This is a genomic window from Streptomyces sp. NPDC037054, assembly GCF_055606745.1.
This window is the reverse complement of record NZ_JBVJSJ010000001.1, coordinates 1-226,164: the sequence shown is the minus strand read 5'-3', so window position 1 is coordinate 226,164 and position 226,164 is coordinate 1. Positions and strand designations below refer to the sequence as shown.

Sequence of the window (226,164 nt, the reverse complement as noted above, 5' to 3'; positions counted from 1 at the left end):
CGGCCTCCAGGCGTTTGCGGGCGCGGTAGGCGGCCACGTTGGCGCGGGTCGCGCAGCGGTCCGAGCAGTAGCGCCGGGAGCGGTTGGTCGACGTGTCCAGGTAGGCGTTGCGGCACGGCGCCGCCTCGCACAGGCCGAGGCGGTCGACGCCGTACTCGGTGAGGTGGAAGGCGAGGCCCATCGCCGCGATGGCGGCGTAGCCGGCGGTCGCGTTGGACGGGTGGTCCGCCAGGTGCATGTGCCACAGCGGGCGGCCGTCGTCGTCGCGGAAGTCGTGCCCCGAGATCTGGGGGCTCACCGGGAACTCCAGCAGCAGCGAGTTGAGCAGGTCCACCGCGAGGGTCTCGTCGCCCTTGTCCGCCGCCTCGAAGACCGACCGCAGCCGGCCGCGGACCGAGCGGAACCGGGTCACGTCCGCGTCGGTGGCGCGGCGGGCCGCCGAGGCATTGCCGACGAACAGGTCACGCACGGCCTGGATCGAGGTCAGGGAGTCCTTGCCCCGCGCCGGTTCCTCGGTGTTGACGAGACGTACGGCGTAATCCGAGTAATAGGCCAGTTCCACTTGTAGTCCTTACGGTGGGGCTCTATGGTCGTGCCTGCGGTCGGGTAACAGACGATCGTGCTTACAGGGTATTACTTCGAGGGATTGCGTGACGGACGCGAGGAGGGGCTCGATGACGGACGCGGACACCACCACGACCGGCGCCGACTGGCACGCCTGGCAGCAGAGCTGGGACCGGCAGCAGGAGTGGTACATGCCCGACCGCGAGGAACGGTTCCGGGCCATGCTCGACATGGTGGAGGCCCTGGTGGGCCCCGCACCGCGCGTGCTCGACCTCGCGTGCGGCACGGGAAGTATCACGGCCCGGCTGCTCGCGCGGTTCCCGGACGCCACCAGCACCGGCGTCGACCTCGACCCGGCGCTCCTCGCCATCGCGGAGGGCACGTTCGCCGGCGACGACCGGGTCACCCTCGTCACCGCCGACCTGAAGGACCCCGACTGGCCCACCCGGCTGCCGCACGACGCGTACGACGCCGTCCTGACCGCCACGGCCCTGCACTGGCTGCACAGCGAACCCCTCGCGGCCCTCTACGGTCGGGTCGCGGAACTCGTCCGCGACGGCGGTGTCTTCATGAACGCGGACCACATGATCGACGAGTCGACCCCGCGGATCAACGCGGCCGAGCGCGCCCAGCGGCACGCCCGCATGGAACAGGCCAAGCGGGACGGCGCCCTCGACTGGGCCGAATGGTGGCAGCTCGCGGCCAAGGACCCGGTCCTCGCCGCGCCGACCGCCCGCCGCTACGAGATCTACGGCGAGCACGCCGACGGCGACATGCCCTCCCCGGCGTGGCACGCGCGCGTGCTGCGCGAGAAGGGCTTCACCGAGGTCAGGCCTGTCTGGTCCTCGCCGGCGGACACGCTGTTGCTCGCGCTGAAGTAGGCCGGGCGCGCGAAAGGGGCGGTACGGGATGCCCGTACCGCCCCTTTTCACGACTGCCGCCGGTGGGTCTCCGACCGCCGTCAGAGGACCTTCGACAGGAAGGACTGCGTCCGCTCGTGCTGCGGGTTCGTCAGCACGTCGCGCGGGTTGCCGGACTCGACCACCACGCCGCCGTCCATGAAGACCAGGCTGTCGCCCACCTCGCGGGCGAAGCCCATCTCGTGCGTGACGACCACCATCGTCATGCCGGACTCGGCCAGGTCGCGCATGACGTCCAGGACGTCACCGACCAGCTCCGGGTCGAGCGCCGAGGTCGGCTCGTCGAAGAGCATCAGCTTCGGGTCCATCGCCAGCGCACGGGCGATCGCCACGCGCTGCTGCTGGCCGCCGGACAGCTGCGAGGGGTAGTTCCCGGCCTTGTCGGCCAGGCCCACACGGTCCAGCAGCTCCCGGGCGCGCTCCTTGGCCTGCGCCTTGCTCACGCCCTTGACCTGCACCGGCGCCTCGATGACGTTCTCCAGCGCGGTCATGTGCGGGAACAGGTTGAAGCGCTGGAAGACCATGCCGATGTCGCGGCGCTTGCGGGCGACCTCGGTGTCCTTCAGCTCGTAGAGCTTGTCGCCCTTCTGGCGGTAGCCGACCAGTTCGCCGTCGACGTACAGCCGGCCGGCGTTGATCTTCTCCAGGTGGTTGATGCACCGCAGGAAGGTCGACTTGCCGGAGCCGGAGGGGCCGATGAGGCAGAACACCTCGCCGGTCCTCACCTCCAGGTCGATGCCCTTGAGGACCTCGACGGGGCCGAAGGACTTGTGGACGCCCTCGGCCTTCACCATGGGGGTGGCGGTGTCCTGCTGCGGGGCGGCGTCCGTCTTGCCGAGCTGCTCGCTCATGCCACGCCTCCCTTCGAACGGCTGGAAAGGGTCAGCATGTTCGCCTTGACCTTCTGCCACGGGGTCGCCGGCAGCTGGCGGCTGGAGCCTCGGGCGTAGTAGCGCTCCAGGTAGTACTGGCCGACGCTGAACACCGAGGTCAGCAGCAGGTACCAGGACGCCGCGAGGAACAGCATCTCGGCGGGGGCGCCGGAGGTCTGGCCGATGTCCTGGGCGACCCGGAACAGTTCGGAGTACTGCACGATCGACACCAGCGAGGTCGTCTTCAGCATGTTGATGACCTCGTTGCCCGTCGGCGGCACGATCACGCGCATCGCCTGCGGGATGACGATCCGGCGCAGCGTCTTGGAGTGGCTCATGCCGAGCGCGTGCGACGCCTCGGTCTGGCCCTCGTCGACGGAGAGCAGGCCGGCGCGGCAGATCTCCGCCATGTACGCCGCCTCATTGAGGCCGAGGCCCAGCAGCGCCGTCAGGAACGGGGTCATGAAGTCCGACCACTCGTCCTTGTAGAACGGCCCGAGGTTGATGTACTCGAAGACCAGGCCCAGGTTGAACCAGACCACCAGCTGCACCAGGACCGGGGTGCCGCGGAAGAACCAGATGTAGAACCACGCGATCGACGAGGTCACCGGGTTCTTCGACAGCCGCATGACGGCGAGCAGGATGCCGCCGACGATGCCGATCGTCATGGCGAGGACGGTCATCAGGAGCGTCTTGCCGACGCCGCCGAGGACCCGGTCGTCGAAGAAGTAGTCCGGGATCGTGCCCCAGTTGATCTTGCCCTGGGAGAACGCGTAGATGACTCCGGCCAGCAGGGCCAGAGTGACGACGGCGGAGACGTAGCGCCCGTAGTGCCGGACCGGGATGGCCTTGATGGCCTCCGCTCCGGCCGGGGGCGTGTCCGCCGGTCCCGTCGTCTTGTCGATGTCAGCAGTCACGGGTGTTGCCTTTCAGTGCCGCTCGCGCGGTCACTTGCCGCCGTTGATGGTGGCTTCCTTGACGGCGCCCGCCGTGACGCCCCACTTCTCCATGATCTTCTGGTACTCGCCGTTCTTGATGATGGCGTCCAGAGCGGCCTTGAGGGCGTCCCGCAGCTCGGTGTTGTCCTTGGCGACCGCGATGCCGTACGGAGCGGCCTCGACCTGCTCGCCGACCAGCTGGAAGTCCTTGCCGCCGCCGGAGGTCTTCACGGCGTACGCGGCGACCGGGAAGTCGGACGAACCGGCGTCGGCGCCGCCGCCGCGCAGGCGGGTCTGGGCCTGCTGGTCGTTGTCGAACGACTCGATGGCGATCTTCTTGCCGGCCGGGCACTTCTTCGACTCGGACTTGGCGAGGTCCTCGGAGACCGTGCCGCGCTGGAGCACGATCTTCTTGCCGCACAGGTCGGACCAGGTCTTGATGCCCTGGTCGTCGCCCTTCTTGGTGTAGATCGAGACACCCGCGGTGAAGTAGTCGACGAAGTCGACGCCCTCACCGACCTTCTTGCCGGTGTCGGAGTCGATGCCCTCCTGGCGGTCCTTGGTGTCGGTCATCGCGGACATGGCGATGTCGTACCGCTTGGAGCGCAGGCCGGTGATCAGGGTGTCGAAGGTGCCGTTCTCGAACTCGAACGTGACGCCGAGCTGCTTGCCCATGGCCGCGGCCAGGTCCGGGTCGATGCCGACCGTCTTGCCGGAGCCGTCCTTGAACTCGACCGGGGCGTAGGCGATGTCGGAACCGACCTTGACGACGCCCTTGTCCCGGATCGACTGCGGAAGCTTGTCGGCCAGCGGGGCCGCGGTCGTCTTCGCGGTCTCGTCGCCCGAGCCGTTGCTCTTGGTCTGGTCACCGCATCCGGTGAGCAGCAGGGTGCCTGCGACCGCGATCGCACCTACCGCTGCTAGCCGGGAGTGCGCGGCGGTCGTACGACGGGTGGAGCTTGCGGCCATGGTGGGTTCCTCCGGCGGATGGGTGGAGTTGCCGATGGGGGCGGACGACCGTCGATGGGCTCGGCGGTCGCCGTGGTCGACGCGTGTCGACAGGAGCACGACGAGGGGTCGACGTGCTGCCGACCTGGACACACACCTTCGAGTGTCGCGACCTCGTGTGATTACGGCATCTTGCCATTCGGACTGCGCCATTCAGGGGGCCCGCCATGTCAAAATCGGATAACGGGTGACCCCCGAACCCCACCAGGTCGGTACATCCCGACCGAACCTTTACGGGAATCTGCCCTTCCGGCCGGAAGATCTGCGGCGTATCTCAGGATTTGGACGATGGTTGCCCGGTGGAGTCGGCGGCTCGAGCGCTTGTCAAGCGCCGGTGACTAGCTTGTCCGATGTGCGCCTATGAGGCATGTCACGAACATCCGTGCAGGTGGCGTCCCCCGTTCGGCGGACACGACTCCGGCACGAGTTCGTCATGTGACCTTGGACCGAATGGACTCGTCGGCGGCCGTGTCCGTCCGGTAAGAAGGTTCTTTACACCCCTCATCCGGGGCTCAGGGCGCGTGTGCGGCGCGCCCGTCGCGCTTGGCTCGTACGCACCAACGGTCAGGGCCTCGCGCGGTGCCCGCCCGTCCCTCACCAGGGACGGCATCAAACCCTCAAACCATGAACACTTAAGGGGTAAAACGAAGTGGCAGCGGAGATCGTCAATCCTCGCAGCGACAGCGACGTCAGTACCGAGCAGGACGGCGGGGCCGAGCCCCTCGATTCCTTCGACCCGGCGTTCGCTCTGCACCGCGGCGGCAAGATGGCCGTGCAGGCCACCGTGCCGGTCCGTGACAAGGACGACCTGTCCCTGGCCTACACGCCCGGCGTCGCGAAGGTGTGCAGCGCGATCGCCGACCAGCCCGACCTCGTCCACGACTACACGTGGAAGTCGTCGGTCGTGGCGGTGGTGACGGACGGTACGGCCGTCCTCGGGCTCGGGGACATCGGGCCCGAGGCCTCCCTTCCGGTGATGGAGGGGAAGGCGATTCTTTTCAAGCAGTTCGGCGGTGTCGACGCGGTGCCGATCGCGTTGAACTGCACGGACGTGGACGAGATCGTCGAGACGGTGGTGCGGCTCGCGCCCTCGTTCGGCGGCGTCAACCTCGAGGACATCTCCGCGCCGCGGTGCTTCGAGATCGAGCGCAGGCTCCAGGAGCAGCTGGACATCCCGGTCTTCCACGACGACCAGCACGGCACGGCCGTCGTCACGCTGGCCGCCCTGCGCAACGCGGCGCGGCTGAGCGGGCGGGCGCTCGGTGAGCTGCGCGCGGTGATCTCCGGGGCCGGCGCGGCCGGTGTCGCCATCGCCAAGATGCTGGTCGAGGCCGGGATCGGGGACGTCGCGGTCACCGACCGCAAGGGTGTCGTCTCCCGGGACCGGGACGACCTGACGGCCGTGAAGCGGGAGCTCGCCGAGTTCACGAACAAGGCCGGGCTGACCGGGTCGCTGGAGTCGGCCCTGGCCGGCGCGGACGTCTTCATCGGCGTCTCCGGCGGTACGGTGCCGGAGCCGGCGGTGGCGTCCATGGCCGAGGGCGCGTTCGTGTTCGCCATGGCCAACCCGAACCCCGAGGTGCACCCGGACGTCGCGCACAAGTACGCGGCGGTCGTGGCCACCGGGCGGTCGGACTTCCCGAACCAGATCAACAACGTGCTGGCGTTCCCGGGCATCTTCGCGGGCGCGCTCCAGGTGCGGGCGTCCCGGATCACGGAGGGCATGAAGCTGGCCGCCGCTGAGGCGCTGGCCGCTGTCGTCGGTGACGATCTCGCCGCGGACTACGTGATTCCGTCGCCGTTCGACGACCGGGTCGCCCCGGCCGTCACCGCCGCGGTCGCCGCCGCGGCGCGGGCGGAGGGTGTCGCCCGCCGCTGAGGTGACGCTGCCGGCCGTCGGCCGGGTGAATGGCCCTGTCCGGGTTCGGGCGGGGCCATTTCGCTGCCCCGGGTTTGCGCCGTTCGGGTGGGTCGTGGTGGCGGGCGCCGGATGGGGTGGGGCGGGGTGGGGGTTGGCAAGAGGGCGTGTGTCACACGGGGCCGTGGTTCCTTCGGTGCGGCGCGGAATCTATGGTCGGGGCATGTTCGCTGTCTACGCCGCCCGAATCGACCGCGACCAGCCGCTCTCCGGCCTGGAGTTGGGGGAGCGCCCCGCCCCGGAGGCCAGGGACGGCTGGAGTGTCGTCAATGTCAGGGCCGCCTCCCTCAATCACCACGACCTCTGGTCCCTGCGCGGCGTCGGCCTTCCCGAGGACCGGCTGCCGATGATCCTCGGCTGTGACGCCGCCGGCGTCGACGAGGACGGCAACGAGGTCGTCCTGCACTCCGTGATCGGGCAGACCGGTCACGGCGTCGGCCCCAGGGAGCCTCGCTCGATCCTCACGGAGCGCTACCAGGGCACCTTCGCCGAGCAGGTCGCCGTGCCGACGTGGAACGTGCTGCCCAAGCCGAAGGAACTGTCCTTCGAGGAGGCCGCCTGTCTGCCGACGGCCTGGCTGACCGCGTACCGGATGCTCTTCACCAACGCCGGCGTGCGGCCCGGTGACTCCGTGCTCGTGCAGGGCGCGGGCGGTGGTGTCGCCACGGCCGCGATCGTGCTCGGCAGGGCGGCGGGCCTGCGGGTGTACGCCACCAGCCGGGACGAGGCCAAGCGGAAGCGTGCCGAGGAACTCGGCGCCGTGGCCGCGGTGGAGCCGGGGGCCCGGCTGCCGGAGCGGGTCGACGCGGTCATCGAGACGGTGGGCGCCGCCACCTGGTCCCACTCCGTGAAGTCGCTGCGCCCCGGCGGCACCCTCGTCATCTCCGGCGCGACCAGCGGCGACCGGCCCTCGCACGCGGAGCTGACGCGGATCTTCTTCCTCGAACTCAAGGTCGTCGGCTCCACCATGGGGACCAAGGACGAGCTGGAGGACCTGCTGGCCTTCTGCGCCGCCACCGGTGTCCGGCCCGTGATCGACGAGGTGCTGCCCATGGACCGGGCCCGGGAGGGCTTCGAGCGCATGGAGGCGGGCGGGCAGTTCGGGAAGATCGTGCTCACCAACTCCTGAGGATCGACGCGTCCTGGCGGCCGGCCCGGTTTCGGGCCGGCCGCCTTTTTGTCAACTGTGGTTGACGGCGAACATGGTGTCAACGTAGGTTGACGTCATGAGTGAAGCCACTGATCTTGCCGAGCGGGCCGGTGATCGTGACCCCCGGGTGGGGCTGCGGGCCGTCGCCGCGCTGCGGAGGCTGTTGGAGCAGTTGGAGGCCGTCCAAGTGCGCAACGCGCGCAACCAGGGCTGGTCGTGGCAGGAGATCGCCGCCGAACTCGGCGTCAGCAGGCAGGCCGTGCACAAGAAGTACGGGAGGCATTGATGTTCGAACGGTTCACGAAGGACGCCCGCGCCGTCGTCAAGGGAGCGGGCGAGCATGCCGACGCCGCCGACGCCGGTTGCGTCGGTGCGGAGCACATGCTGCTCGCCCTGCTGGACCGGGAGGGCAGTCGCGCCTCCTTCGCCCTTGCCGCGCTCGGGCTCGCCGAACGCCGGGACTCCGTACGGCGGGCGCTGGCCGAGGCCCGGCGGCGGGCCGGTCTGTCCCAGGCCGAGTCCGAGGCCCTCGCGGGGCTGGGGATCGACGTCGCGGAGATCGTCGCCCGCGTGGAGGAGGTGCACGGGGTCGGTGCCATGACCGGTGACCGGAAGGACAAGGGGTGGTGGTCGGGGCGGCGCACCTTCGGGCGCGACGCCAAGGACATCCTGGAGAAGTCCCTGCGCATCGCCCTCGCGCGCCGTGACCGGCACATCGGGGACGAGCACATCCTGCTGGCGCTGACCGCCCGCCCCGGTGTCCCCGCGGAGGTTCTCGCCGACCACGGGGTGACCCACGAGTCGGTGACGCGGGTGCTCCACGGGACGGGGGAGGCCAAGGCGGGGTAGGGCCGGCGGGCCGGCCGTCACCCCGCCGTCGGAACCGGTCGGCCCGGGGTCAGGACTTCGGCGTGCGCAGCATCGCGCTTATGTGGGCCGCCGCCGTCGACAAGTGGCGCCTGGCGTCACGGAGCTGGTCGTCCGTCACGCCGTGGTCGCGGGCCGCGTCGCGGATGTCGTCCCGGAAGCGGTCGAGCAGGCGGTCGAGGTCGCGTGCCGGGTCGCCGGTGGGCGCCTCGTGGGCCCAGGCCGGCTCGTAGCCCGCCGGGAAGTCCTCCGGGGTGTCGGAGTACTCCGGCTGCCGGCGTGGACGTCCGGCGCCGCCCGTCGGCCGGCCGGTGGTGAAGTCGCGGCCGAGGTCCTTGCCGAGGTCCCTGCCGAACTCGCCGAACTCCTTGACCAGTTCCGACAGGCCCTCGCGCACTCCGGTCGGCCAGTCGCCCCGGGCGAAGTGGTCCTGGACCTGTTCCTGCACGCGGCGGGCGATGCGCTGCATCTCCTCCTGCGTCTCCTTGGCCTGGCGCTGCGCCCGCTGGGCCTCCTCGCGGGCCCGGCGGCTCTCGTCCTTGGCGCGCCTGGCCTGCTCCTTCCACTCCTGCTTGACGCGGCGCATGTCCTCCTTGGCGGCGCGCCAGGCCTCCGGGTCGCCGAGGCCGGGGAAGTCCGCCGCGGAGGTGCCCTTGCCGCCGGGCCCGGCCGAGCCGTTCCGTGCCTGGGTGGCCGCTGCCCGCATCTCGCGGCGCAGGTCGCCGGCGGCACCGCGCACGTCCGCCCGTATTTCGGCGGCGAGTTCGGCCACGGACTCCCGGATCTCCAGTTCCAGGTCGGCCAGTTCGCCGCTGCGGTCGGCCAGTTCGGCCCGGCCGGCGTCCGTGATCGAGTAGACCTTGCGGCCGCCCTCGGTGGTGTGGGTGACCAGGCCCTCGGCCTCCAGCTTGGCCAGGCGCGGGTAGACGGTGCCGGCCGAGGGCGCGTACAACCCCTGGAAGCGCTCCTCCAGGAGGCGGATCACCTCGTAGCCGTGGCGCGGGGCCTCGTCGAGCAGCTTCAGCAGGTAGAGACGGAGGCGTCCGTGGGCGAAGACGGGAGGCATGTCAGAGCACCTTCTTGTCGGTCGTGCCGTCGGCCGGGGCGTCGGTGGCGCCGGTGCCGGAAGCGGAATTGTCCTCCGGGCCGGGCCGCGGCTCGCCCGCGGGGGCGGTTGCCGGGCCCGGATCCGCGTCCCACGGGTCGTCCTCCCCGGGTGGCCTGCGCAGCAGGGCGATGGAACCGGAGACGGTGGTGGCGCGCAGCTTGCCGTTGCCCCCGCCGAGCCGGCCGGTGACCTTGTGCGCGCCCCATTGGGCCTCGGTCCGGAGGCCGTCGAAGGCGTGTGAGATGGTCCCGCTCGCGGAGTTGGCCTCGACCTCGGTGTCCGCCGGGTGCGGGAGTCGGATGGCGATCTCGCCCGAGACGCTGGTCAGGCCGACGTCGGTCGGGCCGTCCGGGTCGAGGTCGACGATCATGGAGCCGCTGATCGAGTCCGCCCGCACGGAGCGGCCCGAACCCTCGACGACGGTGAGGTCGCCGGAGACGGAGTGGAAGGTCAGGTCGCCCGTGACCGCCTGGGCCTCCAGGTTCCCGGAGACCGTGTCCGCGCGCACCGGGCCGGACAGCCCGACGAGTGTCGTGTCGCCGGTGACGCCCTTGACGACCGTCCGGCCCCGGACGCCGGAGACGACGGCGGCGGCGCCGACCACGCCGACCTCCACGCGCGTGTCGGCGGGTACGGCCAGGGAGATCACGGCGCTGCGCCGCCAGCCCTTGCGGTCCAGCCACTTGAGGAAGCCCTTCCAGGGCAGGTCCTCGTACGCCACGGTCAGCGTGCCGCCCCGCTGGGTCACGACCAGGGGCGGGCCCTCGATCTCGGTGACCTCCAGGCGGGCGGAACCTTCGTCCGTCCCCACGACGTTCACCGTTCCGTTGACGACGCGTACCTGGAGCTCCCTCACGGGGTCGTCGAAGGTGAGCTTTTCGGGCTCCGTGACGGACCACTCGGACATGGTGCAGACCTCCTGGGTCGAACCGGACCGCACGGGCGGCCGGAGAGAACTCGACACGCCATATCGCGTCCTGTGTCATTCACGATATATCGCGGTGAGGGAAAGTCAAGGCACCCGTTCTGGTGACGGAGCCCGCCGTGGTCGCCGGGGGCAGGGGTGCTGCGGCGCGTGCGGCGCGTGCGGCGTCGAGGGTATGAAACGGGCGAGAGCGGGACGAAATGACCTAGCGTGTGGTCATGTCGACGGACGCGTTCCAGGCCGGCCGAGCCGGCGGCCCCACGTCAGGTGCCCCGCTGCTGTGCCGGGCCGAACCCCGCACCGTGGCGCCGGTCGCCCTCCTGCTGCGTGAGCGGATGCAGCTCACCGGAGCCGGCGACCAGTGGAGCGTCCTCGTGCCGGAGGGCAGGCCCTGGCTCACGGGTGGCGAACCCGTCGACCGCGTGGTGGCCGGCTGGGTCACCGCTCTCGCCGTCGGCGCGTCCTGGCCCGCCCTCGCCCTGTGGTGGGACGCCGACCGGGCCGGCTACACCCTGGCCGCAGGTTTCCGCCGCCCCGTCGGCTACGTCTGGCTCACCAACGGCACTCCGGCCGGCGAGGAGGAGGCGATGCACACGTTCGCCGCCCGCCTCGGGCTCGACCCCGTCCTGGACGTGCAGTCCCTCGACCGGCTGACGAAACCGGACCCCGCGTCCGACGCGCGCGCCCGCATGCGGGGCCTGCTCGCCGTCCTCACGCGCGCGGGCGTCGAACTGCCCGCCGGCCTCACCCCCGGCGAACCCGCCGACCGCCTTCACGAGGCCGCCCGCGCCACGCCGGACGCCCGGCCCGTCGAACCGGCCGGACCGCGCGACACCGCGCGCGAACTCGGCACCGGCCGGCTGCGCACCTGGCTGCCGCCCGCCGGCGGACCGCCCGCCCGCGCGCTGGCTCTCGCCCAGGTCGCCGCGGGCGTCCCGCTCACCGCCTGGGGCCTGCGGCGGCGCAGCGGCGGCTGGACCGCGGCCGGCGCGCTGCTGCTGGCCCACGGCGCGCTCGGCCTCGCGTACGAGCCGCCCTGGCCGCACGGGTGAGAGGCGGGCGGTCGCCGCGTCGTGCCGCGCGGTGAAGGGCGGACGCGGTCCCCGCATTGACCGGGGACGTCCAACTCGTCCTACTCGTCGTCCTCGTCGTCCAGGCGCGCCAGCCACGTGGCCAGCCGCTCCACCGGAACCTCGAAGTCCGGGTTCAGGTCGACGAAGGTCCGCAGCTGCTCGGCGAGCCACTCGAAGGTGATCTCTTCCTCGCCGCGCCGCTTCTCCAGCTCCTCGATGCCGCGGTCGGTGAAGTACATGGATCGTGCTCCGTGGGGTCGGCGCAGGGGTAGGGAGCGTCCCGGGCGGGAAGGACCCTGTTTCCTGCGGGAAGAAGAGATGGGGTCTTTCGTCGTCTTTCCGACAGGCGTGAAGGAAGACAAGAAAAGGATAGGCGCAGGCAGCGGTGCGCCCGGTGGGGCGCCCGGGGGCCGTGGGGGAACGGGGGAGTTCCATGGGGCAGGACGTGACACGGGTGGCGCGCATCGCGCTGCCGGACGGGACGCCGGTGTGGGCCCGGATCTCGGGGTCGGAGGAGCTGGCGACACCTGGTGAGCTGTCGTACTCCGACACCGGGTTCGCCGAGCGGGTCGAGGCGAGCGTCGAGAGCCTGAACGCGCTGGTGACCGGCGTCGCCCGGTCCCTCGCGGAGCCGCTGCGCGCGGTGCGGCCCGACGAGGTGAGCGTCCAGTTCGGCATCGAGCTGACCGCCAAGGCGGGCAAGGTCGTCGGCCTGCTCGCCGACGGCGAGGCCAAGACCGGCATCACCGTCACCCTCACCTGGAACGGCGGACCGCCCGACCCCGGCGCGCCCGCCGTACCGGCCGCCCGCGCCGACGACGACGCCGAGCCCGGGGGCGCACCACCCGGCGCGGGCCGCACGGGCGCGTCTCCCGGCGCTCCGGGGCACGGCGGCGCCGACGGCACGGCGGCCGGGGGCGGGGCATGACGGACGGGCACGCCCCGGGCGCATCGAGCGCCCTGGATGCCGCCCGCCGTGCGCTGCGTGGACTCGTGATGGCGGCGACCGTGCGCATTCATCGGCCGGGCGTCGGGTATGCCCTCGACGAGCCCGGGACGTTCCTCGGCAGCGGCTTCTTCGTCGCCCCGAACTGGGTTCTGACCTGCGCACACGTGGCTTGCGGCGGGGAGGGGGGCGAGGTGGCGGTGGTCTACGAGTCCGCTCCGGGCCGCGGCACGTCCGCCGTGCCCGGCAGGGTGGTGTCGACGCTGCCCGACGGCGCCGCCGCGGTGCCCGGCAACTGGCCGGCCCCGGACCTCGCGCTCGTCCAGCTGAGCGAGCCGGTCGACCACGAGTGCGTGTACGTCTCCGAGCGCCCGGCCGCGTACTACGGCGAGGGCAAGGTCCTCTACGCGGGCTGGACGGTCATGGACGGCCGGCTCCGGGCGCTGGACGGCACGCTCGCCGTGCAGGGCACGATCGGCGGCTGGTCGGCGGACGTCCAGATGCGGCTGGGCGAGAACGACCTGCCGTACGGCGTCTCCGGCGGCCCGGTGATCGACCCGGTGCGCGGCGAGGTCATCGGCGTCCTCAAGTCCCGCTCCGACCACGCGCGGGGCGGCACCTCCACCGGACTCGAACAGCTGCGGACGCTGCCCGTGCCCACCGAGGCCGTCGGCGCCGAGCACACCGACCCGTACCAGGCGGTCTTCCACGCCCACGACCGATACCACCGGGACCGGCAGCGCAACCCCGACACCCGGCGGCAGACCTGGGTGGACGTGCAGAGCCAGCTCGGCGCGCGGCCCGGGCGCACCCTGAGCCCCGACGAGCGGATCCAACTGCTCGGCCGGCTCGCCGACCTGCCGCCGCCGGTCAGCAACTACGGCCTGCTCGCCATCCTCGAGAACCTGCCGGACTTCCAGGCGCCGGTTCCCGTGCCCGCACCGCGCGGCTGGCGCGACGGTCTCGGCGCGCTGTACGAGAGCGTCCGCGACGACGGCGCGCTCCGGCTCGTACTGGACTACGCGATGGGCGCGCTGTCCGCCGAGCGCCCCTTCGTCACCCCCGGCACGCCGGAGGCCGAACAGGCCCTGTGGGACTGGGTGCGGCAGTCCGCGCAGCGCCTCGACGCCCGCTACCGCCACAAGCTCGCCGGGCAGTGGGACGCGCTGCTCCAGGAGCGCAGACGCCCCCGCGAAGCCCGGGAACGGGAACGGGAGCGGGAGCACGGCCCGGGTGGCGTACGGCCGTCCGTGCTGGTGGAGTTGGTGCAGCGCGGCTGGGAGCCGGACCGCTGCGACTGGTCGGTGTCCGTCACCGCCGCCGACGGCGAGGTCGTCCGCCTGCGCGACGGCGAACGCGCCCCGCTGGACGCCCTGCCCGCCCTCATGGCGGCGCCCCTCGCGGAGGCCTTCCGGCGCTGCGACGAACCGGGCCGGCCCGCCGTCCTCCAGGTCGCCGTGCCGCACCCGCTGCTCGGCCTCGACGTCGACGCCTGGCAACCGCACCCCGACGAACCGCCGTTGGGCGCGCTGCGGCCGGTCGTGCTGCGCTGCTCCGACCGCGACCAGTTGCCCGAGGACGACGAGTTCGACCGCCTCGACAGCGACCCGTACGACGTCGACGACGAACGCCGGGCGCGCTGGCGCTGGCTGCACACGCACCGGGCGAAGGCCGAAGTCCTCGACTGCGACGACGGGTTGCGCAAACCCGTGCCGACCGTGGAGCAACTGCGCAGCCTGTCCCACGGCACCGTGCCGGTGCTGTGCCGCTACGGCGACCACCGCTACGAGGACGACGCCGCCGCACTCGCCCGGATCGTGCGCGGCGGCTACGGAGTCGCCCTCTGGCGCCGCCGGCGCGCGCAACCCCACGCCGTCTGCGGGGAGTTCCACCGCGGCACCCTCGACGAGATCGCGAACCCGCCGAGCGCGCACCGCCTGCCGGAGGCCGTGCACCATCTGCGGATGCGGCTGCGCTCGGGCCGCCCGGAGACCTACTGGGCCGACGGCATAGCGCTGCTCTACGACGATCCGCACCAGCCGCTGCCCGGCGGTGACCTGCTGGAGGCTCCTTGACCCCAACCTGCCACCTTGTACGCCCGCCTCTTATCAGGCACCCCCAAGGATCGATACGGTGAAGCACGTTCGGACGGCCGCCCCAAGCCCAGCGGACGAGTGACGACGAGGACCGGATCATGACCGAATCCAGTGAGTGGCTCATCTACCGCGGCGCCGGCGAACCCCACGACGGCATCGAGCGGCTTCCGGCCCCGCCCCCGTGGCGGGACTTCTCCAGCCGGGACGCGGCGGGCACCGGCGACGGCTCCGAGGACCGCAGGCTCGGCGCGCACCGGCACCTGGCCGAACTGCACCGGCCGGGCGCCGAGGAACTCGAGATGATCAACGCGGCGCTCTACCTGCGCCGCCCCCTGCTCGTCACCGGCAGCCCCGGCGCCGGCAAGAGCACCCTGGCCCACTCCGTGGCGTACGAACTGGGCCTGGGCAACGTGCTGCGCTGGTCCATCGTCAGCCGTTCGACACTCCAGGACGGCCTCTACCACTACGACGCCATCGCCCGCCTCCAGGACGTGCAGATCGCCGCCCAGGGCGCCGCGGGAACGGCGGCCGGCACGCCGGGCGCGGCCGAGAGCATCGGCAGCTACATCCGGCTCGGGCCGCTCGGCACCGCGCTGCTGCCCTCGGACACGCCGCGCGTGCTGCTCATCGACGAGCTGGACAAGAGCGACATCGACCTGCCGAACGACCTCCTCAACGTGCTGGAGGAGGGCGAGTTCGCGATCCCCGAGCTGGAGCGCATCGCCGACCGGCTGCCGGACGGCGAGGCCGAGGTCCTCACCGCCGACGGCGTCAAGGTCAAGGTGCGCGACGGCCGGGTGCGCTGCAACGCCTTCCCGTTCGTCGTCCTCACCAGCAACGGCGAGCGGGACTTCCCCGCGCCCCTGATGCGCAGGTGCATCCACCTGGAGCTGGGCCGGCCCGACCACAACCGGCTTGCCACCTTCGTACGCGCCCACCTCGGCGACGAGGCGGCACGCGCGGGGGACGATCTGATCGGCCGGTTCCTGGAGCGGTCCCGCAGTGAACTCCTCGCGACGGACCAGCTGTTGAACGCGATCTACCTCACGGACGCCGCCGCGCCGCCCAGCCGCGACCGGCTCGCCGATCTGCTCATCCAGCGGCTCGACCGCCCGAGGTGACGTTCTGATGCCCGACGCAGCGGCGCGTCACGGTCCGGGGGAGCCAGGAGGACCCGGCGGTTCCGGCGCGGCCGGTGACGGGTCCGGCGCCGGGCGGTTCGCGCTGCCCGGGGGCGACCCCATCGCCGAACTCGTCGTGCGGCTGCGGGAGATCGACCTCGACCCCGATGCCGAGCAATTGTGCGACGCGCTCTGGCTCGCCCGGTGGGCCCGCCCGACGAACGCCCCGGCGCAGCAGCCCCCGGGCACGGCCGCGCGGGTCGTGCCGCCCGTCGGCCTGCCGCCCGCACGGCCCGTGGACCCACCGCCTGACGACACCCGCGCGCCCGAGACCGAACCCGGGCAGCAGCCCGGCACGATCGACCGGCGCGTCGCCCTGTATCCGGTGCCGCGCGACGGAGCCGCCCGGATGCGGGGCGGCGGACGGACCGCCGCGCTGCCGGTGGGCGTACCCGCCGCGCCCGTGCTGCCCGCCCCGCTCGAACTCCAGCGCGCATTACGCCCGTTGCAGGGCTACCAGAGCGCCGCCCCGCCCCGGCGCACCGTACTCGACGAGATCGCGACGGCGGACAACAGCGCGCAGGCCGGCGGACTGATCCTGCCCGTCCACCGCTTCGTCACCCGCCGCGACGCCCGCCTCCAGCTCGTGATGGACTCGTCCTCCTCGATGCGCGTCTGGGACCGGATGTTCACCGAACTGGAGCAGGTCTTCGGCCAGTTGGGCGCCTTCTCCGACATCCAGGTCAGCCACCTCCACCAGGGGCCCGACGGCGCCGCGGCCGTCAGCCGCAGCCCCGACCCGCAGGCCGCGCCGCTGAACTCGGCCGACCGGCTCAGCGACCCGACCGGACGCCGCATCGTCGTCCTCGTCAGCGACTGCGCGGGACCGCTGTGGCACAGCGGCCACGCCCACCGGCTGCTCCACCACCTGTCCCGGCAGGGCCCCGTCGCCGTGATCCAGCCCCTGCCGCAGCGCATGTGGCACCGCACCCGGCTGCCCGTCACCTTCGGCGAGCTGTCCCGCGGCGAGACCCTGGGCGCCGCCGCCCTGCGCGTCCGCACCCCCGCCGGCACACCGCCCGAGGCCCGCCGCGGCGCCCTCCCCGTGCCCGTCCTGCCGCCCGAACCCGTCGCCCTCGGCTCCTGGGCACGGCTGCTCTCCGGGGCCGGCGCTGGCCCCCTGCCCGGCGCCGTGGGCTGGGTGCGCGCCGACCAGCCGCCCGCCGCCACGGCCCGCCCCGACCGGCCGCGCACGCCGTTCGAGCGGGTCAGCAGATTCAGCTCCGCCGCCTCCCCGTCCGCCGGGCGCCTCGCGGTCTACCTCGCCGCGGCGCCCCTCTGCCTGCCCGTCATGCAGCTCGTCCAGCGCACGATGCTCCCCGACTCCGGCCCGTCCGAACTCGCCGAGGTCCTGGTCAGCGGCCTGGTCACCAAGGCCGGCGCCGACCTCGGCGGGGACGGCGTCCAGTGGTACGAGATCGAACCGGACATCCGCGACGCCCTGTTGTCCCGCCTCGGCCGGGACGAGGCCATGCTGGTGCTCAAGCACTGCTCCGAGTACATCGAGCAGCGCTTCGGCAAGGGCGGCCCCAACTTCCCCGCCCTCGCCCTCGCCCAGCTCGGCCACGGCGGACCCGGCCGCCCCCACACCCCCGGCGCCGGACACACCGGCGAGCACGGCGAGAGCGGCGGCAACGGCGAGGCCACCCAGGTCCCGCAGCCCTTCGCCGAGGTCGCCGCACGCGTCCTCGAACGGTTCATGCCGCTGCCCGCACAAGTACCGGAGTTCGCCCTGCTGACCGACGCCCGGCCCGCCGAGGACCGGCCCACCCACCAGGCGGTCACCCGCGCCCGCACCCTGCTCGCCCGCTTCGAGGCCGACGGCATGGTGCAGGACGTCATCGACGCCGTACAACTGCTGCGCGGCGCCACCGAACACGAGCGGCCCGCCGGGGCCGACCCCGAACTGTGGGCCGAGTACGCGCACTGCACGCTGCGGCTGTGGGAGGTGCAGGGCGGCGCCGCGCTGCTGCGCGAGGCCGAACAGGCCGCCGAACGCGCCGCCGCGCACCCGCACGCCCTGCGGGAACGCGCCGTCCTCGCGCGCGTGCTGCACGCCGCCGCCACCGACCGCCGACGCCGCGGCGACCGGCACGGCGCGCTCGACCTGCTGCGCCGCGCCGACCGCGAGTACGCCGTGGCCTGCGCGGCACCCGGCCTCGACCAGAAGGAGGCGCTGCGCCTCACCCTGGAGCGGGTCGGCGCCCTGGAGGCCCAGTGGCGCCTCGGCGGCGACAGCGCCCTGCTCCAGGGCGCCGTCGGCATGCTGGAGGCCTTCGCCGACGCCTGGCCCGACCGGCGCAGCCGCCCGCCCGAACTCCCCCTCGCCCACGGCCGGGTCCTGCTGCGCCTCGCCGAGGTCACCGCCGACCCGGTCCAGGCGCGGCTGTACGCGGAACAGGGCGCGCGGTCCCTGCACAACGCGCTGGAGACCGGCGAACAGCACGACACCGCCGAGTCCGTACGCGCCCGCGTGCGCGTCCTCACCGATCTGCTCGACGCGCTGCTGCTGTCGGGCGGCCCGCTGGAGGTCGCCCAGGCCAGGGCCGACGAGGCGCTCGGGCTCGTACGGGAGCAGGGGCAGCGCGCAGGGCTGCTGGTGCGCGCCGGGCGCATCTGCGTGGCGCGCTACGCCGAGTCGGGCGAGCCGACGGAACTCCACCGGGCAGCCGCCGGTTTCGCGCAGGCCGCCCAGCGCACGCCCCGGGACGCGCCCGCGCACGCCGACGTGCTCGCCGAGTGGGGCGAGGTGCTGCTGCGGCTCGCCGCTCTCGAGAGCGTGCCGCGCTCCCAGGAGCAGTTGTCACGGGCCATCAGGGTGCTGCGCGACTGCCGGATGGAGACCCCGGCGGGCAGCCGCAAGGCCGCCCACCGGCTGCTGCTGCTCGGCCGCGCGCTCATGCTGCGCTACCGGGCCCGCGGCGACCGCGTCGACCTGCGGGAGGCCGAGCACCTCTTCGGCCTGGCGGCGGCGGACGCGGACGACGCGCTGCTGGCCGCGCGGTGCCGGCTGGAGCTCGGGCAGGCGCAGTTCGAGGCGTACCAGAACCTCGGCCGCGCCACCCGCCTGGACGTGGCGGTGGACGCGTTCCGGGCCGCCGCGGAGTCCGCGCGGGAGGCGGAGGAGGAGGCCGAAACGGAACGCCGGCGCCAGGAGGCCGTGGAACTGGCCGCGCAGGCGCACCACTGGCGGGGTATGTCCTTTGAGGCGGCGGCCCGCCCGCGCGCGGCCCGGGAGGCCTACCGGGCGGCCCACACCGAATGGGCCCGGCTGCCGGACGACAGCCTGGGCACGGGCGAACCGACGGCGCGCCAGACGGCGCAGCGGCTGGCGGAACTGGAGTGAGAGGGGGACGGGACATGGCCACGAAGAACGAGACCACGGGCGGGACCACGAGCGGGACCACGAGCGGGACCACGGGCGAGACCTCGGACGAGTCCTCGCGGGTGCCGGCGATTCGGGGCTCCGAGGAGCCGCTTCCGGATCTGCTCACCCTGGACCTGGCGGAACTGGGCAGCATCGACCATCCGGTGCTGCGGGAGGTGGTGGGGGAGCTGCGGGCACGGGCGGCGGAGCCGAGCGAGATGCTGTGGGGGTTCGACAACTCGTTCTGACGGTCAACTCCTGTCACCCGCCGATCGATTATTGACACATACGGTCGATGGGGCGGGTGAATCGGACAAGTTCCATCGCGCCGGGTTTCGGGCAGGGCCCGTGCCGGGAATGCGGCTCCGTACGGCGTGGCCTGTCCTCGTGCCCGTGGCACGGGCGTCGCGGGCCGTACGGCATGGGGGTGCTGGAGTGTCTGGAGAGGCGACGACCGATCCGGCCCCCGCGCTCCTCGACCGACCCGGTCCCCCGATCGCTCCCGAAGTCGCCCACCCCTTCCGCCAGTTCATCGTCAAGGCCCACGGCCGCTGCAACCTCGCCTGCACGTACTGCTACCTGTACACCGGCCCAGACAGCACCTGGCGCACCCGCCCGCCCGCCGCGCCCGCCGACGTCCTCGACCGCACCGCGACGCGCATCGCCGAGCACGCCCGCGCGCACGCCCTGACGGACGTCGCCGTGGTCCTGCACGGCGGCGAACCCCTCCTCGCGGGCGCCGGCACCCTCGCGCGCTTCACCGGGCGGGTGCGGGAGCGCGTCCCCGCCGACTGCACCGTGCACGCCACCGTCCAGACGAACGCGACCCTGCTCACGGAGGAACGTCTCGCCATCCTCGCCGGGGCGGGCATCCGCGTCGGCATCAGCCTCGACGGCGGCACGGCCGCGCACAACAGGCGGCGCGTCGACCACGCGGGACGCCCGTCCTGGCCCGCCGCGTCGCGCGGCGCCCTGCTGGTTGCCGAGCGCTTCCCGGAGTCGTACGCGGGCGTCCTCACCGTCATCGACCCGACGCTGGACCCGGTCGAGACGTACGACGGCCTGCTCGCCCTGCGCCCGCCCGCGCTGGACCTCCTGCTCCCGCACGCCAACTGGTCGGCTCCGCCGTCTCGTTCGGCCGGAGGCGCCCCCTACGGCGACTGGCTGTGCGCCGTCTTCGACCGCTGGTGGGCGGCCGGGCGGCGGGAGACGCGGGTGCGGCTGTTCGAGGAGTGCGTGGCGCTGCTGCTGGGGCTTCCCGCGTCCACCGAGGCGCTGGGGCTGGCGCCGTTCGACGCGGTCGTCGTGGAGACCGACGGGTCGATCGAGCAGGTGGACTCCCTCAAGTCGGCCTATCCGGGGGCCGCGTGGACCGGTCTCGACGTGTTCCGGCACAGCTTCGACGCGGCGCTGCGACACCCCGGGATCGCCGCGCGGCAGGCGGGCGCCGCGGCCCTCGCCGGGCAGTGCCGGAGCTGCCCGCTGCTGCGGGTGTGCGGCGGCGGTCACTACGCGCACCGCTACCGCGCCGGACACGGCTTCCGGAACCCGTCCGTGTACTGCGCCGACCTCCAGCGGTTCATCCGCCACGTGGCCGCGCGGCTCACCGCTGCCGCGACGCCCGCACCGGTTCCGCCCCGGGCAACGGCTTCGTCCCCCGCATCGGCTTCGTCCCCTGCATCGACCTCGTCCCGAGCACCGACGTCTTCACAAGGGGGCGCTCCGTGATGTTTCCGGCGGTCCCGGACCGGGCCCTGCTCGAACTCGGCCGCACCGAGGGCGGCCCCGACACCCTCGAACTCCTCGTCCGCGACCAGGACACGCGGCGACTGCTCGTACTCCGCGCGGTACTGGACGCGGCAGAGGCGGCCGACCGCAGCGTCTGCACGCAGGGGCAGAAGGCGCGGCTGCGGGAGGACTGGGCGTTGCTGGCGCAGGCGGACAGGGAGACGGGAGCCGACAGAGAGGCGAGGGCGGACAGGGGCGCGAGGGCTGACAGGGGCGCGGCAGAAGGCGCGCCCGCGTCGTTCCGTGGTCCGGCGCGTGCGCTGCTGTTCCATCCCCTGGTCGGACCTTGGGCGCGGTCGTGTCTGCGAGGGCTGGACGCCGACGGTCGCAGCCGGCCGCCGGACGAGTCCCGGGCCCGCCAACTGCGCCGGGACCTCGCCCACTTCAGCGCCCTCGCCGCCGTCGCCGCCGCCCGGGCCGGCATCTCGTACACCACCCGGCTCACCGCGCGCGCCGGTGTCCTCAGCCTCCCCTCCCTCGGCGCACTGCACACGGTGACGTCGGGCGACGTGACGGTCGACGTCACCACGGCGCCCGGTCGCATGACGTTGCGTCAGGTGGATGCCCCCGACGTGACCGTGCACCTCGAATCCGGCACCGGCGCCTGGTCCGGCGCGCTCGCCTGGACGCCCGCGCACGCCCTGCCGGGGTTGCTGCCGTCGGGGCCGGCCATGCCGCTCGACGACCTGGACCCGTACCGGGAAGTGGCGGACGGTCCCCGGCACGGCACCCTGAGCGGCCCGGTCGCGCTGGACGACGCCGAGCGCAAGCGGTGGCTCCAGGCCTGGTCGGGGACGGCCGCGGCGCTGCGCTCGGGCGGTGCGCAGCGGCTGGCCGAGGCGGTGGCGCTGCTGCGGTGCCTGGTGCCGCTGGAGATGCCGCCCGGCGCCGGCGGGCGGGGCAGTTGCAGCGCGACCAGGCGGGAGGCCTTCGGGGCGCTGCTCAGCAGTACGCCGGCCGACCCGGTGACCTTCGCGGCGACGCTGGTCCACGAACTGCACCACACCAAACTGGCGGCACTGAGCGACATGGTGACGCTCCATCAAGCAGGTCCCGAGGCCCGGTACTTCGCGCCCTGGCGGCCCGACCCGAGGCCGTACGGCGGACTGCTCCAGGGGGTCTACTCCCACCTCGCGATCGCGGCGTTCTTCCAGCGGCGGGCGCTCCTGCTGACCAGGCCCCCGCACCGCGAGTACGCGTGGGCCCAGCACGCCCGCTACCGCGCCCAGGTCGGCGCGGCCCTGCCCGCCCTCGTCGGCTCGCCCGATCTCACCGTGCGCGGACGGCGGTTCGTGGACGAGATGGTGGCCACGTACGAACGGATGGGCGACCACCCCGCTCCCCGGGGTCACACCGCCCGGGCCCAGGCCTACGTCGATGCCGCCCGGACCCTGTGGACACAACGCCGTGCCGCGCCTCAGCGGCCGAATGAGTGAGGATCCCTGCGCGCCGCCGTCCCGTGCGGAAAGATCGTCGGGCCTGGGTGTGTTCCCCGTCGGTCGACGGACTTACGCGCGACGCGCCGAGGTCCTAGGATTTCGTGGTACTACGCGCTGGAGGCCGCTGCATGTCTGGAGCTCGTAAGCCGGTCGGTACGACCGAGAGGGGGGCCGCGAGGCAGACAGTCACCATCCACTACGCCGGCTTCAACCGGGCGTGGGCCGCCTGGATCGGGGACCGGCTGGAGCGGCGCGGGCTACGGGTGGTGCCCCTGCGCTGGGAGTCCCCGGCCGACGTTCCGCTGGTGGATCTGCTGCGCGATCTGAAACTGGCCGAGGGGCGCATCCTCATCGTGGTCAGTGAGTGGTACTTCCAACTCGGGCCTCGCACGCACGAGGAGTGGAACGCGGCCCTGCGCGAGGTCGTCGCCCCGGACCCGTCGCGCTTCGCGGCGGTGTCCGTGACCACCGCGACCGTGCCGTCGGCCGCCGCCGTACTCGCGCCGGTGGACCTGACCAACATGGGCGCGGAGGAGGCGGAGCGGCGACTGCTGGACCGGCTCGACCTCCCGTCGGAACCGCTGCCCGAGACCACGGCCGAATCCCGTCGCGGGCCGAGGTTCCCCGCCGCCATGCCCGACGTCTGGGGCGTCGTGCCGCGCCGCAACACCCGTTTCACCGGCCGCGAGGCGCTGTTCAACGACGCCTACCAGATCCTCCAGAGCGCCGAGTCCGGCGCCGGTGTCGTCACGCTCCACGGCATGTCCGGCGTGGGCAAGACGCAGATGGCCGCCGAATACGCCCACCGGTTCGGCTCCGAGTACGACGTGGTGTGGTGGGTGAACGCGGAAACCCGCGTGACCTACCGGCGGCAGCTGGCCGAACTCGCGCCCAAACTCGGCCTCAAGACCGGCCAGGAATACGGCGAGCGGCTGCGGGCGGTACGCGACTCGCTGCGGCGCGGCGAACCGTACTCGCGCTGGCTGTTGATCCTGGACGGCGCCGACGAACCCGATCAGATCTGGGACTTGGTGCCGACCGGGCCGGGGCACGTGATCATCACGTCCCGGAACCCGGAGTGGAACGAGCACAACAGCCAACTGCTCGAAATCCCCGTCTACTCCCGTGACGAGTCCGTCGCCTTCATCCGGCGCCGCGCTCCCCGGCTGACCGAGCGGGACGCGGACCAGCTCGCGGACGCGCTGGAGGACCTGCCGCTGCTGCTGGACCAGACGGCCGGCTGGCTCAACGACTCCGACCTGTCGGTCGAGCAGTACATCGCCCTCCTGGAAGGCGGCATCGACAGCGACGTGGTGAAGGTGTCGGCGGACTTCCCGCTCGCCTTCCAGACCGCCTGGTCGATACTGCTGAACAAGCTCCGCGAGACCGTCCCGGAGTCGGTCGACCTGCTCAGGCTGTGCACCTTCTTCGCGCCCGGCTTCATCCCGGTGCGGCTGCTCAAGGAAATGCCGGGCGACGAACTGCCGGAACAACTCGCCGGTCTGCTCAACGATCCGTTGCTGTGGAACAAGGCGGTCAACCAGCTCCGCACGTACTCCGTCGTCCGCCTGGAGTCCCACGAGGCGTCGCTCGACGAGTCCGTCTCCTCGGGGGAGTCCCTCTACCTCCACCGCATGGTCCACCAGATCGTGCACAAGGACATGCCGGACGACGACCGTGCCGAGTTCATCGACGTGGTGCGACGGGCCCTCGCCGCCGCCGACCCCCGCAGGCCCACCGACCCGGACCTGTGGCCCGGCTACGCGGAGATCGTGCCGCACCTGAAGTACGCCGACGTCCTCCAGACCAAGGACCCGCAGGTTCAGCGTCTGGTCTTCAACTGCCTGCGCTACATGCTCTTCTCCGGCGAGTACCGCGCCGGCATCAAGCTCGGCGAGCGCGCCCTGACGGCCTGGCGAGAGCTGCTCGGCCCGACGCATCCGCGGATCTGGGAGCTCACCTACCACTACACCAATCTGCTGCGCGCCCTCGGCGAGTACTCCCGCACCGAGGTACTCAGCCGCGACGCCGCGAACCACCTCAGGGACGAGCGCGGACCGCAGGACCTGGAACACCTCCGAGCCGCCGCCGGTCTCGCCGCCGACCTGCGCGGGCTCGCCCGCCACGACGAGGCCCTGGAACTGTCCACGTGGGTCCTGGCCGCCTACCGGGAGCTCCTTGGCGACCAGGACTCGCGGACCCTCAACGCGCAGAACAACCTGGCCGTCTCGCTGCGCCTGCTGGGCCGCTACCAGGAAGCCCTGGAGGCCGACCAGCAGACCATGGAGGCGCGGCGGCAATTGCTGCGCGCCCGCCACCCGTGGACGCTCAACTCCGAGATCTCGTACGCCACCGACCTGCGTCTGCTGGGCCGGTACGCCGAAGCCGAGTCGATCCAGGCGAAGAACGTCCGCGACAACCGGCTCGTGATGGGCCAGGACAATCCGCAGACACTCAAGGCCGAGTACAACCTCGCCCTGTGCCGCTACCGGCTGGGCGAGCGCGGCCGGGGCGACAGGCGGGACGAGCCCGGGCCCATGCTCTCCAGCGTGCTGGAGCGCGGCGAGCGCGTGCTGGGCGAGGCGCACCCGCTCACGCTGATCTTCGCCACGAGCCAGAGCTGCTACGCCCGCGAGCACGGCGACATCGACCAGGCCCGCGAACTCAGCGAGGCCATCGTCGCCCGCTACGAGGTGATGCTCCCCGAGGGTCACCCGTTCATCGCCGGGTCCCGCGCCAACCAGGCGCTGATCCTGCGCAACGTCGGGGAACGCGAGCACGGCCACGTCCTCGCGGAGCAGGCCCTGGCCGAGATGACGCAGGCCGTCGGGGAACACCACCCCTGGACGCTGGGCTGCGCCATGAACGCGTCGGCGCTGCGCAACCTCGTCGGCGACATCGAGGGCGCGGCCGGTCTGAGCCGGGACACGGTGACCCGGGCCATCGAGTCGCTCGGGCGCACCCATCCGCTCACGCTGTCGACCCGCGTCGCGTACGCGGCGGACCTGCGTGGCCTGCGCGACCGCCGTCAGGCGGAGAAGGTCGAGCAGGAGGCGCTGTCCGACCTCGACGCGACGCTCGGCAGCCACCACAGCCACACCGTGTCGGCCCGCTCCCGCAACCGCCCCTACTGGGACTTCGAGCCCCAGACGACGTGAGACGTCCCGACGGGGGTGGGACGCTCGCCGTGTCCGCCCCTGTCACGCATAACTCCCACGCTGCCGGGGAATCACCCTCTTCCATTCAACAAGCCCGCACCACAAGCGAGTTGACCCAGGGAGACGCGTGGTGATCTTAGTCGGGCCCGTCCCGGACGGCGCGGACGGGCCCATCCCGGTCGAGATCGACGTCGACATCGAGCCCGGCGCGGCAGCCGGCGCGGCCGACGCCGACGGGCTCGACCTCGTGTACGGCGACGAGGAGACGCGGGACGGCGCCGGGCAGCGCGTCGTCCGGGTCGCCCGGGACGTGTACGGCGAGGGGGTCGACCTCGCCCGCCGCTGCGCCGCCCAGGCCGTACGCCGCTTCGGGGAGCTGGAGGACGGGCTGCGGCCGGACGAGATCGAGCTGCAGCTCGCCATCAAGATCGACGCCGGTGTCGCGACGCTCGTCAGGAGCGGCGCGGAGGCCCAGCTCCAGATCACCCTGCGCTGGCGGACCGCACCGGAGACCCCGGCACCCGCTGCCCCCGCCGCCCTCGCCCCCGCTCCAGCCGCCCCCGCCCCTTCCGCCGACGGGCCGGCCTCGTGAGCCGAGCGGCGGACGGGGTGCGCATCCTGCCGTACTCCCGCGTGGTGGCCCAGGACGAGCTGAAGCTGGCGCTGGAGCTCAACCACGTGGTGCCCCGCATCGGCGGTGTCCTGATGGCCGGGCCCCGCGGTACCGCCAAGTCCACGCTGGTGCGGGCCTTCGCCCTCATGGCGCACGGCGAGCTGCCGGTCACCCTGCCCATCAACGCCACCGACGACCGTGTCCTCGGCGGCTGGGACCTTGACGCGCTCATGCGCGGGGAGACGCGGCCGCAGCCGGGGCTGCTGGAGGACGCGGCCGACAAGGGGCTGCTCTACATCGACGAGGTCAACCTGCTGGACGACCACCTCGTCGACATCATCCTGGACGTCGTCTCGACCGGCGTGCTGTCCGTGCAGCGGGAAGGGCTGGCCACCGGCAAGTACCTGTCCTTCGGTCTCGTCGGCACCATGAACCCCGAAGAGGGCGGGCTGCGGCCGCAGTTGCTCGACCGGTTCGGGCTGATGGTGACCGCCGAGCAGCTGGACGCGGCCGACCGGCACCGGCTGCTGCGCACCGTCCTGGACTTCGAGGCGGAGCTGCACCGGGGGGACTCCGAGTGGCTGGCGGCGGCCGAGCGGGAGGACCTGGCCCACCGCGAGCGGCTCGCCGCCGCCCGGCGCCGCGTTCTCGACGTCGAAGTACCCGACGGCGTACTGGAGTTGTGCGCCGAGGCGGCCGTCCGTACGGACGCCGTGGGGCAGCGCGGGGAGATCGTCGCCACCTTGGCGGCGCGCGCCTACGCGGCGCTGGCGGGCGCCGACCGGGTCGAGCCCGCGCATCTGCGGCGCGTGCTGCCCCTGGCCCTTCGGCACCGGCGGCCGGAGACCGCGCACGGCGGCACCTTCGACTGGGGAGCCGAGGACGAGGGCCGCGTCGAGGACCTCTTCGAGGGCCTCGTCGAGGACTGAGCCGCCATGGCCACCGAACCGTCCGGCCGTACCGCCCCGGACGCACCCCGGCAGGACATCCTCGCGCGGGACGACCTCGGCCACGACGCCCTCGCGCGACGGCTCACGCACGCCCTGGTCTGCGCCGCGGCCGAACCCGCCCTGTCCGGGGTGCTGCTGCTCGACCTGGAGCCCCGGCTCGTCGACCCGGTGGCCCGCCTGTTCACCGGCATCCTGACCGGCACCGCGGAACCCGTCGAAGCGCCCCTCGTGCTGGGCGCCGCCGGCCGGGACGAGGACCTGTGGACCCGCACCCGGCTGCGGCGCGACGCCGACGGCATCACGTTCCGCACCGATCCCGGCCCGCTCATCGAGGCGGACGGCCGGCCCGGGGCGCCGCCCCTGGTCGTGGTGCCCGACCTGGCCCGGCTGAGCGTCGCCGGCATGCGCGCCGCCGTGCAGCTCCTCGGCGCCGACGTGGCCGTGGTCGAACGCACCGGGCTGCGCCGCACCGTCCGGCCCCGGGCCCGCTGGCTCGCCGTCTGCCGGTCGGCCGACGTGGGACGGCTCAGCCGGCACCTGCTGGACCGGTTCGCCGTACGGCTGTCGGTGGCGGGACTGCGGCTGCCGTCGGTCGAGGGCCTGCTCGCGGCTCTCCCGCAAGCCTGGCGCCGTGCCGCGGCCGGCGGAGCCCCGCCCGTGCCCGTCACCGACGCCGCGATCGGCCGCGTACCGGAACTGCTCGGGCCCGAGGCGAGTGTCCGCCGGGAACTCGCGCTCGTACGGCTCGCCCGGACCGTCGCCGCACTCGACGGCGCGGCGTCGGCAGGCGCCGCCCACTGCGACGCGGCGGCCCGGCTCATCGGCCTCACCGTGCCGGAGTCCCCGCACGGCCCCGAGCCCGGTCCTCCGCCGCCGGACCCCGCACCGCCGCCCGAGACCCTGCCCCGCACCGTCCCGACCCGCCGCCGCGCCGGACGGGAGGAGCCGCACCGGGCGCGCGGCGGGGACCGGGTCCTGCTGGAGACCGGCCCCGCGGAAGGCATCGGCACCGCCCCCGGTGGAGGCCCCGCCGTGCCGGGGACGCCGTTCCCGGAGGACGAGGCGACCGGCCCCCGCGACTTCGCGCCGCTGCGCGCCCCCGGACGGCGCGACTCCGGACCGGCCTCCGCACGCGGCACCGTGATCGGCACCCGGCGCGCCACGGACCTGCACGACCTCGCCCACGTACGCACGGTCCGGGAGGCCGCACTGCACCAACGGGTGCGGCGCACCGACCGCTTCACCGTCTCGCCCGTCGACCTGCACAGCAACGTCCGCGCCGGAGCGCCCGAACGCGTCCTCGTGCTGCTTCTCGACCACACCTGCCGGGGCCCGGACCGGGACTGGCAGGACGCCCTCACGCCGTTCCTCCAGTGGGCGTACACCGGCCGCGCCGCCGTCCACGTGATCGAGGTCGGCGCGGCCGACGCGCGGGACGAACTGCGGGCCGAGTCCTTCGCAGCGCGCGGCGTCCTCGACCCCCGGGTGCTGGCCTCGCTGTACCGCGGGCCCGGCCGCGCCACCCCGCTCGCCCACGGCGTCGAACTCGCGGCGCAGGCCCTGCGGCGGGCGTTCCGGCAGCACGGCACCGGACCGGCCGAGGCCTGGCTCGTCGTCGTCACCGACGGCCGCGGCAACATCCCGCTGCGGGCCAGCCACACCGGGCGGCTGCGCGGCGAGGTGGCCGCGGCGGGCGTCGAGGACGCCGTCGACGCCGCCGCCCGGATCGCCGCCATGGACCGGACCCGCCTGCACGTGGCCGTCGTCGACCCGGCCCGGGAACCGTACGGCGACCTGCCGTTCGTCCTCGCGGACAGCCTCGGCGCGACCGTCGTCGAAGGGGGCCCCGGCACGACGGGCGCGCCGCGGACAGGCACACCGGGAGGCGCCGGTGGGCAGTGAGCCGCAGCAGGGGCCGCGCTGGCTGACGGGAGCCGGCACCGTCGTGCGCCGGGCCGCCCTGCCCGGACTGAGAGCGGCCACGCGCCGCCCGACCGCCCCCGTCCCCCACCTGCGCCGCGCGCAGGAGCCGCCCGCCGGGCTCGGCGGCACCGACGGGCACCCCGGCGCCCGTCTGGACGACGGCTTCGCCGTGCTGCACGTCCTGCGCGGCGAGGGCGCCGACGGACGGCAGGGCTACCGGCTGCAGGGCTGGTGCGGCGACCTGTCGGTGACCTGCGCCCCCGGTCCCACCCGGCTCACGGCGCCCGCCGTCCGCCTCGCCAACCTGCGGCAGGACGGCGGCGAGTACCCCTCCGAAGTGCTGCGCGGCATCCGCCTGTGGTCCGGCAACCAGCCCGAACTGAGCGGCTGGCTCAACCGGATCCGCGCCCGGCACGGCGACCGCCTGCGCCTCGTCGTGTGGGACGACACCGGCTACGACCTGCCCTGGGAGCTGTTCTGGCTGCCCGCCGACGACCGGCTCAAGCTGGCGGGGGGCCCGCTGGGCGCCCTGACCGTCGTCTCCCGCTGGACCACCGTGCACGACGCCGGTCAGGGCCTGCCCCGGGAGAACGGCGACTGCCGGGGCCGCGTGCTCGGCTACGTCCACCAGGACATGACGGACGACGGCCGGGTCTTCGCCCCCTACACGCACCGGCTGCACCGGCGCATGACGCCCTTCCTGCGCGACCTCGACACCCACGCGGACCGCACCGGCCTGGTCTACCTCGGCTGCCACGGCACCTACGGCGACACCGTGCCGCGTCTCACCCTCGGCGGCCGCACCTGGGCCGAGCTGAACGGCGAGTCGATGACCGTGCTGCGCCGCGACCGCTCGCTGGTCTGCCTCAACGCCTGCGACTCCGGACGCTTCGTGGACAACCGGGCGCAGGGCGAGGCGGCGCTGCGCGGATTCGCCGAACTGTTCCTGCGCAAGGGCGCGGGCGGCTGCATCGTCACCTCCGGCAAGGTCGGCGACCAGGAGGCGCGGGCGCTGCTGCGGCGCCTGGTGCGCGAGGTCGCCGAGCACCCCCACCGCCCCGTCCCGCAGACGCTGCGCGCCTTCCGGGCGCGGGCACTGGAGGAGTTCGGGTCACTGGCGGCCGTCCCGAGTGTCCGCGACGATGACGGACAGGTCGACAGCGTCGGCCAGAAACGCGTCCTGCGGCTCCTGTACGCCTTCATGTTCCACTACTACGGGCACCCGCAGACGACGCTGCGGCTCGCCGCGGCGGAGGGGCGGAGCGCCGGAGGGGGGAGTGGCCGGTGAGCGGTGCCGAGCGGCCGTCCGAGCACCCGCTGCTCATCGAGCCCGTCGTGGCCTGGCCCCGGCAGGCGGAGGCGGGATGCGACTACCTCGTCACCGTCGACCTGCGCGGCCCGCTCCCCGCCTCCGACGGCACGCCCGCCGCATGGCCCTACGACGCCGAGGAGTTCACCTTCACCGTCGCCCTCGACGGCTCACCCCTCTTCACCTGCGCGGCCCTCGGCGAACCGAGCGTCGTCCTGCACCGCTTCGGCGGCACCTACGGCCCCGCGCGGTTCCGGGTGTCGGCGGGCACCGACACGGGCCCGGCCTCGCTGTGGCTCACGATCAGCAACCAGTGGGGCGTGCCGGTGCGCAAGGCGGAGCTGCACTCGGAGATCCGGGACGGGACGCCCACGCCGGACGACCGGGACCGGCCACGGGCGAGCCCCGTCGAGGACATGCCCCGGCCGCCCGTGCTGCGCCCGGCCTCCGGCGACTCCCCGGCCCGCCCCGCCCCGGCGTCCGGCCGGCCCACGGTGACGATCAGCTACGCCGGCTACAACCGGGCGTGGGCCGCCTGGATCGGGGACCGGCTGGAGCGGCGCGGGCTGCGGGTGGCGCACCTGCGCTGGGAGCCGCCGGCCGACGTGCCGCTCGCGGACCTGCTGCGCGACCTGCTGCTCGCCGACGGCCGTGTCCTCCTCGTGCTCAGCGCGGCGTACCTCCACCTCGGGCCCCGGACACCTCAGGAGTGGTGCGCGGCCCTGCGCGAGGTGGTCACGCCGGACCCGTCGCGGTTCGCCGCCGTGTCCGTGACCACGGCGGCCGTGCCGGGCGCCGCCGCCCTGCTCGCGCCGGCCCGGATCGTCGCCGTCGGCGCGCAGGAGGCGGAACGGCGGCTGCTGGACCGGCTCGGCCTGCCGACGGATCCGCTGCCGGAGGCGGTCGCCGCGCGACGCGGGCCCCGCTATCCGGCCACCCCGCCCGGCGTGTGGGGCTCAGTGCCGCGCCGCAACACCCGCTTCACCGGCCGCGAGACGCTGCTGAGCGAGACCTTCGACCTGCTGCGGGCGGCGGAGCCGGGCGCGGGTGTGGTGACGCTGCACGGCATGTCCGGGGTGGGCAAGACGCAGATGGCCGCCGAGTACGCCTACCGCTTCGGCTCGGAGTACGACGTGGTGTGGTGGGTCAACGCGGAGAAACGGGTCACCTACCGGCGGCAGTTGGCGGAGCTGGCCCCGCGGCTCGGCCTCCAGACGGGCCAGGAGTACGGCGAGCGGCTGCGCGCGGTCCGGGACGCGCTGCGGCGCGGAGAACCCCACTCACGCTGGTTGTTGATCCTGGACGGCGCCGACGAGCCCGACCAGGTCGGGGACTTGGTGCCGACCGGTCCCGGACACGTGATCATCACGTCCCGGAACCCGGAGTGGAGCGAGCACAACAGCACGCTGCTCGAAGTCCCCGTCTACGCGCGCGAGGAGTCGGTCGCCTTCATCCGGCGCCGCGCCCCCCGGCTGACCGAGCCGGACGCCGATCAGCTGGCGGAGGCTCTCGAGGACCTGCCGCTGCTGCTGGACCAGACGGCGGGCTGGCTGAACGACTCGGAGCTCTCGGTCGAGGAGTACATCGCCCTGCTGGAGGGCGGCAGCGACAGCGACGTGGTGAAGGTGTCGGCGGACTTCCCGCTCGCCTTCCGGACCGCCTGGTCCATCCTGCTCAACCAACTGCGCGAGACCGTCCCGGAGTCGGTCGACCTGCTGCGGCTGTGCACCTTCTTCGCGCCCGGCTTCATCCCCGTGCACCTGCTGAGGGACGCGCCCCTCGACGAGCTGCCCCACCCCGTGACGGCGCTGCTGAGCGACGCCCGGCGGTGGAACGCCGCGGTCGACCAACTGCGCCGGTACTCCGTCGTCCGGGTCGAGCCGCACCAGGCGGACGCGGCGCGCGAGTCGTTCTACCTGCACCGCGCGGTCCACCAGATCGTGCACCGCGACATACCGGACGCCCAGCGGCAGGAATTCCTCGACGTGGTGCGCCGCGCGCTGGCCGCCGCCGACCCCGGCCGCCCCGCCGACCCCGACCGGTGGCCCGACTACGCGGAGATCGTGCCGCACCTGAAGTACGCCGACGTCCTCGCCGCCACCGACCCGGCCGTCCAGCCCCTCGTCCTGAACTGCCTGCGGTACATGTACCTCTCGGGCGAGTACGCGGCCGGCATCAAGCTCGGCGACCGCGCGATGCGCGCCTGGCGGCAACTGCTCGGCGAAACCCACCCGCTCATCTGGCAGTTGACCTACCACTACGCCAACCTGCTGCGCGCGGCGGGCGACTACCGGCGCACCCTGCACATCGAGCGGGCCGCCGTACGGCACCTCCAGGACCAGCGCGGTGCGCGCGACCCCGACCTCCTGCGCGCCCTCGGCGGCCTGGCCGCGGACCTGCGCGGACTCGGCCGCTACGCGGAGGCACTGGAGATCTCGGAGCGGGTGCTGGCCACGTACCGCGAACTCCTCGGCGACCAGGACACCCGCACCCTCAACGCGCAGAACAACCTGGCCGTCTCCCTGCGCCTCCTCGGCCGCTACGAGGACGCCCGGGACGTCGACCTGCGCACCCTGGAGGCACGCCGGGACCTGCTGGGGGACCGGCACCCGTGGACCCTCGGCTCGGAGATCGCGTACGCCGTCGACCTCAGGCTGCTCGGCCGCTACGCCGAGGCGGAGGCGCTCCAGGCGCGGAACCTGCTCGCCGGCCACGAGGCGCTGGGCGGCAACAGCACGCAGGCCCTGCGCGCCGAGTTCAACCTCGCGCTGTGCCGCCGCGCCGTCGGCGACCCGGACGGCGCCGACCACCACTTCGCCCGCGCGCTGGAGCGCTGCGAGCGGGTGCTCGGTGAGAGCGACCCGCTGACGCTGATGTGCGCCGCCGGCCGGAGCTGCTTCGCACGGGAGCAGGGCCACCTCGGCCTGGCCCGCGAGCTCGGCGAGAGAGTCGTCGCCCGCTACGAGGCGATGTTCCCCGACGACCACCCGTTCCTCACCGGCGTCCGCGCCAACCAGGCGCTCGTCCTGAGCGACACCGGCGAACGGCAGCAGGCGCACGCCCTCGCGGAGCGGGCGCTGGCCGCGATGACGGACGCCGTGGGGGAGGACCACCCCTGGACCCTGGGCTGCGCGCTCAACACCTCGGCGCTGCGCGCCCACGCGGACGGTCCCGAGGCCGCCGCCCGGCTCGGCCTGAACACGGCCGTACGTGCCGCCCGCGTCCTCGGCGCCACCCATCCGCTGACCCTGTGCGCATACCTGTCCGTCGCGGCCGGACTGCGCGCCGCGGGACGGCGTGCGGAGGCCGACCGCTTCGAGCAAGAGGCCCTGACCGGCCTGGACACCACCCTCGGCCATGGGCACCCGCTCACGGTCTCCGCCCGCGCCCGCCGCCGCCCCACGTGGGACTTCGAGCCGCAGACCACCTGACGCCCGCACCGGAGCCCCCTCCCCGCGCCCGCACGCCGAAGGGCCCGGCCCCCCGGAGAAACTCCGGAAGCCGGGCCCTTCGGGCTGCCATCGGCCGGCGGCGTCGCCGCCGGGCGCGGTCAGAGGCTCACGCCTCGAACACCTCGTGCACCAGCTGCTCCTGCTCCGCCTGGTGCCGCTTCGCCGAGCCGACCGCCGGGGACGACGAGTGCGGGCGGGAGATGCGGCGCAGGCGCTCGCCGGCCGGGATGTCCGCGCCGACCGCCAGGTCCAGGTGGTCGATCAGGTTGAGCGCGATGAACGGCCAGGCACCCTGGTTCGCCGGCTCCTCCTGGGCCCACAGGTACTTCTCGACGTTCGGGTACTTGGCGATCTCCGCCTGGAGCTCGGCACCCGGGATCGGGTACAGGCGCTCGATGCGGATGATCGCCGTGTCCGTCACGCCGCGCTTCTTCCGCTCGGCGTCGAGGTCGTAGTAGACCTTGCCGGCGCAGAAGACGACCTTGCGGACCGCGGCCGGGTCCACCGACTCGTCGCCGATGACGGGGCGGAAGCCGCCCGTCGTGAACTCCTCCGCCTTCGACGCGGCGGCCTTCAGGCGCAGCATCGACTTCGGCGTGAAGACCACCAGCGGCTTGTGGTGCGGGTTGTGCACCTGCCACCGCAGGAGGTGGAAGTAGTTCGACGGGGACGTCGGCATCGCGACCGTCATGTTGTGCTGCGCGCACATCTGGAGGAAGCGCTCCGGGCGGGCGGACGAGTGGTCCGGGCCCTGGCCCTCGTAGCCGTGCGGCAGCAGCAGCACGACGCCGGAGGTCTGCGCCCACTTCTGCTCCGCCGACGAGATGAACTCGTCCACGACCGTCTGCGCGCCGTTGACGAAGTCGCCGAACTGCGCCTCCCACATCACGAGCGCGTCGGGGCGGGCCAGCGAGTAGCCGTACTCGAAGCCCATCGCCGCGTACTCGGACAGCAGGGAGTTGTAGACGTTGAGCCGCGACTGGTCCTCGGAGAGGTACTGCAGCGGCGTGTACTCCTCGCCCGTGTTGCGGTCGATGATGACCGCGTGACGCTGGCCGAAGGTGCCGCGCTGCGAGTCCTGGCCGGCCAGGCGGACCGGGACGTTCTCCAGCAGCAGCGAGCCGATGGCGAGGGTCTCGCCCATGCCCCAGTCGATCGTGCCGTCCTCGACCATCGACGCCCGGCGCTGCAGCTGCGGCAGCAGACGCGGGTGGACGGTGATGTGGTCGGGGATGTTGACCTGGGACTCGGCGATCCGCTTGACGGTCTCCGTGGTCACCGCGGTGTTCACGGCGACCGGGAACTCGGCCTGCGGGTCGGACGGTTCGGCGGCGGCCGGCTGCGAGGTGGCCTCGCGGACCTCCGTGAAGACCTTCTCCAGCTGCCCCTGGTAGTCCTGGAGCGCCTGCTCGGCCTCTTCGAGGGTGATGTCGCCGCGACCGATGAGGGACTCGGTGTAGAGCTTGCGCACCGAGCGCTTCTTGTCGATCAGGTCGTACATCAGCGGCTGCGTGAAGGCCGGGTTGTCCGACTCGTTGTGACCGCGGCGGCGGTAGCAGATGAGGTCGATCACCACGTCCTTGTTGAACGCCTGGCGGAACTCGAAGGCCAGCCGGGCGACCCGGACGACGGCCTCGGGGTCGTCGCCGTTCACGTGGAAGATCGGGGCCTCGATCATGCGGGCCACGTCCGTCGCGTACATGGAGGAGCGCGAGGACTCGGGGGCCGCGGTGAAGCCGACCTGGTTGTTGATGACGATGTGGACCGTGCCGCCGGTGCGGTAGCCGCGCAGCTGCGACATGTTCAGCGTCTCGGCCACCACGCCCTGGCCCGCGAAGGCCGCGTCGCCGTGGATCGCGATCGGCAGGACCGTGAAGTCCGTGCCGCCCTTGCCGATGATGTCCTGCTTGGCGCGGGCGACGCCCTCCAGGACCGGGTCGACGGCCTCCAGGTGCGAGGGGTTCGCGACCAGCGACACCTTGATCTGCTCGCCGTCCAGGCCCGTGAAGGTGCCCTCGGCGCCCAGGTGGTACTTCACGTCGCCGGAGCCGTGCATCGACTTCGGGTCGAGGTTGCCCTCGAACTCCCGGAAGATCTGCGCGTACGACTTGCCGACGATGTTGGCCAGCACGTTCAGCCGGCCGCGGTGGGCCATGCCGATGACGACCTCGTCCAGGCGGGACTCGGCGGCCGAGTCCAGCACCGCGTCGAGCAGCGGGATGACGGACTCGCCGCCCTCCAGCGAGAAGCGCTTCTGGCCGACGTACTTCGTCTGCAGGAAGGTCTCGAACGCCTCGGCGGCGTTCAGGCGGCGCAGGATGCGCAGCTGCTCCTCGCGCTCCGGCTTGGAGTGCGGGCGCTCCACCCGGTCCTGGATCCACTTGCGCTGCTTGGGGTCCTGGATGTGCATGAACTCGATGCCGGTGGTGCGGCAGTACGAGTCGCGCAGCACGCCGAGGATGTCGCGCAGCTTCATCATCGACTTGCCGGCGAAGCCGCCGACGGCGAACTCGCGCTCCAGGTCCCACAGCGTGAGCCCGTGCTCGACGATGTCCAGGTCGGGGTGCTTGCGCTGGGTGTACTCCAGCGGGTCGGTGTCGGCCATGACGTGGCCGCGGACCCGGTAGGAGTGGATCAGGTCGAAGACGCGGGCGGCCTTCGTGACGTCGTCGTCGTGGCTGGCGTCGATGTCCTTGAGCCAGCGGACCGGCTCGTAGGGGATGCGCAGCGACTCGAAGATGTCGTCGTAGAAGTTGCTCTCGCCGAGCAGCAGGTTCGCGACCTGGCGCAGGAACTCGCCGGACGCGGCGCCCTGGATGACCCGGTGGTCGTAGGTCGACGTGAGCGTCATGACCTTCGAGATGCCGAGCTTGTTCAGGGTGTCCTGGCTGGTGCCCTGGAACTCCGCCGGGTAGTCCATGGAGCCGACGCCCATGATGACCGACTGGCCGGGCATCAGGCGCGGCACGGAGTGGACGGTGCCGAGGCCGCCGGGGTTGGTCAGGGAGACCGTGACACCGGTGAAGTCGTCCATCGTCAGCTTGTTGTCGCGGGCGCGACGGACGATGTCCTCGTAGGCCTGCCAGAACTCGAAGAAGTTCAGCGTCTCGGCCTTCTTGATCGCCGCGACGACGAGCTGGCGGTCGCCGTTGGGCTTCACCAGGTCGATGGCCAGACCGAGGTTGACGTGCTCCGGCTTGACCAGGGTGGGCTTGCCGTCCACCTTCGCGAACGACCAGTTCATCGACGGCATCGCCTTGATGGCCTGGACCATCGCGTAGCCGATGATGTGCGTGAAGGAGATCTTCCCGCCGCGGGCCCGCTTGAGGTGGTTGTTGATGACGATGCGGTTGTCGAACAGCAGCTTCACCGGGACGGCGCGCACGGACGTGGCCGTGGGCAGCTCCAGCGAGGCGTCCATGTTCTTCGCGACCGCGGCGGCGGGACCGCGCAGCGTGAGCTGCTCACGGCCGGCCGGGGCCTCGGCGGCGGGAGCGGCCTTCGCGGCGGCGGCCGGCTTGGCGGCGGGGGCCGCGGCCTTCGCCGGAGCCGGGGCGGCCTGGGCCGGGGCGGCGGCCGCCGGCTTCGGCGCCGCGGGGGCGGCCGGGGCCTGGGCGGGCGCGGCGGGCTGCGCGGCCGGAGCCGCGGGAGCCTGCGCCGGGGCCTGAGCCGTGGTGGTCTCCGCTGCCGGGGTCGCGGCTGCGCCCGGCTTGTAGTCGGCGAAGAAGTCCCACCAGGCTCGGTCCACCGAGTTCGGGTCCTGGAGGTACTGCTGATAGATCTCGTCGACGAGCCACTCATTGGCACCGAACGCGGCAGCGGGGTTCTTGCCCGCTTGGTCGGTGTCGGTCGTGGGGGTACCACCCGCCCGAAGGGTGGGGGAGCTCGAGTTACTGGGGGACTGTGGCGACACGGCGGCAACCGCCCTCTTCCGCTTCACAAGGTGATGGACAGCGGAAATAAAGGCTACGCCTCCAAGACCGAGAAGGTCAGGCCGGGCCCGTTCATCGTCGCGCACATCACATCGAACAGCGTGTTTCGGTGCCTGAAATGGCGGGAAACAAGCGAGGTTCCGCCGCGCCGGGGAAGGGGGCGTCATCACCCGACGCCCGTACGGGGCGGGGCTGTGCCTGATCACACGTGTCCGTCAGCGCGTACGCCCGTGGATCTTGGGGCTCCGCTTCGAACTTTACGTCAACTTTGAACGGAAGGGAGTCCCGGAAGAGTGACAAGGATCCGGCAACCCCGCTCGGATTCGGCCACGCGGATCCGGCCGCCGTGCAGATCGACGGCCCAGCGGGCGATCGCCAGGCCGAGCCCGGTGCCGCCGTCGCTGCCGGGGCCGTGCGGCCGGCTGACGTTGCCGCGGTTGAACCGTTCGAAGACCCGGTGCCACTCCGACTTCGGGATGCCGGGCCCCTCGTCCAGGACCTCCAGCTCCAGCGACTCCGGGCGGGGCCCGCGCCGCGCCCGTACCGTCACGCGGCCGTGCGGCGGGCTGTGCTTGACCGCGTTGTCGATGAGGTTGGCGACGACCTGGTGGATGCGCTCGGGGTCGGCGTGCGCGGACAGCTCCGGCGGGTACACGTCGAGGGACAGATGGACGTCGGTACGGGTGTGGCTGCCGGAGCCGGACGCCATGCCCGCGCGGGCCGAGGCGACCATGTTGGCCTCCTTCAGCACGCCCGACAGGTACGGCCACACCTCGAAGCGCCGCTGCTTGAGCGGGACCACGCCGTTGTCGAGGCGGGACAGGTCCAGCAGCGTCTCGACCAGCCGGCCGAGCCGTTCCGTCTGCTTCAGGGCCGTCCGCATGGTCTCCGGGTCGGCCTGGGTGACCCCGTCGACGATGTTCTCCAGCACCGCGCGCAGGCCCGCGATCGGGGTGCGCAGCTCGTGGGAGACGTTCGCGACGAGTTCCTTGCGCTGCCGGTCCTGCGCGGCCAGCTCGTCCGCCATGCGGTTGATCGTCTGGGCCAGGTCGCCCAGCTCGTCCCGGCGGTTCTCGCGCACCCGGCGCGTGTAGTCGCCGTGCGAGATGGACCGGGCCACCGCGTTCATCTCGTCCAGCGGCGAGGTCAGGGAGTGCGCCACGAACTGCGTGATCAGCAGCGTGGCGATCATCGAGAAGACCGTGATGAAGCGCAGCTCGGTCTCGGTGCGCACCGCGATCATCATCAGCCCGGTCGTGATCAGCACCGAGATGACCACGAGGGCACCCAGCTTGGTCTTGACCGAGAACGGGCGTACGCCGCCCCAGGGCTCCCCGGGGCTCCTCCGTGCGGCATCCCGCCCCGAACTCATGGCGTCGGCGTCTCCAGGGCGTAGCCCACGCCGTGCACCGTGCGGATCCGCTCGGCGCCGATCTTCCGGCGCAGCGCCTTGATGTGGCTGTCGACGGTGCGGGTGCCGGAGGCGTCCGCCCAGTCCCAGACCTCGGCCAGCAACTGCTCCCGGGAGAGCACCGCGCGCGGGGTGTTCGCCAGGCACACCAGCAGGTCGAACTCGGTGGGCGTCAGGTGGACGTCCTCGCTGCGCACCCTCACGCGGCGCTGCGCGTGGTCGATCTCCAGCTCGCCCAGGCGCAGGATGCCGCTGCGCGGCGTGGCGGCGGCCAGCGCGGCCCGCTCCACCCGGCGCAGCAGGACGTGCACGCGCGCGGCGAGCTCCCGCATCGAGAACGGCTTGGTCATGTAGTCGTCGGCGCCCACGCCGAGGCCCACCAGCATGTCGGTCTCGTCGTCGCGCGCGGTGAGCATGAGCACCGGCACGGGCCGGGCGGCCTGCACGCGCCGGCAGACCTCCAGACCGTCGAAGCCGGGCAGCATGACGTCGAGGATCAGCAGGTCGGGCTGCCAGGCCTCGGCCGTGTCGACGCCGGACGGGCCGTCGCCCGCCGTTTGCACCAGGAATCCCTCGGCGCGCAGGCGGGTCGCGATGGCGTCCACGATCGTCGCGTCGTCCTCGACCACCAGGACCCGGCGCTGCGCGCCCGGAGTAGCCGCCGCCGTGCCGTTGTGGGAGGTGTGTGTCTGCTCCATCGCCCGCCCCTGAAGTGTGCTTTCCGGAATCAGTGGGGTGACCCCTCGTCTGCGCATGACTGCGATTGACGCTTGAATGATCCGCGCCAGGGATGCAGCGTACGGGGAGTTACCGTGGCTTTGCTATCCAGGGCGGACACCGAGGTGCACGACGTCGGGAACTCCCCGGGCAACGGGGATCTCTTCGGTACGCACCCCCTGGAACCCGGCATTCCGCAAGGTTCCCTCGAATTCCGGAGAGGGCTGCGCCGACCACACGGCCAGTACCCCGCCCGGCCTCAACGCCCTTGCGCAGCTTGCCAGTCCGGCCGGGGAGTACAGCCCGCCGTTGTCCTCCGTGACGGTCCAGCCGGGGCCGTTGTCGATGTCCAGGCACAGTGCGTCGTACGTGGCGCACGTCTCATTGACGTGGGTGATCAGGTCCGCCTCGACGATCTCGGTGCGCGGGTCGGCGAGCGCCCGCGCCGAGATCGGGGCCAGCGGACCCGAGCGGTGCCAGCCGATGACGGCGGGCTCCCGCTCGACGACGGTGACGCGGCCCCACCGGGGGTTCTCCGCGGCGTGTGCGAGCGAGAAGCCGACGCCCAGGCCGCCGATCAGGACGTGCGGCGCGGGGCGGTCGTCGAGCGCGTCGAGGGCGGCGTCCACCAGTCGCCGCTCCGAACGCCCGTCGGAGGTGTCCATCAGGAAACAGCCGTTCGCGATGATCTGCAGCAGCCCGCCGTGCCTGCGCAGCACGACCTCGCCGTGCGGGCCCTCACAACGGTCCAGTACTTCGGGAATGTCGTACGAGGTGGCCATCCCGCCATCCTGCCAGTGCGGTATGGCGCGCCGCCTCCGTGTTGTTCGGACGGGTGCGGGTTGTCCGGACGGGTGCGGGACGTGACGTGATCGCCCACAGCGAACACCTCCCTGTGGCCGGAACAATCGGCAGTCCTCCAACATTGAGTCGGCATAGCTCAACTTGACTGCCGAAGGGGAGATCATGGCTGCTGAGTCCCAGGCGTTCACACCGCTCACCCTGCCCGTGCTGCCGCTCGACGACGAGGTCGTCCTGCCCGGGATGGTGGTCCCGCTGGACCTGAGCGACTCCGAGGTGCGCGCCGCGGTGGAGGCCGCGCAGGCCGCCGCCACGTCCGAACCCGGAAAGCCCAGGGTGCTGCTGGTGCCACGCGTCGACGGGACGTACGCCGGCATCGGCGTCCTCGGCACCGTCGAGCAGGTCGGCCGGCTGGCCGACGGCGACCCGGGCGCGCTGATCCGCGGCCGGGGCCGGGTGCGGATCGGCGCCGGGACCACCGGACCGGGAGCGGCGCTCTGGGTGGAGGGCACCTCGCTCGACGAGTCCGTGCCGGACCCGCTGCCGGGGCACGTCACCGAACTGGTCAAGGAGTACAAGGCCCTCGCCACCGCCTGGCTGCGCAAGCGCGGCGCCTGGCAGGTCGTCGACCGCGTCCAGGCCATCGACGACGTGTCCGCCCTCGCCGACAACTCCGGCTACTCGCCGTTCCTGACGACCGAGCAGAAGGTGGAGCTGCTGGAGACCACCGACCCGGTCGCCCGCCTCAAGCTCGCCACCCAGCAACTGCGCGACCACCTCGCCGAGCAGGACGTCGCCGAGTCCATCGCCAAGGACGTCCAGGAGGGCGTCGACAAGCAGCAGCGCGAATTCCTGCTGCGCCGCCAGCTGGAGGCCGTCCGCAAGGAGCTGCGCGAGCTGAACGGCGAGGAGGAGGGCGCCGAGTCCGACGACTACCGCGCCCGCGTCGAGGCCGCCGACCTGCCCGAGAAGGTCCGCGAGGCCGCTCTGAAGGAGGTCGACAAGCTGGAGCGCGCCTCCGACCAGTCGCCCGAGAGCTCCTGGATCCGCACCTGGCTCGACACGGTCCTGGAGATGCCGTGGAGCGAGCGGACCGAGGACCAGTACGACATCCAGGGCGCCAAGTCCGTCCTCGACGCCGAGCACGCGGGCCTGGAGGACGTCAAGGAGCGCATCACCGAGTACCTCGCCGTCCGCAAGCGCCGCGCCGAGCGCGGTCTCGGCGTCGTCGGCGGGCGGCGCGGAGGCGCCGTGCTCGCCCTCGTCGGACCGCCCGGCGTCGGCAAGACCAGCCTCGGCGAGTCCGTCGCCCACGCCATGGGCCGCAGGTTCGTCCGGGTCGCCCTCGGCGGCGTCCGCGACGAGGCCGAGATCCGCGGCCACCGCCGTACGTACGTCGGCGCGCTGCCCGGCCGGATCGTGCGCGCGATCAAGGAGGCCGGGTCGATGAACCCGGTCGTGCTGCTCGACGAGATCGACAAGGTGGGCTCCGACTTCCGGGGCGACCCGGCCGCCGCCCTGCTGGAGGTCCTGGACCCGGCCCAGAACCACACCTTCCGGGACCATTACCTGGAGGTCGAGCTCGACCTGTCCGACGTGGTCTTCCTGGCCACCGCCAACGTCCTGGAGGCGATTCCGGAAGCGCTCGCCGACCGCATGGAGATCGTCCGCCTGGACGGCTACACCGAGGACGAGAAGATCGTCATCGCCCGCGACCACCTGCTGCCCCGCCAGCTGGAGCGGGCCGGTCTCGGCGCGGACGAGGTCACCATCGACGAGAGCGCGCTGCGCAGGCTGGCCGGCGAGTACACCCGCGAGGCCGGTGTCCGGAACCTGGAGCGGTCGGTCGCGCGGCTGCTGCGCAAGGTCGCCGCCCAGCACGAACTGGGCGAGCGGGAGCTGCCGTTCACCGTCGGCGCGGACGACCTGCGCGCCCTGATCGGCCGGCCGCACCACGTGCCCGAGTCCGCGCAGGACCCGGCCGAGCGGCGCACCTCCGTGCCGGGCGTGGCGACCGGCCTCGCCGTCACCGGCGCGGGCGGCGACGTCCTCTACGTCGAGGCGTCGCTGGCCGACCCGGAGACCGGCGCGTCCGGACTGACCCTGACCGGTCAGCTGGGCGACGTGATGAAGGAGTCGGCGCAGATCGCGCTGAGTTTCCTGCGCTCGCACGGCGCCGAACTGGAACTGCCGGTCGCCGACCTGAAGGACCGGGGCGTGCACATCCACTTCCCGGCGGGCGCGGTGCCCAAGGACGGTCCGAGCGCCGGCATCACCATGACGACCGCGCTGGCCTCGCTGCTCTCCGGCCGCCTGGTCCGTACGGACGTCGCGATGACCGGCGAGGTCTCCCTGACCGGCCGGGTGCTGCCGATCGGCGGGGTCAAGCAGAAGCTGCTCGCGGCGCACCGGGCGGGCATCACGACCGTGATCGTCCCCAAGCGCAACGAGCCCGACCTGGACGACGTCCCGGCCGAGGTCCTGGACAAGCTCGACGTGCACGCCGTGACGGACGTCCGCCAGGTCCTGGAACTGGCCCTGTCCCCGGCCACGAGCGAGACGGCGCCGGAGGTCCCGGTCGCGGTGTGACGACCGCCCGGAAACGGCGGGCGAGGGGTCCCGACGCGCTCGGGGCCCCTCGCTTCCGCCACAGGTCTCCACCTGCGAAATACTTGCCGAGCTGCGGTGACGGCCGCGGAGGGCGGAAACTTTCAGTAGCGGAGACCGAGGCAGGGGCTGACGTGCACGGAGACGGGAACGGCGACGGACGCGGATTCGGGTCCGGGAGGTCCGCACACGGTGTGGACCGGCCGGGATTCCTCGCGCTGGAGCGCGAGTTGACGGTCCTGCTGCGCCGCGCCCGGGCGAACCAGGGCGAGATGGCCCGCGAGGTCCACCCCGACCTGGAGTCGTCCGCGTACGGCCTGCTCGTGCGGCTCGACGAGTGCGGCAAGCAGCGCGCCACCGACCTCGCCGCCTACATCGGCGTCGGCAAGGCCACCATGTCCCGCCAGCTGCGCGCCCTGGAACAGCTCGGCCTCGTCTCCCGCGAGCCCGACCCGGCCGACGGACGCGCCTGGCTGGTCGAGCTCACCCCCGAGGGCCGCACCCGCGTCGGCCGGGTCCGCGAGGCCCGCCGCGCCCGCTACGCCGGCCGCCTCGCCCACTGGGACCCCGACGAGGTCGCGGAGCTGGCCCGGCTGCTGCACCAGCTCAACCAGCAGATGGAGAAGTGACCCCGGTGACCCCCTGAGGGGCGGACAGCTCGGCGTGGACGACCGTCGCGTCGTCGTGCGTCTTGGCCCGGCCGAGGAACGCCCGCCGCTCCCGGTCGGCCCGCTCCAGCTCCCGCACCCGGTCCACAAGCGCCCGCGCCCCGGCCTTGCGCACCAGGGCGAGGCAGTCCGCCCAGTCGCCCTCGTGGAACGTCTCCACCCACCGCGCCGCCCCGTCCGTCAGCGCGGTCAGCGAGCGCACCTCCTCGCGCGGCAGGGTGCCCGTCACCGCGCGCGCGGCCACCGACGGGTCCGCGGCGGCCGTGAAGAAGCCGCCCTCCTTGTTCCGGACCGTCGCGTCCACGAGCGCGTCCGTCGCCAGCGCCGAGCGCGGCAGCCGGGCCAGCCGGTCGTCCAGCAGGACCGTCACCGTGCCGTCCGGGGACTCCACCAGCAGCGCCGAGTCGCACAGCAGCAGGTACTCGACCCGGTCCGGCGACCAGCGGGCCATCACCACCGTCGCCTGCGGCGTACGGGGGTGAGAAAGGTCACAGGTTTCGCTGTGCGCGTCCGCGGTACGTGCGAGGGCGCGGGCCAGTACCTCGACCAGAGGTGCATCGGGGAGCGAAACGGTCAGTTCGGTCAGCGCCCCGCCCAGTCGCGCCGTGTACCAGGGGACGGAATGCAGACATCCCGTTCCGCTGACCGGCGGAGTCACCCCGTCCAGCACGACGACCGAACCGCCCTGTCCGGAGGCCGGTAGTCCGACGCTCGCGAAGTCCTCGTTGGGGCGGTCCGGGGTGCCCGGCTCCGAGACGAGTTCAGTACGCATCCGGCCAGTCTGCACGACCCCTTCACAACGTGCGCAAAAGGCTGGCGACCGTCGTCGAAACGGCACGCCCGCGCAGGTCAGAGGTCTGAATTGCGGGGGAATGCGGTACTCCGGGAATCGGCGGCGGCGAATATTGCCACCGCCCGCCGCAGACGTCCAACCGGCCCGCCGGGAAAGGCCGGTGCAAACGCCAGAGGAACTTGCTCCTCAACTCCGGTCCGAGGTTCACTCCTTCGGGTGGCGGGTCAGGTGATGCGCGTCCACTGCCCACCGGCGCTGGGAGGGTCGGGAAATGTACCGGGGGTACGCGCCAGTTGACGGAGCGTCACCCGGGCCCATGGGTACACGAGTCAGGAATGCGAGCACCGGTGCAGAAGACGCGGCCTCGTCGCACAGGCAAGCAGACGGCCCCCGCGACCAGCGGTGAGGAGACCCCCAACCCGCCCGTGGGCAAGGGTCGCCCGACCCACGTACGCAACCGCCTCATCGTGGCCGTTGCCGTGGTGGCAGCCGCGATCGCCGGGGCCGGGGCGCCCTCGATCGTCGCCGCCTCCGGGCAGCTGAGCGACTCCCAGGAACTGGTGACGCTCGCCGAGCAGACCCGGGACGCCCTCACCCTCGCCCACTCCCTCGCCGACGAGCGCGACGAGGTCACCTCGTACGTCGCCGCCGGCCGGCCCAAGTCCAAGGCGCCCTCGGAGCAGCGCGGCGCCCGCGTGGACCGGCAGGTCGAGGAGTTGCGGGCGGACACCGACACCCCCGCCTCCCTGCGCGCCGACCTCGACGGCATCGCGACCGTCCGCCGGGCGGCGCTCACCGGCAAGAGCACCGCCCTCCAGGCGCACCAGGCGTACTCCGCCGCCATCGACGAACTGCACCGGCTCGCCGAGCAGCTGGCCGAGCGGATGCCGCCGCGCGCCGGCTCCGGCGCCTACGCGCTCGCCGAACTCGACTCCGCCGTCCAGCAGGCCGCCGCGACCCGCGGTCTGCTGCTCGCCGCGCTCAGCGTGCCGCGCAGCACCCAGACCGTCATCGACCCGGTCACCGGACTGCCCACCACCTCCGCGTCCTCCTCGGACGCCGACACCAAGACCCGTGACGCGCTCACCGCCGCCGCCCGCCAGGCCCACGTGCGCTCGGCCGCCGCGCTCGCCGACTTCCACGCCACGGCACGGAAGTCCGCCCGCACCTCGTACGACTCCACGATCACCGGCCCCGAGGTCAACTCCGCGGACAAGTACCTCGCGAGCCTCACCGACGAGCCGACCCTGACGGGCAGTGAACTCGGCACCAGCACCAAACGGCTGGACGCCGCCCTGTCCGCCCGCGTCGACCTGATGCGCGGCGTGGAGTCCGCCCTCTACGAGAAGCGCATCAAGGAACTCGCCCAGCTGCGCGACGACGACGTCACCGCGCTGGAGATCCGCGTCGCGCTGCTCGGCGCGCTCATCCTGCTCGCCGTCGGCATCGCCACCGGCATGGCCCGCACCCTCACCCAGCCGCTGTCCGTGCTGCGCCGCGGCACGGCCCGGCTCGCCGACGCCGAGGACCCGGCCGCCGAGGCACCCGTCGCCTTCACCGGCCGCAACGACGAGTTCGCCCAGGCCGTCCGCTCCGTCAACGCCCTGCACGCGCGCGCCGTCGCCCTCGCCGAGCGCGTCACCACCCTGGAGGCCGACCGCAAGCACCTCGTCGGCCAGCGCCAGAAGATGGCCGACGCCCGCGAGGAACTGCGCGCCGAACTCGCCGAGTCCGCCGCCCAGCTGGAGGTCGTCCGCAAGAGCATCGGCGGCACCTTCGTCAGCCTCGCGCTGCGCACCCTCGGCCTGGTGGAGCGCCAGCTCTCCGTCATCGAGAGCCTGGAGGAGCGCGAGCAGGACCCGGACCGCCTGTCCACGCTGTTCAAGCTCGACCACTTCGCCACGGTCATGCGCCGGCACAGCGAGAACCTCCTCGTCCTCGCCGGCACCGAACACGTCCACCACAGCTCCGGACCCGTGCCGCTCGTCGACGTCGTCCGGGCCGCGGTCAGCGAGATCGAACGGTACGAGCGCGTCCGCATCGCCGCGCTGCCGCCGCACGCTCACGTGGCGGGCTTCGCCGCCGACGACCTCTCCCACCTGCTGGCCGAACTGATGGAGAACGCCACCTCGTTCTCCCCGCCGGACCTGCCCGTCGAGGTCTCCGGCTGGCTGCTGGAGAACGGCGAGGTCATGCTCTCCGTCCAGGACGAGGGCATCGGCATGACCGAGGAGCGCATGGAGCGCCTCAACGGCCGCCTCGCCGACTTCGACCCGGAGGCGCCGTACGACGACGAGGGCGACGACGGCCTCGGACTCGGCCTGTACGTCGTGGCCCGCCTCGCCCACCGGCACGGCGCGCGCGTGCAGTTGCGCGAGCAGAAGCAGGGCGGGGTCGCCGCGGTCGTCGTGCTGCCCAAGGGCCTGCTGGCGGCGCCCGGCGCCCCGAAGCTGTCCACCCCGGCGGGCGGCACCCACCCGGTCACCCTGCCGGGCGCCGACGCCGAGGCCAACTCCAACACCATCCAGGGCCGCACGATCGGCGCCGACGGCGACCCGCTGGTCGCGGCGGCGGAACGGGCGGTGGAACGCTCGGAGGCGGCGGCCGAGGCCGCCGCGGCCGAGCGGCGTGCGGAGCAGGACGCCGACCCCGCGCCCGCCGGAGCCGACGAGCGGCCCACGCCCGAGCCCACCCCCACGCCCGCCGCCGAGGACGGCCCGGACCGGTCCGGGGCCGACGCCGGGGACGCCCTTCCGGAGAGCCCCGCCGAGACCACGATGGAGCTGCTGCTCCCCGAGGTCCAGCCCGAGGCCCCGGCCGCGCCCACCACCACCGGCACCGGTACCAGCGACGCCGTCTCCCCGGGCACGGACGCCGCCGCCCCGCCCCGGGCCGACGAGGCCCCCGAGGCCCCGGTGACCGCGTTCATCCCGGGACAGACCCGCACCGAGCCCCCGGCGGCCCCCGCCGCCCACGACCCGTACGCCATCGGGCCCGACACGCACGAGCGCACCCCCGACGAGCACCGAAAGCCCGAGCGCCGCGAAACCGAACAGCGCGACGCCGAACAGCGCGAACCCGAGCAGCGGGAGCCCGAGGAGCGGGTCACCGAGAAGGGGCTGCCCAAGCGGACCCCGAAGATCAGCACGCCCGTCGCGGCACCGCGACCGCGCACGGGCTCCGTCGACGCCGAGGCGCTGCGCCGCCGCCTGGGCGGGTTCCGCCAGGGGGCGGAGGCCGGGCGTCGTGACGTCGAGGCGGAGATCGCCGAACAGACCGCCCACACGAAGGCGCCGAAGGCGGGAACGACGTCGGAACCAGCGGAATCCGAAGTAGCCACGGGGGGCACCGTCGAGGAGGCAAGCAGTTGACCGCGCCCAGTACCTTCGGACTGAGCAGTGAGGCCCGCAATCTGCACTGGCTGCTGACGAACCTCGTCGAGGAGGTGCCCGGCATCCTCTCCGTCGCGGTCGTCTCCTCCGACGGTCTGCTGCTGCTCTCCTCCGACCCCGGCAGGAACGCCGCGGCCCGTGAGGCCCGGGACGAGCAGCCCCGGGGCCCGCGCGGCTCGGCCGCGGACCTCGCCACCATCGTCTCCGGCATCGGCAGCCTCACCATCGGCGCCGCCAAGCTGATGGACTACGGCTCCGTCAAGCACACCATGGTGGCGATGGAGGAGGGCAGCCTGTTCGTCATGTCGATCAGCGACGGCTCGCTGCTCGGCGTCCACGGCTCCGCGGACTGCGACATGAGTGTCGTGGCGTACCACATGGCCCTGTTCGTGGGCCGCGCCGGACACGTCCTGACGCCCGAACTCCGCAGCGAGCTGAGAAAGTCCCTGGAGTCCGAGTCGACGGGGAGTGACCGATGAGCAGCCCCAAGAACCACCTCCCCAAGCGCGGCGCGGAACGCAAACCCGCGCGCGTGCGCCCCTATTCGCTCACCGGTGGCCGCACGCGCTTCGGGCACGTGCTGCTCGTGGAGACGTTCGTCGCGAGCACGGCCGCCCTCGAAGCCCCCGAGGAGCGGAAGGAACTGACGAACGGTACGCTCACCTCCCGCGTGATGCCGGAGATGCGGGCCATCGTCGAACTGTGCCGCCGCATGCGCACGGTGGCCGAGATCGCCGCGCTGCTGAAGATGCCGCTCGGCGTGGTCCGCGTGCTGCTGAGCGACCTCGCGGACCAAGGAAAGATCCGTGTGTACGGGACCGGGACCGGCCATGGCGCGGGCCGGCCGGACCGCGCTCTGCTGGAAAGGGTGCTGAGTGGACTCCGTCGTCTCTGACGCCGCTGCTGGCGTCTCCCCACTCGTCGAACCCGACGAGCCGTTGCAGCCCTGGCAGACGGACCGGGCCCGGGCACCGATCGCGACGAAGATCGTGGTGGCGGGCGGGTTCGGCGTCGGCAAGACCACGCTGGTCTCCGCGGTCTCGGAGATCACGCCTCTGCAGACCGAGGCGCTGATGACCGAGGCCAGTGAGGAGACCGACGACCTCACGGCCACGCCGGAGAAGCTGACCACCACGGTGGCCATGGACTTCGGCCGCATCACGCTCGACGACGACCTGGTGCTCTACCTGTTCGGCACGCCGGGCCAGCAGCGGTTCTGGTTCATGTGGGACGACCTCGTGCGCGGCGCGATCGGCGCGGTCGTGATGGCCGACACCCGTCGCCTGAAGGACTGCTTCCCCGCGCTCGACTACTTCGAGAGCTGCGGACTGCCGTACGTCGTCGCGGTCAACCACTTCGACGGCAGCGAGCTGTACGAGCCGGAGGACGTGCGGGAGGCGCTGACGATACCGCCGCACATACCTGTCATGATCATGGATGCGCGCCGCCGGATCTCGGTGATCGAGACCCTCCTGGCCCTCGTCGGTCACGCGCTCGACGAAACCCCCGAGTAGGAGAACCACCCGCATGCGGAAGATACTCGTCGTCGGAGCCGGACAGTCCGGCCTCCAGATCGCCCTCGGCCTCCAGTCGCACGGGTACGAGGTCACCCTGATGTCCAACCGGACCGCGGACGAGATCCGCGCCGGGCGGGTCATGTCGACGCAGTGCATGTTCCACACGGCGCTGCAGCACGAGCGCGACCTCCAGCTGAACTTCTGGGAGTCCCAGGCCCCGAAGATCCAAGGACTCGGCGTCTCGGTCGCCGCACCCGGCTCATGGGCCGAGGGCCCCGCGCAGCGCGCCATCGACTGGTTCGGCCGGCTCGAGGACGGCTTCGCGCAGTCCATCGACCAGCGCGTGAAGATGGCCGGCTGGATGGAGACGTTCGCGCAGCGCGGCGGACAGCTCGTCATCCACGGCGCGGCCGTCGGCGACCTCGACTACTTCTCCCGCGCCTACGACCTCGTCCTCGTCTCCGCGGGCAAGGGCGAGCTGGTCCAGATGTTCGAGCGCGACCCCGAGCGCTCCCCGTACAGCGAGCCGCAGCGCGCCCTCGCCGTCGCCTACGTGCACGGCCTCGGCCCGCGCCCGGAGCACCCGGACACCGAGGGCGTCCGCTGCAACCTCGTGCCGGGCGTCGGCGAGTTGTTCGTCATGCCGTGCCTGACCACCTCCGGCCGTGCCGACATCCTGTTCTGGGAGGGCATACCCGGCGGCCCGCTCGACGTCTTCAACGGCGTCAAGGACCCGGCGGAGCACCTCTCCCTGACCCTGGAACTCATGGAGCGGTACACGCCCTGGGAGTACGCGCGGGCCACCAAGGTCGAACTGACCGACGCCGGCGGCACCCTCGCCGGCCGCTACGCCCCCACCGTCCGCAAGCCGGTCGGCCGACTGCCCGGCGGCGGCCTGGTGCTCGGCGTCGCCGACGTCGTCGTGGCGAACGACCCGATCACCGGACAGGGCTCCAACTCGGCGTCCAAGTGCGCCGCCGCCTACCTCGCCTCCATCCTGGAGAACGGCGACAAGCCGTTCGACGAGGCGTGGATGGAGCAGACCTTCGACCGCTACTGGCAGACGGCCCAGCACGTCACCAAGTGGACGAACGCGATGCTGGCCCCGCCGCCGGAGCACGTCCTGAACCTGATCGGCGCCGCCGGCGAACTCCAGCCCGTCGCCGACCGGTTCGCCAACGGCTTCAACAACCCGGCCGACTTCGAGAACTTCTTCTACGAGCCGGAGAAGACCCAGGCCTACCTGATGGAGGTCTCGGGCGCTTCGGGCGCGTAACTCCCGCCCGACCACCCCTCGTCCGACCCGTCCGTCGCACCCTCGGGGAGCTCCGGCGGCGCGTAGTGCGCCAGGGGCTCCCCGGCCGGGTCCGGGCGCACGGCGCCCAGCACCGGGTTCGCCGCGACCGGCGACACCTTGACCCTCGCGCCGGGGCGCGGCGCGTGGACCACCATGCCGTCGCCGAGGTAGAGCGCGACGTGCGTGGCCTCGGGGAAGTAGACGACGAGGTCACCGGGGCGCAGCTCCCGCAGACCCACCCGCCGCAGCCGCGCCCACTGCTCCTGGCTGGTGCGCGGCACGGGCGTCCCGGCGTGCGCCCACGCCTCGGACGTCAGCCCCGAGCAGTCGAACGCGCCGGGCCCCTCCGCGCCCCACTCGTACGGCTTGCCGAGCTGCCGCACCGCGAAGCGCACCGCCCGCTCGCCGGCCGCCGTCGGCTTCCCGACGCCGCTGAGCGCCCCGGACGCGACGAGCCGCCGCTGCGCCTTCGCGACGCCGTCCTTCTCCAGCCGCGCGACCTCGGCGAGCTGGTCGGGGGTGAGGGAAGCGAGCAGTGCCTCGACGTCGTCCAGCCGCCGCCGTACGTCGTCCCGGGCCTTCTTGCGCCGTTCGGCCAGGACGAGTTGGTCGTCGAGGGCCTCGCGGGCCTTGCGGGCGAGGGCGTCCGCCGTCCTCTCGCTGCCGGTGAGCCGGTCCACCGTCTCGGCCCGGCCGCGCGCCATCTGCCCGATGACGTGGCCCTGGTCGAGGGCGCGCTGTGGATCGCGGGCCAGCAGCAGCCGTACGTAGGGGGAGATGTCGGAGCTGTTCTGGTACTGCTGGCGGGCCAGCCGTCCGGCGTCCGTCCGGCTGTCGTGCAGGCGCAGGCGGGCGCGGGCGAGTGCGCGGTCGAGGCGGGCGGTCTCGGCACGCCGCTTCCTCAGCTTCTCCTCGGTCGCGTTGTAGGCCTCGGTGGCCCGCTCGGCCTGCCGGTACAGCCGCTGAAGCTCCGTCAGCAGCTCGGCCACGGAACGCTCGCCGGGAGCGTCGGGGCCCGCGGGGTCCGGGTCGGTCGCGGAGGGGTCGCCGAGGTCCGCGGACTCCGGGTCGGTCACGGACGGATCGCCGGGGTCCGCGGATTCCGGGTCGGCTGCCGACGGGCCTCCGGATCGCGCCGGTTCGGGTCCGATCGCGGACTGTTCGCCGGTCCCGGCCGGCTCCGGTTCGGCCGCCGCCGGGACGGCGACGAGGACGGCCTGGGTCGCCACCGCAGCCGCACAGACCAGACGCAGAAGCCTTCCTGACACGCCATCACCTCCGGTGCGGGCGGCTCCTCCGCTCCGCACCGCGAGCATCAGCCGGTCCCGCGCGGGCCGCGCGCCGAGTGTGCGCGGTTCGGCGCAACCCCGTCACCCGCCGGTGTCCTCCGGCTTGCCGCCCGGCGTGGCGTCGGGACGGGGGCGGGGCCGGGACCACGGCCACTTCGGCCCGTCGCCGGCCGCGCCCTCGGGGTCGTACGCATACTTCCACCTGTGCGTGAGCCCGACGCGCCCGCTCGGGTGGCGGGGCACCCGCCGGTAGACCAGGACGGTGGGCGGGCCGCCGTGCGGGTCCGGGACGGGGATGCGGTACGTCTTCGGCGGGTGGCCGGTCATGCCGGTCAGCACGGGCAGCACCCGGCCGTCCATGGGGCCGCCCTCGAACGGGGTGTCTTCGCTCTTCACGCCACCAGTGTCAGACATCCCCGGCGAGCGTCAGGACCAGCGCCTCGGTCTGCGGGTCGCGGCGGGCGGTCACCGACAGCACGGCCAGGAACTGCTCCACGAGCCAGTCCCGCAGCTCGTCGGAGGGCGGCTGCTTGTCCTCGTCGAGCCAGATCAGGGACGCCGCCTCGACGGCCGTGATCCACATGCGGACCGTCATGCGCAGCCGGGGGCCGGGCTCGGTGACGCCGAGGTGGCTGAGGATGTGCTCGGCGGCGGCACGCCGTACGCCGTCCACGATGGCGCTCGTCCGGGACGTCTCGGCGACGCTGCCGCCGCGCAGCAGGGCGCTGAAGCCGGTGTCGTGGTGGGCGACGAACGCGAGATAGCGGTCCAGGGCGCGCGACAGCCGGCCCAGCAGCGGGCCCTCGCGGGGCTCGTCGAAGCACTTCTCCAGCTCCTCGGCGGCGGACCTGAGGGCGGCCTCGTACAGCTGCTGCTTGCCGCCCGGGAAGTAGCGGTACACCAGCGGGCGCGACACCCCCGCGCGCTCCGCCACGTCGTCCAGGGAGACGTCCTCGGGGTCGCGGTGCGCGAAGAGGGACAGCGCCGCGTCGAGGAGCTGACTGCGGCGCTCCTCGACGCTGAGCCGGCGGTAGGCGGGGCTGGCGGCCTGCGGGGTCATGCCCGCAGCGTAACCGGTGCCGCAGACCCCGCCCCGGCCCACCGGCGCGCTCAGGCCAGCAGGCCCGACGACTGCCAGAGCTTGCGTCCGACGCCGCGCATGACGCCGATGTCGTCCAGGAAGTCGGTCAGCCGCTTGGCGCCCTTCTGCATGACCTCCCGGCGGTGGACGCTGGCCTTGACCTGCGCCATCGCCTCGCGCTTGTCGAGGCCGACGTTCGTGTAGACCTCCGGGTTGATGAACGCCACCGAGAAGACGCGGGCGAACTCGCCGGAGGTGACGCGGGTGAACTCCTGCGACCACTTCGGCGCCGTCACCATCTGGCGGCGCAGCTCCTCGCGGGCGTAGCGCACGTGCCGCGCCTCCTCCACGACGTGGATCTTCGTGACGCCGCGGATCAGGGGCTGCACGCGCTCGTCCGGGAAGGTCAGGCGCTGCATCCAGTCCAGGACCTCCTCACCGAGCAGGGTCGCGGTGAAGGAGCCGGGCGTGGTGGAGATGGTCTTGAACAGCCGGCCGAGGTTCTGGTGGACGCGGCTGACCGGGTACCAGGGGGTGCCGCCGCGCTGGATGAGCCGCGCGAACATCTTGGAGTGCCGGCACTCGTCCTCGATCTCGGTCAGCGCGTACCGCACGTGGGCGCTCGTCGCCGCCTTGTCGTAGATGTGCCGGCACAGCAGCTGCATGAGGATGATCTCGAACCAGATGCCGAGGGAGGCGAGCGCGGCGGCCTCGTGCTGGGACAGCAGGATGCGCTGCTCCTCGCTCATCCGCTTCCACAGCGGGGTGTCGTACAGCGACACCAGCTCCGGCGGCCAGAACCACTTGCCCTCCTCGAAGGGCGCGTCCCAGTCCAGCTCCTTGTCCGGGTCGAAGGAGTGCTTGGCGGAGGAATCGAGCAGCCGTTCGGCCACCTGCTCCCGGTCCTTGAGCAGGCCGAGCGCGTCGCGCAGCCCTTCGAGCGCGTCGGCTTCCGTCAGGGTCGTCATGCTGGTCCACCTCGTCGTGCGGGGGCGTGTCAGGGGTTACCGGCGGTTCACCTCCCTTATGAGACTGCGTGTCAGCAAGCCCGTCAATCCCTCGCGCAGGACTTGTTTACCGAGCGTCTACTTCGCGGCGGCCGCGCCCTCCGGCTCCGCCGCCTCCGGCGGGAACGACGTGCGGAGCGTGAAGGCGTACGGCGTCGGGCCCTGCGCCCGCAGGTGCAGCAGGCGCTCCTCGGCCTCCGCGACCGTGGGCCGGTGTCCGGCCGGCACCCACCACAGGGCGGTCACGGCCTCCTGGAGCCGCTCGAACCACTCGCGGCGCCGGGCCAGCATCTCCCGATGCCGGCCCTGGTACATGTACGCGGTCAGGGCGTCCGTGTCCCGCCACACCGACATGTTGACGATCAGCCACGCGTCACCGAAGACGGGCACGTCCGTCGCGTTGCCCGAGTCTCCCTCCAGCCGCCACACGAAACCGTCCGCCGCGTCGGCGTCGGCGTTGACGGGATCGAGGGCGTCGACGAAGTCCTTCAACTGCGGTGAGTCCAGCGGGGCCTTGAGGCGGGCGATGTTGACCTGGGCGAGTTCGTACGCGGCGGCGTCAGTCATGACCGAACGGTAGGTCGGGTCGCGCGCGGTCCGACAGCCCCGTCTCAGCAACCGGTCCGCCTCGGCAGCCGGTCCGCGTCAGTAACCGGTCCTCGCCGGGCGGGACTTGAGGACCGCCTCCATCACCGACCGGGCGATCGGCGCCGCCACCCCGCCGCCCGTGATGTCCCCGCGGCGCGCCGACCCGTCCTCCACGACCACCGCGACCGCCACCTTCGGCTCCATGTCCCGCTTGCCCTGCGCCCACGAGACGAACCACGCGTACGGCGTCCCCGCGTTGCCGACGCCGTGCTGCGCCGTGCCCGTCTTGCCGCCGACCGTCGCACCGCGCACCGCCGCGTTCCGGCCCGTGCCCCGCTCCACGACATCGCGCATCAACTCCCGCAGCCGCACGGCCGTCGCCGGGTGCATCGCCTGCCGCGCCGCCCGCGAACCGGCGGTCCGCAGCGTCTCGCCGCCCGCCCGCGTCGTCCGCTCCACGAGGTACGGCGTGCGCACCTGACCGCCGTTCGCGACCGCCGCCGCCACCGTCGCCATCTGCAACGGCGTGGCACGCGTGTTGTACTGCCCGATGGACGACAGCGCGAGCTGCGCCCGGTCCACCGACGTGTCGAACGTGCTGCGCGCCACCGGGAACGGGATCCCCGACCCCTCGTCGTTGAAGCCGAACGCCTCCGCCGTCGCCGCCATGTCCCGCACGCCCACGTCCACCCCGAGCTTCGCGAACACCGTGTTGCAGGACCACGTGAACGCGTCCCGCAGCGAGGCGTCCGCGCAGCCCTCGGACTCGTTCGTCAGCCGCGTCGTCGTCCCCGGCAGGGTGTACGGGGCGGGGGAGTCGGTCGGCGCGTCCAGGTCCTCGACCACGCCCGCGTCCAGCGCCGCCGCCGCGGTGACCACCTTGAACGTCGAACCCGGCGGATACGTCTGCCGCACCGCCCGGTTCAGCATCGGCCGGTCCGCGTCGCCGTTCAGCCGCGCCCACGACCGGGCCGCCGCCGGCCCGTTCCCGGACAGCGCCTGCGGGTCGTACGACGGCGCCGACACCAGCGCCAGGATCCGCCCCGTCGCCGGCTCCACCGCCGCCACCGCGCCCTTGCGGGAACCGAGCCCGCGGAACGCCGCGCGCTGCGCCGCCGGGTTGATCGTGGTCTCCACGTCGCCGGCCGAACTCCGGCCGCGCGTCAGGTCGTTCCACAGCGGGAACGGCGCCAGCATCGGGTCGGCCCCGGACAGCACCCCGTCCTCGGCCCGCTCCAGCAGCGACGTCCCGTACAGCTGCGAGGCGAAGCCGGTGACCGGCGCGTACATCGGCCCGTCGGCGTACGTCCGCTCGTGGCGCAACTGCTCGGCGGTGTCCCGGGAGCCGGTCACGGGCCGGCCGCCGACCAGGATGTTGCCGCGCGGCTCGCGGTAACGGGCGATGTCGTGACGCCGGTTGGCCGGATTGGCGTCGTGCGCCGGGGCCTGCACGACCTGCACGCGGGCCGCGTTGACCAGCAGCGCGAGCAGCAGCAGCGCGCAGAACACCGCGGCGTGCCGGATGTACCGGGTCATGGCGGCGTCCCCGGTCACGCCCCGGCCTCCTCGGCGGGCTGCCGGCGCGCCGAGTCGCTCATCCTGGCCAGCAGCGCCACGATCGCCCAGTTCGTCACCACCGACGAGCCGCCCTGCGCCAGGAACGGCATCGCCATGCCGGTCAGCGGGATCAGGCCCGTCACCCCGCCCGCGATCACGAACACCTGGAGCGCCACGAGGGAGGACAGGCCGACGGCGAGCAGCCGGCCGAACGGGTCGCGCAGCGCCAGGCCCGCCCGGTAGCCGCGCTCCACCAGCAGCCCGTACAGCAGGAAGATCGCCGCCAGGCCGGCCAGGCCCAGCTCCTCGCCCGCCGTGGCCAGGATGAAGTCCGACTTCGCCGCGAACCCGATGAGCACCGAGTGCCCGAGTCCCAGGCCGGTGCCCAGCATGCCGCCGGCCGCGAACGCGAAGAGGGACTGCGCCAGTTGGTTCGGGCCCCGGCCGGCCTCGATCGACGCGAACGGGTGCAGCCAGTCCTGCACCCTGCCGTGCACGTGCGGCTCCAGCCAGCCCACGGCCACCGCGCCCAGCGACGCCAGCAGCAGGCCGACCGCGATCCAGCCGGTGCGGCCGGTCGCGACGTACAGCAGGACCACGAAGAGGCCGAAGAACAACAGCGAGGTGCCGAGGTCGCGTTCCAGGACGAGCACGCCGACGCTCAGCAGCCAGATGGTGAGGATCGGGCCGAGCACGCGGCCGGTCGGCAGCTGCACGAACCAGACGCGGCGGCCCGCGTACGCCAGCGCGCCGCGGTTGGCGGCCAGGTACGCGGCGAAGAACACCGCCAGCAGCACCTTCGCGAACTCGCCCGGCTGGAGGGAGAATCCGGCTATCCGGATCCAGATGCGGGCACCGTTCACCGCCGGGAAGAGGATCGGCAGCGTCAGCAGGACCAGCGCCGCCGTGACGCACACGTACGCGTACCGCTGGAGCACCCGGTGGTCCCGCAGCAGCAGGACCACCACGATGAACAGCGCCACGCCGACGGTCGACCAGACGAGTTGGGCGGGGGCGCCGCGGTCGCCCGGCGTCTCCAGGTCGAGCCGGTAGATCAGCACCAGGCCGAGTCCGTTGAGCAGCACGCCGATCGGAAGCAGCAGGGGGTCGGCGTACGGCGCCCTGAGGCGCACCGCGAGATGCGCCAGCAGCGCGAGGACGCCGAGCCCGGCGCCGTAACCGGCGGCGCCGGGCGGGACGGAGCCTTGGCGGGCGAGGCCGACAGCGCAGTAGCCGTACACGGAGAGCAGCACGGCCAGGACGATGAGGGCCAGTTCGACGCCGCGGCGCCGGGGGAGGCGGACGACGGGGGCCTGTGGCTCCGCCGTCGCCAGGGTCATTCCGGCCTTGCTCATGTCCGGAACCTACCCAAACGGGATGTGTGGTGCGCTTCGGTCATCAGCACCAGCGTGGCGCGGGCCCGATGTTGTTGATGTAGCGGGCCGAGCCCCAGGCCCAGGTGCCGTCCGGGAGGAGGTACCAGAGCGGGTTGCCGTCGACCGTCTCGCCGCCGGTCTTGCAGAAGATCTTGACGATGTCGCCCTTGTGGGCGTAGCGGATGATCTGCGAGCCGCGGTTGGGGGCGCTGCGCAGGGCGAGCGTGGAGGCGGTCACGACGCCCTTGTAGTAGCGGGCGTGGTGGCCGTGGTGGCCACCCTGGTGGTGTCCGCCACTCCCGTCGCCGCCGGAGCCGAGGGTCTCGGCGCTGCCGGCGTCGGCGCCGCTGCCGGCGCTCGTGTCGCTGCTCGTGCCGCTGCTCCACTCGTCGGTCGCGACGGCGGGGGCGGCGACGGCCGAAGCGGCGAACACGCCGACGGCGGCGGCTATCGCGAGGCGGGAACGCATGGACATGAGGGGTACCTCCATGTGCGGGCGAAGCGGGTCGTGCCTGACACTTCGCACGCTATGTTCACAGGACGTTCACCGCTCGCCACGCTGAGCCATCAGGAGGCACCCGCACCGGGCGCCGGGCGAACCCCGTTCAGGAACCCCCGGTCACCGCACCGGCTCCCGGCAGGGACAGCGTCGCCACCGCACCCCCGTCCTCCGCGTTCGCGAACCGCAACCGCGCCCCCAGCACCTCCGCCTGTCCCAGCGCGATCGTCAGGCCCAGCCCGTGCCCCGTGGCCCCGCCCTCCGTACGGAACCGCTGCGGCCCGTGCGCCAGCAAGTACTCGGGATACCCGTCCCCGTGATCCCGCACCGTGACCACCGCCCCGTCCACCGTCACCACCACCGGCCCCCGCCCGTGCCGCCGCGCGTTGGCCACGAGATTGCCCAGCACCCGCTCCAGCCGCCGCCGGTCCGTCTCCACCGCCGCGTCCCGCACGACCCTGACCTCGACCTGCGCGCCGCCCCCCGACGCCCGCACCACCCGCTCGGCCAGCGGCCCCAGGTGCTCGGTGTCGGCCTCCAGCCGCTCCCGCCCGGTGTCCAGCCGCGAGATCTCCAGCAGGTCCTCGGTGAGCGTGCGCAGCGCCGCGACCCGGTCCCGCACCAGCTCCGTGGGCCGCCCCGGCGGCAGCAGTTCCGCCGCCGCGTGCAACCCGGTCAGCGGCGTACGCAGCTCGTGCGCCACGTCCGCCGTGAACCGCTGCTCGGCCAGCAGCTTGCCCTGGAGCGACGCCGCCATGGAGTCCAGCGCCGCGGCGACCGCGGCCACCTCGTCCTGCGGGCGCGTCGCGTCCTGCCGCGCCCGCGGATCGTCCACGCGCGCGTCCAGGTCACCCGCGCTGATCCGCCGCGCCACCCGTGCCGTGGCGTGCAGCCGCCGCGTCACCCGCGTCACGGCGAACGCGCCCACCAGCACCGTCACCCCGATCGCGAGCGCCGACGACCACAGGATGGCCCGGTCGAGGCCGTCGATGGTGCGTGCCTGCTGCGAGTAGTCGACCTCCACGGCCAGCGCCCGCCCCCCGTCCACCGGCCCCGCCGCCCACATCGTCGGCCGCCCCCGGTGCCGCGCGACCATCGTGCCGCGCCCGCCGTCCACCGCGAGGGCCCGCAGCGACGCCGGCAGACCCGGCGGATCCACCTGGGCGCCCGGCACGGGCGCGTCGCCGGCCTGGTACGCGGCGGCGGCCTCCGACAGCCGCGCGAGCGCCTGGTGGCGGGCCTGGCCGACGGTCTGGTTCGTCACCGACACGTGCACGAGGACGCCGAGCAGCGCGGCCAGCGCACAGCACATCACCGTGATGAACACGGCCGCCTTCACCGCGAGCGCCCCGGCCCAGCGGGGGAGCGGAGGCCGCCTCACGGGGCGCCCGCCGAAGCGGACGGGGACCGCGCGGCGGACGGGGACGGCGACGCGGACCCGGACCGCGAGGCCGAGGGCCGCCCCGGGCGCTTCTCGCCGCCGGTGCGCAGCATCTCGTCGTGCGTGAGCAGCATGGCCCGCTGGTCGGGGTCCCACGTCCACTGGAGCCGGTACTCGTACCCCGGCACCTCCGACGGCGCCCGGATGATCACCGACCGGCCGGCCAGCTCGACGGCGCTCACGGCGTCGTCGTTGTCCATGACCCGCACGAGCCGGTGCCGCTCGTCGACCGTGTAGACCCGTACCGCGGTCATCCTGGCCGGGCGCAGCGGGAAGCCCAGCGTCATGTCCTCCCGGCCGTCACCGGTGAGGTCGCGGTAGTGCGGCTCCAGCAGCGGACACGCCGCACCGCACCCGGCGAACTCCCGAGCCGTGTCGCGGTACGGCGCCCTCGCCCCCGCGTAGTCCTCGGGGTGCGCGGCGATCTCCGCCCGGACGACGGCCACCGGGTCGACCTTCCGGATGTCGCCGCCCGGGACGCGGATCCCCTTGACGACCTCGGTCTCGCCCTCGTCGTAGTCCCAGGCCGGACTGGACGCCGGCGTCAGGCCCGGCCACAGGCGGGCCGGACCGACCGCGGTCGGCGTCGGCCCCGCCGCCTCCAGGCCACCGGCGTCACCGCAGGCCGCGACCGCCGTCCACAGCAGGAGGGCGGCGACGACACGGCGGGCGACGCGCGGGGGGCGACGGGGCGGCACGGTGCTCCTGGAACCGGGGACGGGAGGCCCGTACACCCTATGCGCGGGACCTCCGCATGCGCGCGGACGCCCCTTTTGCCAGGGCGTCCGTCGCGCACGCGGGGGCGCTACTCGGCCAGTTCCTCCAGCAGCCGTGCCGTGGGCAGACCGGCCCGCAGGTACTCCACGAACAGCTCGTTGTGCAGCGCCCACGACGAGCGGCGGGCCCGGATCAGCCGGATCGCGGCGTCGGCGGTCATCCCCCTGCGCATCAGGGCGTGCGCGACGACGATCCCCGACCGGTTGTACCCGTGGTAGCAGCGGACGAGGACCTTGCGGCCCCCGTCCAGCGCCGCGCACGCCGCCTCCGCCAGCCGGATGACGCCCGCGAGCTGCGTCCCGTCCAGCGGCCCGTCGGGGATCGGCCACACATGGTGCTCCACACCGGGATCGGGCCCGTGCCCCGGCAACCGCAACAGCGACTGCACGAGCTCGAACTGGCCCCGCACCACGGCGAACTCCAGCTGCCCGGAGTGCCCCTTGAACTCGTGCCCGCCCATCCACAGTCCGGGCACGATCTCGTCCCAGGGGTGATCCGGAGCCGGTACGGGTTCTGTCCCGCGCGTACGCAAGAGCGCCTCCCCATCCCCTCCCCGAGGGCGTGTCTCCCCTCCCCGAGGGCTTTGCCGGCGGATCAGGTCAACCGCTGTCAAAGGTAGCCGGGTTCTTGCTCCCGCAGCACCCCGCCTGTTCCCATGGATCGTGGGGTGATGGCGCATGAACGGACCCACCGGACGGCGCGGACTGCGCGTGGTGCCCACCTGGCGGCACGGCCGGGAGCGGCTCTACGTCCGTGCCGCCGACGGCCGGAACATCGCCTGGTACGACCGTGACGCCGCCCGCGTCAACGTCCTCGCCGACGACCACCGCGACGACGTGCTCGACGCCCTGGACCCCTTCCTCACCGGCACCGTCGCCGTCGGCCCGCCCCCGCTGCCCACCCCCGCCGAACTGGCCCGCCTCTCCCTCCACCCCGACGACGACCTGGCCCCCAACCGCCCCGGCGAGGCCCTCGTCGTCGCCCTCGAACGCGACCCCGGCCCGCGGCGCCGGCTGCGCCCCGACCCGCGCCGCCGGGCCCTGGAGGCGGAGCGGACGGTCGGCACCGCCCTGGACCGCATGGACGGCCTCGGCTGGCACGCGCTGCACTCGGTGCCGCTGCCCGGCGGCGACCGCGTCCACCACCTGCTGATCGGCCCTGGCGGAGTCTTCGCCGTCCATGCCCTGTACGCCCGCAAGCAGCGCGTGACCGTGACCGGCACCGGGGTCGCCCTGGGCCGCCGCGACGACCCGCGCCCCGTGCTCCGCCTGCTCCGCGCCTGCGCCGCGCGGGCGTCCTACGCGCTGACGGCCGAGGTCCACCCCGTCCTGGCCCTCGTCGGCCCGGCCCACCTGGCGGTCACGGCGGCGCCGCGCGGCATCCGCGTCCTGACCGACGCCGACGTGCCCGGCCTGGCCCGGCTGGGCGGCGTACTGAAGCCGGGGGACGTCGACGGACTGCACGCGCTGGCGCGCGACCGGCGGACGTGGGCGAGGGTGTGAGCGGTGGCGAGCGCGACGGGGCGGGCCGGGAACGTGGCGGCCCGGGTCAGGAGATGACCCCGGCGCGTTCCGCGTCGAACAGCGGCGCCATCAGGTCCCCGTAGTCCTGGAGCCGGGGCGCGATGTCGCGGGCGAGGAAGGCGAGCTGGGCGGGATCCCCGCAGGACTCGACCTCGTCCCAGGTGACGGGCGCGGAGACGAGGGGCTCGGCGCGGGCCCGCAGGGTGTACGGCGTCGCGGTGGTCTTGCGGGCGGCGTTCTGGCTCCAGTCGACGAACACCTTGCCGGGCCGCAGGCTGCGCGTCATGCGGTGCAGGACGAGCCGCGGCATCGCCTTCTCGGCCTCGACGGCCAGCTCCTTGGCGTACTCCGAGACCCGCTCGGAGGAGGCGCCCCGCACGGCCGCGAGCAGATGCAGCCCCTTGGACCCGGAGGTCTTGACGTGGGCCCCGATGCCGTCGGAGGCCAGCCGGTCGCGCAGCCAGAGGGCGACCTCGCAGCAGTGGACGACGGTCGCGGGCGGGCCGGGATCGAGGTCGAACACGATCCGGTCGGCGAGCGCGGGCTCCTGGGCGACCCACTGGTGGGTGTGGAACTCGGCGACGAGGTTCGCCGCCCACATCAGGCTCGGCAGATCCTGCACGAGCACCATCCGGGCCGGCCCTTCGGAGCGCGGGACCTCGGCGGTGGTGACCCAGTCGGGCGTACCGGGCGGCACGTTCTTCGTGAAGAAGACCTGCCCCTCGGGCCCGTCCGGATACCGCAGGAAGGACACCGGCCGGTCCCGCAGATGGGGCAGCAGGACCTCGGCGACGGTCGCGTAGTAGTGCAGGACCTCGCCCTTGGTGAAGCCGGTCGCGGGATACAGCACCTTCTCCAGATTGCTGAGCGCGACCCGTCGCCCCTCCACCTCTGTGATCGGCGTCATACGATGAGAATCCCATGAAATCGGGAGGAACCCGGCACCGACCCCGTCGAAAGGGTGCTGCACGTGAGATCCATATGGAACGGAGCCATCTCCTTCGGCCTGGTCAGCATCCCCATCAAGCTGGTCAACGCCACCGAGAGCCACTCCATCTCGTTCCGCCAGATCCACACGGAGGACGGCGGCCGCATCCGCTACCGCAAGTTCTGCGAGCTGGAGGACCGCGAGGTCACGGGCTCCGAGATCGGCAAGGGCTACGAGGACGCGGACGGCACGATCATTCCGATCACCGACGAGGACCTGTCCCACCTGCCGCTCCCGACGGCCAAGACGATCGAGATCGTGGCGTTCGTCCCCTCGGACCGCATCGACCCGCTCCAGATGGACGCGGCGTACTACCTGGCGGCGAGCGGAGCGCCGGCCGCCAAGCCGTACACCCTGCTGCGCGAGGCCCTGAAGCGCAGCAACAAGGTGGCCATCGCCAAGTTCGCCCTGCGCGGCCGGGAACGCCTCGGGATGCTGCGCGTCGTCGGCGACGCCATCGCGATGCACGGACTGCTCTGGCCGGACGAGGTCCGCGCCCCGGAGGGCGTGGCCCCCGACACGGACGTCACCGTCCGCGACAAGGAACTCGACCTGGCGGACGCCCTGATGGACACCCTCGGCGAGGTCGACCTGGAGGACCTGCACGACGAGTACCGCGAGGCGGTCGAGGAGGTCGTCGCCGCGAAGGCCGCGGGCGAGGCGCCCCCCGAGTCCCCGGAACCGGCGCCCGGCGGCAAGGTCCTGGACCTCATGGCGGCCCTGGAGAGCAGCGTCCGCGCGGCCAAGGAGTCGCGCGGCGAGGAGGCCGAGGTCCACGACCTCCCCCAGCGCAAGCGCGCCTCGCGTACGACGCCGAAGGAGACGGACACGAAGAAGTCGACGTCCACGGCGAAGAAGGCGGCGGCGAAGAAGACGACGAGCGGCACGAAGAAGTCGACGTCCACGACGAAGAAGACGGCGGCGAAGAAGACGACGGCCAAGAAGACCGCGGCGAAGAAGTCGACCCCGCGCAAACGCTCGGCGTGACGCGGCGCGGGCAGGCGGATCGCATCAGCAAATAGCAGACAACCGAATCCATATCCCCAAACACCGCACCAGGAATCGATAAGTGCGCAGCCGGGGCCGGGGGTGTAACGCGAGGGCGAGGGCCGGACGCAGAAGGAGGGAGACGGAATATCCCCCAAGCGTCAGATCGGATTCCCTGTGAGCGGTACCGACCCGGTTCCCGGATACCAGACGTACGACCAGCAGCCCGCGCGCCACGACCGCGCCCCGCGGGACAACCAGGCGACGGCGCGCCGAGCCGCCCTGGCCATCTGTACGATCGCGGACATCGCGGCCGGCTTCCTCGGTCTGTGGATCGTGCTGTACCTGCTGGACGCGAATCAGGCGAACGCGTTCGTCGATTTCGTGCACGGAATGGCCGACTGGCTCTCCGGATGGGCACAAGACATTTTCACGATGGACACAGAAGGGCTGCGAGTCGCCCTGAATTACGGCCTCCCGGCGGTCGTCTATCTCCTGATCGGCCACGGAGTGGCGGCCCGCCTCAACCGCGCCTGACGGCACGGGGCCTGTGCGAGAGCGAAAGGAACACCTGCATCGTGACACGCATGATGACCACCGAGGGCACCGGCCATCCGCCGATCTACGAACACCTCATCCGCGAACTCGGCGACGCGGTGGCAGAGGCCCAGCGGGCCGCCGCCCACACCCAGCACAAGGCGGCGGAACTGCTGGGCCACCACGAGCCGCCGAACCAGGCGACGCCCTCCGCCCACCGGCCGCACTGACCGGCCCGGCCCGCGGCGCGGGACGCCGGGGGCCGGGGCGGGATCAGCGCGCCGACGGGCTCTCCAGGACGCGGAGCAACGGCTTCCAGAAGCCGGGGGAGTAGTCCGTGATCACCGGGCGGGCGGTGCCCTTCGGCCAGCTGAAGACGATGCCGGGATTGTGCAGGCCGGTGCCGTCGGGCAGGAAGAAGTGCGGACTGCCCTGCACCTCGGGCGCCTTCGACTCCTCCCACTGGTCGAACAGGACCTGCCGGCAGGTGCCGCGGCGCAGCGCCCGGTCCAGGTGACCGGTGTCGACCAGCGGGCAGTCCTCCGCTGCCGCCAGGATCTCCGAGTGGACGCTGATGCAGCGGGACTCGGCGTAGAAGGCATGGCGCAGGGCCGCGTCCAGCTGGTCGGACGCGGCCAGCGCCGCCGCCTCCGGTCCGGGCTGCGTCTTGACCGCCTGGACGGCCTCCATGGCCGGCAGCACGGTCACCGGATAGCCGGACTCCGGGCCCTGCCAGTCCGTCCAGCCGAGCGCGGGCTCGCACTCGGCCACGGCCGCGACCTCGGGATCGAGGATCCACTTGGGCGTGGGCCGGGAGTTGAACAGCTCCAGCGGGAACGCCCGGTGGTCGACGGCGAGTACGACGCCCTCCTCGGCCGCCGCCCGGCGCAGGTTGAACAGCGCCAGCGAGGCCCAGGGGCAGCCGATGTCGGAGTACACGACGAGGGTGCTCATGACGGAACGCGCCCTCAGCCGGTCGCGGCCAGGGCCGGGCTGGCCGCCTCGGGACGGGTGAACGTGCGGTTGTGGTACACGAGCGGCTCCTGGTCGCCGACGTACACGGCCTCGACCCGGCCGACGAGGATGCTGTGGTCGCCGCCGTCGAGCACCGCGTGCGAGGTGCAGGCCAGCCGGGCCGTCGCGCTGGGCAGACCCGGCAGGTCCAGCTCGCAGGGGACCATGTCGCCGGTGGCGAACTTGTCGTGACCGGAGCGCGCGAAATGCTTGGCGACGTCGGCCTGTTCGGCGGAGAGGACGTTGACCATGAAGCGATCGGCGGTCACGAACGCCTCGTGGGACCCGGCCGACTTGGCGGGGCAGACCAGCACCAGGGGCGGGTCGAGGGACAACGAGCTGAACGAGCTCGCGGTGAAACCCCAGCGCCGGCCGGTCTCGTCGGTCGTGGTCACGACGGTCACGGGGCTGGGCACGTGGGCCATGGCGCGGGTGAAGTCCGAGGGAGCGACGGCGGACATCGGCGGTCCTCCAGTGGGCCGGAAGCGGATGAGTGCGGTGCCGGGAATCGGATGTGCGGTGCCGGTGACGGACGGGGCGGCGGAGGAGGGGCCGGGTGAGCCGGCCCCTCCTCCGGGACGTCCGCGGATCAGACGCCGGCCGTGCTGGAGGCGGCGAACCCGCCCGGCACCGACGGCTCGGCGTCCAGCCAGATGCCGGAAGGAGTGCCGAAGCGCGGCTCACCGGGGTTGCGCGCGTCCCAGATGACCTCGCCGCGGCGGACCGTGACGTCGGGCCGGCCGGTGAAGGTCCAGCCCTCGTACGCCGACCAGCCGACCTTGGCGTAGGTGTGACCTGCCGCCATGATCCACTTCACGTCGGGGTCGAACAGGACGAAGTCGGCGTCCAGACCGACCGCGATCCGGCCCTTGCGCCCGCCCAGCCCGAACAGGTCGGCCGGGCCCTCCGAGGTCAGCCGGGCCACGTGCCGCACCGCCTCGTCCGTGGACAGCTCCGGGTAGCGCCGGCGCATGCCCGTGTAGAGGGCGATGACGAGCTCCTGCACACCGGGCAGCCCGGGCGGGGCGTCCGCCACGTCGAGGAGCTTCTCCTCCACGGTGTGCGGGGCGTGGTCGCTGCCGAGGCTGGCGACGCTGCCCTCCATCACCGCGTCCCACAGCCGGCCCTTGTCCTTCTCGCAGCGGATCGCGGGACGCAGCCGGATCCGGGCGCCGAGCCGCTGCGTGTCCGGGGCCGAGAAGGACAGGTGGTGCGCGGTCACCTCGTAGGTCACCGGCAGGCCCGCCTTCGCGGCCGCCTTGAGGAGGTCGGCCTCCTCCGACGAGGACACGTGCAGGACGTGCGCGGCGGTGCCGTGCTTGCGGACCAGCTCGATCACCCGCGAGGAGGCGACGATGCCGCCGGTGCGCGGATGCGCCGACTCGTACGCGTCGTACCCGGCCGGCGGCGGCTGCGTCTCGTCGAGCAGCGAGAACACGCTGTCGTCCTCGGCGTGCAGGACGAGGCGGATGCCGCGCTCGGCGGCCACCTCGAAGATCCGGTCGAGGACGACGGGGTCTCGGATGACGTTGGGCGCCGTGTGATGGCCCGTCATGAAGACCTTCACCGACGTCGCCTGGCGGGGCTGGAGCCGGTGCAGGTTCTCCACGCTGTCGACCGTGACGCCCATGTGGAAGCGGAAGTCGACGAGGGAGTCGCCCGAGACGAGGGAGGCCTTCTCCGCGGCCAGCTCCGGCTCGATCAGCGGCGGCTGGGTGTTGGGCATGTCGATGACGGTCGTGACACCGCCCGCGGCCGCCGCCCGGCTGCCGTGCGCCCAGTCCTCCTTGTGCGTGAGGCCGGGCGTGCGGAAGTGCACGTGCGGATCGATCGCGCCGGGCAGCAGATAGCGGCCCCCCGCGTCGATCGTCTCCTTGGCCGGCGGCGTCTCACCGGCCGCCAGCACTGCCGATATTCGCTCACCGGACACGGCGAGCCCACCGTCCTGAACTCCGTCAGGGGTGACGACGCGCGCGTTGGTGACAACGAGGTCGTACATCTGCGTCACGAATCCTCCGGTCGTGGGTCGATACGGGACAACGGCTCAGGAGACGAGCCAAGGGGTGCTGACCAGATCCCGAGCCAGGTCGTTGGTCGGCCCCATCAGGCCGACCGCGCGGGCGTCCCGGGCCAGCTTGTTGAGCGGGTGGTCGTGCAGATAACCGGCGCTCCCCAGCAGTCGCAGCGCCTCCTGCACGACCTCCTCCGAGATCTGCGAGCCGAGGATCTTGCTGTAGAGGGTCGTGTTGCCCGGCTCCGCCGAGTCCCGGCGGGCCGAGGCGTCGACCAGGGCGCGGACCGCCTCCACCTTGGCCGCGAGGTCCACCAGCCGGTGCCGGACGGCCTGCTGGCCCTTGAGACCGCGGCGCTGCGCGTGGGCGAACGCCGTCCGGTACGCGGCCGCGGCGATGCCCGCCGAGACGGCACCCAGCGTGGCCCCCGACTCGCGCACCCCGGCGATGATCCGGACGGCGGCACCCTCCGGGCCGAGCACCGCGGAGTCGTCCACCGCGCAGGCGGTCAGCTCGACGAAACCGGTCGCCGAGGACCGCATCCCGACCAGGTCCATGCCGGTGTTGGCGAACAGACCCGGGTTGTCCGCCTCGACGAGGAAGAACGTCTGGCCGTCGCTGCCGTAGGTGGCGGCGCCGCCGGTGTCCGGCGCCGACGTCTGGGCGAGCACCAGGTACACGTCGGCGAGGCCCGCCCCGGTCGTGAACGCCTTCGCGCCGTCCAGCAGCCAGCCGCCGTCCGCGGTGCGCCGCGCCTTGGTGGCCAGGTTGCGCTTGTCGGCGCCCGCGCCGGACTCGCTCCAGGCGGAGGCGGCGATCCACTCGCCGCTCGCCAGCCGCGGCAGGCAGCGCTCGCGCTGGGCGGGGCTGCCCCACTCGCTGATCCGGGAGCTGACCGCGTAGTGCTGGAACAGGATGATCGCGACCGACGGGTCGGCGGCGGCGGTCAGTTCGATCAGCCGGTTGGTGAGCAGGGAGCCGCCGCCCTGTCCGCCGTACTCGGCGGAGACGGCCGCGCCGAGGATGCCGGAGGCGCGCAGGGCGGTGAAGACCTCCTCCGGGAGCCGGGCGGCGGCGTCGGCGTCCTGCGCGTGCCGGCGCAGGACCTCCGTCAGCTCCGCGTACCGCTCGGCGAGTTCGGCACGGGTGGGCACCTCGGCGCCGGCCTCGGTGAGCGTCAGACCGCCAGCGGGAGCCATGCCGGTTCCTCCTTGTAGTCGTAGTTCTTCAGCGAGGCGATGCACGCCGGTTCGTCGAGCTGGGCGAGTTTGCGGCTGACGCTGACCCAGTGCAGCGTGTCCGCGCCGTCGCCGCGCCCGGCGACGGAGGCCGCCGCTGCGGTGCTGCCGCCCGAGGTGTCGATCTCGATGACCCCGCGCTGGAGTCCCGCCCGGCGCGCCAGCCGTTCCGGGACCGTGCCGGGGATGCTGGACGCGGCGGCCAGGCAGGTGGTGCCGGTCAGCGCGATGCTGGGGTGCCACTTGGGGACCGAGATGGCGCGCACCGCGAGCCGCCCCTCGGTGTACTGGCCGACGGCCGCGATCTTCGGGAAGACGCCGTCGGCGGGCCACTTGAGCAGCTCGCAGGCGGCGGTACGGATGGCCAGCATCCGCTCGTAGACGTCCTCGCCGGCCCCGAACAGCTCCTCCTCGCTGTTCAGGCCCAGCTCCCCGGCGTCCACGAACACGTACGGGTTGCCCATGGAGACCAGGGACGCCTCCTGCACTCCGGTGCCGGTGATCAGCTGGTCCACCGGGCGTCCGGTGAGCAGCAGTTCGTCGAGGCGGGCTCCGGCGTCCTGGAGGAAGTGCACGGTGAAGCTGCCGCTGCGGCGGCGCGCCTCGTCCACCTCGCACACCACGTGGTCGCCATTGTTCAGGACCCGGACCCGGACCCGGCCGCCCGGGGCCAGCCGCGGCAGCCAGGCCTGCCCCTCGGCGGCGACCACCGACGCGAGGATGGAGTGCCCGCAGCTGCCCTTGAAGTCGAACCGGTCGACGCCGCCGGTCAGTCCCTGCACGAACCGGTAGTCCAGGTCGAACATCGGGTGGGCGGAGGGTTCGACGAGCGCGAACTTCAGGATGTCGCTGCGGCCGTTGGCCTCCAGCCACTCGCGGATGCGGGTGAGCACGGGCGTGAGCCGCTCCTCGTCCCTGGGGAGCTGCCGCTGGTCCAGGACCAGGGTGGGGGTCGGGGCCCCCACGGCGCGCGCGATGTATCCGATCACACCGCCACCTCCGGGACGCCCCGCGCGGCCCGGCCGGCGGGCGCGCAGAACTGGTCCAGCCACAACTCGTGCACCAGCAGCGACCAGATGGCCAGCGAGGCCCGGTCGTCGGGCCGCTCCGCCTGGACGCGGAACAGCTCGTCGACCTTCCGCGGGTCCAGCTGGCCGCGGCGGCGCAGCCGGTCCTCGGCCAGCAGGTCGCGGGCGTAGGCGTACAGGGCCTGGCCGGGCCGGAGCATGGCCGTGATGGGCAGGGTGAACGGCTGCTTCGGGCGGTTGAGGACCGAGTCCGGCAGCAGGCCGTCCGCCGCGGAGTAGAGGACCTTCTTGCGGCGGGTGCCGTCGATCTTGAGGTCGGCCTTGAGGGAGCGGGCGTAGCGGACGACGCTCGGCTGGCAGAACGGCAGCCGCACCTCGACCGAGGCGGACATCGACAGGTGGTCGACGCGGCGCAGGTGGTAGGCGGGGAGCCGCTTGCCGATCTCGAAGTCGGTGAGCGTGGTCATGCGGTCGGCGGTGGAGGCCCGCAGCAGCTCCGTGATCTCCTCGGCGGCCGAGCCGTTGGCGGTGACGAAGCCGAGGTAGTCGGGGGAGTAGAGGCTCTCGCGCAGGCTCCTCGGGACGGCGGCCAGGGCCTCCACGTAGTCCGGCACCCAGTCCGTGCCGAACGGCGCGTCCATGGCCTTCTTCAGCCGGTCGTAGCCGCCGAACAGTTCGTCGGCCGCGTCGCCGGTGATGGCCACCTTGAAGCCCGCGTCCCGCACGGCGGCGAACAGGGCGTAGGTGGACAGGGTGATGGGGTCGGCGTTGGGCTGGCCGAGGTGCCAGACCACGTCGGCCAGCAGCGACGGGAAGGTCGCGGGGTCGATCTCCACCTGGTGGTGGGTCGTGCCGGCCCGTTCGGCGACCTCGCGGGCGAACGCCCGCTCGTCGGACGGCCAGGTGCCGGTGTACGCGATGTTGAAGGAGTGCAGGTCGCGCACCTTCTCGGCGGCCAGCACGGTGACCAGGCTGGAGTCCAGGCCGCCGCTGGTGATCGCGGAGACGGGGACGTCGGCCTCGGTGAGCCGGTGCACCTCGGTGCGCAGCAGCGACCGCACGTGCTCGGCGGCCTCCGCCTCGTTGCAGTGCGGGGCGCGGGAGCCGGTGGTGGGGCGGATGGTGACGTGCATGCCGCCGGAGCGGGTGACGCGGACGGTCGCGGCCGGCGGAAGGACGTTGATGCCCTCGAACATGGTCTGCTCGCCGAACGGCGTCTTCGTCGCCAGGTACGCGTCGAGGCCGGCCTCGGCGGGGGAGGTGCGCACGTTGCGGAAGGACAGCAGGGCGGGCAGTTCGGACGCGAAGTACAGGTGCCGGCGCGCCGCGTCCCAGTGGTAGTACAGCGGCTTCATGCCGACCTCGTCGGTGGCGAGGTGGAGCGTCGGCTCGCCGCGCAGGTCGAGGACCGCCACCGAGTACATGCCGTCGAGGTACTCCGGGAAGGCGGCGCCGTACTCCGCGTACAGGGCGGGGATCACCGATCCGTCGCAGGTGTCGCGGAAGGTGTGGCCGCGGGCCGTGAGCTTCTGCCGCAGCTCGTCGTGGTTGTAGATCTCACCGTTGAAGACGACGACGATGTCGTCGCCGAGGGTGTACGGCTGGTCGCCGCCGTCGAGATCCATGATGGCGAGCCGGTTGTTGCCCAGCGCCCAGCCCGCGCCCGAGGCGTGGGTCTGCGCGTCGGGGCCGCCGTGCCGCTGGGCCGCTGCCACGGACCGCAGTTCGTGCGGGGTGGCCTGGGCGTCGAAGTGACCGAATATCCTGCACATCGCTGAAGATCACCGGACCTTTGTCGGGACACCGGCGCGCTCGTAGAGCACCGGATCGAACGGAGTGGGACCACCACAGGTGGCGAAGCGGGGGGCGGCTGGGTCTTCGTCGGGGTGACGGGTGCCGTGCGGCACTCCGGGAGGGGCGTACAGCACGTCGCCGGGCTCGGCGTCGTACCACTCGCCGTCGAGGTGGAGCTGGCCCCGGCCCTCGAAGGCGATGAACGCCTCCTCGCTCTCGGGGTGGACATGGACGTTGAAGTACTCACCGGGCTGCATGAAGCCGCAGTGCAGGCACAGCTGCGGCGAGCCGGTGCCGGGCCAGAAGAGGAAGTTCATGGTGGCGGTCTTCGCGGAGGCCTCGGCCTGGCCCGTGCCCGTGAAGCCCCTGAGCTGGGTCTCCTCGTTCCACAGCCGGGAGAACCGGCGGGGGTCGGTGCCGGGGGAGCGGTCGGGGCGCAGCGCGGTGTTCCACACGTAGGCCGTGAGGTCCAGGCCGGCGTCGGCGCTCAGCTCGTAGAGGTCGCCGGTCGGCGCGTACACCGTGTCGGCGCGGCTGACGCGGCGGCGGGCGGCGCCCGAGGCGGCGGAGCCGGAGCCGGCGAAGACGACCACGACGTTCTCCTCGCGGGCGGAGGACTGCGGCCGCCACACGGCGCCGGCGGGGACCTCGACCACGTCGAGGCGGACGATCCGCGCACCGAGGTGCGGGCCGACCGCCGTGGCGACCCGGCAGCCGTCGAGCGGGCGGAACTCCAGATCGCCCGACCTGATGACGGCGCCCTGGGCGGTTGCGGTGCTCATGGCGTTCCTTTCGCTGGGGACGGAATGGGGTGGCGGGCGGCGGGCGAGGACGGCACCGACCCAGGCACAGCTAGCCGCAGGTCGTTGGAGTCGTGCTCGTGGTCCGCTGGGAGAGCCCCTCGAACAGCCGGGCGAGGGGCTCGGTTCCGAGCGTCTCCGGTCGTGGTCCCGTGTCCGTCCCGATACGGTTCCTTACCGTTCCCGTTGATATTTCAACAATTGGGCCGTTCTGCGGCATGAGAGCACGTCGGGCCCGTGTCCCGGCGCGCGGCCGGGACACGGGCCCGAAGGGGTGCCAAAAGGTGCTGAAGCGGTACCGGGAGGACCGGCGGGTCAGGCGGAGACCTTCGCGGAGATCGCCTCGTTGACCAGCTCCAGGTACTGACGGGGCGTCTCGGCGTCCGTCACGGCGTCCTCGTCCAGGGTCACGTCGTAGTCGCGCTCGATGCGGCCCGTGGTCTGCAGGACGGCGAGCGAGTCGTATCCGAGGACTTCGAACGGGACGTCCAGCACGTCCCCTTCGACGTTCACCGCGTCGGCCTCGCCGGCGCACTCGCGCAGCAGGTCGGTCAGCTCGGTCATGGTGAGTGCGGGCATGGACAACCTCTCAATCTCTCGGTTCTCGTGGGGATGTGCGGGTGCGGGTGCGGTTGGCAAGGTTCAGCCGGCGGCGCGGACGACCATCGCCGCGTTGAAGCCGCCCCGGCCCCGGGCCAGGACGAGTGCGGTGCGCAGGGCGGCCGGGCGGGCCCCGCCCGTGACCAGGTCCACCGGACAGTCGTCCGCGGGCCGGGAGACGTTGACGGTCGGCGGGATCACCTGGTCGCGCAGTGCCAGCAGCGCCGCCGCCAGGTCGAGCGAGGCGCCGCCCGCGGCGAGCCGCCCCGTCATCGTCTTCGGTGCGGTGACCGGCACGCCCGCAGGGCCGAACAGCCCGGCGAGCGCCTCGGCCTCGGCCCGGTCGGCGTCCCGGCGGCCCGCCGCGTCCGCGAACACGACGTCCACGTCGGCGGGCGTCAGGCCGGCGTCGGCCAGGGCGATTTCGGCCGCCGCCCGCAGCCGCGGGGCGCCCCTGCCGGCCGGCGGGTCGAAGGTCGCCGCGTACCCGGCGACCGTGCCGTACGCGCGGGCGCCACGCGCGCGGGCCGCGGCCGCGTCCTCCAGCACCAGCAGCGCCCCGCCCTCACCGACGACATGCCCCGAGGCGTCGGCGGAGAACGGCAGGTAGGCGCGGTCCGGCTCCTCGACGGTGCTCAGCTCACCGCCGGCCAGGTGGGCCGCCCAGCCCCAGGGGCACAGCGCGGAGTCCACGCCGCCGGTGAGCAGCACGGGCACGCCCTTGCGCAGCTGCCGACGGGCCTGGGCGACCGCGTCGAGGCCGCCCGCCTGCTCGGTCACCAGCACACCGCTCGGCCCGCGCAGCTTGTGCCGGATGGAGATCTGGCCGGTGTTGACGGCGTAGAACCAGGCGAAGGACTGGTACGCACTGACGTGCTGGCCGCCCTTGCTCCACAGCGCCTCGAGTTCTCGCTGGCCGAACTCGAAGCCGCCCGCCGAGGCGGCGGTGACCACCCCGGCGGAGAAGTCCGGCAGTTCGGCGGCGTCGATGCCGGCGTCGTCGAGCGCCTCGGCCGCGGCGGCGAGCGCGAGCCGGGTCATGTGGTCGGTCTGCGGCAGCAGCCGGCTGGAGACGTGCTCGGCGGGGTCGAAGCCGGGCACCTCACCGGCGAGTTTCGCCGGGTACTGGTCGGCGTCGAAGCGTCCGACGGGCCGGATGCCGCTCTCGCCGCGCAGGGTCGCGGCCCACCAGGCGGCGGTGCCCAGGCCGTTGGGCGCGGTCACCCCGAGACCGGTGACGACGGGCGTGCCCGGTGCGGCGTCCCCGGAACCGGCGCCGGGGGCGGAGCGGTCGAGAGTCTGGGTGGTCATGCTGCCTCTCCCGTGCGCGGGCGGGTCAGGATCATCGCGCTCTGGAAGCCGCCGAAGCCGCTGCCCACGCTCAGCACGGTGTCCGTGCGCTGCTCTCGGGCGGTCAACGGGGTGTAGTCCAGGTCGCAGGCGGGGTCCGGGGTGTGCAGGTTGGCGGTGGGCGGCACGGTGTTGTGCTCGATCGCCAGCGCACTGGCGGCGACCTCCAGGGAGCCGATGGCGCCCAGGGAGTGCCCGATCATCGACTTGATGGAGCTGACCGGCACCTCGTAGGCGTGGCTGCCGAGGCTGCGCTTGAACGCCGCGGTCTCGTGCCGGTCGTTCTGCTTGGTGCCGGAACCGTGCGCGTTGACGTAGTCGACGGCCGTGGCGTCGAGCCGGGCCTCGTCCAGGGCGACCCGGATGGCCTCGGCCATCTCCGTGCCGTCCTTCGTCAGGCCCGTCATGTGGTACGCGTTGCAGCGGGTGGCGAAGCCCGCTATCTCGGCGTAGACGTGGGCGCCACGGCGGCGGGCGGCCTCGAACTCCTCCAGGACCAGCACCGCCGAGCCCTCGCCGAGCACGAAGCCGTTGCGGGACGCGTCGAACGGCCGGGAGGCCGTCTCGGGCTCGTCGTTGCGGGGCGAGGTGGCCTTGATGGCGTCGAAGCACGCCACGGTGATCGGCGAGATCGGCGCCTCCGTCGCGCCGGCGATCATGACGTCGGCGCTGCCCTCGCGGATCAGCTCGACGGCGTGGCCGATCGAGTCCAGCCCGGACGTGCAGCCGGTGGACACCATGGAGACCGGGCCCTGCGCGCCGGTCCGCCAGGCCACCTCGGCAGCCATGGAGCTGGGCACGAAGTAGTCGAACAGGTGCGGCACCGCCAGGGCGTGGTCCACGTGCCACGTGGAGCCGCCCCGGCTGACGGTGTTGTACTCGCGGTCCAGGCCCATGGTGCAGCCGACGGCGCTGCCGAGGGTCACCCCGGTCCGCACCGGGTCCAGGTCGGCGGTGCCGAGGCCGCTGTCGCGCAGCGCCTCGTCGGCGCTGACGAGGGCGAACTGGGCGGCCCGGTCGAGGCGTTCGGCCTCCTCGGGCGTGAAGCCGTGCAGCAGCGGGTCGAAGTCGGCCTCGGCGGCGATGCGGGACCGGAACGACGAGGCGTCGAAAAGGGTGATACCGCGGGTGGCGGTCCGGCCGGCGGTGAGCAGCGACCAGAACTCCTTGGTCCCCACTCCGCCGGGCGCGACCACCCCGATGCCGGTGATGACGACGCGTCGGTTCATTGGCTGTCCTTCACGGGAGTGTCCTCCTGCTGTGATGCGATCCAGGCGGTCGGGTGGGTGCGGACGGACGCGGCCGGGGCCCGTGTGCCGTCACCGCGCTGCACGACGCGGCAGGCGCGGGCGAGCAGCCGGGGCAGTGCCGGACCGCGCAGGAAGAAGTGGTCGCCGGGGAGGGTCCGTTCGACGACCGGGCCGCTCGTCCAGCGGCGCCAGCCGGCCATCACCTCGCGCCCGGCGAGCGGGTCGAGGTCGCCGGACAGGGCCAGCAGCGGCACCGACAGCGGCTCGTCGGCGGCCTCCCGCAGGGCGCGCGCGAGCCGCAGGTCGTCGCGGATCACCTTCAGGGCCGCGCGCTGCCAGACACCGCCCCGAGGCGTGTCCGGCGGGACCGCGCCGAACTCCCGCAGCAGCTCCATGAGCTGGTCGTCCGGGAGGTCGGTGGCCTCGACGAGCCGCACCTGGGCGTCGGGCGGCGGACAGGCGCCCACCACGACCAGCGAGGGAGCCGGGCGGCCGGCGCGTTCCAGGGCGCGCGCCACCGAGTAGGCGATCATGCCGCCGAGGCTGTGCCCGTACAGCACGTAGGGCGAGGTGGGTGCGGGTCCGTGGTGGCGCAGCAGGTCGGCGAAGAGGGCGCGGGGCTCGGTGATCCGCGGCTGGCGGCGCCGGGCGTCCCGGCCGGGCAGCAGCACCGGCACGGTCTCCACCTTGGGGCCGAGCAGTTCGGGCCAGCGGGCGAACGCCGAGACGCCGGCGCCCGCGTGCGGGAAGCAGAACAGCCTCATGCCGCCGCGCTCCCGTCGCCGAGCAGCGGCTTCCACCAGTCCGGGTGGTCCCGGTACCAGGCGACGACCTCGGTGAGGCCCTCGTCCAGGGTGCGGCGCGGCGCGTAGCCGAGTTCGGCGCGGATCTTGCGGTCGTCGACGGCGTACCGCAGGTCGTGTCCCTTGCGGTCCTCGACGTGCTCGACGCTGGAGAAGTCGGCGCCGCACAGGTCGAGCAGCCGCTTCGTCATCTCCAGGTTGGTGAGCGCGGTAGCCCCGCCGACGTTGTAGATCTCGCCGGCCCGCCCGCCGGTGAGGACCAGCTGCACGGCCCGGCAGTGGTCGTCGACGTGCAGCCACTCGCGGACGTTGGAGCCGTCCCCGTAGAGCGGCACCGTCATGCCGCGCAGCAGCCGCGTGACGAAGTTCGGGATGAGCTTCTCGACGTGCTGGTGGGTGCCGTAGTTGTTGGTGCAGCGGGTGACCCGGACGTCGAGCCCGTGGGTGCGGTGGTAGGCGCGGGCGAGCAGATCCGCGGACGCCTTCGACGCCGAATACGGCGAGTTCGGCAGCAGCGGCTCCTCCTCGGTCCACGCGCCGCTGTCGATCGAGCCGTACACCTCGTCCGTCGACACGTGCACGACCGGCCCGACGCCCAGGCGCAGGCACGCGTCCAGCAGGCTCTGGGTGCCCAGCACGTTCGTGGTGACGAAGGCGGCGGCCCCGGCCACCGACCGGTCCACGTGCGACTCCGCCGCGAAGTGCACGACCGCGTCGTGCCCCGGCAGCACGTGCTCCAGCAGTTCGGTGTTGCCGATGTCGCCGCGCACGAAGTCCAGTCGCGGGTGCCCCATCGGCAGATTGGCGGTGTTCCCCGCGTACGACAGTTTGTCCAGGACCGTGACGCGGGCGTCCTCGTGGCCGGGGTAGCCGCCGGCCAGGAGGGTGCGTACGTAGTGGGAGCCGATGAAACCGGCCCCGCCGGTGACGAGGATCCTCATGCCGTCACCCCGGCCCGGCGGTCGGTCACGGCCTTGCGCAGCGCCGCGGCCACGGTGAGCACGTCGGCGTCGGACAGACCCGGGTGCAGCGGCAGGCACAGGGTGCGGTCGGCCGCCCAGTCGGAGCCCGGCAGGGCGGGCGCGGCGCCGGGGGCGCGGTGCGCGTACGCCGGCACCTTGTGCAGCGGGGCGTAGCGGAAGGTGGTGTACACGCCCGCCTCCAGCAGGTCGCTCGCCACCGCGTCCCGGATCCCCGGGTCCATCTGCACCCAGTAGAAGTAGTACGTCGACTCGTGGCCCTCCGGCAGCGAGGGCGGCAGCAACAGGCCCTCGACACCGGCCAGTTCACGGTCGTACAGCTCGACGATCTCCCGGCGGCGGGCGACCATCTGCGGCAGCCTGCGCAGCTGCACCGCCCCGATCGCGGCCGTCAGGTCGTTGCCGATGACCCGCCGGCCCGGCTCGGGGACGTCGAGCTCCCACCAGCGGGCCGACACCTTCGCGTAGGCGAAACCGCTGGACTGCACCAGCCCGTGGTAGGCGAGACGCCGCACCCGGGCCGCCCGCGCGGGGTCCTTGACGTAGATCATCCCGCCGTCGCCGGTGACCAGGACCTTCATCGCGTCGAAGCTCCACATGGCGAGGTCGCCGAAGGTGCCCACGGCCCGGCCCTCCACCCGGGACGCCACCGAGCAGGCGGCGTCCTCCACGAGCGCGACGCCCCGCTCCCGGCACAGCCGCGCGATCCGCTCCACCTCGCCCGGAAAGCCGCCGTAGTGGAGGACGACCACCGCGCGGGTGCGTTCGGTCAGCGCCGCTTCCACGTCCTCGGCGGTGGGGTTGAGGGTGCGGGCGTCCACGTCGCAGAAGACCGGCGTGGCTCCCGTGGTCACGACCGCGTTGGCCGCGGCGACGAAGCTGAGCGAGGGCAGCACGACCTCGTCGCCCTCCGCCAGGTCGAGCGACTCCAGCGCCAGGAACAGTCCGGCCGTCCCGGAGTTGAGGAAGACGACGTGCTCGGCGCCCACCCCGAGGTGGGCGGCGAAGGCCGCCTCGAAGGCCTTGGTGCGCGGACCGTGCCCGAGCCACTTGTCCTCGAACACGTCGGCGATCGCGTTCAGTTCCTCAGCGCCCACCTGGGGCTGAAAGAGATTGATCATAGCCGCCTCTCAGGTCCTCGTGTCGCCGCCGAGCCTGGCCGGATCCGCTCGACACGGGATCGAGCCGCGATGGTGGGCGCGCTGGCGGACGGACGGCCGCGGACGTCCCCAGAGGCGTTCGAGCGCCCCTCCAGCGTCCGGGGCGAGCCTCCTTGCGCGACAGAACCGGACTATCCAGGAGAGCTCATGTCGGAACAGGAGCGGCGGGTCGCCCTCGTGACGGGTGCGACCAGCGGAATCGGCCTCGCGGTGACCCGGCTGCTGGCGCAGCAGGGCCACCGGGTGTTCATCTGCGCGCGCGGCGAGGAGTCCGTGCGCGCCACGGTCAAGGAACTCGGCGAGGAGGGCCTGGAAGTCGACGGCACCACCTGCGACGTCCGCTCCGCCGCCGACATCAAGGCGTTCGTGCGGGCCGCGGTGGACCGCTTCGGCACCGTCGACGTGCTGGTCAACAACGCCGGCCGCAGCGGCGGCGGCGTCACCGCCGACATCGCCGACGACCTGTGGTTCGACGTCATCAACACCAACCTCAACAGCGTCTTCCTGATGACCCGCGAGGTCCTCACCACCGGCGGCATGCGCCACAAGGACCGCGGCCGGATCATCAACATCGCCTCCACCGCGGGCAAGCAGGGCGTCGTCCTCGGCGCCCCCTACTCCGCCTCCAAGCACGGCGTCGTCGGCTTCACCAAGGCCCTCGGCAACGAACTCGCCCCGACCGGCATCACCGTCAACGCCGTCTGCCCCGGCTACGTCGAGACGCCGATGGCACAGCGGGTCCGGCAGGGCTACGCCGAGGCGTACGACACCACCGAGGACAAGATCCTCGAGAAGTTCCAGGCGAAGATCCCGCTCGGCCGCTACGCCACCCCGGAGGAGGTCGCCGGCCTCGTCGGCTACCTGGCCTCCGACACCGCCGCCTCCATCACCTCGCAGGCCCTCAACGTCTGCGGTGGCCTCGGCAACTTCTGACCCCATCCGACGAAGGGACAAGGACATGACGACCCGCGAGGTCGAGCACGAGATCACCGTCGACGCCCCGGCCGCCGAGCTGTACCGCCTGATCGCCGACGTGGAGAACTGGCCGCGGATCTTCCCGCCGTCCGTCTACGTCGACCACGTCGACAAGGGCGACCGCGAGGAACGCATCCGGATCTGGGCCACCGCCAACGGCGAGCCGAAGAACTGGACGTCGCGCCGCGTCCTGGACCCCGAGGGGCTGCGCATCGAGTTCCGCCAGGAGGTCCCGGCCGCGCCCGTCGCGGAGATGGGCGGCACCTGGATCATCGAACCGCTCGGCGCCGACCGGTCCCGGGTGCGGCTGCTGCACGACTACCGCGCCGTCGGCGACGACCCGGAGAAGCTCGCCTGGATCGACGCCGCCGTCGACCGCAACAGCCGCTCCGAGCTGGCCGCCCTGAAGGCCAACGCCGAACTCGCCCTCGGCTCGGCCGAGCTGACCCTGTCCTTCGAGGACAGCGTCCGCATCGACGGCTCCGCGAAGGACGTCTACGACTTCATCAACGAGGCCGGCCTGTGGAAGGAGCGCCTGCCGCACGTCGCCGACGTCTCCCTGCGCGAGGACACCCCCGGCCTCCAGGTGCTGCGCATGGACACCCTCACCAAGGACGGCTCCCGGCACACCACCGAATCCGTCCGCGTCTGCTTCCCGCACCACCGGATCGCCTACAAGCAGACCACCCTGCCCGCCCTGATGAACCTGCACACCGGCTACTGGCAGCTCGACGAGGACGACGACGGCGTCACCACGGCCACCTCCCAGCACACCGTGGTCCTCAACGCCGGCAACATCGCCGCGGTCCTCGGCGCGGACGCCGGGGTGCCCGAGGCCCGCGACTTCATCCGCAACGCCCTCGGCACCAACAGCCGCGCCACACTGGGCCACGCCAAGGAGTACGCCGAGCGGCGAAGGGCGGCCGGGCGGTGAGCGCCGGCGAGCCCCGTACCTGGCTGGTCACCGGTGCCTCCCGGGGCCTGGGCCGGGCCGTCACCGAGGTGGCGCTGGAGGCCGGCGACCGGGTCGTCGCCACCGCCCGCAAGCCCGAGAGCCTCGACGACCTCGTCGAGCGGTTCGGCGACCGCGTCCTCCCGCTCGCCCTCGACGTCACCGACCGCGCCGCGGTCTTCGCCGCCGTGGCCGAGGCCGCCGAGCGCGCCGGACGCATCGACGTCCTGCTCAACAACGCGGGCTACGGCCTCGCCGGGGGCGTCGAGGAGGTCGGCGAGCAGCAGGTCCGCGACCAGTTCGACGTCAACTTCTTCGGCGCGCTCCGGGTCGTCCAGGCCGTGCTGCCGGTGATGCGCCGTCAAGGCGGCGGCCACATCCTCCAGATGTCCAGCATCGCCGGTGTCACCACGTACCCGAACCTCGGGATGTACTGCGCGGGCAAGTGGGCCCTGGAGGCCATGAGCGAGGCCCTCGCGCAGGAGGTCGCGGGCTTCGGGATCCGCGTCACCATCGTCGAACCGGGCGAGTTCCGCACCGACTGGAGCGCCGGCAGCCTGGTCCGCGCCACGCCCATGCCCGAGTACGACGAGGTGCTCGCCAAACGCCGGCACGGCCTGTCCGGGGCGTACGCCCACCTTCAGCCCGGTGACCCGCGCAAGGCCGGCGAGGCCCTGCTGAAGCTGCTCGACGCGGACCGGCCGCCGCTGCGGATCCTGCTCGGCAACAGCGCCGCCGACCTCGCGCCCCGCGTTCTGCGCGACCGCCTCGCCCAGTGGGAGGACTGGGACGCGCTCGCCCGCACGACGGACTACGGCGAAGACGGAACGGACGGCCGGCCGTGAGCGACGCCGTGCGGTCGGCGGCGGTCCCGCGGGGCACGCCGAAGGTCCTCGTGCCCGGCGCGGCCCGGCCCGCCGGGCCGGGCCGGTTCGTGCGGCGGGGCGTGCTGCGTGCCCGGCGGGCAGCCTGGCGCGGGGTCACCTCCCTGCGCCCGGTCACGCTGGGCGTGTACGCCTTCGTGCAGGCCGCCGTCGTCGCCCGGCTCGCCCACGGGTGGACCCGGCCGCCCGCCCCGCAGCCCGGCGACCACGCCTGGTGGCACGGCGGCGGCCCCGGCGGCCCCGGCGGCCCCGGTGGCCACGCCGGTGGTCACTCCGGTGGCCACGGCGACGGCGCCGACGGACCCGTGCTGTACCTCGCGCTCGCCGCGGCCGCCGTGTACCTGCTGCTGCCCCTGCTGGCGCTCGCCGCGCACACCGTGCGGCGCCTGGGCGGCGGCACCTGGGCCTTCGCCGTCGCGGCCGGCGTGGCCGGCGCGGTCGTCGCCGTGCCCGTCACCGCGCTCGCCGCAGCCCTGACACCGGGCTCGGCCGCCGCGCCGTGGACCGCGGCGCTCGGCCACGCCCCGGCCGCGCTGCGCGCCTGCGTCCTGACCGGCCTGGTGCTCGCCGTCGCCTGCGGGGTGCCGTCGAGCGCACGGCACCGGGCGAACCGCCCGCAGAAACTCGTGGAGAAGAGACCCTGACCATGCTGAACCGACGCCATCTGCTCAAGGCCGCCGTCGCGGGCGGTGCCGCCGCCCTCCTCCCGTGGGAGGGCCTGACCGGCACCGGGGTCGCCGCCGGCAGCGGCGAGCTCGCGAGCACCGTCCCCTTCGCGCACGCCATGCCGGTGCCGCGGACGCTCGCGCCCGTCGCCCGGACCTCCACCGCCGACGTCTACGAGATGCGGATGCGGGAGGCCGACGCCGAGATCGTCAAGGGGCTGACCTCCCGCGTCCGCACGTACGAGGGCACGTTCCCCGGCCCCACCCTCCGGGCGTGCAGCGGGCGCGAGGTCGTGGTGCGCCAGTACAACGACCTGACCGTGAACACCGCCGTCCACCTGCACGGCGGCAAGGTGCGCTCCGAGCACGACGGCCTCCCGATGGACGTCGTCGCGCCCGGCGCGAACCGGACCTACCGCTACCCGAACGAGCAGCGCGCCTCCTCCCTCTGGTACCACGACCACGCCCACCACCTGGAGGCCGAGAACGTCTACATGGGCCTGCACGGGCTCTATCTCCTCAGCGACGCCGAGGACAAGAGCCTGCCGCTGCCCCGCGGCGCCTACGACGTGCCGCTCGTCATCCGGGACGCCCGGGTGGAGACCGACGGCACGCTGCGCTACACCCGCCCCTCCGACTGCCCGCACATGCTCGTCAACGGCAAGGAACGGCCCTACTTCAAGGTGGCGGCGCGCAAGTACCGGCTGCGGATCTACAACGCCTGCGCCAACCGCTACATCCGGCTGCGGCTCTCCGACGGCACGCCGTTCACCCAGATCGCCTCCGACGGCGGCCTGCTGGAACACCCCGTCCAGCGCGAGGACCTGCTCCTGCTCGGCGGCGAACGCGTCGAGGTCGTCGTCGACTTCTCCCGCTACGCCGTCGGCCGCTCGGTCGTGCTGGAGAACACCGGCGCCCTGCCCACCGAGCGTCCCGAGGTGCTCCGCTTCGACATCGACCGCACGAGCAGCGACTCCAGCGAGGTGCCGGCGCGGCTCAGCACCCTGCCGCCGGTGCCGCGGGGCACGGTGGAGCGCGACTTCGAACTGCGCACCTTCCCCGGCATGACCATCAACGGCGTCAGTTACGACCCGGACCGGGTCGACGTGGAGACCACCGTCGGCAGCAACGAGATCTGGACGATCCGCAACGCGGAGGCGCCGATCGCCGCGCCGCCGGACTTCCACCTGTACCACAGCTTCCACACGCACCTGACGTACTTCCGCGTCCTGGAGCGCAACGGGCAGCCGGCCGGCGCGCGGGACCAGGGCCTGAAGGACACCGTCTGCCTCGGTCCCGGCGAGACGGTGAAGATCGCCATGACCTGGGGCCCGTACACCGGCCAGTACCTGTACCACTGCCACCAGCTCGGCCACTCCTCCGGCGGCCAGATGGGCCGTATCGACGTCAAACCCGCCTGACGGCCGCGCGGTGGCCGGATCTCGCCCTCCTCCAGCACCGTTCGAGGAGGGCGAGATCCGGGGATTCTAGGTTGCCGTCATGCAGACTTCGCCCCCCGAACGCCTGGACCGCAAACTCCTCGTCCTCGCGGGCACACTGCTCATCGGTGCCGTCGCGTCCCTGCTCGACTCGACGATCGTCAGCGTCGCCCTGAACGACATCGGCGGCGAACTGGACGCGTCGGAGTCCGCGCTGTCCTGGGTCAGCACGTCCTATCTGCTGACGCTGGCCCTGGTCACCCCACTCGTCGGCTGGGCCGTGGACCGCTTCGGCGACAAACGGATGTGGATGTTCGCGCTCGTGGTGTTCCTGGCCGGCTCGGTCCTGTGCGGGGTGGCCTGGTCGGTGGAGAGCCTGATCGTCTTCCGCGTGGTCAAGGGCATCGGCGGCGGCATGGTGCTGCCCATGGTGCAGGCGATCCTCGCGCAGGCGGCCGGCCCGAAGCGCTTCGGCCGGGTGATGAGCCTGGTCGGCATCCCCGGCCAACTCGCCCCCATCCTGGGTCCGGTGGTCGGCGGCCTGATCATCGACACGGCCGGCTGGCGCTGGATCTTCTTCGTCAACGTGCCGGTGATCGTCGTCGCCCTCGCCCTCGCCCAGAAGGTGCTGCCGCCCTCGGGCGAGCGCCGCGACACCCGCGTCGACCGCGTCGGCATGCTGCTCCTCCCGCCCGGCATGGTCGCCCTGGTGTACGGCTTCTCCCGCGTTCGCGACGTCTCCGAGCTGACCGACCCGCTGACCCTCGGCGTCCTGCTGGCCGGTCTGGCCCTCGTGGCCGGTTTCTGCCTGCACTCGGTGCGGTCCGCCGACCCCCTGCTGGACGTACGGCTGTTCCGCTCACGGGTGTTCTCCACGTCCTCGGTGCTGATCCTCCTGCACGGCGTGGCCATCTACGGCGCCCTCTTCGTGCTGCCGCTGTACTACACCCGCGTGCTCGGCCACGACAGCTCGACCACGGGCTGGCTGCTCGCCCCGCAGGGCCTCGGCATGCTCATCGGCATCTCGCTGGCGGGCGCGCTCACCGACCGGTACGACCCGCGCACCCTGGTCCTCGGCAGCACCCTGGTCGCGGCCCTGGGGACCGTCGCCTTCACCCGGCTCGCCGAGCAGCCCCACGACGCGCTGCTCGGCCTGTCCCTGTGCGTGCGGGGCCTCGGCCTCGGCGTCATCGGCGTCGCCGTCATCACCACGGCCTACCGCGACATTCCCGCGGAGCGCATCGCCCGCGGCACCGTGCTCATCGCCGTGGGCCAGCGCCTCGGCGCGTCCTTCGGCACCGCCCTCGTGGCGCTGCTGCTGTCCGTCGGCCTCGCGGACTCGCCGGGCGGCGCGCCCGAGGCAGACGCCGGCGCGTACGGGGACACGTTCGTGTGGGTGCTCGTCATGGTCGCTCTGATGCTGCTGCCGGCCTTCCTCATGCCCCCCAAACCCCGCGAGCCGGAGCCGGAGCCGGAGGCGGAGACCGGCCGGGGCGGGGAGGCGCGGCACGAGGAGGCCGGCACGGGGGCCGGCAAGGGTGCCGGTTCCGCCGGTGACGGCGTGGACGGTCCTTCCCGGCCCTCCGACTCCGACCGGTACTGACCGGCGTCGACCGGCGCTGACCGGCCCGGCGCGCCACGTGCCGGGCCGGACGGGCGGACAGGGAACCACGAAGGGACCGCCCGGCCCCGTCCCGTGCGGACGGACCGGGCGGTCCCTTCGGCCGTGCTGCGTCAGGCCACCGTCCGGATGCCGCGCCGGCCCGCGGTGAGGCCCGAGGGCGAACCGTCCCGGCGGGCCGGGCCGCCGGCGTCCGCCACGGACTCGGCGACCGCCATCACGTACTGCCCGTACCCGGAGCTGCCCAGCTCCGCGCCCAGCCGGTGGCACTGCTCGGCGTCGATGAAGCCCATCCGCAGCGCCACCTCCTCCACGCACGCGATGCGCAGCCCCTGGCGCCGCTCCAGCGTCTGCACGTACAGCGAGGCGTCGAGCAGCGAGTCGTGCGTGCCGGTGTCCAGCCACGCGAAACCGCGCCCCAGGTCCACCAGCCGCGCCTGCCCCCGGGCCAGGTACGCGTTGTTGACGTCCGTGATCTCCAGCTCGCCCCGCGCCGACGGCTTCAGTCCGCGGGCGATGCGCACCACGTCGTTGTCGTAGAAGTACAGGCCCGTGATGGCGCGGTTGGACCTCGGGCGCCGCGGCTTCTCCTCGATGGACAGCAGGCGCCCGTCGGCGTCGGCCTCGCCCACCCCGTACCGCTCCGGGTCGGGCACCGGATAGCCGAAGAGCAGGGCCCCCTCGGTGTGCGGCAGATGGCCGCGCAGCACCTCGGACAGTCCGGGGCCGTGGAACACGTTGTCACCGAGGACCAGCGCGACCGGGCCGTCCCCGATGTGGTCGGCGCCGATCAGGAACGCCTCGGCCAGTCCTCGTGGTTCGGGCTGCTCGGCGTACGACAGGCGCAGCCCGAGCCGGCTGCCGTCGCCCAGCACCCGGCGGAACTGCGGCAGGTCCTTGGGCGAGGAGATGACGAGGATGTCCCGGATGCCGGCCAGCATCAGCACCGAGAGCGGGTAGTACACCATGGGCTTGTCGTAGACCGGGAGCAGCTGTTTGGACACCCCGAGGGTGATGGGGTGGAGCCGGGTGCCGTTCCCGCCGGCGAGGATGATTCCCTTCACGTCCTGCTCACCTCGTGTGGTCGGCTTGTCGTCGTCGGCTCGTGCCGGCGTCGTGACGAGCGTGCGCCGACCCGGTAGAAGCCCCGCTCGTGAGCACCTCGAAAAGCGTGCGGGGCGAGCCCGGACCGGGCTCGCCCCGCACGGGACCGCTGCGCTCAGCCGACCGTCAGCACGACCTTGCCGCGCCCGTGCCCGCTCTCCACGTCCCGGTGCGCGTCGGCGGCCCGGGACAGCGGATACGTGGCGCGCAGATGGATCGTCACCTTGCCCTGCCGGTACAGCTCCACCAGCTCGCCGAGCCGCTGCGCCGACCGTGCCCCGGCCACGTCGCGCAGGCCGAGCCGCTCGGCCTCCTCCGTGGCGATCATCGTGACCACCCGGTCGCGGTTCTTCGCCACCGCCACCGAGGCCCGCAGCGCCTCGGGACCGGCGGCGTCGACGGCCGCGTCCACACCGCCGGGCGCGATCGCCCGGACCCGCTCCTCCAGCCCCTCGCCGTAGGTGACCGGCACCGCGCCCAGGGCCCGCAGATGGTCGTGGTTGCGTTCGCTGGCCGTGCCGATGACCGTGCCCGCGCCCCAGGCGAGGGCGAGCTGCACGGCGAACGTGCCGAAGCCGCCGGCGGCCGCGTTGATCAGCACGGTGTCGCCCGGCTCCACGCCGACCGTCGACAGCGCCATGTGCGCGCCCTGCCCGTTGCCCGGGAAACCGGCGGCGATCTCCCACGGCATGTCCCGCGGCTTGGAGACCAATTGGTCGGCCGGCACGGTCACGTACTCGGCGTAGGAGCCGAGCACGCTGTAGCCGAGCACCTCGTCGCCGGGGGAGAACGCCGTGACACCCTCGCCCGCCTGGTCGACGACGCCCGCGAACTCGTTGCCGAGCACCATCGGGAACTCGCGCTTGACGAACGGCGGGGTCCATCCGCCGCGCACCCGCACGTCGAACGGCAGCACCCCGGCCGCCCTCACGCGCACCCGGACCTCACCCGGACCCGCCTGCGGTTCCTTCAGTGTCGTCTCCTCCAGCACCTCGGGAGGCCCGAACGAGGACAACGTCGCCGCTCGCATCATGCGTCCTTTCCCCTGCGATCGCCTGGCTCGTGCTGCCGTTTGTACTCGACGCGCTCCCGTACGGCGTCGAGAATCAGCCGGACCTTGGAACTCAGCTCGTCGCGCACGAAGGCGCGGGCCGTCTCCAGGCCGGCGCCCTCTCCGAGGACGGCCGCGATGCCGGACTCCCGGATCACCACCGTCTGCCGGGACGTCACCGTCGTGCGGCCCTCCGGGCCGTCCCCGATCCGCCACTGCACGTGATGCGAACTGCCCAGCGGCGGCAGCAGCAACTGCTTGTACGCGATCAGGTGGTGCGGCAGTCCGACCCGGGCGGTGCGCGTGGTGAACCGGCCGCCGTGCCGCTCCAGGGTCTCCATCTCCAGGACGTGCGCCCCGGGGCCGCTCTCCCGCACGTCGGCCCGTACCACGTGGGCCATCACCGACGGCCACGCCGCCGCGTCGAAGAGGGCGCCGTACACCTCCTCGGGCGTCCCGTCGATCTCCACGGCGTCCTCGACCGTCGTCAGCAACTCCGGGAAGCCGCAGGTGATCTCGGCGGCCGTCTGCACCGCGGCCAGCTCGCTGCGGGCGATCTCCCGGGTGGTGCGCCGCACCGCCTGGGCGGCCCGCGGGTCGTCCTCGCGCAGCCGGTAGTCGTGCTCCAGCCGCACCACGCACGTGCCGTCCCCGGCCGCCTCCACGGACCAGGTGCGGCACAGCGACTCCAGCGGCGGCTCGACGCGCTCCGGACGGAACTCGATGCGCAGCGCGTCGTCGTCGGTGCGGCGCAGCGCCACCCAGTGCTCGACCCGTTCGGTGGCCGGATCGCCCGCCCCGGTCAGCGCCCACATGCCGACGCGCTCGTGCCCGTCGGCGGCACCGAGCCGCTCCAGGTGGACGAACGGCGGGAAGATCCGCGGCCAGGCGTCGAGGTCGGCGAGCAGCCGGTACACGTCCCCGGCCGCCGCCCGCACCTCGACCTCGTGCCGCTCGCTCACCGCTTGTGGCGATGCCATGTGTTGCCTCCCTCGCGTCCGGGCCGCTCAGCCGCTCCAGCGGGCCGCGCGGACCACTCCCTGATCGGTCGTCAGGTACCCGACGGTCACGCCCTGGTTGTTGATCAGGTACGCCTCGCTCGAACCGGCCACGGCCGCGCCGAGGTCCGTGATCCGGCCGTCCGGGGACCAGCGCACCGCGTGGAACACCCCGCCCGGCGTGTAGGAGAAGCCGACCGCGACACCGCTGTCGTTGATGCCGTACACCGCCGAACCCGTGTCACCGGGCAGCGGGCGCAGCGGCACCGTCTGGCCCGACCGGGACCACTTGACGGCGTGGAACGGGCCGTCGTACCCCTTCCCCGCCGTGTACGAGTTCCCGACGACGGTTCCCCGGTTGTTGATCCAGCTGGCCTGGCTGGAGTCGTCGCCCGGCAGGACGCCGCCGAGGGACACCGCGGTGCCGTCGGCGTTCCAGCGCACCGCGCGCTGCTTGCCGTCCGACGTGCCGGAGAAGCCGACCGCCACCCCGCTGTCGTTGATCTTCGCGGCGGCGCTCGCGACGTCGCCGGGCAGCGGCGGCAGGTGGGTGGCCTTGCCGTCCACGTCCCAGCGCTGCGCCTTGTACACCAGCTCCGGCGTGGCCGAGAAGCCCACGGCGACACCGTGGGTGTTCACGCCGTAGGCCCGGCTGCGCGTGGAGCCGGGCAGACCCGGGAGCTGGGACACCCGGCCGTCGGGGGACCAGCGCACCGCGTGCTCGGCCCGGTCGGCACCGACCGAGCGGCCGACGACCACGCCGTCACCGTTGATGTTGTACGCCGTGCCGGACACGTCCGCCGGCAGCGTCCCCAGGTCGGACACCTGCCCGTCGGTGTTCCAGCGGACCGGGCGCGTGACGCCCGCGGCGTCGGTCGAGGAACCGACCACGGTCCCCGCGTCGTTGACGGCGTACGCCAGGCTGGTGGTGCCGCCTGGCAGCGTGCCCAGGGCCGTGACGGCCGGGCTCGCCCCCGCCGGGAACGCGGCCACGGCCGTCAGGGCGGCCGTGCCCAGGGCGACACCGAGGCCGCGCGCGGCCGTGGGCGACTGATGGGTTCTCACTGTGCTTGCCTGCCTTCCTGTCACATTGCGGCCGATGCTCTCGGCGCCCGCTCCACGGCGGGTCGAGTCCGGGTCGTGGCACGCTCGAGGGCCGCGGCCCGAGCGGGCGGGGGCGCGTCAGGGCCGCCGGCCGGCCAGTTCGACCAGGCGCGGCACCATCAGGTCCGGGCCGGGCTGCTCGGCCAGTTCCCCGGCGAGCGCGGCGGCGTTCTTGCGCACGGTCTCGTCGCCCACCAGGGCGCGCAGCAGGGCGCCGTCGACCTGCTCGGGCTGCCGGTCGAAACCGATGCCCTCGCTCTCGATGATCGAGGCGTTGACCCAGTTGTCGGCGCCGTACGGCATGGCCAGCTGCGGCACCCCGGCCTGCGCGGCGGCCAGCATCGTGCCGCAGCCGCCGTGGTGGACGACGCCGTCGAGGGTCGGCAGCAACGAGCTGAGCGGGGTCCAGCCGACCGGCCGCACATGGCCGGGAAGAGGGCCGAGCGGCTCCAGGTCGACGCTGTCGCCCAGGGCCAGGATCAGTTCGACGTCCATGCCCTCGGCGGCGTCCAGCACGCTGCGCAGGCTGCCCGAACCCGCCACGCCGGGCACCACCGTGCCGAGCGTCACCACGATCCGCGCCCGCTCCTTCGGCGCCGCCAGCCAGTCCGGCAGCACGCCGCCGCCCTGGTACGGCATCTGCCGCATCGGCCAGCCCTCGCCCGTGCCCCGCATCAGCCTCTGCGGCGCGAAGTACAGGGGCTGCACCACCGGCAGTTCCACCGGCACCCCGAGCCGCTCGAAGGTCGGCGCGAGGTGGGGGAGCAGCCGGGCGGGGAGGTTGCCCTCGCGCAGGAAGCTGTAGCCGTTCTCCACGGCCGGGACGCCGAGGTCGCGGGCGGCGAGCAGAGCGGTGCCCTGCAGCCGCGAGTACACGATCAGGTCGGGCCGCCAGGTACGGGCGAACTCCAGCGTCCCGTCGGCCATCATGTCGTTCACCCGGCCGAACTTCTCCAGGATGATCTCGGGCGTCTCCAGCGACCTGGTGATCTCCGCGCCGCGCTCGCGCATCGCCCGGACCCGCTCCTCGGGCGTGCCCTTCTTCGGGAACACCGAGGCGAAGTCGGCGTCCGGCGCGACGTCCCGCACGCTCAGACCGGCCCGGGCCGCCGCCTCGACGGACGCGCCCGCCGTCGCCACGGCCACCTCGTGACCGGCCGTACGGAACGCCCAGGCCAGGCCCAGCGCCGGGTACAGGTGGTCGAGACCGGGGGAGACGTTGAACAGCACGCGCATGGCGATTACCTCGTTTCCGTGGACATCGGTTCCTGCGTGGACACCGGTGCCGCGACCATGCCGGGGGCGGCTCAACCCGTGCTCGAGAGGCGGCCTCGACACTCGCGGCCGAGGTCCCGCCACCCGAAAGGCAGCCACCGATGCCCACGCAGCCGCTCGCGACACCGGACGGCGGATACGCGCCGGCCGCCCTCTACACCGAGGTCCAGCAGTTCTACGCCCGGCAGATGAACCTGATCGAGGGTCCGCACGCCGACCCGGACGCCTGGGCCGGCACCTTCACCGAGGACGCCGTCATCGAGTCGGCCGGGGACGCCCCCGACACCGGCCGTGCGGCGATCCGCGCCTCGGTGGCCGCCGGGGTCGCCCACATCGCCGCCCAGGGCTGGGACTTCCGCCACTGGTTCGGGATGCTCGACGTACGGCCGCGCCCGGACGGCTCCCTGCGCACCCGCTACTACGCCCTCGCCCTGGCCACCCCACGCGGCGGCGCCCTGGCCGTGCGCGGCTCACTCCTGTGCCACGACGTACTCGTCCCCGCCCTGTCCGGCGACGGCTGGCTGGTCCGCCACCGCCACCTCGCCCCCGACGGGCTGCCCGCACGCTGACCGCGCGCCGACCGCACGCCCGGCGCGTCCGGGGGCACGCCCGCCCGCTCCCGGCCGCGGTGTCGAGTACGGCTCCAGACCGCCTCGACCACCCGCCCGCACCGTGGGCGGTGTGCGGCAGTGCCGGACGTGTTCGCGAGGGGATCACCGGGCGAGGGAAGTGGGTTCTATGCCGAGCCAGTCGACAACCAGCCGGACCGGACTGCCCGAGCGGGCCCGGGAGCTCGCCGGGACCGCGGCCCGGCACGCCGCCGACGCGGACACCGACCGCGGGCTGGCGCCGGAGGTGGCGGACGGCATCGTCCGGGCCGGCTTCGCCCGGCACTTCGTGCCCGCCCGCCACGGCGGCGCCGCCGGCGGGGCCCGGGAGCTGCTGGACGCCGTCGCCGCCCTCGCGGAGGGCTGCACCTCGGCCGCGTGGTGCGCGTCGGTGACGGCGGGCGCCGCCCGCATGTGTGCCTATCTGCCCGAGCAGGGCCAGCGGAAGCTGTGGGAGGGCGGCCCCGACACCGTGGTCGTCGGCGCGCTCATGCCGAGGGGCTCGGCCACCGAGGTCGCCGGCGGCTGGCGGGTGACCGGGGAGTGGGAGTTCACCAGTGCCGTCTCCTTCTCCGACTGGGCGCTGGTGTGCGCGATGGTGCCCCAGCAGGACCGGCACGTTCCGTGGTTCTTCGCCCTGCCCCGTGCCGACTACCAGGTGGCCGACACCTGGTCGGCGGTCGGCATGCGCGGCACCGGCAGCCACACCCTGACCGTCGACAACGTCTTCGTGCCCCGGCACGGGGGCTTTCCCCGGGACGCCATGCTGGCCGGGCGGGCCGTCGGCTCCACCGCCCGCTGCCACACCGTTCCGCTGCGGCTGATCAGCGGACTGCTGTTCGCCGCGCCCGCGCTCGGAGCGGCCCGCGGCGCGCTGCGGGTGTGGGCCGACCACATGACGATGGACGCCGACGACCACCCCGGCCCCCGCCTCACCCTGGCCCGCGCCGCCGCCACGGTCGACGCGGCGGGGCTGCTGCTGGAGCGCGCGGCCGCTGTCGCCGACGCCCCCGGCGCGACGCCCCTGGAGCAGGTGCGCAACCCCGCCGACTGCGCGCACGCCGTGGACCAGCTCGTCGACGTCGTCGAGCGGCTGTTCCGCACCATCGGCAGCACCGGCCAGCTCGCCGCCCACCCCCTCCAGCGGATCTGGCGCGACGTGCACTGCCTGGCGAGCCACGTCGCGCTGCGCTTCGACACGGCGGGCGCGGCGTACGGCGCCCGGCTGCTGGAACCCGCGGCCGTCTGAGCCCAGGGCCGCCCCCGACCCCGTAACGACCTGTCACACGACCACGGAAGGCAGTTGGCATGAGCCACCCCACCACCTCGGAGCAGACGCCGGCGGCATCGTTCGTCTCCGCCGACCTCTACGCGGAGATCCAGCAGTTCTACGCCCGCCAGATGGGCCTGCTGGACGACGGCAGGCCCGACGACTGGGCCGGGACCTTCACGACCGACGCGGTCTTCGCCGAGGCCAGCCGGCTGGCCGAGCCGCTGCGCGGCCGGGAGGCGATCCGCGCCTCGTCCCGGGCCCGGCAGGAACGGCTCGACGCCGACAAGATCGACTTCCGGCACTGGCTCGGCATGCTCGACGTTCGCCCGCAGGACGACGGCTCGGTGCGCACCCGCGCCTACGCGCTCGCCATGCGCACCCCGCGCGGCGGACAGCTGGAGATCTTCGCCAGCGTGGTCTGCCACGACCACCTGGTCCGGGTCGACGGCACCTGGCAGGTGCGCCGCCGCGATCTGACCCACGACGGCTCGGACCGGGACTGAGGAGCGCGCGATGAAGTTCGGCATCGTCTTCTTCCCCACGGTGGGCCCGGCCGACAAGCCGGCCGACCAGTACTTCGACGAGGCCCTGCGCCTCGTCGACCTCGCCGAGGAACTGGGCTTCGACCACGTGAAGATGGTCGAGCACTACTTCTTCTCCTACGGCGGCTACAGCCCCGACCCGGTGACGTTCCTGGCCGCCGCCGCGGGCCGCACCCGCCGCGTGCGGCTGGGCACCAGCGCCACCATCCCGGCCTTCCAGCACCCGGTGAAGCTGGCCGGCAAGCTCGCCATGCTCGACAACATCTCCGGCGGACGCGTCGACGCCGCGTTCGGACGGGCCTTCCTGCCCGACGAGTTCAAGGCGTTCGGCATCCCCATCGACGAGTCCAAGGACCGCTTCGTCGAGGGCGTCGAGGCGATCAAGCGGCTGTGGACCGAAGAGGACGTGGTGTTCGAGGGCCGCTTCCACAGCTTCGGCCCGGTCACCCTGCTGCCCCGGCCGGTGCAGGACCCGCACCCGCCGGTGTTCGTCACCACCGCGCGCAGCGCCGAGTCCTGCGCCGAGGCGGGCCGGCTCGGACACCACCTGCAGACCGTGCCCAACGTGATGTCCACCGAGGAACTCCAGAACCGGCTCGCCGTCTACCGCGCGGAGTGGGCCGCCTCGGGCCGCCCGGCGGGAACCGAGCGCATCCACTTCAGCTACCCGTGCGTGGTGTCCCAGGACGGCGACGCCGCCCGCGCCAAGGGCCGCTACGACGACGACCGCAACTCCGCGGCGATCCGCGCGGCCGTCGCCTCCTGGGCGACCACCCGCAGCGCCGCCTACCCCGGCTACGAGAAGCTCGTCGAGGCCACGAGGACGTCGCACTTCGAGGGGAAGATGGCGCAGGGCAAGCTCCTCATCGGCGCCCCGGACCAGGTCCGCGCCCAACTGGAGCGGATCGCCGAGTGGTTCGGCGACGACATCACCATCAGCCTCGGCGTCCACTCCGGCCACCTGTCCTTCGAGGACGCCGCCGCCACGATGCGGCTGATGGCCGAGCAGGTCGTCCCGAAGCTGTCCACCGCCCGATGAACGGCCCGGTGGGCACCGACCCGTCGGCCACGAAGCGAGGTACGCACCCCATGACGCCCCCAGCACAGCAGCGCACCGTCACCGTCATCGGCGCCGGCACCATCGGCCTCGGCTGGATCGCGCTGTTCCTCGGCCACGGACTGAGGGTCCGGGTCAACAGCCGCCGGCCCGAGGCGCCCGAAATCGTGCGGGACGCCCTCGACCTGTTCGCGCCGTTCCTGCCCGAGGGCACCGAGGACCCGGCCGGGTTCGGCGAGCGCCTGGAGTTCGAGCCGGACCTGGAACGGGCCGTCGCGGACGCCGACGTCATCGTCGAGAACGCGCCGGAGAACCTGGAGCTCAAGCAGGAGCTGTTCGCCCGCGTCGGCAAGGCGGCCCGCCCCGACGCCCTGATCCTGTCCTCCACCTCCACCCTGAACCCGGACGACATGGGCGCGCTGATGGCCGACTCCGGCCGGCTCGTCGTCGGACACCCCTTCAATCCGCCGCACGTCGTGCCGCTCGTCGAGGTCGTCGCCGGCGAGCGGACCTCCCCGCAGGCCGTGACCGAGGCCGTCGCGTTCTTCGAGTCCGTGAGCCGGGTCCCGGTGGTGCTGCGCAGGCCGATCCTCGCGTTCGCCGCGAACCGGCTCCAGTCCGCCCTGCTGCGGGAGTCCGTCCACCTCGTGAAGGAGGGCGTGGTCTCCCTGGAGGAACTCGACCTCGTCGTCACGCAGTCCATCGGACTGCGCTGGGCCACCGTGGGCCCCTTCCTCGCCTTCCACCTGGGCGGCGGCACCGGCGGCCTGCGCAAGTGGCTCGGCACGCTCGGCGCCGGCCTGGAGAAGGGCTGGGAGCAGCTGGGCCGCCCCACCATGGACGAGGAGACGATCCAGTCGCTCATCGAGCAGGCCGAGCGGGCCTACGGCGGCTCCTCGTACGAGGAGCTGGTGCGCGAGCGCGACACCCGGCAGACGGCCGTCCTCAAGGCCCTGGCCGAGGCGGGCGGCCGCATCGCCTGAACGACGCCCGGACCACCGGGCAACTCCCCCCCCGCACCGGCGGGTGCCCCTGGCGGCGCCCGCCGGTGCCGCGTTCCGGGGCGGGCCCGCCCGGTGTTCGAGCCCCCCTCTACCGCCGTGCCGAATCCTGACGGCACATCAACCGACCGGGAGGGCCCCACCGTGATGACCACTGTGCTCCGCTTCCGTCAGACGTCGGAGTTCCTCGACTGGTTCGCCGAGAGGAACCGCACACACCGGCACCGGGTGACCCCGGTGCCGCTCGATGCCCTGGACGGCTGGGAGACCGACCCGGACACCGGGAACGTGCGGCACCGCACCGGGAGGTTCTTCACCGTCGAGGGCGTCGAGATCACCACCGGCCGCCGGGAGACCCGGACCTGGACGCAGCCGATCATCGTGCAGCCCGAGGCGGGCATCCTCGGCATCCTCGTCAAGGACTTCGACGGCGTACGGCACTTCCTGCTCCAGGCCAAGATGGAACCGGGGAACATCAACGTCCTCCAGATGTCCCCGACCGTGCAGGCCACCCGGTCCAACTTCACCCGGGTCCACCGGGGCGCCGCCGTGCCGTACCTGGACTACTTCCTGGCGCCGCCCCGGGAGCGGGTGCTGTTCGACGCGCTCCAGTCCGAGCAGGGCTCCTGGTTCCACCGCAAGCGCAACCGCAACATGATCGTGGAGCTGCCCGCCCACGAGGACGTGCCGCTGCGGGACGGGTTCTGCTGGCTCACCCTGGAGCAGATCGGCGACCTGCTGGCCATCGACAACGTCATCAACATGGACACCCGCACCGTCCTGTCGGGCCTGCCGCGGCCCCGGACCGGCGACGACGACGGGCAGGGCGCCGAGGAGCGGGGCCGCCACTCGATGACCGAACTGCTCGCCTGGTTCACCGAGGTCAAGGCCCCGCAGGACCTGCACCGGCGCCGCATCCCCCTCACCGAGGTGAAGGGCTGGGCCCACACCGGGGAACGCGTCGTGCACGAGGAGGGCCGCTACTTCTCGGTGATCGGCGTGGACGTGGAGGCCGACGGCCGCGAGGTGGCGCGCTGGTCGCAGCCGATGCTGGCCCCCGTGGGACGCGGCGTCGTCGCGTTCCTCACCCGGGAGATCGACGGCCGGCGCCACGTGCTCGTGAACGCCCGCACCGAGGCCGGTTCCCTCGACATCGCCGAGATGGCACCGACCGTGCAGTGCAATCCGGCCAACTACGACGGACGCCCGGACGAGCAGCGCCCGCGCTTCCTGGAACGCGTCCTCACGGCGCCCCCGTCGCGGATCCTGCTCGACGTGGTGCACTCCGAGGAGGGCGGCCGCTTCCACCACGCCGAGAACCGCTACCTCGTCGTCGAGGCCGACGACGACGTGCCGCTCGACGCCGGCGAGGACCACGTCTGGATGACGCCCGGTCAGCTCGGCAGCTTCCTGCGGTACTCCAACCACGTCAACGTCGAGGCCCGCAACCTGCTGACCTGCCTGCGCTTCCTGCGCCAGGAGGGGCGGTGACCGCGGACCCGGTACGGCTCGGCCTGCTGGGCGCCGCCGACATCGCCGCCCGCCGGATGCTGCCCGCCGTGGCCCGCGCGGACGGCATCACCCTGACCGCCGTGGCGAGCCGCGACCCCGAGCGCGCCAAGGCCCTCGCCCACCCGTACGGCGCCGACGCGCTGCCCGACTACCGGGCCGTCCTCGACGACCCCCGCGTGGACGCCGTGTACGTCCCGCTGCCGGCGGCCCTGCACGCCCGCTGGGTGCGCGCCGCACTGGCGGCGGGCAAACACGTCCTCGCGGAGAAGCCCCTGACCACCGACCCCGGCGAGACGGCCGAACTCGTCGCGCTGGCCCGGCGGTCGGGGCTGGTGCTGTGCGAGAACTACCTGTTCGTCCACCACCCGCAGCACCGGGTCGTGCGGGACCTCATCGACGCGGGCGCCCTCGGCGAGGTGCGCGCCGTGTCGGCCGCCTTCACCATCCCGCCGCGGCCCCGGTCCGACATCCGCTACCGCGCCGACCTCGGCGGCGGCGCCCTCCTGGACGTGGGCTGCTACCCGCTGCGCGCCGCCCAGCTGCTGCTCGGCCCGGCGCTCACGGTGGCGGGCGCGGCGCTGCGCACCGACCCGGCCGGCGGCGTGGACGTCGCCGGGGCCGCGCTGCTGCGCCGCGACGAGGACGGCGCCGTCGCCCAGCTGACCTTCGGCATGGACCACCACTACACGTCCCGCTACGAGGTGCTCGGCAGCAGGGGCAGGCTCCTCCTCGACCACGCCTTCACCCCGCCCGCCGACCACCGTCCCGTGCTGCTGATCCAGGGCCCGGACGGCACCGAGCGGCGCGAGCTGGAGCCGTACGACCAGTGCCTCGGCAGCGTCGAGGCGTTCGTCCGGGCGGTGTGGGCCGGCAGCGCGGCCGGCACCGGCACGTCCGGCGCGATCAGCACACGCCAGGCGGAACTCACCGCCGGCATCCAACGACACGCCCAGTACGCCGTGGGAGGCGAAGCAGCATGACCGACACCCCGCAGACCGGTTCCCGCGAGGCCCGGCAGGCCCGGGCCGCGGCCAAGGCGCGGATCCTGGAACTGGCCCGCGACTACCACGCCCACGGCGACCAACACGGCGGCGGGGCGGGCGACTTCGTCCCCGGCGAGACCGAGGTCTGGCCCTCCGGCGCGGTGTTCGACGCCGAGGACCGCATGGCCCTCGTCGAGGCCGCCCTGGAGATGCGCATCGCGTCCGGGGTCAGCTCGCGGCGCTTCGAGCGGGAGTTCGCCAGGTACTTCGGGCTGCGCAAGGCCCACCTCGCCAACTCCGGCTCGTCCGCCAACCTGCTGGCGCTGTCCGCGTTCACCTCGCACCTGCTGGAGGACCGGCGGCTGCAGCCGGGCGACGAGGTCATCACGGTGGCCGCGGGCTTCCCCACCACCGTCAACCCGATCATCCAGAACGGTCTCGTGCCCGTCTTCGTCGACGTCGACGTCCCCACCTACAACACGACCCCGGAGCGGATCGCCGAGGCCATCGGCCCGCGCACCCGGGCCATCATGATCGCGCACGCCCTCGGCAACCCGTTCGCCGCCGAGGAGATCGCCGCGCTCGCCGAGGAACACGACCTGTTCCTCATCGAGGACAACTGCGACGCCGTCGGCTCCACCTACCGGGGCCGGCTCACCGGCACCTTCGGCGACATCGCCACCACCAGCTTCTACCCCGCGCACCACATCGCGATGGGCGAGGGCGGCTGCGTGCTGACCGGCAACCTGGCACTGGCCCGGATCGTGGAGTCCCTGCGCGACTGGGGCCGGGACTGCTGGTGCGAACCGGGCGAGAGCAACCGCTGCTTCAAGCGGTTCGACTACCAGATGGGCACGCTGCCGCACGGCTACGACCACAAGTACATCTTCTCGCACGTCGGTTACAACCTGAAGGCCACCGACCTCCAGGCCGCGCTCGGCCTGAGCCAGCTGCGCCGCCTGGACGCCTTCGGCGCCGCCCGGCGCGCCAACTGGCGCCGGCTGCGCGAGGGCCTGGACGGCGTGCCCGGCCTGATCCTGCCCGAGCCGACGCCCGGCAGCGACCCCAGCTGGTTCGGATTCGCCCTCACCGTACGGCCCGACGCCGGGTTCTCCCGCAAGGCCCTCGTCGACTTCCTGGAGGCCCGCAGGATCGGCACCCGCCGCTTCTTCGCCGGCAACCTCACCCGGCACCCGGCCTACCAGGACCGCCCGCACCGCGTCGTCGGCTCCCTGGAGAACAGCGACCTGGTCGCCGAGCAGACCTTCTGGGTGGGCGTCTATCCGGGTCTCGACGAGCAGCGCGTCGACTGGATCGCCGAGTCCGTCCGGGACTTCGTGGCGAAGAACTCCTGACCCGCCTCGCCCCCACCGCACACGCGATCGCCCCCGCCGGACTCCGCCGGCGGGGGCGATCGCGTGTGCGGGACGGGGCCCGTCGCCCGTCAGGTGAAGACCGGCATCCGCGCCGGGCCCCGGTCCGACCCGACGCGCGAGGTCCCCCGTGCCCCGGCGTCCGGCCGCGTCCCCAGGAGCTCCAGCTGGAGCCGTTGAAGGTCGGGAGACGGCTCCAGGCCCAGCTCCTCGGCGAGGATGCGCCGCAGGTTCTGGTAGGCCTGGAGGGCCTCCGCACGCCGCCCGGAGGAACCGAGCGCCATGATGAGGCGGCTGTGGAACCACTCGTTGAGCGGGTAGTCGTTGACCAGCTTGCGCAGCTGCGGGATGCACTCCCGGTGCCGGTTCAGCCGGCCCTCGGCCTCGATCCGGATCTCCAGTGCCCGGATGCGCAGCTCCTCCAGGTGCACGATGTGCCCGGTGAGCAGGTCACCCGCGGGGATGTTGGACAGCGCCGGACCGCGCCACAGCTCCAGCGCCCGGTCGACCCGGCCCACGGCCGACTCGAACCGCTCGGCGCCGAGGTCGGCGTGGGCCTGCGCGACCAGCCGCTCGAAGACCTTGATGTCGACCTCGTCGTCCTCGACCTGGACGGCGTAGCCGGGGGCCCGCGTGACCAGGAGCGGGCGCTCCTCCGGGACCAGCTTCTCCGCCACGAACATCCGCCGCGCGTGGTAGACGTACGTCTGCAGGGTCGTGACGGCGCTCCGGGGCGGGCTCTCGCCCCAGAGCTCGTGTATGAGGGCGTCGGACGTGACGATCTCGTTGGCCCGGGTCAGCAGCAGGGCCAGGGTCTGGCACACCTTCGGCGTGCTCGGCAGGTGGGAAGCGCCGTTCTCCGCGACGATCTCGAACGGGCCAATGAGGTTGAACCGCACCACAGTTGCTCCTTCGGCATGAGGGCTGTCGGGGGCGAGGAAACGTTGGTTCTGCCGCGTTCTTCCTGATGGTGAGCCACACGCTAGGCGCCTGCGCCACGCCCACCCACGCCGACGGGGCGAGAGTGTCACTCTCGCCCCGTCACCGCCCGGTGTCCCTGCGGCCGCCGCCGCGCCGTTACGCCGCCGAACGCCAGCCCGGCAGCGGGCGCGCGCTCCAGGCCCGGGACGGGCGCCCCGGCCCGTCCTCCCAGCGCGCGGCCGACAGCCGGGCCCCGGCCTCCTCCTCGCCGCCCGCGGCCCGCATCCGGACCGCCAGGACGACGGCCAGCGCCGCCAGTTCCTCCGCCGTCGGATTCCCACGCGTGACGCGCCAGGAGACCCCTGCGAGCACGTCCCGCGCCGTGCCCTGCCCCGCGGCCCGCTCCACGGCGCTCACTGGGGCTGGTTCCCGTGCTTGCGGCTGGGCAGGTCGGCGTGTTTGGCGCGCAGCACGGACAGCGTGCGGATCAGCACCGACCGGGTCTCGGCCGGGTCGATGACGTCGTCGACCAGGCCCCGCTCGGCCGCGTAGTACGGATGCATCAGCTCCTCCCGGTACTCCTTCACCAACTGGGCGCGCACCGCCTCCGGATCGTCGGCCTGCGCGATCCGCCGGCGGAAGACGACACCCGCCGCGCCCTCCGCGCCCATCACCGCGATCTCGTTGATGGGCCACGCCAGCGACACGTCCGTGCCGATGGACCGCGAGTCCATGACGATGTACGCGCCGCCGTACGCCTTGCGCAGGATCAGCTGGACGCGGGGCACGGTGGCGTTGCAGTACGCGTACAGCAGTTTCGCGCCGTGCCGGATGACCCCGCCGTGCTCCTGGTCCACACCCGGCAGGAAGCCCGGCACGTCCACCAGCGTCACCAGCGGGATGTTGAAGGCGTCGCACATCTGGACGAACCGCGCGGCCTTCTCGCTGGCCTCGATGTCCAGCACCCCGGCCATCCGCTGCGGCTGGTTGGCGACGACGCCCACCACCTCGCCGCCCATCCGGGTCAGCGCGCAGATCACGTTCGGCGCCCACCGCTCGTGGACCTCGAAGTACTCCCCGTGGTCCGCGATCTCCTCGATCACCTTCGCCATGTCGTAGGCCTGGTTCGGATCGGCCGGCACCAGGTCGACCAGCGCCTCCGTGCGCCGGTCCGACGGGTCGCAGGTGGGCGCGCCCGGCGGCGTCTCACGGTTGTTCTGCGGAAGGTAGGACAGCAGGTGCCGTACGTCCTTCAGGCAGCACTCCTCGTTGTCGTACACGAAGCCGGCCACGCCCGACCGCTCGGCGTGCACGTCCGCGCCGCCCAGCTCCTCGTGGGTGATCCGCTCCCCGGTCACCGCCTGCACCACGTCGGGCCCGGTGATGAACATCTGCGAGGTGCCGCGCACCATGAACACGAAGTCCGTCAGCGCCGGCGAGTAGGCGGCGCCACCCGCGCACGGGCCCATGATGACGCTGATCTGCGGAATCACTCCGGAGTTGCGCACATTGCGGCGGAAGATGCCGCCGTACCCGGCGAGCGCCGTCACGCCCTCCTGGATCCGGGCGCCCGCGCCGTCGCACAGCCCCACCACCGGAGCCCCCGCCGACTCCGCCAGGTCCATCAGCTTGTGGATCTTCTGGGCGTGCGCCTCGCCGAGGGCCCCGCCGAAGATCCGGAAATCGTGCGCGTAGGCGAAGACGGGACGCCCCTCCACCGTGCCCCAGCCCGTGACGACGCCGTCCGTGTGCGGGCGGCGGTCCTCCAGCCCGAACCCGGTGGCGCGGTGCCTGCGCAGCGCCTCGATCTCCACGAACGAGCCCTCGTCGAAGAGGATGTCCAGCCGCTCCCGTACGGTCAGCTTGCCCTTCGCCTTCTGCGCCCGGGTGGCCTTCTCGTCCGGGCCCGCGACCACCGCCGCGCGCAGTGCGGCCAGCTCCTCCACCCGGGCCCGGGTGGACGCCCCGGTGGCCGCCGGTTGTGCCTCGGTCTCCTGGATGACGCTCACTTGTGCCCCTTTCGGTGTCTCACGCGTGGCACTCGGGGAGGCGGCCGTGGAACTCGACCATCTCCGCGAACAGCACGCCGATGTCGAGCGGATGACCTCGCTCCGCGCCGCGGGCCTCCGCGAACGCCCGGTGCAGATTCGGCACCAGCCGCTCGCTGTCGAGCAGGTCGCCGTACCGGCCGAGGTCGGCCTCGCGCGCGGTCTGAAGCGGACTCAGCCCCGCCGCCAGGCCCTGGGCCGCCAACTCCTGGACCCAGCGCAGATAGTCCTCACCGGTGTCCAGCAACTCCGGTCCGCCGACCGGGCCGTGACCCGGCACGACGGTCCGCGGACCGAGCGCCCGCAGCCGGCCGAGGACGTCGATCGTGCCCGCGACCGAGCCGGTGAGGCAGAACGGCGTGGCACCGTTCATCACCAGGTCGCCGGCGAACAGCACCCGCTGCTCCGGCAGCCACACCACGGTGTCGTTCGTCGTGTGCGCCACGCCCAGGTGCATCAACTCGGCCCGGACCCCGCCCAGATGCAGCGTGACCGGCTCGCGGAAGGTCAGGGTCGGCAGTTCCACGGACAGCTCGCCCCAGCACACCTGCGGCCACAGGCCCGTCAGGTGCAGCTGGGCCAGGTCCATCTCGGTACGGGTCCCCTCGTGGGCGATCACCACGGCCTCGTCGGCGAAGAAGCGGTTGCCGAAGGTGTGGTCCCCGTGCGGATGGGTGTTGATCACATAGCGCGGCGGATACGGGGAGAGCTCCGCCACGGCCTTCCGCAGCGCCAGCGCCCGCGCCTCGGTCGCCGCCGTGTCGATCAGCGCCGGACGGCCGCCCGCCGTGATCAGACCGGCGTTGTTCAGGCACCAGCCGCCGTCCGGCTGGACGTACGCGTACACCCCGTCCTCGACCTCGACCATCCGCGCGTCCGCCACCGAGTGCCCGCTCACGCGGTCCTCCCCGCGGTCACGCGACGGTCCTCGTCGTCACCGGACGAGCCCAGGGCGTCCTTGCGGGAGCAGCTCACCACCGCCCCCATCAGGCCGCGGTCCACCGGACCCGCGGTGTCCGCGCGGCCGGCCCCGGGGTGCGGCGCGGGTCCCACGGCCGCGCTCAGGGTGCAGCCGCCGTCCACCGCGTGCGTCTCGAAGTGCCAGCCGCCGTCGTCCGCCGGCAGCCCGTCCGTGCCCAGCAGCCGGGGCGCCGCCGTACTGGTCGCGGGCGTCGTGAAGCCGAACGAGCGGAACGACAGCCGCGTCCCGAGCCCCAGCGCCTTGGTGTACGCCTCCTTCAGCGTCCACAGCCGGATCACCGCCGCGTTGCGCTCCTCCTCACGCAGCCAGCCCAGCGCGGCCCGCTCGTGATCGGTGCACACGTCCACCTCCAGACCGGTGCCGTAGACCGTCCGGCCGCGCGGCTCGACGTCGACCCCGATCGCGCCCAGCCGGCTCAGCCCCACCGCCACGACGTCCCCGGTGTGACTCAGACTCACCTCCAGCCGCTCGCAACCCCGCAGATAGGGGCGGCCGTTGGGGCGGCGGGCCAGCTCCAGGTCGGCCGGGTCGGCGCCCAGCACGGCGGCCGCCGCGTGCTTCAGCAACAGCCGCGACACCACGAACCGGGTGCGGGCCTGCGCGCCGTTCAGGGCCAGGTAGCGGCCGTACTCGGACCCGAGCAGTCCGCCCGGACCGGCGCCGCCCGCCGCGGGCGCCCACTCGCTCGCCAGACCGTACGCCAGCCCGTACCCGCCGTCCCGGAGGGCGTCGCGCAGCGCCTCCCACGGTCCGTCGGGGGAGGCGACGCGCAGCGGAGGCGGTCCTGCCAGACCACGACGTACGGACATACTCATCCCTTCTCGCGGTGCCGGGCCGGTGTGCCCAGCGGGGTGTCGTACAGGTCGAGGCTGCGGGCCTCGCGGCAGCGCCGGAGCACCTCGCGCAGCAGCAGGTCCTCGTGCTCGGGGGACGGCGCCGGCACGGGCAGCCCGAGCCGCACCCCGATCCGGTGCGCGGCGGCGAGCAGCCAGGCCGGCTCGGCGAGGAACCCGCTCGCGCCGTTGCGCCGGGCCGTGCGCCACACCCCGAGGCAGGCGGCGGCGGCCGTCAGCAGGGCGTACCGCTCCGCGAGGGCGAAACCGCGCGGGTTGGCGAGCGCCGCCGGATCCATCTCGGGCAGCCGCCGGCAGCCCTCCCGCAGTGCGGCCAGTTCGGCGCCGAGCGCGGCCGGCCACTCCGGCAACCCGCCGCCGGCGCCGTCCCCGTCCGCGTGCAGGAGGAGTACGGCGAGGCCGTCGTCGGCCGCCGCCAGCTTCAGCCGGTCGCCCGTCAGGGGCGGAACCGGGTGGTCCGGCCGGAACAACGCGTCGGAAGCCGGCCGTTCTCCGGCCGTCCAGGACCGGCGGGCCAGCGTGGGCAGTTGCGGCAGCAGCGTCGCCAGCGCGGCGGCCGACCCGGCGGGACCGGGTGCGATGCCCGCGAGGTCCCGCACCTGCTTGTGGAAGGCGCCCAGGCCGTCCCCGGCACTCAGGGAGTCGGTTCCCAGCACCGTCATCAGATCGCCCACGCCCTCCCGCAGCAGCCGCAGCACCAGACAGCGGGCCGCCGCCGACCAGATGCTCGACCGCTCCGGCAGCAGGTGCAGCGCGCGCAGGGCCACCAGCGACAGGCAGTCGGCGGCCAGCAGATCCGCGAACGCGCCCACCACCACACGGCGCGTGACACGAGAGCGCAGCCCCCGTACCCCGCCCCGCTCCGCCAGCACCGCCGCCAGCACGGTCCTGAGCGCCGTGTCCGCGCAGCCGACCGCCATCGAACCCGCCAGCGGACGGCACACCTGCGCCACCCGCCGGGCCACCCACTGGCCGTCGCCGGCCTCGCCGACCACCGCGGAGGCGGGCACCGGCCAGTCCTCCAGCGTCAGTTCGCCCGCGGGGATGCGGCCCGGAGCCGTGCCGTCGTAGGGCGACAACTGCCCCACGGCGCCCGGCGGAAGGCCGTCCCGGCGCAGCAGGAGCACCGACTCGCCGTCCTGGCCGGCGTGCCGGGGCACCACCACGAAGGCCGCCGCGCGGGGCGCGTTGACCAGGACCGGGGTGCGGCCCGTCAGGCGCAGGCCCGCCCCGTCGCCGGACACCGCGGTCAGACCGCCGTCACCGCTTGCGCCGCCGGTGATCCGTTCCCCGGCGAGCAGCAGCCGGGCGGTCGTCCGGCGGTGCCCGGCGGTGCCGAAGCACCAGGCGTTCAGCGCGGCGGCCAGGGACGCCGAGCCGTAGCCGTAGCCGAGCGCGGCGTCCCTGCGGTACACCGCCCGCAGCAGGACGGCGACCGCGTCCAGGCCCGCCAGCCGTCCGCCGTACGCCTCCGGCACGAAGTCCTCGTGCAGCCCGAACGACGCGAGCAACGGCTCGCCGCCCAGGGGCAGTTCACCTCGTTGTTCGGCCGCGAGCACGGCGGCCGCGCCGAGCGGGTTCCCCTCGTCGCGCGGGTCGCCGAGCACCGCCTCCAGCGCGGCCCGCCGGGCCACCGGGCCGCGCGGCGCCGGGTCCGTCATCGTCGCCTCCTCGCGTCCGGTTCGTACCGAAGCGTCGCCGACGACCCTGGAGCCCGGCTCGGGCCGCCCTCGAACGGGCGGACGGGGCCGGCCCTCGGACACCGACGGGCACGCGCATGCGTCCGGGGCGGACACCGGGGCGCGGGGCCGGGCGCGGGGGCGTCGGGTGCGTGAGGCGTCGGGTGCGTGAGGCGTCGGGCCCGCGTGGCGTCGGGCGCGCGTGGCGTCGGGCCCGCGAGGCATCGGGCCCGCGAGGCATGGGACCGGGCCGGGCCGGCGGGCTCGCGCCGGTCCCGGGGCGGCCCGGGCAGGCGTCAGGCCGCGCGGATGGTACGCGGGGCGTCGGCCCGCAGCAGCAGCGCCGCGGCGTGTGCCGCCGACGCGAGGGTCATGTGACGGTGCCAGCCCTGGAAGGAACGGCCCGCGAAGTCCCGTATCCCGGTCTGCTCCGACACCTGCCGGAAGGCCAGCTCCACACTGTCGGCCAGCGCCGACGGCCCGACGGGCGGCTCCCCGGCGCAGGACGCGCCGGGCGCGACGGCCGCCCCGAAGCGGACGGACGTGGCGGACCCGGGGCCGGAGGGCGAGCACACCGCACCCGGGTTCCCCGGCGCGGCGAGCCAGTAGCGGTCGGGGCCCCGGGTCCCGGCCGTCCACCGGGCCAGGAGCTGAAGCGGCCGGTGCGGAGCGGCCGGCAGCACCACCGGCACGGCGGCCCGCACCAGGCGCCCCTCGCCGGGCCGTCTGAAGCGCCGCATCCCCGCGACCAACTGCTCGGCCGTGCACAGCCGTTCGCTGTAACTGTGCAGCACCGACGGGTCCACCCGCAGCGGCGTGTCCGCGGCCACCCGGACGCATACGGGGACACCCGCGGGCGCGACGATCCGCAGCGTACGCGCCGGGTCCAGACCCTCGGCGTCGATCACCACGGGCCGCGGCGCCGCCGTCCCGCTCACGCCGAGGGCGAGCCGGCCCGCGACCTCCTCGGGACATCCCGGCAGGTCCCCGGCCGGGATCTGGGCACGACGCCGCCGCCCGGGATCGTCGAGCCAGGCACGGCTCAGCAGCAGGGACCAGTCGCAGGGAACGGCGGTGCGCTCGGACGCCAGCCACGCACCGAACGCCTGCTGCCCGTTGACCGTGACACCGAGATGCGGGTCGAACTGCTGGTCCACGCCCACGGAGTGCGGCCCCGCCTTCGGGATCACGAGGGGCCGCAGCACCCACGCCCGCGGCGCGACGGTGTCCTCCGCGTGCCGGGCCAGGGCCCGCCGCACCCCCGTCCAGTCCCAGGAGGAACTGCTGATGAAGTGGTGCACGCTCTGCTTGGCCGCCCCCGGCCCCGCCGGTTCGCGGTCGGCCTGCCCACCGCCCATCCAGTCGGCGATGTTCCGCAGGGTCTTGCGCCCGGACACCGACAGCAGCGCCCGGACGTACTGCTCGGCCTTGCTCCGCTGATCGCGCCGCGGCAGCGAGTCGAACAACTCCGCGCACATCTCCCCGACGTGATCGCGCTCGTCGCGCATCGTCCCTCCCCCTCCGGACGGCCTGTCGGAGCGACCGCGCCCGACGACCGCACAGTGGCCGAGAACGGTCCCGTGCCTTTACCGCTGCGGTTCCGCTTCGGTACCGCGCGAGGGAGGGGGCGGACGGCCGAAAACCACCTGCCCGGATGGCCTGACGGCCCGTCACGGAGTGCCAGGCCCTACCGTGACACTGCGGTTGCGGAGCGTATGAACGTGCATTGATGGAATCGAACGAGGCTGCGTAGAATCTGGCAGCTTGTCGATCACGCCTGCAATGATCGTCGACGGGGGGCTGGGAGAGGATGGCACACAGTGCCGCAACAATTCGGGGCCCGAAATTCCGCATTCTCGGTGTGCTGGAAGGCTGGGACGGTGACTCGCCCCTGAAAGTGGGCGGTAGCCTGCGTGCCCGCACGCTGGTCATGCTCCTGCTTGAGGCCAACCGGGTCGTTCCGGTTCCGCGTCTGGTGGAGGCGGCGTGGGACGAGGACCCGCCGAGCAGCGCCCCGCACCAAATACGCAAGGCCGTCGCCGAGTTGCGGCAGCGTATTCCCGGCGGGGCCGAAATGATCCTCACCGACGGCCCCGGCTACCGGGCGAGAATTCGCGAGGACCAGCTCGACCTGAGCCAGTACCGCTCCCGGCTGCGCCGGGCCCGCAAGGCGGTCGAGGAAGGCCAACGCGCGCTCGCGGCCGACGAATTGCGGGCGGCCATGGAGCTGTGGCGCGGCCCCGTCATGGCGGGGTTCGGCGGTTCGGTCATCGACGCCGCGTCCGCCGCCCTGGAGGAACAGCACCTGGCCGCGGCGGAGCAGCTGTTCGACCTCCAACTGGCGGCCGGAGAAGCGGCCTCGGTCGTCGGCGAGCTGCGGGTCCTCGTCAACCAGCACCCACTGCGGGAGACCCTGCGCGGACAGCTGATGCTGGCGCTGTACCGCACCGGACGGCAGGCCGAGGCCCTGGAGGAGTACGGCCGCGTCCGCCACCTGCTGGCCGAGGAACTCGGCATCGACCCGAGCGCCGCCCTGTCCGAGCTGTACGAGAACATCCTGCGCCAGAGCCCCACGCTGAACCCGCCGGAACCGGCCCCTCCGACGTCCGCGACGTCCGCGGCCTCCGCGCCGGCCCCGGCGGCCCCGGACCCGGCGTCCGCGCCCCCGGCCGACCCCGGTGCCACGTCGGTCTCGGCGGTCACGGCACCCTCGTTACCGGCGGCGCAGGCCCCCTCACCGCCACCCGCCGCGGGCCTGCCCCCGTCACCGAGCACCCTGCCGTACGCCTTGCAGGACTTCTCCGGCCGGGCCGCCGAACTCGACTGGATCCGCGAGACCGCGCTCGGCGCCACCGGGAGCTGCGCCCACATCATCGCGATCGACGGCATGGGCGGCAGCGGCAAGACCGCGCTCGCCGTGCAGGCCGCGCACCAACTGGCCGCGCACTGGCCGGACAGCCAGCTCTTCGTCGACATGCGCGGCTTCACCCCCGGCCAGGAGCCGCTGAGTTCGGCCGCCGCACTCGACGCCCTGCTGGCGTCCGCGGGCGTGCCCGGCGACGAACTGCCCCACGACCCGGCGGCTCGTACCGCGCTGTGGCGCTCGATCACCGCCCAGCGCCGCCTCCTCATCGTCCTCGACAACGCGGCCACCGCCGAACAGGTCATGCCGCTCATCCCGGCCTCACCGGACTGCCTGACCATCGTCACCAGCCGCCCCCGCCTCGTGGACCTCGACGGTGCCCGCTGGCTGTCCCTGGACGTCCTCACCGACGAGGACGCCACCGAACTGCTGGCACGCACCCTCGGCACCGAGCGGATCGACCGCGAACCGGAGGCCTGCGCCGAACTGGTCCGGCTCTGCGGCCGGCTGCCCCTCGCCATGCGCATATCCGCCGCCCGGCTCAGGAACCGCTCGCACTGGACGATCCAGCGGCTGGTGGACCGGCTGGGCGACGAGAGCCGCCGGCTGGACGAGCTCAACTCCACCGGCCGCAGCGTCGCCGCCGTCCTGCGCATGTCGTACCAGGCGATGGACGAGGACAGACGGACCGCCTTCCGGCTCCTCGGCCTGCACCCCGGGAGCAACATCGACCCGGCGGACGCCGGCGCGCTGTTCGACTGCGACCCCGAAGACGCCGAGGAGGTCCTGGAACACCTCCTCGACGCGCACCTGCTGGAACAGCACGAACCCGGCTGGTACCGGATGCACGACCTCGTCCGCAGCTTCGCCCGCGGCCTGCTCGGCACCCAGCACGCCGCCGACGCGGAGAACGAGGCGCTGCGGCGGCTGCTGGACCACTACCTGCTGACGGCGGAAAGCGCCTGCGACACGCTCTTCCCGCAGCGCCCCCGCTTCCCCGAGTTCCTGCCGCCCGGCCGGTCGCTCCACCCCGGCTTCACCTCCGCCGACGAGGCCCTGCACTGGCTCGACCAGCAACGCGACAACCTGCTGTCCGCCGTGGACCTGGCCGTGGCCCACGCACACCTGCTGCACGCCGCCTACCTGCCGCGCGCCCTCGGCTTCCACTCCCACATCCGCAACTACCCCCGTGAACTCCAGGAGACCAACCGCGCCGGCGTGGCGGCCGCCCGAAGCCTCGGCCGGCCGGTCCTGCTGCGCATCAGCCTGACCAACCTGGCGATGGGCCAATGGCGGCTGGGCCTGTTCCAGGAGTCCGCCGCCCATCTGCGCGAGGCACTGGAAGTGGCCCGCGACTCGGGCGACCGGCTCGGCGAGGCCGTCGGCATGAGCAGGCTGGGGCAGGTCTACAACAGCCTCGGGAAGTTCTCCGAAGCCCTCGACCTGCTCACCGGCTCGGTCGAACTACAGGGCGAACTGGGGCAGTTGAGGGAGGAAGCGGTGAGCCTGGGGCTGCTCGCCTCGGTCAACGCCCGGCTCGGCCGGTTCCAGGAGTCCGCCGACGCGGCGGCCCGCTCCCTCGCCCTGTACCGGCAGATCGGCGAGATCAGCAACTCCATCGTCTCCCTGTCCAGCCTGGCCCTCGCCCTGCTCGGCCTCCGCCGCCCCCACACCGCCCTGGAACGGCTCGACGAGGCCCGGGAACTCTGCGACCGGCTGCACAAGCCCGCGAACACCGCGCTGATCCTCTCCTACTACGCCGACGCCCAGGTGATGCTGGGCCGCGCCGAGGAGGCCCTGCTCACCATCGAGCGGGCCACGGAACTGGCGGCCAACGAGACCACGGCCCGCCGGGCCACCGTGGAGAACACCGCCGGCCGTGTCCTGCGCGCCCTCGGCAGGTTCTCCGAGGCCCGTGACCGCCACCGCAACGCCCACGAACTCGCCGCCGGAATCGCCTTCCGCTACGAAGCGGCCCAGGCGGCGTACGGGCTGGCCGAGGCGAGCAAGGAACTCGGCGACGTCTGCGCCGCCGAGGAGTACCGGCGCGCGGCGGACGAACTCTTCACCGACATGGGGGTCCCGGAGAACGCGCGCCTGCTGGCGTGAGGCAACTCCGGGCGCACATCGGCAGGCAGAGACACGCAGACGAACGCCCGGTGGACCGCTGAGGCGGGTCCACCGGGCGTTCGTCTGCGTCTGGGTGCGCGTGTGCGTGGGCGTCCGTGCCTGGCTCAGGCGCTGAGGCTCGCGGCCATCGCGCCGGACGACAGGGGGGCCACGGAGGGCCCGTGGTCGTCGGCCAGGACGACAGAGGCGGGGGAGACCGAGGGGCCGTGGTCATCCTCTGCGAGAACCGAACCGACCGGTGCCGTCACAGCAATCCCCCAAATGCCAGCCGTAGCGATAACGCTGATCATGCCGGTCATTTTGCCGCGCATTGTCTGCCCCTTCGACGGAAGTCATTCCCTCTGACGCCATCGAGAATTCCAGCACTTCCTCCCGTTCCATTCCTCCCTTCCGCACCCCTCCCATCCCTCGGGCCACCTGCGGAAAACCCTCCGGTTACCACCTCATTCCCGAGTTCCTCCCGCACCCCTCCGGGCACCTCACGGGCCACGCCTCTCCGTTCCCGCACCCGCACCTTCCCCCGCCTCTTCCCGTACGTCGGCCCGCAGCAGAGCGAGGGCGCACGCGACACGCCGCCCCGCCTCCTCCTCGGTTTCTCCGGACACGACGACATATCCATTGCCGGTGTCATGTGCCGGAATCACATCGCCCGGGGAATACGGGAATTGCACTGCCTCCGTATAGGGCAGCGCACAGATGCTGTCAATGCCGGCGACCGTGCGCAGCCGTCCCGGCGGCAATCGGAAGAACCCGATGGCTGAGAAGCGACGGGCCTCCGGAACGGGCACCGGCTCGCCGTCCAGCAGATGGCCGAAGACCGCGGCCTCAAGATCCACGCCCCGGGCGATGTGGACCAGCAGCGGGATGCGCTCCCCGGCGAGGCCGGCCCGCGCCCGCACCACACGCGGACCGTCGGCGGCGGGTACGACCTCGAAGTGCGTGGGCCCGAACCGGTGCCCGACCGCGTCCAACGCCGCGACGACGACCCGCTCCACCGCGGCCCCGTCGACCGCGTGCGGCGGAGCGGGATGCACATGCCCCGACCCCCGCCTGGCCGTCACACCGACGACGCGGTGCCGACCCCCGGCGGAGAAGGCCTGAACACTGAGTCCCGGTTCCTCGGGCACGGGGCCGGAGAAACCGGGACTGGAGAAGCCGGGACTGGAACGCTGACGCGAGGTACGCGAGGGGGAGTTGGGGCTGGGGCTGGGGCCGGGGCCGTCGGGCAAGGGGCCGTGGCCGTGACCGTGGCCGTGGCCGTCCGGCAAGGGGCTGGGCCGGGGGCTGGGCGCCGTGCGGACAGGTCGTCGGTCGACGCGCGGGCGCGGGACCGCGCGGGGGAGCCGGTCGGCAGCGAGGCGACCCGAACCGCTCCCGCTCCCGCTCCCCCTCGCGCCCCCGCTCTCGCTCCCGGTCCCGCTCCCGGGACCGAGGAGACTGAGGGCCCGTACCGCGGACGGGGGATTGGGAGCCCGGCCGAGCCGCCAGGCCTCCTCCAGCACCGGCAGGACGAAGTCCAGCGGGTCGTCGGCGCCCAGGTGCAGGACGTGCCCGATGCCGTGCTGCCGCAGGGTACGGCGCGCCAGCGCACGCAGCTCCCGCTCGTCGGAGCGATCCGCGAGCAGGAGCGCGTGCGAGGCGTCCGCGACCCGGCGCAGGCTCTCGGCGTCGGTCAGACGGGGATCCCACAGGGACCACACGTCGAACCCGGCGGCGACGGCCTTTCGGACCAGCCGATACCGGGGCATCACCAACAGGATCCGTTTGTCATCTGTTCGAACCGCCATGGTCACGAGCCGCCTCTCTCTCGTGGTGGGGGGACCTGAGCCGGGACGGAACCGTGGTTTGCGCACGGAAGATGGCTTGCGTGGGGGGCCTGTGCACGGAGTGGGGGTGCGACGCCGAGGTGAGGCTCGGCGGAGCCGGGGGCTTGAAGAGCTGGAAGGCCGACGGACCCGGGGGACCCGCGACCGGGGAACCCTTGAGCCCCTTGAGCCCTTAAGTCGCTTGAGTCCCTTGGGTCCGGACGGGTTACGCCGCCGCCTCCTGCGGCGTACCGGCCGCGAGGTGCCCGGCAACCGCGTCGACCAGACCCTCCAGGGCCTTGACCACACCGGGGTCGCCGATGACGCCCTCGGCCGTACGCAGCTCGATGGCGTTGCCGACGGCCACCTGCTCGCAGTCGATGACGGTCGCACCGCAGTTGGCGAGGATCTGACGGACGTGCGACTGCACGTTCTCCCCGCCGGCCTGGCCGGGGGACGCGCTGACGACGGCCGAGGCCAGCCCTTCCAGGGGCGCACGGTCCGCGTCGCCCTCCCGGGACAGCCAGTCCAGGGCGTTCTTCAGCACGCCCGACGGGTAGCCGTTGTACGCCGGGCTGCTGATGATCAGCGCGTCGGCGGCAGCGACCTGCGCCTTGGCGGCCCGGACTTCGGGCGTACCGCCGGCCGCCTCCAGGTCCTCGTCGAACAGCGGGAAGTCGCGCAGCGACAGCACGGTGACCTCGTACTGATCGTCGCGCTGCTCGAGGATCCGGCGAATGGTGGCGATCACGGCGCTGTTGGCCGACTCCCGCCGAATGCTGCCGGAGGCAAGCACGATCTTGGGCATGACCCTGGTCCTCTCCGAGACTTCGCCGGGCACGCGGTCCCGGCTCCGGACATCGCCCCCGAGCATGCCGCCTCTTGTTCCCGTCCGGTTCCCGGTTCGTTCCCGGAGGAGGGACAGGGACAGGGACAGAGGTACGGGGGGACGGTATGGAGGGGGGACTGACGAAAATCCGGACCCCGCAAGGAGACGGACGGGGGGAGGGAACGTCTCTTGCGGGGCCCGGACGGCGGGGGAGGGGGGAAGGAAGAACCCGGTCGGCCGGGGGAAGAGCCGACCGGGAGCCAGGGGGGCGGGACTGTCGGGGAGGAGAACTGGCGATGGGGTGATGGGGCGATGGGGTGACGCCTGCTCAGCAGGCGATGGAGGCCACCTGAGGCCGCGCCAAGGCGGTGAAGTCCTCGGCGCTGAGCGCGACCGACAGGTCGAGGCGATTGGCGTTGAAGTAGATCTCCCGGTGCTTGAGCAACAGAGGATCGACGAGCAGGGCGGGACCGGGCGAAGAGACGAACGGAGCCATGGCCCCCTGCGGACAGCCGTACAGGCTCTCGACATGCTCGGCGGGAGCGAACGAGGCCGAGGTACCGCCGAAGTGACGTGCGACGCGTACCAGGCTGACGGCCCGGTGGCCGGGTACGACGGCGAGGACGTCACGAAGAACGCGGCGCCCACGCCTGACCCGGACCAGCCGGCAGCGGGCCGACTGCTCGACAGGGTTGCCCCGCAGCCGACTGACCTCGTCGACACGCCACTCGGCGGCGTGGGGAATCACGCGGTAACGGGCTCCCTTGACGTCGAAGGTCACCAACAGCCGCGGCCAGTCCTGAAGCGGTGCGGCCGAGCCGGGCGAACGGTCACGGGTGTCAAGCAGACTGGGCACCGGATCCATCTCCTCACGTTCGTCAAACATCCCTGAACACAACACGTACACCGATCGAACCCCCACAACGTCCCACCCCCCGCTCCCTTTTCCCTCCCGCCCTCGTCCCACCACACGACCGGGAGGCCGGGGGACGCCACGGGGGGAGGTTCGGCTGAACTGCCAATCGCGTGCGGATCTCTCGACGTTGGGGTGTCAGACCTTGATGACGCTGGCGCACGCGCCTTAGAGAGCCGTGAACCTTTGCGGTTCAGAGGATCGGCGGAACGGAGGATCGGAGGTGAGCAGGGTGACAGGCCCAGGTGGGGCGGCAACGGCGGTTCCGCTGAGCATGGCGTCGCTGTCGTTCTGGTGGCCGGGCCGGGCGAACATCGCGCTCGTACCGAGCGAACGTGCCGGGCCCGACGAGAGCGGTGTCGATGCCGGCCACGTCGTTCTCGATGTGTTCACGGACGGTACCGCTTCGCGTTCCCGACTGCGCGGACTGGTTTGCCTCCTCTGTGGATGAAGCCGCAACCCACTGGCCTCAACGCGAAGGTGTTACAGGAGGGCAGGGCTGCGCTCACCGATGCCCTCTGACCTACCTCACGGCCTCAGTGACGCGGGCACGGATCGGCTTGCACCAACCGGGCCGCCGCAAACCCTGCCCCTGCCGACCCAGGAGCAGACGTACCGCACTTGTATGGGTGGGAATGCTCATGGCCGGTCTGAGGCCCGCCGAGTAGCGGCGAGACCACGGTCCTCCAACGGGCAACCATCGGGCGCTGCGTCAGCCCTGCGCTGGAGCGAGATTTAGCCCTGCGCACACGGCTCCGGAGGGGGCTTCGACTTACAGCGAAACTGCTGGCCAGGGCCTTGGAAGGTGGTAGAAGACGGAGATCAGTCCACGGACAGTCCAGCAGTCAGTACCTCCTCGTGCCCAACCGTTCCGCCGCTCAGAGGCACGGCGGAACGGAGGGCCGGCGCGGTGGGCTCAGCCGAACAAGGTTGATACCTGAGAGGTGAACCTTGCGCCGCTTACGCGGCGTTCAGATAGTCAGCCCCGTACTTGTCGAACACCGCGCGGATGTCGGCTTCGCCGTTCTTGCCCTGCGAAGCGAGGTCAGCGAATGCTAGTCGGACGGGTTCTTCTAGCAGGTCAACGTATTGCAGTCCCCCGTGGCCGTCATCTATCACGGCCCACACCCTTGCCAGGCGGTGATGCTGCTCCAGTGTGCCCAATGTCCCGTCAACATCGAATTCACCGTCGTTAACCTTTTTAGCCCAAACAGATAGTGCAGCCCACTTCGGAACGGTGTCGCCCAGGTCCGGTCTGTGGGGGTCGAGGATGTCCACGACGACCTTGTTGTCTTCCTGGCGGAAGAAAATGAAGTCTGGGTACATCACCCGCTGTTTGCCGACTTCGCCCCATGGGACGCCGATGGCCTGGGCGCCACCAGTTGGGTTGCGATACCAAGCGACCACTGAGGTGCGGTTTAGCTCGGCCTCCAGAACGCGCTTCTCCCAGGAGTTCGATGGGGTCCACGGATACATTCCCGCGGGGTAGGTCTCCTCGGTCTCGGAGTTGCGCATCTGCCCAGCTTTAGCCGCCAGTAGGTGCTTCGGCCACCAGTGCTCAGCGTCCTTGACAGTCGCCTGATCCGGTCGGGCGATAGTGGTGGGTTCCGAGGCGCGCGACTGAGCTAGCAGCAGATTAGCCTGGGCGACGGCCTCGCGGTCACCCAGTAGCTTGCTCTTGCCCTGTTTGTACCAGGTGGTGAATAGGTTTTGTGCGGTCTGTTCGACTGTTTTGGCGGCTTCGGGCTGGAACGCGACAGCGGCAGTGTAAAGACGTGCTCGGTCCGGGTCGTCTGGGAACCGGGTCTCACACAGGCGGTCCCACAGCCAGACCGCTGCCCCTCCGGGCAGCTTCCTTTTGGCTGCGTTGAACAGGTCGACAACGTTGGAGGCAGATACGGCGCGGGTACCCTCAAAACTATTGACGACCTCGCCAGTCATCCAGTCCACCGACAGCGTGGTAACTGAGATGGATTCGTACTTCTCAACGGCTGCGTGGATGGATTCCACAACATCGTCTCGCTCCATGTAAGAGACGAGTGCATCCGTGATGGACTTACGTACTGTCTTAGATCCAACCCCTGAGACACCGTGTCCCGCGAGGATCATGCCGAGTGTGATGACTCGGTCGACGCTATTGCGAGCTGTCTTCGTGGGGCGAGTGTTCGTTGGGAAGTCGGCGAAGACGGTCCAGACAGCGTCCCGAAGGTTCTGCGACTCCAGCGGGTTGCGTTCCAGCACGACGGGGTTGATTTCGACGTCGGACGGGATAACGTCGTCACCGCTCCTCAGGCGGTCCACGACTCTCTGGACTGTTACCTTATTGAAGTGGGGCAGGTAAACCCAAACTTGGTTTAGCGCATCCATGGTTTCGACGCGCTGCGCCAACGGCGTGCGGACCATACGGCCGAGCAATTGCGTAATGTAGGTATCGTCGTCGGCACCGCGTAGAGAGATCAGCACCTCCGCGCGAGGGCAGTCCCATCCTGTGGTTAGGGCTTCCTTGAAGAGGACGACTTTAATGCCAGGAGTTTCCTGGATCTTGGACGGTTCAACCCATCGTACTGTGTGCTTGCCGAACTCCTGTGCACGGTGTGTTTCCAAGGCATGCACGAAATGATCGCTTCGTAGCGATCTGTCGGAGGCCATCAGCGTGTCCATGAGGCGCTCGATACGAACTTCGGACTCCGCAGCAGGAATCTGGACAAGGAGAACCGGGTCTACTGGTGACAGACCCTCAGCCTCTGTGTACTGCCGCCACGACTGGGTCATGTCCTGCCGCTTCTGGGCGGCCCACTCCAGCAGAGTCGAGTCGGCTACCTGGGCTTCAGTCGGATGGGCGATCACCACCTTGTCCTTAACCAGGCCGGATTCGCGCACCAGGTCTATGTCTACCTCGACGTAGCGCGTCGACATGGAGGAGCCAACGAGGTCGAGGAAGCGGTCTGGAGTTGCGGAAATTCCCAGCACGACCGGGGCCGGGTGGGACAGTTCCTTGTCACCTTTAACAAGGCGGCCCAATAGTGTGTTCCCACCGCGCGCCGGCTTGCCGGTGCCACGGTGTGCCTCGTCAATCACCAGGAGGAAGTCGGTGCTCAGGGTCTTGCCTGTGCCGTTGATGGCGTCCCAAAGACTGAATTCGCGCCCGTCGCCCTTTTGGAAGGTCGTGGCGCCAGCTCCCAGTTTCTGGGTATTGAGAAAGTAGACTTTGCCGCTCTCCATTGAGGGGGCGTTCAGCGGGTCCTCGTCGCCGATGACCGGAAGCCGGTCGATAGTGAAGCGAGACGAGAAGCGCATGAACTTGTCTCGAGTTTGCTCGTTGAGGCTCGGGTTGTCTGACACCCATAGCACAGACAGGCGCGGATTCCCTGCATAACCTCCCCCACCGAACATCAACTGTTCGATTACTGCGGCGGCCATGATCGTCTTTCCTGACCCCGTCGGCGCGGAAAGAGAGATTGCGGTGCGGTCGCCATCCTCATGAAAGTCTCGGACAGCGCGCCGGAAACGCTTGGTCACGTCCGCGAGTGCAGCTTCTTGATAGCCTAGAAGGGTCATCGACATGGTCAGTTGCCCCCGACGTTGATCTCAAAGGAGGACAAGTAATCCTCGTATAGTCTGGTCACCTTCATTGTGTCCGGCAGGCTCCGCTCGACGTGATTGAAAGCGGCATCGGAGTCGGTGACGACGTAGGCATGTGTGATGTCCGCACGCCCCTTAACCGCCTCGACGAACCCGCCCCAGTGATCGACGTCAAACAGAACCGCGTAATTGGCGTCTTCGGGAGCGGAAAAGGTGTCGCTTTCTTCCGTGATGGTGGCACCTCGAGCACCGGCTTGTACCCACAGCAGGTGCGCGATCTGCTCGAAGGCTCGTCCTCTTTCGACGTTGGTTCGATCCAGATATGTCAAATCTAGGAACGTCACATTGGCGTCCATGCCTTCGGAGTACGTGGTCCCATCCTCGCGGATTCCGGTCACGACTGTTTTGATACGCGGTTTAGTGACGTACTGGTAGATGCCCCGGGCCTCCCATTCAGGGTCTCCGGGTTGCAACCCCTCGGCAGCCAACTTCTTGGCGGTCTTGGAGTCAACCTCATTATTCGTGACCAGTAGGCATTGCCTTTGCCCGCCGTCCTGTGCGTTCATATGCAAGATAGCCTCACACGTCGATCCCGACCCGCCGAAGAAATCGAGTACCACGGCATTAGGATCGCGCATTGTGACGGCGCCAATCCACTCGGAGAGGACATTAACGTCCTTCGGGAACTGAAAGCGTTTCTCTCCAAGGAGACGGGCAAGCTCTAGGGAAGAGGCGCGACGGTCGACGTCGACAAACGGTCTCAAGGATTGACCCTCAACCTCGTCAAGATACCGCTTATAGTAGGCACCTGTGGTGTGATCTTCACCGAACAGGATGCGCCCTTCGGATAGCTTCTCCTGCATAGTTGTAGGGGAGTAGACCCAACCATTTTTTGGCCTATGCACTGGCAAGCCTGTTACGGGGTGAGGGAGATCGTACATCAGGTTCGGCCGAGGATTTGGACTGCTGAGGTCCGCCCGGAAGAAAAGTCGCCCTGTTTCATCGATCTCGTTGTAACGGGCGACTCCCTTCTCCATCTCGTTTTTTCGGCCACGCACTTTTGCGCGATATAGCCGTGTTGCCTCAGCGGGGTCCCCAGCGGCCTGCTTCCATGCCTCCTTCGCCGTGTCAATCGCTAGGTCGTACCCCTTTTTAGTCTGCCTCCAGCGGGCGTCGGCATCGATCAGGGCGTCACGAGACCTGCCGTAAATGAGCATGTAGTCGAGCCCGCCGGCGGTGAAACGTGCGTCGTTCTTGCTGGAGCCGAGCCACGTAGCTGATGCAAGGAAGTTCGTCTCGGAGAAGATCTGGTCCATAAGGAGCCGAAGATGAGCATGCTCGTTGTCATCGATCGCCACGATGATGACGCCGGTCTGCTTCAAGAGGTCCCTGGCGAGACGAAGCCGCTTCTCCATGAAGGAGAGCCACTTTGAGTGTCGATAGCGGTCGTCCTTGCCCACATATTTGTCGTTATATGTGAAGTCGCCACCAGTGTTATAGGGTGGATCGACGTAGATACAGTCTATCTTTCCCGCATGCGTGTAACGAAGAGCCTGAAGTACGTGGTGGTTCTCCCCGTTGATCACGAGGTGGTGGGTGCTTTGGTCAGCATGGTTAATCGCCTCTGAAGGCACCAACCCCGGGTAGACTGGCTCACCGAAGGCCCTAGCCGCAGTTAGCTCGGTGATAGGCGCCTTGACCTCGTTACCGTCGTCGTCACGGAGGGTAGCAACGCCTTCGGAGAGACCTGTGAGTTGCCATACCGAGTCATTCCCTCGGTCCTTGAGCATGACCGTGGAGCCCACCCTGATGGGAACGTCACGCAACCGGATGGCCTCTGGCAGGTGCTTCTCAAAGACAAGGCCGAAGGTGCGTCGGCTCTCCAGCTCAGCGACCTCACGCTGAATCTGGGCGCGCAAGTGCGGATCGCTGATCTGCTCTATGAGGGTATCGAGTCGTGCCACGCCGCAGAGCCTAGACGCTGTCACGGGTAAGAAACGCCAGGGGTGCGAAGGTCAGGCCAAACCGACGCACCTTACAGTCGCTCCCGCGCGGGTCGTCGACGGCCCGCGGCCCGGTCTCGTGGCCAGCTATTAGGCTCGGACGCCAACCGAACAGAAGCCTCAGCTGGGCAGATCGGTCGGCGTAGCGGCTTTGGGCTGGAGCTGCTTTGGCGCGAGTGATCATGGCCCCGTAAGCTTCCGGCGCGTCGGGCAGTCTGTGGACCTGCCCGGTAAAGCACGACGTTGGGGCCATGATCTTCGAGGCTCGCGCCAAAGTGGCTGCCTAAAGCCGTGGAGCCGACCGCCCCAGCCACGATGCAACTCTTCCCTGACGTCAGGCGGCTGACTGCTGTGCGCGCGGCACGGGTGCCGGCCGGGCTGGAGCGGGGTGGAGACAGGAGCGCAGGCCCGGCCGGGGGCCGGGCCGCGCGCGGTGAGCGGAGCGAGCCGCCTTGACGATCGTCCGGGGCAGCCGTCCGAGGAACTGATCAGGAAGACGCTTCGCAACTGGGCCTTCGTCCTGCTCGGACCGGACGAGCGCGCATTGCCGACTGAGATCGCGAACACCTTGCACTGGGTGGCCAAGGCGTCGCGTCCGCTCTCGGACCTCGGTGACGCTGCGATGGGCAGGGCTGTCCTGGACTCGCTCAAGCTGAAGCTCGACGGGACAGCGGCTGCCGCGGAGACCGTCCGGCGCAAGCGTCGAACGCTCGTCAACGCGCTGCACTATGCAGTAGACCTTGGGGAGTTCAAAGAGAACCCGATCACGGGCATCCGCTGGAAGAAACCGAAGGTGGCCGGGGAAGTCGACCCCCGGGTGGTCGCCAATCCTGCACAAGCCCGTTCCCTGCTGACTGCGGTCTCGTACGTCGGTGGATACAGCCGGGCGCGTGGTCGCGGACTCGTCGGCCTGTTCGCCTGCATGTACTACGGCGCCTTGCGTCCGGCTGAGGCCGTCGGCCTCACAGATGCTGACCTGAAGCTGCCCGATGCCGGCTGGGGAACGGTGCTGTTGAACCGGACGCGTCCCAGCGTCGGAAAGCAGTGGACGGACTCCGGCGAGACCCACGACGACCGGGGCCTCAAGAACCGCCCGGCGGAAGAGGTCCGGCTCGTACCGATCCCGCCCCAGCTCGTCGCCATCCTCCGGCAGCACCTCGATACGTTCGGCACGGCCGAGGACGGGCGGCTGTTCGCCAACGAGCGTGGGGGAGTGGTCGGCTCCTCGACGTACTACCGCGTCTGGCAGGAGGCTCGCGTGCTGGCGCTTCCGCCGGCCGCAGTCGCCTCCCCGCTCGCGGCTCGCCCGTATGACCTCCGGCACTCGGCACTGTCGACCTGGCTCAACTCCGGGGTGGACCCGACGGAGGCCGCTGAACGCGCAGGCAACAGCGTCGAGGTCCTGCTGAGCCGCTACGCCAAGTGCATCGACGGACGGCAGGAGATCGCCAACCGCAAGATCGAGTTGTTGCGCGAATACGAGTGAAACCAGCTGCACCTGCCGTGAGGCCCCCGGGATTCCGAGGGCCTCTTCGTTGCTGCAGAAGCTCATGGCAATGTGTGCACGTGCGCTCTTTCGCTGATGATCTGCCAAGGGTCTTGGCCACATGCTGGCTGTACTGGATTGCTGTACCGACAGGCGATCAGGCGGGAGTCATGGAGCTGATGGGGCTTGTCCAACCTCGCCCCGTGACGTTCGCTGAGGCCGAGGAAATCATCGAGGATGACGGCCACGGAGAGTCCGAGGAGAACCCGGCCGGGATGGCTCGCGTATACGTCAGCCCGGAACTCGACGGGTGGACCTTGGTCATCGGGCCGTGGTGCGACCCGTGCGACGTCGAGCGCAGTGATGACGTACTGCGGTTGTGCCGTGACCTGAGCGTTCGTTACGGGCAGGCCCAGGCGTATTACTACGGGTCCCAGGGGGATGGTTCAGCTTGGCTCATAGCTCAGGACGGTGTCGTACTGCGGCGCTACTGCGAGACCGGCGAAGCCGAGGACGCCTTCTTGACGCTGGGGGAGCCGCTGCCCCTCGAACGGGCTCGCCGAGAGCAGCTCGGATTGCCGGCGGTATGGGATGAGACGACGCGATCGGAAGAGGCCGAGGACGAGTGGAAGTGGGCCGCGTTCGACCTCGCTCCCGAGATCGCCGCGGCTCTGGGTGTCAGCCCGTTCAAGCTGACGGCGACACGCGCGTTGAAGGTACTGGGGTCATCGCTCTCACTCCGCGCGCGGCAGTGGCGCCAGCTGAGGCCCCGTGCTCTGGCGCCAAGGCTGAGCTGCCGACCTGATGGCTTCCCGAAGTCGTGGATCCGCTGGGCGTCGGCCCGATCGATGGTCTGCGGGAGTTGGACTTTCCCTGAGCTGACCTGCTGCGACGCCTCAAGAACCTGTCCACGAATAGTCCACGGACTGCGTCACAGGGCTGCTTCGGACGGCACACGCCTGCACAAACGCGAAGACCCCGCACTCAGCGTTTCGGCTGGTCACGGGGTCTTCAGGCACCTCATGCAGGGTGCCCCCGGCAGGATTCGAACCTGCGCACACGGCTCCGGAGGCCGTTGCTCTATCCCCTGAGCTACGGGGGCGTGTCGCGGCGTTCGGTGTTGCTCGCGGCGACGGGTAGAACACTACCAGCTCCCCCGGGGTGGTCATGAACCGGTTTCTCGCACGTCGGGTCCGGCGTCCGCGGCGTCGTCCGAGTCGTCGCCACAGCCTCCCCCGCGCCCGGTCCGCGTCAGCCAACGAGGGCTCCGTCCCCCGCACGGGGTGGAAGTGGGGAAAACCCGGACGCGCCGACCGGTGTCGACCTACTCTCGAGTTGTGCCAGGCGCTTCGGGCCGGGTCCTCGTTGTGGACGACAACAAGGTCATCCGGCAGCTGATCAGGGTCAATCTCGAGCTCGAGGGTCTCGAGGTCGTGACCGCGGCCGATGGTGCCGAGTGTCTTGAAGTCGTCCATCAGGTGCGGCCCGACGTCGTCACCCTCGACGTCGTCATGCCCCGGCTCGACGGTCTGCGGACCGCCGCCCGGTTGCGTGCCGACCCGCTCACCCGTGATCTTCCGCTCGCCATCGTCAGCGCGTGCACGCAGTTCGAGGTCGAGGCCGGCCTCGACGTCGGCGTCGACGCCTTCCTCGCCAAGCCCTTCGAGCCCGCCGAACTCGTTCGCGTCGTCCGGCGGTTGGTCGAGCGGCGAGGGCGCGGGGGGAGAGAGGGGGGTGGGTTCGGGGGTGGTGAACCCGCTGGGGGTGACGGCCCGTCCAGGTGCGGGCGCGTGATCGAGGCCGGTGAGACCGAGACCGAGGCCGAGGCAGAGCCCGCCGGTAGTTGACGTACCTCCCGGTCCGCCCCGGCCCTTCCCAGTCCACCCCGGTCCAGCTCGGTCCGCGTCCCCCGGGCCCACCCCGGCCCGACCCGGTCCACCCCGCCCCTCCCGGCCCACCCACGCCGGGCTCCCTGCCGTCGCCGTCCACATCCCGGGATCGCCCGCAAACCGGTTCGCTTACCCACCCCCCTCCTCCCATACGCTTGTCCCGTGACCCCCGTCGAGCTCTCCCGCACCGTGCTGCACGCCGTGCGTCGTGCTGTTGACGGGGGAGAGCTGAGCGTGACCGTTCCTGAGCGTGTCGTGGTCGGGCCTCCCGGGCCCGGTGGGTGCGGTGACTACGCCACGAGCATCGCCCTCAAGCTCGCTGGGCCCGCCGGGCAGCCGCCCCTCCGCGTCGCCGGCATCCTCAAGGCCCACCTCCTCGACCCCGGCCTCGGCATCGACCTCGACTCCGGCACCGGCACCGACCTCGGCCCCGGCAACCCCATCGAGGACGTCGTCGTCACCCCTCCCGGGTTCCTCAACATCCGGCTGCGTGACAGCGCCCCCGCCGCCCTCGTCGAGGACATCCTGCGATGCGGTGTGCGGTACGGGTACGCCCACACCACGCGGCCCGACACGCAGCCCGATGTGCGGCCCGACGCGCGGCCCCACCCGCAGCCCGACTCGCCGTCCCTTCACCTCCACGCCCCCCGCGAAGTCCGCGCCCTCGTCGTCATGGACGTCGTCGCCCGGCTGCTGCGGGCCCAGGGCACCGACGTGCGGACCACCTGCGACGCGCCCCCCGACCCCGGTTGGGTTCGGATCCTCGGCATCGACGCCCCCGGCACCCCCGACACCCTCGACGCCCCCGGCACCCCCGACACCCTCGATGCCCTCGGCACCCCCGGCGCCCCCCATGCCCCCGGCATCCCCGACGCCCCCGGCATCCCCCACGCCCTCGGCACCCCAAACGCCCTCAACGCCCCTCACGCCTCCGACGGCCGCCCTCCCAGCCCCGACCACCGCCGCATCCAGCCCGTCCCCGCCGACCCCGCCGGCCCCCACCCCACCACCCTCGGCCGTGACGCCGGGCGCTGGGCCCTGCTCCACCCCGCCTCCCACGACCGGCCCCGCATCGGCGACGAGCATCTCGTGCAGCGCGAGTGCAACCCCCTCTTCCGCGTGCGGTACGCCCACGCCCGCACCCGCGCCCTCCTCCGCAACGCCGCCGACCTCGGTTTCACCCCCGAGCCCGGCCCCCTGGCCGACCCCGGGACTCGTTCCAGTACCAGGACCGGCCCCGGCGCCAACCCCTTCTCGCCCCCCGCCCGTCTCCTCGCCACCCTCGCCACCCACCCCCGCATCCTCGCCACCGCCGCCACCACCCACGCCCCCGATCGTCTCGCCCGGCACCTCGTCGACGTCGCCGATGCCGTGCTGCCCTTCCTCCCCTCCGTGCTGCCCGTCGGTGAGGAGAAACCCTCGGCCGCCCACCGTGCCCGGCTCGCTCTTGCCGAAGCCGCCGGGACGGTGCTGGCCGGCGGCCTGTCCCTGCTCGGCATCGACGCACCCGACCACCTCTGAGACGAGACAGAGAGCCACCCCAGATCATGAGCCGTTCCGCACACCCCGCCGGGCCCCGTCACGCCGACGTCCTCCCCGAGGGGCACTACAGCGCTCCGCCCACCGACCTCAACGCCCTCGACGCCAAGGTGTGGGCGCAGACCGTCACCCGCGACGAGGACGGCGTCCTCAGCGTCGGTGGGATCGACGTCAAGCAGCTCGCCGAGGAGTTCGGGACGCCCGCCTACGTGCTCGACGAGGCCGACTTCCGCGAGCGGGCCCGTGCCTGGCGCACCGCCTTCGGGCCGGACGCCGACGTGTTCTACGCCGGGAAGGCGTTCCTGTCGCGTGCCGTCGTGCGGTGGCTGGACGAGGAAGGGCTCAACCTCGACGTGTGCTCCGGGGGCGAGCTGGCCACCGCCCTGTCCGCCGGGATGCCCGCCGAGCGGATCGCGTTCCACGGCAACAACAAGGACGTGCGCGAGATCCGACGGGCCGTCGAGGCCGGCGTCGGGCGGATCGTGCTCGACTCCTTCCAGGAGATCGTGCGCGTCGCCCACATCGCCCAGGAGCTGGGCAGGCGGCAGCGCGTGCAGATCCGCATCACCGTCGGCGTCGAGGCGCACACGCACGAGTTCATCGCCACCGCGCACGAGGACCAGAAGTTCGGCATTCCGCTCGCCGGCGGGCAGGCCGCCGAGGCCGTACGGCGTGCTCTCCAGCTCGACGGGATCGAGCTGATCGGGATCCACTCGCACATCGGGTCGCAGATCTTCGACATGTCCGGCTTCGAGGTCGCCGCCCACCGCGTGGTCCGGCTGCTCAAGGACATCCGGGACGAGCACGGCGTCGAGCTGCCCGAGATCGACCTCGGCGGCGGCCTCGGCATCGCCTACACCAGCGACGACGACCCCCGCGAGCCGCATGAGATCGCCAAGGCGCTCACCGAGATCGTCACCCGCGAGTGCGAGGCCGCGAAGCTGCGGACTCCGCGTATCTCCGTCGAGCCGGGGCGCGCCATCGTCGGGCCCACCGCGTTCACGCTGTACGAGGTCGGCACCGTCAAGCCGCTCGACGGGCTGCGCACGTACGTCTCCGTGGACGGCGGCATGTCGGACAACATCCGTACCGCGCTCTACGACGCCGAATACACGGTCGTCCTCGCCTCCCGCGGCTCCGACGCCGAGCCGATGCTGACGAGGGTGGTCGGCAAGCACTGCGAGAGCGGTGACATCGTGGTGCGGGACGCGTTCCTGCCGGCCGACCTGGCACCGGGTGACCTGATCGCGGTGGCGGCGACCGGGGCGTACTGCCGGTCGATGGCCAGCAACTACAACCACGTGCTCCGCCCGCCGGTCGTCGCCGTGCGGGAGGGCGAGGCCCGGGTGATCGTCCGCCGCGAGACGGAGGAGGATCTGCTGCGTCTCGACGTCGGGTGACGCCGCCGTCGGGCGTTCCAGGGCGTCGGATGACAGGGAACCGCCCGGGTTCCCCTGGCCAAGGAAGATCTTCGGTCTTCCCGGCCACCAAAATGAAATAGACATCTCACGATCCGGACGGGACGCAGGAAGTCCCGTCCGGTGAGTGAGACTGGTTCCACCGTATTCGCGTATTCGGTATGTGAGGAAACGAGGTCGGATGATGCGTACGCGTCCGCTGAAGGTGGCGCTGCTGGGCTGTGGAGTGGTCGGCTCAGAGGTGGCGCGCATCATGACGACGCACGCCGACGACCTCGCCGCCCGCATCGGCGCCCCCGTCGAGCTCGCGGGCGTCGCCGTCCGCCGGCCCGACCGGGTGCGCGAGGGCATCGACCCGGCGCTCGTCACCACCGACGCCACCGCCCTCGTCAAACGCGGCGACATCGACGTGGTCGTCGAGGTCATCGGCGGCATCGAGCCCGCCCGCACGCTCATCACCACCGCCTTCGAGCACGGCGCCTCCGTCGTCTCCGCCAACAAGGCCCTGCTCGCCCAGGACGGCGCCGCGCTGCACGCCGTCGCCGAGGAGCACGCCAAGGACCTCTACTACGAGGCCGCCGTCGCCGGCGCGATCCCGCTGATCCGGCCGCTGCGCGAGTCCCTGGCCGGCGACAAGATCAACCGGGTCATGGGCATCGTCAACGGCACGACGAACTTCATCCTCGACAAGATGGACTCGACCGGCGCCGGCTACCAGGAGGCCCTGGACGAGGCCACCGCGCTCGGGTACGCCGAGGCCGACCCGACCGCCGACGTCGAGGGCTTCGACGCCGCAGCCAAGGCCGCCATCCTCGCCGGAATCGCCTTCCACACGCGCGTGCGCCTCGACGACGTCTACCGCGAGGGCATGACCGAGGTCACCGCGGCCGACTTCGCCTCCGCCAAGGAGATGGGCTGCACCATCAAGCTGCTCGCCATCTGCGAGCGGGCCGCCGACGGGGCCTCCGTCACCGCGCGGGTGCATCCGGCGATGATCCCCCTCAGCCACCCGCTGGCCAGCGTCCGCGGCGCCTACAACGCCGTCTTCGTCGAGTCCGACGCCGCCGGGCAGCTCATGTTCTACGGCCCCGGCGCCGGTGGCGCGCCCACCGCCTCCGCCGTGCTCGGCGACCTCGTCGCCGTCTGCCGCAACCGGCTCAGCGGCTCGACGGGCCCCGGCGAGTCCGCGTACGCCGCGCTGCCCGTGTCGCCCATGGGCGACGTCGTCACGCGCTACCACATCAGTCTGGACGTGGCCGACAAACCGGGCGTCCTCGCCCAGGTGGCCACCGTCTTCGCCGAGCACGGCGTGTCCATCGACACGGTTCGGCAGCAGGGCAAGGACGGCGAGGCGTCCCTCGTCGTGGTCACCCACCGTGCGTCCGACGCCGCCCTCGGCGGGACCGTCGAGGCGTTGCGCAAGCTCGACACCGTGCGTGGTGTCGCCAGCATCATGCGGGTTGAAGGAGAGTAACCAGCAATGACCCACCAGTGGCGCGGAATCATCGAGGAGTACCGGGACAGGCTGCCGGTTTCCGACACCACGCCGGTCGTGACGCTCCGCGAGGGCGGCACGCCCCTCGTGCCCGCGCAGGTGCTCTCCGAGCGCACGGGCTGCGAGGTCCACCTCAAGGTGGAGGGCGCGAACCCGACGGGGTCCTTCAAGGACCGCGGCATGACCATGGCCATCTCCAGGGCGAAGGAGGAGGGGGCCAAGGCGGTCATCTGCGCCTCCACCGGCAACACGTCGGCCTCCGCCGCCGCGTACGCCGTGCGCGCCGGGATGGTCTGCGCCGTCCTCGTGCCGCAGGGCAAGATCGCGCTCGGCAAGATGGGCCAGGCCCTGGTGCACGGCGCGAAGATCCTCCAGGTCGACGGCAACTTCGACGACTGCCTCACCCTGGCCCGCGGGCTCAGCGACAACTACCCCGTCGCGCTGGTGAATTCGGTCAATCCGGTGCGTATCGAGGGCCAGAAGACGGCCGCGTTCGAGATCGTCGACATGCTCGGCGACGCGCCCGAGATCCACGTCCTGCCGGTGGGCAACGCGGGCAACATCACCGCCTACTGGCGGGGCTACAAGGAGTACGCCGCCGACGGCGTCTCGACGCGGACCCCGCGCATGTGGGGCTTCCAGGCCTCGGGCTCGGCGCCCATCGTGCGGGGAGAGGTGGTCAAGGACCCGTCCACGATCGCCACGGCCATCCGGATCGGCAACCCGGCCTCCTGGCAGTACGCCCTCGACGCGCGCGACGAGTCCGGCGGCGCCATCGACGAGGTGACGGACCGTGAGATCCTGCGCGCCTACCGGCTGTTGGCCGCCCAGGAGGGCGTCTTCGTGGAGCCCGCGTCCGCCGCGTCCGTCGCCGGTCTGCTGAAGGCCGCCGAGCAGGGCAAGGTCGATCCCGGCCAGAAGATCGTGTGCACGGTGACGGGCAACGGCCTGAAGGACCCGGACTGGGCCGTCGCCGGCGCCCCGCAGCCGGTCACCGTGCCCGTCGACGCGGCCACGGCGGCCGAACGCCTCGGCCTCGTCTGAGAGCGGCCGGAGCCGGCACGCGAGAGCCGGCCGAGCCGGTACGCGTACGACGCACAGGGACGCGTCGGACGCGTAAGACGGCGCTTACCTGGGGAAGTCTCCCTACGGGGGGTGCACAGGGGGCTTGCGACACGCATCGTGCGCCTCCTGTGCGCCCTATGTCGCCACAGAACCTTCCTTCGATAGGCTGTACCGAACCCGCCCGCCGCATATGCCGCGGTGCCGCGCTGTCTCCGCGGCCGAAAGCGGCCGGTCCTCCGGCCGGCAGCGCGGCCCCTGGGTTCTCGTACGCCATCGGATGCCGAACGAACGTCATTCGACAGTCACGACAACCACGACAGCCACGCAAGCCACGTCAGTCACGACAGTCACGCAGCTCAAGGAGAGTCAACGAGCGATGGCCGGTCCAGCCTTCCGCGCCGCCGCCGTCCGGGTGCGCGTCCCCGCCACCAGCGCCAACCTCGGCCCGGGCTTCGACGCCCTCGGCCTCGCGCTGGGGCTCTACGACGACGTGGTCGTCCGGGTGGCCGACTCCGGGCTGCACATCGACATCGCGGGCGAGGGCAGCGAGACCCTCCCGCGCGACGAGAACCACCTGCTCGTACGCTCCTTGCGCACCGCGTTCGACGTGCTCGGCGGCCAGCCGCGCGGCCTGGAGATCGTCTGCGCCAACCGCATTCCGCACGGCCGCGGCCTCGGCTCCTCCTCGGCCGCCATCTGCGCCGGCATCGTCGCCGCCCGCGCCGTGACCATAGGCGGCGAGGCCCGTCTCGACGACGCGGCGCTCCTGGAGCTCGCGACCGAGATCGAGGGCCACCCGGACAACGTCGCGGCCTGTCTGCTCGGTGGTTTCACCCTGTCCTGGATGGAGTCCGGCGCGGCCCGGGCGATCAGGATGGAACCGGCCGATTCCATCGTTCCGGTGGTTTTCGTCCCCGGGAAGCCGGTCCTCACCGAGACCGCGCGCGGCCTGCTGCCGCGTTCTGTCCCGCACGTCGACGCCGCCGTCAACGCGGGCCGTGCCGCCCTGCTCGTCGAGGCCCTCACCCGGCGCCCCGAGCTGCTGCTGCCCGCCACCGAGGACCGCCTGCACCAGGAGTACCGCGCGCCGGCCATGCCCGAGAGCGCGGCGCTGGTCGAGCGACTGCGGTCGGTCGGCATCCCGGCGGTCATCTCCGGCGCCGGACCCACGGTCATGGCGCTGGCCGACGCGGACACCGCCGACAAGGTGGAGACGCTGGCGGGAGAGGACTGGGCGGCGAACCGCCTCGGCCTCGATCTGCAGGGAGCGAGCGTGCTGCCGCTTGCGCCCTCCGGTGACATTTAAAAGCGCACGGTTGCCGGATTTCGAGAGGGGGAATGTTTGTTGGATCCGGTAGTGTTAATCTCAAGTCTGCACCCGACCCCACCATGGCGAGGTGCCTCGTGTCCCCGTCCGGGACAGACATTCTTCCGGGAGCCCCCCAAGTCGCACGGTGTTCGGTACCTCGTATGCGGGCAGTACGTGGTACGTGAGTGCTGAGCGACCCGCCGGGCCCGCTCCGGAGCAGGTGCGACCACGCCACGTGACACTCGGTGCCACGGCTCGAGGAAGCGCCATCACCAGAAATCTCTTCCGCCGCTTTTGGCGGACCACCGCCCCGGCACGGTCACGCAGAACAGGACCGTAGCCGGACAGCACAACCGGTCGCCGAGCCAGACAGGCCGACGTCCGCTCCAGGGAAGGACCCTTCGTGAGCGACACCACCGATCTGATGGGCGCACGTGTCGAGGAGACCGCTGCCGCGCCCGCCACGGACGCCTCCGCGCCTGCCACCGGTGCCGGCTCCCGGCGGCGCCGCGGTACCGGCCTCGAGGGCATGGTGCTGGCCGAGTTGCAGCAGGTCGCATCCGGCCTCGGCATCAGGGGCACCGCGCGGATGCGCAAGAGCCAGCTGATCGAGGTCATCAAGGAGGCGCAGGCGGGAGGTGGATCCGCCCCGGCCGCCAAGGCCGACGACGCCGCCGAGGCCAAGCCGAAGCGCCGCAGCACCTCCCGCGCGCGCACCGGTGACGAGGCCCCCGCCGAGAAGGCCGAGAAGAAGGCGCAGAAGCCCGCCGCCGAGCAGGCCCAGCAGCAGATCGAGATCCCCGGCCAGCCCGCGAGCAACGAGGCCCCGGCCGAGCGCCGCCGGCGCCGTGCCACGGCCGACGCCGGTGCCCCCGCGGGCAGCGCCGAGACGATCGCCGCCGAGGCGAAGAGCGAGCCGAAGGCCGAGACGCCGGCCCAGCAGCCCCAGCAGGGCGACGGCAAGGGTGACAGCCGCGCCGACGGCAAGGGCGACGTCGAGGGCGGCGAGGGCCGCCGCCGGGACCGCCGCGAGCGCGGCCGGGACCGCGACCGTGACCGCGATCGCGATCGCGACCGGGGCGACCGCCGCGGCAAGGGCGACGACCAGCAGAACCAGCAGCAGGGCCAGCGTCAGCAGGGCGGTGGCGGCGGCCGGCAGCAGCAGGACGACGACGACTTCGAAGGCGGCCGCCGTGGCCGTCGCGGCCGCTACCGCGACCGCCGTGGCCGCCGTGGCCGCGACGACATCGCGTCCGAGCCGCAGATCGCCGAGGACGACGTCCTGATCCCCGTCGCGGGCATCCTGGACATCCTCGACAACTACGCCTTCATCCGGACCTCCGGCTACCTGCCCGGCCCGAACGACGTGTACGTCTCCCTCGCCCAGGTCCGCAAGAACGGCCTGCGCAAGGGCGACCACATCACCGGTGCCGTGCGCCAGCCCAAGGAGGGCGAGCGCCGCGAGAAGTTCAACGCGCTGGTCCGCCTCGACTCCGTCAACGGCATGGCGCCCGAACACGGCCGCGGCCGACCGGAGTTCAACAAGCTCACCCCGCTGTACCCGCAGGACCGCCTCCGCCTGGAGACGGACCCGGGCGTGCTCACCACCCGCATCATCGACCTCGTGTCGCCGATCGGTAAGGGCCAGCGCGGTCTGATCGTGGCCCCGCCGAAGACCGGCAAGACCATGATCATGCAGGCGGTCGCCAACGCGATCACGCACAACAACCCCGAGTGCCACCTGATGGTCGTCCTCGTCGACGAGCGTCCGGAAGAGGTCACCGACATGCAGCGGTCGGTGAAGGGCGAGGTCATCTCCTCGACCTTCGACCGCCCCGCCGAGGACCACACCACGGTCGCCGAACTCGCCATCGAGCGGGCGAAGCGCCTGGTGGAGCTGGGCCACGACGTCGTCGTGCTGCTCGACTCCATCACGCGTCTGGGCCGTGCGTACAACCTCGCCGCCCCGGCCTCCGGCCGCATCCTGTCCGGTGGTGTCGACTCGACCGCCCTGTACCCGCCGAAGCGCTTCTTCGGTGCGGCCCGCAACATCGAGGACGGCGGTTCGCTGACCATCCTCGCCACCGCGCTGGTGGACACCGGGTCCCGCATGGACGAGGTGATCTTCGAGGAGTTCAAGGGCACCGGCAACATGGAGCTCAAGCTCGACCGGAAGCTCGCCGACAAGCGCATCTTCCCGGCGGTGGACGTCGACGCGTCCGGCACCCGCAAGGAGGAGATCCTGCTCGGCAACGAGGAGTTGGCCGTGGTCTGGAAGCTGCGCCGGGTGCTGCACGCGCTCGACCAGCAGCAGGCGATCGAGCTGCTCCTCGACAAGATGAAGCAGACGAAGTCGAACGTCGAGTTCCTGATGCAGATCCAGAAGACGACGCCGACGCCCGGCAACGGCGACTGACGTCACGCCTGTCAGAAGGGCCGCTCCCGCACACGCGAGGGCGGCCCTTCGCATGTACTCGGACAGGTGTACGATCACGCTGCTTCGGGCCCTTTTTCGTCGCGTGCCCGAACTTCTGATCCCGAGGGGGGACTTGCGTGGGTAGACCCATGTCCGGGGGCGGGCGTCACAGACGCCGGATTCGTATCGCCCTGCCCGTCGCGGCGGCCGGTGTCGCCGCCGCCGTCGCCGCGACGCTGCTGTCGTCGTCCGCCGGCGCCGCCACCCCGCTTCCGCGGCCCACCGTGAAGCCCGCCACCACCGCGCCCCCGCTCGCCGAGCTGGAGAAGCGCGTCGCGGGCGCCGTCGCCGGTGACGACACCCCCGGTACGGCGAGCGGTAAGGAGTCGCTGAGCGCGAGCAGCGACGGCCCCACCGTCGACGCCAAGATCATCGGCGGTACGACGACCACCATCACGTCGGCGCCCTGGATGGCGCAGCTCTGGTACCACGACGACCGGGGCACCACCGCCGAGACCGACGACATCGGCTTCTTCTGCGGCGGCGCCGTCGTCGCCCCGACGAAGATCCTCACCGCCGCGCACTGCGTCAAGAACTACGACTGGCGCGCGAACGGCGCGATCGTCACCGGCACCTCGCAGCTGCCCACCACGGACAGCGCGGGCGACACCGACCTGCACGGCGGCACCGTCTCCGGCGTCTGGCGGCAGTGGAACCACCCGTCGTACAGCGCGACCACCATCGACAACGACATCGCGGTCCTGACGCTGCCCGCTCCGGTCAGGGCGACGCCGATCCGCATGACGACGTCCGGCGACACCGCCTCCTACGCGGCCGGCACCAGCGCCAAGGTCTACGGCTGGGGCCGCACCACCTCCACCGACGACAGCGTCTCCGACACCCTCAAGACGGCCACGCTGCCCGTCCAGTCGGACAGCACCTGCGCCGGCTACTACGGCGCCGACTTCGTCAAGGGCCACATGGTGTGCGCGGGCAAGCCCGCCACCGGCTCCGACACCGGCACCACCTCCGCCTGCAACGGCGACTCCGGCGGCCCGCTCGTCGTGAACAACCGCATCGTCGGCGTCGTGTCGTGGGGCGTGCGGGACTGCGTCGCCCGGGGCGCGTACAGCGTCTTCGCGAAGGTGAGCACGTACGTCGGCGCGGCGTACCCGCGCATCGACGACACCAACATCAGCGGCGACCACCGCGCCGACCTGTGGGTGCGCGAGTCGTCCACCCGGACCGGCTTCTCGAAGAACTCCACGGGAAGCACCTTCGGCGCCCGCGAGTCCTGGGGCGACTGGACCGGCGTCAACGTCGTCCTCCAGACCGACCTCGACCGCGACGGCTACGAGGACCTCGTCTACCGGGTCACCACCACCGGCGACGTGTACTGGACGCACTACGTGCCCTCCAGCGGCTCCTGGTCGACCCGGCAGATCGCCGACAACTGGAAGACCCGCACCCGCATCGTCGCGCCCGGCGACATCAACGGCGACTACCTGCCCGACCTGCTCTCCGTCGACGCCGGCGGCTACCTCTGGCTGTACCCGGGCAAGGGCAACGGCTACTTCTCGTCCCGCGTGCAGGTCAGCTCCGGCTGGAACCAGTACAACTCGGTGCGCGGCCACGGCGACTTCACCGGCGACGGCAAGGCCGACCTGATCGCCCGCAACAAGAGCACCGACGACGTCTACCTCTACAAGGGCACCGGCAAGTCCGGCAGCGCCGCCTTCTCCGCCCGCATCAAGGTCCGCGACTGGAGCAGCTACAACGCCTTCGACGCCGTCGGCGACATCACCGGCGACGGCAGGGCCGACTTCCTCGCCCGGACCTCGGGCGGCACGCTCTACCTCTACAAGGGCACCGGCAAGGCGACCAGCGAGATCTTCGCCACAAGGGTCTCCCTCGGCACCGGTTTCCAGCGGTACGACATCTGGGGCTGAAACCCCAGGTGAGTCCCGCTCTCCGCAGGTGATCCGCGACGCTCCGTGCCCACCGCGCCACGTGGTGGGCACAGAGCGTTGTGCGACTCTGTGCGCCGGTTCCCGCCCGACGGCTGGAACCGGCCACAGGGGGTAACCGTCTGTACGAGAGCCGAGGAGCACATGTCTGCCGAGAGCACGCCGGGCCGACCCGGAGACCGCACCGGGGGCCGCCGCCGCAAGCCCCGCGGCACGCGCCGCAAGGGCCTGCTGATCACGGCCTGGGTCGCCGCGGGCATCGTCGTCCTGGGCGGCACCGGCGCCGGATACCTGTACTTCAAGCTCAACGGCAACATCAGCAGCGTCGACATCGACCAGGTCCTCGGCACCGACCGGCCCGAGAAGACCGACGACGGCTCCCAGAACATCCTCGTCCTCGGCTCCGACACCCGCTCCGGCGGCAACAGGAAGCTCGGCGGCGGCGCCGACGACGGCACCGCCCGCTCCGACACCGCGATGGTCGTCCACGTCTACAAGGGCCACAAGAAGGCGAGCGTGGTGTCCATCCCCCGGGACACCCTCATCGACCGGCCCGAGTGCACCGACGGCGACGGCGGCACGCACGACGCCGCGAAGGGCGTGATGTTCAACTCCGCCTACGCCACCGGCGGCGCCGCCTGCGCCGTGAAGACCGTCGAGACCATGACGGACCTGCGCATGGACCACTACCTGGAGGTCGACTTCGCCGGCTTCCAGAAGCTGGTCGACGAACTCGGCGGCGTCGAGGTCACCACCAGCGAGGACATCGACGACCCCGACAGCCACCTGAAGCTGGACGCGGGCACCCACCGGCTCACCGGCGAGCAGGCCCTCGGCCTGGTCCGCACCCGGCACGGCGTCGGCGACGGCTCCGACCTCGGCCGCATCGAACTCCAGCAGGCCTTCGTCAAGGCCCTGCTCGCCCAGGTCAAGGAGGTCGGCGTCTTCACCAGCCCGAAGAAGCTGTACGACCTGGCCGACACCGCGACCAGGACGGTCACGACCGACTCCGGCCTGGCCTCCGTGAACTCCCTGATGTCCTTCGCGAACGGCCTCAAGGGCATCACCCCCGAGAACCTCGACATGGTCACCCTGCCGGTCCGCTACGACCCGGCGGACCCGAACCGGGTGCTGGTCCGGAAGGCCAAGGCCGAGCAGGTCTGGCAGGCCCTGAGGAACGACAGGCCGATCCCGGCGACGGCCACCGCGGGCACGGCGACCGGCGAAGCGCGCGGTGTGGTGAGCGCCCCGTAAGGGGCACGGGGAACCGCGCGAGCGACCACAACCGCACCCGCACGGAAATAAACAACGCCGACCCCCCGTTTTGGGGGATGGCCCCAGTCCTGGCAGACTGGTACGTCGGCTCCGGTTCACGCTCCCGCACCCCGCGGCGGCGACCCGGCGCCCTCCCGAAACCTAGGAGACACCTTGAAGCGCGACATCCACCCCGAGTACGTCGAGACGCAGGTCAGCTGCACCTGTGGCGCGTCGTTCACCACCCGCAGCACGATCCAGTCCGGCACCATCCGGGCCGAGGTCTGCTCCGAGTGCCACCCGTTCTACACGGGCAAGCAGAAGATCCTCGACACCGGTGGCCGTGTGGCCCGCTTCGAGGCCCGCTTCGGCAAGGCTGCCGCCGGCTCCAAGAAGTAGCGAGCCTCAAATCCGCCGGTCCACGGCCGTGCCCCTCGTCAGGGGCGCGCCGGGACCGGCGTTTTTGGTCGCCCGCCCTTCCCCCTCACCGCAGTATCAGGAGCCCAAGATGTTCGAGGCCGTCGAGGAACTCGTCGCCGAGCACGCCGACCTGGAGAAGAAGCTCGCCGACCCGTCGGTCCACTCCGACCAGGCCAACGCGCGCAAGCTGAACAAGCGCTACGCCGAGCTCACCCCGATCGTCGCCACGTACCGCTCCTGGAAGCAGACCGGCGAGGACATGGAGACCGCGCGCGAACTGGCCGACGACGACCCGGACTTCGCCGCCGAGGTCAAGGAGATGGAGGCGCAGCGCGAGGAGCTCACCGAGAAGCTGCGCCTGCTGCTCGTCCCGCGCGACCCCAGCGACGACAAGGACGTCATCCTCGAGATCAAGGCCGGCGCCGGCGGCGACGAGTCCGCGCTGTTCGCCGGCGACCTGCTGAGGATGTACCTGCGCTACGCCGAGCGCGTCGGCTGGAAGACCGAGATCATCGACGCCACCGAGTCCGAACTGGGCGGCTACAAGGACGTCCAGGTCGCGGTGAAGACCAAGGGCGGCCAGGGCGCCACCGAGCCCGGCCAGGGCGTGTGGGCCCGCCTGAAGTACGAGGGCGGCGTGCACCGCGTGCAGCGCGTGCCGGCCACCGAGTCGCAGGGCCGCATCCACACCTCCGCCGCCGGCGTGCTCGTCACGCCCGAGGCCGAGGAGATCGACGTCGAGATCAACCCCAATGACCTCCGCATCGACGTGTACCGGTCCTCCGGGCCCGGCGGCCAGTCCGTCAACACCACCGACTCCGCCGTGCGCATCACGCACATTCCGACCGGAGTCGTCGCCTCCTGCCAGAACGAGAAGAGCCAGCTGCAGAACAAGGAGCAGGCGATGCGTATCCTGCGCTCCAGGCTGCTCGCCGCGGCGCAGGAGGAGGCGGAGAAGGAGGCCGCCGACGCCCGCCGCAGCCAGGTCCGCACCGTCGACCGCTCCGAGAAGATCCGCACGTACAACTTCCCGGAGAACCGCATCTCGGACCACCGCGTCGGCTTCAAGGCGTACAACCTCGACCAGGTCCTGGACGGCGACCTCGACGCGGTGATCCAGGCGTGCGTCGACGCGGACTCGGCCGCCAGGCTCGCAGCCGCGTAACCCACGTACGAGCACTTCGGAGGACTTGCGTGCAGCAACATTTTGGGGGGCGACCCCCAAGCCCCCGCAGCGTGCTGCTCGCGGAGGTGGCCCAGGCCACCCAGCGGCTCGCCGACGCCGGCGTGCCCTCGCCGCGCACCGACGCGGAGGAGCTCGCCGCGTTCGTGCACGGCGTCAAGCGCGGCGCCCTGCACACCGTCAAGGACTCCGACTTCGACGCCCGCTACTGGGAGGTCGTCGCACGCCGCGAGGCCCGCGAACCCCTCCAGCACATCACCGGCCGCGCCTACTTCCGCTACCTGGAACTCCAGGTCGGGCCGGGGGTGTTCGTGCCGCGCCCGGAGACCGAGTCGGTGGCCGGCTGGGCGATAGACGCGGTCCGCGCCATGGACGTCGTCGAGCCGTGCATCGTCGACCTGTGCACCGGCTCCGGCGCCATCGCGCTCGCCCTCGCCCAGGAGGTGCCGCGCTCGCGGGTGTACGCCGTGGAGCTCTCCGAGGACGCCCTGCGCTGGACCCGGAAGAACGTCGAGGGCTCCCGCGTCGAACTGCGCCAGGGCGACGCCCTGACCGCCTTCCCCGACCTCGACGGCCAGGTCGACCTGGTCGTCTCCAACCCGCCGTACATCCCGCTCACCGAGTGGGAGTACGTGCAGCCCGAGGCCCGCGACCACGACCCGGAGATGGCCCTGTTCTCCGGCGAGGACGGCCTCGACCTGATCCGCGGCATCGAGCGCACCGCGCACCGGCTGCTGCGTCCCGGCGGTGTCGTCGTCGTCGAGCACGCCGACACCCAGGGCGGCCAGGTGCCGTGGATCTTCGCCGAGGACCGCGGCTGGACCGACGCCGCGGACCACCCCGATCTCAACAACCGCCCGCGGTTCGCGACCGCCCGCAAGGCGCTGCCGTGAGCACGCACCGGACTTCACCCCCGCAGCACGTGTACGAGGAGGCCAGCTAGACATGGCACGGCGATACGACACCAATGACGTGACCGACCGCGTGACCGGTCTGCGTGAGGCAGCGTCCGCCGTCCGCCGTGGCGAGCTCGTGGTGCTGCCGACCGACACGGTGTACGGCATCGGCGCCGACGCGTTCTCCTCGGAGGCCGTCGCCGACCTGCTCGACGCCAAGGGCCGCGGGCGGAACATGCCCACGCCCGTTCTCATCGGCTCCCCGAACACGCTGCACGGCCTCGTGACGGACTTCTCCGAGCTGGCCTGGGAACTCGTCGACGCCTTCTGGCCGGGCGCGCTCACGATCGTCGCCCGGCACCAGCCGTCCCTCCAGTGGGACCTCGGCGACACCCGCGGCACGGTCGCCGTGCGCATGCCGCTGCACCCGGTCGCCATCGAACTGCTCACCGAGGTCGGCCCGATGGCCGTCTCCTCGGCGAACCTCACGGGCCACCCGGCGCCGGAGAACTGCGACGCCGCGCAGGAGATGCTGGGCGACTCCGTCTCCGTGTACCTGGACGGCGGCCCCACCCCCGGCAACGTCCCGTCCTCGATCGTGGACGTCACCCGCGAGGTGCCGCTGCTGCTGCGCGAGGGCGCGATCCCGGCCGACGAGCTGCGCAAGGTGGTACCCGACCTCGAGGTGGCGAATTGACAGCCCCTGAGGCGGGGCGTGGCATAGGCAACGGGGACCGGGCGGGGGACTTCGACCACCCCCGCGACACTTTCCGCATCCTCCACGTCAGCACCGGAAACGTGTGCCGCTCACCGATCACCGAGCGGCTGACCCGGCATTTCCTGGCGGACCGGCTCGGCGACCCGATGGGCGGCGGGCTGATCGTGGAGAGCGCGGGCACCTGGGGCCACGAGGGCGCGCCCATGGAGGCCAACGCGGAGGCCGTGCTCGCCGACTTCGGCGCGGACGCCTCCGGCTTCGTCGGCCGTGAGCTCCTCGACGACCACGTGATCCGCGCCGACCTGGTGCTGACCGCGACCCGTGACCACCGCGCCCAGGTCATCTCCATGGGCCACTCGGCGGGCCTGCGGACCTTCACGCTGAAGGAGTTCACGCGGCTGGTGAAGGCGATCGACCCGGCGACGCTGCCCCCGATCGAGGACGGCGTCGTCGAGCGCGCCCGCGCCCTGGTGCGCGCGTCGGCCGCGCTGCGCGGCTGGCTGCTGGCCCCGACCGCGGAGGCGGACGAGGTCTACGACCCGTACGGGGCGCCCCTGACGTTCTTCCGCTCCATCGGCGACGAGATACACCAGGCCCTGGACCCCGTCGTGACGGCCCTGACGGGCGTGACGGCCAAGGCGTAGCACCTCGGGCGCGAGTGACGGCCCGGGCCTACATTGGACGTACGTCACCGCCGACGCCCGGAGCCCGCCATGACGCTCACTCCTGCCATCGAGGCCGACGTCCTGCGCCGTCAGGACCCCGAACTCGCCGACGTGCTGCTGGGGGAGCGCGAGCGGCAGTCGACCACGCTCCAGCTGAACGCCGCCGAGAACTTCACCTCGCCGGCGGTGCTGGCCGCGCTCGGCTCGCCGCTGGCCAACAAGTACGCGGAGGGCTATCCGGGCGCCCGGCACCACGGCGGCTGCGAGATCGTCGACGTGGCCGAGCGGCTCGCCGTGGAGCGGGCCAAGGCCCTGTTCGGCGCCGAGCACGCCAACGTCCAGTCCCACTCGGGGTCTTCGGCGGTGCTCGCGGCGTACGCGGCGCTGCTGCGGCCCGGCGACACCGTGCTCGCGCTCGGCCTGCCGCACGGCGGGCACCTCACGCACGGCTCGCCGGCGAACTTCTCCGGCCGCTGGTTCGACTTCGTCGGCTACGGCGTGGACGCGGAGACCGGCCTGCTGGACCACGACCAGGTGCGCGCCCTGGCCCGCGCGCACCGCCCGAAGGCGATCGTGTGCGGCTCGATCGCCTACCCGCGCCACATCGACTACGCGTTCTTCCGGGACGTCGCCGACGAGGTCGGCGCGTATCTCGTCGCGGACGCCGCGCACCCCATGGGGCTGGTGGCGGGGAAGGCGGCGCCCAACCCGGTGCCGTACGCCGACGTCGTCTGCGCGACCACGCACAAGGTGCTGCGCGGGCCGCGCGGCGGGATGCTGCTGTGCGGGAGCGAACTGGCCGAGCGGGTCGACCGGGCGGTGTTCCCCTTCACGCAGGGCGGGGCGCAGATGCACACCATCGCCGCGAAGGCGGTCGCGTTCGGGGAGGCGGCGACGGAGGACTTCTCGCGGTACGCGCACCAGGTCGTCGCCAACGCCCGGACGCTGGCGGCCGCGCTGACCGCGGAGGGCCTCGCCGTGACCACCGGCGGCACGGACACCCACCTGCTGACCGCCGACCCGGGTCCGCTCGGCGTCGACGGGCGGACCGCGCGGGGCAGGCTGGCGGCGGCCGGGATCGTGCTGGACTGCGTCGTGCTGCCGCACGGCGACACCCGTGGCCTGCGGCTCGGTACGGCGGCGGTGACGACGCAGGGCATGCGCGAGCCGGAGATGGGACGGATCGCGGTGCTGCTGGCGGGGGTGCTGCGGGGCGACCTGGAGCCCGCGGGGGCGCGTGCGGAGGTGCGCGAGCTCACGGCCGGTTTCCCGCCGTATCCGGGCTGAACCCGGGTAGGCGAACGGGCATGCACAGCCACACGTGCAACCATCGTCGCTACCCGGAAGTCCTTACCCGTATGCGTCGCTCGCTAGGGTGTGGGGCTGGAATGGCCAGCGAGACCTGTGGGGAAGCCCGTGCGTGAATACCTGCTGACGCTCTGCATCACGGCCGCGGTGACGTATCTGCTGACAGGGCCGGTACGGAAGTTCGCGATCGTGGCGGGGGCGATGCCGGAGATCCGGGCACGGGATGTGCACCGGGAACCGACTCCGCGGCTCGGCGGTATCGCCATGTTCTTCGGACTGTGCGCGGGCCTGCTCGTCGCCGACCATCTCACCAACCTGAGCGAGGTCTTCGAGAACTCGAACGAGCCGCGCGCGCTGCTGTCCGGCGCCGCCCTGATCTGGCTGATCGGCGTCCTGGACGACAAGTTCGAGATCGACGCCCTGATCAAGCTGGGCGCGCAGATGATCGCGGCGGGCGTGATGGTCGTGCAGGGCCTGACGATCCTGTGGCTGCCGGTGCCGGGCGTCGGCACGGTCGCGCTGACGCAGGGGCAGGGCACGCTGCTGACGGTGGCGCTGGTCGTCATCACGATCAACGCGGTCAACTTCGTGGACGGCCTCGACGGGCTCGCGGCGGGCATGGTGTGCATCGCGGCGGCGGCGTTCTTCATGTACGCGTACCGCATCTGGTACTCGTACGGCATCGAGGCGGCGGCCCCGGCCACGCTCTTCGCGGCGATCCTCATGGGCATGTGCCTGGGCTTCCTGCCGCACAACATGCACCCGGCGCGGATCTTCATGGGCGACTCGGGGTCGATGCTGATCGGTCTCGTGCTGGCGGCGGGCGCGATCTCGGTGACGGGGCAGGTCGACCCGGACCTGATGAACCTCTTCACCGGCTCGGAGCGGAACTCGGTGCACCAGATGGTGCCGGTCTACATCCCGCTGCTGATGCCGCTGACGATCATCGCGATCCCGGCTGCGGACCTGATCCTGGCGATCGTGCGCCGCACCTGGCAGGGCAAGTCGCCGTTCGCGGCGGACCGCGGTCACCTGCACCACCGTCTGCTGGAGATCGGCCACTCCCACAGCCGCGCGGTGCTGATCATGTACTTCTGGTCGGCGCTGATCGCGTGCGGGGCGCTGGCCTACTCCGTCAACTCGGCGTCCATGTGGATCGTCCTCGGCATCGTGTTCCTCAGCACGATCGGCCTGGTGCTGCTGCTCCTGCCGCGCTTCACGCCGCGGGCGCCGCGCTGGGCGTACCGCTTCGTGCCGCCGCGCTACCGGCGTCACGGGGTCGGCGAGGGAGCGGAGACCGCCCCCGCGCCCGAGGCCGCGCGGCCGGCGGTCGCGGAGGCCGCGGAGACCGACGAGGAGCGTCCGAAGGTCGGCGCCGGCCTCACCGCGCACGGGGCCACGGCCATCGGGGCCCGGTCGCACTCAAGGTAAGAATCTGACTAGAGCATTGCCAAGTCGTGAGACAGTGATGGGGGTGCAAAACCCCCATTACCAGACAAGGTCCCCGGGATTTTGCACACACGCGCGCGTTCACTCTCATGTGTGACAGCTGGCACACCCGGTAGGTAAAGACCTCATCAAATAGTTTGTGATACCGTTCACGAGAACCCCGGACAGAGCCGAAGGACCGCAGTGCGACGGTCCATTGGCGGGAGGTCTTCCCACTCAGCCCCGGGGACTACGCTCGTCCATGACGACACCCTGCCCCCTGTGAAAGCGGAGTTGCCGCCATGCCGTCCAATGACGTCCGGACTCTGGCCCAGGCCGCCGTACCCACGGCCGCCGTCGGCGTTGTCGCCGCCGTGGTCAGCGGGATCGTCGTCGGTGGCAAGGGGGCCGTCGGGGCGGTCGTCGCGACCGTGGTGGTGATCCTCTTCATGGGGATCGGCCTCTACGTCCTGCAGCGCACTGCCAAATCGCTTCCGCACCTCTTCCAGGCCATGGGTCTGATGCTGTACGCGGCGCAGATCCTGCTGCTGTTCGTCTTCCTCACAGCGTTCAAGAACACGACGCTGTTCCACCCCAGGGCCTTCGCGTTCACGCTGGTCGCCGGCACCCTCGTGTGGATCGCCGCGCAGACGCGTGCTCACATGAAGGCCAAAATCCTTTACGTCGAGCCCGAGTCGACGACGGGCGGGAAGCCCGACAAGTCGGGGCACTCGTCGTGAGGGGTAGGGCCGGGATAAAGGCGCATGAGAGATCCTGCTATCGTCCGGTGCCAACTGCGGCATCGCGGGCGCGGGCATCCGAGCTGACGCCTGCTCCAACGCGAGGCTCGAAGCCCCTCAGCCGCCCCCACATCCGTAACACCTGTCCGGTGCCGACCCGCGGCTGCGTGCCGCGCCGACACAACGAGGTTGCCGTACCTATGCGTCACGCCGAAGGAGCCCGCGGTGAGTGCTGACCAGACCCAGCTCGCCTTTGACTGGAGCTGTCGGATCATGTCCGACAACGGGTGTGGCTTTCCGGCTCCGGGCCTGCACTCGTTCCTCTTCAAGCCGATCGCCACTGTTGGTGGGTTCGAGTTCAACAAGGTGATGCTGCTCGCGCTCATCACCACCGTCCTCGTCATCGGCTTCTTCTGGGCGGCCTTCGGCAAGGCCAAGGTGGTGCCGGGCAAGCTGCAGATGGTCGGAGAGGCCGGTTACGACTTCGTCCGCCGCGGCATCGTCTACGAGACCCTCGGAAAGAAGGAGGGCGAGAAGTACGTCCCCTTCATGGTCTCGCTGTTCTTCTTCATCTGGATCATGAACATCTGGTCCGTGATCCCGCTGGCCCAGTTCCCGGTCTCGTCGATCATCGCGTACCCGATGGTGCTCGCGGTGCTCGTCTACGTGACCTGGGTGTCGGTGACCTTCAAGCGTCACGGCTTCGTGGGCGCGTTCAAGAACTTCACCGGCTACGACAAGTCGCTCGGCCCGGTCCTGCCGCTCGTCGTGGTCATCGAGTTCTTCTCGAACCTCCTCGTCCGCCCGTTCACGCACGCGGTCCGGCTCTTCGCCAACATGTTCGCCGGTCACCTGATGCTGGTGATGTTCACCGTCGCCTCCTGGTACCTCCTGAACAGCTGGATGATTCCGGCAGCCGGCGTCTCCTTCATCATGACCATGGTCATGATCCTCTTCGAGCTTTTCGTGCAGGCTGTCCAGGCGTACGTGTTCGTGCTCCTCGCCTGCTCGTACATCCAGGGCGCTCTCGCCGAGCACCACTGAGCGGCCCCGCCCCAGACCCATGAACGTCCGGTGGTCAACCCCCACCGGTCCATGAAAGAGAAGGAAGAATCAGCATGGCTGCCCTTGAGACCCTCGCCGCTGTCGAAGGCAACATCGGTTCCATCGGCTACGGCCTCGCCGCCATCGGCCCCGGCGTCGGCGTCGGCATCATCTTCGGTAACGGCACCCAGGCGCTCGCCCGCCAGCCCGAGGCGGCCGGCCTGATCCGTGCCAACCAGATCCTCGGCTTCGCCTTCTGTGAGGCGCTCGCCCTCATCGGCATCGTCATGCCGTTCGTCTACGGATGACGGACCCTGACGAGCCAACCTTTCAACGAAAGGCACTGATGTGATCGCCAACCTGGTACAGCTGGCGGCCGAGGAAGAGCAGAACCCGCTCATCCCGCCGGGCCCCGAGCTGCTCGTCGGCACCATTGCCTTCGCCATCGTCTTCTTCGTCTTCTACAAGAAGCTGCTCCCGAACATCAACAAGGTTCTGGAGGAGCGCCGCGCTTCCATCGAGGGCGGCATCGAAGAGGCCGAGGCCATGAAGACCGAGGCCCAGAGCGTGCTCGAGCAGTACAAGGCTCAGCTCGCCGAGGCCCGGCACGAGGCCGCGCGTCTGCGCCAGGAGGCGCAGGAGCAGGGCGCCGCGCTCATCGCGGAGATGCGTGCGGAAGGCCAGCGGCAGCGCGAGGAGATCGTCGCCGCCGGTCACGCCCAGATCGCGGCCGACCGCAAGGCAGCGGCGTCCTCGCTGCGCCAGGACGTCGGCCAGCTCGCCACCACGCTGGCGGGCAAGCTGGTCGGCGAGTCCCTCGAGGACCACGCCCGGCAGAGCCGTGTCATCGACCGCTTCCTCGACGAGCTCGAGGAGAAGGCCGAGGCCACGCGATGACAGCTCACGGAGCGAGCCGCGAGGCCCTGGCAGCCGCACGGGAGCGTCTCGACGCGCTGACGGACTCCACGTCCGTGGATGCGGCGCAGCTCGCCGACGAGCTGGCCGCCGTCACCGCGCTGCTCGACCGCGAGGTGTCGCTGCGTCGGGTCCTGACCGACCCGGCGCAGGCCGGTGAGGCCAAGGCCGAGCTGGCGCAGCGCCTGATCGGCGGCCAGGTCAGCGGCGCGACCGCCGACCTGGTGTCCGGCACGGTGCGCTCCCGCTGGTCGCGGTCCCGCGACCTGGTGGACGCGCTGGAGGAGCTGGCCGACGTCGCCGACCTCACCGCCGCGCAGAAGACCGGCGCGCTGGACGACGTCGAGGACGAGCTGTTCCGGTTCGGCCGGATCGTCTCCTCCAGCACCGAGCTGCGTGCCGCGCTGACCGACCGCAAGGCCACCACCTCGGCCAAGGGCGAGCTGCTGCGCAGCCTGCTCGGCGGCCGGGCGAAGCCGACCACCGAGCGTCTGGTGACCCGTCTCGTGACCGCGCCGCGGGGACGTAGCCTGGAAGCGGGACTCGAGTCCCTGTCCAAGCTCGCCGCCGACCGCCGGAACCGCATGGTGGCCATCGTCACCTCGGCCGTTCCGCTGAGCGACGCGCAGAAGCAGCGCCTGGGCGGTGTCCTGGCGAAGCTCTACGGCCGCCAGATGCACCTCAACCTCGACGTGGACCCCGCGGTCCTCGGCGGGATCCGGGTGCAGGTCGGTGACGAGGTGATCAACGGCTCCCTCGCGGACCGCATCGAGGACGCCGGCCGCCGCATGGCGGGCTAGGCACACCGCGACACCGCGGCAACTGAACACGCAAGTCTTACGGCCCTGGTTGGGCCGTGCAGAGGATTCCTGGGGGTCGCCCCCAGACCCCCCAAGTGAAACTTCGGGCCCAACAAGGAGAGCAGGGAACCCAGATGGCGGAGCTCACGATCCGGCCGGAGGAGATCCGGGACGCGCTGGAGAACTTCGTCCAGGCGTACAAGCCGGACGCGGCCTCGCGCGAGGAGGTCGGTACGGTCACCCTTGCCGGCGACGGCATCGCGAAGGTCGAGGGTCTCCCCTCGGCCATGGCCAACGAACTGCTGAAGTTCGAGGACGGCACCCTCGGCCTCGCCCTCAACCTCGAGGAGCGTGAGATCGGTGCCATCGTCCTCGGTGAGTTCAACGGCATCGAGGAGGGCCAGCCGGTCACCCGTACCGGCGAGGTGCTCTCCGTGGCCGTCGGCGAGGGCTACCTCGGCCGCGTTGTCGACCCGCTCGGCAACCCGATCGACGGCCTCGGCGAGATCGAGACGTCCGGCCGCCGCGCCCTCGAGCTGCAGGCCCCCACGGTCATGCAGCGCAAGTCGGTGCACGAGCCGATGGAGACCGGCTACAAGGCCGTCGACGCCATGACCCCGATCGGCCGCGGTCAGCGTCAGCTGATCATCGGCGACCGCCAGACCGGCAAGACCGCCCTGGCCGTCGACACGATCATCAACCAGCGCGACAACTGGCGCACCGGCGACCCGAACAAGCAGGTCCGCTGCATCTACGTCGCCATCGGCCAGAAGGGCTCGACCATCGCCTCCGTGCGTGGCGCCCTCGAAGAGGCCGGCGCGCTGGAGTACACGACCATCGTCGCCGCCCCGGCGTCCGACCCGGCCGGCTTCAAGTACCTGGCGCCGTACACCGGTTCGGCCATCGGTCAGCAGTGGATGTACGAGGGCAAGCACGTCCTCATCATCTTCGACGACCTGTCGAAGCAGGCCGACGCCTACCGCGCCGTGTCGCTGCTGCTGCGCCGCCCGCCGGGCCGCGAGGCCTACCCCGGTGACGTCTTCTACCTGCACTCCCGCCTGCTGGAGCGCTGCGCCAAGCTCTCCGACGAGATGGGCGCCGGTTCGATGACCGGTCTGCCGATCGTCGAGACCAAGGCCAACGACGTCTCGGCGTTCATCCCGACCAACGTCATCTCCATCACCGACGGCCAGTGCTTCCTGGAGTCCGACCTGTTCAACGCCGGTCAGCGTCCGGCCCTGAACGTCGGTATCTCGGTCTCCCGCGTCGGTGGCTCCGCCCAGCACAAGGCCATGCGCCAGGTGTCGGGTCGCCTCCGTGTCGACCTCGCCCAGTTCCGTGAGCTGGAGGCGTTCGCCGCCTTCGGTTCCGACCTGGACGCCGCGTCGAAGGCGCAGCTGGAGCGCGGTCAGCGCATGGTCGAGCTGCTGAAGCAGGCGCAGTACCAGCCGATGGCCACCGAGGACCAGGTCGTCTCCATCTGGGCCGGCACCAACGGCAAGATGGACGAGGTTCCGGTCAACGACATCCGTCGCTTCGAGAAGGAGCTGCTGGAGTACCTGCACCGCAAGGAGCAGGGCCTCATGACCTCCATCAAGGAGGGCGGCAAGATGTCGGACGACACCATCCAGGCGATCGACACCGCCGTCGCCGAGTTCAAGAAGCAGTTCGAGACCTCGGACGGCAAGCTGCTCGGCGAGGACGCTCCGTCCGCCGCCAAGTGACGTAAGGAAGGGACCTGACTCATGGGAGCTCAGCTCCGGGTCTACAAGCGTCGCATCCGATCCGTCACCGCGACCAAGAAGATCACCAAGGCGATGGAGATGATCGCCGCCTCGCGCGTCGTCAAGGCGCAGCGCAAGGTGGCGGCCTCCACGCCGTACGCGACCGAGCTCACTCGGGCGGTCACGGCGGTCGGTACGGGTTCGAACACGAAGCACCCGCTGACCACGCAGGCCGAGACGGTCACGCGGTCCGCGGTGCTGCTCATGACGAGCGACCGCGGTCTCGCCGGTGCCTTCAACTCCAACGCCATCAAGGCCGCGGAGCAGCTGACCGAGCGGCTGGAGCGCGAGGGCAAGCAGGTCGACACGTACATCGTCGGCCGGCGCGGTGTCAGCCACTACAACTTCCGTGAGCGCAAGATCGCGGAGTCGTGGACGGGCTTCACGGACGAGCCGACGTACGCGGACGCCAAGAAGGTCGCGGCGCCGCTGATCGAGGCCATCCAGAAGGACACGGCGGACGGCGGTGTGGACGAACTGCACGTCGTCTACACCGAGTTCGTGTCGATGATGACGCAGACGGCACTGGGCGACCAGCTGCTGCCGCTCAGCCTCGACGAGGTGGCGAAGGAGGCGGCGCCGAAGGGCGAGATCCTTCCGCTGTACGACTTCGAGCCGTCGGCGGAGGACGTCCTCGACGCCCTGCTGCCGCGCTACGTGGAGAGCCGGGTCTACAACGCCCTTCTCCAGTCGGCCGCTTCGAAGCACGCCGCCACGCGGCGCGCGATGAAGTCGGCCACCGACAACGCCGGCGACCTCATCGAGAACCTCACCCGGCTTGCCAACCAGGCCCGCCAGGCCGAAATCACCCAGGAAATCAGCGAGATCGTCGGTGGCGCCAGCGCCCTGGCCGACGCGACCGCGGGGAGTGACTACTAAATGACCACCACTGTTGAGACCGCGACGGCTACGGGCCGCGTCGCCCGGGTCATCGGCCCGGTCGTCGACGTGGAGTTCCCCGTCGACGCGATGCCGGAGATCTACAACGCCCTTCACGTCGAGGTCGCCGACCCGGCGAAGGCCGGCGAGAAGAAGACGCTGACCCTCGAGGTCGCCCAGCACCTGGGCGACGGCCTGGTCCGCGCCATCTCCATGCAGCCCACCGACGGCCTGGTCCGTCAGGCCCCGGTGACGGACACGGGCTCGGGCATCAGCGTCCCGGTCGGCGACTTCACCAAGGGCAAGGTGTTCAACACCCTCGGTGAGGTGCTGAACGTCGACGAGACCTACGACGGCGAGCGCTGGTCGATCCACCGCAAGGCCCCCGCCTTCGACCAGCTCGAGTCCAAGACCGAGATGTTCGAGACCGGCCTGAAGGTCGTCGACCTGCTGACCCCGTACGTCAAGGGCGGCAAGATCGGTCTGTTCGGTGGCGCCGGTGTCGGCAAGACCGTGCTGATCCAGGAAATGATCATGCGTGTCGCCAACCTCCACGAGGGCGTCTCCGTCTTCGCGGGCGTCGGCGAGCGCACCCGTGAGGGCAACGACCTCATCGCGGAGATGGAGGAGTCCGGCGTTCTGGACAAGACCGCGCTGGTCTTCGGTCAGATGGACGAGCCCCCGGGCACCCGTCTGCGCGTCGCCCTGGCCGGTCTGACCATGGCGGAGTACTTCCGCGATGTGCAGAAGCAGGACGTGCTGTTCTTCATCGACAACATCTTCCGCTTCACCCAGGCCGGTTCCGAGGTGTCCACCCTGCTCGGCCGCATGCCGTCCGCGGTGGGTTACCAGCCGAACCTGGCGGACGAGATGGGTCAGCTCCAGGAGCGCATCACCTCGACCCGCGGTCACTCGATCACCTCGATGCAGGCGATCTACGTCCCCGCGGACGACCTGACCGACCCGGCCCCGGCCACCACCTTCGCCCACCTCGACGCGACGACGGTTCTGTCCCGTCCGATCTCCGAGAAGGGCATCTACCCGGCCGTGGACCCGCTGGACTCCACGTCCCGCATCCTGGACCCGCGCTACATCGCGCAGGACCACTACGACTGCGCCATGCGCGTCAAGGGGATTCTGCAGAAGTACAAGGACCTCCAGGACATCATCGCGATCCTCGGTATCGACGAGCTCAGCGAGGAGGACAAGCTGGTCGTCCAGCGTGCCCGCCGCGTCGAGCGCTTCCTGTCCCAGAACACCCACGCCGCCAAGCAGTTCACCGGCGTGGACGGCTCGGACGTGCCGCTGGACGAGTCGATCGCCGCGTTCAACGCGATCTGCGACGGTGAGTACGACCACTTCCCCGAGCAGGCGTTCTTCATGTGCGGCGGTCTCGAGGACCTGAAGAAGAACGCGAAGGAGCTGGGCGTCTCCTGAGCCTCGCGCTCTTGGTGAGGGGGCGGGCGCGTCCCGCCCCCTCACTCACGCCCACTAGACTTGTAACCAACACCCGGCAGTCCCGCCGGGTGGTGACCCGAGGAGCCACCCTTGGCTGCTGAGCTGCACGTCGAGCTGGTCGCCGCAGACCGCCAGGTCTGGTCCGGCGAGGCCACCCTGGTCGTCGCGCGCACCACGTCCGGCGACATCGGCGTCATGCCCGGTCACCAGCCGCTGCTCGGTGTGCTGGAGTCGGGCCCGGTGACCATCCGTACGAGTGATGGTGGAACGGTCGTTGCCGCGGTGCACGGCGGTTTCATCTCGTTCGCCGACGACAAGCTGTCGCTGCTGGCCGAGATCGCCGAGCTGTCGGACGAGATCGATGTCCAGCGTGCGGAGCGGGCGCTCGAGCGCGCCAAGTCGGAGGCGGACGCCTCCGCGGTGCGTCGCGCGGACGTCCGACTGCGGGCGGCGGCGGCGCGCTGAGACCCAGCGCGGTGTGATGACGTCACTCAGCCGCGGTCGGCACCGGAGGGATCCGGAGCCGGCCGCGGCTGAGGCAGATCTGGGTGCTTTTAACGTTCCGTTATCTAGGAGACGAGGAGGTCGGTGCCGATGGTCCTCGCTCTGACTGCGTTCGGAATCATCGTCGTCCTTGTGCTGCCGCTCTTCCTCCTCGGCGTGCGCCGCAGGCTCATCCAGCGGTCCGGGGGCACCTTCGACTGCAGCCTGCGCTGGGGCGCGCCCGAGGAGGGCGACACCAGCAGCAAGGGCTGGGCGTACGGGGTGGCGCGGTACAACGGGGACCGCGTGGAGTGGTTCCGCGTGTTCTCGTACGCGCCGCGTCCGCGCCGCATCCTGGAGCGTTCCGCGATCGAGGTGGCCGGCCGCCGCATCCCGGAGAGCGAGGAGGAGCTGGCCCTGCTGGCCGACCACGTGGTGCTGGCCTGTCTGCACCGGGGCACGCGTCTTGAGCTGGCGATGAGCGAAGACGCGCTGACCGGTTTCCTCGCGTGGCTTGAGGCAGCCCCGCCCGGACAGCGGGTGAACGTGGCGTAGCCACGTTCACCCGCTGGGTGGGGGTCCCCCCGGACGAAGTCTGGGGGAGCGTCAATGTCGCTTAGAAGCTGGTCTCGCTGGTCTTGCTGGTCTTGCTCTTCTTGATTACTTGAGGCCGCCGTCGATGGCGGTCACGAGTTCACCGTTGCTGGTGTCGCCGCTGAACTCCCAGAAGAAGGCGCCGCCGAGACCCTGGGTCTTGGCCCACGCCATCTTGCTGTTGATGGTGGCCGGGGTGTCGTAGGACCACCAGTTGGTGCCGCAGTGGGCGTACGCGGTGCCGGCGACGGTGCCGGTGGCGGGGCAGGAGTTCTTGAGGACCTTGTAGTCCTCGATGCCCGCCTCGTAGGTGCCGGTGGCCGCTCCGGTGGCGGTGCCGCCGGGCGCGGACTGGGTCACGCCGGTCCAGCCGCGGCCGTAGAAGCCGATGCCGAGCAGCAGCTTGCTCGCCGGGACGCCCTTGGCCTTGAGCTTGGAGATGGCGGCGGCGGAGGTGAAGCCCTCCTTCGGGATGCCGCTGTACGAGGTGAGCGGCGAGTGCGGGGCGGTGGGGCCGGTCTTGTCCCAGGCGCCGAAGTAGTCGTACGTCATCACGTTGTACCAGTCGAGGTACTGGGCGGCGCCGCCGTAGTCGGCCGCGTCGATCTTGCCGCCGTTGGTGCCGTCCGCGGTGATGGCGGCGGTGACCAGGTAGCTCGGGCCGAACTCGGCGCGCAGGGCCTGGGAGAGGGTCTTGAAGGCGGCGAAGCCGGAGGTGTCACAGGTGAGACCGCAGGCGTTCGGGTACTCCCAGTCGATGTCGATGCCGTCGAAGACGTCGGCCCAGCGCGGGTCCTCCACGACGGCCTTACAGGACTTGGCGAAGGCGGCGGCGTTCTGCGCGGCCTGGCCGAAGCCGCCGGAGTAGGTCCAGCCGCCGAAGGAGTACAGCACCTTGATGTGCGGGTACTTGGCCTTGAGCTGGCGGAGCTGGTTGAAGTTGCCGCGCAGCGGCTGGTCCCAGGTGTCGGCGGTGCCGCTGACGGACTGGTCGGCGGTGTAGGCCTTGTCGTAGGCGGCGTAGGTGTCGTCGACGGTGCACTGACCGTTCTTGACGTTGCCGAACGCGTAGTTGATGTGCGTGATCTTGGCGGCCGAGCCGGACGTCACGAGGTTCTTGACGTGGTAGTTGCGGCCGTAGACGCCCCACTCGGTGAAGTAGCCGAGCTTGACCTTGTCACCGGTGGGGGGCTGCTCGCCGCCTCCGCCGGTGGTGCGGACCTTGACCGAGCCGCTGACGGGGCCGGTCTGGTCGGCGGTGTCGCGGGCCTGGACCGTGTACGAGTAGTCCGTGCCGGCGGTCAGGCCGGTGTCCGTGTACGAGGTCGACGTGACGGTGGCGACCTTCGCGCCGTCGCGCAGCACGTCGTAGTTCTTGATGCCCTTGTCGTCGGTGGCCGCGGACCAGGCGAGCTTCACCGAGGTGTCGGTGACGCCGGACGCGGTGGGGGTGCCGGGGGCGGAGGGCGCCGCGTCGCCGGGGACGGTGCCGCCGCCGTCACAACTGCCGCCGTTGAGCTTGCAGTTGCTGGGGGAGCCGGAGCCGGAGCCGTTGAAGCCGAAGGAGATCGACGCGCCGGGGGCGAGCGTGCCGTTCCAGGCGTTGTTCTTGGCGGTCCAGTGGTCACCGGAGTTGGTGACGGTGGCGTCCCAGGCCGAGGTGACCTTGGTGCCGCTGGGGAAGTCCCACTCGACGGTCCAGGAGCTGAGGCTCGTGGTGCCGGTGTTCTTGATCGTCCACTTGCCCTCGAAGCCGGAGCCCCAGTCCTGGGTCTTGGCGTAGGTGGCGGTGGCGGAGGTGGCCGCTTGGGCGGGGCTGGCGAGACCGACCAGTCCGGCGAGGGGGAGGGCCAGGGACGCGAGTCCCGCGGCGACTCTGTGTCTGAAGCGCACGATGCGCCTCCTTATGGGGTTGTCGGGGGCATGACTGAGCCATCAGGCCCGCAGTGCCGCGAGAATAGAAAGGTCTGGACCAGAGGTCAATAGGTCTGGACCAGTGTCCTTGTTGCCCCGCTAGCTCCCCGGCGGGCCTTTTCTAGATCCCCAACTCCTGCGCGAGCACCGCCGCTTGGACGCGGCTGCGCAGGCCGAGCTTGCCCAGCAGGCGGCTGACGTGCGTCTTCACCGTCGCCTCAGCCATGTCGAGGCGGGCCGCGATGTCCGCGTTGGACAGTCCCTCACCGAGGCAGGACAGCACCTCGCGTTCGCGCCGGGTGAGCTCGTCCAGCACGGCCGGGTCGGTCCGGCTCTCCCGGACGGGCTTGGCGGCGAACTCGGCGATCAGGCGCCGGGTCACGGCCGGGGCGACGATGCCCTCGCCGCGGGCGACCGTGCGCACCGCGTCGATGAGGTCGCGCGCCTCGGTGTTCTTCAGCAGGAATCCGGCCGCGCCCGCGCGCAGCGCCCCGAAGACGTACTCGTCGAGGTCGAACGTGGTCAGCACCAGCACGTCGGCGAGCGACTCCGCGACGACCTGCCGCGTCGCCGCCACCCCGTCCAGACGCGGCATCTGGACGTCCATCAGCACCACGTCCGGGCGCAGTTCGCGGGCCAGTGCCACCGCCTGCTCGCCGTCCGCCGCCTCGCCGGCCACCTCGATGTCGGGGGCGCTGCGCAGGATGAGGACGAGCCCGGCGCGTACGGCCGACTGGTCCTCGGCGACGAGGACGCGGATCATGCGGGGTCTCCTTCGGTGAGGGGGAGGGTGGCGGACACGGTCCACCGGCCGCCGTCGGGCCCGGCGTCGAACGTGCCGCCGAGCAGCGCCGCCCGCTCCCGCATGCCGACGAGCCCGGCGCCGGAGCCGGGGGCGCGCGGGCCGTCGCGGTCGCCGTAAGGGCTCGTGACCCGGACGTCGAGGGTGCCGTCGGCCTGCCGCAGCAGGACGTGCACGGGGCCGGGCGCGGCGTGTTTGAGGGCGTTGGTCAGCGACTCCTGCACGATCCGGTACGCGGCCAGTTCGACCGGCGCGGGGACCGTCCCGTGCTCGGCGCTGAGCGTGACTTCCAGGCCGTTGGCACGGGCACCCTCGACCAGGGTGCCGAGCCCGTCCAGGGTGGGCGTGGCCGCCGGTTCACGGTCGGCGGCGCCGTCGCGCAGGATGCCGATGAGGCGGCGCATCTCGTCGAGGCCCGCCACGCTGTTCTCGCGGATCACGCCGAGCGCCTCCCGCGAGGTGCCGGGGTCGTCCAGGGACAGCGCGGCCGTGGAGTGGATGGCGATGGCGGACAGGTGGTTGGCGACCATGTCGTGCAACTCGCGCGCCATGCGGGCGCGTTCGGCGGTCACCGCCTGGACGCGGTCCATCTCGGCCAGCAGCGCGGTCTGTTCGGCGCGCAGGCGGGCCGACTCGGCGGCGTCGCGGTGGTTGCGCACGATGAGGCCGGTCGTCGCGGGCCCGAACGCGACGACGCCGACGGCCACACCGATCAGCAGTGCCTCGGGCACCCGCCACACCGCGTACGGCACCAGCGTCCCGGCGACCGTCAGCAGCCCGGTGACGCGCGGGATGCGGCGGGCGGCGGAGGGCGGGCCGTAGAGGACCGCGGCGTACATCAGGTCGGTGTACATCGCGTACGTCGCGAGGCTGCCCTGAGTGAAGAGGTCGGCGGCCAGGGCCAGGGTGCCCAGCAGCAGGGCGGTGCGCGGGGCGGTGCGGCGCAGCAGCTCGCAGCCGGCGATCACGGCGAGCGGGACGAGCAGCGGCCAGCGGCCCTCGAACAGCACGATCGGGTCGTCGGCCTGCCGGGTACCCAGCCCGAAACCCCACAGCAGCAGACCGCCGAGCAGGCCGCCCAGCGCGGCCCACACGTCGAAGCGGTGCGGGCGGGGGAGTCGTACGGCCATGGCACCATCCAACACGTCCGCGGCGGGGTGCGCCTGATGCCCCGGGACGGTCCCGTACTGCATCTTTCGATGTAGCCCGAGTTCGTCGGCGGCGACGACGCGTCCGGCCGGTCCGCACGGGAGCCTGGCAGGGTGACCGAAGGGAGCGAGTCGTGATCGTCGCGTTGATCATCGCCTGCGAGGTGGCCTTCTGGGTGCTGCTGGCGGCCGGGCTGGCGTTCCGGTACGGGCTGCGGATGCCGCGCGTGGGGCTGGCGCTGCTGCTGTGCGAGCCGCTGCTGGAGGTCGTGCTGTTCACGGTGACGGCGATCGACCTCAAGAACGGCGCGGAGCCCGACTGGAAGCACGGGCTGGCCGCCGTCTACATCGGCTTCACGGTCGGGCTCGGGCACGCCACGATCAAGTGGGCGGACGCCAGGGTGGCGCACCGCTTCGCGGGCGGCCCGCCGCCGGTGAGGCCGCCGAAGTACGGCATGGCCCGCGCCGCCCACGAGTGGCGGACGGCGGGCCGCTGGATCCTGGCGGCGGTCGTCGCGGCGGCGCTGCTCCAGGCGGCGATCTGGTACGTGGGCGACGACGGGGACACCGGCTCGCTGCGGGCGTGGCAGAGCAAGATGCTGGTGCTGATCGGCATCAACCTGCTCATCGCCGGGAGCTACACGCTGTTCCCGAAGCGCGAGCCGGCGAAGCAGCACTGACCACCGGGGCTCAGCGTTCGCCGCCGGGCACCCACAGCACGTCCCCGACCTCCTTGTTGGCCGTCCTGGCCAGGATGAACAGCAGGTCGGACAGGCGGTTGAGGTAGGTCGCGGTCACCGGATTCATGGTCTCGCCGTGCGCCTCCAGGGCGGCCCACGTGGAGCGCTCGGCGCGGCGGACGACCGTGCAGGCCTGGTGCAGCAGGGCAGCGCCGGGGGTGCCGCCGGGCAGGATGAACGACCGCAGCTTCTCCAGCCGCTCGTTGAAGTGGTCGCAGTCCGCCTCCAGCCGGTCGACGTAGAACTGCTCGACCCGCAGCGGCGGGTACTCCGGATTCTCGACCACCGGTGTCGACAGGTCGGCCCCCACGTCGAACAGGTCGTTCTGCACCCGGACGAGGACCTTGACGACCTCCTCCTCCAGGCCGCCCAGCGCGATGGCCGTGCCGATCACGGCGTTCGCCTCGTTGGCGTCGGCGTACGCGGAGATCCGCAGATCGGTCTTGGCGACCCGGCTCATGTCCCCGAGGGCGGTGGTGCCCTGGTCGCCGGTCCTGGTGTAGATGCGCGTCAGATTGACCATGCGGCCAGGGTAGAGCGTCGGGGTCTGCCTCTAGCGGGCGAGGCCCAGGGCCAGGGACGCGACGGCCAGCGCCAGGTAGCCGCCGGGGAACGCGATGTTGTAGTACACGCCGGACCGGACGTGCGCGGCGACGGCGCCGACGTAGAACAGGACCAGTCCCGTCGCGGCGGCGGTCCCGAGGAGCGGGACGCCCAGGAGCCCGAGGAACAGACCGGCGGCCCCGGCGGCCTTGAGCGCGGCGAGCCACGGGAGCCAGCTCCGCGGGACGCTCACCTCGGCCGAGTTGGCGAGCACGAAATCGGCGCGGGCGAAGTCCGCGGCGGCGATCCCCGCGTTGGCGAGAATGGTGAGGACGGCGATGACGACGTAGGCGGTGAACATGCCACCAAGCCTCCCCGCGCCTCTCGTGTGCCGTCCAATACCTGCGTCTATAACCTGACGGCATGGATGTGGACACCAGGCTGCTGCGCTACTTCGCCGCCGTCGCCGAGGAGGGCACCCTCACGCGCGCCGCGGAGCGCCTGTACGTGTCCCAGCCGGCGCTCACCAAGCAGATCAAGCAACTCGAGACCCAGCTCGGGGTGCGGCTGTTCACGCGGTCCCGCACCGGCATGACCCTCACCGAGCCGGGCCGGACGCTGGCGGCCCGGGTCCCCGCCCTGCTGGCCGGCTGGGACGCGGTGCTGCGCGAGACCAGGAGTGCCGCGAGCCGGGCGGACCGCGTGCTGCGCGTCGGCTTCATGGCCAGCGCCGCCAACGAGGCGACGCCGCGGATCATCGCCGAGTTCACCCGGCGCCGGCCCGGCTGGCGGGTCGACATGCGGCAGGCGACGTGGTCCGACCCGAGCGCCGGGCTCGCGGCCGGGGACGTGGACGTCGCCCTGCTGCGGCTGCCGTTCCCGGGGGAGGACGCGGTGCGGACGGCGGTGCTGTTCACCGAACCCCGCTGGGTCCTCCTCCCCGAGGGACACCCGCTCGCCGCGCGCGACGTGATCCCCTTCCGGGAGCTGTGGGACGAGCCCTTCGTGGCCGCGCCGCCGGAGACGGGGGAGTGGCGGGACCACTGGCTCGCCGCCGACGAACGCGACGGCCGGCCGGTGCGCGTCGGCGCCGTCACCGACCAGCCCGACGAGTGGCTCAGCGCCGTCGCCAACGGCTACGGCATCGCCCTCGCCCCCGCCTCCGCCGCCCGCTTCTACGCCCGCCCCGGCGTCACCTACCGCCCCGTCACCGGCGTCAGCCCCACCCGCGCCGGCGTCGCCTGGTCCCCGGCGGACGACGCCAGCCCGGTCGTCCAGGACTTCGTGCGGTGCTGTGTGGAGGCGGCGGGGGAGTCGGCGGAGCAGGGGGAGGCGAGGGGGCCGGGGGAGCCCGGGAAGACCTGACGGGGCCGGGCCTACGCCCCGGACGTCCGGAAGACGCGGGTTCCGGCCATGACGGCCAGGGCGGTGACGACTGCCGTCACCAGGACGCCGTACAGCATGTGCGGCGTCGCGTAGTCGCCCACGTACGCGTCCCGCATCGCGTCCACCAGGTAGCGGAACGGCATCAGGTGGGACAGCACGTCCAGCCAGGCGGGGCCCAGAGTCATCGGGAGCATCAGGCCCGACAGGAGCATGGACGGCATGGTCAGCGCGTTGACCGTCGGACCGAACTGCTGCGGGGTGCTGACCTTCATGGCCAGGGCGTACGACAGCGAGGCGAGCGCGATGCTGAGCAGGGCGACGAAGCCGAAGCCGATGAGGATGCCGGGCAGCGGGGCCCGCAGGCCCATCGCCACGGCCGCCAGGACCAGCAGCACGGCCTGGAAGACGAAGACCGTCGCCTCGCGCAGTACGCGGCCCAGCAGCAGGGCGAGGCGGCTGACGGGCGTGACCCGCATCCGCTCGACGACTCCCTGATTCTTCTCCAGGATGACCATGAACCCGGCGAACGAGGCGCCGAACAGCGCGAGTTGGAGCAGCAGGCCCGGCACCAGCACCTGCCAGGAGTCGCCCTCGCCGCCCAGCGGCAGGCCGGTCAGCAGGGGGCCGAAGAACAGCAGGTACAGCAGGGGCATCAGCACGCCGAACAGCAGCGCGAAGCGGGATCTGAGGGACTGGCGCAGATAGCGGCCGTAGATGAGTGCGGTGTCGTGAAGCAGCATGGGATGTCGGTGTCCTGGGCGTCCTAGACGGCTACGGGGGTGGTGTCGGCCGGGGCCGCGCTGCGGCCGGTGACGGCGAGGAAGGTGTCCTGGAGCGAGGCGTCGAGGGACCCGCCGTACTCCAGCTTCAGGGCGCTCGGTGTGCCCTCGGCCACGACCACGCCCCGGTCCACGATCACCAGGCGGTCGGACAGGGCGTCGGCCTCGTCCAGGTAATGGGTGGTCAGGAAGACCGTCGTGCCGTACTCGTCGCGCAACCGCCGGACCAGGTCCCACAGGTCGGCCCGGCCGGCGGGGTCGAGGCCCGTCGTCGGCTCGTCCAGGAACAGCACCTCGGGGCGGTGCGTCAGCGCCATGGCGATGTCGAGCCGCCGTCGCTGTCCGCCCGACAGCGCGCCGCACTTGCGGTCCAGGAGGTCCGTGAGGTTCAGGTCCCGGGCCAGTTCCTCGGCCCGCTCGACCGCCCGTGCCTTCGGCAGGCGGTACAGCCGGCCCTGCGTGACCAGTTCCTCCCGCACCGAGACCTGCGGGTCCACGCCGCCCGACTGCGCGACGTAACCGCAGGCCCGCCGCACCCCGGCCGGGTCGGCGGCCAGATCGTGGCCGGCGACGGTCGCCGCGCCCCCGGTCGGCGGCAGCAGCGTCGTCAGCATGCGCAGGGTGGTGGTCTTGCCGGCGCCGTTGGGGCCGAGGAAGCCGAGGATCTCGCCCTTGCGGACGGTCAGGTCGATGCCCCGGACGGCCTCCACGGGGCCGTGTTTCGTCTGGAAGGTACGGGCCAGACCGGCCGTACTGATGATGGTCATGCCCCCAGAAAAACAGAGCCACTGAAATTTTGCAACGCCCCCAAGTTTTCATCGACCCCAGTGATCTCCGCACGTGCCTACGATTGGGGCATGGCAGAAGGGCTCAGGGAGCGGAAGAAGCGCGAGACCAGGCAGCGGATCTCGGACATCGCCACCGGACTGTTCCTGGAGCACGGCTTCGTGACCGTGACGATGGCGGAGGTGGCGGAGGCCGCCGACGTGTCCGTGAACACGGTCTACAACTACTTCCCGGCCAAGGAGGACCTCTTCTTCGACCGCTCCCAAGGCGTCGTCGACCAGCTCTCCCGTTGGGTGCGCGGCCGGGACACGGGCGAGTCGGCGGCCCGCGCCGTGCTGCGCGAACTGCGCGCCGAGATCGAGGCGGTGTCGCCGCGCGTCGGCCTGATGGAGGGCTACGACCGCTTCATGCGCGTCATCCACGAGTCGCCGCAACTGCGCTCCCGGCTGTGGAGCCTCCAGCAGGAGGTCCAGGACAACCTGGAGGCGACGCTCCGCGAGGAGACCGGCGCCGCCCCCGACGACCCGCTGCCGGGCCTCGTGGCCGGCCAGATCTGCTGGATCCACAGCACGGTGTTCGTCACCATCGGCCGGGAAATGATGAAGGGCCGCGCACCGGCCGAGGTCTCCCGCGAGGTGCTCGGACTCGTGGACGACATCGAGGAGTTGCTGAGCGACAGGGTGCTGGGTTACGCGGTGCGCGGCTGAGGAGGAGGCCGAGTCGGCGCCTCCCGGCCGTCACCGGACACCGCGCGTATACGTTGCGTATACTCGGCTCATGAGCGACGTCATGATCCGTGTCCCCGCCGAAGTCCGTGATCAGCTCGCGGCCGTCGCCGAGTCGCGCGGCACCAGCCTTCGCGCCCTGATGCAGGAGATAGCGGCTCAGACACTGACGCCCGAACAGATCGAGGCCCGCGCCGAGCGGACCCGTGCGCTGCTCGCCGAGCGTTTCGGGCACTTCGTGAACGACGAGGAGTCGGCCGAGATGCGGCGCAGGATGCGCGCGGCCACGGCCGCCCACCGGGCCGCGCTCGCGGACGGCGAGGCACCCGCGTGATCCCGATGGAGCACTACGTCCTGGATGCCCCGACCCTCCTTGCCCTGGGCGGCAACAAGCAGGTGTCGGGGCTCATTCACGCGGCGGCGGGCAGTGACGACGTCCGGCTGTGGGCTCCGGTTCTCTGCATGATCGAAGCCGAGCGTGAACGTGCCGGACTTGTCGAGCACATCGGTGTTCTCGTCGATGTGCTGCGCGTGGTCGACAACGACTACGCCATGGCCGTGACCGTTGCCGAACTGCGGCGCAGGGCCGTCCCCTTCGGGGTCGCGGCGGCCGTGCATGTCGCCCGGCCGAACCTGATGATTCCCGAGGGCGCCCTGGTCGCGACCGTGGAGTGCGACGCGTACGAGGGGCTCGGAGTCGGAGTCCTCGACCTCAACCGCTGACGGGCTGAGCCCTGCGCGCTTCGGCCCGCCCCGATGCGTCCGGTGGATCACCAGCCATTCGGGGGATTCCCCTACGCGAGGTCACTGTCTGTGGTCATCATGGTGCCGTGGGTACGACTACACCGACACGCCGGGGCCGCCGCAACGCGTCGGCGATGAAGATGCTGGGCGCGGTGCTCGCCGTCCACCGGGAGGCGGCGGGGTACACCCAACGCTCGCTGGCGGAGCGGGTGTTCGTCGCGGAGGAGCAGATCGCGTCGATCGAACAGGGCAGACGCCCGCTGAAGTCCGGCCTGGCCGAGCAGCTCGACGAACTCCTGGACACGCGGGGCGCGTTGAGCGAGGCGCTGAAGTACATGCCGGAGGTGGATCTGGTTCCGCGGTGGGCGGAGGAGTTCCTTGAACAGGAGCGGGAGGCCATCGCGATCTCGTCGTACGAGAACCAGGTGGTGCCCGGCTTGTTACAGACGGAGGCGTATGCGCGGGCCGTCTTCCGCAGCAGGGTCCCGGTCTACGACGAGGACGAGATCGAGAGGCTGGTCGCGGCGCGCGTCGAACGCCACGAGATCCTGCGGCGCAAGGAGGCGCCGATCACGTGTTTCGTGGTCTGGGAGCCGGTGTTGCGGGCGCCGCTCGGCGGACGGGACGTGTGGATCGAGCAGTTGGGGTACCTCCGGGAGCGTGCCGAACTGCCCGGCCTCATGCTTCAGGTGCTGCCGTTGGACCGTGCGACTCACGCGGGCCTGAATGGCTCCTTCGTCCTCCTTGAAACTGTCGAACACCAAAGGCTCGCCTACACGGAGAGCCAGCGAGGCAGTCAACTCATCGCGGATCCCCATGAGGTGGCGATCCTTACGCAGAAATGTGCGATGCTGCGGTCACAGGCCCTCACCCCTGAGGACACCACGGACCTGCTGGACCAGCTGCTAGGAGAGCAATGAGCGGCACCGCGCTTCGGTGGTTCAAGTCGAGCTACAGCGGCGACGAAGGCGGCAACTGCCTGGAAGTCGCCGCCGAGCCCTCCGCCATCCACGTCCGTGACTCGAAAACGCCCACCGCCCCGCACCTCACCCTCCGCCGGGAGACCTGGGCCGCGTTCGTGGACAATGTGATGTCCGTCATGTGAGACGTGACGCGCGTTACTAAGCAGTCACACGGAGGCTCACTGGCGCTAATGTCCGGCCGAGAGGCAGTAGGACAGCGCGTATCAGGGGAGTCGCAGTGGCAGGGAAGCTCGCCGTCATCGGGGCCGGACTCATGGGTTCCGGCATCGCCCAGGTCTCCGCACAGGCGGGCTGGGACGTCGTTCTGCGCGACGTCACCGACGAGGCGCTGACGCGCGGTACGGACGGCATCAAGGCGTCGTACGACAAGTTCGTCAGCAAGGGCAGGATGGAGGCGCACGACGCCGACGCCGCCCTCGCGCGCATCACCCCCACCACCGACCTGGACGCCGTCGCCGACGCCGACATCGTCGTCGAGGCCGTCTTCGAGAAGCTCGACGTCAAGCACGAGATCTTCCGGGCGCTCGACAAGATCGCCCGGGAGGACGCCGTGCTCGCCTCCAACACCTCCGCCATCCCGATCACCAAGATCGCGGCGGTCACGGAGCACCCCGAGCGCGTCGTCGGCACGCACTTCTTCTCGCCGGTCCCGATGATGCAGCTCTGCGAGCTGGTCCGCGGGTACAAGACGAGCGACGAAACCCTCGCCACCGCAAGGGAGTTCGCGGAGTCCGTGGGCAAGACCTGCATCGTCGTGAACCGCGACGTCGCCGGTTTCGTCACCACCCGCCTCATCAGCGCCCTCGTCGTCGAGGCCGCGAAGCTGTATGAGTCGGGCGTCGCCAGCGCCGAGGACATCGACATCGCCTGCAAGCTGGGCTTCGGCCACGCCATGGGCCCGCTCGCCACGGCGGACCTGACCGGCGTCGACATCCTGCTGCACGCCACCAGCAACATCTACACGGAGTCCCAGGACGAGAAGTTCGCCCCGCCGGAGCTGATGCGCCGGATGGTTGACGCCGGTGACATCGGCCGCAAGAGCGGGCAGGGCTTCTACAAGCACTGACGTTTCGTCACGCCGACGCCGCTGAAACCCTCGGAGGGTCACACCCGAGGGTGAATTCGGTATCGGTTCGCTTACAGACGGCAACCACCGGCGGCTCAACGCCGTCAGAGGTTGCATCACCGGCACCACACTTGGACCCACATCCGCGGAGCACGAGACGCACGCACGGGGAGCGCATATGCACATCAGGGGCGACCACGCCGAGCTGGTCGTCGGGGGCCGCCTCGACGTCCGCAGCGCGGCGGACGCCCGAACGGTCCTGCACTCGGCCGTCGACGACGGAGTCGGCGATCTCGTGCTGGACCTGTCAGAGCTGGACTCCTGGGACGCCACCGGACTCGGCGTGATCATGGGGGCCCACCGACGCGCCGGCCGCTGCGGCCGACGGCTCGTGCTGCGCGGCGTGCCGCCGCAGATGCAGCGCCTGCTCGTCGCCACCCGCCTGCACCGCATCCTGGCGATCGAGGGCGGCCTCGCCGTGGAGTCCCTGCCCCGCGTGTGACGCCCCGGCAGTCGCGCGGGGTGTGAAGCGGGCGCCGGGGGAGACCCGGACGAGCACCGGCGAAACGTACGTCGCGGCCAATCCTCACGAGACCGTGATGTCTCGGACGGCTCGGCACCCCGGGCTGTCGGAGATACTGAGCGAAGGTTTAGGGTGCGGCTGCCCGCTGCCTTGCAACCCTACGAGCGGGCCCGGACCAGAAGCGACAGCGCGGTGTGCGGCAAGGCCGGGAGGGGCTACACAGCACACGACGCTTTTGGGGGGCTTGAACCCATGGACCCGAACAACCGGGGACCCGAGGAGTACGGCCACGACGGTGACGGTCATGCGCCGCGTCAGCGCCCGCCCAGGGACTCCCTCACGCCCGAATTCGCCCAGCACGCGCCCGCGCTCGCCCGCACGGTGCGGATCGTCACCGGCGACCACGTGCTCACCGTCAACCCCGTCGACGGCAGCGAGATAGAGGCCTGCCCGCCCGGCGAACGGCCCGCCCGCCCGCGGAAGTACACCGCCGCCGAGCGCGCCGAGACCGACCGCGCCGCCAGGCCGCCCGTCCCGCCGGGGCCGCCGCAGCCCGCGCTGCCGCTCCTCCAGCGCCAGGACGAACGCGAACAGCTCGTCCGGCTCCTCGCCCGCGGCCGCTCCGTCCGCCTCACCGGCCCCTCCGGCTCCGGCCGCACCACCCTCCTCGACGTCGTCGCCGAGGACTGCGCCGACCTCGCCCCCGACGGCGTCGTACGCCTCAGCGGCCACCACCGCACCGCCGACGAACTCCTCCACGACCTCTTCTACGCCGTCCACGACGCCCCGCTGCACCGCCCGGGCCGGGACGAACTGCTCGACTGCGTCCGGGAGATCGGCGCGGTCGTCGTCCTCGACGACATCGAGTTCGGCGGCGCCGGGCTCGACGAGCTGCTGGACGCCACCCCCGAGTGCGCCTTCCTGATGTCCGCCACCCCGGACGTGCCCGCCCCCTCCGCCGAGTCCGGCGTCGAGGAGGTCGAGCTCGCCGGTCTCGAACGGGCCGCCGGGCTCGACCTGCTGGAGCGCGTCGTCGGCCGCGGCCTCACCGAGGACGAGTCCAACTGGGCCGGCGACCTCTGGTTCGAGTCCGAGGGCCTGCCGCTGCGCTTCGTCCAGGCCGGTGCCCTGCTGCGGCAGCGCGACCGGCTGCGCGCCGGCAACTCCGCCGTGGACGAGTACGGCGTCTTCGAGGACGCCCGGCCCGACGACGTGCCCGCCTGGCCCGGGCGGGACGAATGGCGGGGCGAGTGGCAGGGCGACGGCGACGAGATACCCCTGCCGTCGCTCGGCGAGGCCGCCGCCCCCGCGTCCCTGCTCGCCTCCCGCGTGAGCGCCTCGGCGCGCGCCGCCCTGCGGTTCGCGGTCGCCCTCGGCGGCGAGGTGCCCCACCCGGCCCATCTGCCCGCCCTCGTGGGCGACACCCACGCCGACGCCGCACTCGGCGAGCTGGCCGCCTGCGGTCTGGTCTCCCCGGTCGGCTCCCGCTACCGGCTCGCCGCCGGGGTGGCCGCCCAGCTGGAGGCCGCCGGCTTCGCCGACGACGTCGAGGAACACGCCCGTACGGCCGCCCGGCACTACGCCTGGTGGGCCGGGCACCCCTCGGTCACCCCCGAGCGGGTGTGCGTCGAGGCCGATGCCGTGCTCGCCGCGCTCGGCGTCCTCGCACCGCTCACCGTCGCGCCCGCCGGTCCTGCCGGTTCCGCGGAGGCGGGCGAGGGGAGCGTCGCCGTCCAGGTGGCCCGCACGGCGGCGCCCGCGTTCGCCGCGGGACTGCACTGGGGCGCCTGGGAACGGGCGCTGCGCTCCGGCGCCGAGGCCGCCCGGCTCGCCGGGGACGTCGCCGAACAGGCCTACTTCCACCACGAACTCGGCATCCTCGCGCTGTGCGGCGGACACTACGACCGGGCCCGCGCCGAACTCGAGGCGTCCATAGGGCTGCGCGGCGCCCTCTCCGACAAGCGCGGCACCGTCGCCGGGCGGCGTGCCCTCGCGCTCGTCGCCGACCTGTCCGGCGTCGCGTCCGGCTTCGCGTCGGCGTTGGCGGGGGACGACGCGGCGGACCTGCGGCACGAGGAGGCCGAGTCGCCGGCGCGTGGGGTGCCGGCGGCGTTCCCGCCGCTCCGGCCGCCGGCCGACGTCGTGCCGACGGTCGCCACGCGGGGTGTGGCGGGGGCCGCTTCGGCGTCCCGTCGGCCGCACGGCGGGGTCAAGGGCTTCGCCCGGAAGAATCTCGTCGCGGGCGGGGCGGGGGCGTTGCTCGTCGCCGTGCTCGGGACGGTGGTGACGCTCGGGGCGACGTCCGGGAAGGACGGGGAGAGCCCTTCCGAGAACGTGGGGGTCAATCCGTCCGTCAGCGTCGGTGTCGACGACGGGCTCGAAGACACGCCGGGGAACGCGGGGGACACCGGGGAGGCGACGAGCCGGCCCACCGCACCGGGGCCGGACGGGACGGTGGGGACGTCGGACGACCCCACGCCGTCGGCGTCGTCGTCCTCTTCGGTGTCCTCGTCGCCGAGCCGGCGTCCCAGCGGGTCGGCGACGTCCACGAAGCCGCCGGCGACCACCAAGCCGCCGGCCACGACGAAGCCGCCGACGTCCAGCAAGCCGACGTCGTCCCCGAAGCCGCCGTCGCAGACGCCTACGGGGTCGCCCTCGGAGACGCCGACTTCCTCGCCCACGGCGACCGATCCGGAGACGTCCGACTCGGCCAGTGCGCCCACCAGCTCCGCTGAGGCGAGCGAGTCGAGCAGTTCGCCTCCGCTGATCTGAGCGTCACGGGGATGGCGCGGCCCGGCTTGCGGGGTGCCGCTGCGCCCACCCGTGCCGCCTGGGGGTACCCCCAGGCCCTTGGGGCACTGGGGGAGGCACGACTGCCCGCAGCTACCGCGGACAACCCAGCGGCGCTGGGCGCCTAGAACAGCTTCAGCTTGTCGTCCTCGATGCCCCGTAGCGCGTCGTAGTCCAGGACCGTGCAGGCGATGCCCCGGTCCGTGGCGAGGACTCGGGCCTGGGGTTTGATTTCCTGGGCCGCGAAGACGCCGCGGACCGGGGCCAGGTGCGGGTCGCGGTTCAACAGCTCCAGGTAGCGGGTGAGTTGCTCCACGCCGTCGATCTCGCCGCGGCGCTTGATCTCCACCGCCACGGTCGCGCCGTCGGCGTCGCGGCACAGGATGTCGACCGGGCCGATCGCCGTCGGGTACTCGCGCCGGATCAGCGTGTAGCCCTCGCCGAGCGTTTCGATGCGGTCGGCGAGCAGCTCCTGAAGGTGTGCTTCCACGCCGTCCTTGATCAGGCCCGGGTCGACGCCCAGTTCGTGCGTGGAGTCGTGGAGGATTTCCTCCATCGTGATGATGAGCTTCTCGCCCGCCTTGTTGACGACGGTCCAGACTCCCTCGTCGTCACCGCTGCCCTCCTTCAGCGTGCACGGCGGCGACATCCAGTTGAGGGGCTTGTAGGCCCTGTCATCTGCGTGGATGGAGACGCTGCCGTCCGCTTTCACCAGGATGAGGCGAGGGGCCGACGGGAGGTGGGCGGTGAGCCGCCCGGCGTAGTCCACGGAGCAGCGGGCAATGACGAGACGCATGGTCGGCAACGCTACTCGACCGGTGCGGGTGGACGCGATTCGCCCACCCGGGACGGTGCGGGAGGGGCGCGTGGGGCGTCCCTAATTTCCCGGTACCCACCTGTTCGATTGTGGCTGATTGTGTGCCCAACAGGACTTCTCCATCTGCCCATTCGCCTGGTGCGGTCACGATCGGTTGCTTACCGTATTGAACGGGAGGTCGCGAAGTGTGTACGCAGAGTGTTCGAACATCGCGAACTTCCTTCACTGTCCGGCAACCCCTGCTGTTCGGGGGTGCGAGAGGAGAACCCATGTCGCTCGACGTCTCACCGGCCCTACTCGAGAAGGCCGAGCGAGGCGAGGTCGACGAAGCTGAATTCGTCGACTGCGTCCGGACCTCCCTGCCCTATGCGTGGGAGATGATCAGCTCCCTGGTGGCCCAGCTGAAGGTGGACGGCGGAGACTTCGCCGACAACCAGACGCCCCCGCCGGACGAGCAGGCGCGCGGTCAGCTGCTGCGTGCGCTCGCGAGCGACGCGATACGCGGCGCGCTGCAGCGGCACTTCGGTGTGCGACTGGCCTTCCAGAACTGCCACCGGGTGGCGGTGTTCCCGCTCGACGCGACGGTCGACGAGAAGCTCGCCCGCTTCACCTCGGTCCGCAGCCAACTGCTCAACCAGTCGCCGGAGTTCCGGGACTGCTGACGTAGGAGAGCCCGCCTTGCCGCTCCGTACGCGGGAGGTGTTGTACCGGAGCGGCAAGCTCTCCGCCCGCTCGGTGGAGCCGTCACTGAAGCTGGGGGAGCACCTCCGTGCCCAGCCGGCGGATGTTCTCCTCCGTGGCCGCCAGGTCCCCGGAGCCCTCCACGAGGAGGGCGAAGCGGGAGATGCCGGTCCGCTCGCTCGTGGCCGCCAGCCGGTCGGCGCACAGCCGCGGCGTGCCCACCGGGTGCAGCCCGCAGAGCAGTTCGGTGTACGCCAGCGGGTCGCGCATCCGGCGCTCCCGCCCGTCCACGGTCACGTGCGCGTCCAGGCCCTGCTTCAGCCAGCCCGGCATGGCCTTCAGCAGCGTCTCCGCCGCGTCCGGGCGCCGGTCGGCGATCTGGCAGACACCGGCCGAGACATGGGCGGCGCGCCGGATCTCCTCCTCGGGGCGCCCGGCCGCGCGCGCGTGCCGCCGCCACAGGGCGACCATCTCGGCCTTCTCCTCGTCCCCGACGTGCATGCCCAGCAGCATCGACAGGCCGCGCTCCGCCGCCAGCCGCACACTCGCCGGCGAGGTGCACGCAAGCACGACCTCCGGCCCCTCGGCCTCCGACAGCGCCTCCGACGGCCTGGGCACGACGGCGACTTCACGGAACCTGAACCGCTCGCCGTCGGCCGCCACGCGCGGGTCGCGCAGCCAGCGCGTCAGCAGGTCGAGCGACTCCGGGAAGTCCCTCTCGTACGCCGCGAGGCCCGAGCCGAACACCTCCAGGTCGACCCACGGGCCGCCGCGGCCCACGCCCAGCGAGAACCTGCCGCCGCTCGTCACGTGCAGCAGCGCCGCCTGCTCGCCGAGCGCCACCGGATGCGCCGTGGGCAGCACGCTCACCGCCGTGCCGACCCGGATGCGGCGGGTGCGGCCGAGCAGTAACGCCGCGAGCGTGACCGCCGACGGGCAGGTGCCGTACGGCACGAAGTGGTGCTCGGCCAGCCAGACGGCGTCGAGCCCCGCCTCCTCGGCGACCTCGGCCGAGCGGACCGCGCGGTGCAGCGCCTCCCCCTGGCCCTGACCCGGGAACTGGGCCGCCAACACGAAACTTCCTACGCGCATGCTCATCCTGCTTCCTGGCTCCGACACGGAGCTCCCCCACAGGGCATAACCGTCTGACACGTGCCGAGGACACGGTCCGGTCGGGAGATTTGCGGATTGTCTGCAGAATGTGGCCCGGCCGTCCGGGACACGCGGTGCTCCCGGGGAGGCCCTGCACAGCTCCGGCGGGGGACTTGTGGTGATTGGCGCCCTACGCGTACCCCCCATGGGGACGCGTAGGCTGGTTACCGCCCACTTCCTGTATAGACCCGAGAGGTGTCCCGTGTCCCCGCGTCGCAACCGGCCCAAGGGCCTCAATGGTGCTGTGCCAGGCCGGAGCGCGGAGGACGACCGCCCCGGCAGGTACGGCGGCTGGCACACGTCCGAGGACTGGCAGGGCGAGGAGTGGAGCGTGCGGCACGTGGCCGGCGCGAGCGCCCAGGGCAAGTCGTACCGCTGCCCCGGCTGCGACCAGTTGATCCCGGACGGCGTCCCGCACGTCGTGGCGTGGCCCGCGCACTCGGGCGTCGACGAGCGGCGGCACTGGCACAAGTCCTGCTGGAACGCGAAGGACCGCCGCACCACACGGGTGCAGCGGTCCCGCAACGCGCCGCGCTTCTAGACGCGGCCCGGGGCCCGGGCCGGTCGGACGTCCCGCCGGTCAGACGTCCCGCTTCTCCAGCAGCGCGTAGGCCCCGGCGAACGCGGCGGCGGTCACCACCAGGACGAACCACAGCGGATCCCAGCCCGACGGGCCGGACTCGCTGAGGGAGTTGGAGTAGAAGACGCTCAACTGGTTCGGGATCGAGTACTCGAACAGCGCCTGCTGCACGTCCTGGAGCGACGACGAGAACATGAACAGCGCGATCACCAGCGGGGCCAGCACCGCGCCGATCATCACGGTGATCGCGCCCGCCGAGTGCCGGACGACCGAGCCGACCACGAGCGACAACAGGCCGAGCAGCGCGACGTAGAGCGAGACGCCGACCGTGCCCTTCAGCCACTCCCCGCCCGACGGTTCGCGGGCCCCGCTCAGCATGGCGACCTGCGCCATGGCGACGAGCGACGAGGCGACCAGCGACACGACGAACGCGACCACGAAGAACACCACGGCCTTCGCCGTGAGGACCCGGCCGCGGGACGGACAGGCCACCATCGTCGTGCGGATCATGCCGGTGCCGTACTCCGAGGCCGTCGTCAGCACGCCCAGCGTGATCAGGCACATGGTGCCCAGCAGCAGGCCGAAGAAGCCGAGCGACAGCGGGTTCTCACCGGACAGGTCGCCCTCGGAGGACGAACTCGCGACGACCCCGCCGGCCAGCAGGCCGATGCCGACCACCAGCAGCACGAACACGCCCAGCGTCCACATCGTCGACCGCACCGACCGGATCTTCGTCCACTCGGAGGCGATCGCGTGCCCGAGGTGCGTGCGCACCACCGGGATCGGCGAGGTGTAGGTCGGGTGCGAAGGGCCGGACGCCGCCTGCCAGTTGGGCGCGGCCTGCGGCATCGGGTGCTGGGGCGTGCTCATCGGGCGTCCTCGTGCTTGGTCAGGTCAGGGGTCTCGGCGGGAGCGGGAGCCGGGGAGGGAGCAGGGGCGGCGGCCGGGGGCTCGGCGGGCGCTTGCGGTGCCTGCGGTGCGCCCTGCGCGTACGGGTTCGGGCCCGCCGCTCCCGGCGCGCCGGCCGGCGCGGTGCCGTACGGGCCCGCGGGCGGCTGGGCCGGGGCCGCCTGGCCCTGGAAGGGGCCGCCCTGCTGCGGGGGCGGCGGGGCGTACCAGCCCGGCTGGCCCTGCCCCGGCACCGGCACCGGAGGCTGCACGCCCGGCGGCAGCGGCTGCTGGAGCCCCTCCCGCTGGTCGGTCGTCGACCGGTAGTCCACGGCGCCCTGCGTCATCCGCATGTACGCCTCCTCCAGCGACGCCTGGTGCGGCGACAGCTCCCACAGCCGTACGTCCGTCTCGTGCGCGATGTCACTGATGCGCGGCAGCGGCAGCCCCGTCACGCGCAGCGCGCCGTCCGGCTCGGGGAGCACGCCCGCGCCCGCCTCCGCCAGCGCCGACGCGAGCTTCTCGCGCAGCTGCGGCTCGGTGTCCGGGGTGCGCACCCGCGCGAAGTCGGCCGAGTTCGCCGAGATGAACTGCGTCACGCTCATGTCGGCGAGCAACTGGCCGCGCCCGATGACGATGAGGTGGTCGGCGGTCAGCGCCATCTCGCTCATCAGGTGGGAGGAGACGAAGACCGTGCGGCCCTCGGCGGCGAGCGCCTTCATCAGGTTCCGCACCCAGAGGATGCCCTCGGGGTCGAGGCCGTTGACCGGCTCGTCGAACAGCAGCACCTGCGGGTCGCCCAGCAGCGCGGCGGCGATGCCCAGCCGCTGCCCCATGCCCAGCGAGAAGCCCTTGGAGCGCTTCTTCGCCACGTCCTGGAGGCCGACGACGCCGAGCACCTCGTCCACACGGCGGGCCGGGATGCCGGAGAGCTGCGCGAGGCAGAGCAGGTGGTTGCGGGCGGACCGGCCGCCGTGCACCGCCTTGGCGTCGAGCAGCGCGCCGACCTGGCGAGGGGCGTTCGGCAGCCTGCGGTACGGATAGCCGCCGATCGTCACATGGCCCGCGGTCGGGTTGTCCAGACCCAGGATCATGCGCATCGTCGTCGACTTGCCCGAGCCGTTCGGACCGAGGAAGCCGGTGACGGCGCCCGGCCGGACCTGGAAGGACAGGTTGTACACAGCGGTCTTGTCGCCGTAGCGCTTGGTCAGGCCGACTGCTTCGATCATGCTCCGCACCCATCGAAAGGTTCAGGGACAGCAGGGCACACGCCCCCGTAAGGGTTAGGAGGATATCCGGGCGCTGACGGTTCCCCCCAAGGGCGGGTAAAACTATGCGTCCCGCTTCTTCAGCACCAGGTAGCCGCCGATCAGCGCGGCCAGCACCCACAGCACCATGATGCCCAGCCCGCCCCAGGGCCCGTACGGGGTGTCGTCGTCCAGCGGCGGCACCACCTGCATGATCTTGCTGCCGGCCTGGTCGGGCAGGAACCGGCCGATCTTCTTCGTCGCCGAGACGTTGCCGAGGATGCTGGAGATCAGGAAGAAGAACGGCATCAGGATGCCCAGCGACAGCATCGGTGAGCGCAGCATCGCGGCCACCCCCATCGAGAACAGCGCGATGAGCGTCATGTAGAGCCCGCCGCCGATGACCGCCCGCAGCACCCCGTCCTCCCCGATCGAGGCACCGTGCTCGCCGAGCATCGCCTGCCCCAGGAAGAACGCCACGAAGCTCGTCACGAGGCCGACGGCGAGCGCGAGGGCCGTGGCCACCGCCAGCTTGCCGGACAGGAACACCCCGCGCCGCGGCACCGCCGCCAGCGAGCTGCGGATCATGCCGCTGCTGTACTCGTTCGACACCACGAGCACCCCGAACACGATCATCGCGAGCTGGCCGAGGCTCATCCCGGCGAAGCTGATGAACGTCGGGTCGAAGGAGAGCTTGTCCCGGGCGCTCATGTCGTCGAACTCGCGCTTCGTCAGCGCCGCGATCAGCATGCCCAGCGCGACGGTCACGACGACGGCGACGGACAGCGTCCACACCGTCGACGCCACCGACCTGATCTTGGTCCACTCGGAGCGCAGGACCTGGGTCGCCGCCATGTCAGCCCCTCCTCCAGCCGTCGCCCCACTGCCGCTGTCCCGCGGGCGGTGGTGCCGTCCCCGCGGCCGGCGCCGCCTGCGCGTGGTACTCCACCGACTCCGCCGTCAGCTGCATGAACGCCTCCTCCAGCGAAGCCTGCTGCGGGCTCAGCTCGTGCAGCACGATCTGGTGCCGCGCCGCCAGCTCCCCGATGTGCTCGGCCTTCGACCCGTCGACCTCCAGCACCCCGCTGCCCGACTCCACTACCGTGACCCCCGCCTCGTGCAGCACGTCGAGCAGCCGCTCACGCTGCGGGGTGCGGATCCTGACGTAGCTGCGGGAGTTGCGCGCGATGAAGTCCGCCATCGACGTGTCCGCGAGCAGCCGGCCCTGGCCGATGACCACCAGATGATCCGCGGTCAGCGCCATCTCGCTCATCAGGTGCGAGGAGACGAACACCGTACGGCCCTCGGCCGCCAGCTGCTTCATCAGCGTGCGGATCCAGTGGATGCCCTCCGGGTCGAGCCCGTTCACCGGCTCGTCGAACATCAGGATCCGCGGATCGCCCAGCAGCGCGGCGGCGATGCCCAGGCGCTGGCTCATGCCCAGCGAGAAACCCTTCGCCTTCTTCTTCGCGACCGCCGACAGACCCACCGTGTCCAGCACCTCGCGCACGCGCCGGGTGGGAATGCCGTTGCTCTGCGCCATCCACAGCAGGTGGTTGTACGCGCTGCGCCCGCCGTGCACGCTCTTGGCCTCCAGCAGCGCGCCGATGTACGTCAGCGGGTCCTTCAGCCGGTCGTAGTGCCTGCCGTCGATCCGGACGTCGCCGGCGGTCGGCCGGTCCAGGCCGAGGATCATGCGCATCGTCGTCGACTTGCCCGCGCCGTTCGGACCGAGGAACCCGGTGACGACGCCCGGTCTCACGGCGAAGGTGAGGTTGTTGACCGCCACCTTCTCGCCGTACCGCTTCGTCAGCCCTTCGAGCTCGATCATGACGGCAACGCTAGAACGGGACGAAGCCCTCTGCCACCTCAGCGGCAGAGGGCTTCGTACTGTTCAGCCGTCGTGCGTCCGCACGTTACGTCGTGCGTCCGGACGTCACCGGGACTGCTGCGCCGGAACCCCGCGGGAGACCGGCTCCTCGTCGCTCGGCGAGCCCGCCGCCGCGACCGCCGCGCCGGTGAGCGTGGCGAGCATCTCGCGCACGTTCGTCAGCTGGGCGTTGATGGAGTCGCGGCGGTTGGTGAGCGCCGCCAGCTCGCGCTCGGACTCCGAACGGATCCGGTCGGCCTTGGCATTGGCGTCCGCCACGATGTCCTCGGCCTGACGCTGCGCCGTCTCCACGGTCTGACGGGCGCGGCGCTCGGCGTCGGTGCGCAGCTTCTCCGCCTCCAGGCGCAGCTGCTCCGCCCGGTGCTCGATCTCCGCGAGCCGCTTCTCGGCCTTGGCCTGACGCGACGCCAGGTCGCGCTCGGACTGCTCGCGGCGCTTGGCGAGGTTCGTCTCGAAGTCCGCGGCGGCCTGGGCGGCCTTGGCGCGGGTCTCCTCGAAGAGGGCGTCTGCCTCCTCACGCTTGGACTGCGCGTCCTTCTGCGCGTCCGCACGGAGCTGGGACGCCTCGCCCTTGGCCTTCTCGACGATCCGGACGCCTTCGTCCTCCGCCTTCGACTTGCGCTCGGCGGCGTAGGCCTCGGCGTCGTTGCGCACCTGCTGGGCCGCCGACTCGGCGAGCTCACGGTGCTGCTCGGCCGCGCGCCGGGCCTCCTCGCGCAGATCCTTCGCCTCCTCCTCGGCGAGGCGGAGGATCTTCTCGACACGCGCACCGAGACCCGCGTACGACGGCTCCGCGTCGTTGACCTGGGCCTGGGCGTTCTGCGTCTCGAGGTGGAGCTCCTCGATGCGCTTTTCCAGAGCGGTGATGCGGGCGAGAGCGCTGTCACGGTCGGAGACGAGCTTGGAGATTCGTTCGTCCACCTGAGCGCGGTCGTACCCACGCCGCACAAGCTCGAAGCCGTAGGGGGAAGTGTCGCTCATGGGGTTCCTGTCGAATGAGACCGGTGAGGTGATAGGGGAATCCTAGGGGTCCGAACGGCGTGTCATCGAGCAGAAGCCCGATTGATCTGGAGAATGACACCCCTTTTGAGTGGCTGACCGCCGGACGGCTTGCCAAAGAGTTGGTCAAAGGCTTCAGGAGACACGACAAGAGGCCCCTCTCGCTAGCTGTCTGACGTCTTGCCACCCGATCGTGTCGCGCCCGCCGCCGCGCCCGCCTTCACCGCGCCGTCCTTGCCGGCCGTCGGCGCCTCGAAGGACTCCAGCGCCTCCAGCACGTCCTGGACCCGGGAGATCTCCGCGTTGATGTCCTCGCGGCGCCGCACCAGGGTCTCCAGCTCGCGCTTGCCCTCCTCGACCGTGCGCCGCGCCTCGCGGATCGCCTCGGCCTTGAGCTCCTCGGCCTCCCGGACCAGCGTGGCCTTCTTCTGCTCGGCCTCCTTCAGGAGCCCCTCGGCCTTCTTCACGGCGGCGATACGGACCTTGCCCGCCTCCGAGTTGGCCTCCGAGACGATCTCCTTCGCCTTCGCCTGCGCCTTGGCCAGCTGCTCTTCGGCCGCCTTGATCAGCGCGTCGCAGCGGTCGCCCGCCGACTTCATCGTCTCGGACGCCTCCCGGCGGGCCCGCTCGTGCAGCTCCTCGATCTCCGAGGTGATGCGGTCGCGCAGCTCCTCGGCACGCTCCCGGATCTGCGTCGCGTCCCGGCGGGCACCGACCAGCAGCTCGTCCGCGTCCGTACGGGCCTTCTCCACCCGGGAGTTGCCCTCGACCGTCGCCTCCGCGACCAGCCGCTCGGCCTCCTTGCGGGCCGCGCCCACCATCGTGTCGGCCTGCGCCTCCGCGTCCGCGGTCGTCTTCAGCGCCTGCTGCTGCGCCTCGCTCAGCAGCTTGTCGGCCTCCGCCGCCGTCTCCGAGATGAGCTTGTCGACCTGCTCGGCCGCCTCCGAACGCCGCTTGTTGGCGTCCCGGCGCGCCTCGTCCAGCGTCCGCTCGGCCTCCTGCCGCGCCGACGACACCAGCCGCTCCGCCTCCGCCTCCGCGTCGGCCTTGACGCGCTCGGCCTCGCCGCGCAGCCGCTCCGCGTGCTGCTGCGCCGAACCGACCGTCTCCGCGGCCTCCGCCCGCATCCGCTCCGCGTCCCCGGACGCGTCCGCGACGAGCTTCTCGGCCTTCGCGACCGACTCGGCCCGCACCCGCTCCGCCTCGGCGGCCGTCTCCGACGTCAGGCGCTCCGCCTCGCCGCGCGCCTCCGTGATGAGCGTGTCGGCCTGCGTCGCCGCGTCCGACCGGATCCGGTTGGCGTCCTCCCGGGCGTCCGCCCGGGTGCGCGCCGCGTCCTGCTCGGCCTGCGCGATCGCGTCCGACGCCTCCGTACGCACCCGCTGGGCGTGCTCGGACGCGTCCGAGCGCAGCCGCTCGGCCTCCGTGATCGCCTCCGACATGGTGCGCTCGGCCAGCGACTTGGCGGCCTCCGCCTCGTCCTGCGCCTCCCGCCGGACCCGGTTGGCGTCCTCGGTGGCCCGCTCCCGCTCCGCGTACGCGTCGGCGCGGACCCGGTCCGCCTCCTCCTCGGCCTCCCGCCGGGTGCGCTCCGCGGAGTGCTCGGCCGCGCTGCGCAGGCCGGCGATCTCCTCCTGCGCCTGCTCGTGCAGACCCGCCACCGAGTCCCGCACCTGCTGCGCGTGCTGCTCCGCCGCCGACACCATCTCCGTGGCGCGCCGGTCGGCCTCCTCGACCAGGCGCACGGCCTCGGCCTGCGCCTCCTCCACGCGGGTGCGCGCGGACGCCAGCAGCTCCTCGCTCTGCTCGCGGGCCCGCAGCCGCTCCTGGTCCGCCTCCTCGCGGGCGGAACCGAGCAGTTCCTCGGCCTCGCGGCGGCGCCGGGCCGCCTCCTCCTGCGCCGCGGCCAGCGTCTCGGACGCCTCCGCCGCGAGCCGCTCGGCGGCGGCCTGCGCCTCGGCGCGCATCCGGTCCGCGCTGTCCTGTGCCTCCGACTTCAGCCGCTCCGCCTCGGCCGACGCCTCCGACCGCAGGCGCACGGCGACGGCCTCGCCCTCGGCCCGCGACGCCGACGCGTCGGACGCGGCCTCGGTGCGCAGCCGCTCCGCCTCCGCCTCGGCCTGCTGCTGCAACGCGCGGATGCGTTCGGCGGCCTCGGCGCGCTGCCGCTCGGTCTCCTCGGCGGCCTCGCGGCGGATCCGCGCGGCCTCCTCACGGGCCTCGCCGAGAGCCTGCTCGGCCGCAGCGAGCCGCGCCTCGGCCTCCGTCTGGAGCCGCAGCAGCTCCTCGGCGGCCTCCAGGCGCCGGGCCTCCACGGCCCGCTCGGCCTCCTCGCGCAGCTCCCGCGCGGCCCGCTCGGCCTCCTCGCGCAGCGCCTCGGCCTGCTCGACGACCTCCTCGCGGTGCCGCTCGGCCTCCTGGCGCGTGCGCTGAAGCGTCTCCTCGGCCTGCCGGCGCAGCGTCGTCGCGCGCTCGATGGCCTCCGTGCGGACCTTCTCGCTGTCGGACTGCGCCGTCGTGCGCAGCTCGTCCGCGTCCGCCTTCGCCTTGGCCAGCAGTTCCTCGGCGGACTTCGCCGCCTCCTCGATCTGCGCCACGGCCTCCTTGCGGGCCTCGGCGCGGATCTTCTCGCCCTCCTCGACGGCGTCGGCGCGCAGTTGCTCGGCCTCGCCGCGCAGCCGACGGGCCTCCTCCTGCAGCTCGACCGTCTTGGCGCGGTACTCCTTGGTGTCGTCCTTCGCCGCGCCCTTGAGCTGCTCGGCGATGTCGTGCGCCTCGGCGCGCAGCCGGTCCGCCTCGGCCTCGGCCTCCGAGCGGATCCGCTCGGCCTCCTCGGCGGCGGCCTTCGTGGTCTTCTTGGCGTCCTCCGACGCCTTGTTGAGGACGTCCTCGGCCGTCTTCGCCGCCTTCGACAGCTGCGACGCCGTCTCCTCGGCGGTGATCGTGCGGGCCTTCTCGGCGGCCTCGGCGACGAGCTTCTCGGCCTCCGCGCGGGCGTCCGCGACGAGCTGCTCGGCCTCCGCCTTGGTGGACTCGGCCTCCTTCGTGGCCTCGCTGACCAGCCGGGCGACCTGCTCCTTGGCGGTGCGCGTGCGCGTCTCGTTCGCCGACTCGGCGCTCGCCAGCGCCTTCGCCGCGGCCTCCTTCGCCTCGGCGACCAGCTTCTCCGCCTCGGCCCGCGCCTCGCGCAGCGCCGTGTCGGCCTCCGTCATGCGCTGCTCGGCGGCCCGGCTCATCTCCTGGGCCTGACGGCGAGCGGTCTCCGACTCCGACGCCGTCGACGTCCGCAGCTGCTCGGCGTGGTCGGTGGCCTCCTGCGCCTGCGTCGACGCCGCGTTCAGCAGCCGCTCGGCGTCCGCGCGGGCCCGGCGCAGCAACTGCTCGGCCTCGGCGCGGGCCGACTCGGCCTCGGACTGCAGGCGCTGGCGGGCCTCGGCGGTCAGCCGCTCGGCCTCCGCGCGGGCGGCGGCCATCGCCTGCTCGGCCTCGGCGCGGGACTCCTCCAGCAGGCGGCGGGCCTGCTGCTCGGTGCGGGCGCGCAGCTGCTCCGCCCACGCCACGTTCTCGTTGACGTGCGACTCGACGGTCTGGCGGCGCTCGGCGAGCTCCTGGTCCAGCTGCTGGCGGCGGGTGACCGCCTCCTGGTGCAGCTCGGCCTGGAGCCGGGCGGCCTGCTCGGCGTGCTCCTGGAGGATCCGCTGGGTCTGCGCCCGGGCCTGGCTCAGCTCGCGCTCGGCGTCGGCGCGGATCTGGTCGGCCTGCATCTGCGCGTTGCGCAGCAACTGCTCGGCCTGGTACCCGATGTCGGCGCTGTCGTAGGCCGGCCGGGACATGATGGTGCGCCGTGCCTCGTGCAGCTTGGCCCGCAGCACCTCGACCTGGTAGCCGAGGTCCTCGGCGTGCTGGATCGCCTTTTCCCGCTCGGTCTTCAGCCGCTTCATCTCGGCTTCGAACCGAGTGAGGTGGTCGACGTCAGCCGCCGGCTCCCGCTCCTGGCTCTCGTAGCCCCGCACTGCGCGGTCCCATCCGTCCCCTGGTCGCAAGTCTCTCCAAACGAGCTCCGTCCATCCGCCGAACGGGGCCCCCGGGGAATGGTGTCAGATCAACGGCGGAGCATGGGCTGCTGCCCCGACGCTCGTCCCCCGAAACCCGGACCCCGGACAGGTTCTGCCGCCGAGGCGGCAGAACGCGGTCGCCCCGGTTGAGCGGCGACCGCACCCAACCCTACCGGCCCATATGTACGACGGTCAGTGCTCAGGTGACTCAACAGGCGCGGAAGTGACCAGTTCTGTGAGTACGCCGTGGCAGTCCTTGGGGTGCAGGAAGGTGATTCGTGACCCCATGGAGCCGCGCCGGGGCTCTTCGTAGAGGACGCGTACGCCCTTGTCCTTGATGCCGGCCGCGTCCGCGTCGACGTCCGCCGTGCCGAAGGCGATGTGGTGGACGCCCTCGCCGTTCTTCGCGAGCCACTTCGCGACCGTGGAGTCCTCGCGGGTGGGTTCGAGGAGTTGCAGGTACGAGGCCCCGCCGTCGGAGGTCTCGTTGATCTTCAGCATGGCCTCGCGCACGCCCTGCTCCTCGTTGACCTCGGTGTGGAACACCTCGAAGCCGTACGTGGCACGGTAGAACTCGACAGTCCTGTCCAGGTCGAAACAGGCGATTCCGATGTGGTCGATTCGCGTCAGCATGGAGCCAGTGCACCGCCCCGGGGTTGGTTACGCAACGTGCGCGCGATCACACCGACAGCCCGGTGACGGGCGCCATACCGCTCAGTACATTCGAGTAAACCCTCGTTCACTCCTCGGCTGTGCAGGCCGGTAAGGGGATCGCAAGCTCATGTCATCAGGAACTTCCGGTACGAACAGCTCGGTGATCGTCGCGGGCGCGCGTACGCCCATGGGCCGGTTGCTGGGCTCGCTCAAGTCCTTCTCCGGGGCCGACCTCGGCGGCTTCGCGATCAAGGCCGCCCTCGACCGTGCGGGAATCGGCGGCGACCAGGTGCAGTACGTGATCATGGGGCAGGTGCTGCAGGCCGGGGCGGGGCAGATCCCGGCACGTCAGGCCGCCGTCAAGGCCGGCATCCCGATGAACGTCCCGGCGCTCACCATCAACAAGGTGTGCCTCTCCGGCCTCGACGCCATCGCGCTCGCCGACCAGCTGATCCGCGCCGGCGAGTTCGACATCGTCGTCGCCGGCGGCCAGGAGTCCATGACCAACGCCCCGCACCTGCTGCCGAAGTCCCGCGAGGGCTTCAAGTACGGCGCCGTCGAGATGCTCGACGCCATGGCGTACGACGGCCTGACCGACCCGTGGGAGAACATCCCCATGGGCCAGTCCACCGAGAAGCACAACACCCGTCTCGGCATCGGCCGCGCCGAGCAGGACGAGATCGCCGCGCTGTCCCACCAGCGCGCCGCCGCCGCCCAGAAGAACGGCATCTTCGAGGCCGAGATCACCCCGGTCGAGATCCCGCAGCGCAAGGGCGACCCGGTCCTGTTCAGCAAGGACGAGGGCATCCGCGCCGACACCACCGCCGAGTCGCTGGGCAAGCTCCGCCCGGCGTTCGACAAGGACGGCACGATCACCGCCGGCTCCTCCTCGCAGATCTCGGACGGCGCGGCGGCCGTGGTCGTGATGAGCCGGGCCAAGGCCGAGGAGCTGGGCCTGGAGTGGATCGCGGAGATCGGCGCCCACGGCAACGTGGCGGGTCCGGACAACTCCCTGCAGTCCCAGCCGTCCAACGCGATCGCGCACGCCCTGAAGAAGGAGGGCCTGGACGTCGCCGACCTCGACCTGATCGAGATCAACGAGGCCTTCGCCGCCGTCGCGGTGCAGTCAATGAAGGACCTCGGGGTGTCATCAGAAAAGGTGAACGTCAACGGCGGTGCCATCGCCCTCGGCCACCCCATCGGCATGTCCGGCGCCCGTCTGGTGCTGCACCTGGCGCTGGAGCTGAAGCGGCGCGGCGGCGGTGTCGGCGCGGCGGCGCTGTGCGGCGGCGGCGGTCAGGGCGACGCGCTGATCGTCCGGGTGCCCAAGGCCTGAACCACAGGCTGAAGTTGGCCGGATTCTTCTCCTGAACCGATCATGAACGGAGCTGTGATGCAGGACGTCTCCACGCTGGTGGCCCAGGCCAGGGAAGGCAGGCCGCGGGCCGTGGCCCGGCTGATCTCCCTGGTGGAGGGGGCGTCCCCGCAGCTGCGCGAGGTGATGGAGACCCTGGCCCCGCTCACGGGCAACGCCTACGTCGTCGGCCTCACCGGCTCACCCGGTGTCGGGAAATCGACGTCGACCTCGGCGCTCGTGACGGCGTACCGCAAGCAGGGCAAGCGGGTCGGCGTCCTGGCCGTCGACCCGTCCTCGCCGTTCTCCGGCGGCGCCCTGCTCGGCGACCGCGTCCGCATGTCGGAGCACGCCTCCGACCCGGGCGTCTACATCCGCTCCATGGCCACCCGCGGCCACCTCGGCGGTCTCGCCTGGGCCGCGCCGCAGGCCATCCGCGTCCTCGACGCGGCCGGCTGCGACGTGATCCTCGTGGAGACCGTCGGCGTGGGCCAGTCCGAGGTGGAGATCGCCTCCCAGGCCGACACCTCGGTCGTGCTGCTCGCCCCCGGCATGGGCGACGGCATCCAGGCCGCCAAGGCGGGCATCCTGGAGATCGGCGACGTCTACGTCGTCAACAAGGCCGACCGCGACGGCGCCGACGCCACGGCCCGCGAGCTGAACCACATGCTCGGACTCGGGGAGTCCCGGGGCCCCGGCGACTGGCGCCCCCCGATCGTCAAGACGGTCGCCGCGCGTGCCGAGGGCGTGGACGAGGTCGTCGAGGCGCTGGAGAAGCACCGCGCCTGGATGGAGGAGCGGGGCGTCCTGACCGAGCGCCGCCTGTCCCGCGCGTCCCGCGAGGTCGAGACGATCGCGGTGACGGCCCTGCGGGAGCGCATCGGCGACCTCCACGGGGACCGCCGCCTGAGCGCCCTCGCGGAACGCATCGTCGCGGGCGACCTCGACCCGTACCGCGCGGCCGACGAACTGGTGACGGGTCTGACGGAGGGCTGACCACCGGGCCGTCCCCGTCCCTGTCGCCGCCGTCAGTCGTCGTCGCTGCCGTCAGTCGTCGTCCGACGGCTCCGCCGTGACCTTGCCACCGCGCGGGTCGACGCGCCATTCCGAGCCGCCCCGGGTCTCGACCTCCCAGGCGGCGCTCCGGCCGTCGTCCCCGTCGTCGTCCAGGTCGACGGACGTCACGGTGCCCTTGCCGCCCACGGCCTCGGCCGCCTCGACGGCGGTGACGGACGCGCCCTTGAGGGCGGCGCGCACCTCGGCGGTGTCGTCCTCGTCGTCGGCGCGGGTGCCGATCACCTTGCCGCTGCCCGGGTCGACCCGCACGCTGCGCCAGGCGCCGTCGCCCGACAGCACGTCGACCTCCCAGACCGCCTTGCCGCCACGGTGGTCGTCGTGGTCGAGTTCGGCGGAGACCGCCGTGCCCGGCGTGTGCCGCAGTGCGGCGGCGATGGCGTCGGCGGCACTGACGCCACCGGTCTTCACCCGCGCGGCGTCGTCGTCCTGGCCGTCCTTGTCGTCGGCGTCGTCCTTGCCGTCCCGACCGTCGTCCGGCCCGTCGTCCCGCGCGTCGTCGTCCCGCCGGTCGTCCACGGACACCGCGCGACCGCCGTTGTCGTCGCCCGCCACCGCCAGGGCCGTGGCCGTGCCTCCCCCGGCCAACGCGGCGGCCGTGACGACGGCGATCACGATGTTGCGCTTCATGCGGTTCCTCCCGAGTCATGTGTTTCGAGGACGTTCGTTCCCGACAGCCATGACTCTCGCCCACCGACGCTGAGAGGAACCTGAAGCCACCTGAAGAGATCTTCAGGTCCCCCTTGGCACCCTGTACGGCATGCGCCTGTTGATCGTGGAGGACGAGAAGCGCCTCGCCGTGTCCCTCGCCAAGGGACTGACGGCCGAGGGCTACGCCGTGGACGTCGTCCACGACGGCCGGGAGGGCCTGCACCGGGCCACGGAGGGCACGTACGACCTCCTGATCCTCGACATCATGCTGCCCGGCCTGAACGGCTACCGCGTCTGCGCCGCCCTGCGCGCCGCCGGCCACGACGTGCCGATCCTGATGCTCACCGCCAAGGACGGCGAGTACGACGAGGCGGAGGGCCTCGACACCGGGGCGGACGACTACCTCACCAAGCCGTTCTCGTACGTCGTCCTGGTGGCCCGCGTGAAGGCGCTGCTGCGCCGCCGGGGGACCGGTGCCTCCCCGGTGCGGGTGCACGGCGACCTGAAGGTGGACACCGCCGCCCGCCGTGTCTTCCTCGATGACGCCGAAATCGCCCTGACCGCCAAGGAGTTCGCGGTGCTGGAGCACCTCGTCGTGCGGGCCGGCGAGGTCGTGTCCAAGGCCGACGTCCTGGAACACGTCTGGGACTTCGCGTACGAGGGCGATCCGAACATCGTCGAGGTCTACGTCAGCGCGCTGCGCCGCAAGCTCCGCCCCGGGCTGATCCGCACGGTGCGCGGCGCCGGCTACCGCCTGGAGGCGGGACGGTGAGGCGGCGCCCGTTCGGCTCGGTACGCCTGTTCGGCTCGGTACGGTCCCGGGCGACGCTCGCCGCGACGCTCGTGGTCGCGGTGGCCCTCGTCGCCGCCGGGGCGGCCGTCCTGCTGTCCCTGCGCTCCAGCCTGCTCGACCAGGCGGACACGCAGGCGGAGCGGACCGCGCGGGAGGTCGCGGTGGAACTGGCGGCGGGCCGGGCGTACGACCGGCTGTCCCTGGACGACGACGATCGTCCCGTCCAGGTCCTCACCGGGGACGGCAGGCTCGTCGCGGCCAGCGAGGACCTGGAGCGGATCACCGGCACCCCCACGGACCGGGTCCGGCCCGGTCCGGCGACGACGACCGAGGACGGCAAGCCCGACGACGGCAGCGACGACGAGGGCGACGACAGGGACGAGGCCTCCGACGGCGAAACCGGCTCCGACGACGACTCCCTCGACCCCGGCGAGATCGGCGACGCCGCCTTCACCGACGGTTCCGCCACGATCGACGGCGACGCGGCCGACTACCGCTTCGCGGCCGTCCCGGTGGAGGTGCGGGACAAGGGCGAGCTGACCGTGTGGGCGGGTGCACCGCTGGCCGCCGAGCAGAGCGCCGTGAACACCGCCCTGACCGGCATGCTGACCGGCTTCCCGCTGCTGCTCGGCGTGGTGGCGGGCGTGACCTGGCTGGTCACCCGGCGCGCACTGCGTCCCGTCGAGGGCATCCGGCGGGAGATGGCCGCGATCACCGCGTCCGAGGACCTGGCCCGCCGCGTCCCCGTGCCGGACACGCACGACGAGATCGCCCGCCTGGCCCGCACCACCAACGAGACGCTGGCCGCCCTGGAGACGTCGGTGGAACGACAGCGCCGCTTCGTCGCCGACGCCTCGCACGAACTGCGCAGCCCCATCGCGTCGCTGCGCACCCAGTTGGAGGTGGGCGCCGCGCACCCCGGGCTGCTGGACGTCGAGGGCGCCGTGGAGGACACCGTACGGCTGCAGCGGCTCGCGGCCGATCTGCTGCTGCTGGCGCGGCTGGACGCGGGGGTGCGGCCGGCCGCCGGCGCCCGGGTGGACCTGGCCGCGCTGGCGCGGGAGGAGGCCGTGGGCCGGGACGGGGTGACCGTCACGGCGGAGTCCGCCGAAGTGGCCGGATCGCGCGGACAATTGGGGCGACTGCTCGCCAATCTGCTGGACAACGCGCAGCGGCACGCCCGGTCGGCCGTCGAGGTGAGCGTGCGCAGCGAGGGCGCGCAGGCCGTCCTCGCGGTGGCGGACGACGGGGACGGTGTGCCGGAGGCGGACCGGGAGCGGATCTTCGAGCGGTTCGTCCGGCTGGACGCGGCGCGCAGCCGCGACGACGGCGGCGCCGGCCTGGGTCTGGCCATCGCGCGCGACGTCGCCGCCCGGCACGGCGGCACCCTCACGGTCGGCGAGGCACCGGCCGGCGGAGCCCGGTTCGAACTCCGCCTGCCCCGCGCCCGGGGCCTGCCCGCGTGAGCCGCCGAACGGCCGGGGCGGGGACCGGTCAGCCGCGGCCGCGCTGGCCGCGCAGGTGCTCCGAGATGGGCTTCAGGGCCTTGTCGAGGTCCGACAGGGCCTCGGGGGACAGGAGGTCGATGAAGTGCCTGCGCACGGAGGCCACGTGGTGCGGCGCGACCTTCTCCATCGTCTCCATGCCGTGCTCGGTGAGCACCGCGTAGAGTCCGCGCCGGTCGGACTCGCAGTTCTCGCGCCGCACCAGATTCGCGTTCTCCATCCGCGTGATCTGGTGGGAGAGACGGCTCTTGGACTGGAGGGTGGCGGAAGCGAGGTCGCTCATCCGCATCCGCAGGTCCTCCGACTCGGACAGATTGACCAGGATCTCGTAGTCGTTCATCGTCAGGCCGAACGGCTGCAGGTCCTTTTCGAGCTGGTACGTCAACAGTTTGTTGACTTCCAGGTGGGTGCGCCAGGCGCACTGCTCGGCATCGGTCAGCCAGTGAACGGCTGTCTCTGTCTCCATGTATGAAGTCTACCTAAAAAGTTGAAAGGCAAACTAGCGGGGGGTTCTGTGACAGTGGGCACGCGTTCGATGTCACACTCCGCAGATTACCGCTCACAGCCCGAAGCGACGCTGGAGGTCTCCGAGCTGTCCGGGAAGGCGCGGTGCCCCGGACTGCGGCCCGCGTCCCCCGGTCGTACCGCCGCCGGGCACGCCCGCGTGCGGTGGAACCGCTCCCGTCGCCTGCTCCGCCATCAGCGTCTCGCTCGACTGCAACAGCACCGTCCCCGCGCCCACGAACTCGAACTGGTGCTCCTCCCCGGAGGCCCCGCCGAGACCCGTCAGCGCACGTAGACCGCCCATGAGCCCCGTCATGTACCCGTGGTCGTAGTGATGGCAGGGTGACGGGCAGTCGGCCCACCCCACGAGTGCCTGCGGATCCACCCGGATCGGAGGTTCCATGAACACCACCGGTCCGTTTGACGCGGCCACGAACTTGCCGGTTCCGATCAGCGTGAGAAAACCCGGGACGATCGACTGCTTGAGCGAGAGACTTGGCTGAAAAGCAAGCAGGTTGCCCGAGCGAATGGTCAGGTTGCCGTCCTCGAGGTCGTAAGAATTCACGTCGAAGGCCCGGTCGGCGAGCAGCATCTTGCCCGAGCCCTCGGCGACGACCCAGTCGCTCGCGTGCAAAGGCGAATGGAACGACGTGCGCACCAGGCGCTCCAGGCGTCCGTGCCCGATCCCGTTGAACTCGATGGTCCCGTAGTAGGCGATCATCTTGCCCTTCTGCAGGAACCACTGGCTCCCCTTGAGCTCCACGCAGAAGGTGTAGGCGTCGACGTTGTCGTCGGCGGGCAGCGTCGCCGGGTCCCACACGGCCGGGCCGCCCGTGGCCCCGTACATGCTCACAGCTTCTCCTCCGAGGCCTGGACGTACACCGCACCGCTGCCGCTGAGCTCCAGCTGGAACGCCTCGCCGGAGCCGCGGCCCACCATGTCCCGCCAGCCCAGCGCGGTCGACAGCTTGTTGCGCACGTCGCCGTGGTGGGCGACGTAGGCCTGCGGGTCCACGTGCACCGGACGCTGCGGCGTGATGGGGATCTCGATGACGCCGCCGTGCGCCATGACGGCGACCGAGCCGTGCCCCCGCAGCGTCGTCGTGAACAGCCCCTGCCCGCTCACCTGGCCCCGCACCATCCCCATGACGCCGCCCTGCGAGCCCAGGAACACCGTGCCCTGCTCCAGCGTGCCCTCGAAGGCGAGGAGACGGTCCGCCTCGACGTACAGGGTGTCGCCGGCGAGGCCGATCACCTGGACGTGGTGGCCGCCGTGCCCGAACAGCACCGTGCCGTTGCCCTCGACGGTCATCAGGGGCGTGTCCTCGTCCGCCACGCGGCGGCCGATCATCGACATCACGCCGCCCTGGCCGCCGGTCATGTTCGGGGTGAACGACACCTCGCCCTTGTAGGCGAGCATCGCGCCGCGCTGACTGAACAGCCGCGCGCCGGGCACCACGGTCGCCTCGACGACCTTCGCGTTGAGCTCCCGAAGGGCCATGTCACACCTCACCCGCGATCGTGTCCCGCTCGCTCGGCTGCACGTACACCAGGCCGTCCCCCTCGAACCGGATCTGGAAGGCCTCGCCGCCGCCTTCCCCGAGGAACGTGCGGAACGTCACACCGGACTGGAAGCTCTGCTGGAGATTGCCCTGGTGCGCGATGTACGCCCCCGGGTCCACCGTGAGCGGGTACTGCGGGCTGACGCGCAGCACGACCGCGGGCCCCACCGACGTGATCGCCGCCTGCCCGGTGCCCTCGACGGTGGTGGTGAACAGCCCGTTGCCCTGCGAGGCGCCGCGCAGCCCCGTGAACGACGTCCCGGTGCGCAGCCCGGCGTCCGTCGCGAGCAGGTTGCTCGACTCGACGTACAGCTTGTCGCCGTGCAGACCGACCAAGTTGATCTCGGCGGCACTGTCCGCGAACCAGCAGGTCCCCTGCCCCTTCACCTCCATCACCGTCATCTGCTCGCCGGTGAGCCGCCGGGTCACCATCCCCCGCACGCCCTCACCGCCGCCGCTCAGCTTCTTGAAGGCCATCTGCCCGTCGTACGCGACCATGGAGCCGTTCTTCGCCTTCACGGCGTCCCCGGTCAGGTCGACGGCGAGCACCCTGCTGCTCTGAAGTCGGAACATCGCCACGGCAGTGACGGTAGCCCGAAGGTCCCGTCGGAGGACAGATGCCTCAGAAGGAACCGAACCCCTAAGGGCCGAGACAACCCCCCTCGGAAACGCCCCGCTCCCGTTTGCCACAATGGACCGCGGCTTGTGCACCCGTTCACAAGCCTGCCGACGTCTCTCCCACCGAAGGTGACCCGACCCGTGGACATCAAGACCGCCACCGCCCTCCGCCGCCTCCGCCTGGTCTCGACGCCCGAGGCGGTCTCGTTCCTGCTGCTGCTCGTCTGCTCCGTACTGAAGCGGACCACCGACTTCAACGCGGTGCCGGTGATGGGCGCGATCCACGGCGCGCTCTTCGTCCTCTACGTGGTCTTCTGGGCGGACGCCTGGAACCGCGCCAAGTGGCCGCTGAAGGACGCCGCGCTGTACTTCGTCCTGTCGGTCCTCCCGGCCGGCGGCTTCGTCGCCGACCGCCGCCTGCGCCGCGAGGCCGAGAACGCGGTCATCGCGTCCCGCGCCCGCAAGGAGGGCGTGGTCGGCGCATGATCGTCGCCTTCTCCGTGACGCCGCTGGGCGTCGGCGAGGACGTGGGGGAGTACGTCGCCGACGCCGTGCGGGTCGTCCGCGAGTCGGGCCTGCCGAACCGCACGGACGCGATGTTCACGTCCGTGGAGGGCGAGTGGGACGAGGTCATGGACGTCGTGAAGCGGGCCGTCGAGGCGGTGGAGCGGCGGGCGCCGCGGGTCTCCCTGGTCCTCAAGGCGGACGTCCGCCCCGGCGTGACGGACGGCCTGACCTCCAAGGTCGAAACGGTGGAACGCCACCTGTCGTCCGAGTAGCGCCGCTCGCCGGCCCACCCCGGTCGACGACGAACCCCGGTCCCGCGAAGGGGCCGGGGTTTTCGCGTGCCCGGCGCGGCTGTCCGCGCCCGGCCCGGCGTGCCGTATGTATCGCCCACCCACCTGGCCCCCCACAGGTCGACACACCCACAATCCTCCACTTTCGTAGGGGTATCGGTGCTTCGATCACGCCTCAATCACTGGAGGGCGCTGTGCCGCCGGAGGGCTACGACTACGACACCCACAGCCGACTCGCCGGACCCCTCACCCAGCCGTCGGGCAACGCCTACCGGGTGCAGTACACCTCGCTCCTCTCGCGCGAGCCCCACCGCATGAGGGCCGTCGCCCTCATGGCCCTCGCCCCGCTCCTCACCGGCGCCCTCCTGGTCTACCTCGTGTGGCCCACCCACTGGGTCGAGCGCGAGGGCGCCGACCGCTGGCTGGTCGGCCTCGACGTCACGATGCTCATAGCCATTGGCCTCATCGAGCTGTTCATGGTCGTCAACGTCGCCTCCGTCGCCCACGCCACGATGGTCGCCCGCGACCCCGTCCCCGTCGTCCCCGAACCCGGCACCCGCGTCGCCTTCCTCACCACCTATGTCCCCGGCAAGGAACCCCTCTGCATGGTCCGCGCCACCCTGGAGGGCGCGCGCAGGATCACGCACACCGGCCCCGTCGACGTCTGGCTCCTCGACGAGGGCGACGACGACGCCGCCAAGGCCCTGTGCGCGGAGCTCGGCGTCCGGCACTTCACCCGGCACGGCGTCCCCGAGTGGAACCGCCCCACCGGCGTCCACAAGGCCCGCACCAAGCACGGCAACTACAACGCCTGGCTCGCCATGCACGGCGACGACTACGACTTCTTCGCCTCCGTCGACACCGACCACGTCCCGCTGCCCAACTTCCTTGAGCGGATGATGGGCTACTTCCGCGACCCGGACGTCGCCTTCGTCGTCGGCCCTCAGGTCTACGGCAACTACCACAACCCGGTCACCAAGGCCGCCGAGTCCCAGCAGTTCCTGTTCCACGCCCTGATCCAGCGCGCCGGCAACCGCTACCGCGCCCCCATGTTCGTCGGCACCAACAACGTCGTACGGATCTCCGCCGTCAAACAGATCGGCGGCCTGTACGACTCCATCACCGAGGACATGGCCACCGGCTTCGAACTGCACCGCACCCGCAACCCCCGCACCGGCCACCACTGGCGCTCCGTCTACACCCCGGACGTGCTCGCGGTCGGCGAGGGCCCGGCCTCCTGGACGGACTTCTTCACCCAGCAGATGCGCTGGTCGCGCGGCACCTACGAGACGCTGATCAAGCAGTACTGGAAGGCCCCGCTCAGCATGCCCCCGGGCCGCCTCTTCTCGTACACGCTGATGCTCGTCTACTACCCGATGACGGCCGTCAACTGGTTCCTCGGCATCCTCAGCTGCTTCCTGTTCCTCTGGTTCGGCGCGTCGGGAACCCAGGTCGCCGCCTCCGTCTGGCTGATGCTCTACAGCGACGCCGCCGCCCTCCAGATCGGCCTCTACCTGTGGAACCGCCGCCACAACGTCTCCCCGCACGAACCGCAGGGCTCCGGCGGCCTGGCCGGCATGGCGATGTCGGCACTGTCCGCGCCGATCTACCTGAAGTCGTTCACGGAGGCGGTCCTGCGCCGGCCCAGCCGCTTCGTCGTCACCCCGAAGGGCGGAGACGCCAGCCCCGACCGGCTGCTCACCTTCCGCATCCACCTCTCCTGGGCGGCGCTGCTCGTCGTCTCCCTCACCGCGTCGGTCGTCCTCGGTCACACGCACGCGGCGATGCGCACCTGGGCGCTCCTCGCGACGGCGATCTCCCTCGCGCCGGTCACGGTGTGGCTCGCCACGCAGCTGAAGGAGCGCAGGGCGCGGCCGGCGGCGGCCGACGTCAGGCAGGCGGAGCGCCGCGAGCAGCCGGAGCAGCCGGAGGTGCACCCGCTGCCCGCGAGCGCCCGCGTCGGCGAGGGCCACGCGCCCGCCTTCGCCACGACAGGAGCCACCTCACCGGTGACCGGCACCACGACAGGAGGCAACTAGCCCATGGCCCCCCAGCCGTCCAGCAGGACCAAGAAGACGGTCCTGGGCATCGGAGGCGTCGCGATCCTCGCCGGCCTCAACGCCCCGGCCGCCCTGGACTTCGCGGGCGACCGGTACCACGCGTACAAGATCGCCCAGCCCGAGTACAAGGCGAAGTACGGCTCCTGGAGCCAGGTCGACATCCCGGAGGAGTTCCGCACGAACGCCATCCACGCGGCGCTCCTGCACACCGGCAAGGTACTGATCGTCGCCGGATCCGGGAACGAGCAGAAGAAGTTCGACGCGGGGTCCTTCGACACCGTGCTGTGGGACCCGGTGAAGAACACGTTCAAGAAGATCCCCACCCCGGAGGACTTCTTCTGCAGCGGCCACGCCCAACTCCCCGACGGCCGCCTGCTGGTGGCCGGCGGCACGGCCCGCTACGAACTCCTCGACGGCGAGGTGGAACGCGCGGGCGGCGGCATGCGCGTGAAGAACGAGAGCCCCGACCGGGCGGTCTTCCTGAAGAAGGGCACCCGCTTCCGCTCGCCCGCCGGCGTCGAGTACGTCACCAAGTTCGACGTCACCGTCCCGAAGGCCAAGCGCACCTTCAAGGTGACGTACGACAGGTCCGGGGCGATGCGGCCGTGGAAGACGAAGGTCACCGCCAGCGAGCGGCGCGTGTGGGTCGAGGCCGTGGAGAAGGGCCCGCTGTCGGTCACCGAGAAGCAGGCGCAGTACGAGATCGTCGGCCTGAAGGGCAAGGCGGCGGCCAACGCGTACGGCCTGTCGGAGAAGATCACCCTCGACAAGCAGGACTTCCAGGGGATCCGCGCCGCCTACGAGTTCGACCCGGTCGCCGAGAAGTACGTGCCGGTCGAGCCGATGGACAAGGCCCGCTGGTACCCGACCCTGGTCGGCCTGGACGACGGCCGGGTCCTCGCGGTGTCCGGCCTCGACGACGTCGGCATGATCGACCCGGGGGACAACGAGATCTACGACCCGAGGACGAAGGAGTGGACGCCGGGCCCGAAGCGGTACTTCCCGACGTACCCGGCGTTGTTCCTCACCAAGGGCAACAAGCTGTTCTACTCCGGCTCCAACGCGGGCTACGGTCCGGCCGACAAGGGGCGCGAGCCGGGGATCTGGGACCCGGAGACCAACACCTTCAAGAAGGTGCCCGGCCTCAAGGACCCGGACCAGCTGGAGACTTCGGCGTCACTGCTGCTGCCGCCCGCGCAGGACCAGAAGGTGATGGTGCTGGGCGGCGGAGGCGTCGGCGAGTCGAAGAAGTCGACCCCGCGCACGGCGGTCGTCGACCTGAAGAAGGACAACCCGGCCTTCGTGGACGGCCCGGACCTCCCGCAGGGCACCCGTTACCTCAACAGCGTGATCATGCCGGACGACTCGGTGTTCACCTCGAACGGCTCCGAGGACTACCGGGGCCGCAGCGCCAGCAACATCCTCAAGGCGCAGTTCTACGACCCCCGGTCCAACACCTTCCGCGAGGCCGCGGCGCCCACGGTGGGCCGCAACTACCACTCGGAGGCGCTGCTGCTGCCCGACGGCCGGGTCGCCACGTTCGGCTCCGACCCGCTCTTCGACGACCAGCAGAACACCAAGCTCGGCCACTTCGAGCAGCGCATGGAGGTGTTCACGCCGCCCGCGCTGCACGCGGGCGCCGCCAACCGCCCCGTGCTGAAGGACGGTCCGAAGACGCTCGACGCGCGGCACCGCGTGACGTTCCGCACGGCGCACCCCGAACGCGTCGTCAAGGCACGGCTGATGCGGCCGAGCGCGGTCACGCACACCACGGACGTGGAGCAGCGCTCCATCCAGCTCGGCGTCGAGAAGAAGGGGGACTCGGTGACGTTCGAGGTGCCCAGGGACCGGGCCCTCGTCCCGCCCGGCTGGTACATGCTGTTCGTGACGGACGCGAAGGGCACGCCCTCCGAGGCCAAGTGGATCCACGTGAAGTGAACGAGCCCCTCACGCCCTGGAGTTGCGCGCCAGCTCCAGGGCGTACTCCGGCCACCAGCGTCCGGCGGCCGGGCCGCCCTCGCAGGTCCCGTCGGACTCGCCGGGCCGCTTGATCCACAGGTAGGCGTCCAGGGCGGGCTCGCCGGTGTCGGCCGTCGGGCGGGTGCCGAGCGCCCGGCCGGGCGGGTTGCACCAGGAGCCCTCCAGCGGGCCGTTGCCGTTGCGGCTGGTGTCGACGACGAAGTGCTTGCCGTCGAGGCTCTTGGACAGCTCGCGGCCGTACGCGGTGGCGGCCTCGTTGGTCTGGAAGTTGGAGACGTTGATCGCGAAGCCGTCGGCGTTCGCGATCCCGGCGCGCTGGAGCGGGGCGACGAGCTTGCCGGGCTCCTTGATCCATTCCGGGTTGCCCGCGTCGAGGTAGACCTTCGTGCGGGGCTGCCGCCCCAGCCGGTCGACGGCCTCCGTCAGCAACTGCTCGCGCTCGGCGTGGTACTCGCCGGGCGTACAGCCGTCCACGATGTGGGCGACGGCGTCCGGCTCCAGCACGACGAGGGCCTTGGCGTCGCCGATCGCGTCGGCGAACTTCCCGATCCACTGCCGGTAGGCGTCCGCGTCGGGCGCGCCGCCCGCCGAGTGCTGGCCGCAGTCCCGGTGCGGGATGTTGTAGGCGACGAGGACGGCCGTCCGGCCGGCCCGGTCCGCGGCCAGCGCCGCCTCCCGCACCTGGGGCCCGGGGTCCGATTCGCCGGTCGGCCAGAGGGCGGCGGGGTGGTCGGCGATCCGCTTCAGCAGCTCGGCGTCCTGCGTGCGGCCCTCCTGCCGCCAGGCCTGGACCTGCCGCGCCGCGGGGCTGTCGGGGTCGACCCAGAACGGGGAGGTGTCGGGGGCCGACTTGCGGGAGGCGGAGCCGGCGAAGGTGGCCTTGTCGACGTCCGGCCCGGACGAGCAGCCCGCCGTGAGCCCGAGCAGCGCGAGGGTCGCGAGGGTGTGGATCAGCCGGGGCATGCTGCTCCCTGGGTCAGAGGTGACGTACACATGGGGAGAGATCGCCAGCAATCGTTGCACAAGGGAACAACCGGGCAGTGGACCGACATGGTCGAAGTGCGAGACAGGGCTGACCGCTATATGACCGGCCGGTATGGTCTGGGGCGTGCCGAAGCCGCTCAGTCTCTCCTTCGACCCCATCGCCCGCGCCGACGAACTCTGGAAGCAGCGCTGGGGAGGCGTGCCGTCGATGGCCGCCATCACCTCGATCATGCGGGCCCACCAGATCCTGCTCGCCGAGGTCGACGCGGTGGTCAAGCCGTACGGGCTGACGTTCGCGCGGTACGAGGCGCTGGTGCTGCTGACCTTCTCCAAGTCCGGCGAGCTGCCGATGTCCAAGATCGGCGAGCGGCTCATGGTGCACCCGACGTCGGTGACGAACACCGTGGACCGCCTGGTCAGGTCGGGCCTGGTGGACAAGCGCCCCAACCCCAACGACGGCCGCGGCACCCTCGCGTCGATCACCGGCAAGGGCCGCGAGGTCGTCGAGTCGGCCACCCGCGACCTGATGGCCATGGACTTCGGCCTGGGTGTCTACGACGCGGAGGAATGCCGCGAGATCTTCGCCATGCTCCGCCCCCTGCGCGTCGCGGCGCGGGATTTCGAGGAGGAGTGACCCGGGGCAAGATCTCCCGGAACCCGCGGTTACGCTCGAACGCATGAAAAAGAGCGTGCTGACCCGCTACCGCGTCATGGCGTACGTCACCGGCGTGCTGCTGATCCTGCTGTGCCTGGGCATGATCGCCAAGTACCTGCTCGAGATGGACGGCGCCGAGGGCTTCACGCGCGTCGTCAGCATCGCGCACGGCTGGCTGTACGTCGTCTACCTCGTCTTCGCCTTCGACCTGGGCGCCAAGGCGAAGTGGCCGGTCAAGAAGCAACTGTGGGTGCTGCTCGCCGGGACCGTGCCGACGGCCGCGTTCTTCGTGGAGCGGGGCATCAGCCGCGAGCTCGGAACGAGGACCGCGGAGGGTTCGCCCGTGGTCGCCAAGGCCTGATCCACAGCCGTACGGAGGACCGTGCGGCTGTCGGGCATCGACATTTACTAGGACGTCCAAGTAAATTCGAAGCATGGACGCTGACGCCATCGAGGAGGGCCGCCGTCGCTGGCAGGCCCGGTACGACGCCGCACGCAAGCGCGACGCTGACTTCACCACGCTTTCCGGGGACCCCGTGGAGCCGGTGTACGGGCCACGGCCCGGTGACAGGTACGACGGGTTCGAGCGGATCGGCTGGCCGGGGGAGTACCCCTTCACGCGCGGTCTGTATCCGACCGGCTACCGAGGGCGTACGTGGACCATCCGGCAGTTCGCCGGCTTCGGCAACGCCGAGCAGACCAACGAGCGCTACAAGATGATCCTCGCCAACGGCGGCGGGGGCCTTTCGGTCGCCTTCGACATGCCCACCCTGATGGGCCGCGACTCCGACGACCCGCGCTCGCTCGGCGAGGTCGGCCACTGCGGTGTCGCCATCGACTCCGCCGCCGACATGGAGGTGCTGTTCCGGGACATCCCGCTCGGGGACGTCACCACCTCCATGACGATCAGCGGGCCCGCCGTGCCCGTCTTCTGCATGTACATCGTCGCCGCCGAGCGCCAGGGCGTGGACCACCGCGTCCTCAACGGCACCCTCCAGACCGACATCTTCAAGGAGTACATCGCCCAGAAGGAGTGGCTCTTCCAGCCCGAGCCGCACCTGCGCCTGATCGGCGACCTCATGGAGTACTGCGCGGCCGGCATCCCCGCCTACAAGCCGCTGTCGGTCTCCGGCTACCACATCCGCGAGGCCGGGGCGACGGCCGCGCAGGAGCTGGCGTACACCCTCGCCGACGGGTTCGGGTACGTGGAACTGGGGCTGAGCCGCGGCCTCGACGTCGACGTGTTCGCCCCCGGCCTCTCCTTCTTCTTCGACGCGCACGTCGACTTCTTCGAGGAGATCGCCAAGTTCCGCGCCGCGCGCCGCATCTGGGCCCGCTGGATGCGGGACGTCTACGGCGCCACGAGCGAGAAGGCCCAGTGGCTGCGGTTCCACACCCAGACCGCCGGCGTCTCGCTGACCGCGCAGCAGCCGTACAACAACGTCGTCCGTACGGCCGTCGAGGCGCTCGCCGCCGTGCTCGGCGGGACCAACTCCCTGCACACCAACGCCCTCGACGAGACCCTCGCGCTGCCCAGCGAGCAGGCCGCCGAGATCGCGCTGCGCACGCAGCAGGTGCTGATGGAGGAGACCGGCGTCGCCAACGTCGCCGACCCGCTGGGCGGTTCCTGGTACATCGAGCAGCTGACCGACCGCATCGAGGCCGACGCCGAGAAGATCTTCGAGCAGATCAAGGAGCGCGGGCTGCGGGCCCACCCCGACGGGCAGCACCCGATCGGGCCGATCACCTCCGGGATCCTGCGCGGCATCGAGGACGGCTGGTTCACCGGCGAGATCGCCGAGTCGGCGTTCCGGTACCAGCAGGCGCTGGAGAAGGGCGAGAAGAAGGTCGTCGGCGTCAACTGCCACACCGGGTCCGTCACCGGTGACCTGGAGATCCTGCGGGTCAGTCACGAGGTGGAGCGGGAGCAGGTGCGGATCCTCGCGGAGCGGAAGGCGGCGCGGGACGACGCGGCGGTGCGGGCCGCGCTGGACGCGATGATCGGGGCCGCGCGGTCCGGCGGCAACATGATCGAGCCCATGCTGGAAGCCGTCCGCGCGGAGGCGACGCTGGGCGAGATCTGCGGCGTGCTCCGGGACGAGTGGGGCGTGTACACCGAGCCCGCCGGGTTCTAGGCGGGGGCCGACGGGTCTGAGGGCGCGGCCCTCAGGCCCGTCAGCAGGATCCGGGTGAAGTCGCGCACCCACTGCTCGTCCGCCGGTTCCGCGCTGACCAGCGTTCGGTGGACCACCGCGCCCGCCACCATGTCGAAGATCAGGTCGGTCGTGCGCGCGGCGTCCGCCGGGTCCGCCGGCGGGGGGAGTTCGCCGCGGCGTTCCGCCCGGGTCCTGCCCTCCACCACCAGACGCTTCTGGCGCTCCACGATCGAGTCGCGGATGCGCGTGCGCAGGGCGGCGTCGCGCGTGGATTCGGCCACGACGGCCATCAGGCCGCTGCGGGCCTCCGGGCGGGCCAGGATCGCCGCGAACTGGAGGACCACGCCCTCGATGTCGGCGGCGAGACTGCCGCTGTCGGGAAGGCGCAGCTCGTCGAAGAGCTCCGCCACCGCGTCCACGACCAGTTCGTTCTTGCCCGCCCAGCGGCGGTAGAGCGTCGTCTTCGCGACCCCGGCGCGCGTCGCCACGTCGCCCAGCGTGAGTTTGGACCAGCCGAGTTCCACCAGCGCCTGCCGCGTCGCGGCCAGGATCGCGGCGTCCGCCGCGGCGCTGCGCGGACGTCCGGTGCGACTGGCGGGGGTGCGGCTCTGCATCCTTTGACCATATCCGGCCAGTTCCGCGCGGCCGTGAGAGAGATCACCGGGGCACCCTGTCCGGCGGGCGCCGCAGGGCATTACGCTACGACTCGTAGCGAAAGCGAGCGGGCGGACGTACCCGCGAGCGACGGCCACGCGGCGCGGGTGGGGACCCGGCGCCGAACGCGAGCGCGAGCTCAACAACAAGCAGGGCGGCCTGCTTTCACAGCGGTTTTCACATGTGCGCGCCGGACGGGGGAGGATAGACGCATGCAGCCACGGAACATGTCCATGAGCGGAGTCGTCGACCTCGCCGCGGTGAAGGCGGCCCAGGAGGCCAAGGCGAAGGCGGAGCAGGCGCGCGCCCAAGCGGCCCGGCAGGGCGGCGGGCCGGGGGCCGTCTCCCCGGCCGATCTCGTCATCGACGTCGACGAGTCCGGCTTCGAGAACGACGTCCTGCAGCGCTCCACCGAGGTCCCGGTCGTCATCGACTTCTGGGCCGAGTGGTGCCAGCCCTGCAAGCAGCTCAGCCCGGTCCTGGAGCGGCTCGCCGTCGAGTACAACGGGCGTTTCGTCCTCGCCAAGATCGACGTCGACGCCAACCAGATGCTGATGCAGCAGTTCGGGGTGCAGGGCATCCCGGCGGTCTTCGCGGTGGTGGCCGGACAGGCCCTGCCGCTCTTCCAGGGCGCAGCGGGCGAGGAGCAGATCCGCCAGACCCTGGACCAGCTCGTGCAGGTCGCCGAGCAGCGCTTCGGCCTGACCGGCCTCGTCGTCGACCCCGACGCCGAGCCGGGCGCGGCCGAGGCCCCGGAGCGGCCGGCCGGACCGCACGACGCCGCGCTGGAGGCGGCCGTACAGGCGCTGGACGCGGGCGACCTCGGCGGCGCCGTCCAGGCGTACAAGAACGTGCTCGCCGCCGACCCGGGCAACACGGAGGCCAAACTCGGTCTGGCGCAGGCTGAGTTGCTCCAGCGGGTGCAAGGGCTCGACCCGCAGAAGGTGCGCCGGGAGGCGGCCGACAAGCCGTCCGACGCCCAGGCGCAGATCGCCGCCGCGGACCTCGATCTGGTCGGCGGCCACGTCGACGACGCGTTCGGGCGGCTCATCGACACGGTGCGGGTCACCTTCGGTGACGACCGGGACACCGTACGGCTGCGGCTGCTGGAGCTGTTCGAGGTCGTGGGCGCCGACGACCCCCGGGTGATCAACGCCCGCCGGGCCCTCGCGAGGGCCTTGTTCTGATCAGGTCCTAAACGCCCGGGGCCGTGACGCCCGGGTGAAAGAACGGCCACGAGGTGGTCACCGCGGCCGCGCTTTACCAAAACTTGGTAATCGCGGCCGCTGTTACTGCGAGTAAGTCGAGGCCGTTGATCTGTCGGAATCTGTCCAACGATCAATAGTTTTGTCCGGGCCCCTGGAGACACCCTGCGTCGCCGGTCGGGATCTCTCCGTCGTCCCCCGGTTATCCGTCCGTTACTAGCGAGTAACGAACCCCCTTGTGCGGGCGACGAGAATGCACCACGATCGGCCACGCTCGGTCCAATCCCGCATCCCCGACAGCCGGTCGGGCCGCGGGAGTTCCTGGGTCCCCACCGAGCAGAGCCGGCGGCAGTGGCGCCGGCTCTCGGGCAGGGGGGTCTTCGCCTCACGGCGAAGCCTGTCCAGCAAGGTTGTGCGTGATGCGTGTCAGGCGCGACCAGTGGTTGTCGCTCGGGGGTGATCGCCGGTGATTCGGGCGCTGTGTGCGCCACCGAGTGCGGGCGCTCTCCTTCCCGAGGACGTAGCACTTCTCCCATCCCTGCCCGGCTGAGCCGTCAAAGGGCAGTCAGGGCCAGGAGATGTACGTCCGAGAAGGAGGAAATATGGAGTCCCAGGTGCGTGGCGGGACCAGATGGAAGCGGTTCGCCGTCGTGATGGTGCCCAGCGTGGCCGCCACGGCAGCGATAGGTGTCGCCCTCGCGCAGGGCGCTCTCGCCGCGTCGTTCAGCGTTTCCGGCCAGTCGTTCAAGGTGACGACCGAGCGGCTCGACGGTCAGGGCTTCTCGCAGTACGGGGCGATCGACTCGGGCTACACGCTCGACGGCAAGAAGACGGCTCACCCCGTCGCCGTCTCGGCGTTCAAGTCCGCGACGATCAAGAACCTGTGCCAGTCCGTGGTCACCCCGGACGTCCCGCTGCTCGGCAACGTCAGCCTCATCCTGAAGGCGGGCGGCGGCAGCACGCCGGTCCAGGCCGAGAACCTGTACATCGATGTCGCCGACCTGAACGCCGACGCGACGTTCAAGAACATCGACATCGGTGTGGCCGCCAAGGACGCCAACAAGGGTCCGGGCATCGCCAAGGGCGACCACGCGAACCCGTACGGGTTCGCGCAGCAGGCCGATTCGGTCGTGCTGACCGACGTGAAGCAGACGGCGTGGGCGACCACCGCCGGAACCTTCAAGCTCAGCGGCCTGAAGATGTCGCTGTCGACGGGTGTCAAGGAGTGCTACTGAGCACTCGCTGACGGGCGGGGGAGCCGATGGCACCCCCGCCCGTGCGGTACCCGCTCGCGCCTTCACACGCCGAGCACACCGCGGGCACAGCACCCACAGCACTTACCGCACACGAAGCACCACCTCACCACCACGGCAACGCCGTTCTAGGGAGCTGTTTTCCATGAGCGCCGAGACTCCTGCCGCCATCGGCCAGTTCACCCGCCGGAGGCAGCAGTTCCGCGCCTGGCGGGGTATGCGGCCGTTCTGGGCCGGCCTGTTCGTCATGCTCGGCGGACTCCCCATCGCCTACTTCCCGTACGCGAACCTCCAGATCGGTCACCTGACGCTGGCGATGGCCACGACAGCCGGCGCCGGGTCCCTGATCATCGGCGTGCTGCTCGTCGTGCTGGGCATCAGCCTGTGGTTCCAGAAGCACATCCGCGTCTTCGCGGGCGTCGCGGCGATCCTGCTGGCGCTGGTGTCCATCCCCGTGTCCAACCTGGGCGGGTTCCTCATCGGGTTCCTGTTCGCGCTGATCGGCGGGGCGATGGCCGTGTCGTGGGCCGACGGTGCGCCGCCCGAGCACGAGACGCGGTACGGGAGCGGTCCGGCCAAGGGCGACGCCCTGGAGGGCACGCTGCCCGGCGCCGCGATCCCGCAGCAGGCCGACGGGGTGGACGAGCCGAACGATCTGTCAGGAACGAGCCCGGCCAACGGGGCGAACGGGAGGCACAGTGCCGGCTGACGAGGTGACCCACGGGATGGATGTGGACGCGTCCCGTGCGAGAACCGGGCCGCGCCACGCGGCACCCAAGAAGCCGCTGTTCACCAGGTTCCACATGCCGGCAGGCAAGGCGATAGCCCTGGCCGCGATGCCGACAGCGGTGCTCATGGGAATGGGGTTCACCCCCACGCTGGCCATCGCCGACAACAACGACGCCGTGAAGCCGACGTCGAACAGCCTGACCGTCGACGAGTACAAGGACTGCGTCGCCGCCCTCGACGAGGACGGCAAGGAGGACTCCGGGTCCGCCACGCCGTCGCCCTCGGCGAGCGCCTCCGAGGAGCCGTCGCAGGAGCCGGAGCCCGGCCCGTCGGCGACCACGAAGGCCCCCGACCCGGCTGACTCGGGTTCGGACTCGTCCTCTTCGCCGGATTCAGGTTCCGACGACGAGGCAGAGCCGACCCCGTCCGCCTCCGCGGGCAAGGAGGAGACGTCCGGCGACGCCGGTACGGCCTCCCCGTCGCCGTCGGAGAGCGGCGGCGGCCTGCTCGACGGCATCGGCGACGCCATCGAGGGCGTCCTCGGCGGCGGCAGGGCCTCGGAGAGCCCGAGCCCCACGCCGTCCGCCTCCGAGAGCGCGGCCGAGGACACCTCGTCCGACGGCGACGCCGAGGACGCTGTCGGGGACACCGCGGACAAGGTCACCGACACGGTGCGCGACACCGTCGAGGACACCACCGACAAGGCGTCCGAGGCGGCGAAGGACACCACCGACGCCGTCGGCGACGCGGCCGAGGACGCCCAGGACGCCGTACCGACGCCGACGCCGTCGGCGAGCGCGACGACCGACCCGGACGACTGCCCGGCCGCCACGGACGCCGAGGGCGGGATCGACAACAAGGTCCCGCTGCCCGACGACCCCTGGTACCTGGACGCCAGTTCGCTGCTGCTGAAGGGCGCCGACTACAAGGGCATCGTCGAGGTGAAGACGGCCAACGGCACCACCAAGAAGGTGCTGAAGTACGTCATCTCCGACGGCACCGACATCGGCGACCTGCACCAGACCGTCAAGGACCCGCAGTCCGGCAAGACCTACCACGTGCAGGCGGCCAAGGGCTCGACGTCCACGATCCGCGACGGCGACACCGTGATGTACACGGAGAGCATCTCCGGCAACCTGCTCGGGCTGATCCCGATCACGTTCAGCCCGGAGAACCCGCCGCCGCTGAACATCCCGCTGATCTACTTCACCAAGGTGAAGGTCGTGCAGGCCGGCCAGTTCGGCGGCACCCTGCACGTCCCGGGGCTGCACCAGTACATCACCGACTGAACGGCCCCTCCCAGACCACTCCGGGAGCCGCAACAACGCCGAGGGCGCCCCCCGTTCACCAGGGGGCGCCCTCGGCGCCGTTCGGGACCGGCCGGGTCAGCTCGCGGAGCCGCCCAGGTGGTGGACCCGGACCATGTTGGTGGTGCCGGGGACGCCGGGCGGGGAACCGGCCGTGATCACGACGATCTCGCCCGCGTTGAACCGGCCCAGCTTGACCATCTCCTGGTCGACCAACTCGACCATCTCGTCCGTGCTGTTGACGAACGGCACCACGTGCGGCTCGACGCCCCAGCTGAGCGCCAGCTGGTTGCGGGTGCCCTCGTCCGTGGTGAACGCGATGATCGGCTGCGCGGCGCGGTAACGGCACAGCCGGCGCGCGGTGTCGCCGGACTGGGTGAAGGCCACCAGGCCCCGGCCGCCGAGGAAGTCGGCGATCTCGCACGCGGCGCGCGCGACCGAACCGCCCTGCGTGCGCGGCTTCTTGCCCGGCACCAGCGGCTGCAGGCCCTTGGACATCAGCTCCTGCTCGGCCGCGGTGACGATCTTCGACATCGTCTTCACGGTCTCGACCGGGTACGCGCCCACGCTCGACTCGGCCGACAGCATGACCGCGTCGGCGCCGTCCAGGATCGCGTTGGCCACGTCGGAGGCCTCGGCGCGCGTCGGGCGGGAGTTGGTGATCATCGACTCCATCATCTGGGTCGCCACGATCACCGGCTTGGCGTTGCGCCGGCACAGCTCGATGAGGCGCTTCTGCACCATGGGGACCCGCTCCAGCGGGTACTCGACGGCCAGGTCGCCACGCGCGACCATGACGCCGTCGAACGCCATCACGACGTCCTCCATGTTCTCCACCGCCTGCGGCTTCTCCACCTTGGCGATGACGGGGACGCGGCGGCCCTCCTCGTCCATGATCCGGTGTACGTCCTGGACGTCGCGGGCGTCGCGCACGAAGGACAGGGCGACCATGTCGCAGCCCATGCGCAGCGCGAACCGCAGGTCGTCGACGTCCTTCTCGGACAGCGCCGGGACGTTCACGGCCGCGCCCGGCAGGTTGATGCCCTTGTGGTCGGAGATGACGCCGCCCTCGATGACGATCGTCTTCACCCGGGGGCCCTCGACCTCGGTGACCCGCAGCTCGACGTTGCCGTCGTTGATGAGGACCTGGTCGCCCTTGCTGACGTCGCCGGGCAGGCCCTTGTAGGTGGTGCCGCAGATCGAGCGGTCCCCGGGGACGTCCTCGGTGGTGATGGTGAACTCGTCACCGCGCACCAGCTCGACCGGGCCCTCGGCGAAGGTCTCCAGCCGGATCTTGGGGCCCTGGAGGTCGGCGAGGACACCGATGGCCCTGCCGGTCTCCTTGGCGGCGGCACGGACGCGGTCGTACCGCCCCTGGTGCTCGGCGTGGGAGCCGTGGCTGAAGTTGAAGCGGGCCACATTCATGCCGGCTTCGATCAGCGCGACGAGCTGCTCGTGGGAGTCGACCGCGGGGCCGAGAGTACAGACGATTTTCGAACGGCGCATGGGGCGATCCTATCGGTTTGTTTCGCTACGGAATATTCCGTCTGGCGGAAAGTACAAATGGGCGGGTTCGCGCTCAGGCGTGTATCCGTGTTTTGGTCACGCGTTCTTTTCGACCAGTGCGTACGTCTGTGTCGCGATCTCCAATTCCTCGTCCGTCGGCACCACTGCCACGGCGACCCGCGCGTAAGCGGGCGAGATCAGCCGCGGCCGGTCCGAGCGGACCGCGTTCAGCTCGCCGTCCACCACGAGGCCCAGCTCCTCCAGGCCCGCCACGGCAGCTTCCCGCACCGGCGCCGCGTTCTCACCGACCCCGGCCGTGAAGACGACGGCGTCCACCCGTCCGAGCACCGCGTAATAGGCGCCGATGTACTTCTTCAACCGGTGAATGTAGATGTCGAACGCCAGCTTCGCCCGCTCGTCGCCCTCGTCGATCCGGCGGCGGATCTCCCGCATGTCGTTGTCGCCGCACAGTCCGACGAGCCCGCTCTTCTTGTTGAGCAGATTGTCGATCTCGTCGGCGGACATTTCACCAACACGCATCAAATGGAAGATGACGGCCGGGTCCATGTCACCGGAGCGCGTACCCATCACGAGCCCCTCCAAGGGCGTCAGGCCCATGGAGGTGTCCACGCACCGCCCGCCGCGCACCGCGGACGCCGACGCGCCGTTGCCGAGGTGCAGCACGATCACGTTCACGTCCTCGGGCGCCCGCCCCAGCAGCTCGGCCGTCGCCCGGGACACGTACGCGTGCGAGGTGCCGTGGAAGCCGTAGCGCCGGATGCGGTGCGCGTCGGCGGTCTCCACGTCGATCGCGTAGCGCGCGGCCGACTCCGGCATCGTCGTGTGGAACGAGGTGTCGAACACGGCGACCTGCGGCAGGTCGGGGCGCAGCGCCCGCGCCGTGCGGATGCCGGTCAGGTTCGCCGGGTTGTGCAGCGGCGCCACCGGGATCAGCCGCTCGATCTCGGCGAGGACGGCGTCGTCGATCACCGTGGGCTCGGTGAACCGCTTCCCGCCGTGCACCACCCGGTGCCCGATCGCGGCCAGTTCGGGGGAGTCGAGGCCGAAGCCGTCCTTGGCCAGCTCGGCGGCGACCGCCTTCAGCGCGGCGTCGTGGTCGGGGATCTCGCCGGACCAGTCGCGGGTCTTCCCGTCCGCGACCGGCGTGTGCTTGAGGTGCGAGGTCTCCTCGCCGATCCGTTCGACGAGGCCGACCGCGAGCCGGCTGCTGTCGCGCATGTCGAGCAGCTGGTACTTCACGGACGAGGAGCCGGAGTTGAGGACGAGGACGCGCGAAGCGGGGGCCGGGCTCCGCTCGTCGGTCGGGGTGGTGGCGGGCGACGGGTGGGAGGTCACTGCGCGGTTGCCTTCTGGGTCGGGATCTGGGCCTGGATCGCCGTGATGGCGACGGTGTTGACGATGTCCTGGACGAGGGCGCCCCGGGACAGGTCGTTGACCGGCTTGCGCAGGCCCTGGAGGACCGGGCCCACGGCGATCGCGCCGGCCGAGCGCTGCACGGCCTTGTAGGTGTTGTTGCCGGTGTTCAGGTCGGGGAAGATCAGCACGCTCGCCTGCCCGGCCACCTCGGACTCGGGCAGCTTCGTCGCGGCGACGGTCGGCTCGACGGCCGCGTCGTACTGGATGGGCCCCTCGACGCTCAGGTCCGGCCGCCGCGCGCGGACCGCCTCCGTCGCCCGGCGCACCTTGTCGACGTCCGCTCCCGAGCCGGAGGTGCCGGTGGAGTACGACAGCATCGCGATGCGCGGCTCGACCCCGAACCGCGCGGCCGTCGCGGCCGACTGGATGGCGATGTCGGCGAGCTGCTCGGCGTCCGGGTCCGGGTTCACGGCGCAGTCGCCGTAGACGAGGACCTTGTCGGACAGGCACATGAAGAAGACCGACGAGACGATCGACGAGTCCGGCGTGGTCTTGATGATCTCGAACGCGGGGCGGATCGTCGCGGCCGTGGAGTGCACCGAGCCCGACACCATGCCGTCGGCGAGGCCCTCCTGCACCATCAGCGTGCCGAAGTAGTTCACGTCCGAGACGACGTCGTACGCCAGCTCCAGCGTCACGCCCCGGTGGGCGCGCAGGGCGGCGTACTTCTCGGCGAAGGAGTCGCGCAGCTCGGAGACGGCCGGGTCGATCAGCTGCGAGTCGCCGAGGTCGATGCCGAGGTCGGCGGCCTTCTTGCGGATCAGGTCGACCGGGCCGAGCAGCGTCAGGTCGCACACGCCCCGGCGCAGCAGCACCTCGGCCGCGTGCAGCACCCGCTCCTCGGTGCCCTCCGGCAGCACGACCCGGCGCTTGTCCGCGCGGGCCTGCTCCAGCAGCTTGTGCTCGAACATCATCGGCGTCACGCGGCCACTGCTCGGCGCCGAGACCCGGTCCAGCAGGCCGCCGGTGTCGACGTACCGCTCGAAGAGGCCGAGCGCGGTCTCCGCCTTGCGCGGGGTCGCGGCGTTCAGCTTGCCCTCCAGGGAGAACAGCTGCTCGGCGGTCGGGAAGCTGTTGCCCGGCACCGAGAGCACCGGCGTGCCCGGGGCGAGCCGCGCCGCCAGCGTGAGGATGTCGTCACCGGGGACCTCGCCCAGGGTGAGCAGCACGCCCGCTATCGGCGGGGTGCCGGCGCTGTGCGCGGCGAGCGTGCCGACGACCAGGTCCGCGCGGTCGCCCGGCGTGACGACCAGACAGCCCGGGGTCAGGGCGCCCAGGAAGTTCGGCAGCATCGCCCCGCCGAACACGAAGCCCAGGGCGTCGCGCGCCAGGCCCGCGTCGTCGCCGAGCAGCACCTTCGCGCCGAGCGTGTGCGCGACCTGCGCGACGGTCGGCGCGGACAGGGCGGGCTCGTCCGGCAGCACGTAACAGGGCACCGGCAGCCGGTCCCTGAGCCGCTCGGCGATCTCGTCCCGGTCCTCGCGGGCCACCCGGTTGGTGACCATCGCGAGGACGTCGCAGCCGAGGGTGTCGTAGGCGCGGAACGCGTTGCGGGTCTCGGCGAGCACCGACTCCGCGGACTGCTTGCGGCCGCCGACCACCGGGATCACGGAGGCGCCGAACTCGTTGGCGAGACGGGCGTTGAGGGACAGCTCGTCCGGGAACTGCGTGTCCGCGTAGTCCGTGCCGAGCACGAGGACGACGTCGTAGTCGCGGGCCACCAGGTGGAACCGGTCGACCAGCGCCGCCACCAGCTCGTCCGTGCCCTGCTCGGCCTGGAGCGCGGACGCCTCGTGGTAGTCCATGCCGTAGACGGTCGCCGGGTCCTGCGACAGCCGGTAGCGGGAGCGCAGCAGCTCGAACAGCCGGTCCGGGCCGTCGTGCACGAGCGGACGGAACACCCCCACCCGGTCGACCCGCCGGGTCAGCAGCTCCATGACCCCCAGCTCGACGACCTGGCGGCCGTCGCCGCGGTCGATTCCGGTCACGTACACGCTGCGCGTCACGTGCGCTCTCCGTTCGTCGCCTCTTCGCCGGCACAGGAAAAATCGCCCACCCGGGGACACACTAAAAATCGCCCACCGGGGTGAGCAGAACCCTCTTGACAATACCTCTGGCCATGGGTAAGGCGCCCGTCAATGCGTTGTCGGCACCGCCCTGTGGGACGTGGAACAATCGGCAGTGGCTCACAGGTATCCACAGCGAGCAGGAGACACAGCACGATGCGTATCGGAGTTCTCACCGCAGGCGGCGACTGCCCCGGCCTGAACGCAGTGATCCGGTCGGTCGTGCACCGAGCGGTGGACAACTACGGCGACGAGGTCATCGGCTTCGAGGACGGCTACGCCGGACTCCTGGACGGCCGCTACCGCCCGCTCGACCTCAACGCGGTCAGCGGCATCCTCGCCCGCGGCGGCACCATCCTCGGCTCCTCCCGCCTGGAGCGCGACCGGCTGCGCGAGGCCTGCGAGAACGGCCCGGACGTCGCCCGCGACTTCGGCATCGACGCGCTGATCCCGATCGGCGGCGAGGGCACCCTGACGGCGGCGCGCATGCTGGCCGACGCGGGCCTGCCGGTCGTCGGCGTGCCGAAGACCATCGACAACGACATCTCCTCCACCGACCGCACCTTCGGCTTCGACACCGCCGTCGGCGTCGCCACCGAGGCGATGGACCGCCTGAAGACGACCGCCGAGTCCCACCAGCGCGTGATGGTCGTCGAGGTCATGGGCCGGCACGCCGGCTGGATCGCCCTGGAGTCCGGCATGGCCGCCGGCGCGCACGGCATCTGCCTGCCCGAGCGGCCCTTCGACCCGGCCGACCTGGTCAAGATGGTCGAGGAGCGCTTCTCCCGCGGCAAGAAGTTCGCGGTGATCTGCGTCGCCGAGGGCGCCCACCCCGCCGAGGGCAGCATGGACTACGGCAAGGGCGAGATCGACCAGTTCGGCCACGAGCGCTTCCAGGGCATCGGCACGGCCCTCGCCCACGAGCTGGAGCGCCGCCTCGGCAAGGAGGCCAAGCCGGTCATCCTCGGCCACGTGCAGCGCGGCGGCACCCCGACGGCGTACGACCGCGTCCTCGCGACCCGCTTCGGCTGGCACGCGGTGGAGGCCGCGCACCGGGGCGAGTTCGGCATGATGACGGCGCTGCGCGGCACGGACATCGTCATGGTCCCGCTGGCGGAGGCCGTGACCGAACTGAAGACGGTCCCGAAGGACCGGATGGACGAGGCGGAGTCGGTGTTCTAGGCCGGGTACGGAGTTGCGGGGGGCGCTCGGCCGGGGTGCCCTCCAAGGGGGAGGGGCTGGGGCATGTTCCGTCGTGCACGCATGCGTCGAGGAGCGGTCGGAGCGGGTCGGCGAAGACTCCGCGCGGCGCTCTCGGCGTCGGTCGTCGCGGTGCTGGCCGTGAGCGGGTGCTCGTCACAGGAGACGGATCCGGGGCCGGGTCCGAGGTCGAGCACCGGCAACAGCGCCTCGCCCGAGGCGCGTTCACTGACCCAGCGGCAACTGGAAGCCGCGCGGCTGGCCGCGGGGGAGGCCGCCGGCTACCAGCTGACCCTGGGCAGCGAGAAGCCCGCGGACATGAGGGCGAGCGGAACCGTCGCCACCCCGAAGGCCTGCCAACCCGCGCTCACCGTGCTCCAGCACGGCTGGGCCGAAGGAGCCGTCGGCTACACGAGGCTGTACCTGGGCGATCCGAAGGACAGCGTGACGGCCCGGGAGGTCGCCCTCACCAGCTACCCCAGCGGCCGGGCGGAAGAGGTCTTCTCCGCCGTGGCGACATCCCTCCGCGAGTGCCGGTCCCTGGACTTCAAGCCGGTGACCGGGGATTCCGTGCACGCGGAACTCTCGCCGGGGAAGCCCTTGGCGCCCGGGGACGAGTCCCTCAGGGCAGTCATGAGCTACGAATGGGACGGCATCGAGCACCACATCGTGTACGGGCTCGTGCGCAGCGGCGACGTCCTCTCCTACGTCAAGGTCCACACGTCCTTCGGGAAGACGCTGCCGAAGCAGCGCAAGGCGGCTCTCATGCCGGTGCTGGACGAGGAGTTGTTCTCCCGGCAGGTGGCCAAGGTGGAAGCGGCTCTGAAGAGGGCATCCACGTCCTGACCCGGGGCGCTCCCGTCAGCTGCGGGCGATCCCCGACGCCTCCCAGAAGCGGGCCACGATCCCGTCCAGGAAGTCCCGGCCCTCGTCGGCCGCCGCCTCGTTGCCGCCGCCCCAGCCGAGGGTGGCTGCCATGCGGCCCTGGTAGTCGTCGTGGAGGCGGCGCAGGGCCGCCTCCAGTACGGCGCGGTCCAGGGGGACCAGGCGGGCGACCGGGCGGACGTACGCCTGCCAGCGTGTTGTCGCCGCGCTGCGCAGGAGTTCCGCGAGGCGTGGCTCGCGGCCCGTCACGGTGACGAAGTCGGGCACCGTGAGGTCGAGGACGTGGGCCAGGGTGGCCGACTGGCGTTCGGTGCCGCGCCACACGCCGGTCTCCTCCATCCGCAGATACACCCGCAGGTCGAGGCCCACGGCGCGGGCCACGTCGTCGGCGGCGAGTCCGCGCGTGACGCGGTGCTCGCGCAACGTCCGCGGCCTGCCGATGAGTTCGCCCGGCGCACACCACAGGACGCCCGCGAGCGCGCCCAGTTCGGTCCCGTTCGGCTCGGCGGACCCGCGTTCCCAGGCGATGACGAGATCCGGCGTGGCGTACGGGATGCCGTACGAGGCGCGCAGGTCGTGGGCGACGTGCTCGGGGCTCATCCCGAGGCCCGCGCGGATACGGCGGGCGGCGGCGGCGTCGAAGGGCGGGGCGGGGGGCTGGCTCTGGAGGGAGAAGGGTTCGTGCACGGGCACAAGGTAGGGGCGTACTGGGCGGTTGACTACTGTCGGTTGGATCACGAACACGGATCGTAGGAACGTACGGAGGGGTGGCCTGCGCGGTGGTGGAAAGGTGGTACGTCAGCCGTATGTCAGCCCTTCACCGGGCCGCCCGGCACCTGGTCCGGGGCGAGCAGCAGCAACCCGGCGGTCCCTACTGCCGTTTCCCGCGGAAGAGGTCACTGGCCAAGGGAGAGTGACCGCCGAACTCGATCCCTTGAATCTCGGTGCGAGTGTCAGCAGCTCGCTGTCGCGCCGCTTGTTCAGCGAGCATTCCCTCTGCCGAATCGGGTGCTGATCGTCTGCGATCGCGCTTGAGCAGTACGAAAGCCAACAGTGCTGCGATGACGCCCAAGCCGCCGAGGAAGGCGATGATCGTACCCATGGCCGCGATCCTAAGTCCCGGTGGCCAGTCTCGGTGGCCCTCAACGGAGAGCCAGTACGAGGGTCAGACACGCCGGGGCGACGCCGGTCCCCGTGGTGGTCTTCGACATGGATTGCCCGGCTGGGAACAGGAGGCGACGCAGGCCGCCAATCCGCTGAACTGGTCGAGGACTTGGTGCTCTAGGTTCTAGATGGCGGCCTCGGCTGCCAGGACGACACGGGACCGTTCCAGGTCGACGGCGACGATCCGCACCGATACTTCCTGGCCCTCGCGGACCCCGTCCACCATGTCCGCGACCGGCTCGGTGCTCGGCACCAGCCCTTCGACACAGTCGGCGATGCGCACGAAGAATCCGATCGACGCGATCTTCGTGACGCGTCCGGTGACGGTCTGACCGACACGCTCCGCGACCCGAGGGAGCAGGTTCTCGTGCTCGACCCACTGACGTAGCGCGATGCCTACCTGGTGATTGCGCCCGTCGTGCCAGACCACCTCGCCCGTGACGAGTTGTCCCACGGTCGGCAGGGCCATGCACCTGGGCATCATGTCGACCCTGGCCAGCCCAACGGCTCCAGGTCGGCCGTCGAGGGAGAGGAAGGCGCCGAAAGGCTGCCTGCCGATGACCTCACCGCTGACCGAGGCGCCGACAGGCAGGGAGCGAACCGTCTCGGGCCAGGCGTCGGCGTCACCAAAGGCGCCTTTTCCGGTAGGCCAGGAGTACTCGCTCATGGGCGGATCCTGACAGTTCCTAGAGGAGGTGATCGGCTTTGCCGGCCTTTATCTCGCGGATGAGGGCGCGGAGGGCTTCGGCGGTGTCGGTGACGTAAGTGTCTTCCTGACCGGCGACGGCGATGTAGGCGTTGCCGCGGGGGTCGGTGCCTATGCGGAAGCAGTTGGCGCCTTCTCCGCAGAACGGTTCTTCCCAGCTGATGCTGTTCACGGTGGATCTCCTAGAGGTCGTTTGCCAGGGCGCGGATGAAGTCGCGTGAGGCGGGTGGTGTGAGTGCGAGAGGCTGTGAGGCGTCCAGTTGTGCGCGGTACTTGGCCAGCTGGACTTCGGTGTCAAGGAATTCCGGGCCGTGGGTGCTGTCGAGTTCCACGGTGTCGAGACGGGGGACGGGCGCACCGGCGTAGACAACGGACTGCCCCGCCCCCGGGAAGCCGCCCGCCTTGAACGGGATGACCCGCAAGGTCACGTTCTCCCGATCGGACATGTCCAACAGGTGCTCCAACTGACGGCGCGCGACTGCGGGGCCGCCGAACTCCATGCGGAGCGCGGCCTCGTGGAGGATCACGTCGAGCGTCGGAGGGCCGGGACGATCGAGCACCTGATGCCGGTCCATCCGGTGGGCGACGCGGGTGTCGATGTCGTCCGAGGGCAGGCGGGGAATCACCGCCTCGAAGACGGCACGGGCGTGGGCCTCTGTCTGGAGCAGTCCTGGTAGGTGCACGGTGACGGCGATGCGCAGCGTTGTGGCGTGCCACTCCAGTTCGGCGATGTCCAGGAAGGCGTCCCGGAGCTGCCCCCTGTACGCCTCCCACCAGCCCTTCTCGCGATCGGCGGCCATGGCGGCGAGGGCCTCGACGAGGGTGTGATCCTGGCAGCCGTAGTTTCCCGCGAGGGTACGGACGCGTTCCGCGCTGATGCCGGAACGGCCGGACTCCATGTTGGGCACGTTCGTACGGGGCACGCCGAGGAGAGCGGCGGCTTGCTCCGTGGTCATCCCAGCCGCGACGCGCAACTTGCGCAACTCCGCGCCGAGTCGTCGCTGACGCTGCGTCGGAGTGCTCCTCGGCGGCATTCGTCCTCCCGTTCCGCGGTGTGACGGGGACAGTTTGCCGCTGGTGCGAGTGTTCGGTCCAACGAGGACCTCACGTGAGAGTAGTACACGTACTCCTCTCATGCTCTACAGTCGGTAATGCGCTGCTTGCAATGCGAAGTCGCTGGAAGCGCATCGCGCGAGCCTGCCCGCGTACCCCGTCCCCGGGGGCGGTGGGCCGTGCCGGGGAGACAGGCCACCAGTGACCAACGCGTCGGCAGTAGTGCCGAGAGTCCGTCACCAGTAGGGGAGTTGAAGCATGTCCGCATCGCTCGTCGGAGCCGTGTCCGCCTGTCCTGTATTCGCCGATGGAGCCCCGGCGGATTCCGTCCCGCCCTCGCCCGACGCGCTGACGTACAGCCTCACGCTGCCCGCCGAGCCGACGAGTTCACGCATCGCGCGGGTCGCGTCGCGGGCCGTGCTCCAGGCGCACGGGTTGGGGGACATGGCGGACGCCGTGGTGCAGGTGGTGGGCGAATTCGCCGCTTGTGCCTGCCGGTTCACGCCCGGGGGTGAGATGTACGTGTCGCTGCGCTACCGGGAGGGCGCCCTGCGGATCGTCCTCTACGACGGGCACCGCCGACACGAGAACCGGCGCATGGTCGAGGCATGCGACGCGCGAAGGCGGGCGGCGCTGCGGGTGGTGGGCTGCGTGGTGCGGGAGTGTGGTGGGGAGTGGGGGTTCGGGGAGGCTCGGGAGCCCGGGGGTGGTACGCGGATGTGGGCGGTACTGCCGTGGCCGAGGGCTCTGGGATATCTGAGCGGAAGGTGAGTGGCGAGGCGTTGTCCGGGGTTCTTCCGCCGGCATCCGGCGATCGCTCTGGATCATGTCTACAACGGTTGGTCCTGTTCCGCCTTCGGCAACCTCTTCGGCCTCCGGGGGCGGTCCTTCCAGCTCGCTTGCGACGCAGAGCGGCTTTCCGAAAGACGCTCCACGCGCTGCGAAACGGGCCTTCGGGTGGGAAGAGGGGGGATGCGCACAGCCCGTCGTGGATCAGCCGGGCGGACGGGAAGAGGCCGACAGAGGCCGACTGGTGGGATACAACGGCTCGTATGACGGTCTTCCACTGCGCGAAGTGCGGCGCCGAACTCACCCCGGACCTGCAAGAGCTTCCGGGCGTCCCGGACGTCTCCGTGCACGACAAGGACCGTCACGGCACGACACGGCTCGCGCCATCGACAGTCCCCCGTGGCAGCTATGCCATTGATCCCGAACCTTGGGGCGCCCCCTTCACAATTCCGGATGCCCCGACCGCGGAAGTGCAGGGCAGCCGCGCGCTTCTCATGCCACCTGGCATGACCGGCATGGTGCCTGCCGGACCCAGGAACTCCGTGGTCGTGCATCCGCAGGACGTGCCGAGTCTGCAGCTGGCCACCCCGCTGGGCATTCACCACGGATGTTGCGGGCCGCTTGGAACCGGAGGCCGCAACATGGCGTGCAGGTGCGGGGCACGTCTGGCCACTCTCGCCGCGGACTGCATGGGCCCGCACGAGCTGCACCTCGATCCGCTTCGGACGTATGCCTTCATGCCTGAAAGCCCAGCGTGCTCATGATGCGTCCGGCGTCTGCAGGCCAGGGGTTCACCCTTGCTGAGATGAACGGATTCGGTGGAGACCGCTCGTGGAGCAGCATCTCCACCACACGGGCACCGCTACTCGATCACCCAGACGATGACGGCTCTCTCATGATCGTCGCAGGCAGTCTCTCGTCGGACATGACCAGCAGGTATGGGACAGTTCGAGCCGCTGTCGCCCAGGGCCGAGCGTCGGGCTCGACCCCCGGATCACCGACGCGACCGGCATTCAACTCGCCGCCACTCACCGGCGGTAATCGCCATGACGTCACCCAGCAGATCCCGTTGTTCCAGACCCTCTGGGAGATTCACGACGCCTTCCTCGGCATCGCTTGCGGCATTGTTTGCGTGCGACGGTTGAAGAAGCTCCGGCCCCGTTAACATCCAGCTTCTGCTTACCGACGTTCGGCGATGCTCGTCCATCGACACCTCTTGGTACGACATGACCAACTGCCACCGGAACCGAGTGCTGGCGCCGACAAGTCCGCTCACGTGATCAATGGAGGGCCGATGCCTGGTGAACGATCTGGGCCCGACGTGTCCTCGGTCGGGTTCAACTCAGCTTGGTGCGCTACTGACCTGGGTGAATTCCGCCCCTGCCACTACACCTACGAGTACTACCCCTACGAGAGCCTGCCACCTCTCGACTCCACCGAGTTCACGGGTACCTTTCAGTGGCTAGGTGGTACCGGCGAAACTGTTCCCGCACAGGTCACGGCGCTCAATCGCTTGACAGAGAACCTGGCAGCCAAGGGCTTGACGCTGCCTCGGGACTTCGTCACCTTCCAGGCAGACTCGAAGCTGCACCACTCGCTGGACGAGATCTCGGTGACCTGCTGCTGGACCGATATCTCAGAGCCACTGCCCAGTCCGGTCGAGCCCGGTGCCTGCCTCGTGCGATTCCTGCGGGATCAACAGGACTGCGTCATCTGGTACCTCTACCTCCGTCCTTCGGGTGAGACGTTCGTGGTGCACTCCCCTCTCGACTACGAGTACGAGTACGAGGCACGGCGCGACGGCGAGGAGACGGAGACCGATCTCAACGATCCGGAGGAGCAAAGGGCCGCGATCTTCTGGTGCGCACCGTCGTTCGAGGAGTTCGCCCGTCGGTTCTGGATCGAGAACCGTCTCTGGCATGCCCTGAACGGAGATGACCTGGCAGGACTCGAGCCTCAGGTGCGTGACTACTTGGGCCACTACACACCGCCGCCTGGGTTGCCCGCGTGACCGCGCAGAGGCATCGGTTGGGTGGTGACCTGGTGGCGGACCGGGACTGGCACGGACAGCTACGGTGGGCCGGTGCGCCGGGCACCAGGGGAGGGACATCGCATGCCGGAACAGGACGTCACCGTAGGGCAGTTGTTGCTGGCCGAGTATCAGAGCGTCAAGGACGAGCAGAAGGCCCGTATCGGGTTCCGGGACAATCTGCTGTACGTGACGCTCGCCGTCGTGGCCGCCGTCATCGCCGCCGCGGCGCAGGCCAAGCAGCCCGCGATGCTGCTCGCGCTGCCTCCGGTGTGCCTCGTGCTCGGGTGGACCTACCTCGTCAACGACGAGAAGATCACCGCCATTGGGCATTACGTCCGGGACCAGCTCGGGCCCCGGCTCGCCCGACTGGCCTCGGCCGGCGACGACTTCGCCACCTTCGGCTGGGAGGCCTACCACCGCAGTGACGCCCGGCGCCGCTCGCGCAAGAGGATCCAGGCCGTGATCGACCTGACCGCGTTCTGCGGGGTGCCGCTCGCCGCGCTGGTCGTGTTCTGGGCCGGGGGTGAAGGGGGCGCCCTTCTTGTGGTGCTCTCCGTGCTGGAGGCGCTCGCCGTCGCCGGGCTCGGTGTGCAGGTGCTGGTGTACGCGCGGGCGCCGAGGGGTACAGCAGCGACCCCGCCCGCCGGCGACTAGCGCCCCCGCACCCACCGATACACCAACTCCGGCCTCCCCACCTGCCCGTACAGCGGGCGGCGTTCCGCGCGGTCCGCGTCCACCAGGTGTTCCAGGTAGCGGCGGGCCGTGATGCGGGAGATGCCGACCGACTTCGCCAGGGCCGCCGCCGTCAGGCCCTCCGTGGCGTCGCGCAGGCCGTTCGCCACCCGTTCCAGCGTCGGTGCGCTCAGGCCCTTCGGGAGGGCCGCCGGGCCGGGGGCGCGCAGGGCCGCCAGGGCTCGGTCCACCTCCTCCTGGCCGCTGGCCTCGCCGACCGCCGCGTGGAACTCGGCGTAGCGGACGAGGCGGTCCCGCAGCGTGGCGAAGGTGAACGGCTTCAGGACGTACTGGACCACGCCCAGGGAGACCCCCTCCCGGACCACCGCCAGGTCCCGCGCCGACGTCACCGCTATCACGTCTGCGTGGTGCCCGGCCGCCCGCAGGGAACGCGCCAGTTGCAGGCCGTGCACGTCCGGCAGGTGCAGGTCGAGGAGGAGCAGGTCGACCGGCGTGCGCTCCAGGGCGCGCCGCGCCTCCGCCCCGCTGTGGGCCTTGCCCACGGCCACGAAGCCCGGCACCCGGCCCACGTACATCACGTGCGCGTCGGCCGCGACCGGGTCGTCCTCCACGACCAGGACCCGGATGGGACGGTCGGGCGCCACGCCGGCTTCCCCCGTCATACGCCCACACCTCCCCGTCGGGCCGGCTCCCGCAGGGGCAGGCGGGCCTCGAATGCCGCGCCGCCGTCCTCCGCCTCCGTCACCGCGAGGGTGCCCCCGTGGCGGTGGACCGCCTGGCGGACCAGGGCCAGGCCCAGGCCGCGCCCGCCGGGACCCGACGGTTTCGTCGAGAACCCGCGCCGGAAGACGTCCCGCAGATGGGCCGGGTCCACGCCGGCGCCGGAGTCGGACACCCGCAGGACCAGCTCCCCGCCCCGTGTGTACGCCGTCACCGTCACCCGCGCCCGCGCGCTGCCCTGCGCCGCGTCCACCGCGTTGTCGATCAGGTTGCCGAGGATGGTCACCAGGTCGCGGGGCGGCAGGGCCGGCGGGAGCAGGCCGTCGTCCAGGCGGCTGTCCTCGGACACCTCCAGCTCCACGCCCCGCTCGTTGGCCTGCGCCGTCTTGCCCAGCAGCAGCGCCGCGAGGACCGGCTCGCTCACCGCCGCCACCACCTGGTCCGTGAGCGCCTGCGCCAGTTCCAGTTCCGCCGTCGCGAAGTCCACGGCCTCCTCCGCCCGGCCGAGCTCGATCAGCGAGACCACGGTGTGCAGCCGGTTCGCCGCCTCGTGGGCCTGCGAGCGCAGCGCCTGCGTGAAGCCGCGTTCGGAGTCCAACTCGCCCATCAGCGACTGGAGTTCCGTCACGTCGCGCAGGGTGACGACAGTGCCGCGGCGTTCGCCGCCCGACACCGGGGAGGTGTTCACCACCAGCACCCGGTCCGCCGTCAGGTGCACCTCGTCCACCCGCGGCCGCGACGCCAGCAGCGCGCCCGTCAGCGGCGCGGGCAGCCCCAGCTCCGTCACCGATCTGCCCACCACCTCGCCGGTCACCCCCAGCAGCTCGCGTCCACCGTCGTTGATCAGCGCCACACGGTACTGCCCGTCCAGCATCAGCAGCCCCTCGCGCACCGCGTGCAGGGCCGCCTGGTGGTAGTCGTGCATCCGGCTCAGCTCGGCGGCGTTCATGCCGTGCGTGTGGCGGCGCAGCCGGGCGTTGATGACGTACGTGCCGACGGCGCCGAGCGCCAGCGCGCCCGCCGCGACCCCGACCAGCGCCGTGAGCTGGCCCCGTACCCGCTCACTGATCGCGTCGACCCGGATGCCCGCGCTGACCAGCCCGACGATCCGGCCGTCGTCCCGGACCGGGGTGACCGCCCGCACGGACGGGCCGAGGGTGCCCGTGTACGTCTCCGTGAACGTCTCGCCGGCCAGCGCCCGCGCCGTGTGGCCCCGGAAGCGCTGCCCGATCTGCTCCGGGTCGGGGTGGGTCCAGCGGATGCCCCGCGTGTTCATGATCGTGACGAAGTCGACCTCGGCGTCCCGCACCACGAGCTGGGCGTACGGCTGGAGCGCCGCCGACGGGTCGGGCGTACGGATCGCCTCCCGGACCGACGGCGAGTCCGCGACCGTACGCGCCACCGCCGTGGCCTGCCGGCCGGCCGCCTCCTCGGCCTGGCTGCGGTCACCGGCGTACGTGAACAGCGCGTACCCGGCGACGACGACCGCGATCAGCACGGCCTGCATCGCGAAGAGCTGGCCGGCCAGGGAGCGGGGCCGGGGGACGGGGATGCGCATGCCGTCAGTCTGCCTCCACGTCCGACGGTGAACTAAATGAACGGAAGGGTGACCGCACTCACAGCCCGCGACATAGTCACGGCATTCCCCGAATCCCCCGGACGTGAGCCGCACGCCGGTGATGCCGACGACGTCGTCAAGGAGGGCCGCCGTGAGCAGCGCAGCCGATACGGCACCAGCCGCACCCCCCGCCAAGCGGGACCGCACCCACTATCTGTACATCGCGGTGATCGTCGCGGTCGCCCTCGGTATCGCCGTGGGGCTGGTCGCGCCCGACTTCGCGGTGGAGCTGAAGCCGATCGGAACCGGCTTCGTGAACCTGATCAAGATGATGATCTCGCCGATCATCTTCTGCACCATCGTGCTGGGCATCGGCTCCGTGCGGAAGGCCGCCAAGGTCGGCGCCGTCGGCGGTATCGCCCTGGTGTACTTCCTGGCGATGTCGCTGGTGGCGCTGGGCATCGGCCTGGTCGTCGGCAACATCCTGGAGCCGGGCAGCAGCCTCGCGATCACCGACGCCGTCAAGGAGACCGGCCACGCGCAGGTCGACGCCGAGGCCAAGAGCACCACGGACTTCCTGCTCGGGATCATCCCGACGACGATCGTGTCCGCGTTCACCGCGGGCGAGGTCCTGCAGACCCTGCTGGTCGCCCTGCTGTGCGGCTTCGCGCTCCAGGCCATGGGCAGGGCCGGGCAGCCGATCCTGCGCGGCGTCGAGCACATCCAGCGGCTCGTGTTCCGCGTCCTCGCCATGATCATGTGGGCGGCCCCGGTCGGCGCGTTCGGCGCCATGGCCGCCGTGACCGGCTCGGCCGGCCTCGACGCGCTCAAGAGCCTCGCCGTCCTGATGCTCGGCTTCTACGTCACCTGCGTGCTGTTCGTCTTCCTCGTGCTCGGCGTGCTGCTGCGCGTCGTCTCCGAGCTGAACATCCTCACGCTGTTCAAGTACCTGGGCCGCGAGTTCCTGCTGATCCTGTCCACGTCGTCGTCGGAGTCCGCGCTGCCGCGGCTCATCGCGAAGATGGAGCACCTGGGCGTCAGCAAGCCGGTCGTCGGCATCACCGTCCCGACCGGCTACTCGTTCAACCTCGACGGCACCATGATCTACATGACCATGGCCTCGCTGTTCATCGCCGACGCCATGGGTACGCCGATGTCGGTGGGCGAGCAGATCCCGCTGCTGCTGTTCCTGCTGGTCGCATCGAAGGGCGCGGCCGGTGTCACCGGCGCCGGCCTCGCGACCCTCGCGGGCGGTCTCCAGTCGCACAAGCCGGCCCTGGTGGACGGCATCGGCCTCATCGTCGGCATCGACCGCTTCATGAGCGAGGCCCGCGCCCTGACGAACTTCGCGGGCAACGCGGTCGCGACGGTCCTGATCGGCACGTGGACCAAGGAGATCGACAAGGAGCGCGTGGCGGAGGTCCTGGCGGGCCGCGCCCCGTTCGACGAGCAGACCCTCCTCGACGACGGCCACGGCCACGGCGGGGATGCCGACGGTCACGAGGGGCCGGGGGCCGACCTCCCGGAGCAGGGCGGCGAAAAGGAACTCACCAAGGCGTAGCCCGCCGAGGCCCACTGCTCGGACCCGGTGCCGATCCGCGCCTGAACCGCGGATCGGCACCGGCTCCGGCCCAGGCCCCGTACCGCCCGAACTCCCCCCTCGCGGCCGGTACGGGGCCCACGCCGCCAAGCCGTCCCGGCCACCGCCGCGGCCCTCGGCTACCGCCGCGGACTTGACGGCGGTGTCGGGCTTCCAGGGTGCGGTCGCCGGCTGCCGCGGCTCACCGCTCGGCTCCGCCGCTCAGCGGCCCTGTCCCCGCCGTTCGCCGGCCGGCCCCCGCCGTTCCCCCGGCCCTCCGCCGCTCACCCCCGGCCCCCACGGGTCCGTGATCTCCCGCAGCAGGGTCAGCGCCTCCCGCAGGTGCCTCATGCGGCGCTTGCCGAGGTGGGTCTCCCACTCGCGTTCCACCTCGGCGACCACCGCGTCCGCGACCTGCTTGGCCGCCCATGCCCGCTCCGCGCCGCACACCAGTCGGGCCCGGCCGTCGGTCGGGTCCGGGATCCGTTTGACGTAGCCCGCCTTTTCCAGCTGGTCCACCAGGAAGCCCGCCGTCTGCTTGGTCACCTGGGCCTGCTCGGCAAGCTCCGTCAGGCGCGTGCCGTTCGGGCCGATGCGCTGCATGACCCGGGCCTGCGCGGGCGTGAAGTCGTCGAAGCCGGCCTCGGCGAGCGCGGCGAAGACCCGGTTCTCCAGCGCCCGGTACGGGATGAACAGGAGTACGCCCGTGGTCAGCTCGCTCTCCGCCGACATCGCCGACGCCTCCTTGCCGTTGGTCGGTCATCGCTTGACATTGGTCAAAGCCTCTGACTAATTTGGTCAGAGAAGCTTACCACTTGAGTGGGTGATTCCCATGGGCGTCGTGCTGGGGACGGACGAGCGCTGGAGCGTCGTCGACCGGGAGCGGGCGAGCCTCGCCGACCTCCTGGACGGGCTGGGCCCCGCCGAGTGGGAGACGCCGACCCGCTGCGGCGACTGGCGGGTGCGGGACGTCGCGGCGCATCTGACGATCGCCGCGCGCTTCACGTACCGGCAGGTGCTGACGGAGTTCGTGCGCGCCCGGGGGGACCTCGACCGGATGATCCACGACTCGGCGGTCCGCGAGGCGCGGCTGCCCGTGGACGAGATCGTCGCCAACCTCCGCTCGATCACCGGCTCCCGCCGCCTCGCCCCCAGCACCACGCCCCGCGAGCCGCTGCTCGACATCCTCGTCCACGGCCAGGACATCGCCCTCGCGCTCGGCCGCACCCGCGCGATGCCGCCGGACGCGGCCCGTGACGCCGCCGACCGGGTGTGGACCATGCGTTTCCCGCCCAATCCGTGGCCCCTGCCGCACGCCCGGCTCGTCGCCACCGACATTGCGTGGACGCGTGGCGAGGGCGACGAGATCCGGGCCCCGATCCAGGCCCTGCTCCTGCTGCTCACCGGCCGCCCGGAGGCGGCACGCGACTGGCTGGAGCGGGCCGGCGCCGAAGCCCACGGCATGCCGCCGCTGCCCTGAGCCGAAACAGAGAAATCCCCCGGCGCAATTGCGTCCGGGGGATTTCTTTGCGTATATTCAATGGTTCGCGACTTCCCATAGGAGAAGTCGCGAATAAGTTCAGTGAGCACAGTATATCCGGGCGGGAGCGGAATTGTCAAACACCGAATTTCCGGACGATGAATTGCGGCACGAGCAGGAATTCATCGACGGACTCTACGCGCGCGTGGACGCGCTGCGCGGCGACACCGAGACCTCCGTCACGGACGCCCTCGCGCAGGGCAACACCCCCATGCAGGCCAGGCTGGAGCGCGACATCCTCGTCGCCGAGCGCTCCGGGCTGCTCGCCGCGCTGAACGCGGTGGACGGCTCCCTGTGCTTCGGCCGTGTCGACTTCACCTCCGGGACCACCCACCACATCGGCCGGATCGGACTGCGCGCCGACGACGCCGAGCGCACGCCCGTCCTCATCGACTGGCGCGCCGACGTCGCCCGCCCCTTCTACCTGGCCACCGGACACACCCCGATGGGCCTCAGGCGCCGGCGGCACATCTCCACCGACGGGCGCCGGGTCACCGACCTGCACGACGAGATCCTCGACCTCGGCGACGACACCCGCACCGGGCACGAGGACCCCACCGGCGACGCCGTGCTGCTCGCCGCCCTCAACTCCGCCCGCACCGGCCGCATGGGCGACATCGTGCGCACCATCCAGGCCGACCAGGACCGCATCATCCGCGCACCGCACCGCGGCGTGCTCGTCGTCGAGGGCGGCCCCGGCACCGGCAAGACCGCCGTCGCCCTGCACCGCGCCGCCTACCTGCTGTACGAGCACCGCGAGTTGCTCGCCAAACGCGCCGTGCTGATCGTCGGTCCGAACCCCGCGTTCCTCGGCTACATCGGCGAGGTCCTGCCCTCCCTCGGCGAGACCGGCGTCCTGCTCGCGACCGTCGGCGAACTGTTCCCCGGCGTGAAGGCGACCGCGACGGACCCGCCCGAGGCCGCCGCCGTGAAGGGCCGCGCCGACATGGCCGACGTCCTCGCCGAGGTCGTCCGGAGCCGGCAGGCGCTGCCCGACCCGGTCATCACCGTCGAGCACGAACGCGAGATCCTCATGCTCGACGACGGGCTCGTGAGCGTCGCCCGCGAACGCACCCGCGCTGCCGAACTGCCGCACAACGCGGCCCGTGAGTACTTCGAGGGGCACATCCTCAACACGCTCACCGACCTGTACGCCGAGCGCATCGGCACCGACCCGTTCGACGGCTCCAGCCTGCTGGACCCGAGCGACATCACGCAGATCCGCGACGACCTCGCCGAGAACCCCGAAGTCTGGTCCGCCGTCGAGCGGTTGTGGCCCCGGCTGACGCCGCAGCACCTCGTCGCCGACTTCCTCGCCGCGCCCGAGGAGTTCCTCGACGCCGCGGACGCCGACGCCGTACGCCGCCCGGTGACCCGGCAGTGGACCGTCGCGGACGTGCCGCTGCTGGACGAGGCCGCCGAACTCCTCGGCGAGGACGACCGCCTGGCCCGGGAACGCGCCGAGCGCGAGCGCCGCACACAGATCGCCTACGCGCAGGGCGTCCTCGACGTCTCCTACGCCTCGCGCACCTACGAGTTCGAGGACAAGGACGACGAGGAGTCGGAGGTGCTGTCCGCGCACGACATCATCGACGCCGAGCGGTTCGCCGAACGGCACGAGGAGGACGACCGGCGCAGCGCCGCCGAGCGCGCCGCGGCCGACCGCACCTGGGCGTTCGGGCACATCATCGTGGACGAGGCGCAGGAGCTGTCCCCGATGGCGTGGCGGCTGCTGATGCGGCGCAGCCCGACCCGTTCCATGACGCTCGTCGGCGACCCGGCGCAGACCGCCGAGGCGGCCGGCGTCGGCTCGTGGGACAAGATCCTCCAGCCGTACGTCGAGGACCGCTGGGAGCACACCCGCCTCGCCGTCAACTACCGCACGCCCGCCGAGATCATGGACCTCGCGGCGGCGGTCGTCCGCGCCGAGCACCCCAACTTCGAACCGCCCGGCTCGGTGCGCTCCACCGGCGTACGGCCCTGGATCCGCGCCACCGACGACCTGCCCGGCGCCGTCGCCGGGGCCGCCGCCGAACTCACCCCGGACGAGGGGCGCCTCGCCGTCATCGCCCCGCGCGACCTGCACCGCCGCCTGGCCGCACGGCTCGACGGCGTGACGGCCGGCGCCGAGCCCGACCTGACGCACTCGGTCGTGCTGCTGGACCCGCGCCAGGCCAAGGGCCTGGAGTTCGACTCGGTCCTGGTCGTCGAGCCCGGCCGCTACGGCACCAGCGACCTGTACGTGGCCCTGACCCGCGCCACCCAGCGGCTCGGCGTGCTCCACACCGGCCAACTCCCGCCCGCACTCGCCGAGTTCGCGGACTAGGCCGGGCGCAGCCAGAGGGTCGACAGGGGTGGCAGGGTCAGGCGGATGCTCGCCGGGCGGCCGTGCCACCCCTGCGGCTCGGGCTTGACCGGGTCCGGGTTGGTGACGCCGCTGCCGCCGTACCGTTCCGCGTCGGTGGTGAGGACCTCGTGCCAGGCCGGGACGTCGTCGGGGACGCCGATCCGGTAGTCGGGCCGGACCACCGGCGCGAAGTGGGACACCACCAGCAGCGGCGCGCCCTCGGCGTCGTACCGCAGGAACGCGAGGACGTTGTCGTCGGCCGCGTCCCCGACGACCCACTCGAAGCCGGCCGGGAGGGTGTCGTACTGCCACAGCGCCGGGGTGTGCCGGTACACGGCGTTGAGGTCGCGGACCAGGTCCCGTACGCCCCGGTGGTCGGCCTCCGCCGCGTAGTTCGGGTCGAGCAGCCACCAGTCCGGGCCGTGCGCCTCCGACCACTCGGTGCCCTGCGCGAACTCCTGGCCCATGAAGAGGAGTTGCTTGCCCGGATGGGACCACATGAAGGCGAGGTAGGCCCGCAGGTTGGCGCGCTGCTGCCACCAGTCGCCCGGCATCTTCGACACCAGCGACCGCTTGCCGTGCACCACCTCGTCGTGGGAGATCGGCAGCACGTAGTTCTCGCTGTACGCGTACACCATCGAGAACGTCATCTCGTGGTGGTGGTACGTGCGGTGCACGGGCTCCTTCGACATGTACTCCAGGGAGTCGTGCATCCAGCCCATGTTCCACTTCAGCCCGAAGCCCAGGCCCCCGAAGCCGCTCGGGCCCTCGTGGTGCGTGGCCCGCGTGACCCCGTCCCAGGCCGTCGACTCCTCCGCGACGGTCACCACGCCCGGCACCCGCCGGTACAGCGTCGCGTTCATCTCCTGGAGGAACGCCACCGCGTCCAGGTTCTCCCGGCCGCCGCGCTCGTTCGGCGTCCACTGGCCCGGCTCGCGCGAGTAGTCGAGGTACAGCATCGAGGCGACCGCGTCCACGCGCAGCCCGTCGATGTGGAACTCCTCGCACCAGTAAAGGGCGTTGGCCACCAGGAAGTTGCGCACCTCGCGCCGGCCGAAGTCGAACTCCAGCGTGCCCCAGTCCGGGTGGGCGGCCCGCAGCGGGTCGGAGTGCTCGTACAGCGGACGCCCGTCGAACTCGGCCAGCGCCCACTCGTCGCGCGGGAAGTGCGCGGGCACCCAGTCCATCAGCACCCCGATGCCCGCCCGGTGCAGCGCGTCCACGAGGTACCGGAAGTCGTCGGGCGTGCCGAGCCGGGCCGTCGGCGCGTAGAAGCCGGTGACCTGGTAGCCCCAGGAGCCGCCGAAGGGGTGCTCGGCGACCGGCATCAGCTCCACGTGCGTGAAGCCCAGGTCCTTCACGTACGCCGGGAGCTGATCGGCGAGCTGACGGTACGTCAGGCCCGGTCGCCAGGACGCCAGATGCAGCTCGTACACCGACATCGGCGCCTCGTGCGCGGGCGTGTCCGCGCGGCGCGCGAGCCACTCGGCGTCGCTCCACTCGTACGCGGACGACGTCACGATCGACGCCGTGGCGGGCGGCTCCTCCGTGCGGCGGGCCATCGGGTCGGCGCGCAGCGTGTGCGAGCCGTCGGGCCGGGTGATGTCGAACTTGTACAGCTCGCCCTCGCCGACCCCGGGCACGAACAACTCCCACACGCCGGTGCCGCCCAGCGAACGCATCGGGAAGCCGGTGCCGTCCCAGAAGTTGAACGTGCCGGCCACCCGGACGCCCTGCGCGTTCGGCGCCCACACGGAGAAGCGGGTGCCGGCCACGCCCTGGTGCGTCATGGGGTGCGCGCCGAGCACCGTCCACAGCTCCTCGTGGCGGCCCTCGCCGATCAGGTGCAGGTCGAGCTCGCCGAGCGTGGGCAGGAAGCGGTAGGCGTCCTCGGTCTCGTGGACCGTCCCGTCGTACGTCACCAGCAGCCGGTACGCGGGCACGTCCCGCAGCGGGAGCAGCCCCGAGAAGAAGCCGTCGCCGTCGTCGCGCAGGTCGGCCCGCAGGTCCCCGGCGACGACGGTCACGGCGCGCGCGTACGGCCGGAAGGCCCGCACGGCGACGCCGCCACCGGGCAGCGGGTGGGCGCCGAGCACGGCGTGCGGGGCGTGGTGCGTGCCCGCGAGCAGCCGGTCGCGGTCGGCGGCGTTCACGGCGGGGGAGAGGGCGGCGTCCGCCTGTGGCGCGGGGGCCGGCGCGACGGCGGTCCGTTCCACCGCCGTCCGCTCGGCGGCCGGCTTGTCGACGGCCGTCTTCTTCGGTGCCGCCTTCTTCGAGGTCGTGGCCTTGGCCGCCTTCTTCCCGGCGGCCTTCTTCGCGGCCTTGCTCGCGGCCGTCTTCTTCGGTTCCGAACCGCTGGACGGGGGTCGGGGGGTCACGGGCGGAGCCTCCTCGGCGAAGTCACGTCAGTTCAGTGCCGTCGGGCGCGGCCAGCCGGCGTATCGCGGACAGCGGCACCGGCAGCCAGTCGGGGCGGTGCCGGGCCTCGTAGACGACCTCGTAGACCGCCTTGTCCGTCTCGTACGCCCGCAGCAGCACGGGGTCGGTGCGCGGGTCGCGGCCCGCGACGTCCGCGTACCCGGTGCAGTACGCGGCCCGGCAGGCGCGGGCCCAGTCGGGCGCGGGCGGGTCGGCCGACCGCGCGGCGTAGTCGAAGGACCGGAGCATCCCCGCGATGTCCCGCTCCGTCGGCTGCGGCATGCGCCGCTCGGCCAGCGGCTTCGCCGGCTCGCCCTCGAAGTCGATCAGCCACCAGTGGCCCGACGGCGAGCGCAGGCACTGCCCGAGGTGCAGGTCGCCGTGGATGCGCTGCGCGGTCCAGGTGCGGCCCTCGGCGGCCAGGTCGCCCAGCGCCTCGTACGCCGCGTGCAGGCCCGCCGAGTAGGGGCGCAGCGTCGGCACCGCCTGCACGGCGTCCTCCAGGCGCTCCACCATGCCGTCGACCAGGGCCTCTATCTGGCTGTGCCCCAGGGTGGCGGTCGGCAGGGCGGCGGCGAGTGCCGTGTGCACCTCGGCCGTCGCCCGCCCCAGCTCCCGGGCGCCGGCCGTGAAGTCCTCGCCCTTGGCCACCTGGCGCAGCGCCAGCTCCCAGCCGTCGGCCGCGCCGCGCACGAACGGCTGGAGGACGCCGAGGACGTACGGCTCGTCGCCGAGGTCCGCGACCATCCACGCCGCCGGGGCGGGCACCCGGGGGCTGCCGCGCCGGGCTAGCGCCAGGGGCAGTTCCAGGTCGGGGTTGATGCCGGGCACGATCCGCCGCAGCAGTTTCAGGATGAACGTGTCGCCGTAGACGACCGAGGAGTTCGACTGCTCGGCGGTCACCACGCGCGGCACCAGGCCGGGCGGTATCCCGGTGTCCGTGTCCCGCTCGAAGCGAAGCCCGCCGATCCGTGCCCGGGTGCGCAGGGCCTCCAGGAGCAGTTCGGCGGGCCGGGTGTCGTGGAGGGCGTCGTAGACCGTGCGTCCGGCCAGCGGTCCCTCGGCGACGTGTCCGATGAGCGCGGGCGCCAGCCGGGGCGGCAGCGCCTCGCGCACGCCTATGAGCAGCTGGTAGCAGTCGCCCGGGAGGCCGGGCGCGCCGTGCGCCGGTACGAGCGGCTGGTGGGCGCGGACCAGCAGGTGGTACAGGCCGAGCCGGGATCCGACCGGCAGCAGTTCGGTCGCCGAGACCAGCGTGAACCCGGTGACCGGGCGGCCCTTGCCCGCGAACCAGCGCTGCCGCGGAAGCCATTCCCGCAGCAGGGGGTCCAGTGACGCGAGAAGGCCGGGCGGGGTGGTGACGGAACGTGTGACGGCTTCCGACATGGCGTCGCGTCCTTTCCCCGGGAGGTCGGGGTGTTACTAGTGCGTGCCCCGGGCGGGGCGGGAGAAACGCTTCGCCGCGCCCGGGGGCTCAGATCGCGTCGTGCGCGTTGCGCGGGGCGCCGGGCTGTCTACGCGGGCTCGGCGCGCAGCCGGAACCAGTAGAAGCCGTGGCCACCGAGCGTGAGCAGGTACGGCAGGTCACCGACCGCTGGAAAGCGCACTCCGCCGAACAGCTCCACGGGGTGCCGCCCGTGGAACTCGCTCAGGTCCAGTTCCGTGGGCTGCGCGAACCGGGAGAAGTTGTGGACGCACAGCACGAGGTCGTCCTCGTATTCGCGCAGGAAGGCGAGGACGGCGGGGTTGGAGGAGGGCAGTTCCGTGTAGGAGCCGAGGCCGAAGGCGGGGTTCTGCTTGCGGATCTCGATCATGCGCCGGGTCCAGTGCAGCAGGGACGACGGCGACGACATCGAGGCCTCGACGTTGGTGACCTGGTAGCCGTAGACCGGATCCATGATCGTCGGCAGGAACAGCCGGCCCGGGTCGCTGGACGAGAAGCCGGCGTTGCGGTCGGGGGTCCACTGCATGGGGGTGCGGACGGCGTCGCGGTCGCCGAGCCAGATGTTGTCGCCCATGCCGATCTCGTCGCCGTAGTAGAGGATCGGCGAGCCGGGCAGGGACAGCAGGAGAGCCGTGAACAGCTCGATCTGGTTGCGGTCGTTGTCGAGGAGGGGGGCGAGGCGCCTGCGGATGCCGATGTTGGCGCGCATGCGGGGGTCCTTGGCGTACTCGGCCCA

At 71.7% G+C, this 226,164-nt stretch carries 200 protein-coding genes and 1 tRNA gene (2 of these 201 cut by a window edge); 109 read left to right on the top strand and 92 right to left on the bottom strand.

Features of this window, described 5'->3' with window-relative positions:
* On the top strand, nt 1–29 hold the 3' end of the coding sequence (gene sodX / locus ACZ7D7_RS01005) for a nickel-type superoxide dismutase maturation protease (RefSeq protein ID WP_470821329.1). It extends 406 nt beyond the left edge of the window; only the last 29 of its 435 coding nucleotides appear in the window; its start codon lies beyond the left edge, outside the window; the stop codon is at nt 27–29.
* On the opposite strand, the gene ACZ7D7_RS01000 is transcribed toward sodX, so the two are convergent.
* Nucleotides 1–562, bottom strand: the 5' portion of a protein-coding gene (locus tag ACZ7D7_RS01000; protein ID WP_470821328.1) for a CGNR zinc finger domain-containing protein. Its footprint begins 68 nt before the window's first position; the window shows 562 of its 630 coding nt (coding positions 1–562); its start codon is at nt 560–562; its stop codon lies beyond the left edge, outside the window. The genes sodX and ACZ7D7_RS01000 overlap by 97 nt on opposite strands.
* A 112-nt stretch (nt 563–674) precedes the next feature.
* Between ACZ7D7_RS01000 and ACZ7D7_RS00995 the strand changes: the two genes are divergently transcribed.
* Nucleotides 675–1,445, top strand: coding sequence for a class I SAM-dependent methyltransferase (locus tag ACZ7D7_RS00995; RefSeq protein ID WP_470821326.1), 771 nt, complete (start codon nt 675–677; stop codon nt 1,443–1,445).
* Nucleotides 1,446–1,525: 80 nt separating this feature from the next.
* Here ACZ7D7_RS00995 and ACZ7D7_RS00990 read toward each other — a convergent pair whose 3' ends face one another.
* From ACZ7D7_RS00990 to ACZ7D7_RS00980, 3 genes are read right to left on the bottom strand one after another with little or no spacing between them, the layout of a single operon-like run.
* Nucleotides 1,526–2,335 carry an amino acid ABC transporter ATP-binding protein gene (locus ACZ7D7_RS00990; protein WP_470821325.1) on the bottom strand — a complete coding sequence of 270 codons (810 nt, stop codon included), beginning with the start codon at nt 2,333–2,335 and terminating at the stop codon, nt 1,526–1,528.
* Nucleotides 2,332–3,273, bottom strand: a complete 942-nt coding sequence (locus ACZ7D7_RS00985) for an amino acid ABC transporter permease (protein ID WP_470821324.1) — start codon at nt 3,271–3,273, stop codon at nt 2,332–2,334. The genes ACZ7D7_RS00990 and ACZ7D7_RS00985 overlap by 4 nt, the downstream gene beginning before the upstream one ends.
* 30 nt (nt 3,274–3,303) lie before the next feature.
* On the bottom strand, nt 3,304–4,263 hold the full coding sequence (locus ACZ7D7_RS00980) for an ABC transporter substrate-binding protein (protein WP_470821323.1): 960 nt from the start codon (nt 4,261–4,263) through the stop codon (nt 3,304–3,306).
* 688 nt (nt 4,264–4,951) lie between these two features.
* On the opposite strand from ACZ7D7_RS00980, the gene ACZ7D7_RS00975 reads away from it, so the two are divergent.
* The 4 genes from ACZ7D7_RS00975 (at nt 4,952) to ACZ7D7_RS00960 (ending at nt 8,219) form a co-directional block, all read left to right on the top strand.
* Nucleotides 4,952–6,181 carry an NAD(P)-dependent malic enzyme gene (locus ACZ7D7_RS00975; RefSeq protein WP_470821322.1) on the top strand — a complete coding sequence of 410 codons (1,230 nt, stop codon included), beginning with the start codon at nt 4,952–4,954 and terminating at the stop codon, nt 6,179–6,181.
* Between the two features lie 202 nt (nt 6,182–6,383).
* Nucleotides 6,384–7,349: a zinc-binding dehydrogenase gene (locus ACZ7D7_RS00970; RefSeq protein WP_470821321.1), complete on the top strand. Its 966-nt coding sequence runs from the start codon at nt 6,384–6,386 to the stop codon at nt 7,347–7,349.
* A gap of 97 nt (nt 7,350–7,446) precedes the next feature.
* Nucleotides 7,447–7,656, top strand: coding sequence for an HTH domain-containing protein (locus ACZ7D7_RS00965; RefSeq protein WP_250075886.1), 210 nt, complete (start codon nt 7,447–7,449; stop codon nt 7,654–7,656).
* Nucleotides 7,656–8,219, top strand: coding sequence for a Clp protease N-terminal domain-containing protein (locus ACZ7D7_RS00960; protein ID WP_470821320.1), 564 nt, complete (start codon nt 7,656–7,658; stop codon nt 8,217–8,219). The genes ACZ7D7_RS00965 and ACZ7D7_RS00960 overlap by 1 nt, the downstream gene beginning before the upstream one ends.
* A gap of 49 nt (nt 8,220–8,268) precedes the next feature.
* On the opposite strand, the gene ACZ7D7_RS00955 is transcribed toward ACZ7D7_RS00960, so the two are convergent.
* A complete protein-coding gene (locus ACZ7D7_RS00955) occupies nt 8,269–9,303 on the bottom strand; it encodes a PadR family transcriptional regulator (protein WP_470821319.1) in 1,035 nt (344 codons plus the stop codon).
* A gap of 1 nt (nt 9,304) precedes the next feature.
* Nucleotides 9,305–10,252 (bottom strand): DUF4097 family beta strand repeat-containing protein, encoded by a 948-nt coding sequence (locus ACZ7D7_RS00950; protein WP_470821318.1) that lies wholly within the window; start codon nt 10,250–10,252, stop codon nt 9,305–9,307.
* A 236-nt stretch (nt 10,253–10,488) separates the two neighbouring features.
* On the opposite strand from ACZ7D7_RS00950, the gene ACZ7D7_RS00945 reads away from it, so the two are divergent.
* Entirely contained in the window at nt 10,489–11,322 is an 834-nt protein-coding gene (locus tag ACZ7D7_RS00945; protein ID WP_470821317.1) for a hypothetical protein, read from the top strand.
* An 80-nt stretch (nt 11,323–11,402) separates the two neighbouring features.
* On the opposite strand, the gene ACZ7D7_RS00940 is transcribed toward ACZ7D7_RS00945, so the two are convergent.
* Nucleotides 11,403–11,582 (bottom strand): DUF6104 family protein, encoded by a 180-nt coding sequence (locus ACZ7D7_RS00940; RefSeq protein ID WP_028420339.1) that lies wholly within the window; start codon nt 11,580–11,582, stop codon nt 11,403–11,405.
* Between the two features lie 194 nt (nt 11,583–11,776).
* Here ACZ7D7_RS00940 and ACZ7D7_RS00935 point away from each other — a divergent pair, with 194 nt between their 5' ends.
* The 13 genes from ACZ7D7_RS00935 to fxsT (ACZ7D7_RS00875) all read left to right on the top strand — a co-directional run bounded on the left by ACZ7D7_RS00935 (nt 11,777) and on the right by fxsT (ACZ7D7_RS00875) (nt 33,544).
* On the top strand, nt 11,777–12,271 hold the full coding sequence (locus ACZ7D7_RS00935) for a CU044_2847 family protein (protein ID WP_470821316.1): 495 nt from the start codon (nt 11,777–11,779) through the stop codon (nt 12,269–12,271).
* On the top strand, nt 12,268–14,364 hold the full coding sequence (locus ACZ7D7_RS00930) for a VMAP-C domain-containing protein (protein ID WP_470821315.1): 2,097 nt from the start codon (nt 12,268–12,270) through the stop codon (nt 14,362–14,364). The genes ACZ7D7_RS00935 and ACZ7D7_RS00930 overlap by 4 nt, the downstream gene beginning before the upstream one ends.
* A 119-nt stretch (nt 14,365–14,483) precedes the next feature.
* The gene (locus tag ACZ7D7_RS00925; RefSeq protein WP_470821314.1) at nt 14,484–15,506 is read left to right on the top strand and encodes an AAA family ATPase; all 1,023 of its coding nucleotides are present in this window, start codon (nt 14,484–14,486) and stop codon (nt 15,504–15,506) included.
* A 7-nt stretch (nt 15,507–15,513) separates the two neighbouring features.
* Complete coding sequence (locus tag ACZ7D7_RS00920; RefSeq protein ID WP_470821313.1) at nt 15,514–18,912, top strand: SAV_2336 N-terminal domain-related protein; 3,399 nt, start codon at nt 15,514–15,516, stop codon at nt 18,910–18,912.
* 14 nt (nt 18,913–18,926) lie between these two features.
* Entirely contained in the window at nt 18,927–19,181 is a 255-nt protein-coding gene (fxsA, locus tag ACZ7D7_RS00915) for an FxSxx-COOH cyclophane-containing RiPP peptide (protein WP_470821312.1), read from the top strand.
* A 187-nt stretch (nt 19,182–19,368) separates the two neighbouring features.
* Nucleotides 19,369–20,661 (top strand): FxsB family cyclophane-forming radical SAM/SPASM peptide maturase, encoded by a 1,293-nt coding sequence (locus ACZ7D7_RS00910; protein WP_470821311.1) that lies wholly within the window; start codon nt 19,369–19,371, stop codon nt 20,659–20,661.
* The gene (locus ACZ7D7_RS00905) at nt 20,661–22,157 is read left to right on the top strand and encodes an aKG-HExxH-type peptide beta-hydroxylase (protein ID WP_470822410.1); all 1,497 of its coding nucleotides are present in this window, start codon (nt 20,661–20,663) and stop codon (nt 22,155–22,157) included. The genes ACZ7D7_RS00910 and ACZ7D7_RS00905 overlap by 1 nt, the downstream gene beginning before the upstream one ends.
* A 131-nt stretch (nt 22,158–22,288) precedes the next feature.
* Nucleotides 22,289–25,318, top strand: coding sequence for an FxSxx-COOH system tetratricopeptide repeat protein (fxsT, locus tag ACZ7D7_RS00900; RefSeq protein ID WP_470821309.1), 3,030 nt, complete (start codon nt 22,289–22,291; stop codon nt 25,316–25,318).
* Between the two features lie 127 nt (nt 25,319–25,445).
* A complete protein-coding gene (locus ACZ7D7_RS00895) occupies nt 25,446–25,910 on the top strand; it encodes a CU044_2847 family protein (protein ID WP_470821307.1) in 465 nt (154 codons plus the stop codon).
* On the top strand, nt 25,907–26,860 hold the full coding sequence (locus tag ACZ7D7_RS00890; RefSeq protein WP_470821306.1) for an AAA family ATPase: 954 nt from the start codon (nt 25,907–25,909) through the stop codon (nt 26,858–26,860). The genes ACZ7D7_RS00895 and ACZ7D7_RS00890 overlap by 4 nt, the downstream gene beginning before the upstream one ends.
* 6 nt (nt 26,861–26,866) lie before the next feature.
* Entirely contained in the window at nt 26,867–28,783 is a 1,917-nt protein-coding gene (locus tag ACZ7D7_RS00885) for a magnesium chelatase (protein ID WP_470821304.1), read from the top strand.
* Complete coding sequence (locus tag ACZ7D7_RS00880; RefSeq protein ID WP_470821303.1) at nt 28,773–30,092, top strand: CHAT domain-containing protein; 1,320 nt, start codon at nt 28,773–28,775, stop codon at nt 30,090–30,092. The genes ACZ7D7_RS00885 and ACZ7D7_RS00880 overlap by 11 nt, the downstream gene beginning before the upstream one ends.
* On the top strand, nt 30,089–33,544 hold the full coding sequence (gene fxsT / locus ACZ7D7_RS00875; protein WP_470821301.1) for an FxSxx-COOH system tetratricopeptide repeat protein: 3,456 nt from the start codon (nt 30,089–30,091) through the stop codon (nt 33,542–33,544). The genes ACZ7D7_RS00880 and fxsT (ACZ7D7_RS00875) overlap by 4 nt, the downstream gene beginning before the upstream one ends.
* A gap of 127 nt (nt 33,545–33,671) precedes the next feature.
* Here fxsT (ACZ7D7_RS00875) and ACZ7D7_RS00870 read toward each other — a convergent pair whose 3' ends face one another.
* From ACZ7D7_RS00870 to ACZ7D7_RS00855, 4 genes are all read right to left on the bottom strand, one after another.
* Nucleotides 33,672–37,478, bottom strand: coding sequence for a multifunctional oxoglutarate decarboxylase/oxoglutarate dehydrogenase thiamine pyrophosphate-binding subunit/dihydrolipoyllysine-residue succinyltransferase subunit (locus ACZ7D7_RS00870; RefSeq protein WP_470821300.1), 3,807 nt, complete (start codon nt 37,476–37,478; stop codon nt 33,672–33,674).
* 281 nt (nt 37,479–37,759) lie between these two features.
* Complete coding sequence (locus ACZ7D7_RS00865; protein ID WP_470821298.1) at nt 37,760–38,869, bottom strand: sensor histidine kinase; 1,110 nt, start codon at nt 38,867–38,869, stop codon at nt 37,760–37,762.
* Complete coding sequence (locus ACZ7D7_RS00860; protein ID WP_279548521.1) at nt 38,866–39,606, bottom strand: response regulator transcription factor; 741 nt, start codon at nt 39,604–39,606, stop codon at nt 38,866–38,868. Before ACZ7D7_RS00860 ends, ACZ7D7_RS00865 begins: the two co-directional genes overlap by 4 nt.
* Nucleotides 39,607–39,729: 123 nt before the next feature.
* A complete protein-coding gene (locus tag ACZ7D7_RS00855) occupies nt 39,730–40,407 on the bottom strand; it encodes a spermidine synthase family protein (RefSeq protein ID WP_470821296.1) in 678 nt (225 codons plus the stop codon).
* Nucleotides 40,408–40,591: 184 nt separating this feature from the next.
* Between ACZ7D7_RS00855 and lon the strand changes: the two genes are divergently transcribed.
* Together lon and ACZ7D7_RS00845 are read left to right on the top strand one after the other, a co-directional pair.
* On the top strand, nt 40,592–43,015 hold the full coding sequence (gene lon / locus ACZ7D7_RS00850; protein WP_470821295.1) for an endopeptidase La: 2,424 nt from the start codon (nt 40,592–40,594) through the stop codon (nt 43,013–43,015).
* A gap of 152 nt (nt 43,016–43,167) precedes the next feature.
* The gene (locus ACZ7D7_RS00845) at nt 43,168–43,662 is read left to right on the top strand and encodes a MarR family winged helix-turn-helix transcriptional regulator (RefSeq protein WP_470821293.1); all 495 of its coding nucleotides are present in this window, start codon (nt 43,168–43,170) and stop codon (nt 43,660–43,662) included.
* Here the strand turns inward: ACZ7D7_RS00845 and ACZ7D7_RS00840 are convergent.
* The gene (locus ACZ7D7_RS00840) at nt 43,640–44,473 is read right to left on the bottom strand and encodes a protein phosphatase 2C domain-containing protein (RefSeq protein ID WP_470821291.1); all 834 of its coding nucleotides are present in this window, start codon (nt 44,471–44,473) and stop codon (nt 43,640–43,642) included. The genes ACZ7D7_RS00845 and ACZ7D7_RS00840 overlap by 23 nt on opposite strands.
* A gap of 368 nt (nt 44,474–44,841) precedes the next feature.
* On the opposite strand from ACZ7D7_RS00840, the gene ACZ7D7_RS00835 reads away from it, so the two are divergent.
* Genes ACZ7D7_RS00835 through ACZ7D7_RS00815 form a run of 5 tightly spaced genes read left to right on the top strand, consistent with a single transcriptional unit; the run spans nt 44,842 to nt 50,679 of the window.
* A complete protein-coding gene (locus ACZ7D7_RS00835; protein ID WP_470821290.1) occupies nt 44,842–47,865 on the top strand; it encodes a sensor histidine kinase in 3,024 nt (1,007 codons plus the stop codon).
* Complete coding sequence (locus ACZ7D7_RS00830) at nt 47,862–48,365, top strand: roadblock/LC7 domain-containing protein (protein ID WP_470821288.1); 504 nt, start codon at nt 47,862–47,864, stop codon at nt 48,363–48,365. The genes ACZ7D7_RS00835 and ACZ7D7_RS00830 overlap by 4 nt, the downstream gene beginning before the upstream one ends.
* Nucleotides 48,362–48,781, top strand: coding sequence for a DUF742 domain-containing protein (locus tag ACZ7D7_RS00825; protein ID WP_470821286.1), 420 nt, complete (start codon nt 48,362–48,364; stop codon nt 48,779–48,781). Before ACZ7D7_RS00830 ends, ACZ7D7_RS00825 begins: the two co-directional genes overlap by 4 nt.
* On the top strand, nt 48,762–49,400 hold the full coding sequence (locus tag ACZ7D7_RS00820; protein ID WP_470821285.1) for a GTP-binding protein: 639 nt from the start codon (nt 48,762–48,764) through the stop codon (nt 49,398–49,400). Before ACZ7D7_RS00825 ends, ACZ7D7_RS00820 begins: the two co-directional genes overlap by 20 nt.
* A 13-nt stretch (nt 49,401–49,413) precedes the next feature.
* A complete protein-coding gene (locus tag ACZ7D7_RS00815) occupies nt 49,414–50,679 on the top strand; it encodes a styrene monooxygenase/indole monooxygenase family protein (protein WP_470821283.1) in 1,266 nt (421 codons plus the stop codon).
* Here ACZ7D7_RS00815 and ACZ7D7_RS00810 read toward each other — a convergent pair.
* From ACZ7D7_RS00810 to ACZ7D7_RS00760, 11 genes are all read right to left on the bottom strand, one after another.
* Nucleotides 50,643–51,968, bottom strand: coding sequence for a C40 family peptidase (locus ACZ7D7_RS00810; protein WP_470821281.1), 1,326 nt, complete (start codon nt 51,966–51,968; stop codon nt 50,643–50,645). The genes ACZ7D7_RS00815 and ACZ7D7_RS00810 overlap by 37 nt on opposite strands.
* Nucleotides 51,969–52,070: 102 nt before the next feature.
* Nucleotides 52,071–52,385, bottom strand: a complete 315-nt coding sequence (locus ACZ7D7_RS00805) for a hypothetical protein (protein WP_470821279.1) — start codon at nt 52,383–52,385, stop codon at nt 52,071–52,073.
* Nucleotides 52,386–52,395: 10 nt separating this feature from the next.
* A complete protein-coding gene (locus ACZ7D7_RS00800) occupies nt 52,396–53,049 on the bottom strand; it encodes a TetR/AcrR family transcriptional regulator (protein ID WP_470821277.1) in 654 nt (217 codons plus the stop codon).
* Between the two features lie 50 nt (nt 53,050–53,099).
* A complete protein-coding gene (locus ACZ7D7_RS00795) occupies nt 53,100–54,038 on the bottom strand; it encodes an AurF N-oxygenase family protein (protein WP_470821275.1) in 939 nt (312 codons plus the stop codon).
* Between the two features lie 117 nt (nt 54,039–54,155).
* A complete protein-coding gene (locus ACZ7D7_RS00790) occupies nt 54,156–54,644 on the bottom strand; it encodes a DUF3291 domain-containing protein (protein ID WP_470821274.1) in 489 nt (162 codons plus the stop codon).
* 78 nt (nt 54,645–54,722) lie between these two features.
* Nucleotides 54,723–56,201: a peptidoglycan D,D-transpeptidase FtsI family protein gene (locus tag ACZ7D7_RS00785; RefSeq protein WP_470822409.1), complete on the bottom strand. Its 1,479-nt coding sequence runs from the start codon at nt 56,199–56,201 to the stop codon at nt 54,723–54,725.
* A gap of 14 nt (nt 56,202–56,215) precedes the next feature.
* Nucleotides 56,216–57,577: an FtsW/RodA/SpoVE family cell cycle protein gene (locus ACZ7D7_RS00780; RefSeq protein WP_470821272.1), complete on the bottom strand. Its 1,362-nt coding sequence runs from the start codon at nt 57,575–57,577 to the stop codon at nt 56,216–56,218.
* A gap of 43 nt (nt 57,578–57,620) precedes the next feature.
* Complete coding sequence (locus tag ACZ7D7_RS00775; protein WP_470821270.1) at nt 57,621–58,073, bottom strand: SH3 domain-containing protein; 453 nt, start codon at nt 58,071–58,073, stop codon at nt 57,621–57,623.
* 130 nt (nt 58,074–58,203) lie between these two features.
* Nucleotides 58,204–59,409 (bottom strand): ATP-binding protein, encoded by a 1,206-nt coding sequence (locus tag ACZ7D7_RS00770; protein ID WP_470822407.1) that lies wholly within the window; start codon nt 59,407–59,409, stop codon nt 58,204–58,206.
* A 65-nt stretch (nt 59,410–59,474) separates the two neighbouring features.
* Nucleotides 59,475–60,236, bottom strand: coding sequence for a hypothetical protein (locus ACZ7D7_RS00765; protein ID WP_470821269.1), 762 nt, complete (start codon nt 60,234–60,236; stop codon nt 59,475–59,477).
* Between the two features lie 107 nt (nt 60,237–60,343).
* The gene (locus ACZ7D7_RS00760) at nt 60,344–60,847 is read right to left on the bottom strand and encodes a protein-tyrosine phosphatase family protein (protein WP_470821267.1); all 504 of its coding nucleotides are present in this window, start codon (nt 60,845–60,847) and stop codon (nt 60,344–60,346) included.
* Nucleotides 60,848–60,992: 145 nt separating this feature from the next.
* On the opposite strand from ACZ7D7_RS00760, the gene ACZ7D7_RS00755 reads away from it, so the two are divergent.
* The gene (locus tag ACZ7D7_RS00755; RefSeq protein WP_470821265.1) at nt 60,993–61,817 is read left to right on the top strand and encodes a nuclease-related domain-containing protein; all 825 of its coding nucleotides are present in this window, start codon (nt 60,993–60,995) and stop codon (nt 61,815–61,817) included.
* 46 nt (nt 61,818–61,863) lie between these two features.
* Here ACZ7D7_RS00755 and ligD read toward each other — a convergent pair whose 3' ends face one another.
* Entirely contained in the window at nt 61,864–62,745 is an 882-nt protein-coding gene (gene ligD / locus ACZ7D7_RS00750; RefSeq protein WP_470821263.1) for a non-homologous end-joining DNA ligase, read from the bottom strand.
* A gap of 63 nt (nt 62,746–62,808) precedes the next feature.
* Here ligD and ku point away from each other — a divergent pair, with 63 nt between their 5' ends.
* From ku to ACZ7D7_RS00735, 3 genes are all read left to right on the top strand, one after another.
* A complete protein-coding gene (gene ku, locus ACZ7D7_RS00745; protein WP_470821261.1) occupies nt 62,809–63,813 on the top strand; it encodes a non-homologous end joining protein Ku in 1,005 nt (334 codons plus the stop codon).
* A 177-nt stretch (nt 63,814–63,990) separates the two neighbouring features.
* The gene (locus ACZ7D7_RS00740) at nt 63,991–64,350 is read left to right on the top strand and encodes a hypothetical protein (RefSeq protein ID WP_470821259.1); all 360 of its coding nucleotides are present in this window, start codon (nt 63,991–63,993) and stop codon (nt 64,348–64,350) included.
* Nucleotides 64,351–64,391: 41 nt separating this feature from the next.
* Entirely contained in the window at nt 64,392–64,580 is a 189-nt protein-coding gene (locus ACZ7D7_RS00735) for a hypothetical protein (protein ID WP_470821257.1), read from the top strand.
* Nucleotides 64,581–64,623: 43 nt separating this feature from the next.
* Here ACZ7D7_RS00735 and ACZ7D7_RS00730 read toward each other — a convergent pair whose 3' ends face one another.
* The 13 genes from ACZ7D7_RS00730 to ACZ7D7_RS00670 form a co-directional block, all read right to left on the bottom strand.
* The gene (locus ACZ7D7_RS00730) at nt 64,624–65,304 is read right to left on the bottom strand and encodes a DsbA family oxidoreductase (RefSeq protein WP_470821256.1); all 681 of its coding nucleotides are present in this window, start codon (nt 65,302–65,304) and stop codon (nt 64,624–64,626) included.
* A 14-nt stretch (nt 65,305–65,318) separates the two neighbouring features.
* Entirely contained in the window at nt 65,319–65,825 is a 507-nt protein-coding gene (locus ACZ7D7_RS00725; RefSeq protein ID WP_470821255.1) for a flavin reductase family protein, read from the bottom strand.
* A 128-nt stretch (nt 65,826–65,953) separates the two neighbouring features.
* A complete protein-coding gene (locus ACZ7D7_RS00720; RefSeq protein WP_470821253.1) occupies nt 65,954–67,363 on the bottom strand; it encodes a dihydroorotase in 1,410 nt (469 codons plus the stop codon).
* A gap of 45 nt (nt 67,364–67,408) precedes the next feature.
* Complete coding sequence (locus ACZ7D7_RS00715; protein ID WP_470821251.1) at nt 67,409–68,575, bottom strand: acyl-CoA dehydrogenase family protein; 1,167 nt, start codon at nt 68,573–68,575, stop codon at nt 67,409–67,411.
* A complete protein-coding gene (locus ACZ7D7_RS00710; protein WP_470821249.1) occupies nt 68,554–69,603 on the bottom strand; it encodes a PrpF domain-containing protein in 1,050 nt (349 codons plus the stop codon). Before ACZ7D7_RS00710 ends, ACZ7D7_RS00715 begins: the two co-directional genes overlap by 22 nt.
* Entirely contained in the window at nt 69,600–71,414 is a 1,815-nt protein-coding gene (gene asnB, locus ACZ7D7_RS00705; RefSeq protein ID WP_470821247.1) for an asparagine synthase (glutamine-hydrolyzing), read from the bottom strand. Before asnB ends, ACZ7D7_RS00710 begins: the two co-directional genes overlap by 4 nt.
* 9 nt (nt 71,415–71,423) lie before the next feature.
* Nucleotides 71,424–72,218 (bottom strand): cupin domain-containing protein, encoded by a 795-nt coding sequence (locus tag ACZ7D7_RS00700; protein WP_470821245.1) that lies wholly within the window; start codon nt 72,216–72,218, stop codon nt 71,424–71,426.
* A 333-nt stretch (nt 72,219–72,551) separates the two neighbouring features.
* Entirely contained in the window at nt 72,552–72,815 is a 264-nt protein-coding gene (locus tag ACZ7D7_RS00695) for an acyl carrier protein (RefSeq protein ID WP_470821244.1), read from the bottom strand.
* Between the two features lie 63 nt (nt 72,816–72,878).
* Nucleotides 72,879–74,147, bottom strand: a complete 1,269-nt coding sequence (locus ACZ7D7_RS00690) for a ketosynthase chain-length factor (protein ID WP_470821243.1) — start codon at nt 74,145–74,147, stop codon at nt 72,879–72,881.
* A complete protein-coding gene (locus ACZ7D7_RS00685; protein WP_470821241.1) occupies nt 74,144–75,415 on the bottom strand; it encodes a beta-ketoacyl-[acyl-carrier-protein] synthase family protein in 1,272 nt (423 codons plus the stop codon). Before ACZ7D7_RS00685 ends, ACZ7D7_RS00690 begins: the two co-directional genes overlap by 4 nt.
* Nucleotides 75,412–76,200: a thioesterase II family protein gene (locus tag ACZ7D7_RS00680; protein WP_470821240.1), complete on the bottom strand. Its 789-nt coding sequence runs from the start codon at nt 76,198–76,200 to the stop codon at nt 75,412–75,414. The genes ACZ7D7_RS00685 and ACZ7D7_RS00680 overlap by 4 nt, the downstream gene beginning before the upstream one ends.
* The gene (rfbB, locus tag ACZ7D7_RS00675; RefSeq protein ID WP_470821239.1) at nt 76,197–77,180 is read right to left on the bottom strand and encodes a dTDP-glucose 4,6-dehydratase; all 984 of its coding nucleotides are present in this window, start codon (nt 77,178–77,180) and stop codon (nt 76,197–76,199) included. The genes ACZ7D7_RS00680 and rfbB overlap by 4 nt, the downstream gene beginning before the upstream one ends.
* The gene (locus tag ACZ7D7_RS00670; protein ID WP_470821237.1) at nt 77,177–78,340 is read right to left on the bottom strand and encodes a DegT/DnrJ/EryC1/StrS family aminotransferase; all 1,164 of its coding nucleotides are present in this window, start codon (nt 78,338–78,340) and stop codon (nt 77,177–77,179) included. The genes rfbB and ACZ7D7_RS00670 overlap by 4 nt, the downstream gene beginning before the upstream one ends.
* A 186-nt stretch (nt 78,341–78,526) precedes the next feature.
* Here ACZ7D7_RS00670 and ACZ7D7_RS00665 point away from each other — a divergent pair, with 186 nt between their 5' ends.
* The 6 genes from ACZ7D7_RS00665 to ACZ7D7_RS00640 all read left to right on the top strand — a co-directional run bounded on the left by ACZ7D7_RS00665 (nt 78,527) and on the right by ACZ7D7_RS00640 (nt 84,897).
* Nucleotides 78,527–79,312 (top strand): 3-oxoacyl-ACP reductase, encoded by a 786-nt coding sequence (locus ACZ7D7_RS00665; protein ID WP_470821236.1) that lies wholly within the window; start codon nt 78,527–78,529, stop codon nt 79,310–79,312.
* Nucleotides 79,313–79,337: 25 nt separating this feature from the next.
* Entirely contained in the window at nt 79,338–80,288 is a 951-nt protein-coding gene (locus ACZ7D7_RS00660) for an aromatase/cyclase (protein WP_470821234.1), read from the top strand.
* Nucleotides 80,285–81,151: an oxidoreductase gene (locus ACZ7D7_RS00655; RefSeq protein WP_470821232.1), complete on the top strand. Its 867-nt coding sequence runs from the start codon at nt 80,285–80,287 to the stop codon at nt 81,149–81,151. The genes ACZ7D7_RS00660 and ACZ7D7_RS00655 overlap by 4 nt, the downstream gene beginning before the upstream one ends.
* A complete protein-coding gene (locus ACZ7D7_RS00650) occupies nt 81,148–81,834 on the top strand; it encodes a hypothetical protein (RefSeq protein WP_470821230.1) in 687 nt (228 codons plus the stop codon). The genes ACZ7D7_RS00655 and ACZ7D7_RS00650 overlap by 4 nt, the downstream gene beginning before the upstream one ends.
* A gap of 2 nt (nt 81,835–81,836) precedes the next feature.
* Complete coding sequence (locus ACZ7D7_RS00645) at nt 81,837–83,276, top strand: multicopper oxidase family protein (protein ID WP_470821228.1); 1,440 nt, start codon at nt 81,837–81,839, stop codon at nt 83,274–83,276.
* 79 nt (nt 83,277–83,355) lie between these two features.
* Complete coding sequence (locus tag ACZ7D7_RS00640) at nt 83,356–84,897, top strand: MDR family MFS transporter (RefSeq protein WP_470821227.1); 1,542 nt, start codon at nt 83,356–83,358, stop codon at nt 84,895–84,897.
* 131 nt (nt 84,898–85,028) lie between these two features.
* Here the strand turns inward: ACZ7D7_RS00640 and rfbA are convergent, their stop codons facing one another.
* The 5 genes from rfbA to ACZ7D7_RS00615 form a co-directional block, all read right to left on the bottom strand.
* The gene (gene rfbA, locus ACZ7D7_RS00635; RefSeq protein WP_470821225.1) at nt 85,029–85,979 is read right to left on the bottom strand and encodes a glucose-1-phosphate thymidylyltransferase RfbA; all 951 of its coding nucleotides are present in this window, start codon (nt 85,977–85,979) and stop codon (nt 85,029–85,031) included.
* A gap of 155 nt (nt 85,980–86,134) precedes the next feature.
* The gene (locus ACZ7D7_RS00630) at nt 86,135–87,052 is read right to left on the bottom strand and encodes an NADP-dependent oxidoreductase (RefSeq protein WP_470821223.1); all 918 of its coding nucleotides are present in this window, start codon (nt 87,050–87,052) and stop codon (nt 86,135–86,137) included.
* Nucleotides 87,049–88,050, bottom strand: coding sequence for an aromatase/cyclase (locus ACZ7D7_RS00625; protein ID WP_470821221.1), 1,002 nt, complete (start codon nt 88,048–88,050; stop codon nt 87,049–87,051). Before ACZ7D7_RS00625 ends, ACZ7D7_RS00630 begins: the two co-directional genes overlap by 4 nt.
* Nucleotides 88,051–88,077: 27 nt before the next feature.
* Nucleotides 88,078–89,133, bottom strand: coding sequence for a hypothetical protein (locus tag ACZ7D7_RS00620; RefSeq protein ID WP_470821219.1), 1,056 nt, complete (start codon nt 89,131–89,133; stop codon nt 88,078–88,080).
* Between the two features lie 117 nt (nt 89,134–89,250).
* Nucleotides 89,251–90,408, bottom strand: a complete 1,158-nt coding sequence (locus ACZ7D7_RS00615) for a nucleotide disphospho-sugar-binding domain-containing protein (protein ID WP_470821217.1) — start codon at nt 90,406–90,408, stop codon at nt 89,251–89,253.
* A 140-nt stretch (nt 90,409–90,548) separates the two neighbouring features.
* Here ACZ7D7_RS00615 and ACZ7D7_RS00610 point away from each other — a divergent pair, with 140 nt between their 5' ends.
* The 8 genes from ACZ7D7_RS00610 to rfbH all read left to right on the top strand — a co-directional run bounded on the left by ACZ7D7_RS00610 (nt 90,549) and on the right by rfbH (nt 98,778).
* Nucleotides 90,549–91,016: a nuclear transport factor 2 family protein gene (locus ACZ7D7_RS00610; protein WP_470821216.1), complete on the top strand. Its 468-nt coding sequence runs from the start codon at nt 90,549–90,551 to the stop codon at nt 91,014–91,016.
* 169 nt (nt 91,017–91,185) lie between these two features.
* A complete protein-coding gene (locus ACZ7D7_RS00605) occupies nt 91,186–92,304 on the top strand; it encodes an acyl-CoA dehydrogenase family protein (protein WP_470821214.1) in 1,119 nt (372 codons plus the stop codon).
* Between the two features lie 59 nt (nt 92,305–92,363).
* The gene (locus tag ACZ7D7_RS00600; RefSeq protein ID WP_470821212.1) at nt 92,364–92,831 is read left to right on the top strand and encodes a nuclear transport factor 2 family protein; all 468 of its coding nucleotides are present in this window, start codon (nt 92,364–92,366) and stop codon (nt 92,829–92,831) included.
* A 10-nt stretch (nt 92,832–92,841) separates the two neighbouring features.
* Nucleotides 92,842–93,909: an LLM class flavin-dependent oxidoreductase gene (locus ACZ7D7_RS00595; protein ID WP_470821210.1), complete on the top strand. Its 1,068-nt coding sequence runs from the start codon at nt 92,842–92,844 to the stop codon at nt 93,907–93,909.
* Between the two features lie 50 nt (nt 93,910–93,959).
* The gene (locus ACZ7D7_RS00590; RefSeq protein ID WP_470821208.1) at nt 93,960–94,910 is read left to right on the top strand and encodes a 3-hydroxyacyl-CoA dehydrogenase NAD-binding domain-containing protein; all 951 of its coding nucleotides are present in this window, start codon (nt 93,960–93,962) and stop codon (nt 94,908–94,910) included.
* Nucleotides 94,911–95,075: 165 nt separating this feature from the next.
* A complete protein-coding gene (locus ACZ7D7_RS00585) occupies nt 95,076–96,419 on the top strand; it encodes an NDP-hexose 2,3-dehydratase family protein (RefSeq protein WP_470821207.1) in 1,344 nt (447 codons plus the stop codon).
* Nucleotides 96,416–97,420 carry a Gfo/Idh/MocA family protein gene (locus tag ACZ7D7_RS00580; protein ID WP_470821205.1) on the top strand — a complete coding sequence of 335 codons (1,005 nt, stop codon included), beginning with the start codon at nt 96,416–96,418 and terminating at the stop codon, nt 97,418–97,420. The genes ACZ7D7_RS00585 and ACZ7D7_RS00580 overlap by 4 nt, the downstream gene beginning before the upstream one ends.
* The gene (gene rfbH / locus ACZ7D7_RS00575) at nt 97,417–98,778 is read left to right on the top strand and encodes a lipopolysaccharide biosynthesis protein RfbH (RefSeq protein WP_470821204.1); all 1,362 of its coding nucleotides are present in this window, start codon (nt 97,417–97,419) and stop codon (nt 98,776–98,778) included. Before ACZ7D7_RS00580 ends, rfbH begins: the two co-directional genes overlap by 4 nt.
* A gap of 89 nt (nt 98,779–98,867) precedes the next feature.
* On the opposite strand, the gene ACZ7D7_RS00570 is transcribed toward rfbH, so the two are convergent.
* The 7 genes from ACZ7D7_RS00570 to ACZ7D7_RS00540 form a co-directional block, all read right to left on the bottom strand.
* On the bottom strand, nt 98,868–99,698 hold the full coding sequence (locus ACZ7D7_RS00570) for an AfsR/SARP family transcriptional regulator (protein ID WP_470821202.1): 831 nt from the start codon (nt 99,696–99,698) through the stop codon (nt 98,868–98,870).
* A 175-nt stretch (nt 99,699–99,873) separates the two neighbouring features.
* A complete protein-coding gene (locus ACZ7D7_RS00565) occupies nt 99,874–100,134 on the bottom strand; it encodes an acyl-CoA carboxylase epsilon subunit (RefSeq protein ID WP_470821200.1) in 261 nt (86 codons plus the stop codon).
* Nucleotides 100,131–101,726, bottom strand: a complete 1,596-nt coding sequence (locus tag ACZ7D7_RS00560) for an acyl-CoA carboxylase subunit beta (RefSeq protein WP_470821198.1) — start codon at nt 101,724–101,726, stop codon at nt 100,131–100,133. Before ACZ7D7_RS00560 ends, ACZ7D7_RS00565 begins: the two co-directional genes overlap by 4 nt.
* A 19-nt stretch (nt 101,727–101,745) precedes the next feature.
* Nucleotides 101,746–102,633, bottom strand: coding sequence for an MBL fold metallo-hydrolase (locus ACZ7D7_RS00555; protein ID WP_470822406.1), 888 nt, complete (start codon nt 102,631–102,633; stop codon nt 101,746–101,748).
* 26 nt (nt 102,634–102,659) lie between these two features.
* The gene (locus tag ACZ7D7_RS00550; RefSeq protein ID WP_470821196.1) at nt 102,660–103,556 is read right to left on the bottom strand and encodes a 4'-phosphopantetheinyl transferase family protein; all 897 of its coding nucleotides are present in this window, start codon (nt 103,554–103,556) and stop codon (nt 102,660–102,662) included.
* A 2-nt stretch (nt 103,557–103,558) separates the two neighbouring features.
* Entirely contained in the window at nt 103,559–105,262 is a 1,704-nt protein-coding gene (locus tag ACZ7D7_RS00545; protein WP_470821194.1) for an acyl-CoA dehydrogenase, read from the bottom strand.
* A gap of 314 nt (nt 105,263–105,576) precedes the next feature.
* A complete protein-coding gene (locus ACZ7D7_RS00540; RefSeq protein ID WP_470821193.1) occupies nt 105,577–106,788 on the bottom strand; it encodes an IS701 family transposase in 1,212 nt (403 codons plus the stop codon).
* Between the two features lie 422 nt (nt 106,789–107,210).
* Between ACZ7D7_RS00540 and ACZ7D7_RS00535 the strand changes: the two genes are divergently transcribed.
* On the top strand, nt 107,211–110,252 hold the full coding sequence (locus tag ACZ7D7_RS00535) for an AfsR/SARP family transcriptional regulator (protein ID WP_470821192.1): 3,042 nt from the start codon (nt 107,211–107,213) through the stop codon (nt 110,250–110,252).
* Between the two features lie 500 nt (nt 110,253–110,752).
* Here ACZ7D7_RS00535 and ACZ7D7_RS00530 read toward each other — a convergent pair whose 3' ends face one another.
* The 5 genes from ACZ7D7_RS00530 to ACZ7D7_RS00510 all read right to left on the bottom strand — a co-directional run bounded on the left by ACZ7D7_RS00530 (nt 110,753) and on the right by ACZ7D7_RS00510 (nt 119,366).
* A complete protein-coding gene (locus tag ACZ7D7_RS00530) occupies nt 110,753–112,021 on the bottom strand; it encodes a hypothetical protein (protein WP_470821190.1) in 1,269 nt (422 codons plus the stop codon).
* Between the two features lie 283 nt (nt 112,022–112,304).
* On the bottom strand, nt 112,305–112,886 hold the full coding sequence (locus ACZ7D7_RS00525) for an NADPH-dependent FMN reductase (RefSeq protein ID WP_470821189.1): 582 nt from the start codon (nt 112,884–112,886) through the stop codon (nt 112,305–112,307).
* 349 nt (nt 112,887–113,235) lie between these two features.
* Nucleotides 113,236–113,793: a YbaK/EbsC family protein gene (locus ACZ7D7_RS00520; protein ID WP_470821187.1), complete on the bottom strand. Its 558-nt coding sequence runs from the start codon at nt 113,791–113,793 to the stop codon at nt 113,236–113,238.
* A gap of 987 nt (nt 113,794–114,780) precedes the next feature.
* On the bottom strand, nt 114,781–117,378 hold the full coding sequence (locus ACZ7D7_RS00515; protein ID WP_470822404.1) for a DEAD/DEAH box helicase: 2,598 nt from the start codon (nt 117,376–117,378) through the stop codon (nt 114,781–114,783).
* An 8-nt stretch (nt 117,379–117,386) separates the two neighbouring features.
* Nucleotides 117,387–119,366 carry a site-specific DNA-methyltransferase gene (locus ACZ7D7_RS00510; RefSeq protein WP_470821186.1) on the bottom strand — a complete coding sequence of 660 codons (1,980 nt, stop codon included), beginning with the start codon at nt 119,364–119,366 and terminating at the stop codon, nt 117,387–117,389.
* A gap of 472 nt (nt 119,367–119,838) precedes the next feature.
* Here ACZ7D7_RS00510 and ACZ7D7_RS00505 point away from each other — a divergent pair, with 472 nt between their 5' ends.
* Nucleotides 119,839–120,891, top strand: coding sequence for a tyrosine-type recombinase/integrase (locus ACZ7D7_RS00505; RefSeq protein WP_470822402.1), 1,053 nt, complete (start codon nt 119,839–119,841; stop codon nt 120,889–120,891).
* A 1,030-nt stretch (nt 120,892–121,921) separates the two neighbouring features.
* On the opposite strand, the gene ACZ7D7_RS00500 is transcribed toward ACZ7D7_RS00505, so the two are convergent.
* Nucleotides 121,922–121,993: transfer RNA gene (locus tag ACZ7D7_RS00500), tRNA-Arg, on the bottom strand.
* A gap of 235 nt (nt 121,994–122,228) precedes the next feature.
* Between ACZ7D7_RS00500 and ACZ7D7_RS00495 the strand changes: the two genes are divergently transcribed.
* The 26 genes from ACZ7D7_RS00495 (at nt 122,229) to ACZ7D7_RS00370 (ending at nt 150,519) form a co-directional block, all read left to right on the top strand.
* Nucleotides 122,229–122,738, top strand: a complete 510-nt coding sequence (locus ACZ7D7_RS00495) for a response regulator (RefSeq protein WP_470822400.1) — start codon at nt 122,229–122,231, stop codon at nt 122,736–122,738.
* A gap of 204 nt (nt 122,739–122,942) precedes the next feature.
* The gene (gene nrtL / locus ACZ7D7_RS00490; RefSeq protein ID WP_470821184.1) at nt 122,943–124,301 is read left to right on the top strand and encodes an ArgS-related anticodon-binding protein NrtL; all 1,359 of its coding nucleotides are present in this window, start codon (nt 122,943–122,945) and stop codon (nt 124,299–124,301) included.
* A gap of 26 nt (nt 124,302–124,327) precedes the next feature.
* Nucleotides 124,328–125,719 carry a diaminopimelate decarboxylase gene (gene lysA, locus ACZ7D7_RS00485; protein ID WP_470821182.1) on the top strand — a complete coding sequence of 464 codons (1,392 nt, stop codon included), beginning with the start codon at nt 124,328–124,330 and terminating at the stop codon, nt 125,717–125,719.
* Nucleotides 125,720–125,918: 199 nt separating this feature from the next.
* Nucleotides 125,919–127,211 (top strand): homoserine dehydrogenase, encoded by a 1,293-nt coding sequence (locus ACZ7D7_RS00480; protein ID WP_470821180.1) that lies wholly within the window; start codon nt 125,919–125,921, stop codon nt 127,209–127,211.
* Nucleotides 127,212–127,217: 6 nt separating this feature from the next.
* Nucleotides 127,218–128,276 carry a threonine synthase gene (gene thrC / locus ACZ7D7_RS00475; RefSeq protein ID WP_470821178.1) on the top strand — a complete coding sequence of 353 codons (1,059 nt, stop codon included), beginning with the start codon at nt 127,218–127,220 and terminating at the stop codon, nt 128,274–128,276.
* A 397-nt stretch (nt 128,277–128,673) separates the two neighbouring features.
* Nucleotides 128,674–129,603, top strand: coding sequence for a homoserine kinase (gene thrB / locus ACZ7D7_RS00470; RefSeq protein WP_470821177.1), 930 nt, complete (start codon nt 128,674–128,676; stop codon nt 129,601–129,603).
* 406 nt (nt 129,604–130,009) lie between these two features.
* Nucleotides 130,010–132,022: a transcription termination factor Rho gene (rho, locus tag ACZ7D7_RS00465; protein ID WP_470821176.1), complete on the top strand. Its 2,013-nt coding sequence runs from the start codon at nt 130,010–130,012 to the stop codon at nt 132,020–132,022.
* Between the two features lie 149 nt (nt 132,023–132,171).
* Nucleotides 132,172–133,971 carry a trypsin-like serine protease gene (locus tag ACZ7D7_RS00460; RefSeq protein ID WP_470822398.1) on the top strand — a complete coding sequence of 600 codons (1,800 nt, stop codon included), beginning with the start codon at nt 132,172–132,174 and terminating at the stop codon, nt 133,969–133,971.
* Between the two features lie 162 nt (nt 133,972–134,133).
* Nucleotides 134,134–135,243 (top strand): LCP family protein, encoded by a 1,110-nt coding sequence (locus tag ACZ7D7_RS00455; RefSeq protein ID WP_470821174.1) that lies wholly within the window; start codon nt 134,134–134,136, stop codon nt 135,241–135,243.
* 174 nt (nt 135,244–135,417) lie between these two features.
* Entirely contained in the window at nt 135,418–135,642 is a 225-nt protein-coding gene (gene rpmE / locus ACZ7D7_RS00450) for a 50S ribosomal protein L31 (protein ID WP_030672379.1), read from the top strand.
* A 109-nt stretch (nt 135,643–135,751) separates the two neighbouring features.
* Nucleotides 135,752–136,828, top strand: coding sequence for a peptide chain release factor 1 (gene prfA / locus ACZ7D7_RS00445; RefSeq protein ID WP_470821172.1), 1,077 nt, complete (start codon nt 135,752–135,754; stop codon nt 136,826–136,828).
* 71 nt (nt 136,829–136,899) lie between these two features.
* Nucleotides 136,900–137,739, top strand: coding sequence for a peptide chain release factor N(5)-glutamine methyltransferase (gene prmC, locus ACZ7D7_RS00440; protein ID WP_470821170.1), 840 nt, complete (start codon nt 136,900–136,902; stop codon nt 137,737–137,739).
* 52 nt (nt 137,740–137,791) lie between these two features.
* The gene (locus ACZ7D7_RS00435) at nt 137,792–138,439 is read left to right on the top strand and encodes an L-threonylcarbamoyladenylate synthase (RefSeq protein ID WP_470821168.1); all 648 of its coding nucleotides are present in this window, start codon (nt 137,792–137,794) and stop codon (nt 138,437–138,439) included.
* On the top strand, nt 138,436–139,104 hold the full coding sequence (locus ACZ7D7_RS00430) for an arsenate reductase/protein-tyrosine-phosphatase family protein (RefSeq protein ID WP_470821166.1): 669 nt from the start codon (nt 138,436–138,438) through the stop codon (nt 139,102–139,104). The genes ACZ7D7_RS00435 and ACZ7D7_RS00430 overlap by 4 nt, the downstream gene beginning before the upstream one ends.
* A gap of 69 nt (nt 139,105–139,173) precedes the next feature.
* The gene (locus tag ACZ7D7_RS00425; protein WP_470821165.1) at nt 139,174–140,412 is read left to right on the top strand and encodes a serine hydroxymethyltransferase; all 1,239 of its coding nucleotides are present in this window, start codon (nt 139,174–139,176) and stop codon (nt 140,410–140,412) included.
* Between the two features lie 129 nt (nt 140,413–140,541).
* Nucleotides 140,542–141,864, top strand: coding sequence for an MraY family glycosyltransferase (locus ACZ7D7_RS00420; RefSeq protein ID WP_470821163.1), 1,323 nt, complete (start codon nt 140,542–140,544; stop codon nt 141,862–141,864).
* Nucleotides 141,865–142,163: 299 nt separating this feature from the next.
* The gene (locus tag ACZ7D7_RS00415; protein ID WP_470821161.1) at nt 142,164–142,601 is read left to right on the top strand and encodes a hypothetical protein; all 438 of its coding nucleotides are present in this window, start codon (nt 142,164–142,166) and stop codon (nt 142,599–142,601) included.
* A gap of 273 nt (nt 142,602–142,874) precedes the next feature.
* A complete protein-coding gene (gene atpB, locus ACZ7D7_RS00410; protein WP_470821159.1) occupies nt 142,875–143,645 on the top strand; it encodes a F0F1 ATP synthase subunit A in 771 nt (256 codons plus the stop codon).
* A 74-nt stretch (nt 143,646–143,719) separates the two neighbouring features.
* Nucleotides 143,720–143,953, top strand: coding sequence for an ATP synthase F0 subunit C (atpE, locus tag ACZ7D7_RS00405; protein WP_031485821.1), 234 nt, complete (start codon nt 143,720–143,722; stop codon nt 143,951–143,953).
* Nucleotides 143,954–143,993: 40 nt separating this feature from the next.
* On the top strand, nt 143,994–144,542 hold the full coding sequence (locus tag ACZ7D7_RS00400; protein ID WP_470821157.1) for a F0F1 ATP synthase subunit B: 549 nt from the start codon (nt 143,994–143,996) through the stop codon (nt 144,540–144,542).
* Nucleotides 144,539–145,360: a F0F1 ATP synthase subunit delta gene (locus ACZ7D7_RS00395; RefSeq protein WP_470821156.1), complete on the top strand. Its 822-nt coding sequence runs from the start codon at nt 144,539–144,541 to the stop codon at nt 145,358–145,360. Before ACZ7D7_RS00400 ends, ACZ7D7_RS00395 begins: the two co-directional genes overlap by 4 nt.
* Before the next feature lie 134 nt (nt 145,361–145,494).
* On the top strand, nt 145,495–147,084 hold the full coding sequence (gene atpA, locus ACZ7D7_RS00390; RefSeq protein WP_470821154.1) for a F0F1 ATP synthase subunit alpha: 1,590 nt from the start codon (nt 145,495–145,497) through the stop codon (nt 147,082–147,084).
* A gap of 21 nt (nt 147,085–147,105) precedes the next feature.
* The gene (locus tag ACZ7D7_RS00385) at nt 147,106–148,023 is read left to right on the top strand and encodes a F0F1 ATP synthase subunit gamma (protein ID WP_470821153.1); all 918 of its coding nucleotides are present in this window, start codon (nt 147,106–147,108) and stop codon (nt 148,021–148,023) included.
* Nucleotides 148,024–149,460 (top strand): F0F1 ATP synthase subunit beta, encoded by a 1,437-nt coding sequence (atpD, locus tag ACZ7D7_RS00380; RefSeq protein WP_470821151.1) that lies wholly within the window; start codon nt 148,024–148,026, stop codon nt 149,458–149,460. It begins immediately after the preceding gene.
* Nucleotides 149,461–149,571: 111 nt separating this feature from the next.
* Nucleotides 149,572–149,946 (top strand): F0F1 ATP synthase subunit epsilon, encoded by a 375-nt coding sequence (locus ACZ7D7_RS00375; protein ID WP_470821149.1) that lies wholly within the window; start codon nt 149,572–149,574, stop codon nt 149,944–149,946.
* 129 nt (nt 149,947–150,075) lie between these two features.
* Entirely contained in the window at nt 150,076–150,519 is a 444-nt protein-coding gene (locus tag ACZ7D7_RS00370; protein WP_470821148.1) for a DUF2550 domain-containing protein, read from the top strand.
* A 105-nt stretch (nt 150,520–150,624) separates the two neighbouring features.
* Here the strand turns inward: ACZ7D7_RS00370 and ACZ7D7_RS00365 are convergent, their stop codons facing one another.
* The 3 genes from ACZ7D7_RS00365 to ACZ7D7_RS00355 form a co-directional block, all read right to left on the bottom strand.
* A complete protein-coding gene (locus ACZ7D7_RS00365; RefSeq protein WP_470821146.1) occupies nt 150,625–152,451 on the bottom strand; it encodes a glycosyl hydrolase family 18 protein in 1,827 nt (608 codons plus the stop codon).
* A 142-nt stretch (nt 152,452–152,593) separates the two neighbouring features.
* Nucleotides 152,594–153,235, bottom strand: a complete 642-nt coding sequence (locus ACZ7D7_RS00360; protein ID WP_470821144.1) for a response regulator — start codon at nt 153,233–153,235, stop codon at nt 152,594–152,596.
* A complete protein-coding gene (locus ACZ7D7_RS00355; protein WP_470821142.1) occupies nt 153,232–154,404 on the bottom strand; it encodes a sensor histidine kinase in 1,173 nt (390 codons plus the stop codon). The genes ACZ7D7_RS00360 and ACZ7D7_RS00355 overlap by 4 nt, the downstream gene beginning before the upstream one ends.
* Before the next feature lie 152 nt (nt 154,405–154,556).
* Between ACZ7D7_RS00355 and ACZ7D7_RS00350 the strand changes: the two genes are divergently transcribed.
* Entirely contained in the window at nt 154,557–155,102 is a 546-nt protein-coding gene (locus tag ACZ7D7_RS00350) for a hypothetical protein (protein WP_470821140.1), read from the top strand.
* 10 nt (nt 155,103–155,112) lie between these two features.
* Here the strand turns inward: ACZ7D7_RS00350 and ACZ7D7_RS00345 are convergent, their stop codons facing one another.
* Nucleotides 155,113–155,685, bottom strand: a complete 573-nt coding sequence (locus ACZ7D7_RS00345; RefSeq protein WP_470821139.1) for a cob(I)yrinic acid a,c-diamide adenosyltransferase — start codon at nt 155,683–155,685, stop codon at nt 155,113–155,115.
* A 30-nt stretch (nt 155,686–155,715) separates the two neighbouring features.
* Nucleotides 155,716–156,066, bottom strand: a complete 351-nt coding sequence (locus tag ACZ7D7_RS00340; RefSeq protein ID WP_470821137.1) for a DoxX family protein — start codon at nt 156,064–156,066, stop codon at nt 155,716–155,718.
* 62 nt (nt 156,067–156,128) lie between these two features.
* Between ACZ7D7_RS00340 and ACZ7D7_RS00335 the strand changes: the two genes are divergently transcribed.
* Nucleotides 156,129–157,070, top strand: a complete 942-nt coding sequence (locus ACZ7D7_RS00335) for a LysR family transcriptional regulator (protein ID WP_470821135.1) — start codon at nt 156,129–156,131, stop codon at nt 157,068–157,070.
* A gap of 11 nt (nt 157,071–157,081) precedes the next feature.
* On the opposite strand, the gene ACZ7D7_RS00330 is transcribed toward ACZ7D7_RS00335, so the two are convergent.
* Both ACZ7D7_RS00330 and ACZ7D7_RS00325 read right to left on the bottom strand, forming a co-directional pair.
* On the bottom strand, nt 157,082–157,831 hold the full coding sequence (locus ACZ7D7_RS00330) for an ABC transporter permease (protein ID WP_470821133.1): 750 nt from the start codon (nt 157,829–157,831) through the stop codon (nt 157,082–157,084).
* A 23-nt stretch (nt 157,832–157,854) separates the two neighbouring features.
* Nucleotides 157,855–158,637: an ABC transporter ATP-binding protein gene (locus ACZ7D7_RS00325; protein WP_470821132.1), complete on the bottom strand. Its 783-nt coding sequence runs from the start codon at nt 158,635–158,637 to the stop codon at nt 157,855–157,857.
* 90 nt (nt 158,638–158,727) lie between these two features.
* On the opposite strand from ACZ7D7_RS00325, the gene ACZ7D7_RS00320 reads away from it, so the two are divergent.
* From ACZ7D7_RS00320 to ACZ7D7_RS00285, 8 genes are all read left to right on the top strand, one after another.
* Nucleotides 158,728–159,363 carry a TetR/AcrR family transcriptional regulator gene (locus ACZ7D7_RS00320; protein ID WP_470821130.1) on the top strand — a complete coding sequence of 212 codons (636 nt, stop codon included), beginning with the start codon at nt 158,728–158,730 and terminating at the stop codon, nt 159,361–159,363.
* A gap of 70 nt (nt 159,364–159,433) precedes the next feature.
* Entirely contained in the window at nt 159,434–159,715 is a 282-nt protein-coding gene (locus ACZ7D7_RS00315; RefSeq protein ID WP_470821128.1) for an Arc family DNA-binding protein, read from the top strand.
* Nucleotides 159,716–159,720: 5 nt separating this feature from the next.
* On the top strand, nt 159,721–160,104 hold the full coding sequence (locus ACZ7D7_RS00310; RefSeq protein ID WP_470822397.1) for a PIN domain-containing protein: 384 nt from the start codon (nt 159,721–159,723) through the stop codon (nt 160,102–160,104).
* Nucleotides 160,105–160,211: 107 nt separating this feature from the next.
* Complete coding sequence (locus ACZ7D7_RS00305) at nt 160,212–161,045, top strand: helix-turn-helix domain-containing protein (protein ID WP_470821126.1); 834 nt, start codon at nt 160,212–160,214, stop codon at nt 161,043–161,045.
* The gene (locus ACZ7D7_RS00300) at nt 161,042–161,230 is read left to right on the top strand and encodes a DUF397 domain-containing protein (protein ID WP_470821125.1); all 189 of its coding nucleotides are present in this window, start codon (nt 161,042–161,044) and stop codon (nt 161,228–161,230) included. Before ACZ7D7_RS00305 ends, ACZ7D7_RS00300 begins: the two co-directional genes overlap by 4 nt.
* Nucleotides 161,231–161,325: 95 nt before the next feature.
* On the top strand, nt 161,326–162,174 hold the full coding sequence (locus ACZ7D7_RS00295; protein ID WP_470821123.1) for a 3-hydroxyacyl-CoA dehydrogenase family protein: 849 nt from the start codon (nt 161,326–161,328) through the stop codon (nt 162,172–162,174).
* Between the two features lie 178 nt (nt 162,175–162,352).
* Nucleotides 162,353–162,676 carry an STAS domain-containing protein gene (locus tag ACZ7D7_RS00290; RefSeq protein ID WP_470821122.1) on the top strand — a complete coding sequence of 108 codons (324 nt, stop codon included), beginning with the start codon at nt 162,353–162,355 and terminating at the stop codon, nt 162,674–162,676.
* Nucleotides 162,677–162,949: 273 nt separating this feature from the next.
* Nucleotides 162,950–165,469: an ATP-binding protein gene (locus ACZ7D7_RS00285; protein WP_470821120.1), complete on the top strand. Its 2,520-nt coding sequence runs from the start codon at nt 162,950–162,952 to the stop codon at nt 165,467–165,469.
* A gap of 142 nt (nt 165,470–165,611) precedes the next feature.
* Here the strand turns inward: ACZ7D7_RS00285 and nucS are convergent, their stop codons facing one another.
* On the bottom strand, nt 165,612–166,283 hold the full coding sequence (nucS, locus tag ACZ7D7_RS00280) for an endonuclease NucS (protein ID WP_470821119.1): 672 nt from the start codon (nt 166,281–166,283) through the stop codon (nt 165,612–165,614).
* A 290-nt stretch (nt 166,284–166,573) separates the two neighbouring features.
* On the opposite strand from nucS, the gene ACZ7D7_RS00275 reads away from it, so the two are divergent.
* The gene (locus ACZ7D7_RS00275) at nt 166,574–166,966 is read left to right on the top strand and encodes an SCO5389 family protein (RefSeq protein ID WP_470821118.1); all 393 of its coding nucleotides are present in this window, start codon (nt 166,574–166,576) and stop codon (nt 166,964–166,966) included.
* Between the two features lie 82 nt (nt 166,967–167,048).
* Here the strand turns inward: ACZ7D7_RS00275 and ACZ7D7_RS00270 are convergent, their stop codons facing one another.
* Nucleotides 167,049–168,077, bottom strand: coding sequence for an LLM class flavin-dependent oxidoreductase (locus ACZ7D7_RS00270; RefSeq protein ID WP_470822395.1), 1,029 nt, complete (start codon nt 168,075–168,077; stop codon nt 167,049–167,051).
* Between the two features lie 262 nt (nt 168,078–168,339).
* Here ACZ7D7_RS00270 and ACZ7D7_RS00265 point away from each other — a divergent pair, with 262 nt between their 5' ends.
* Nucleotides 168,340–168,678, top strand: a complete 339-nt coding sequence (locus tag ACZ7D7_RS00265; RefSeq protein ID WP_470821117.1) for an ATP/GTP-binding protein — start codon at nt 168,340–168,342, stop codon at nt 168,676–168,678.
* 39 nt (nt 168,679–168,717) lie between these two features.
* On the opposite strand, the gene ACZ7D7_RS00260 is transcribed toward ACZ7D7_RS00265, so the two are convergent.
* The 7 genes from ACZ7D7_RS00260 to mce form a co-directional block, all read right to left on the bottom strand.
* Nucleotides 168,718–169,587 (bottom strand): ABC transporter permease, encoded by an 870-nt coding sequence (locus tag ACZ7D7_RS00260; RefSeq protein ID WP_470821115.1) that lies wholly within the window; start codon nt 169,585–169,587, stop codon nt 168,718–168,720.
* A complete protein-coding gene (locus tag ACZ7D7_RS00255; protein WP_470821113.1) occupies nt 169,584–170,834 on the bottom strand; it encodes an ABC transporter ATP-binding protein in 1,251 nt (416 codons plus the stop codon). The genes ACZ7D7_RS00260 and ACZ7D7_RS00255 overlap by 4 nt, the downstream gene beginning before the upstream one ends.
* Before the next feature lie 102 nt (nt 170,835–170,936).
* Nucleotides 170,937–171,707, bottom strand: coding sequence for an ABC transporter permease (locus ACZ7D7_RS00250; RefSeq protein WP_470821112.1), 771 nt, complete (start codon nt 171,705–171,707; stop codon nt 170,937–170,939).
* Nucleotide 171,708: 1 nt separating this feature from the next.
* Entirely contained in the window at nt 171,709–172,683 is a 975-nt protein-coding gene (locus ACZ7D7_RS00245; protein ID WP_470821111.1) for an ABC transporter ATP-binding protein, read from the bottom strand.
* Nucleotides 172,684–172,788: 105 nt separating this feature from the next.
* A complete protein-coding gene (locus tag ACZ7D7_RS00240; protein ID WP_470821109.1) occupies nt 172,789–173,724 on the bottom strand; it encodes a cellulose-binding protein in 936 nt (311 codons plus the stop codon).
* Between the two features lie 182 nt (nt 173,725–173,906).
* Nucleotides 173,907–177,755, bottom strand: coding sequence for a polarized growth protein Scy (scy, locus tag ACZ7D7_RS00235; RefSeq protein WP_470821107.1), 3,849 nt, complete (start codon nt 177,753–177,755; stop codon nt 173,907–173,909).
* Nucleotides 177,756–177,989: 234 nt separating this feature from the next.
* Entirely contained in the window at nt 177,990–178,430 is a 441-nt protein-coding gene (gene mce, locus ACZ7D7_RS00230; RefSeq protein WP_470821105.1) for a methylmalonyl-CoA epimerase, read from the bottom strand.
* Nucleotides 178,431–178,578: 148 nt separating this feature from the next.
* On the opposite strand from mce, the gene ACZ7D7_RS00225 reads away from it, so the two are divergent.
* Nucleotides 178,579–179,787: an acetyl-CoA C-acetyltransferase gene (locus ACZ7D7_RS00225; RefSeq protein WP_470821103.1), complete on the top strand. Its 1,209-nt coding sequence runs from the start codon at nt 178,579–178,581 to the stop codon at nt 179,785–179,787.
* Nucleotides 179,788–179,844: 57 nt separating this feature from the next.
* A complete protein-coding gene (gene meaB, locus ACZ7D7_RS00220) occupies nt 179,845–180,801 on the top strand; it encodes a methylmalonyl Co-A mutase-associated GTPase MeaB (RefSeq protein ID WP_470822393.1) in 957 nt (318 codons plus the stop codon).
* A gap of 51 nt (nt 180,802–180,852) precedes the next feature.
* Here the strand turns inward: meaB and ACZ7D7_RS00215 are convergent, their stop codons facing one another.
* A complete protein-coding gene (locus ACZ7D7_RS00215; protein WP_470821101.1) occupies nt 180,853–181,509 on the bottom strand; it encodes a PepSY domain-containing protein in 657 nt (218 codons plus the stop codon).
* Nucleotides 181,510–181,639: 130 nt separating this feature from the next.
* On the opposite strand from ACZ7D7_RS00215, the gene ACZ7D7_RS00210 reads away from it, so the two are divergent.
* Together ACZ7D7_RS00210 and ACZ7D7_RS00205 are read left to right on the top strand one after the other, a co-directional pair.
* Nucleotides 181,640–182,302 (top strand): response regulator transcription factor, encoded by a 663-nt coding sequence (locus tag ACZ7D7_RS00210; RefSeq protein WP_470821099.1) that lies wholly within the window; start codon nt 181,640–181,642, stop codon nt 182,300–182,302.
* Nucleotides 182,299–183,789, top strand: a complete 1,491-nt coding sequence (locus ACZ7D7_RS00205; RefSeq protein WP_470821098.1) for a sensor histidine kinase — start codon at nt 182,299–182,301, stop codon at nt 183,787–183,789. The genes ACZ7D7_RS00210 and ACZ7D7_RS00205 overlap by 4 nt, the downstream gene beginning before the upstream one ends.
* Nucleotides 183,790–183,817: 28 nt before the next feature.
* Here the strand turns inward: ACZ7D7_RS00205 and ACZ7D7_RS00200 are convergent, their stop codons facing one another.
* The 4 genes from ACZ7D7_RS00200 to ACZ7D7_RS00185 all read right to left on the bottom strand — a co-directional run bounded on the left by ACZ7D7_RS00200 (nt 183,818) and on the right by ACZ7D7_RS00185 (nt 186,466).
* Entirely contained in the window at nt 183,818–184,294 is a 477-nt protein-coding gene (locus ACZ7D7_RS00200) for a MarR family winged helix-turn-helix transcriptional regulator (protein ID WP_470821097.1), read from the bottom strand.
* A 93-nt stretch (nt 184,295–184,387) separates the two neighbouring features.
* Entirely contained in the window at nt 184,388–185,185 is a 798-nt protein-coding gene (locus ACZ7D7_RS00195; protein ID WP_470821095.1) for an AIM24 family protein, read from the bottom strand.
* Complete coding sequence (locus tag ACZ7D7_RS00190) at nt 185,182–185,832, bottom strand: AIM24 family protein (RefSeq protein WP_470821093.1); 651 nt, start codon at nt 185,830–185,832, stop codon at nt 185,182–185,184. The genes ACZ7D7_RS00195 and ACZ7D7_RS00190 overlap by 4 nt, the downstream gene beginning before the upstream one ends.
* Before the next feature lies 1 nt (nt 185,833).
* Nucleotides 185,834–186,466, bottom strand: coding sequence for an AIM24 family protein (locus ACZ7D7_RS00185; RefSeq protein WP_470822391.1), 633 nt, complete (start codon nt 186,464–186,466; stop codon nt 185,834–185,836).
* Between the two features lie 186 nt (nt 186,467–186,652).
* Here ACZ7D7_RS00185 and ACZ7D7_RS00180 point away from each other — a divergent pair, with 186 nt between their 5' ends.
* The 4 genes from ACZ7D7_RS00180 to glxA all read left to right on the top strand — a co-directional run bounded on the left by ACZ7D7_RS00180 (nt 186,653) and on the right by glxA (nt 191,306).
* Nucleotides 186,653–186,997, top strand: coding sequence for a DUF3817 domain-containing protein (locus ACZ7D7_RS00180; RefSeq protein ID WP_470821092.1), 345 nt, complete (start codon nt 186,653–186,655; stop codon nt 186,995–186,997).
* Complete coding sequence (locus ACZ7D7_RS00175) at nt 186,994–187,290, top strand: MTH1187 family thiamine-binding protein (RefSeq protein ID WP_470821090.1); 297 nt, start codon at nt 186,994–186,996, stop codon at nt 187,288–187,290. Before ACZ7D7_RS00180 ends, ACZ7D7_RS00175 begins: the two co-directional genes overlap by 4 nt.
* 212 nt (nt 187,291–187,502) lie before the next feature.
* The gene (locus tag ACZ7D7_RS00170; RefSeq protein WP_470821089.1) at nt 187,503–189,347 is read left to right on the top strand and encodes a glycosyltransferase family 2 protein; all 1,845 of its coding nucleotides are present in this window, start codon (nt 187,503–187,505) and stop codon (nt 189,345–189,347) included.
* A 3-nt stretch (nt 189,348–189,350) separates the two neighbouring features.
* Entirely contained in the window at nt 189,351–191,306 is a 1,956-nt protein-coding gene (gene glxA / locus ACZ7D7_RS00165; RefSeq protein WP_470821088.1) for a radical copper oxidase GlxA, read from the top strand.
* A gap of 9 nt (nt 191,307–191,315) precedes the next feature.
* Here the strand turns inward: glxA and ACZ7D7_RS00160 are convergent, their stop codons facing one another.
* Nucleotides 191,316–192,311: a glycoside hydrolase family 6 protein gene (locus ACZ7D7_RS00160; protein ID WP_470821086.1), complete on the bottom strand. Its 996-nt coding sequence runs from the start codon at nt 192,309–192,311 to the stop codon at nt 191,316–191,318.
* Between the two features lie 145 nt (nt 192,312–192,456).
* Between ACZ7D7_RS00160 and ACZ7D7_RS00155 the strand changes: the two genes are divergently transcribed.
* From ACZ7D7_RS00155 to ACZ7D7_RS00145, 3 genes are all read left to right on the top strand, one after another.
* The gene (locus tag ACZ7D7_RS00155) at nt 192,457–192,966 is read left to right on the top strand and encodes a MarR family winged helix-turn-helix transcriptional regulator (RefSeq protein WP_470821085.1); all 510 of its coding nucleotides are present in this window, start codon (nt 192,457–192,459) and stop codon (nt 192,964–192,966) included.
* A gap of 43 nt (nt 192,967–193,009) precedes the next feature.
* Nucleotides 193,010–193,348 carry a DUF3817 domain-containing protein gene (locus ACZ7D7_RS00150; protein ID WP_470821083.1) on the top strand — a complete coding sequence of 113 codons (339 nt, stop codon included), beginning with the start codon at nt 193,010–193,012 and terminating at the stop codon, nt 193,346–193,348.
* A gap of 73 nt (nt 193,349–193,421) precedes the next feature.
* The gene (locus tag ACZ7D7_RS00145) at nt 193,422–195,122 is read left to right on the top strand and encodes an acyl-CoA mutase large subunit family protein (RefSeq protein WP_470821081.1); all 1,701 of its coding nucleotides are present in this window, start codon (nt 193,422–193,424) and stop codon (nt 195,120–195,122) included.
* Here the strand turns inward: ACZ7D7_RS00145 and ACZ7D7_RS00140 are convergent.
* Nucleotides 195,119–195,757 (bottom strand): TetR/AcrR family transcriptional regulator, encoded by a 639-nt coding sequence (locus ACZ7D7_RS00140; RefSeq protein WP_470821079.1) that lies wholly within the window; start codon nt 195,755–195,757, stop codon nt 195,119–195,121. The genes ACZ7D7_RS00145 and ACZ7D7_RS00140 overlap by 4 nt on opposite strands.
* Nucleotides 195,758–196,009: 252 nt before the next feature.
* Between ACZ7D7_RS00140 and ACZ7D7_RS00135 the strand changes: the two genes are divergently transcribed.
* From ACZ7D7_RS00135 to ACZ7D7_RS00120, 4 genes are all read left to right on the top strand, one after another.
* Nucleotides 196,010–196,984: a tetratricopeptide repeat protein gene (locus ACZ7D7_RS00135; RefSeq protein WP_470821078.1), complete on the top strand. Its 975-nt coding sequence runs from the start codon at nt 196,010–196,012 to the stop codon at nt 196,982–196,984.
* Nucleotides 196,985–197,604: 620 nt separating this feature from the next.
* Entirely contained in the window at nt 197,605–198,237 is a 633-nt protein-coding gene (locus tag ACZ7D7_RS00130) for a DUF6230 family protein (protein WP_470821076.1), read from the top strand.
* 163 nt (nt 198,238–198,400) lie between these two features.
* Nucleotides 198,401–198,964 (top strand): DUF6114 domain-containing protein, encoded by a 564-nt coding sequence (locus ACZ7D7_RS00125; protein ID WP_470821075.1) that lies wholly within the window; start codon nt 198,401–198,403, stop codon nt 198,962–198,964.
* Entirely contained in the window at nt 198,954–200,273 is a 1,320-nt protein-coding gene (locus ACZ7D7_RS00120; RefSeq protein WP_470821073.1) for a hypothetical protein, read from the top strand. Before ACZ7D7_RS00125 ends, ACZ7D7_RS00120 begins: the two co-directional genes overlap by 11 nt.
* Nucleotides 200,274–200,369: 96 nt before the next feature.
* Here the strand turns inward: ACZ7D7_RS00120 and pyk are convergent, their stop codons facing one another.
* The 3 genes from pyk to pta form a co-directional block, all read right to left on the bottom strand.
* On the bottom strand, nt 200,370–201,797 hold the full coding sequence (pyk, locus tag ACZ7D7_RS00115; protein WP_470821071.1) for a pyruvate kinase: 1,428 nt from the start codon (nt 201,795–201,797) through the stop codon (nt 200,370–200,372).
* Between the two features lie 96 nt (nt 201,798–201,893).
* Nucleotides 201,894–203,153, bottom strand: coding sequence for an acetate kinase (locus ACZ7D7_RS00110; RefSeq protein ID WP_470821069.1), 1,260 nt, complete (start codon nt 203,151–203,153; stop codon nt 201,894–201,896).
* The gene (gene pta / locus ACZ7D7_RS00105; RefSeq protein ID WP_470821068.1) at nt 203,150–205,240 is read right to left on the bottom strand and encodes a phosphate acetyltransferase; all 2,091 of its coding nucleotides are present in this window, start codon (nt 205,238–205,240) and stop codon (nt 203,150–203,152) included. The genes ACZ7D7_RS00110 and pta overlap by 4 nt, the downstream gene beginning before the upstream one ends.
* A gap of 216 nt (nt 205,241–205,456) precedes the next feature.
* Here pta and ACZ7D7_RS00100 point away from each other — a divergent pair, with 216 nt between their 5' ends.
* A complete protein-coding gene (locus tag ACZ7D7_RS00100; protein ID WP_470821066.1) occupies nt 205,457–206,482 on the top strand; it encodes an ATP-dependent 6-phosphofructokinase in 1,026 nt (341 codons plus the stop codon).
* Nucleotides 206,483–206,641: 159 nt separating this feature from the next.
* A complete protein-coding gene (locus ACZ7D7_RS00095; RefSeq protein WP_470821064.1) occupies nt 206,642–207,346 on the top strand; it encodes a hypothetical protein in 705 nt (234 codons plus the stop codon).
* A gap of 15 nt (nt 207,347–207,361) precedes the next feature.
* Here ACZ7D7_RS00095 and ACZ7D7_RS00090 read toward each other — a convergent pair whose 3' ends face one another.
* The 5 genes from ACZ7D7_RS00090 to ACZ7D7_RS00070 form a co-directional block, all read right to left on the bottom strand.
* Complete coding sequence (locus ACZ7D7_RS00090; protein WP_470821062.1) at nt 207,362–208,078, bottom strand: XRE family transcriptional regulator; 717 nt, start codon at nt 208,076–208,078, stop codon at nt 207,362–207,364.
* 178 nt (nt 208,079–208,256) lie between these two features.
* Nucleotides 208,257–208,487: a hypothetical protein gene (locus tag ACZ7D7_RS00085; protein ID WP_470821061.1), complete on the bottom strand. Its 231-nt coding sequence runs from the start codon at nt 208,485–208,487 to the stop codon at nt 208,257–208,259.
* Between the two features lie 186 nt (nt 208,488–208,673).
* Nucleotides 208,674–209,216: a S1 RNA-binding domain-containing protein gene (locus tag ACZ7D7_RS00080; RefSeq protein ID WP_470821059.1), complete on the bottom strand. Its 543-nt coding sequence runs from the start codon at nt 209,214–209,216 to the stop codon at nt 208,674–208,676.
* A 19-nt stretch (nt 209,217–209,235) separates the two neighbouring features.
* Nucleotides 209,236–209,427 (bottom strand): hypothetical protein, encoded by a 192-nt coding sequence (locus ACZ7D7_RS00075; protein ID WP_470821058.1) that lies wholly within the window; start codon nt 209,425–209,427, stop codon nt 209,236–209,238.
* A 10-nt stretch (nt 209,428–209,437) separates the two neighbouring features.
* Nucleotides 209,438–210,211 (bottom strand): helix-turn-helix domain-containing protein, encoded by a 774-nt coding sequence (locus tag ACZ7D7_RS00070; protein ID WP_470821056.1) that lies wholly within the window; start codon nt 210,209–210,211, stop codon nt 209,438–209,440.
* A 355-nt stretch (nt 210,212–210,566) separates the two neighbouring features.
* Between ACZ7D7_RS00070 and ACZ7D7_RS00065 the strand changes: the two genes are divergently transcribed.
* The 4 genes from ACZ7D7_RS00065 to ACZ7D7_RS00050 all read left to right on the top strand — a co-directional run bounded on the left by ACZ7D7_RS00065 (nt 210,567) and on the right by ACZ7D7_RS00050 (nt 213,783).
* Nucleotides 210,567–211,079, top strand: coding sequence for an ATP-binding protein (locus ACZ7D7_RS00065; protein WP_470821054.1), 513 nt, complete (start codon nt 210,567–210,569; stop codon nt 211,077–211,079).
* A 281-nt stretch (nt 211,080–211,360) separates the two neighbouring features.
* Nucleotides 211,361–211,861: a hypothetical protein gene (locus ACZ7D7_RS00060; protein ID WP_470821052.1), complete on the top strand. Its 501-nt coding sequence runs from the start codon at nt 211,361–211,363 to the stop codon at nt 211,859–211,861.
* A gap of 530 nt (nt 211,862–212,391) precedes the next feature.
* Nucleotides 212,392–213,108, top strand: coding sequence for a hypothetical protein (locus ACZ7D7_RS00055; protein ID WP_470821051.1), 717 nt, complete (start codon nt 212,392–212,394; stop codon nt 213,106–213,108).
* 102 nt (nt 213,109–213,210) lie between these two features.
* Nucleotides 213,211–213,783 (top strand): hypothetical protein, encoded by a 573-nt coding sequence (locus tag ACZ7D7_RS00050; protein WP_470821050.1) that lies wholly within the window; start codon nt 213,211–213,213, stop codon nt 213,781–213,783.
* On the opposite strand, the gene ACZ7D7_RS00045 is transcribed toward ACZ7D7_RS00050, so the two are convergent.
* Nucleotides 213,780–214,484 carry a response regulator gene (locus ACZ7D7_RS00045; RefSeq protein WP_470821046.1) on the bottom strand — a complete coding sequence of 235 codons (705 nt, stop codon included), beginning with the start codon at nt 214,482–214,484 and terminating at the stop codon, nt 213,780–213,782. The two genes, ACZ7D7_RS00050 and ACZ7D7_RS00045, sit on opposite strands and share 4 nt — an antisense overlap.
* Nucleotides 214,481–216,100, bottom strand: a complete 1,620-nt coding sequence (locus tag ACZ7D7_RS00040; protein ID WP_470821042.1) for a sensor histidine kinase — start codon at nt 216,098–216,100, stop codon at nt 214,481–214,483. Before ACZ7D7_RS00040 ends, ACZ7D7_RS00045 begins: the two co-directional genes overlap by 4 nt.
* Nucleotides 216,101–216,251: 151 nt before the next feature.
* Here ACZ7D7_RS00040 and ACZ7D7_RS00035 point away from each other — a divergent pair, with 151 nt between their 5' ends.
* Complete coding sequence (locus ACZ7D7_RS00035; RefSeq protein ID WP_470821041.1) at nt 216,252–217,661, top strand: cation:dicarboxylate symporter family transporter; 1,410 nt, start codon at nt 216,252–216,254, stop codon at nt 217,659–217,661.
* 240 nt (nt 217,662–217,901) lie between these two features.
* On the opposite strand, the gene ACZ7D7_RS00030 is transcribed toward ACZ7D7_RS00035, so the two are convergent.
* Nucleotides 217,902–218,411, bottom strand: a complete 510-nt coding sequence (locus ACZ7D7_RS00030) for a MarR family winged helix-turn-helix transcriptional regulator (protein WP_470821040.1) — start codon at nt 218,409–218,411, stop codon at nt 217,902–217,904.
* A 100-nt stretch (nt 218,412–218,511) separates the two neighbouring features.
* Here ACZ7D7_RS00030 and ACZ7D7_RS00025 point away from each other — a divergent pair, with 100 nt between their 5' ends.
* The gene (locus ACZ7D7_RS00025; protein ID WP_470821038.1) at nt 218,512–219,159 is read left to right on the top strand and encodes a maleylpyruvate isomerase family mycothiol-dependent enzyme; all 648 of its coding nucleotides are present in this window, start codon (nt 218,512–218,514) and stop codon (nt 219,157–219,159) included.
* 115 nt (nt 219,160–219,274) lie between these two features.
* Complete coding sequence (locus ACZ7D7_RS00020) at nt 219,275–221,545, top strand: HelD family protein (RefSeq protein ID WP_470822389.1); 2,271 nt, start codon at nt 219,275–219,277, stop codon at nt 221,543–221,545.
* Here ACZ7D7_RS00020 and glgB read toward each other — a convergent pair.
* The 3 genes from glgB to ACZ7D7_RS00005 form a co-directional block, all read right to left on the bottom strand.
* Nucleotides 221,542–223,944, bottom strand: coding sequence for a 1,4-alpha-glucan branching enzyme (glgB, locus tag ACZ7D7_RS00015; RefSeq protein WP_470821036.1), 2,403 nt, complete (start codon nt 223,942–223,944; stop codon nt 221,542–221,544). The two genes, ACZ7D7_RS00020 and glgB, sit on opposite strands and share 4 nt — an antisense overlap.
* A gap of 22 nt (nt 223,945–223,966) precedes the next feature.
* A complete protein-coding gene (locus ACZ7D7_RS00010; protein ID WP_470821035.1) occupies nt 223,967–225,370 on the bottom strand; it encodes a maltokinase N-terminal cap-like domain-containing protein in 1,404 nt (467 codons plus the stop codon).
* 128 nt (nt 225,371–225,498) lie between these two features.
* Nucleotides 225,499–226,164: alpha-glucosidase C-terminal domain-containing protein (locus ACZ7D7_RS00005; RefSeq protein ID WP_470821033.1), on the bottom strand; the 666-nt coding region annotated here is incomplete at its 5' end.

What these genes read in the sequence shown, in the direction of transcription:
- ACZ7D7_RS00995 (WP_470821326.1), top strand. Translation starts at nt 675, where the DNA reads ATGACGGACGCGGACACCACCACGACCGGCGCCGACTGGCACGCCTGG.
- ACZ7D7_RS00990 (WP_470821325.1), bottom strand. Translation starts at nt 2,335, where the DNA reads ATGAGCGAGCAGCTCGGCAAGACGGACGCCGCCCCGCAGCAGGACACC.
- ACZ7D7_RS00980 (WP_470821323.1), bottom strand. Translation starts at nt 4,263, where the DNA reads ATGGCCGCAAGCTCCACCCGTCGTACGACCGCCGCGCACTCCCGGCTA.
- ACZ7D7_RS00970 (WP_470821321.1), top strand. Translation starts at nt 6,384, where the DNA reads ATGTTCGCTGTCTACGCCGCCCGAATCGACCGCGACCAGCCGCTCTCC.
- ACZ7D7_RS00965 (WP_250075886.1), top strand. Translation starts at nt 7,447, where the DNA reads ATGAGTGAAGCCACTGATCTTGCCGAGCGGGCCGGTGATCGTGACCCC.
- ACZ7D7_RS00960 (WP_470821320.1), top strand. Translation starts at nt 7,656, where the DNA reads ATGTTCGAACGGTTCACGAAGGACGCCCGCGCCGTCGTCAAGGGAGCG.
- ACZ7D7_RS00955 (WP_470821319.1), bottom strand. Translation starts at nt 9,303, where the DNA reads ATGCCTCCCGTCTTCGCCCACGGACGCCTCCGTCTCTACCTGCTGAAG.
- ACZ7D7_RS00950 (WP_470821318.1), bottom strand. Translation starts at nt 10,252, where the DNA reads ATGTCCGAGTGGTCCGTCACGGAGCCCGAAAAGCTCACCTTCGACGAC.
- ACZ7D7_RS00945 (WP_470821317.1), top strand. Translation starts at nt 10,489, where the DNA reads ATGTCGACGGACGCGTTCCAGGCCGGCCGAGCCGGCGGCCCCACGTCA.
- ACZ7D7_RS00940 (WP_028420339.1), bottom strand. Translation starts at nt 11,582, where the DNA reads ATGTACTTCACCGACCGCGGCATCGAGGAGCTGGAGAAGCGGCGCGGC.
- ACZ7D7_RS00935 (WP_470821316.1), top strand. Translation starts at nt 11,777, where the DNA reads ATGGGGCAGGACGTGACACGGGTGGCGCGCATCGCGCTGCCGGACGGG.
- ACZ7D7_RS00930 (WP_470821315.1), top strand. Translation starts at nt 12,268, where the DNA reads ATGACGGACGGGCACGCCCCGGGCGCATCGAGCGCCCTGGATGCCGCC.
- ACZ7D7_RS00925 (WP_470821314.1), top strand. Translation starts at nt 14,484, where the DNA reads ATGACCGAATCCAGTGAGTGGCTCATCTACCGCGGCGCCGGCGAACCC.
- ACZ7D7_RS00920 (WP_470821313.1), top strand. Translation starts at nt 15,514, where the DNA reads ATGCCCGACGCAGCGGCGCGTCACGGTCCGGGGGAGCCAGGAGGACCC.
- fxsA (WP_470821312.1), top strand. Translation starts at nt 18,927, where the DNA reads ATGGCCACGAAGAACGAGACCACGGGCGGGACCACGAGCGGGACCACG.
- ACZ7D7_RS00905 (WP_470822410.1), top strand. Translation starts at nt 20,661, where the DNA reads ATGTTTCCGGCGGTCCCGGACCGGGCCCTGCTCGAACTCGGCCGCACC.
- fxsT (WP_470821309.1), top strand. Translation starts at nt 22,289, where the DNA reads ATGTCTGGAGCTCGTAAGCCGGTCGGTACGACCGAGAGGGGGGCCGCG.
- ACZ7D7_RS00885 (WP_470821304.1), top strand. Translation starts at nt 26,867, where the DNA reads ATGGCCACCGAACCGTCCGGCCGTACCGCCCCGGACGCACCCCGGCAG.
- ACZ7D7_RS00865 (WP_470821298.1), bottom strand. Translation starts at nt 38,869, where the DNA reads ATGAGTTCGGGGCGGGATGCCGCACGGAGGAGCCCCGGGGAGCCCTGG.
- ACZ7D7_RS00860 (WP_279548521.1), bottom strand. Translation starts at nt 39,606, where the DNA reads ATGGAGCAGACACACACCTCCCACAACGGCACGGCGGCGGCTACTCCG.
- ACZ7D7_RS00855 (WP_470821296.1), bottom strand. Translation starts at nt 40,407, where the DNA reads ATGGCCACCTCGTACGACATTCCCGAAGTACTGGACCGTTGTGAGGGC.
- lon (WP_470821295.1), top strand. Translation starts at nt 40,592, where the DNA reads ATGGCTGCTGAGTCCCAGGCGTTCACACCGCTCACCCTGCCCGTGCTG.
- ACZ7D7_RS00840 (WP_470821291.1), bottom strand. Translation starts at nt 44,473, where the DNA reads ATGCGTACTGAACTCGTCTCGGAGCCGGGCACCCCGGACCGCCCCAAC.
- ACZ7D7_RS00825 (WP_470821286.1), top strand. Translation starts at nt 48,362, where the DNA reads ATGAGCAGCCCCAAGAACCACCTCCCCAAGCGCGGCGCGGAACGCAAA.
- ACZ7D7_RS00815 (WP_470821283.1), top strand. Translation starts at nt 49,414, where the DNA reads ATGCGGAAGATACTCGTCGTCGGAGCCGGACAGTCCGGCCTCCAGATC.
- ACZ7D7_RS00800 (WP_470821277.1), bottom strand. Translation starts at nt 53,049, where the DNA reads ATGACCCCGCAGGCCGCCAGCCCCGCCTACCGCCGGCTCAGCGTCGAG.
- ACZ7D7_RS00795 (WP_470821275.1), bottom strand. Translation starts at nt 54,038, where the DNA reads ATGACGACCCTGACGGAAGCCGACGCGCTCGAAGGGCTGCGCGACGCG.
- ACZ7D7_RS00790 (WP_470821274.1), bottom strand. Translation starts at nt 54,644, where the DNA reads ATGACTGACGCCGCCGCGTACGAACTCGCCCAGGTCAACATCGCCCGC.
- ACZ7D7_RS00785 (WP_470822409.1), bottom strand. Translation starts at nt 56,201, where the DNA reads ATGACCCGGTACATCCGGCACGCCGCGGTGTTCTGCGCGCTGCTGCTG.
- ACZ7D7_RS00780 (WP_470821272.1), bottom strand. Translation starts at nt 57,577, where the DNA reads ATGAGCAAGGCCGGAATGACCCTGGCGACGGCGGAGCCACAGGCCCCC.
- ACZ7D7_RS00775 (WP_470821270.1), bottom strand. Translation starts at nt 58,073, where the DNA reads ATGTCCATGCGTTCCCGCCTCGCGATAGCCGCCGCCGTCGGCGTGTTC.
- ACZ7D7_RS00770 (WP_470822407.1), bottom strand. Translation starts at nt 59,409, where the DNA reads ATGTGCTGTGCGCTGGCCGCGCTGCTCGGCGTCCTCGTGCACGTGTCG.
- ACZ7D7_RS00755 (WP_470821265.1), top strand. Translation starts at nt 60,993, where the DNA reads ATGAACGGACCCACCGGACGGCGCGGACTGCGCGTGGTGCCCACCTGG.
- ligD (WP_470821263.1), bottom strand. Translation starts at nt 62,745, where the DNA reads ATGACGCCGATCACAGAGGTGGAGGGGCGACGGGTCGCGCTCAGCAAT.
- ACZ7D7_RS00730 (WP_470821256.1), bottom strand. Translation starts at nt 65,304, where the DNA reads ATGAGCACCCTCGTCGTGTACTCCGACATCGGCTGCCCCTGGGCCTCG.
- ACZ7D7_RS00725 (WP_470821255.1), bottom strand. Translation starts at nt 65,825, where the DNA reads ATGTCCGCCGTCGCTCCCTCGGACTTCACCCGCGCCATGGCCCACGTG.
- ACZ7D7_RS00720 (WP_470821253.1), bottom strand. Translation starts at nt 67,363, where the DNA reads ATGTACGACCTCGTTGTCACCAACGCGCGCGTCGTCACCCCTGACGGA.
- ACZ7D7_RS00715 (WP_470821251.1), bottom strand. Translation starts at nt 68,575, where the DNA reads ATGGCTCCCGCTGGCGGTCTGACGCTCACCGAGGCCGGCGCCGAGGTG.
- asnB (WP_470821247.1), bottom strand. Translation starts at nt 71,414, where the DNA reads ATGTGCAGGATATTCGGTCACTTCGACGCCCAGGCCACCCCGCACGAA.
- ACZ7D7_RS00700 (WP_470821245.1), bottom strand. Translation starts at nt 72,218, where the DNA reads ATGAGCACCGCAACCGCCCAGGGCGCCGTCATCAGGTCGGGCGATCTG.
- ACZ7D7_RS00695 (WP_470821244.1), bottom strand. Translation starts at nt 72,815, where the DNA reads ATGCCCGCACTCACCATGACCGAGCTGACCGACCTGCTGCGCGAGTGC.
- ACZ7D7_RS00690 (WP_470821243.1), bottom strand. Translation starts at nt 74,147, where the DNA reads ATGACCACCCAGACTCTCGACCGCTCCGCCCCCGGCGCCGGTTCCGGG.
- ACZ7D7_RS00685 (WP_470821241.1), bottom strand. Translation starts at nt 75,415, where the DNA reads ATGAACCGACGCGTCGTCATCACCGGCATCGGGGTGGTCGCGCCCGGC.
- ACZ7D7_RS00680 (WP_470821240.1), bottom strand. Translation starts at nt 76,200, where the DNA reads ATGAGGCTGTTCTGCTTCCCGCACGCGGGCGCCGGCGTCTCGGCGTTC.
- rfbB (WP_470821239.1), bottom strand. Translation starts at nt 77,180, where the DNA reads ATGAGGATCCTCGTCACCGGCGGGGCCGGTTTCATCGGCTCCCACTAC.
- ACZ7D7_RS00670 (WP_470821237.1), bottom strand. Translation starts at nt 78,340, where the DNA reads ATGATCAATCTCTTTCAGCCCCAGGTGGGCGCTGAGGAACTGAACGCG.
- ACZ7D7_RS00665 (WP_470821236.1), top strand. Translation starts at nt 78,527, where the DNA reads ATGTCGGAACAGGAGCGGCGGGTCGCCCTCGTGACGGGTGCGACCAGC.
- ACZ7D7_RS00660 (WP_470821234.1), top strand. Translation starts at nt 79,338, where the DNA reads ATGACGACCCGCGAGGTCGAGCACGAGATCACCGTCGACGCCCCGGCC.
- ACZ7D7_RS00645 (WP_470821228.1), top strand. Translation starts at nt 81,837, where the DNA reads ATGCTGAACCGACGCCATCTGCTCAAGGCCGCCGTCGCGGGCGGTGCC.
- ACZ7D7_RS00640 (WP_470821227.1), top strand. Translation starts at nt 83,356, where the DNA reads ATGCAGACTTCGCCCCCCGAACGCCTGGACCGCAAACTCCTCGTCCTC.
- ACZ7D7_RS00630 (WP_470821223.1), bottom strand. Translation starts at nt 87,052, where the DNA reads ATGATGCGAGCGGCGACGTTGTCCTCGTTCGGGCCTCCCGAGGTGCTG.
- ACZ7D7_RS00625 (WP_470821221.1), bottom strand. Translation starts at nt 88,050, where the DNA reads ATGGCATCGCCACAAGCGGTGAGCGAGCGGCACGAGGTCGAGGTGCGG.
- ACZ7D7_RS00615 (WP_470821217.1), bottom strand. Translation starts at nt 90,408, where the DNA reads ATGCGCGTGCTGTTCAACGTCTCCCCCGGTCTCGACCACCTGTACCCG.
- ACZ7D7_RS00610 (WP_470821216.1), top strand. Translation starts at nt 90,549, where the DNA reads ATGCCCACGCAGCCGCTCGCGACACCGGACGGCGGATACGCGCCGGCC.
- ACZ7D7_RS00605 (WP_470821214.1), top strand. Translation starts at nt 91,186, where the DNA reads ATGCCGAGCCAGTCGACAACCAGCCGGACCGGACTGCCCGAGCGGGCC.
- ACZ7D7_RS00600 (WP_470821212.1), top strand. Translation starts at nt 92,364, where the DNA reads ATGAGCCACCCCACCACCTCGGAGCAGACGCCGGCGGCATCGTTCGTC.
- ACZ7D7_RS00595 (WP_470821210.1), top strand. Translation starts at nt 92,842, where the DNA reads ATGAAGTTCGGCATCGTCTTCTTCCCCACGGTGGGCCCGGCCGACAAG.
- ACZ7D7_RS00590 (WP_470821208.1), top strand. Translation starts at nt 93,960, where the DNA reads ATGACGCCCCCAGCACAGCAGCGCACCGTCACCGTCATCGGCGCCGGC.
- ACZ7D7_RS00585 (WP_470821207.1), top strand. Translation starts at nt 95,076, where the DNA reads ATGACCACTGTGCTCCGCTTCCGTCAGACGTCGGAGTTCCTCGACTGG.
- rfbH (WP_470821204.1), top strand. Translation starts at nt 97,417, where the DNA reads ATGACCGACACCCCGCAGACCGGTTCCCGCGAGGCCCGGCAGGCCCGG.
- ACZ7D7_RS00555 (WP_470822406.1), bottom strand. Translation starts at nt 102,633, where the DNA reads ATGGTCGAGGTCGAGGACGGGGTGTACGCGTACGTCCAGCCGGACGGC.
- ACZ7D7_RS00550 (WP_470821196.1), bottom strand. Translation starts at nt 103,556, where the DNA reads ATGTCCGTACGTCGTGGTCTGGCAGGACCGCCTCCGCTGCGCGTCGCC.
- ACZ7D7_RS00545 (WP_470821194.1), bottom strand. Translation starts at nt 105,262, where the DNA reads ATGACGGACCCGGCGCCGCGCGGCCCGGTGGCCCGGCGGGCCGCGCTG.
- ACZ7D7_RS00540 (WP_470821193.1), bottom strand. Translation starts at nt 106,788, where the DNA reads ATGCGCGACGAGCGCGATCACGTCGGGGAGATGTGCGCGGAGTTGTTC.
- ACZ7D7_RS00535 (WP_470821192.1), top strand. Translation starts at nt 107,211, where the DNA reads ATGCTCCTGCTTGAGGCCAACCGGGTCGTTCCGGTTCCGCGTCTGGTG.
- ACZ7D7_RS00530 (WP_470821190.1), bottom strand. Translation starts at nt 112,021, where the DNA reads ATGCCCCGGTATCGGCTGGTCCGAAAGGCCGTCGCCGCCGGGTTCGAC.
- ACZ7D7_RS00525 (WP_470821189.1), bottom strand. Translation starts at nt 112,886, where the DNA reads ATGCCCAAGATCGTGCTTGCCTCCGGCAGCATTCGGCGGGAGTCGGCC.
- ACZ7D7_RS00520 (WP_470821187.1), bottom strand. Translation starts at nt 113,793, where the DNA reads ATGTTTGACGAACGTGAGGAGATGGATCCGGTGCCCAGTCTGCTTGAC.
- ACZ7D7_RS00515 (WP_470822404.1), bottom strand. Translation starts at nt 117,378, where the DNA reads ATGACCCTTCTAGGCTATCAAGAAGCTGCACTCGCGGACGTGACCAAG.
- lysA (WP_470821182.1), top strand. Translation starts at nt 124,328, where the DNA reads ATGAGCCGTTCCGCACACCCCGCCGGGCCCCGTCACGCCGACGTCCTC.
- ACZ7D7_RS00480 (WP_470821180.1), top strand. Translation starts at nt 125,919, where the DNA reads ATGATGCGTACGCGTCCGCTGAAGGTGGCGCTGCTGGGCTGTGGAGTG.
- thrC (WP_470821178.1), top strand. Translation starts at nt 127,218, where the DNA reads ATGACCCACCAGTGGCGCGGAATCATCGAGGAGTACCGGGACAGGCTG.
- thrB (WP_470821177.1), top strand. Translation starts at nt 128,674, where the DNA reads ATGGCCGGTCCAGCCTTCCGCGCCGCCGCCGTCCGGGTGCGCGTCCCC.
- ACZ7D7_RS00460 (WP_470822398.1), top strand. Translation starts at nt 132,172, where the DNA reads ATGTCCGGGGGCGGGCGTCACAGACGCCGGATTCGTATCGCCCTGCCC.
- ACZ7D7_RS00455 (WP_470821174.1), top strand. Translation starts at nt 134,134, where the DNA reads ATGTCTGCCGAGAGCACGCCGGGCCGACCCGGAGACCGCACCGGGGGC.
- prfA (WP_470821172.1), top strand. Translation starts at nt 135,752, where the DNA reads ATGTTCGAGGCCGTCGAGGAACTCGTCGCCGAGCACGCCGACCTGGAG.
- ACZ7D7_RS00435 (WP_470821168.1), top strand. Translation starts at nt 137,792, where the DNA reads ATGGCACGGCGATACGACACCAATGACGTGACCGACCGCGTGACCGGT.
- ACZ7D7_RS00425 (WP_470821165.1), top strand. Translation starts at nt 139,174, where the DNA reads ATGACGCTCACTCCTGCCATCGAGGCCGACGTCCTGCGCCGTCAGGAC.
- ACZ7D7_RS00415 (WP_470821161.1), top strand. Translation starts at nt 142,164, where the DNA reads ATGCCGTCCAATGACGTCCGGACTCTGGCCCAGGCCGCCGTACCCACG.
- atpB (WP_470821159.1), top strand. Translation starts at nt 142,875, where the DNA reads ATGTCCGACAACGGGTGTGGCTTTCCGGCTCCGGGCCTGCACTCGTTC.
- atpE (WP_031485821.1), top strand. Translation starts at nt 143,720, where the DNA reads ATGGCTGCCCTTGAGACCCTCGCCGCTGTCGAAGGCAACATCGGTTCC.
- ACZ7D7_RS00395 (WP_470821156.1), top strand. Translation starts at nt 144,539, where the DNA reads ATGACAGCTCACGGAGCGAGCCGCGAGGCCCTGGCAGCCGCACGGGAG.
- atpA (WP_470821154.1), top strand. Translation starts at nt 145,495, where the DNA reads ATGGCGGAGCTCACGATCCGGCCGGAGGAGATCCGGGACGCGCTGGAG.
- ACZ7D7_RS00385 (WP_470821153.1), top strand. Translation starts at nt 147,106, where the DNA reads ATGGGAGCTCAGCTCCGGGTCTACAAGCGTCGCATCCGATCCGTCACC.
- atpD (WP_470821151.1), top strand. Translation starts at nt 148,024, where the DNA reads ATGACCACCACTGTTGAGACCGCGACGGCTACGGGCCGCGTCGCCCGG.
- ACZ7D7_RS00370 (WP_470821148.1), top strand. Translation starts at nt 150,076, where the DNA reads ATGGTCCTCGCTCTGACTGCGTTCGGAATCATCGTCGTCCTTGTGCTG.
- ACZ7D7_RS00360 (WP_470821144.1), bottom strand. Translation starts at nt 153,235, where the DNA reads ATGATCCGCGTCCTCGTCGCCGAGGACCAGTCGGCCGTACGCGCCGGG.
- ACZ7D7_RS00355 (WP_470821142.1), bottom strand. Translation starts at nt 154,404, where the DNA reads ATGGCCGTACGACTCCCCCGCCCGCACCGCTTCGACGTGTGGGCCGCG.
- ACZ7D7_RS00345 (WP_470821139.1), bottom strand. Translation starts at nt 155,685, where the DNA reads ATGGTCAATCTGACGCGCATCTACACCAGGACCGGCGACCAGGGCACC.
- ACZ7D7_RS00340 (WP_470821137.1), bottom strand. Translation starts at nt 156,066, where the DNA reads ATGTTCACCGCCTACGTCGTCATCGCCGTCCTCACCATTCTCGCCAAC.
- ACZ7D7_RS00335 (WP_470821135.1), top strand. Translation starts at nt 156,129, where the DNA reads ATGGATGTGGACACCAGGCTGCTGCGCTACTTCGCCGCCGTCGCCGAG.
- ACZ7D7_RS00330 (WP_470821133.1), bottom strand. Translation starts at nt 157,831, where the DNA reads ATGCTGCTTCACGACACCGCACTCATCTACGGCCGCTATCTGCGCCAG.
- ACZ7D7_RS00325 (WP_470821132.1), bottom strand. Translation starts at nt 158,637, where the DNA reads ATGACCATCATCAGTACGGCCGGTCTGGCCCGTACCTTCCAGACGAAA.
- ACZ7D7_RS00320 (WP_470821130.1), top strand. Translation starts at nt 158,728, where the DNA reads ATGGCAGAAGGGCTCAGGGAGCGGAAGAAGCGCGAGACCAGGCAGCGG.
- ACZ7D7_RS00315 (WP_470821128.1), top strand. Translation starts at nt 159,434, where the DNA reads ATGAGCGACGTCATGATCCGTGTCCCCGCCGAAGTCCGTGATCAGCTC.
- ACZ7D7_RS00310 (WP_470822397.1), top strand. Translation starts at nt 159,721, where the DNA reads ATGGAGCACTACGTCCTGGATGCCCCGACCCTCCTTGCCCTGGGCGGC.
- ACZ7D7_RS00300 (WP_470821125.1), top strand. Translation starts at nt 161,042, where the DNA reads ATGAGCGGCACCGCGCTTCGGTGGTTCAAGTCGAGCTACAGCGGCGAC.
- ACZ7D7_RS00290 (WP_470821122.1), top strand. Translation starts at nt 162,353, where the DNA reads ATGCACATCAGGGGCGACCACGCCGAGCTGGTCGTCGGGGGCCGCCTC.
- ACZ7D7_RS00285 (WP_470821120.1), top strand. Translation starts at nt 162,950, where the DNA reads ATGGACCCGAACAACCGGGGACCCGAGGAGTACGGCCACGACGGTGAC.
- nucS (WP_470821119.1), bottom strand. Translation starts at nt 166,283, where the DNA reads ATGCGTCTCGTCATTGCCCGCTGCTCCGTGGACTACGCCGGGCGGCTC.
- ACZ7D7_RS00275 (WP_470821118.1), top strand. Translation starts at nt 166,574, where the DNA reads ATGTCGCTCGACGTCTCACCGGCCCTACTCGAGAAGGCCGAGCGAGGC.
- ACZ7D7_RS00270 (WP_470822395.1), bottom strand. Translation starts at nt 168,077, where the DNA reads ATGCGCGTAGGAAGTTTCGTGTTGGCGGCCCAGTTCCCGGGTCAGGGC.
- ACZ7D7_RS00260 (WP_470821115.1), bottom strand. Translation starts at nt 169,587, where the DNA reads ATGAGCACGCCCCAGCACCCGATGCCGCAGGCCGCGCCCAACTGGCAG.
- ACZ7D7_RS00255 (WP_470821113.1), bottom strand. Translation starts at nt 170,834, where the DNA reads ATGATCGAAGCAGTCGGCCTGACCAAGCGCTACGGCGACAAGACCGCT.
- ACZ7D7_RS00250 (WP_470821112.1), bottom strand. Translation starts at nt 171,707, where the DNA reads ATGGCGGCGACCCAGGTCCTGCGCTCCGAGTGGACCAAGATCAGGTCG.
- ACZ7D7_RS00245 (WP_470821111.1), bottom strand. Translation starts at nt 172,683, where the DNA reads ATGATCGAGCTCGAAGGGCTGACGAAGCGGTACGGCGAGAAGGTGGCG.
- ACZ7D7_RS00240 (WP_470821109.1), bottom strand. Translation starts at nt 173,724, where the DNA reads ATGAGCGACACTTCCCCCTACGGCTTCGAGCTTGTGCGGCGTGGGTAC.
- mce (WP_470821105.1), bottom strand. Translation starts at nt 178,430, where the DNA reads ATGCTGACGCGAATCGACCACATCGGAATCGCCTGTTTCGACCTGGAC.
- ACZ7D7_RS00225 (WP_470821103.1), top strand. Translation starts at nt 178,579, where the DNA reads ATGTCATCAGGAACTTCCGGTACGAACAGCTCGGTGATCGTCGCGGGC.
- meaB (WP_470822393.1), top strand. Translation starts at nt 179,845, where the DNA reads ATGCAGGACGTCTCCACGCTGGTGGCCCAGGCCAGGGAAGGCAGGCCG.
- ACZ7D7_RS00215 (WP_470821101.1), bottom strand. Translation starts at nt 181,509, where the DNA reads ATGAAGCGCAACATCGTGATCGCCGTCGTCACGGCCGCCGCGTTGGCC.
- ACZ7D7_RS00210 (WP_470821099.1), top strand. Translation starts at nt 181,640, where the DNA reads ATGCGCCTGTTGATCGTGGAGGACGAGAAGCGCCTCGCCGTGTCCCTC.
- ACZ7D7_RS00200 (WP_470821097.1), bottom strand. Translation starts at nt 184,294, where the DNA reads ATGGAGACAGAGACAGCCGTTCACTGGCTGACCGATGCCGAGCAGTGC.
- ACZ7D7_RS00190 (WP_470821093.1), bottom strand. Translation starts at nt 185,832, where the DNA reads ATGGCCCTTCGGGAGCTCAACGCGAAGGTCGTCGAGGCGACCGTGGTG.
- ACZ7D7_RS00185 (WP_470822391.1), bottom strand. Translation starts at nt 186,466, where the DNA reads ATGTTCCGACTTCAGAGCAGCAGGGTGCTCGCCGTCGACCTGACCGGG.
- ACZ7D7_RS00175 (WP_470821090.1), top strand. Translation starts at nt 186,994, where the DNA reads ATGATCGTCGCCTTCTCCGTGACGCCGCTGGGCGTCGGCGAGGACGTG.
- glxA (WP_470821088.1), top strand. Translation starts at nt 189,351, where the DNA reads ATGGCCCCCCAGCCGTCCAGCAGGACCAAGAAGACGGTCCTGGGCATC.
- ACZ7D7_RS00160 (WP_470821086.1), bottom strand. Translation starts at nt 192,311, where the DNA reads ATGCCCCGGCTGATCCACACCCTCGCGACCCTCGCGCTGCTCGGGCTC.
- ACZ7D7_RS00150 (WP_470821083.1), top strand. Translation starts at nt 193,010, where the DNA reads ATGAAAAAGAGCGTGCTGACCCGCTACCGCGTCATGGCGTACGTCACC.
- ACZ7D7_RS00145 (WP_470821081.1), top strand. Translation starts at nt 193,422, where the DNA reads ATGGACGCTGACGCCATCGAGGAGGGCCGCCGTCGCTGGCAGGCCCGG.
- ACZ7D7_RS00140 (WP_470821079.1), bottom strand. Translation starts at nt 195,757, where the DNA reads ATGCAGAGCCGCACCCCCGCCAGTCGCACCGGACGTCCGCGCAGCGCC.
- ACZ7D7_RS00135 (WP_470821078.1), top strand. Translation starts at nt 196,010, where the DNA reads ATGCAGCCACGGAACATGTCCATGAGCGGAGTCGTCGACCTCGCCGCG.
- ACZ7D7_RS00130 (WP_470821076.1), top strand. Translation starts at nt 197,605, where the DNA reads ATGGAGTCCCAGGTGCGTGGCGGGACCAGATGGAAGCGGTTCGCCGTC.
- ACZ7D7_RS00125 (WP_470821075.1), top strand. Translation starts at nt 198,401, where the DNA reads ATGAGCGCCGAGACTCCTGCCGCCATCGGCCAGTTCACCCGCCGGAGG.
- pyk (WP_470821071.1), bottom strand. Translation starts at nt 201,797, where the DNA reads ATGCGCCGTTCGAAAATCGTCTGTACTCTCGGCCCCGCGGTCGACTCC.
- ACZ7D7_RS00100 (WP_470821066.1), top strand. Translation starts at nt 205,457, where the DNA reads ATGCGTATCGGAGTTCTCACCGCAGGCGGCGACTGCCCCGGCCTGAAC.
- ACZ7D7_RS00085 (WP_470821061.1), bottom strand. Translation starts at nt 208,487, where the DNA reads ATGGGTACGATCATCGCCTTCCTCGGCGGCTTGGGCGTCATCGCAGCA.
- ACZ7D7_RS00080 (WP_470821059.1), bottom strand. Translation starts at nt 209,216, where the DNA reads ATGAGCGAGTACTCCTGGCCTACCGGAAAAGGCGCCTTTGGTGACGCC.
- ACZ7D7_RS00070 (WP_470821056.1), bottom strand. Translation starts at nt 210,211, where the DNA reads ATGACCACGGAGCAAGCCGCCGCTCTCCTCGGCGTGCCCCGTACGAAC.
- ACZ7D7_RS00065 (WP_470821054.1), top strand. Translation starts at nt 210,567, where the DNA reads ATGTCCGCATCGCTCGTCGGAGCCGTGTCCGCCTGTCCTGTATTCGCC.
- ACZ7D7_RS00060 (WP_470821052.1), top strand. Translation starts at nt 211,361, where the DNA reads ATGACGGTCTTCCACTGCGCGAAGTGCGGCGCCGAACTCACCCCGGAC.
- ACZ7D7_RS00055 (WP_470821051.1), top strand. Translation starts at nt 212,392, where the DNA reads ATGCCTGGTGAACGATCTGGGCCCGACGTGTCCTCGGTCGGGTTCAAC.
- ACZ7D7_RS00050 (WP_470821050.1), top strand. Translation starts at nt 213,211, where the DNA reads ATGCCGGAACAGGACGTCACCGTAGGGCAGTTGTTGCTGGCCGAGTAT.
- ACZ7D7_RS00045 (WP_470821046.1), bottom strand. Translation starts at nt 214,484, where the DNA reads ATGACGGGGGAAGCCGGCGTGGCGCCCGACCGTCCCATCCGGGTCCTG.
- ACZ7D7_RS00040 (WP_470821042.1), bottom strand. Translation starts at nt 216,100, where the DNA reads ATGCGCATCCCCGTCCCCCGGCCCCGCTCCCTGGCCGGCCAGCTCTTC.
- ACZ7D7_RS00030 (WP_470821040.1), bottom strand. Translation starts at nt 218,411, where the DNA reads ATGTCGGCGGAGAGCGAGCTGACCACGGGCGTACTCCTGTTCATCCCG.
- ACZ7D7_RS00025 (WP_470821038.1), top strand. Translation starts at nt 218,512, where the DNA reads ATGGGCGTCGTGCTGGGGACGGACGAGCGCTGGAGCGTCGTCGACCGG.
- ACZ7D7_RS00010 (WP_470821035.1), bottom strand. Translation starts at nt 225,370, where the DNA reads ATGTCGGAAGCCGTCACACGTTCCGTCACCACCCCGCCCGGCCTTCTC.